This is a genomic window from Novosphingobium sp. fls2-241-R2A-195, assembly GCF_030209485.1.
GTDB classification, from domain to species: Bacteria; Pseudomonadota; Alphaproteobacteria; order Sphingomonadales; family Sphingomonadaceae; genus Novosphingobium; species Novosphingobium resinovorum.
On sequence record NZ_JARVRY010000027.1, the window covers coordinates 1 to 222499 of the forward strand.

Annotated in this window: 227 protein-coding genes, 4 tRNA genes, 1 pseudogene and 1 riboswitch (1 of these 233 cut by a window edge); of the genes and pseudogenes, 136 read left to right on the forward strand and 96 right to left on the reverse strand. The window is 66.3% G+C overall.

Translation table 11 applies throughout. From position 1 onward, the window contains the following. The first annotated feature begins 356 nt into the window (after positions 1-356). The gene (locus tag QRN25_RS19810) at positions 357-509 is read left to right on the forward strand and encodes a hypothetical protein (RefSeq protein WP_285020967.1); all 153 of its coding nucleotides are present in this window, start codon (positions 357-359) and stop codon (positions 507-509) included. A gap of 258 nt (positions 510-767) precedes the next feature. Here QRN25_RS19810 and QRN25_RS19815 read toward each other — a convergent pair whose 3' ends face one another. Both QRN25_RS19815 and QRN25_RS19820 read right to left on the reverse strand, forming a co-directional pair. Further along, positions 768-977: a hypothetical protein gene (locus tag QRN25_RS19815; protein ID WP_271184168.1), complete on the reverse strand. Its 210-nt coding sequence runs from the start codon at positions 975-977 to the stop codon at positions 768-770. 153 nt (positions 978-1130) lie between these two features. Beyond that, the gene (locus QRN25_RS19820) at positions 1131-2360 is read right to left on the reverse strand and encodes a S41 family peptidase (RefSeq protein ID WP_271184167.1); all 1230 of its coding nucleotides are present in this window, start codon (positions 2358-2360) and stop codon (positions 1131-1133) included. Positions 2361-2652: 292 nt separating this feature from the next. Here QRN25_RS19820 and QRN25_RS19825 point away from each other — a divergent pair, with 292 nt between their 5' ends. Then, positions 2653-3015, forward strand: coding sequence for a PRC-barrel domain-containing protein (locus QRN25_RS19825; protein ID WP_285020968.1), 363 nt, complete (start codon positions 2653-2655; stop codon positions 3013-3015). 17 nt (positions 3016-3032) lie between these two features. Here the strand turns inward: QRN25_RS19825 and QRN25_RS19830 are convergent, their stop codons facing one another. Genes QRN25_RS19830 through QRN25_RS19840 form a run of 3 tightly spaced genes read right to left on the reverse strand, consistent with a single transcriptional unit; the run spans position 3033 to position 6194 of the window. Then, on the reverse strand, positions 3033-4274 hold the full coding sequence (locus tag QRN25_RS19830) for an SEL1-like repeat protein (RefSeq protein WP_285020969.1): 1242 nt from the start codon (positions 4272-4274) through the stop codon (positions 3033-3035). 4 nt (positions 4275-4278) lie between these two features. Continuing rightward, positions 4279-5277: a tetratricopeptide repeat protein gene (locus QRN25_RS19835; protein ID WP_285020970.1), complete on the reverse strand. Its 999-nt coding sequence runs from the start codon at positions 5275-5277 to the stop codon at positions 4279-4281. Further along, on the reverse strand, positions 5274-6194 hold the full coding sequence (locus tag QRN25_RS19840) for a hypothetical protein (protein WP_285020971.1): 921 nt from the start codon (positions 6192-6194) through the stop codon (positions 5274-5276). The genes QRN25_RS19835 and QRN25_RS19840 overlap by 4 nt, the downstream gene beginning before the upstream one ends. Positions 6195-6671: 477 nt before the next feature. Between QRN25_RS19840 and QRN25_RS19845 the strand changes: the two genes are divergently transcribed. Next, positions 6672-7421, forward strand: coding sequence for an AraC family transcriptional regulator (locus QRN25_RS19845; protein ID WP_285021286.1), 750 nt, complete (start codon positions 6672-6674; stop codon positions 7419-7421). Between the two features lie 456 nt (positions 7422-7877). Here the strand turns inward: QRN25_RS19845 and QRN25_RS19850 are convergent, their stop codons facing one another. From QRN25_RS19850 to ptsP (QRN25_RS19865), 4 genes are read right to left on the reverse strand one after another with little or no spacing between them, the layout of a single operon-like run. Next, on the reverse strand, positions 7878-9236 hold the full coding sequence (locus QRN25_RS19850) for a carbohydrate porin (protein WP_285020972.1): 1359 nt from the start codon (positions 9234-9236) through the stop codon (positions 7878-7880). Between the two features lie 54 nt (positions 9237-9290). Continuing rightward, on the reverse strand, positions 9291-10991 hold the full coding sequence (locus QRN25_RS19855; protein WP_285020973.1) for a PTS fructose transporter subunit IIC: 1701 nt from the start codon (positions 10989-10991) through the stop codon (positions 9291-9293). Then, positions 10988-11956 (reverse strand): 1-phosphofructokinase, encoded by a 969-nt coding sequence (gene pfkB / locus QRN25_RS19860; protein ID WP_285020974.1) that lies wholly within the window; start codon positions 11954-11956, stop codon positions 10988-10990. The genes QRN25_RS19855 and pfkB overlap by 4 nt, the downstream gene beginning before the upstream one ends. Beyond that, complete coding sequence (gene ptsP, locus QRN25_RS19865) at positions 11956-14478, reverse strand: phosphoenolpyruvate--protein phosphotransferase (RefSeq protein ID WP_285020975.1); 2523 nt, start codon at positions 14476-14478, stop codon at positions 11956-11958. Before ptsP (QRN25_RS19865) ends, pfkB begins: the two co-directional genes overlap by 1 nt. A 144-nt stretch (positions 14479-14622) precedes the next feature. Between ptsP (QRN25_RS19865) and QRN25_RS19870 the strand changes: the two genes are divergently transcribed. The 3 genes and pseudogenes from QRN25_RS19870 to QRN25_RS19880 form a co-directional block, all read left to right on the forward strand. Beyond that, the gene (locus QRN25_RS19870; RefSeq protein WP_271184158.1) at positions 14623-15633 is read left to right on the forward strand and encodes a LacI family DNA-binding transcriptional regulator; all 1011 of its coding nucleotides are present in this window, start codon (positions 14623-14625) and stop codon (positions 15631-15633) included. Positions 15634-15638: 5 nt separating this feature from the next. Beyond that, the gene (locus QRN25_RS19875; protein ID WP_285020976.1) at positions 15639-16487 is read left to right on the forward strand and encodes a shikimate 5-dehydrogenase; all 849 of its coding nucleotides are present in this window, start codon (positions 15639-15641) and stop codon (positions 16485-16487) included. Between the two features lie 71 nt (positions 16488-16558). Beyond that, a pseudogene (locus tag QRN25_RS19880) lies at positions 16559-16820 on the forward strand (class 1 fructose-bisphosphatase); the annotation flags it as partial. A 161-nt stretch (positions 16821-16981) separates the two neighbouring features. Here the strand turns inward: QRN25_RS19880 and QRN25_RS19885 are convergent. After that, positions 16982-17057, reverse strand: a tRNA-Thr gene (locus QRN25_RS19885). Between the two features lie 115 nt (positions 17058-17172). After that, positions 17173-17248, reverse strand: a tRNA-Val gene (locus tag QRN25_RS19890). Between the two features lie 117 nt (positions 17249-17365). On the opposite strand from QRN25_RS19890, the gene QRN25_RS19895 reads away from it, so the two are divergent. Beyond that, on the forward strand, positions 17366-19153 hold the full coding sequence (locus QRN25_RS19895; protein WP_285020977.1) for an SLC13 family permease: 1788 nt from the start codon (positions 17366-17368) through the stop codon (positions 19151-19153). Between the two features lie 28 nt (positions 19154-19181). On the opposite strand, the gene QRN25_RS19900 is transcribed toward QRN25_RS19895, so the two are convergent. Both QRN25_RS19900 and dcd read right to left on the reverse strand, forming a co-directional pair. Next, the gene (locus QRN25_RS19900) at positions 19182-19769 is read right to left on the reverse strand and encodes a DoxX family protein (protein ID WP_285020979.1); all 588 of its coding nucleotides are present in this window, start codon (positions 19767-19769) and stop codon (positions 19182-19184) included. 61 nt (positions 19770-19830) lie between these two features. Beyond that, complete coding sequence (gene dcd, locus QRN25_RS19905) at positions 19831-20385, reverse strand: dCTP deaminase (RefSeq protein WP_008831254.1); 555 nt, start codon at positions 20383-20385, stop codon at positions 19831-19833. Between the two features lie 86 nt (positions 20386-20471). Between dcd and QRN25_RS19910 the strand changes: the two genes are divergently transcribed. The 4 genes from QRN25_RS19910 (at position 20472) to QRN25_RS19925 (ending at position 24831) form a co-directional block, all read left to right on the forward strand. After that, the gene (locus QRN25_RS19910) at positions 20472-21170 is read left to right on the forward strand and encodes a hypothetical protein (RefSeq protein WP_285020980.1); all 699 of its coding nucleotides are present in this window, start codon (positions 20472-20474) and stop codon (positions 21168-21170) included. A 46-nt stretch (positions 21171-21216) separates the two neighbouring features. Beyond that, positions 21217-22338, forward strand: coding sequence for a non-hydrolyzing UDP-N-acetylglucosamine 2-epimerase (wecB, locus tag QRN25_RS19915; protein ID WP_008831252.1), 1122 nt, complete (start codon positions 21217-21219; stop codon positions 22336-22338). Positions 22339-22593: 255 nt separating this feature from the next. Beyond that, a complete protein-coding gene (gene wecC / locus QRN25_RS19920; RefSeq protein WP_271182112.1) occupies positions 22594-23910 on the forward strand; it encodes a UDP-N-acetyl-D-mannosamine dehydrogenase in 1317 nt (438 codons plus the stop codon). A gap of 408 nt (positions 23911-24318) precedes the next feature. After that, the gene (locus QRN25_RS19925; RefSeq protein WP_285020981.1) at positions 24319-24831 is read left to right on the forward strand and encodes a CHAP domain-containing protein; all 513 of its coding nucleotides are present in this window, start codon (positions 24319-24321) and stop codon (positions 24829-24831) included. A gap of 165 nt (positions 24832-24996) precedes the next feature. Here QRN25_RS19925 and QRN25_RS19930 read toward each other — a convergent pair whose 3' ends face one another. The 3 genes from QRN25_RS19930 to QRN25_RS19940 all read right to left on the reverse strand — a co-directional run bounded on the left by QRN25_RS19930 (position 24997) and on the right by QRN25_RS19940 (position 26543). Continuing rightward, a complete protein-coding gene (locus tag QRN25_RS19930) occupies positions 24997-25224 on the reverse strand; it encodes a hypothetical protein (RefSeq protein ID WP_285020982.1) in 228 nt (75 codons plus the stop codon). Positions 25225-25372: 148 nt separating this feature from the next. After that, positions 25373-26047 (reverse strand): CDP-alcohol phosphatidyltransferase family protein, encoded by a 675-nt coding sequence (locus QRN25_RS19935; protein WP_285020983.1) that lies wholly within the window; start codon positions 26045-26047, stop codon positions 25373-25375. Positions 26048-26126: 79 nt separating this feature from the next. Then, positions 26127-26543, reverse strand: coding sequence for a secondary thiamine-phosphate synthase enzyme YjbQ (locus tag QRN25_RS19940; protein ID WP_285020984.1), 417 nt, complete (start codon positions 26541-26543; stop codon positions 26127-26129). A 62-nt stretch (positions 26544-26605) separates the two neighbouring features. On the opposite strand from QRN25_RS19940, the gene QRN25_RS19945 reads away from it, so the two are divergent. The 3 genes from QRN25_RS19945 to QRN25_RS19955 all read left to right on the forward strand — a co-directional run bounded on the left by QRN25_RS19945 (position 26606) and on the right by QRN25_RS19955 (position 29186). Then, entirely contained in the window at positions 26606-27406 is an 801-nt protein-coding gene (locus QRN25_RS19945) for an enoyl-CoA hydratase-related protein (RefSeq protein ID WP_285020985.1), read from the forward strand. A gap of 89 nt (positions 27407-27495) precedes the next feature. Beyond that, positions 27496-28980, forward strand: a complete 1485-nt coding sequence (locus tag QRN25_RS19950; RefSeq protein WP_285020987.1) for a GGDEF domain-containing protein — start codon at positions 27496-27498, stop codon at positions 28978-28980. Between the two features lie 132 nt (positions 28981-29112). Then, positions 29113-29186 (forward strand) — tRNA-Gly (locus QRN25_RS19955). Between the two features lie 90 nt (positions 29187-29276). On the opposite strand, the gene QRN25_RS19960 is transcribed toward QRN25_RS19955, so the two are convergent. From QRN25_RS19960 to QRN25_RS19985, 6 genes are all read right to left on the reverse strand, one after another. Continuing rightward, positions 29277-30638: a PepSY-associated TM helix domain-containing protein gene (locus QRN25_RS19960; RefSeq protein ID WP_285020989.1), complete on the reverse strand. Its 1362-nt coding sequence runs from the start codon at positions 30636-30638 to the stop codon at positions 29277-29279. A 2-nt stretch (positions 30639-30640) separates the two neighbouring features. Then, entirely contained in the window at positions 30641-32926 is a 2286-nt protein-coding gene (locus tag QRN25_RS19965) for a TonB-dependent receptor (RefSeq protein ID WP_285020991.1), read from the reverse strand. A gap of 77 nt (positions 32927-33003) precedes the next feature. Next, positions 33004-33393: a hypothetical protein gene (locus QRN25_RS19970; protein ID WP_285020993.1), complete on the reverse strand. Its 390-nt coding sequence runs from the start codon at positions 33391-33393 to the stop codon at positions 33004-33006. A gap of 234 nt (positions 33394-33627) precedes the next feature. Next, positions 33628-35049 (reverse strand): aldehyde dehydrogenase family protein, encoded by a 1422-nt coding sequence (locus QRN25_RS19975; protein WP_285020995.1) that lies wholly within the window; start codon positions 35047-35049, stop codon positions 33628-33630. Between the two features lie 158 nt (positions 35050-35207). After that, a complete protein-coding gene (locus tag QRN25_RS19980; RefSeq protein WP_202902853.1) occupies positions 35208-37004 on the reverse strand; it encodes a thiamine pyrophosphate-binding protein in 1797 nt (598 codons plus the stop codon). A gap of 104 nt (positions 37005-37108) precedes the next feature. Continuing rightward, positions 37109-38302 carry a CaiB/BaiF CoA transferase family protein gene (locus QRN25_RS19985; RefSeq protein WP_285020996.1) on the reverse strand — a complete coding sequence of 398 codons (1194 nt, stop codon included), beginning with the start codon at positions 38300-38302 and terminating at the stop codon, positions 37109-37111. Positions 38303-38441: 139 nt separating this feature from the next. Between QRN25_RS19985 and QRN25_RS19990 the strand changes: the two genes are divergently transcribed. From QRN25_RS19990 to QRN25_RS20005, 4 genes are all read left to right on the forward strand, one after another. Then, the gene (locus QRN25_RS19990; RefSeq protein WP_285020997.1) at positions 38442-39608 is read left to right on the forward strand and encodes an acyl-CoA dehydrogenase family protein; all 1167 of its coding nucleotides are present in this window, start codon (positions 38442-38444) and stop codon (positions 39606-39608) included. Between the two features lie 144 nt (positions 39609-39752). Further along, the gene (locus QRN25_RS19995) at positions 39753-40643 is read left to right on the forward strand and encodes an HpcH/HpaI aldolase/citrate lyase family protein (RefSeq protein WP_285020998.1); all 891 of its coding nucleotides are present in this window, start codon (positions 39753-39755) and stop codon (positions 40641-40643) included. A gap of 181 nt (positions 40644-40824) precedes the next feature. Next, positions 40825-42072, forward strand: a complete 1248-nt coding sequence (locus tag QRN25_RS20000) for an acetyl-CoA hydrolase/transferase family protein (RefSeq protein WP_285020999.1) — start codon at positions 40825-40827, stop codon at positions 42070-42072. A 1-nt stretch (position 42073) separates the two neighbouring features. Beyond that, complete coding sequence (locus tag QRN25_RS20005; RefSeq protein WP_285021000.1) at positions 42074-42841, forward strand: enoyl-CoA hydratase/isomerase family protein; 768 nt, start codon at positions 42074-42076, stop codon at positions 42839-42841. On the opposite strand, the gene QRN25_RS20010 is transcribed toward QRN25_RS20005, so the two are convergent. Continuing rightward, complete coding sequence (locus QRN25_RS20010) at positions 42838-43398, reverse strand: thiamine phosphate synthase (RefSeq protein ID WP_271182096.1); 561 nt, start codon at positions 43396-43398, stop codon at positions 42838-42840. The genes QRN25_RS20005 and QRN25_RS20010 overlap by 4 nt on opposite strands. On the opposite strand from QRN25_RS20010, the gene QRN25_RS20015 reads away from it, so the two are divergent. Both QRN25_RS20015 and QRN25_RS20020 read left to right on the forward strand, forming a co-directional pair. After that, the gene (locus tag QRN25_RS20015; protein ID WP_285021002.1) at positions 43397-44059 is read left to right on the forward strand and encodes a YggS family pyridoxal phosphate-dependent enzyme; all 663 of its coding nucleotides are present in this window, start codon (positions 43397-43399) and stop codon (positions 44057-44059) included. The two genes, QRN25_RS20010 and QRN25_RS20015, sit on opposite strands and share 2 nt — an antisense overlap. 2 nt (positions 44060-44061) lie before the next feature. Then, positions 44062-44607, forward strand: a complete 546-nt coding sequence (locus QRN25_RS20020) for a sugar O-acetyltransferase (RefSeq protein ID WP_285021004.1) — start codon at positions 44062-44064, stop codon at positions 44605-44607. A gap of 192 nt (positions 44608-44799) precedes the next feature. Here QRN25_RS20020 and pyk read toward each other — a convergent pair whose 3' ends face one another. After that, positions 44800-46284, reverse strand: coding sequence for a pyruvate kinase (gene pyk, locus QRN25_RS20025; protein WP_036526484.1), 1485 nt, complete (start codon positions 46282-46284; stop codon positions 44800-44802). A gap of 102 nt (positions 46285-46386) precedes the next feature. Here pyk and QRN25_RS20030 point away from each other — a divergent pair, with 102 nt between their 5' ends. Continuing rightward, complete coding sequence (locus QRN25_RS20030) at positions 46387-46698, forward strand: DUF1244 domain-containing protein (protein ID WP_285021006.1); 312 nt, start codon at positions 46387-46389, stop codon at positions 46696-46698. Positions 46699-46828: 130 nt separating this feature from the next. Here QRN25_RS20030 and sugE read toward each other — a convergent pair whose 3' ends face one another. Beyond that, on the reverse strand, positions 46829-47146 hold the full coding sequence (gene sugE, locus QRN25_RS20035; RefSeq protein WP_069708235.1) for a quaternary ammonium compound efflux SMR transporter SugE: 318 nt from the start codon (positions 47144-47146) through the stop codon (positions 46829-46831). Positions 47147-47378: 232 nt separating this feature from the next. Between sugE and QRN25_RS20040 the strand changes: the two genes are divergently transcribed. Next, a complete protein-coding gene (locus tag QRN25_RS20040; protein WP_008827998.1) occupies positions 47379-47615 on the forward strand; it encodes a DUF2312 domain-containing protein in 237 nt (78 codons plus the stop codon). 66 nt (positions 47616-47681) lie between these two features. Here QRN25_RS20040 and QRN25_RS20045 read toward each other — a convergent pair whose 3' ends face one another. Next, on the reverse strand, positions 47682-48398 hold the full coding sequence (locus QRN25_RS20045) for a CPBP family glutamic-type intramembrane protease (protein WP_285021009.1): 717 nt from the start codon (positions 48396-48398) through the stop codon (positions 47682-47684). 95 nt (positions 48399-48493) lie between these two features. Here QRN25_RS20045 and QRN25_RS20050 point away from each other — a divergent pair, with 95 nt between their 5' ends. From QRN25_RS20050 to ruvB, 6 genes are all read left to right on the forward strand, one after another. After that, positions 48494-48811 (forward strand): heavy metal-binding domain-containing protein, encoded by a 318-nt coding sequence (locus QRN25_RS20050; protein ID WP_008827996.1) that lies wholly within the window; start codon positions 48494-48496, stop codon positions 48809-48811. A gap of 104 nt (positions 48812-48915) precedes the next feature. Further along, the gene (locus tag QRN25_RS20055; RefSeq protein WP_008827995.1) at positions 48916-49680 is read left to right on the forward strand and encodes a YebC/PmpR family DNA-binding transcriptional regulator; all 765 of its coding nucleotides are present in this window, start codon (positions 48916-48918) and stop codon (positions 49678-49680) included. Between the two features lies 1 nt (position 49681). After that, positions 49682-50032, forward strand: coding sequence for a DUF3147 family protein (locus tag QRN25_RS20060; RefSeq protein WP_285021012.1), 351 nt, complete (start codon positions 49682-49684; stop codon positions 50030-50032). 4 nt (positions 50033-50036) lie between these two features. Then, positions 50037-50513 carry a crossover junction endodeoxyribonuclease RuvC gene (gene ruvC / locus QRN25_RS20065; RefSeq protein ID WP_008827993.1) on the forward strand — a complete coding sequence of 159 codons (477 nt, stop codon included), beginning with the start codon at positions 50037-50039 and terminating at the stop codon, positions 50511-50513. A 232-nt stretch (positions 50514-50745) separates the two neighbouring features. Further along, complete coding sequence (gene ruvA, locus QRN25_RS20070) at positions 50746-51351, forward strand: Holliday junction branch migration protein RuvA (protein ID WP_285021014.1); 606 nt, start codon at positions 50746-50748, stop codon at positions 51349-51351. A 13-nt stretch (positions 51352-51364) separates the two neighbouring features. After that, positions 51365-52393 carry a Holliday junction branch migration DNA helicase RuvB gene (gene ruvB, locus QRN25_RS20075; RefSeq protein ID WP_285021015.1) on the forward strand — a complete coding sequence of 343 codons (1029 nt, stop codon included), beginning with the start codon at positions 51365-51367 and terminating at the stop codon, positions 52391-52393. Positions 52394-52717: 324 nt separating this feature from the next. On the opposite strand, the gene QRN25_RS20080 is transcribed toward ruvB, so the two are convergent. Both QRN25_RS20080 and QRN25_RS20085 read right to left on the reverse strand, forming a co-directional pair. Further along, positions 52718-52918, reverse strand: coding sequence for a hypothetical protein (locus QRN25_RS20080; protein ID WP_271182089.1), 201 nt, complete (start codon positions 52916-52918; stop codon positions 52718-52720). A gap of 21 nt (positions 52919-52939) precedes the next feature. Next, positions 52940-53707, reverse strand: coding sequence for a hypothetical protein (locus QRN25_RS20085; protein ID WP_285021016.1), 768 nt, complete (start codon positions 53705-53707; stop codon positions 52940-52942). A gap of 163 nt (positions 53708-53870) precedes the next feature. Here QRN25_RS20085 and QRN25_RS20090 point away from each other — a divergent pair, with 163 nt between their 5' ends. From QRN25_RS20090 to QRN25_RS20110, 5 genes are all read left to right on the forward strand, one after another. Next, entirely contained in the window at positions 53871-54902 is a 1032-nt protein-coding gene (locus QRN25_RS20090; protein WP_285021017.1) for a glycosyltransferase family 2 protein, read from the forward strand. A 10-nt stretch (positions 54903-54912) separates the two neighbouring features. Beyond that, positions 54913-55305: a GtrA family protein gene (locus tag QRN25_RS20095; protein WP_271182086.1), complete on the forward strand. Its 393-nt coding sequence runs from the start codon at positions 54913-54915 to the stop codon at positions 55303-55305. Continuing rightward, positions 55302-56819: a hypothetical protein gene (locus QRN25_RS20100; protein WP_285021020.1), complete on the forward strand. Its 1518-nt coding sequence runs from the start codon at positions 55302-55304 to the stop codon at positions 56817-56819. The genes QRN25_RS20095 and QRN25_RS20100 overlap by 4 nt, the downstream gene beginning before the upstream one ends. Positions 56820-56939: 120 nt before the next feature. Continuing rightward, positions 56940-57692, forward strand: a complete 753-nt coding sequence (locus QRN25_RS20105; RefSeq protein ID WP_285021021.1) for an SDR family oxidoreductase — start codon at positions 56940-56942, stop codon at positions 57690-57692. A gap of 13 nt (positions 57693-57705) precedes the next feature. Continuing rightward, entirely contained in the window at positions 57706-58515 is an 810-nt protein-coding gene (locus tag QRN25_RS20110) for an SDR family NAD(P)-dependent oxidoreductase (protein ID WP_285021022.1), read from the forward strand. On the opposite strand, the gene QRN25_RS20115 is transcribed toward QRN25_RS20110, so the two are convergent. Continuing rightward, entirely contained in the window at positions 58512-59036 is a 525-nt protein-coding gene (locus QRN25_RS20115) for a P-loop NTPase family protein (protein WP_285021023.1), read from the reverse strand. The two genes, QRN25_RS20110 and QRN25_RS20115, sit on opposite strands and share 4 nt — an antisense overlap. Then, on the reverse strand, positions 59033-60184 hold the full coding sequence (locus tag QRN25_RS20120; protein WP_285021024.1) for a sulfotransferase family protein: 1152 nt from the start codon (positions 60182-60184) through the stop codon (positions 59033-59035). The genes QRN25_RS20115 and QRN25_RS20120 overlap by 4 nt, the downstream gene beginning before the upstream one ends. Before the next feature lie 128 nt (positions 60185-60312). On the opposite strand from QRN25_RS20120, the gene QRN25_RS20125 reads away from it, so the two are divergent. From QRN25_RS20125 to QRN25_RS20145, 5 genes are all read left to right on the forward strand, one after another. After that, positions 60313-61113 carry an SDR family oxidoreductase gene (locus tag QRN25_RS20125; RefSeq protein ID WP_285021026.1) on the forward strand — a complete coding sequence of 267 codons (801 nt, stop codon included), beginning with the start codon at positions 60313-60315 and terminating at the stop codon, positions 61111-61113. Continuing rightward, positions 61110-61535 carry a nuclear transport factor 2 family protein gene (locus QRN25_RS20130; RefSeq protein ID WP_271182079.1) on the forward strand — a complete coding sequence of 142 codons (426 nt, stop codon included), beginning with the start codon at positions 61110-61112 and terminating at the stop codon, positions 61533-61535. Before QRN25_RS20125 ends, QRN25_RS20130 begins: the two co-directional genes overlap by 4 nt. A gap of 69 nt (positions 61536-61604) precedes the next feature. Beyond that, the gene (locus QRN25_RS20135) at positions 61605-62750 is read left to right on the forward strand and encodes a pyridoxal phosphate-dependent aminotransferase (RefSeq protein WP_285021027.1); all 1146 of its coding nucleotides are present in this window, start codon (positions 61605-61607) and stop codon (positions 62748-62750) included. 48 nt (positions 62751-62798) lie between these two features. Then, positions 62799-63515: an alpha/beta fold hydrolase gene (locus QRN25_RS20140; protein ID WP_285021029.1), complete on the forward strand. Its 717-nt coding sequence runs from the start codon at positions 62799-62801 to the stop codon at positions 63513-63515. A gap of 190 nt (positions 63516-63705) precedes the next feature. Further along, positions 63706-64152 (forward strand): hypothetical protein, encoded by a 447-nt coding sequence (locus QRN25_RS20145; RefSeq protein ID WP_285021031.1) that lies wholly within the window; start codon positions 63706-63708, stop codon positions 64150-64152. Between the two features lie 335 nt (positions 64153-64487). On the opposite strand, the gene QRN25_RS20150 is transcribed toward QRN25_RS20145, so the two are convergent. Both QRN25_RS20150 and QRN25_RS20155 read right to left on the reverse strand, forming a co-directional pair. Then, a complete protein-coding gene (locus QRN25_RS20150) occupies positions 64488-65540 on the reverse strand; it encodes a HoxN/HupN/NixA family nickel/cobalt transporter (RefSeq protein WP_502910483.1) in 1053 nt (350 codons plus the stop codon). A 187-nt stretch (positions 65541-65727) separates the two neighbouring features. Next, a riboswitch (cobalamin riboswitch) is annotated at positions 65728-65970 on the reverse strand. A gap of 68 nt (positions 65971-66038) precedes the next feature. Beyond that, positions 66039-66437, reverse strand: a complete 399-nt coding sequence (locus tag QRN25_RS20155) for a nuclear transport factor 2 family protein (RefSeq protein WP_285021035.1) — start codon at positions 66435-66437, stop codon at positions 66039-66041. Between the two features lie 255 nt (positions 66438-66692). Between QRN25_RS20155 and QRN25_RS20160 the strand changes: the two genes are divergently transcribed. The 6 genes from QRN25_RS20160 to QRN25_RS20185 all read left to right on the forward strand — a co-directional run bounded on the left by QRN25_RS20160 (position 66693) and on the right by QRN25_RS20185 (position 70381). Continuing rightward, a complete protein-coding gene (locus QRN25_RS20160) occupies positions 66693-66953 on the forward strand; it encodes a hypothetical protein (protein ID WP_271182073.1) in 261 nt (86 codons plus the stop codon). Between the two features lie 291 nt (positions 66954-67244). Then, positions 67245-67667, forward strand: a complete 423-nt coding sequence (locus QRN25_RS20165; protein WP_285021037.1) for a sigma-70 family RNA polymerase sigma factor — start codon at positions 67245-67247, stop codon at positions 67665-67667. A gap of 212 nt (positions 67668-67879) precedes the next feature. Beyond that, entirely contained in the window at positions 67880-68929 is a 1050-nt protein-coding gene (locus QRN25_RS20170; RefSeq protein ID WP_271182071.1) for a ribonucleotide-diphosphate reductase subunit beta, read from the forward strand. Positions 68930-69095: 166 nt separating this feature from the next. Continuing rightward, a complete protein-coding gene (locus QRN25_RS20175; RefSeq protein ID WP_285021040.1) occupies positions 69096-69620 on the forward strand; it encodes a hypothetical protein in 525 nt (174 codons plus the stop codon). Positions 69621-69671: 51 nt separating this feature from the next. Continuing rightward, on the forward strand, positions 69672-70097 hold the full coding sequence (locus tag QRN25_RS20180) for an MAPEG family protein (protein WP_008833131.1): 426 nt from the start codon (positions 69672-69674) through the stop codon (positions 70095-70097). Positions 70098-70108: 11 nt separating this feature from the next. After that, positions 70109-70381 (forward strand): DUF1294 domain-containing protein, encoded by a 273-nt coding sequence (locus tag QRN25_RS20185; RefSeq protein ID WP_285021043.1) that lies wholly within the window; start codon positions 70109-70111, stop codon positions 70379-70381. Positions 70382-70490: 109 nt separating this feature from the next. Here the strand turns inward: QRN25_RS20185 and QRN25_RS20190 are convergent, their stop codons facing one another. Then, complete coding sequence (locus QRN25_RS20190) at positions 70491-70865, reverse strand: DUF4870 family protein (protein WP_008833129.1); 375 nt, start codon at positions 70863-70865, stop codon at positions 70491-70493. A gap of 61 nt (positions 70866-70926) precedes the next feature. After that, the gene (locus QRN25_RS20195; RefSeq protein ID WP_008833128.1) at positions 70927-71265 is read right to left on the reverse strand and encodes a hypothetical protein; all 339 of its coding nucleotides are present in this window, start codon (positions 71263-71265) and stop codon (positions 70927-70929) included. Positions 71266-71396: 131 nt separating this feature from the next. Between QRN25_RS20195 and QRN25_RS20200 the strand changes: the two genes are divergently transcribed. From QRN25_RS20200 to dut, 5 genes are read left to right on the forward strand one after another with little or no spacing between them, the layout of a single operon-like run. Next, positions 71397-72167: a class I SAM-dependent methyltransferase gene (locus tag QRN25_RS20200; protein ID WP_285021046.1), complete on the forward strand. Its 771-nt coding sequence runs from the start codon at positions 71397-71399 to the stop codon at positions 72165-72167. Positions 72168-72174: 7 nt separating this feature from the next. Then, a complete protein-coding gene (ubiB, locus tag QRN25_RS20205) occupies positions 72175-73752 on the forward strand; it encodes a 2-polyprenylphenol 6-hydroxylase (RefSeq protein ID WP_285021048.1) in 1578 nt (525 codons plus the stop codon). Continuing rightward, positions 73719-74882 (forward strand): hypothetical protein, encoded by a 1164-nt coding sequence (locus QRN25_RS20210; RefSeq protein WP_285021050.1) that lies wholly within the window; start codon positions 73719-73721, stop codon positions 74880-74882. Before ubiB ends, QRN25_RS20210 begins: the two co-directional genes overlap by 34 nt. A gap of 37 nt (positions 74883-74919) precedes the next feature. Beyond that, positions 74920-76278 carry a bifunctional phosphopantothenoylcysteine decarboxylase/phosphopantothenate synthase gene (locus QRN25_RS20215; RefSeq protein WP_285021051.1) on the forward strand — a complete coding sequence of 453 codons (1359 nt, stop codon included), beginning with the start codon at positions 74920-74922 and terminating at the stop codon, positions 76276-76278. Further along, entirely contained in the window at positions 76262-76732 is a 471-nt protein-coding gene (dut, locus tag QRN25_RS20220) for a dUTP diphosphatase (RefSeq protein ID WP_285021053.1), read from the forward strand. The genes QRN25_RS20215 and dut overlap by 17 nt, the downstream gene beginning before the upstream one ends. A 1-nt stretch (position 76733) precedes the next feature. Here dut and QRN25_RS20225 read toward each other — a convergent pair whose 3' ends face one another. The 3 genes from QRN25_RS20225 to QRN25_RS20235 all read right to left on the reverse strand — a co-directional run bounded on the left by QRN25_RS20225 (position 76734) and on the right by QRN25_RS20235 (position 77915). After that, positions 76734-76898, reverse strand: a complete 165-nt coding sequence (locus QRN25_RS20225) for a hypothetical protein (RefSeq protein WP_155986275.1) — start codon at positions 76896-76898, stop codon at positions 76734-76736. Between the two features lie 5 nt (positions 76899-76903). Then, positions 76904-77086, reverse strand: coding sequence for a hypothetical protein (locus tag QRN25_RS20230; protein WP_008833122.1), 183 nt, complete (start codon positions 77084-77086; stop codon positions 76904-76906). Between the two features lie 130 nt (positions 77087-77216). Further along, the gene (locus QRN25_RS20235) at positions 77217-77915 is read right to left on the reverse strand and encodes a DUF4136 domain-containing protein (protein ID WP_488960532.1); all 699 of its coding nucleotides are present in this window, start codon (positions 77913-77915) and stop codon (positions 77217-77219) included. Between the two features lie 217 nt (positions 77916-78132). Between QRN25_RS20235 and QRN25_RS20240 the strand changes: the two genes are divergently transcribed. Continuing rightward, positions 78133-78789, forward strand: coding sequence for an MOSC domain-containing protein (locus QRN25_RS20240; RefSeq protein ID WP_285021058.1), 657 nt, complete (start codon positions 78133-78135; stop codon positions 78787-78789). 101 nt (positions 78790-78890) lie between these two features. On the opposite strand, the gene trpS is transcribed toward QRN25_RS20240, so the two are convergent. From trpS to secB, 3 genes are all read right to left on the reverse strand, one after another. After that, on the reverse strand, positions 78891-79910 hold the full coding sequence (trpS, locus tag QRN25_RS20245) for a tryptophan--tRNA ligase (RefSeq protein ID WP_285021060.1): 1020 nt from the start codon (positions 79908-79910) through the stop codon (positions 78891-78893). 195 nt (positions 79911-80105) lie between these two features. Beyond that, entirely contained in the window at positions 80106-81677 is a 1572-nt protein-coding gene (gene murJ, locus QRN25_RS20250; RefSeq protein WP_285021062.1) for a murein biosynthesis integral membrane protein MurJ, read from the reverse strand. 179 nt (positions 81678-81856) lie between these two features. Beyond that, positions 81857-82372, reverse strand: coding sequence for a protein-export chaperone SecB (gene secB / locus QRN25_RS20255; protein WP_008832774.1), 516 nt, complete (start codon positions 82370-82372; stop codon positions 81857-81859). 349 nt (positions 82373-82721) lie between these two features. Here secB and QRN25_RS20260 point away from each other — a divergent pair, with 349 nt between their 5' ends. The 3 genes from QRN25_RS20260 to QRN25_RS20270 all read left to right on the forward strand — a co-directional run bounded on the left by QRN25_RS20260 (position 82722) and on the right by QRN25_RS20270 (position 85336). Then, on the forward strand, positions 82722-83411 hold the full coding sequence (locus QRN25_RS20260) for a Tim44/TimA family putative adaptor protein (protein ID WP_271182059.1): 690 nt from the start codon (positions 82722-82724) through the stop codon (positions 83409-83411). Positions 83412-83513: 102 nt separating this feature from the next. Then, positions 83514-84770: a murein transglycosylase A gene (gene mltA, locus QRN25_RS20265; protein WP_271182058.1), complete on the forward strand. Its 1257-nt coding sequence runs from the start codon at positions 83514-83516 to the stop codon at positions 84768-84770. Continuing rightward, positions 84767-85336 (forward strand): Smr/MutS family protein, encoded by a 570-nt coding sequence (locus QRN25_RS20270; RefSeq protein WP_285021066.1) that lies wholly within the window; start codon positions 84767-84769, stop codon positions 85334-85336. The genes mltA and QRN25_RS20270 overlap by 4 nt, the downstream gene beginning before the upstream one ends. A gap of 88 nt (positions 85337-85424) precedes the next feature. On the opposite strand, the gene QRN25_RS20275 is transcribed toward QRN25_RS20270, so the two are convergent. After that, positions 85425-87176, reverse strand: a complete 1752-nt coding sequence (locus QRN25_RS20275) for an alkaline phosphatase D family protein (protein ID WP_285021067.1) — start codon at positions 87174-87176, stop codon at positions 85425-85427. Positions 87177-87267: 91 nt separating this feature from the next. Beyond that, complete coding sequence (locus QRN25_RS20280) at positions 87268-89607, reverse strand: TonB-dependent receptor (protein WP_285021068.1); 2340 nt, start codon at positions 89605-89607, stop codon at positions 87268-87270. Positions 89608-89831: 224 nt separating this feature from the next. Between QRN25_RS20280 and QRN25_RS20285 the strand changes: the two genes are divergently transcribed. Genes QRN25_RS20285 through QRN25_RS20300 form a run of 4 tightly spaced genes read left to right on the forward strand, consistent with a single transcriptional unit; the run spans position 89832 to position 93649 of the window. Beyond that, positions 89832-91022, forward strand: coding sequence for a glycosyltransferase (locus QRN25_RS20285; RefSeq protein ID WP_285021070.1), 1191 nt, complete (start codon positions 89832-89834; stop codon positions 91020-91022). 20 nt (positions 91023-91042) lie between these two features. Further along, on the forward strand, positions 91043-91981 hold the full coding sequence (locus QRN25_RS20290) for a hypothetical protein (RefSeq protein ID WP_036526239.1): 939 nt from the start codon (positions 91043-91045) through the stop codon (positions 91979-91981). A 14-nt stretch (positions 91982-91995) separates the two neighbouring features. Further along, on the forward strand, positions 91996-92487 hold the full coding sequence (locus QRN25_RS20295; RefSeq protein ID WP_271182151.1) for a DUF2141 domain-containing protein: 492 nt from the start codon (positions 91996-91998) through the stop codon (positions 92485-92487). A gap of 10 nt (positions 92488-92497) precedes the next feature. Beyond that, positions 92498-93649 (forward strand): glycosyltransferase, encoded by a 1152-nt coding sequence (locus tag QRN25_RS20300; RefSeq protein WP_285021072.1) that lies wholly within the window; start codon positions 92498-92500, stop codon positions 93647-93649. Between the two features lie 112 nt (positions 93650-93761). Here the strand turns inward: QRN25_RS20300 and QRN25_RS20305 are convergent, their stop codons facing one another. Both QRN25_RS20305 and QRN25_RS20310 read right to left on the reverse strand, forming a co-directional pair. Next, complete coding sequence (locus QRN25_RS20305) at positions 93762-96254, reverse strand: glycoside hydrolase family 3 protein (protein WP_285021074.1); 2493 nt, start codon at positions 96252-96254, stop codon at positions 93762-93764. Positions 96255-96553: 299 nt separating this feature from the next. Further along, a complete protein-coding gene (locus QRN25_RS20310; protein WP_285021076.1) occupies positions 96554-99022 on the reverse strand; it encodes a TonB-dependent receptor in 2469 nt (822 codons plus the stop codon). 159 nt (positions 99023-99181) lie between these two features. Between QRN25_RS20310 and QRN25_RS20315 the strand changes: the two genes are divergently transcribed. Continuing rightward, positions 99182-100420: an MFS transporter gene (locus QRN25_RS20315; protein ID WP_285021078.1), complete on the forward strand. Its 1239-nt coding sequence runs from the start codon at positions 99182-99184 to the stop codon at positions 100418-100420. Further along, positions 100417-101433 (forward strand): LacI family DNA-binding transcriptional regulator, encoded by a 1017-nt coding sequence (locus tag QRN25_RS20320; protein ID WP_285021080.1) that lies wholly within the window; start codon positions 100417-100419, stop codon positions 101431-101433. The genes QRN25_RS20315 and QRN25_RS20320 overlap by 4 nt, the downstream gene beginning before the upstream one ends. Before the next feature lie 38 nt (positions 101434-101471). On the opposite strand, the gene QRN25_RS20325 is transcribed toward QRN25_RS20320, so the two are convergent. Together QRN25_RS20325 and QRN25_RS20330 are read right to left on the reverse strand one after the other, a co-directional pair. After that, on the reverse strand, positions 101472-101738 hold the full coding sequence (locus QRN25_RS20325) for a hypothetical protein (RefSeq protein ID WP_285021081.1): 267 nt from the start codon (positions 101736-101738) through the stop codon (positions 101472-101474). 138 nt (positions 101739-101876) lie between these two features. Next, complete coding sequence (locus QRN25_RS20330) at positions 101877-102491, reverse strand: TetR/AcrR family transcriptional regulator (protein ID WP_285021082.1); 615 nt, start codon at positions 102489-102491, stop codon at positions 101877-101879. A 101-nt stretch (positions 102492-102592) separates the two neighbouring features. Here QRN25_RS20330 and QRN25_RS20335 point away from each other — a divergent pair, with 101 nt between their 5' ends. The 4 genes from QRN25_RS20335 to QRN25_RS20350 all read left to right on the forward strand — a co-directional run bounded on the left by QRN25_RS20335 (position 102593) and on the right by QRN25_RS20350 (position 110911). After that, positions 102593-103762, forward strand: coding sequence for an efflux RND transporter periplasmic adaptor subunit (locus QRN25_RS20335; protein WP_285021083.1), 1170 nt, complete (start codon positions 102593-102595; stop codon positions 103760-103762). A gap of 6 nt (positions 103763-103768) precedes the next feature. Continuing rightward, positions 103769-106957, forward strand: coding sequence for an efflux RND transporter permease subunit (locus tag QRN25_RS20340; protein WP_285021084.1), 3189 nt, complete (start codon positions 103769-103771; stop codon positions 106955-106957). A gap of 2 nt (positions 106958-106959) precedes the next feature. Further along, complete coding sequence (locus tag QRN25_RS20345; RefSeq protein WP_008832096.1) at positions 106960-108411, forward strand: efflux transporter outer membrane subunit; 1452 nt, start codon at positions 106960-106962, stop codon at positions 108409-108411. Positions 108412-108646: 235 nt separating this feature from the next. Beyond that, a complete protein-coding gene (locus QRN25_RS20350) occupies positions 108647-110911 on the forward strand; it encodes an NADP-dependent malic enzyme (protein WP_285021085.1) in 2265 nt (754 codons plus the stop codon). Between the two features lie 142 nt (positions 110912-111053). Here the strand turns inward: QRN25_RS20350 and QRN25_RS20355 are convergent, their stop codons facing one another. The 4 genes from QRN25_RS20355 to QRN25_RS20370 form a co-directional block, all read right to left on the reverse strand. Then, the gene (locus QRN25_RS20355; RefSeq protein ID WP_285021086.1) at positions 111054-112127 is read right to left on the reverse strand and encodes an LLM class flavin-dependent oxidoreductase; all 1074 of its coding nucleotides are present in this window, start codon (positions 112125-112127) and stop codon (positions 111054-111056) included. Then, entirely contained in the window at positions 112124-113029 is a 906-nt protein-coding gene (locus QRN25_RS20360; protein WP_285021087.1) for an aldo/keto reductase, read from the reverse strand. Before QRN25_RS20360 ends, QRN25_RS20355 begins: the two co-directional genes overlap by 4 nt. A gap of 11 nt (positions 113030-113040) precedes the next feature. Further along, positions 113041-114057 (reverse strand): LacI family DNA-binding transcriptional regulator, encoded by a 1017-nt coding sequence (locus QRN25_RS20365; protein WP_069708994.1) that lies wholly within the window; start codon positions 114055-114057, stop codon positions 113041-113043. 142 nt (positions 114058-114199) lie between these two features. Further along, the gene (locus tag QRN25_RS20370) at positions 114200-116236 is read right to left on the reverse strand and encodes an alpha-glucosidase (protein ID WP_285021089.1); all 2037 of its coding nucleotides are present in this window, start codon (positions 116234-116236) and stop codon (positions 114200-114202) included. Positions 116237-116368: 132 nt separating this feature from the next. On the opposite strand from QRN25_RS20370, the gene QRN25_RS20375 reads away from it, so the two are divergent. Continuing rightward, entirely contained in the window at positions 116369-118720 is a 2352-nt protein-coding gene (locus tag QRN25_RS20375; RefSeq protein ID WP_285021091.1) for a TonB-dependent receptor, read from the forward strand. 876 nt (positions 118721-119596) lie between these two features. Here the strand turns inward: QRN25_RS20375 and QRN25_RS20380 are convergent. Continuing rightward, complete coding sequence (locus QRN25_RS20380; RefSeq protein WP_285021093.1) at positions 119597-120871, reverse strand: MFS transporter; 1275 nt, start codon at positions 120869-120871, stop codon at positions 119597-119599. A gap of 166 nt (positions 120872-121037) precedes the next feature. Here QRN25_RS20380 and QRN25_RS20385 point away from each other — a divergent pair, with 166 nt between their 5' ends. Genes QRN25_RS20385 through glpK form a run of 3 tightly spaced genes read left to right on the forward strand, consistent with a single transcriptional unit; the run spans position 121038 to position 125069 of the window. Next, positions 121038-122105, forward strand: coding sequence for a YeiH family protein (locus QRN25_RS20385; RefSeq protein WP_285021095.1), 1068 nt, complete (start codon positions 121038-121040; stop codon positions 122103-122105). A gap of 8 nt (positions 122106-122113) precedes the next feature. Beyond that, positions 122114-123574, forward strand: coding sequence for a glycerol-3-phosphate dehydrogenase (locus QRN25_RS20390; protein ID WP_285021096.1), 1461 nt, complete (start codon positions 122114-122116; stop codon positions 123572-123574). A 4-nt stretch (positions 123575-123578) separates the two neighbouring features. Then, positions 123579-125069 carry a glycerol kinase GlpK gene (gene glpK / locus QRN25_RS20395; protein ID WP_285021097.1) on the forward strand — a complete coding sequence of 497 codons (1491 nt, stop codon included), beginning with the start codon at positions 123579-123581 and terminating at the stop codon, positions 125067-125069. 286 nt (positions 125070-125355) lie between these two features. Here glpK and ahpF read toward each other — a convergent pair whose 3' ends face one another. The 4 genes from ahpF to aroC form a co-directional block, all read right to left on the reverse strand. Next, entirely contained in the window at positions 125356-126954 is a 1599-nt protein-coding gene (gene ahpF / locus QRN25_RS20400; protein WP_285021098.1) for an alkyl hydroperoxide reductase subunit F, read from the reverse strand. Between the two features lie 194 nt (positions 126955-127148). Next, entirely contained in the window at positions 127149-127715 is a 567-nt protein-coding gene (gene ahpC, locus QRN25_RS20405; RefSeq protein ID WP_008831739.1) for an alkyl hydroperoxide reductase subunit C, read from the reverse strand. A gap of 293 nt (positions 127716-128008) precedes the next feature. Continuing rightward, positions 128009-128467: a YaiI/YqxD family protein gene (locus tag QRN25_RS20410; protein ID WP_285021101.1), complete on the reverse strand. Its 459-nt coding sequence runs from the start codon at positions 128465-128467 to the stop codon at positions 128009-128011. Between the two features lie 133 nt (positions 128468-128600). Continuing rightward, the gene (gene aroC / locus QRN25_RS20415; RefSeq protein ID WP_285021103.1) at positions 128601-129695 is read right to left on the reverse strand and encodes a chorismate synthase; all 1095 of its coding nucleotides are present in this window, start codon (positions 129693-129695) and stop codon (positions 128601-128603) included. A gap of 156 nt (positions 129696-129851) precedes the next feature. Between aroC and QRN25_RS20420 the strand changes: the two genes are divergently transcribed. The 4 genes from QRN25_RS20420 to QRN25_RS20435 all read left to right on the forward strand — a co-directional run bounded on the left by QRN25_RS20420 (position 129852) and on the right by QRN25_RS20435 (position 131747). Beyond that, positions 129852-130172 (forward strand): antibiotic biosynthesis monooxygenase family protein, encoded by a 321-nt coding sequence (locus tag QRN25_RS20420; protein WP_008830561.1) that lies wholly within the window; start codon positions 129852-129854, stop codon positions 130170-130172. Between the two features lie 111 nt (positions 130173-130283). Beyond that, positions 130284-130631 (forward strand): arsenate reductase, encoded by a 348-nt coding sequence (locus QRN25_RS20425; protein WP_008830560.1) that lies wholly within the window; start codon positions 130284-130286, stop codon positions 130629-130631. 28 nt (positions 130632-130659) lie between these two features. Next, on the forward strand, positions 130660-131235 hold the full coding sequence (pnuC, locus tag QRN25_RS20430; protein ID WP_008830559.1) for a nicotinamide riboside transporter PnuC: 576 nt from the start codon (positions 130660-130662) through the stop codon (positions 131233-131235). Next, a complete protein-coding gene (locus tag QRN25_RS20435; RefSeq protein WP_271182031.1) occupies positions 131232-131747 on the forward strand; it encodes an AAA family ATPase in 516 nt (171 codons plus the stop codon). The genes pnuC and QRN25_RS20435 overlap by 4 nt, the downstream gene beginning before the upstream one ends. Before the next feature lie 133 nt (positions 131748-131880). Here the strand turns inward: QRN25_RS20435 and ubiG are convergent, their stop codons facing one another. Next, positions 131881-132630, reverse strand: a complete 750-nt coding sequence (gene ubiG, locus QRN25_RS20440; protein WP_285021108.1) for a bifunctional 2-polyprenyl-6-hydroxyphenol methylase/3-demethylubiquinol 3-O-methyltransferase UbiG — start codon at positions 132628-132630, stop codon at positions 131881-131883. Between the two features lie 83 nt (positions 132631-132713). Here ubiG and QRN25_RS20445 point away from each other — a divergent pair, with 83 nt between their 5' ends. Together QRN25_RS20445 and QRN25_RS20450 are read left to right on the forward strand one after the other, a co-directional pair. Further along, positions 132714-133973 (forward strand): aspartate kinase, encoded by a 1260-nt coding sequence (locus QRN25_RS20445; RefSeq protein WP_434547984.1) that lies wholly within the window; start codon positions 132714-132716, stop codon positions 133971-133973. Positions 133974-134143: 170 nt separating this feature from the next. After that, the gene (locus QRN25_RS20450) at positions 134144-136450 is read left to right on the forward strand and encodes a glycoside hydrolase family 3 N-terminal domain-containing protein (RefSeq protein WP_285021110.1); all 2307 of its coding nucleotides are present in this window, start codon (positions 134144-134146) and stop codon (positions 136448-136450) included. Positions 136451-136635: 185 nt separating this feature from the next. Here QRN25_RS20450 and QRN25_RS20455 read toward each other — a convergent pair whose 3' ends face one another. Beyond that, positions 136636-138159 (reverse strand): catalase, encoded by a 1524-nt coding sequence (locus tag QRN25_RS20455; protein ID WP_285021112.1) that lies wholly within the window; start codon positions 138157-138159, stop codon positions 136636-136638. 147 nt (positions 138160-138306) lie between these two features. Continuing rightward, positions 138307-138771: a hypothetical protein gene (locus tag QRN25_RS20460; protein WP_285021114.1), complete on the reverse strand. Its 465-nt coding sequence runs from the start codon at positions 138769-138771 to the stop codon at positions 138307-138309. A 44-nt stretch (positions 138772-138815) separates the two neighbouring features. Here QRN25_RS20460 and QRN25_RS20465 point away from each other — a divergent pair, with 44 nt between their 5' ends. The 4 genes from QRN25_RS20465 to QRN25_RS20480 all read left to right on the forward strand — a co-directional run bounded on the left by QRN25_RS20465 (position 138816) and on the right by QRN25_RS20480 (position 142159). Next, positions 138816-139841, forward strand: coding sequence for an NAD(P)H-dependent flavin oxidoreductase (locus tag QRN25_RS20465; RefSeq protein ID WP_008832620.1), 1026 nt, complete (start codon positions 138816-138818; stop codon positions 139839-139841). Between the two features lie 11 nt (positions 139842-139852). Then, positions 139853-140707 carry a formyltetrahydrofolate deformylase gene (gene purU, locus QRN25_RS20470; protein WP_271182025.1) on the forward strand — a complete coding sequence of 285 codons (855 nt, stop codon included), beginning with the start codon at positions 139853-139855 and terminating at the stop codon, positions 140705-140707. 147 nt (positions 140708-140854) lie between these two features. Beyond that, positions 140855-141256 carry a VOC family protein gene (locus tag QRN25_RS20475; protein WP_285021116.1) on the forward strand — a complete coding sequence of 134 codons (402 nt, stop codon included), beginning with the start codon at positions 140855-140857 and terminating at the stop codon, positions 141254-141256. A gap of 51 nt (positions 141257-141307) precedes the next feature. After that, a complete protein-coding gene (locus QRN25_RS20480) occupies positions 141308-142159 on the forward strand; it encodes a dienelactone hydrolase family protein (RefSeq protein ID WP_285021118.1) in 852 nt (283 codons plus the stop codon). A gap of 43 nt (positions 142160-142202) precedes the next feature. Here the strand turns inward: QRN25_RS20480 and QRN25_RS20485 are convergent, their stop codons facing one another. Genes QRN25_RS20485 through QRN25_RS20495 form a run of 3 tightly spaced genes read right to left on the reverse strand, consistent with a single transcriptional unit; the run spans position 142203 to position 143594 of the window. Further along, entirely contained in the window at positions 142203-142469 is a 267-nt protein-coding gene (locus QRN25_RS20485; RefSeq protein ID WP_285021120.1) for a hypothetical protein, read from the reverse strand. Positions 142470-142471: 2 nt separating this feature from the next. Continuing rightward, positions 142472-142675: a type II toxin-antitoxin system antitoxin gene (locus QRN25_RS20490; protein WP_008832625.1), complete on the reverse strand. Its 204-nt coding sequence runs from the start codon at positions 142673-142675 to the stop codon at positions 142472-142474. Positions 142676-142682: 7 nt separating this feature from the next. Beyond that, a complete protein-coding gene (locus QRN25_RS20495) occupies positions 142683-143594 on the reverse strand; it encodes an SPFH domain-containing protein (protein WP_271182023.1) in 912 nt (303 codons plus the stop codon). A gap of 390 nt (positions 143595-143984) precedes the next feature. Between QRN25_RS20495 and QRN25_RS20500 the strand changes: the two genes are divergently transcribed. The 7 genes from QRN25_RS20500 (at position 143985) to QRN25_RS20530 (ending at position 147979) form a co-directional block, all read left to right on the forward strand. Continuing rightward, positions 143985-144167 carry an HP1242/YdcH family protein gene (locus QRN25_RS20500; protein ID WP_008833220.1) on the forward strand — a complete coding sequence of 61 codons (183 nt, stop codon included), beginning with the start codon at positions 143985-143987 and terminating at the stop codon, positions 144165-144167. Between the two features lie 200 nt (positions 144168-144367). After that, on the forward strand, positions 144368-145354 hold the full coding sequence (locus tag QRN25_RS20505) for a TerC family protein (protein WP_036528042.1): 987 nt from the start codon (positions 144368-144370) through the stop codon (positions 145352-145354). Between the two features lie 77 nt (positions 145355-145431). Next, positions 145432-146343, forward strand: coding sequence for a DMT family transporter (locus QRN25_RS20510; RefSeq protein WP_036528044.1), 912 nt, complete (start codon positions 145432-145434; stop codon positions 146341-146343). Between the two features lie 4 nt (positions 146344-146347). Then, on the forward strand, positions 146348-146896 hold the full coding sequence (locus tag QRN25_RS20515) for a pseudouridine synthase (protein WP_285021122.1): 549 nt from the start codon (positions 146348-146350) through the stop codon (positions 146894-146896). Between the two features lie 38 nt (positions 146897-146934). Beyond that, positions 146935-147375: a thioredoxin TrxC gene (trxC, locus tag QRN25_RS20520; RefSeq protein ID WP_036528048.1), complete on the forward strand. Its 441-nt coding sequence runs from the start codon at positions 146935-146937 to the stop codon at positions 147373-147375. Positions 147376-147435: 60 nt separating this feature from the next. Beyond that, complete coding sequence (locus tag QRN25_RS20525) at positions 147436-147711, forward strand: BrnT family toxin (RefSeq protein ID WP_008833584.1); 276 nt, start codon at positions 147436-147438, stop codon at positions 147709-147711. Further along, entirely contained in the window at positions 147677-147979 is a 303-nt protein-coding gene (locus QRN25_RS20530) for a helix-turn-helix domain-containing protein (RefSeq protein WP_285021125.1), read from the forward strand. Before QRN25_RS20525 ends, QRN25_RS20530 begins: the two co-directional genes overlap by 35 nt. A gap of 52 nt (positions 147980-148031) precedes the next feature. On the opposite strand, the gene QRN25_RS20535 is transcribed toward QRN25_RS20530, so the two are convergent. The 8 genes from QRN25_RS20535 to QRN25_RS20570 all read right to left on the reverse strand — a co-directional run bounded on the left by QRN25_RS20535 (position 148032) and on the right by QRN25_RS20570 (position 154411). Beyond that, entirely contained in the window at positions 148032-148175 is a 144-nt protein-coding gene (locus QRN25_RS20535) for a hypothetical protein (protein WP_155986379.1), read from the reverse strand. Further along, positions 148172-149851, reverse strand: coding sequence for a YbaL family putative K(+) efflux transporter (gene ybaL, locus QRN25_RS20540; RefSeq protein WP_008833586.1), 1680 nt, complete (start codon positions 149849-149851; stop codon positions 148172-148174). Before ybaL ends, QRN25_RS20535 begins: the two co-directional genes overlap by 4 nt. A gap of 93 nt (positions 149852-149944) precedes the next feature. Beyond that, a complete protein-coding gene (locus QRN25_RS20545; protein WP_008833587.1) occupies positions 149945-150283 on the reverse strand; it encodes a hypothetical protein in 339 nt (112 codons plus the stop codon). Between the two features lie 240 nt (positions 150284-150523). After that, on the reverse strand, positions 150524-151510 hold the full coding sequence (gene nadA, locus QRN25_RS20550) for a quinolinate synthase NadA (RefSeq protein WP_285021127.1): 987 nt from the start codon (positions 151508-151510) through the stop codon (positions 150524-150526). A 235-nt stretch (positions 151511-151745) separates the two neighbouring features. Beyond that, positions 151746-152456, reverse strand: coding sequence for a hypothetical protein (locus QRN25_RS20555; RefSeq protein WP_285021129.1), 711 nt, complete (start codon positions 152454-152456; stop codon positions 151746-151748). Between the two features lie 77 nt (positions 152457-152533). After that, positions 152534-153418, reverse strand: coding sequence for an MBL fold metallo-hydrolase (locus QRN25_RS20560; RefSeq protein ID WP_285021131.1), 885 nt, complete (start codon positions 153416-153418; stop codon positions 152534-152536). Positions 153419-153486: 68 nt separating this feature from the next. Then, on the reverse strand, positions 153487-153942 hold the full coding sequence (locus tag QRN25_RS20565; protein WP_285021132.1) for a DUF1465 family protein: 456 nt from the start codon (positions 153940-153942) through the stop codon (positions 153487-153489). Between the two features lie 268 nt (positions 153943-154210). Then, complete coding sequence (locus tag QRN25_RS20570) at positions 154211-154411, reverse strand: YdcH family protein (RefSeq protein WP_008833013.1); 201 nt, start codon at positions 154409-154411, stop codon at positions 154211-154213. 251 nt (positions 154412-154662) lie between these two features. Here QRN25_RS20570 and QRN25_RS20575 point away from each other — a divergent pair, with 251 nt between their 5' ends. From QRN25_RS20575 to tilS, 5 genes are all read left to right on the forward strand, one after another. Further along, positions 154663-154818 (forward strand): YdcH family protein, encoded by a 156-nt coding sequence (locus QRN25_RS20575; protein WP_008833012.1) that lies wholly within the window; start codon positions 154663-154665, stop codon positions 154816-154818. A gap of 143 nt (positions 154819-154961) precedes the next feature. After that, on the forward strand, positions 154962-157238 hold the full coding sequence (gene ptsP / locus QRN25_RS20580; protein WP_271182016.1) for a phosphoenolpyruvate--protein phosphotransferase: 2277 nt from the start codon (positions 154962-154964) through the stop codon (positions 157236-157238). A gap of 152 nt (positions 157239-157390) precedes the next feature. Then, positions 157391-158368 (forward strand): helix-turn-helix domain-containing protein, encoded by a 978-nt coding sequence (locus QRN25_RS20585; RefSeq protein WP_285021134.1) that lies wholly within the window; start codon positions 157391-157393, stop codon positions 158366-158368. A 191-nt stretch (positions 158369-158559) separates the two neighbouring features. Further along, positions 158560-159552 carry a tol-pal system YbgF family protein gene (locus QRN25_RS20590; RefSeq protein ID WP_285021135.1) on the forward strand — a complete coding sequence of 331 codons (993 nt, stop codon included), beginning with the start codon at positions 158560-158562 and terminating at the stop codon, positions 159550-159552. Then, complete coding sequence (tilS, locus tag QRN25_RS20595; protein WP_285021136.1) at positions 159533-160507, forward strand: tRNA lysidine(34) synthetase TilS; 975 nt, start codon at positions 159533-159535, stop codon at positions 160505-160507. The genes QRN25_RS20590 and tilS overlap by 20 nt, the downstream gene beginning before the upstream one ends. Here the strand turns inward: tilS and QRN25_RS20600 are convergent. Together QRN25_RS20600 and QRN25_RS20605 are read right to left on the reverse strand one after the other, a co-directional pair. Then, positions 160504-161142 carry a L,D-transpeptidase family protein gene (locus QRN25_RS20600; protein WP_285021137.1) on the reverse strand — a complete coding sequence of 213 codons (639 nt, stop codon included), beginning with the start codon at positions 161140-161142 and terminating at the stop codon, positions 160504-160506. The genes tilS and QRN25_RS20600 overlap by 4 nt on opposite strands. A gap of 219 nt (positions 161143-161361) precedes the next feature. Beyond that, a complete protein-coding gene (locus tag QRN25_RS20605) occupies positions 161362-161979 on the reverse strand; it encodes a TetR/AcrR family transcriptional regulator (protein WP_285021138.1) in 618 nt (205 codons plus the stop codon). A gap of 111 nt (positions 161980-162090) precedes the next feature. Between QRN25_RS20605 and QRN25_RS20610 the strand changes: the two genes are divergently transcribed. The 3 genes from QRN25_RS20610 to QRN25_RS20620 all read left to right on the forward strand — a co-directional run bounded on the left by QRN25_RS20610 (position 162091) and on the right by QRN25_RS20620 (position 166729). Next, positions 162091-164433: a TonB-dependent receptor gene (locus tag QRN25_RS20610; protein WP_285021139.1), complete on the forward strand. Its 2343-nt coding sequence runs from the start codon at positions 162091-162093 to the stop codon at positions 164431-164433. Positions 164434-164580: 147 nt separating this feature from the next. After that, a complete protein-coding gene (locus QRN25_RS20615) occupies positions 164581-165447 on the forward strand; it encodes an alpha/beta fold hydrolase (protein ID WP_285021140.1) in 867 nt (288 codons plus the stop codon). Position 165448: 1 nt separating this feature from the next. Then, the gene (locus tag QRN25_RS20620) at positions 165449-166729 is read left to right on the forward strand and encodes a spinster family MFS transporter (protein WP_502910485.1); all 1281 of its coding nucleotides are present in this window, start codon (positions 165449-165451) and stop codon (positions 166727-166729) included. Between the two features lie 8 nt (positions 166730-166737). On the opposite strand, the gene QRN25_RS20625 is transcribed toward QRN25_RS20620, so the two are convergent. The 4 genes from QRN25_RS20625 to QRN25_RS20640 form a co-directional block, all read right to left on the reverse strand. After that, positions 166738-166813 (reverse strand) — tRNA-Thr (locus QRN25_RS20625). A gap of 64 nt (positions 166814-166877) precedes the next feature. Then, the gene (locus QRN25_RS20630; protein ID WP_285021141.1) at positions 166878-168623 is read right to left on the reverse strand and encodes a DUF885 domain-containing protein; all 1746 of its coding nucleotides are present in this window, start codon (positions 168621-168623) and stop codon (positions 166878-166880) included. A 38-nt stretch (positions 168624-168661) separates the two neighbouring features. Beyond that, entirely contained in the window at positions 168662-169546 is an 885-nt protein-coding gene (locus QRN25_RS20635; RefSeq protein ID WP_285021143.1) for a hypothetical protein, read from the reverse strand. A 202-nt stretch (positions 169547-169748) separates the two neighbouring features. Beyond that, the gene (locus QRN25_RS20640) at positions 169749-171068 is read right to left on the reverse strand and encodes a replication-associated recombination protein A (RefSeq protein ID WP_285021144.1); all 1320 of its coding nucleotides are present in this window, start codon (positions 171066-171068) and stop codon (positions 169749-169751) included. A gap of 82 nt (positions 171069-171150) precedes the next feature. Between QRN25_RS20640 and QRN25_RS20645 the strand changes: the two genes are divergently transcribed. Further along, positions 171151-171594 carry a hypothetical protein gene (locus QRN25_RS20645; protein WP_285021145.1) on the forward strand — a complete coding sequence of 148 codons (444 nt, stop codon included), beginning with the start codon at positions 171151-171153 and terminating at the stop codon, positions 171592-171594. A gap of 83 nt (positions 171595-171677) precedes the next feature. Continuing rightward, on the forward strand, positions 171678-172490 hold the full coding sequence (locus QRN25_RS20650; RefSeq protein ID WP_285021147.1) for a sugar phosphate isomerase/epimerase family protein: 813 nt from the start codon (positions 171678-171680) through the stop codon (positions 172488-172490). Between the two features lie 32 nt (positions 172491-172522). On the opposite strand, the gene QRN25_RS20655 is transcribed toward QRN25_RS20650, so the two are convergent. After that, entirely contained in the window at positions 172523-174103 is a 1581-nt protein-coding gene (locus QRN25_RS20655) for a GMC family oxidoreductase (RefSeq protein WP_285021149.1), read from the reverse strand. 169 nt (positions 174104-174272) lie between these two features. On the opposite strand from QRN25_RS20655, the gene QRN25_RS20660 reads away from it, so the two are divergent. Next, a complete protein-coding gene (locus tag QRN25_RS20660) occupies positions 174273-175136 on the forward strand; it encodes a TIGR03620 family F420-dependent LLM class oxidoreductase (protein WP_285021151.1) in 864 nt (287 codons plus the stop codon). Between the two features lie 243 nt (positions 175137-175379). Here the strand turns inward: QRN25_RS20660 and QRN25_RS20665 are convergent, their stop codons facing one another. The 8 genes from QRN25_RS20665 to QRN25_RS20700 all read right to left on the reverse strand — a co-directional run bounded on the left by QRN25_RS20665 (position 175380) and on the right by QRN25_RS20700 (position 179359). After that, the gene (locus QRN25_RS20665) at positions 175380-175580 is read right to left on the reverse strand and encodes a hypothetical protein (RefSeq protein WP_008831797.1); all 201 of its coding nucleotides are present in this window, start codon (positions 175578-175580) and stop codon (positions 175380-175382) included. Positions 175581-175679: 99 nt separating this feature from the next. Next, entirely contained in the window at positions 175680-176126 is a 447-nt protein-coding gene (locus tag QRN25_RS20670; protein WP_285021153.1) for a DUF1810 domain-containing protein, read from the reverse strand. Continuing rightward, positions 176123-176341: a hypervirulence associated TUDOR domain-containing protein gene (locus QRN25_RS20675; protein WP_285021154.1), complete on the reverse strand. Its 219-nt coding sequence runs from the start codon at positions 176339-176341 to the stop codon at positions 176123-176125. The genes QRN25_RS20670 and QRN25_RS20675 overlap by 4 nt, the downstream gene beginning before the upstream one ends. After that, complete coding sequence (locus QRN25_RS20680) at positions 176338-176553, reverse strand: hypothetical protein (RefSeq protein ID WP_285021156.1); 216 nt, start codon at positions 176551-176553, stop codon at positions 176338-176340. Before QRN25_RS20680 ends, QRN25_RS20675 begins: the two co-directional genes overlap by 4 nt. A gap of 94 nt (positions 176554-176647) precedes the next feature. Continuing rightward, a complete protein-coding gene (gene dapD, locus QRN25_RS20685) occupies positions 176648-177493 on the reverse strand; it encodes a 2,3,4,5-tetrahydropyridine-2,6-dicarboxylate N-succinyltransferase (protein WP_008831793.1) in 846 nt (281 codons plus the stop codon). Between the two features lie 101 nt (positions 177494-177594). Continuing rightward, positions 177595-178260 carry a guanylate kinase gene (gmk, locus tag QRN25_RS20690; RefSeq protein WP_008831792.1) on the reverse strand — a complete coding sequence of 222 codons (666 nt, stop codon included), beginning with the start codon at positions 178258-178260 and terminating at the stop codon, positions 177595-177597. Between the two features lie 139 nt (positions 178261-178399). Beyond that, positions 178400-178834, reverse strand: coding sequence for a hypothetical protein (locus QRN25_RS20695; RefSeq protein WP_285021158.1), 435 nt, complete (start codon positions 178832-178834; stop codon positions 178400-178402). Positions 178835-178864: 30 nt separating this feature from the next. Beyond that, positions 178865-179359, reverse strand: a complete 495-nt coding sequence (locus QRN25_RS20700) for an SspB family protein (protein WP_008831790.1) — start codon at positions 179357-179359, stop codon at positions 178865-178867. A 184-nt stretch (positions 179360-179543) separates the two neighbouring features. Between QRN25_RS20700 and hisB the strand changes: the two genes are divergently transcribed. The 16 genes from hisB to QRN25_RS20780 all read left to right on the forward strand — a co-directional run bounded on the left by hisB (position 179544) and on the right by QRN25_RS20780 (position 189873). Continuing rightward, positions 179544-180146: an imidazoleglycerol-phosphate dehydratase HisB gene (hisB, locus tag QRN25_RS20705; protein ID WP_008831789.1), complete on the forward strand. Its 603-nt coding sequence runs from the start codon at positions 179544-179546 to the stop codon at positions 180144-180146. Beyond that, positions 180146-180442: a YciI family protein gene (locus QRN25_RS20710; protein ID WP_285021160.1), complete on the forward strand. Its 297-nt coding sequence runs from the start codon at positions 180146-180148 to the stop codon at positions 180440-180442. The genes hisB and QRN25_RS20710 overlap by 1 nt, the downstream gene beginning before the upstream one ends. Continuing rightward, complete coding sequence (hisH, locus tag QRN25_RS20715) at positions 180439-181062, forward strand: imidazole glycerol phosphate synthase subunit HisH (protein WP_008831787.1); 624 nt, start codon at positions 180439-180441, stop codon at positions 181060-181062. The genes QRN25_RS20710 and hisH overlap by 4 nt, the downstream gene beginning before the upstream one ends. A 223-nt stretch (positions 181063-181285) precedes the next feature. Next, complete coding sequence (gene hisA / locus QRN25_RS20720) at positions 181286-182017, forward strand: 1-(5-phosphoribosyl)-5-[(5-phosphoribosylamino)methylideneamino]imidazole-4-carboxamide isomerase (protein ID WP_285021161.1); 732 nt, start codon at positions 181286-181288, stop codon at positions 182015-182017. Beyond that, a complete protein-coding gene (locus tag QRN25_RS20725) occupies positions 182014-182256 on the forward strand; it encodes a hypothetical protein (RefSeq protein WP_008831785.1) in 243 nt (80 codons plus the stop codon). The genes hisA and QRN25_RS20725 overlap by 4 nt, the downstream gene beginning before the upstream one ends. A gap of 5 nt (positions 182257-182261) precedes the next feature. Further along, the gene (gene hisF, locus QRN25_RS20730; RefSeq protein ID WP_285021162.1) at positions 182262-183023 is read left to right on the forward strand and encodes an imidazole glycerol phosphate synthase subunit HisF; all 762 of its coding nucleotides are present in this window, start codon (positions 182262-182264) and stop codon (positions 183021-183023) included. A gap of 147 nt (positions 183024-183170) precedes the next feature. Next, positions 183171-183344, forward strand: a complete 174-nt coding sequence (locus QRN25_RS20735) for a PEP-CTERM sorting domain-containing protein (protein WP_069709032.1) — start codon at positions 183171-183173, stop codon at positions 183342-183344. A 42-nt stretch (positions 183345-183386) separates the two neighbouring features. Continuing rightward, a complete protein-coding gene (locus tag QRN25_RS20740; protein WP_285021163.1) occupies positions 183387-183710 on the forward strand; it encodes a phosphoribosyl-ATP diphosphatase in 324 nt (107 codons plus the stop codon). 112 nt (positions 183711-183822) lie between these two features. Continuing rightward, positions 183823-184200: a histidine triad nucleotide-binding protein gene (locus QRN25_RS20745; protein ID WP_069709033.1), complete on the forward strand. Its 378-nt coding sequence runs from the start codon at positions 183823-183825 to the stop codon at positions 184198-184200. A gap of 235 nt (positions 184201-184435) precedes the next feature. Continuing rightward, positions 184436-184921 (forward strand): YbgC/FadM family acyl-CoA thioesterase, encoded by a 486-nt coding sequence (locus QRN25_RS20750; protein ID WP_069709034.1) that lies wholly within the window; start codon positions 184436-184438, stop codon positions 184919-184921. Next, the gene (gene tolQ, locus QRN25_RS20755) at positions 184918-185625 is read left to right on the forward strand and encodes a protein TolQ (protein ID WP_008831780.1); all 708 of its coding nucleotides are present in this window, start codon (positions 184918-184920) and stop codon (positions 185623-185625) included. The genes QRN25_RS20750 and tolQ overlap by 4 nt, the downstream gene beginning before the upstream one ends. Next, positions 185625-186071, forward strand: coding sequence for an ExbD/TolR family protein (locus tag QRN25_RS20760; RefSeq protein ID WP_036528115.1), 447 nt, complete (start codon positions 185625-185627; stop codon positions 186069-186071). The genes tolQ and QRN25_RS20760 overlap by 1 nt, the downstream gene beginning before the upstream one ends. Before the next feature lie 24 nt (positions 186072-186095). Continuing rightward, complete coding sequence (tolA, locus tag QRN25_RS20765) at positions 186096-187133, forward strand: cell envelope integrity protein TolA (protein WP_285021164.1); 1038 nt, start codon at positions 186096-186098, stop codon at positions 187131-187133. Further along, positions 187130-188521, forward strand: a complete 1392-nt coding sequence (tolB, locus tag QRN25_RS20770) for a Tol-Pal system beta propeller repeat protein TolB (protein WP_285021165.1) — start codon at positions 187130-187132, stop codon at positions 188519-188521. The genes tolA and tolB overlap by 4 nt, the downstream gene beginning before the upstream one ends. A gap of 172 nt (positions 188522-188693) precedes the next feature. Next, a complete protein-coding gene (pal, locus tag QRN25_RS20775) occupies positions 188694-189239 on the forward strand; it encodes a peptidoglycan-associated lipoprotein Pal (RefSeq protein ID WP_008831776.1) in 546 nt (181 codons plus the stop codon). A gap of 100 nt (positions 189240-189339) precedes the next feature. Continuing rightward, positions 189340-189873, forward strand: coding sequence for a J domain-containing protein (locus tag QRN25_RS20780; protein WP_008831775.1), 534 nt, complete (start codon positions 189340-189342; stop codon positions 189871-189873). Positions 189874-190137: 264 nt separating this feature from the next. Here the strand turns inward: QRN25_RS20780 and infC are convergent, their stop codons facing one another. Both infC and pdeM read right to left on the reverse strand, forming a co-directional pair. Next, positions 190138-190659: a translation initiation factor IF-3 gene (gene infC / locus QRN25_RS20785; RefSeq protein ID WP_036528118.1), complete on the reverse strand. Its 522-nt coding sequence runs from the start codon at positions 190657-190659 to the stop codon at positions 190138-190140. 166 nt (positions 190660-190825) lie between these two features. Further along, positions 190826-191518 carry a ligase-associated DNA damage response endonuclease PdeM gene (gene pdeM / locus QRN25_RS20790; protein WP_285021166.1) on the reverse strand — a complete coding sequence of 231 codons (693 nt, stop codon included), beginning with the start codon at positions 191516-191518 and terminating at the stop codon, positions 190826-190828. An 89-nt stretch (positions 191519-191607) separates the two neighbouring features. Here pdeM and hemF point away from each other — a divergent pair, with 89 nt between their 5' ends. After that, positions 191608-192483, forward strand: a complete 876-nt coding sequence (gene hemF / locus QRN25_RS20795) for an oxygen-dependent coproporphyrinogen oxidase (RefSeq protein WP_285021167.1) — start codon at positions 191608-191610, stop codon at positions 192481-192483. A 277-nt stretch (positions 192484-192760) separates the two neighbouring features. After that, positions 192761-193888 (forward strand): adenosine deaminase, encoded by a 1128-nt coding sequence (add, locus tag QRN25_RS20800; RefSeq protein WP_285021168.1) that lies wholly within the window; start codon positions 192761-192763, stop codon positions 193886-193888. Between the two features lie 10 nt (positions 193889-193898). Here the strand turns inward: add and QRN25_RS20805 are convergent, their stop codons facing one another. From QRN25_RS20805 to uvrB, 3 genes are all read right to left on the reverse strand, one after another. Beyond that, a complete protein-coding gene (locus QRN25_RS20805; protein ID WP_285021169.1) occupies positions 193899-194219 on the reverse strand; it encodes a HigA family addiction module antitoxin in 321 nt (106 codons plus the stop codon). Then, positions 194191-194481, reverse strand: a complete 291-nt coding sequence (locus QRN25_RS20810; RefSeq protein WP_285021170.1) for a type II toxin-antitoxin system RelE/ParE family toxin — start codon at positions 194479-194481, stop codon at positions 194191-194193. Before QRN25_RS20810 ends, QRN25_RS20805 begins: the two co-directional genes overlap by 29 nt. Before the next feature lie 233 nt (positions 194482-194714). Then, a complete protein-coding gene (gene uvrB / locus QRN25_RS20815) occupies positions 194715-196901 on the reverse strand; it encodes an excinuclease ABC subunit UvrB (protein ID WP_285021172.1) in 2187 nt (728 codons plus the stop codon). Positions 196902-197002: 101 nt separating this feature from the next. On the opposite strand from uvrB, the gene QRN25_RS20820 reads away from it, so the two are divergent. Together QRN25_RS20820 and QRN25_RS20825 are read left to right on the forward strand one after the other, a co-directional pair. Continuing rightward, complete coding sequence (locus tag QRN25_RS20820) at positions 197003-197572, forward strand: DUF3617 domain-containing protein (RefSeq protein ID WP_069709040.1); 570 nt, start codon at positions 197003-197005, stop codon at positions 197570-197572. 21 nt (positions 197573-197593) lie between these two features. Beyond that, entirely contained in the window at positions 197594-198370 is a 777-nt protein-coding gene (locus QRN25_RS20825; protein ID WP_008831766.1) for an esterase/lipase family protein, read from the forward strand. A 555-nt stretch (positions 198371-198925) separates the two neighbouring features. Here the strand turns inward: QRN25_RS20825 and QRN25_RS20830 are convergent. Together QRN25_RS20830 and QRN25_RS20835 are read right to left on the reverse strand one after the other, a co-directional pair. After that, entirely contained in the window at positions 198926-199276 is a 351-nt protein-coding gene (locus tag QRN25_RS20830) for a hypothetical protein (protein WP_036528122.1), read from the reverse strand. A gap of 284 nt (positions 199277-199560) precedes the next feature. Further along, positions 199561-201069 carry a YifB family Mg chelatase-like AAA ATPase gene (locus QRN25_RS20835; protein WP_285021173.1) on the reverse strand — a complete coding sequence of 503 codons (1509 nt, stop codon included), beginning with the start codon at positions 201067-201069 and terminating at the stop codon, positions 199561-199563. A gap of 146 nt (positions 201070-201215) precedes the next feature. Between QRN25_RS20835 and QRN25_RS20840 the strand changes: the two genes are divergently transcribed. The 11 genes from QRN25_RS20840 to QRN25_RS20890 all read left to right on the forward strand — a co-directional run bounded on the left by QRN25_RS20840 (position 201216) and on the right by QRN25_RS20890 (position 210609). Next, complete coding sequence (locus tag QRN25_RS20840; protein ID WP_285021174.1) at positions 201216-201974, forward strand: alpha/beta hydrolase; 759 nt, start codon at positions 201216-201218, stop codon at positions 201972-201974. A gap of 68 nt (positions 201975-202042) precedes the next feature. Next, complete coding sequence (gene rpmH, locus QRN25_RS20845) at positions 202043-202177, forward strand: 50S ribosomal protein L34 (RefSeq protein WP_008831762.1); 135 nt, start codon at positions 202043-202045, stop codon at positions 202175-202177. Between the two features lie 133 nt (positions 202178-202310). Continuing rightward, positions 202311-202700, forward strand: a complete 390-nt coding sequence (gene rnpA / locus QRN25_RS20850; RefSeq protein ID WP_271181976.1) for a ribonuclease P protein component — start codon at positions 202311-202313, stop codon at positions 202698-202700. Then, the gene (yidD, locus tag QRN25_RS20855) at positions 202697-202942 is read left to right on the forward strand and encodes a membrane protein insertion efficiency factor YidD (RefSeq protein WP_069709045.1); all 246 of its coding nucleotides are present in this window, start codon (positions 202697-202699) and stop codon (positions 202940-202942) included. The genes rnpA and yidD overlap by 4 nt, the downstream gene beginning before the upstream one ends. An 81-nt stretch (positions 202943-203023) precedes the next feature. Continuing rightward, positions 203024-204787 carry a membrane protein insertase YidC gene (gene yidC, locus QRN25_RS20860; protein WP_285021175.1) on the forward strand — a complete coding sequence of 588 codons (1764 nt, stop codon included), beginning with the start codon at positions 203024-203026 and terminating at the stop codon, positions 204785-204787. A 23-nt stretch (positions 204788-204810) separates the two neighbouring features. Continuing rightward, the gene (yihA, locus tag QRN25_RS20865; protein ID WP_008831758.1) at positions 204811-205440 is read left to right on the forward strand and encodes a ribosome biogenesis GTP-binding protein YihA/YsxC; all 630 of its coding nucleotides are present in this window, start codon (positions 204811-204813) and stop codon (positions 205438-205440) included. 252 nt (positions 205441-205692) lie between these two features. Next, the gene (locus QRN25_RS20870; RefSeq protein ID WP_008831757.1) at positions 205693-206826 is read left to right on the forward strand and encodes a DUF47 family protein; all 1134 of its coding nucleotides are present in this window, start codon (positions 205693-205695) and stop codon (positions 206824-206826) included. A 10-nt stretch (positions 206827-206836) separates the two neighbouring features. Beyond that, the gene (locus tag QRN25_RS20875; protein ID WP_285021177.1) at positions 206837-207838 is read left to right on the forward strand and encodes an inorganic phosphate transporter; all 1002 of its coding nucleotides are present in this window, start codon (positions 206837-206839) and stop codon (positions 207836-207838) included. Positions 207839-208045: 207 nt separating this feature from the next. Beyond that, positions 208046-208711: a glutathione S-transferase family protein gene (locus tag QRN25_RS20880; protein ID WP_036529582.1), complete on the forward strand. Its 666-nt coding sequence runs from the start codon at positions 208046-208048 to the stop codon at positions 208709-208711. A gap of 2 nt (positions 208712-208713) precedes the next feature. After that, positions 208714-209571, forward strand: a complete 858-nt coding sequence (locus tag QRN25_RS20885; RefSeq protein WP_350224263.1) for a S1/P1 nuclease — start codon at positions 208714-208716, stop codon at positions 209569-209571. Between the two features lie 129 nt (positions 209572-209700). Then, positions 209701-210609 (forward strand): DMT family transporter, encoded by a 909-nt coding sequence (locus QRN25_RS20890; RefSeq protein WP_285021182.1) that lies wholly within the window; start codon positions 209701-209703, stop codon positions 210607-210609. Between the two features lie 6 nt (positions 210610-210615). Here the strand turns inward: QRN25_RS20890 and QRN25_RS20895 are convergent, their stop codons facing one another. From QRN25_RS20895 to QRN25_RS20905, 3 genes are all read right to left on the reverse strand, one after another. Next, positions 210616-211395 (reverse strand): SDR family NAD(P)-dependent oxidoreductase, encoded by a 780-nt coding sequence (locus tag QRN25_RS20895; protein WP_285021183.1) that lies wholly within the window; start codon positions 211393-211395, stop codon positions 210616-210618. Between the two features lie 149 nt (positions 211396-211544). After that, positions 211545-212870 carry a NupC/NupG family nucleoside CNT transporter gene (locus tag QRN25_RS20900; RefSeq protein WP_285021184.1) on the reverse strand — a complete coding sequence of 442 codons (1326 nt, stop codon included), beginning with the start codon at positions 212868-212870 and terminating at the stop codon, positions 211545-211547. Between the two features lie 396 nt (positions 212871-213266). Continuing rightward, positions 213267-213464 (reverse strand): hypothetical protein, encoded by a 198-nt coding sequence (locus tag QRN25_RS20905; RefSeq protein WP_285021186.1) that lies wholly within the window; start codon positions 213462-213464, stop codon positions 213267-213269. Positions 213465-213706: 242 nt separating this feature from the next. Here QRN25_RS20905 and QRN25_RS20910 point away from each other — a divergent pair, with 242 nt between their 5' ends. The 10 genes from QRN25_RS20910 to QRN25_RS20955 all read left to right on the forward strand — a co-directional run bounded on the left by QRN25_RS20910 (position 213707) and on the right by QRN25_RS20955 (position 220924). Beyond that, a complete protein-coding gene (locus QRN25_RS20910; protein WP_008832917.1) occupies positions 213707-214369 on the forward strand; it encodes a queuosine precursor transporter in 663 nt (220 codons plus the stop codon). 80 nt (positions 214370-214449) lie between these two features. Next, positions 214450-215349: an acetylglutamate kinase gene (argB, locus tag QRN25_RS20915; RefSeq protein WP_008832918.1), complete on the forward strand. Its 900-nt coding sequence runs from the start codon at positions 214450-214452 to the stop codon at positions 215347-215349. A 48-nt stretch (positions 215350-215397) separates the two neighbouring features. Continuing rightward, entirely contained in the window at positions 215398-215949 is a 552-nt protein-coding gene (locus QRN25_RS20920; RefSeq protein ID WP_008832919.1) for a hypothetical protein, read from the forward strand. A 232-nt stretch (positions 215950-216181) separates the two neighbouring features. Next, positions 216182-216475 carry a YggT family protein gene (locus QRN25_RS20925; RefSeq protein WP_008832920.1) on the forward strand — a complete coding sequence of 98 codons (294 nt, stop codon included), beginning with the start codon at positions 216182-216184 and terminating at the stop codon, positions 216473-216475. Further along, complete coding sequence (folD, locus tag QRN25_RS20930) at positions 216475-217365, forward strand: bifunctional methylenetetrahydrofolate dehydrogenase/methenyltetrahydrofolate cyclohydrolase FolD (RefSeq protein WP_008832921.1); 891 nt, start codon at positions 216475-216477, stop codon at positions 217363-217365. The genes QRN25_RS20925 and folD overlap by 1 nt, the downstream gene beginning before the upstream one ends. After that, complete coding sequence (locus tag QRN25_RS20935) at positions 217362-218051, forward strand: hypothetical protein (protein WP_285021188.1); 690 nt, start codon at positions 217362-217364, stop codon at positions 218049-218051. The genes folD and QRN25_RS20935 overlap by 4 nt, the downstream gene beginning before the upstream one ends. 10 nt (positions 218052-218061) lie before the next feature. Continuing rightward, complete coding sequence (locus QRN25_RS20940; protein ID WP_285021189.1) at positions 218062-218697, forward strand: MarC family protein; 636 nt, start codon at positions 218062-218064, stop codon at positions 218695-218697. After that, entirely contained in the window at positions 218697-219023 is a 327-nt protein-coding gene (locus QRN25_RS20945; protein ID WP_285021289.1) for a YnfA family protein, read from the forward strand. The genes QRN25_RS20940 and QRN25_RS20945 overlap by 1 nt, the downstream gene beginning before the upstream one ends. Before the next feature lie 84 nt (positions 219024-219107). After that, on the forward strand, positions 219108-220118 hold the full coding sequence (locus QRN25_RS20950; RefSeq protein WP_285021190.1) for an LLM class flavin-dependent oxidoreductase: 1011 nt from the start codon (positions 219108-219110) through the stop codon (positions 220116-220118). Positions 220119-220126: 8 nt separating this feature from the next. Continuing rightward, on the forward strand, positions 220127-220924 hold the full coding sequence (locus QRN25_RS20955; RefSeq protein ID WP_285021192.1) for an IclR family transcriptional regulator: 798 nt from the start codon (positions 220127-220129) through the stop codon (positions 220922-220924). A gap of 102 nt (positions 220925-221026) precedes the next feature. Here QRN25_RS20955 and QRN25_RS20960 read toward each other — a convergent pair whose 3' ends face one another. Both QRN25_RS20960 and QRN25_RS20965 read right to left on the reverse strand, forming a co-directional pair. Further along, on the reverse strand, positions 221027-222109 hold the full coding sequence (locus QRN25_RS20960) for a glycosyltransferase family 4 protein (RefSeq protein ID WP_285021193.1): 1083 nt from the start codon (positions 222107-222109) through the stop codon (positions 221027-221029). Continuing rightward, positions 222106-222499, reverse strand: partial view of a UDP-2,3-diacylglucosamine diphosphatase gene (locus QRN25_RS20965; RefSeq protein ID WP_008830165.1) — the end only. Its footprint extends 512 nt past the window's final position; the window shows 394 of its 906 coding nt (coding positions 513-906); the start codon falls outside the window, past its right edge — the gene reads right to left on this strand; it ends in the stop codon at positions 222106-222108. The genes QRN25_RS20960 and QRN25_RS20965 overlap by 4 nt, the downstream gene beginning before the upstream one ends.

The following is a 222499-nucleotide window of genomic DNA, read 5'->3' on the forward strand; positions in this document are numbered from 1 at the left end:
ACACCGGATTCTCATCTTGATTGTCGCGCTTTCTCATCCAGATCGCCGCGCGACATGCTGATATCGAGCGAATGGAGCGTGGGTGGGTCTCGGGATCCTCAGGTGAGCATCATTCGGCTGTGGTGACCATGGAGAGCGGGAGGACGATCAAGGTCGAAGACGCGGTGATCGATCAGATTCTCAAGGTTCAGTCACAACTTATACCTGTTGCTGATGGCCACACACTCGTGACCTTCTGCTACTTTCCCGGAACATCCGACCCTGGTCCCTGAATGGAGCGGCGCAATATCGTTGCGTGGCGAACTTCGGTTCATGGCGCTCTGGAGCCAGTTGTCCTAGACGAACACTTTGCCTTCATGGAAGCAGATCACGCTGTCCTGTTCCTGGACGGGAAAGTCGAAGCCCGCGATCGTCCCTACGATTCCATAGATCACTGGATGAAGGAGATGAAGGACCTAGTGGATGCTGCAACCGCGCTGGCAGCGAGGAAAGGTAGCACGATCCAGTAAGAGGGCTGTTCTGGGGCAAAGGTGTTCATCCCGTTGATGTACAGGCCAGGTGAGGCTTACCAGTTCGACTGGAGCCACGAGGACGTCGAGATCGCGGGCAAGCCGATGCGAGTGAAGGTCGCGCACAGCGCGGGTGACCGCTATTGCCATGATGCGGTGCAGCAAAATCGTGTACGCCGCACATGCGACCCAAAGGGCTTTACAGCCCTTGCAATCAGCTGGCCCGGCACTTGCAAGAGGTCCGGGCCTCATTGCGGTTCACGATAATGCCCATATTCCAAGGGCGATCACCGCCCAAAGCCCGGCATTGATGCCGACGATCCAAAACAACCCGTTCACTTTTTTGGGTGTTTGTGGGGGCGCGTAATAGGTGATTTCAAAAGCGTGAGGCATAACCGACTCCTCGCGTCTCAATTGAGCGAGGATGGCATCGCGGCGCGCCAATCCAAGATGGAGATAGGTTCGCACCTGTTCGTTCTTACAGCCGATCCGGCGGCATTGCCCCGCTTTGACAAGGTCGGAGGCGTCGCCACCATCCCCGCATGTGCCGGTGTGGACGGCCTCTCATCGCCACGGATTAATGGCGCTCCCGTGTCATGGTCAGATGAGAGGAGAATAATTTCAATTGCGGCTGATAGCCGTTTTAACCTCCGCTATGCCGGCAGCGAGAATGTCACTGCCGTGCGCAACTTCCACGTCCGGGACGAAGTGCCAACGTGGGCGATCCTTTGTGTCATAAACGGGTTCCCCCGAATATTGTGCCTGTATGCCGGTCCGATCCAGTCTGATCGGAAAGACGGCTGCTCCCAATCCCATCATTTTCGTGCCAACGACCGTCGCGCGGCCTATGTCGCGCATACCCATTGGGAAACCCTCGGCCATGCTTCCGCTCCAATGACTCGTCAGCACGACAACAGGCTTTCTGTAGGTAAAGGGGCCCTTCGGATCGACATATTCGGTCCACGGTGCGCTCAATCCTGCCCCTGCCCGCCTACGCATGATGGCGTAAGCTGTCCGTTCTCGAATGAATCGCCCCATGATCGGCCGGGCAACGGCCGTGTCGCCACCCCCGTTTTCGCGAACATCAATAATCAGGCCCGGAGCATCCTGTAGACTTTCCAATGCCTTGTCGAAAGCATCAACTGTCGCGGTGTCGGAAAAGCTCCTGATAACGATATAGCCGATGCCGTCTGGAAGCATCCCGCTTTCAACGTCAGGCAAATCGGGCCACTTCTTGATGGGAAGCGGGACTGTTCGGGAGGCGCCGTCTTTCGAACTCACCGACAACAGGCGGGCCTTCCCCCGATACCCCGCAACCGCGACGTTGATGGTGTAGGCATCGGCGGCCGGGTCGGGCTTTCGGAGGCATTTCGGCATCAAATCTTGGATGACCGTTTCAATCGGTCGCCCGTCGATCGCGATAATTCGATCACCAATCTTTAATCCGGCATCGGCCGCCGCCGAGCCGCTTTCAATGGCAGCTATACGAACCATGCCGCCAGTTCGCTCGGCAAGGAGATCGAACAGCGGCCATCGTGGTGCTCCGTCAGGCGGATGAGAGAGATGCGTGTGCGCGTCATACAATTCCGCGAGGACACGCCGGACGACATTAGTGAAAGCGGCATCGTCTTCCGCAGCCAAGGCCATCGGCCGGTAGAATGAGCGCACCTGATCCCAGTCAGTCTGCTTGTCGGCCAGAAAACAGTAACGCTCCCCCAGCGTCCGCCACAATTCATCGAAGTCCTCGACAAACGTGACATCGTGCAGTGGTTCGGCCGCCCACGCAGGAGCGGCAGCGAGGGCGATGCCGCCCCCCCAAAAGGCTCGGCGGGTCAGGAAAGGTTGTGTCACAGCGGTTGAGTAACATTCATTCCCGTCCACCGAACAGGGAAATTCTCGACGCGAAAGGGAAACCTTTTGCCACTAACGAACGGCCGGTTCCGGGAACGCCGCGACATCTCGTGAATGGCAGGGGCTGGGGCGCTAACGTACAGTCAGCTTCCCAGCATCACGCGTCCATCTGCAGCACGGCGGAACGGAGAGTGGCTTTGGGTGTTTGCCCTAGGCCGTCCTTGTTCGCGGGAAGATAGCCGACGGACAACGATCCGAACGCCAGCGTATGGCTGGTTACGAGGAGCTTTCCATGACAGAAGTATCGCCAGCAACGCCGACCCTCGTCGAGGCGGAAACTTCGGGATTGAAGGTGCGATCACGCGATGGTGACACCCTCGGTCACGTCAAGGCGCTGATGGTGGACAAGCGTTCAGGGCAAGCGACGTTTGCGGTCCTGAGCCTGGGGGGCTTCCTGGGGTTCAACAAGAGCTTCTATCCCGTGCCCTTCGGCGTGCTGGGCTATGATCCGGCCGGGGACGACTACATCGTCACGATCGACCGCCGAGTGCTCGAAGGCGGCCCGAGCTGGGCAAGCAATGCGCCCGATTTCAACCAGGCCTACGCCGACCGCGTGTCGAGCTATTACGGCACGGTGCCGACTCAGATCGCTTGAGCACGGGCAGTGGGCGTTCAAGTCGGGTCGTCGAGTGCCGCCAGAAACATGACCTTGAGCTTCCGGCGTGTGGCCATGGCGCTGTCGTAGTCGGCACGCGGCCGCGCCATGTCCTTGCACGACGCAAACGTACCTTGGGCGCGGACCAGGGCATCGCAGGACTTTGTCCAGGGCGCGTGCTGTCCGATACCGGTCTTGTACAGCGCTAGCGCCTCGTCGCAGACCGTCCTGGCATCATCGGTGCACGCTTGGGACAGCGCCACATAGGCGAGCAAGTCCGCCCTGGGGTATCGGCTGGGCTTGGCATCGCGCACGGCGAAAACGGTCTTGGCGAAGAAGTGGCACCCCTCGGGGTCGATCATCTCCGCATCATTGTGCAGGAAGCAAGCGCGTGCCAGCTTGGACCAGGCTTGGTCGAGATTGCGGCTGACGCCGGTAGCCGTCAGATTCATCCATCCCAGATACTTGCAGGCGTAGGGCCCGCGTCCCGGGTCACTGCCGTCGCACACGCGCGCGAACCGCGCTTGGGCCTTGGCATAATCGCGCAACTGGCGGTTCTGCAGGTAGAGCTTGCCCGCCTCGTAGCAGCCAAGATCGTCGAGGTGAGCGTCGCAGGACATGTCGTAGTGCCCCAGCGCGCCTCGCAGATCGCCGCCGCGTGCCGCACCGACGCCGCGGCTCCAGCAGGTATCGACGTTGAAATCCGCCTTGCAGGGCGGGGACTGGTCAGCGGGTGCGGGATACTGGATTTCGTAATTCGGAAACGATTCTCCATCGGAAGATCGCTCCCGCCCGATCTCGCGCATGCCAGCAAGCAGGCGGTCGTGGACCCGCCTGATGCTGTCCGGGCGGCAACTCAGCGCGGCGAGAGTCTTGCCCGCCCGGCTGACCGTCAGCAGCCCGAAACGCTGAAGAGCGGTCGGGTCCGGCGCCGCTCCGTTCCTGAAACCTGCCGCCACGCGATAGGCAGTATCGCCGTTGGTGAAGGTCACGATCTCGTCGATCGTGTCGCCCGGGCCATTATTTCGGCGATAGTCCAGGTCCGCCAGGGGGCTGCTCAGCATCAGCTCCGGCTTTTGCAGGGACGAACCGTAGCGATAGGTGGCACGCGTGCCGGTGATCGAGACCGACACCTCGCGATCCTGACCCTGGATACGGCAGGTCAGCACGGCCTCGTCCCGAGGCGCATCCGCAGCCATCGCCGCGGTCATCCAGGCAGCGGCCAGCAGCGAGACGAGGGCGGCAGTGATTTGGCGCATCGCTCTATTCCTCATTTGCGCGATGGCCTTCCGGTTCGCCTACCTTTGCGGGGATCGATGGGGCAACGATCGCGTCGCGCGCGATGGCGAGGGCTTTCGCGGCTTCGCCGGCGGATGGAGTCCGGGGGTCTAGCGCGAGGCTACGCTCCAGCAAGGCGATGGCCCGAAAGTCATCGCGCTCGCGGCCGTTTCCGGTCTGGTGGGCCCGGCCAAGCGTGAAGCAGCTTTCCGCTTCGCCAAGCGTGCACGCCTCGTCATGCAGTTCGAGGGCGCGCTGGTGGTCCTTAGCGGTGCCCCGCCCGTCGTCGATCATGCTGGCGAGATTGCCGCAGGCGCTGCGGTCCTTGGCCTGGCACGACTGTGCGAACAGCGCGACGGCGCGTTTGTGATTGCGTCCCACGCCCAGGCCGTCGCGGTAGAGCACGCCCAGGTTGTAGCAGGCGTGCTGATCGTCGGCATCGCAGGCTTGGCTGAATAGCTGCGCCGCCCGGTGATGATTGCCCGGTACGCCTCGTCCCAACGAATAGGACGCACCCAGATTGGCGCAACCGGCTGTCGAGTTGCTCGAGCAGGCTTGCTGGAAAAGTGCGGCGGCGCGGTGATCGTCCTTCGAAATGCCGTCCCCGTTGATGTAGGCGAGCCCGAGGTTGGAGCATCCGGTCGCCTCGCCGCCATAGCAGGCATATGCGTAGTAGGCGCGCGCGATATCGGCCGATCGCGTGACGCCTTGCCCCTTGCTGTAAGCGAAGCCCGTCATCGTGCAGCCTGGCATGTCGCCGAGGTGGCAGGCCTTGCTCAGGATGGCGACCGCTCGAGCCTCGTCGCGCGCGAGCCCGTCGCCTTCGAGAAGCCGGTTGCCGAGGCGGGTACAGGCACTGGCATCGTTATCCTCGCACAGAACGTTCAGCTCGACGGCGGGGTCGATCTTGGCGACCTCCTGTGCTTGCGATGGCCCGGGGAGCATGGCCAGCAAGGCGAACGACAGCGCAATGGCACGGATCATTGCGTTGTGCACGCCGGATCCGCGCACACGAATGGCGCGTCGTCCGCGTCCTCCGGCGCAAGGCTCGCGCGGAAACGCAGGCCCTGTGGCGTAGCGGCCAGAACTTCGATTTTGATGTTGCGGATACGGATCGTCTTTTGGGCTACCGGGAAGCGCATAGGCTGCGCGCTGCTGGCGTGGGCAAGATCATCGATGCTGTAGCCGCGCACCTCGAAGGTCAGTTCCCCATTCTCGATCCCGCCATAGGCAATATCGTAGATCGTGCCGCTTTCGACCGTGTCATAATTCGGGACATCGGGAATGCCCACTCCCTTGGCATAGTCGCGAGGCGGGACGACGGCATGCCTCGCAGTGGTCGCCTGCGGTGTTCCGAACGTGCCAGGCGACGGCGCTGTGGAGCGGATTATCGGCACCTTGGGGTCCGCGCGCATCCGTTCATGCATGTCTGCCGGGCTTATCGAAGCCTTGGTGTCGGCGATCAGGGCCTCGGCGAAAGCGACCTGGTCGATCGCCAGGGGGAAACCACCGCCCAGGGTTCGATCGGTGGCGCAGACGAACTGCAACTGCGCGGCACCCACCGACCCAGCTTCTACGGGATTAGGCCCCGCATAGCTCAGCGCTGTCTCGTCCAGCCGTTCGTCATCGGCGCCGTAGCGCAGGACGAGGTCCCACGTTTCGGTTTGTTCGCGGCAGTTTCCCGTCATGGAGGCACGCAACGAGGCGGCGGGGTTGCCGGGCTCGCGCAGGATCTGGCTGGCCTCGTACCGCACAATGTCGCCATCGCGCACGATCGACTCGACATCGACGAACAATACCTTGTCGGCGCCCTGCGTCACGTACCACCACTGCGAGGCGCGTGCTTGCGCAATCTCGGGAGAGAGCATGAGCATCCCACAGGCGACAATTCCAAGCTTCATCACATCTCCCACGCTTATGCGACGACAATAGACAACAGAAATCGCGCGTTACAACAGCCTGCTTGTTTCGCGGCCATGATGGCGAAGCGTTCGATTTCACGTGTGACCGAAGACGCGGCAGGTTGCGGCGTCAGGTAGCCGCTATTTATGCCTTGCCTGCCATGGGCGGGTGACCGAAGGCCCCGGGGGGATTTTTGTCCCCGAATTACAAGCAAAGTTTTTGATGACCACTGAAGTCCTCACCGTTGGGGATGCGCCGTTCGTGGCGCTTGATTTGGAAGATACGGTGTTCGAAGCTGGATTCATGGCGTGACGTCCATGCGGATCCGTCGGCGGGGCTCGTGCCCTGTCGGATCGGCGACGGCCGGATTGTGCACCAAATGCCCCTTCGATCATCGAGAGATGGGCGGAAGGCACAGGTCGTATGGGTGCGCGAACGTCAGCTTTCCCCTAATCGAACTCTGAAACCGGACTGTCATCGCGCAGGGCGGCAAGCGCGTGCTGCTTGGCGATGCGGTGATCGACTATGGCCCTGCCAGCTATCTCGTTGCCTCACTCGACCTGCCCATCACAGGCGCGGTGACGCAGGCGAGCGCGGACGCGCCTTATCTCTGCTTCTGCCTCTATCTCGACCCCGCCCTGTTGTCGGAGATCGCGTTAACCCTGCCGCCTCTGCCGGGGGGCACGGAGGAGAGGGGCGGGATGACGCTGCACCCGATGACACCTGAACTGATTGACGCGGCGACGCGGTTGACGGCGCTGCTCGGCGATCCGGCGAACGCGGCGCTGCTCGCGCCGCTCATCGAGCGGGAATTGCTGGTGCGGCTGATGACCGGGCCGGGCGCGGGCATCTTGCGCGCGATAGCGAGCGGCGAAAGCCGCACCAGCCAGCTGGCCAAAGCGATCGCCTGGCTCAAGACCCATTTCCGCGAACCATTTAGCGGACCACACCTTGCCGCCCTTGCCGGCATGAGCCTGTCGAGCTTCCATGATCATTTCCGCCGCGCCACCGCCATGACTCCGCTGCGATATCAAAAGCAGCTGCGGTTGCAGGAAGCACGGGCGCTGATGCTAGCCGGCCGGCTTGATGCGGCAGAGGCGGGCTTCCGCGTCGGCTATGACAGCCCCTCCCAGTTCAGCCGCGAATATCGTCGCCTCTTCGGCGCCCCGCCTGTCCGCGATGTGGGGCGGTTAAGGGCAACGCCGCAGATGGTTATAGCGATTTGAAGGGGGGTCGTATTTCGGCATTATGCGGACCGGCGACACTCACATAGCTTTCATCCGCTTCGTTGACGTGGGGCAGTGGCACGTCTGCAAAGCAAGATGAAACGGATCGGCACACCTGCTGCTCGTCGCCGCTTGTAGAACCGTCCGTGTCGTTTATCCCCTCGGCGCGACGATTCGGGTGCGACATTAGGTCGGCCGCGAAGGTTCCTAACCATATGCTAGAAAAACAAGGCTTCACGGCAGGGGGCCTGCCGATCGCGTTATTGCAAAGTTTTGGCAGGCAACTGCGAAACTAGCTGACGGTCTGCAGTTGGCGAACTGAGATCGGATGCTGAGTGTCGGCAGTGGTGGTATGCCGACTTTCTTTCAGTCAATAGCGGGAAGTTGTTGGTTGCGACTGAGACGAGCCCCGGGAGCCTATCAGTTTCCACTGAGAACTCTCAACGGTAATTGCGGTCACAGACCGAGACGGAGGGCGTCCACCGTGAACTTGGCGCCGAGGATCAGCGCGTCGCCGGTCGGACGGCCCCGGAAAGGCGCGCCGGTGCGGTCGGGGTTGAGGATGTACTGGACGTTGGGCGACAGACGGATCGCCGGCCCGATTTGCGCGCTGTAGGACAGCTCCATCATCACCTGATGGCGCGAGACCTTGCTGCTCCCTCCCACCGAGAGATCAGCAGCCCGCATCCGCCGCATGGCAAGGTCGCTAAAACGCTGGTCGCTGACCATGAAGCCCACGCTGTCCTCGTCGCGCCCGGCGAAGGTTCCGGTCTGCACGACACCGATGTCCCAGAACTGGCTCTCCTCGACCCGGCCGGAGAGGTTGGTCATGGCGACGCCGAAGAGGCTGAGGCCGCGCTTCGAAGTCGGGTCGGGCCGGGTAAGTTGTTGCTCGAAGCGGAAATAGAGGCCTGAGCGCCCGTTTCGGACCTGCGCCGGGAGGCCCGAGACGACAACGATGCCGCCCGCGTCGTCGCGGAGCGGATCGTCGTAGTCGCCCTTGTCCACCCATCCGCCTAGGATGTAGCGGGCGGGAAGGCGGGCCTGTTCGCCGGTTTCGTAGCTTAGTTCCCAGGGTATGATCACTCCGGTCGCGCTGGCGATGCCGAAGGCGGTGCCGTGGTCGTTAGCGCGCTTGCGGTCGGGGTTTACCTCGTAGGCGCCGACGTGGGCGTAGACGTGATCGGTCAGCCGCGCCTTGGCGTGGGCCATCCAACTCGATGCCGGGAAATAGGTGAAATTGCTGTTCTTGAACACGAACGTCGGATTACCGCAGCCCGAATTGCCCTGAAACTGGCAATAGAGCGGCGAATTGAGGAAGTGGATGTTCGCTTGGCTGCGTCCCGCCTCGATCACCAGCCGGTCGTCGAGCAGATGCTGCTCCCAGGTCAGGATGGCGAGGTGGGTGTTCTGAGTGCCCCAGATTTCCTGAACAGAGGTATTGTTGCCGATTGCCTGCGCCGAGAGGCTCTCGCCGTGCCGGTTCGTCGCCGCCACATGCAGCGCGCCGCCGCCAATGCCGCTGATGCGGTCCATGTCGAAGTCGGCGCCGACGTAGACCTGCCCGGCATAAGCCGCGTCGCGCCGCAGCCCGCCGGTGACGTTGCCCGCCGCCTCGCCGGTGTAGCTGAGCGAGAGGATAATGCCCTCCTCGGCGAGGGGTTGGAAGGCCTCGGGCTGCGGCGCGGGTCCTGCGGCAATGTCGATGGTCTCGTCGGCTGACTGGGCCCGGACCTCGGCAGGCGCGGCAGCGATCGACAAAGCGATAGCGGCGACGCCTGCGAGGCAGGCGCCCTTAAACGGCAGGGCCGACATGTACTGATCCTCTCGAGTATGCCTCGGTATCGTCAAGGCCGGCTTAGGTGCGCTTCAGGACAGCGCTTCCGGTCTGCGTTTGAGGAGTCCGACGAGCACCGCGCTCACCAGCGTTCCCGCAACGATCGCGGCCCCGTAAGCGGCCAGATGCGTCACCGCGCCGGGGATCGGCAGCACGAAAACCCCGCCATGCGGCACTTTCAGCTCGACACCCGAAGCCATCGAGATCGCCCCCGCCGTTGCCGAACCCGCCATCAGCGAGGGGATCACCCGAAACGGATCGCGCGCTGCGAACGGGATGGCACCCTCGGTGATGAAGGCCAGCCCGAGAACCGCAGCGGCCCCTCCCGCCTCGCGTTCCTCGGCCGTGAAGCGGTCGCGGAACAGGCGCGTCGCCAGCGCGACGGCCAGCGGCGGCGTCATTCCAGCCGCCATCGTCGCCGCCATCGGCGTGCAGACGTTACTGGCGATGAGGCCCACCGAGAAGGCATAGCCAGCCTTGTTGACCGGGCCGCCCATGTCGAAAGCGGACATGGCGCCCAGGATCACGCCGAGCAGCAGCGCGCTCGACCCCTGCATGGACCGCAGCCATTCGGTCAGGAAGGCGAGGGCAGCGGCCACCGGCGTGCCGACCCCGTAGACCATCAGGAGGCCCGTCAGCAGCGTGCCCAGCAGCGGCAGGATCAGCACGGGCTTCAACCCCTGGAGGTTTTTCGGCAGGTGGATCAAACGGTTGAGCCCATCGACGCCGTAGCCGGCGATGAAGCCCGCCGCGATGCCACCGAGGAACCCGGCGCCCAGCTGCGCGGCCATCATGCCGCCCACCATGCCCGGCGCGATACCCGGCCTGTCGGCGATGGAGAAGGCGATGTAGCCCGCCAGCGCGGGCACGATCAGCGCGAAGGCCCCCTGCGCGCCCACCTGGAACAGCGTATGTGCCAGCGTGCCCTTGGCCGCGTCGGTATTGGCGCCGATCCCGCCGAGCGCGAAGGCGATGGCGATCAGCAGGCCGCCCGCGACCACGAAGGGCAGCATGAACGAAACACCGGTCATGAGGTGCTTGTACGGCCCCGCACGTTCCTGCCTGGTGGCCGAAGCGCCGTCAGCGACCTCGGCTTCCCCGCCCTGCTGTCTGGCCTCTGCCAAGGCGCGCTCGATCAGCTTCGCGCCGCCCGAGATCGCCGGCTTGGTGCTGGACACGAAGACACGTTTGCCGGCGAACCGCGCGCGGTCGACCTCGCGGTCGGCGGCGATGAGCACGACGTCGGCCTCGGCGATTTCCGCGGCCGTTAGCGGTGTTCCGGCGCCGACCGAACCCTGCGTCTCAACGCGGATCGGATAGCCGAGCTGCCTGGCTCCCTCGGTCAGTCCCTCGGCTGCCATGAAGGTGTGAGCGATGCCGGTCGGGCACGAAGTGATAGCGACAACGCGCGGGCTCTTCGTGGCCAGTTCCGGAGTGCCGGGATCTTCGAACGCCAGCGCCGCAGCGGGATCGGCGAGCACGGCCTCGAGCGTCACGTGGCGGTCGGCCCGGCGAGCCAGCGCGTCGCCTGCCGGCCCGTCGCCGACCAGCAACAGCAGGCCGCCCGCGCCCGGCACGTCGTCGCCGAGCGGATTGAGCACGCCCTGCTGAGTGCGGACCTCGACCTCGATGGTGCGTCCGTCGGTACGCGCGGCGCGGCGCAGGGCCTCGCCCGCCAGTACCCCCTGCACGGCCGAGGAGTCCGCCTCGACGACGGCAAAGATCGTCTTCATTTTGCCTCTCCTGCCGCTGTCTTCGCGGTCATTTTCACCGGGGTCACTGTCACTTCGTCGGCCAGCGCATGCACGCTTGCGAGCGTCGGCAGGTTCGGGCCGATCATGCCGAGCTTCGCCACCGCAAAAGCCGTCGCGAGCCGCGCGGTGCGTTCGAGTGATGCCTCTTCCAGTACGGCGGCGGCGATGCCCGCCACCATCGCGTCGCCCGCACCGACAGTGCTCGCCAGCTCCCCGACCGCGAGCCAGGCGGTGAGCGCACCCTCATCCGAAACGAACAGCGCGCCGTGCTCTCCCATCGAGACCACGACGAGCGCCACGCCGCTCTGGCGCAAGGTGGCGGCGGCCTCGACCATCGCGGGAAGGTCGGGCAAGTCGCGGCCCAGCATCTGCGCTAGTTCGTCGCGGTTGGGCTTGACCACGTGGGGTGGTTGCTCCATCTCCAGCGCGCACTTGAGCGGCAGACCGCTGCTGTCGAGGATCACGCGGCATCCGATGGCCCGCAGGCGCTCTGTCAGGGCGGCGTAAGTATCGGGCGGGCAGCCTGGAGGAAGACTGCCCGCCAGCACGACGAGGTCACCCCCGCGTGCCGCATCGCAGATGGCGGCGGCGACCATTTCGGCGCGACCGGCATCGACTGCGAGGCCATCCAGATTGATATCGGTGGTGCCGGCTGGGTCGACCAGCTTGAGATTGACGCGCGTCGCCCCGGCAATGCGGATGAAGCGGTCCTCGATGCCCTTGGCGGCGAACAGCGCATCGAACGGCGCCGCGTTGTCGCTGCCGAGCAGGCCATACGCGGAAACGGACACGCCCCAGTCGGCCAGGCAGCTGGCGACATTGACGCCCTTGCCGCCGGCATTCTGGCGAACCGCATGGGCGCGGTGGACCTCTCCGGGGACGAGCCGGTCCAGCGTGACAGTCTGATCGATGGCGGGGTTGAAGGTGACAGTAAGGGCGCGCATCACATCGCCTCCCCGTCGAGCGCGCGGACCTCGGCAGCGCCTTCGGCGGCCAAGGCGCGCGCCGCGAGTTGGGCGAGTTCACTGCGATCGGATGCGCGCAACCGGGCCTTGACCGCCGGAATGTCGCGCGGGGTCATCGACAGTTCGCTGACGCCCAGACCCACCAGCAGCGCCGCGCCGAACGGATCGCCAGCGATGCCGCCGCACACTCCGACCCAGCGGCCATGCGCCTTCGCGCCTTCCACGGTCATTGCCATCATGCGCAGGACGGCGGGGTGCAAGCTGTCTGCCTCGCCGGCGAGTTCCGGGTTCTGGCGGTCGATCGCGAGAGTGTACTGGGTAAGATCATTAGTGCCGATCGAGAAGAAGTCGGCATGGGCCGCGAGCGACGCGGCCTGCACCGCTGCCGCCGGAACCTCGATCATGATGCCGATCGGCACCTGCGGGGCTTCGAGTTCCGCCCGGATCGCCTCGCAGCGCTGGCGCATGGCGACGAGTTCGTGGGCCGAGGTGATCATCGGGAACATGATCGAGAGATTACCGCCGAGCTTCGCAGCGCGGTAGAGCGCGCGCAGCTGCGGTTCCAGCAGGTCGGGACGGCGCAGCAGCAGACGCGCGCCGCGAACGCCAAGGAACGGGTTCTCCTCACGTGGGAGATCGAGGTGGGGCACCTGCTTATCGCCGCCGATGTCGAGCGCGCGCACGATCAGCGGGCGGTCCTGCGCATCGTCGCCGAGTGCGTCGATCATGGCGCGGTAGACGGCAAGCTGTTCGTCCTCGCCGGGGCTGTCCCCGCTTTCGAGGAAAAGGAATTCGGTGCGCATCAGGCCCACGCCCTCGCCGCCCTGCGCAAGCGCAAACGCGACCTGGTCGGCGCGGTTGACGTTGGCAGCGATTTCCACCCGGTGGCCATCGCGGGTGACGGCGGGCTGTCCGCGCTCCTGCTCCTCGGCAACGCGCCGGGCGGCGAGGGCGGCGATCCAGGCGCGCGCTGAGATGAGATCGTCCTCAGAAGGCGAAATCCAGACCTTGCCGCCATCGCCATCGACGACGGCGACGGTCCCGGCAGCGGTCGCGAGCAATTCGGGGCCGCCTGCGACGACCGAAGGCAGGCCTAAAGTACGGGCAAGGATCGCGCTGTGCGAAGTTGGCCCGCCGAGCGACGTGGCTATTCCGGCCACTTTCGCGGCGTCAAGCGTCGCGGTGTCGGACGGCGACAGATCTGCGGCGACGAGGATACAGGGCTCGTCGGGTAGGTCGGCGAGGGTGCCGGTGACGAGACTGGAGTCGATCTCGGCCAGCACGCGGCGGCCCACGTCCTCGAGGTCGGCGGCGCGCGCGGCGAGTACGGGGTTCCCGAGTGCCGAGAGCTTGCCGGCGATGCGCTCCACGGCGTGGTGCCACGACCAGGCGACGCCGTGGCCCTCGACCATGAGCTGGCAGGTGAGAGTGATGATGTCGGTATCTTCCAGCAGCTCGGACTGCGCCTTGAAGATGGCGGCTTCCGAGGCGCCGAGGCGGCGGGTGGTGTCGTCGATCAGCGCCGTCATCTGCGCGCGGGTGCGCAACAGCGCGCTGTTGAGTTGTTCGCCGCCGGTGGCAAGGTCGACCGGCACGTCGGGTACCACGAGTTCCGCGGCACTGAGAACATGCACCCGGCCGATCGCGAGGCCGGGGCTGGCGGCGACGCCAGCTATCATCCGGGGACTTCCGGCGGGCGTCCAACTGCGGCTCGGCGCCTTGGCTTTCTCGGCGGCGCGGGCAGCGTCTTCCTTCTCGCGCGACGTGAGGCGGCGGACGGCGGCAACGAAGCTGTCCAGCGCCGGTTCAGCGCCCGCGCCGTCGGCAGAAAAGGTGACTTCGTCACCGCAGCGCAGGCCCAGCTGGAGCAGGGCGACGAGGTTGCGCGGATCGGCGCTTTCGTTGCCGTGGCGCACGCGCAGGCGGACGCTGGAGCCCCGTGCAGTCTCGACCCAGGTCGATGCGGGGCGGGCGTGGAGGCCCGAGGGATAGTCGACCACCCAGACGGCGGTATGGGCGAGGTCCACGGCAGGCGCGGAGGCCGAGGCAGGGGCCGCGTCTTCGCCGAGGGCGCGCGTAAAGTCGGCCGGATCGTCGGTGGCGATGAGCGCTTGGAGCCGGTCCTCCTCCTGGATCAGCCGAGTCAGGCGGCGCAGGATGCCGATGTGGCTGTCCGAGTTCGCGGCGATGCCGACGACGATGTGGGCGCGCTGCCCCGGGTTCCAGTCGATGCCGCCGCGAAGCTGTAGGATGGCGATGCCGTCGCGGCGGACGAGGCTCTTGTCCTCACCCAGCCCGTGCGGGATGGCGAGGCCGGAGCCAAGGAAGGTGTTCGCGACGGCTTCGCGGCGCACCATGCTCTCCTCGTAGCCAGGCGCGACATAGCCGGCGGCGACCAGTAGCTGGCCGACCTGGCGAATCGCATCGGTCTTGTCGGCGGCCGTGGCGTCGATCCTCACGAGATCGGTGGCATGCGACGCGGTGAAAGCGTCTGCGAGCATCGTCGTTCCTCTCCAATTCACTCCCATATCAGAAAACGTTTTCTAAGCGAATTTGTCAATGGGGGTTGTGATTAGCGTAATCAATGGTGCATAATCCTGCTATCGGGATGGGATTGGCTGTTTGGACAAGAGAACGATTTCCACATGGCGATAGGGATCAAGGATGTGGCTCAGGTCGCCGGAGTGTCCCCCGCTACCGTCTCGCGCGTGCTGGCGGGCCGACCGGTCGATCCGGCGATGAGCGAGCGCGTGCTGGCGGCGGTGAAATCTACTGGATACCGCCCGAATCTCGCCGCTCGGCGGCTGCGCTCCCAGCACAGCAACACCATCGGGCTCGTCGTCGCCGACATCGGGAACCCGTTCTTCACCGCCGTCTCGCGCGCAATAGAGAGCGTTGCTGCCGCGCGCGGCTTGCGGGTGATCCTGTGCAATACCGACGAGGACCCCGCCAAGGAAGCGGCCTACCTCGAACTGCTGCACGAGGAGCGCGTGACCGGCGTGATCCTCGCGCCTTCGCGCCAAAGGGTCGCGAGAGGCGGGCGCAGCGAACTCGACTATCCCGTGGTCCTGATCGATCGCGCCGCGCCCGATGCCGAGTTCGACTGCGTACTGCTGGACAATGCGCGCATGGCGGAGGTCCTCGTTGAGCACCTGTACGCGCAGGGACATCGCCGGATCACCGGCCTGTTCGGCGCGGCCAGCACCACGGGCGCCGAACGCCGCGACGGTTTCACGAGGGCAGCGGGGCGGCTCGGACTTACGGTGGAGACGATCGCGGTACCCCATACAAAGGACGCGGCGGAGCAGGTCATCGCCCAGTTGCTCAGCCGCGCGGAGCGGCCCGACGCCGTGGTGGCGAGCAACGGCGTGATGCTCGTCAACGTGCTGCGGGCCTTGCGCGACCTTGGCCTGGAAGTGCCGCGCGATATCGCGCTCGCTGGGTTCGATAACAATGACTGGATGGAGTTCGTCGGCGGTGGCCTAAGCGTCATCGAGCAGCCGGTGGAGGAGATCGGCCGCACTGCGATGACGATGTTGCTCGACCGGCTCGAAAACCCCGATGCCGCGGGCCGCAAGGTCGTGCTGGCGGGCCGCCTGATACCTCGCGGATCGAGCATGCGTGCCGATATCCGCTGCAAAACTACCGGAGACTGACGCTCATGGAACGTACCACCATCGGCCGAGACACGCGCTTGTGCATGTCCTTGTCGGCCCGCCCCGGCAATGCCGGATCGCGTCTGCACAACTGGCTCTACGACCATTATGGGCTCGACTACGTCTACAAGTCTTTCAGCACGAGCGACCTCGCCGCCGCCGTGGGCGGCATCCGGGCGTTGGCAATTCGCGGCTGTGCGATCTCGATGCCCTTTAAAGAGGCGGTCATCCCGATGCTCGACGCCCTAGAGGACTCTGCACGGGCAATCCACAGCGTGAACACCATCGTCAACGACGGCGATGTGCTCACCGGCTACAACACCGACTACGTCGCCGTGCGCGACCTCGTAACGCGCAGGGGCATCGATCTGGCAACGCCGTTCCTGCTGCGCGGCAGCGGCGGCATGGCAAAGGCCGTGGTCGCCGCGCTCCGCGATCTGGGCTTCCGCCAAGGCACGATCGTTGCGCGCAACCGCGAGGATGGTCCCGCGCTCGCGGCGCAGTACGGTTTCGAATGGCTAGCGGAAATGCCTTCACGGGGCGCTGCGATGCTCGTCAACGTGACGCCGCTGGGCATGGAGGGGCCACAGGCCGAGGCGCTCGCCTTCTCGCCCGAGCAGGTCGCGGCCTGCGACATCGCCTTTGACGTCGTGGCCCAGCCCGCGAATACGCCCTTCGTCCGGGCTGCGCGAGAGGCCGGGAAGACGGTGATATCGGGCGCGGAGGTGATCGTGCTCCAGGCGATCGAACAATTCGTGCTCTATACAGGATTGCGACCTGATGCGGAGGCAGTAGCGCAGGCGGCTAGGTTCGCGCATGGTCTGCAGGTGGCAGATTCGCTGCGGAGCGCGTGACTCGTTCTCTGCCGATTTCCGGACAAACCTGAGTTCTGCGCCGGGCGCAACGTCCATCGCGAAAGGTCATGATGCAACCGATCACACTGACCCGCTTTCTCATCGAGTAGCAACGGTGCGAGGACAATGCCTGTCCATCGGAACTGCGGCTTCTCGGTAGCCCGCGCCTGCAAGACGATCACGCACGCGATCTCGAAGGGCGCGCTGGGCGATGTGCTGGGCTGCCTTGGCTCGGAGAACGTGCAGGGGGAGGTCCAGAAGAAGCTCGACGTCATCGCCAATAAGATCCTGCTCGACGCCAACGAGTGGGGCGGCCATCTCGCCGCCATGGCCCTGCCTAAAACAATCAGGCACGCTGCACCTTGCGGGTTGCGCATGGGAGACCTCTCGACGCGGCCAAATACGCCCCAGCCTTGACCCAACCGCTCCTCAAGCTTGGAAAGCCCTTCCCGTGGGAAACCGCCGATGTCTGAGTGGAAGTGCCTTTAGGAAGGTGGTGCCGCTTACGTGACTCGAACACGTGACCCCATCATTACGAATGATGTGCTCTACCAACTGAGCTAAAGCGGCATGCCTTGCGGGCAGGCGCGGCGTTTACATGGGGAGGGCGAACTGTGCAATCGCCTTTGCCAGATTTTTTTCAGAGCAGCCAAAAGGCCTGATTTTTCTGGAAAATGAATGGATATGGTGGGCGGTGAGGGGCTCGAACCCCCGACCCTCTCGGTGTAAACGAGATGCTCTACCAACTGAGCTAACCGCCCGCGCCTTGCGCTGGGGGGCTATTGCCGCCTCTCGGCCGCCTCGTCAATGGTTCAACCGGGCACCGCAGACGTCCCTGTGCATTTCCTGCCTTGCGTCCCCTGTCGTCCCGAGGCCCGATGACCTTTCAGCAATGCCTGTCGATTGCTCTGCTCTGCGCCATGATGGCCCTTTTTATCTGGGGTCGCTTTCGTTACGATGTAACCGCGGTCATTGCGTTGCTCGCGGGGATGGCCCTGGGGCTGGTCAGTCCGGAAAAGGCTTTCCTCGGCTTTTCAGACGACATCGTCATTATCGTGGGCTCGGCCCTGGTGCTTTCGGCCGCCGTTCAACGGTCCGGCTTGATCGAGAAGGCCGTCGCATGGGCAGGACGATGGCTCGCACGGACTGGGGCGCAACTGCTGGTGCTCACGGCATCGGTTGGGCTTGCCTCGGGGCTGATCAAGAACATTGGCGCACTCGCAATGCTGATGCCGGCTGCCGGACAACTCGGCCGCAAGAGCGGGACCAATCCTTCCCGCTTCCTTATGCCGATGTCGTTCGCGGCGCTGCTTGGCGGGCTTACCACGCTGGTCGGGACGTCGCCCAATATCATCGTCAGCCGCGTGCGCGAGCAGATGATCGGCGAGCCCTTCGAGATGTTCGACTATCTGCCGACCGGTCTGGGCCTGCTGATCATCGGTCTAGTCTTTCTGCGGCTGTGCCATCGCCTGTTACCTGCCGACAGGCGCGCGGCGGCGACCATGGGAGAGGCGCTCGACATCGCGGACTATACGATCGAGGCGCGGGTTCGCGAGGAGGCTCCCGTCGTCGGGGGCACCGTCGCCGCATTTCTTAAGGAGCACGACGGAGAGGTCGAGGTGACGGCCGTTTTGCGCCGTGGCCTTGCCGGAGACGTGCGCCCCGACCTCGTACTGGTTGAAGACGATGTTCTGATCCTCGCGGGTGATCCGGATGCGCTAGAGCGTGCGGTAGCTGCGGGAGGGCTCGATCCCAGTGGCCATGATATCGACGGAGACGAGGACGAGCACACCGCGCGCGCGCGTGATCACGTGGGGGTGATCGAAGGGGTCGTCACCGCCCGCTCGGCATTGGCGGGGAGTTCGGCAAGCCGACTCATGCTGCGCGAGCGGATGGGCCTGAGACTCGTTGCCATCTCGCGCGAGGGTGAGAGCCTGCGCGCGAAACCCGCCAGCATCCTCATGCAGCCGGGCGACGTGATCGTGCTGCAAGGGGTGTTGTCGGCGATGCCGGGGAGGTTGCGGCAACTGGGCGTGCTTCCGCTGGCACAGCGGCAGATCGCGCTGGGAGCGACGCGCAAAGGCTGGCTGGCGGTGGCGATCCTGGCCGCCGCTATGCTGGCGACGGCGACCGGATTGGTGCCGGTGGCCCCAGCGTTCTTTGCCGGGGCAGGGCTCGTCGTGATGACCGGGGCGCTCCCGGTCGACGATGCCTACGAGGCTGTCGAGTGGCCGATCCTGATCATGCTGGGGGCGCTGATCCCGGTCAGCGGGACGCTTCAATCGACCGGGGCATCCGACGTCATGGCGACGGAGCTGGCGGCACTGGCGCGAGATATGCCGCCATGGGGCGCGGTGGCGCTCGTCCTGGCGTCTTCGATGGCGGTGACACCGTTCCTCAACAATGCCGCTACCGTGCTTGTCATGGCGCCGATCTCGGCGGTTTTCGCCGACGATCTCGGCTATCGACCGGACGCCTTCCTCATGGCCACAGCGATTGGTGCGGGGTGCGACTTCCTGACGCCGATCGGGCACCAGTGCAACACGCTGGTCATGGGGCCGGGAGGCTATCGTTTCGGCGACTACGCGCGATTGGGAGCGCCGCTGTCGCTGCTGGTGCTGGTGCTGGGCACGCCACTCATCATTCACTTCTGGCCGCTGCAGTGAGTGAGCAGCAGCGGCCAGCATGCCGAGCTTACCAGTCGAACCAGCGGCGGTTGCGCCAGCCCGCGCGGCGAACCTCTGGCACACCGTCATGGTTGACATCGGTGACAACGGTGCGCGGTTCGTGAGCCGAAGCGACCTGTCCCTGCGCGAGGGCATCGGCGCGGGCTTCGGCGCGCGCGGCGCGCAGTTCGGCGTCGCGCACCCAGGCATCGGCGTCGCGTGCGGCGATCTCGCCCCGGCGCTCGCGGGCGATGGCGTAGTAGTGGCTCCACATCTGGCTATGGGCAAAGGCCAGCGCCAGGCCGCCGATGATCGCAAGGTTCTTGAGCGCCATGACCCGCTGCATCGGATCGCCGAACTGCGCGTGGAAGAACAGGATCGTCATCGCGGTGAAGCCTGCCAGCAGCACCGCCACCAGCCGCACCATGAACCCGGCGGCAAGGCACAGTCCCGCCAGCAGCTCGAACAGCCCGGTGGGAATGGCAAGGCCCGAGGGCAGACCGGCGGCGACGATCATCGTCTCGGTCGCGGAGATGTCGGCGAGCTTGCCCGCCCCGGAAAATATGAAGATGAGGGCGATCAGAATCCGCCCGATTATTGCGGCAATCTTCGACACGGCTTTTCTCCCGGCCTGTTTTATGCCGGGAGAAGCGGGCGTGCGCGGGGTTTGTTCCCTCTCAGAGCCTAGGCAGCGTTACTCCGCGCTGGCCCATGTACTTGCCTGCGCGATCGGCATAGCTCGTCTCGCAGGGTTCGTTGCCCTTAAGGAACAGAAACTGGCAGGCGCCCTCGTTGGCGTAAATCTTCGCGGGCAGGGGGGTGGTGTTCGAGAATTCGAGCGTCACGTGGCCTTCCCAGCCCGGTTCCAGCGGCGTGACGTTCACGATGATGCCGCAGCGCGCATAGGTGCTCTTGCCCAGGCAGATTACCAAAACGTCGCGCGGCACGCGGAAGTACTCGACCGTGCGGGCCAGCGCGAAGGAGTTGGGCGGGATCACGCAGACGTCGGTGGTACGGTCCACGAAGGAGTTCGCCGCGAAGTCCTTGGGGTCGACCACCGCCGAATCGACGTTGGTGAAGATCTTGAACTCCGGCGCGACGCGGGCGTCGTAACCGTAGGAGGAGAGCCCGTAGGAAATGCACCCGTCGCGGCGCTGGGCCTCGACGAACGGCTCGATCATGCCGTGTTCCTGGGCCTGCTGGCGGATCCACTTGTCGCTGAGGATAGACATGGCGCGGGTGTTACCCAAGCCGCCGGGACGGGCAAGAGGCGCGTTCGGGGTTGTCCACGTGGAAAGGCGGAGATAGGCTCTGCCGCGTGACGATGCTCCCCCGCCGCTTCGCCCTGACGCTGGTTTCGCTGGCTGCTCCATTGCTCGCCCTAACCGCGTGCAATCCCGAATCGGATGCGGGCGTCGAGCCGCCGCCCGCCGCAAAGATCGACCCGAGCCCGCAGGCCAAAACCAAGGCAGCCGAACTGGCCAAGCGGGAGGACGCGCAACTCGCCTGGCTGAAGACAACACTCGACAAGCCCGAGCATGCGCAGGTCTATTCTGCCGCGATCGGACAGGCGCGCGGCCGCGCCGAACATTGCCAAGACCAGCACTGCATCAACCGCGCCCTGAAGCGCCGCGAAAGCCGTCTCAACTTTGCCGAGGGCAAGCACGCGCGTATCCCTTTCCTGCCGTTCCCGTCGGGGCAATTCGCGCGGGGAGAAGCGGGCTATTCCGGCCCCGTGCGGATCGTCCCGCTGATCGACGGCAAGGCGATGTTGGTCATCTCGCTTGCCTTCAAGGGCCGCCGGTCCTGCACGCTGGACGGCGTCATGAGCCGCGACGACGACAAGCAGACCTGGACCGTCGCCTCGCTGGAAGAAGGACTGCCGATGCTGGTCTTCACCCCCAGCGGCAAGGACGCCTTCCAGCTGTCCTATGCCGAAGCCGGGCACCAGCCGCACACGGATGATTATTGCACGGCGGGCACGAGTATCGACGGACGCTATACTCTGGCGAAATGAAATGGCTTTAGTCTCCATTTAACACACGGCTGCTAAGCCCCGCCGCATGACTGCACGCATCCTCGTCGTTTTCGGCACGCGCCCGGAAGCCATCAAGCTGTTCCCCGTCGTCCATGCGCTCAAGGCCGATCCCCGGTTCGAGTGCGTGGTCTGCGTCTCCGCGCAGCACCGCCAGATGCTCGATCAGGTGCTGGAGATCGCCGGGATCGTGCCTGACCACGACCTTGACGTGATGCAGCCCGACCAGACGCTCGATGCGCTGACGGCGAACCTGCTCACCGGGCTGGGCAAGGTGATGGACGAGGTGAAGCCAACCCGCGTGATCGTGCAGGGAGACACCGCCACCGCCATGTCGGGCGCTCTCGCGGCCTATTACCGCAAGCTGCCGGTCGATCACGTCGAGGCAGGGCTGCGCAGCTACAACATCTACCATCCGTGGCCCGAGGAGGTGAATCGCAAGATCATCGGCGCCATGGCGAGCCTGCACTTCGCGCCCACCACCACCAGCGAGGCTGCCCTGCTGCGCGAGAACGTGGCGGCCGACCGCGTCCACGTCACCGGCAATACCGTGATCGACGCGCTGCATTGGGTCACCGCCGAGATTGAGCGTAATCCCGCTCTCGCATCGGGCCTCGCCGACCTCGAAACCCGCTTCGCAGGAAAGCGCATCATCGGTGTCACCAGCCACCGCCGCGAGAACTTCGGGGAGGGCATGGAGCAGATCGCGCAGGCCATCCGCGAAATCGCATCGCGCCCCGACACGGCGGTGATCTTCCCCGTCCACCTGAACCCCAACGTGCGCAAGGTGATGAACGAGCGTCTTTCCGGCCTCGACAACGTCGCCCTGATCGAGCCGCTCGACTACCCGCACTTCGCCCGGCTGCTGGCGATCAGCGAGATCATGCTCACCGATTCGGGCGGCGTGCAGGAGGAAGCCCCGGCCCTCGGCAAGCCGGTACTGGTGATGCGTGAGACCACCGAGCGGCCCGAAGGCGTCGAGGCGGGCACCGCGAAACTCGTCGGCACCGATGCGCGCCGGATCGTTACCGAATTATCAACCCTGCTCGACGATAAGACCGCCTACGAGGCCATGGCGCGCGCCCACAATCCGTTCGGAGACGGGCAGACCTCGCGCCGCATCCTGGAGCTGCTTGCGAATGAAATCTGACAAGAGAGCTTGTCCTGCTCATTACGATGCTCCGGGACGGAGTCGATTTTGGCCCAGCGCAAGGCGCGAGGAGGGCGCAATGCCGGTACATTGTGCCCGACGAGCAACGCAGCGATGGGCCAAAATCGGCCCGCCCCTTCGGGGTTTTGCTGGGAAGCCTGCTGGCGTCGTCATGACGCTTGCACGGGGCAACCAGCCCGGGCTGCGCGCCATTCCTAGCCAGCAGGCTTCCCAGCAAAATCACGGAGCATCGTAATGAGCAGGACAAGCTCTTCACCTTCGGTCTGCGTCGTCGGCCTCGGCTACATCGGACTTCCCACCGCCGCCGTGATCGCCCGTTCGGGCAGCAAGGTGCTGGGCCTCGACGTGTCGCAGAAGGTGGTGGACACCATCAATCGCGGCGAGATCCATATCGAGGAAGTCGATCTCGACGGTCTCGTGCAAGGCGTGGTTTCGCGCGGGCTGCTCTCGGCCTCGCTGGAGGTGGCGCCCGCCGACGTCTTCGTGATCGCGGTGCCCACGCCGTTCGAGAAGGACGAGAAGGGCGATCACGCCCCTGACATCTCGTATGTCCTCGCGGCAGGCCGCAAGATCGCGCCGGTGCTCAAGGCGGGCGACGTGGTGATCCTCGAATCGACCTCGCCGGTCGGCACCACCGAGAAGATGCGCGACATGATCGCGCAGATGCGCCCAGACCTGAAGATTCCCGGCCTGACGCGCGAGACCCCGGACATCTCGATCGCCTATTGCCCCGAGCGCGTCCTGCCCGGCCGCATCCTCGAGGAACTGACCAACAACGACCGGTCGATCGGCGGTATCACCCCGCGCTGCGCGCGCAAGGCGCTGGCGTTCTACAAGCGCTTCGTACGCGGCGAATGCGTCACCACCGACGCCCGCGCGGCCGAGATGACCAAGCTGGTCGAGAACGCCTACCGCGACGTCAACATCGCCTTCGCCAACGAACTGTCGATCGTCTCGGATCGCATGGGGCTGGACGTGTGGGAGGTGATCCGCCTCGCCAACCGCCACCCGCGCGTCAACATCCTCTCGCCGGGCCCGGGCGTCGGTGGCCACTGCATCGCGGTGGACCCCTGGTTCATCGTCCACGGCGCGCCCGAGGAAACCCCGCTGATCCGGACCGCGCGCGGCGTCAACGACGGCAAGATGCACCACGTCATCGCCAAGGCCGAAGCGCTGATCGAAGCCCATCCGGACGCGCGGATCGCCTGCCTCGGCCTGGCGTTCAAGGCCAACATCGACGACTTCCGCGAGAGCCCGGCCCGCTTCGTCGCCAGCCGCATCGCGCGCAAGTTCGGGGAGCGCGTTTCGATCGTCGAGCCCTATGCCGCCGAATTGCCGATCGAGTTCACCGACACCGGCGTCACCCAGATCGACATCGACGAGGCGTTGGAGACTTGCGAGATCCTGATCGTGCTGGTGGACCACGACGTCTTCCGCGTCGTGCCGCTGGCCGAACGCGCGACCAAGCTGGTCTACGACACGCGCGGCATCTGGGCCGACCAGCCCCGCGTCGTGCGCGAGGAAGCGGCGAAGCTGGCTCTGGCGAGCTGAGCCTCACCTCCTTCGTCATTGCGAGCGCAGCGAAGCAATCCAGGGCAGTCCACCGCCGCCCTGGATTGCTTCGCTGCGCTCGCAATGACGAAGTGGGGGCCATTTGCCCCGTCATCTTGCTTGATCAAAAAAGCTGACGGTCATCCCCGCGAAGGCGGGGACCCAGCTGATGACGGTGCGGTTGGCCACTTCAGGAGATGGGTTCCCGCCTTCGCGGGAATGACGGTGCAGGGGGAGGGCGATTCGCCCCTACCCGGCAAAATTTGCCTAGCTGTTCCAAATTCTTGCGACCAAACACTTCATCGCATTTCGTCGCTTGTGGACAGTGCGACGAACCGTGCGAGAGGGACGGTGACCGCCCGGTCCCTTCGCTATCGCAGCAAGAGTTGCGCGTTATAACTCCGGTCCATGAAATTCGTTCCCGCACTCGCTCTGGCCGCTGTTGCTCTGTTCACCCAGCCGGCCATGGCCCGTCCGCTCCAGTGCGCACCTTATGCGCGGGAACACTCGGCCATCGACCTGCATGGCAATGCGGCGACCTGGTGGGGTCAGGCCGAAGGCACTTATGCTCGCGGCAAGACCCCGCTCGCCGGCTCGGTGCTGGTGTTCAAGGCGACCGGCGCGATGCCGGTGGGTCACGTCGCCGTCGTCAGCAAGATCGTCGATGAACGCCATGTGGTGCTCAACCACGCCAACTGGTCGCGCCCCGGCATGATCGAGAAGTCGGCCATGGCCGAAGACGTCTCGGCCAACGGCGACTGGAGCAGCGTTCGCGTGTGGTACGCCCCGACCCAGTCGATGGGCCTGCGCACCAGCCCGACCTTCGGTTTCATCTACGCGCCCGGCGCCGCCGACCAGAAGCCCGGTCTGCCCAGCGACACCTTCCAGGCCGCTTTCGCGCAGCTTCCCTCGCAGGGCTGATCTCTATTTATCGCCGCTGTTGCCGTCCCGGACTTGACCCGGGACCGCGGGCGCTTGTGCGCCCCGGTACCGGGTCGAGTCCGGGACGGTACAGGATGCGAAAAGCGAACGCCTCCCCTGCCGAACGCAGGGGGTACTCGGTGGCGGCCCGCTTTCGCAGCCTGATTACTTGCAGACCCTGACTTTCTTGCCGCGCTGCACCTGATAGCGGCAGGTCACCTTCTTCGCGGGCTGCTTCTTGGCAACGCCAGTCTTGCGCACGGTGGTTGTCTTCTTCACCACTGGCCTGGCGGCGGTGTGCGTATCATGCTGCGCCGTCTGCGCACCGGCCACGGACGGTGCGAAAGCGCCCAGCGCGAGGGCGGCGAGGATGGTCATGCTGGTCTTGTTCACGGGTAGTCCCTGTTCTCTGATCGGCCGGAAAGGCCGAGAGGCGTCGCACCCGCCTTGGGACCGTGAAGACACCTCCGCGCCTGAAGTTCAGGTGAACGGCAGCGGAATTTACAAGAACTTACGAAGCGTTACAGCTAACGCCGCGCGGTCATTTCGCCGGGTCTATAAGCGCCAGCCTGCGGACCGACCGCGCGGTCTGCACCACGAACACGCCGATCAGGATCACGCCCACGCTGCCGACGAACCAGTCGAAACCGGTCATTGCCTCCATGTCGCGCTGTTTGTCGCCGAGGATCAGCATCGCGAACGTCAGGGAGATGAGGATCAGGCGCAGTTCGGTCGGCCCGGCGTTGAGGTAGGACAGGCGCATCTCGCCCAGCACACGCACCGCGAGGAAGGCGTGAATGCACAGCAGCAGGTAGCCGACCATGGCGATCAGCGAGACTTCCAGCCGCACATAGGGGCTCACGCCGATGCCGAGCAGGATCAGGAAAGTCGCAATGCCGTCGCAGCTGTGGTCGAGGAAATAGCCGTAGCGGGGCCGCTCGATATGGCGAAAGCGGGCGAGGCTGCCGTCCATCGAATCGCCGAACCAGTGCAGCAGGTAACCCGGCATGCACAGCCACAGCCAGTCTTCGTCGAGCAGGCTGGTGGCATATCCGGCGAAGATGAGCACCGCGCCGACCATGCCCAGCGCCGTCAGCAGGTCCGGCTTCACCCAGGCCGGCATGCGCGCGCAGAGCCAGTTGAGCAGACGCCGCTCACCGATGGCAAGGAAGTTGCCCTGGATACGGACGGGGGGCGCAATTCGATTTTCCTGCATGGGCCCTTATTGTGACAAGCGGATGGCTTGGCAAGGTAAACCGCCGCCGTGAAGGGCCATTCCGTCGCGTCTGGCGGGGTTATTCCCCCACCAAATGCACGGCGATCTCCCGACAGTGCGGTCGGCGCCGGTGTTCGGCCAGATAGATGCCCTGCCAGGTGCCCAGCGCCATGCGTCCATCGATCACCGGGATCTGCAGGTTCACGCCCGTCAGCGTCGCCTTGAGATGCGCGGGCATGTCGTCCGGGCCCTCGTCGTCGTGGGCATAGTGCGGACCCTCGGGCGCCAGCCGGTCGAGCCAGGCGGCGATGTCCACCCGCACCTCGCGCGCGGCGTTCTCCTGGATCAGCAGCGAGGCCGAGGTGTGGCGGCACAGCAGCGTCAGCAGACCGTCCTCGATGCCGGTCTGTGCCAGCCACTCGGCCATCGCCCGTGTGATTTCGGTGAACCCGCGGCCCGGCGTATCGATGGAAAGGATGGTCGAGGCTTGTCGCATTGCGCCACGGTGCCCGCTTGCGACGCCGCTTTCAACCACGGCGCGAAAGGAAGAGGACATCCATGGACACGCAGTTCTGCAAGGTGGCGACGGACGGCCGCGTCATGACCATCACCATCGACCGCCCCGAGATGCGCAACGCCCTCCACGCCGAGGCGCATTTCGAACTGGCCGAAGTGTTCGACCGCTTCGAAGCCGACCCGGCGCTCTGGGTCGCGATCCTGACGGCTTCGGGCGACAAGGCGTTCTCGGCGGGCGCGGACTTGCGCACGCCCTCGAACAAGGACGATCCGCGTGCCTTCAGGGGCATGCCGGTCCCCGAGACCGGCTTTGCGGGCCTGACCTGGCGCTTCGCCCGGCGCAAGCCGGTTATCGCGGCGGTCAACGGCTTCGCGCTGGGCGGCGGGTTCGAGGCTGCGCTGGCCTGCGACGTCATCGTCGCTGCTAAAAGCGCCAGCTTCGGCCTGACAGAACCCAAGGTGGGCCTTGCCGCGCTGGGTGGGGGAATCCAGCGGATCGTGCAGGAACTCGGCCCCAAGCGCGCCCATGCCATGCTGCTCACCGCAAGGCGGATCAACGCGGCCCAGGCGCATGACTGGGGACTCGTGGCCGAAGTCGTACCCGACGCGCAACTCCTGGACTGTGCCCGCCGCTGGGCCGACGAGATCGCGGCCTGCTCGCCCGCTTCGATCATCGCCACCAGGGCCATCATCAAGTCTTATTACGACCTCGGCATGGATGCGTCGAACCGGGAGATGTTCGCCCTTTCCGAAGTCCGGGCGATGCTTGGCGGCCCCGACGCGCGCGAAGGCGGCAAGGCTCTTTTCGAAAAGCGGCCTCCGGTCTGGGCGGATTCCCAATAATACCGAAGTCAGGCTGCCCGGGAATTAACTTCGATTAAAGGTGCTTGTGGCAAGGATCATCGCGAGAGTGCCCCGCCCGAGGGAAAAAAATGCGGCACGGATCGAGGATCATCACTGCAGCGCTTCCCGTCCTGTTCCTGACGGGTCATGCCGGCTCGCTTGTGCTCACCGACAGCGCGGGCACGCCGGTATCGTTCGGCTGGCTGATGGCGGCCCCCATCCTGGCGGGCATGGCGTGTCTCTATCGCGGCTGGAAGGATGGTTTCGAAGGGTGGCTCCCCGCGGGCGCGGCGATGCTGTGCTGGGCAGGCGGCATGGCTTCGACTATGGTAGCGACGCTGTTTCTCGACATTGTCCATGAAGACCGGCTGAGCATGCTGCTATACGTGCTCTACGGAGTGCCGCTGATCTTTGCGCTGGCCAGTCCTGCCGACGAAAAATGGCAGGTACGCCTGGTCGACGCCGCGCTGGCTACGGCGCTGGGCTACCTTTATTACATCCACGTCGGCAGGCTGATCTCGCAGTCCCGGACGCCCGCGGAAACGGTCGATGCGCTGCAACTCATGTTCGACGTCGAGAACCTGTTCATCGCCTCGTTCGCCGTCATCCGGTTTCTCGTCCGCACCCGGCAGAGGGCGCCGTTCTTCCGGGCGATGACGGTCTACGCGGTGCTTTACCTGTTTTGCGCGGGCTACATCAATCATTACCAGTCGGCGACGCCTTATGGAGGCTGGTCTGACCTGCTTATCGACCTGCCGTTCATGGTGCTCGCCTGGCATGCCGTGGGCGAGCCTTACCAACGGGGCCTTGGCGCTGCGGGAGGTTCGCACGCGCCCAGAATGGTGCGCGCCGGCGGGCCGTTGCTGATCCCGGTGACGCTGCTCACGGTGTCGGTGCTGCTTGTCACTTACGATCCGATCATCGCAATCAGCGGCTGCGTGGGCGCATCGCTCGGCTATGGCCTGCGTACGATGCTGGTCCAGCTACGCAACTTCGAGGAACAGGACGAACTCGCCCGCCTCTCCCACGTCGATGCTTTGACCGGTATCGCCAATCGCCGCCGTTTCGACGAAGTTCTTGCCCGCGAATGGGCAAGACGGCGGGAAGGCCCGGAGCCGCTGGCGCTGCTGATGATCGACATTGACCACTTTAAGCAGCTCAACGACCAGTTCGGTCATGCGGTCGGCGACCAGCACTTGCGCACCGTGGCAGCCGTCCTCTCGGGTTGCGCCCGGCGTGACAGCGATCTGGTCGCACGATACGGCGGCGAAGAGTTTGCTGCGATCCTCACCGGCATCGATCCGCAGGATGCAGGCCTGATTGCAGAACGCATGCGCGCCTCGGTGGAGGCACTGGGCCTTCCGTCGGGGACCGGCGTGGGGGTCGTCACCATCAGCATCGGTCTCGCCTGCGCACAGGCTCTCGATACGGGGATGGACCTCTTCGTCTCTGCCGCCGACACCGCGCTCTACGACGCCAAGCGCAGCGGCCGTAACCGGGTTGCCCGCCGCAGCGTCATGCGCCTGCGCGCGGTGGAAACACCCTCGACTTCCACCGGCGGGCGTGCAGCATAAGCGTCAAGTCAGTCCAGGTTCGCCACCGTTTCCGCATCGCTTCGTCACTGCCCTGAAGAGAGGCGTTGACGTCGCTGCCGTCATCGTGCCACTAGGCCCCTGCTCGGCAGTTAATGCGCCGGAATGTGGTGTGCGGGTGTAGCTCAATGGTAGAGCAGCAGCTTCCCAAGCTGAATACGGGGGTTCGATTCCCCTCACCCGCTCCACCGGAAGTCTGAGTACCGCCTGCAAGGCGGCTTCCTGTCTCCGATAGATGAACCCTTCACCTGACGGCACGCGTCGCCTCTGCAGGCAGATCACGCGGCAGTGCGCCAGCCCATCCACCTGCGTATGCGCGGGACCACGCGGCCGAGCGAGACCTCCAGCACCGTCGCCAGCCCCAGCGAGAGGCCGAATAGCGGTATAAACACCGCCAGCGTCATCACCAGGAGCACCAGCGCCCACGAATGGCGCAACGGCGCCAGGCTTCGCGGGGCGCCTAGCTCACCGTCGGGGCGCCGCCGCCACCACAGGACCATGCTCGATACGCACAGCAGGACGAGGCCGAACAGGATGGCAAGGTTGACCAACTGATTGGCGAGACCAGCCCAGGCGCCTTCGTGGATGGCAACGCCGTAGCCGACGGTGCGGTCGATCCAGTGGCGGTCGGCGAAGCGCTCCACGCCGATCAGGCCGCCATCCGAGGCGATCTCGGCGCTGTCGCGGCGAGGGCGGTTCTCGGCCTGGCTGCGGACCTGCCATGGCGCTTCGGGAGCGGTCGGGGGGCTGATCTCCACAGGAGCGGCGAAGTCCAGTCGCCGTGCCCGGCGCACCACGGCATCGAGCGCGGCGGGTGAGGGGGCCATGTGCGCCATTGCCATGCCGTGATGCTCGGCGTGGGCCGACATCATGGCGCGCATGCCCGCGTCGTCCCGGCGGCGCGAGACGGCATCGGCGTTCGCCCCGGAGGACCAGTCCTGCCGTCCCGCAGCAGTTCCGGTGACGGTGCGGACCTGTCGGAAGTAGTCGCCCCAGGCATTGGCCCAGGGCAGGCCGGAGGCGATGAGGAACGCCGCGCCCAGCGTGATCCAGAGCCCGGTGACGGCGTGGATGTCGCGCCAGAACAGAGCGCGGCCCCGGCGCAGGCGGGGGTAGAGCACGCCGGCCAGTCTCGCCCCGCCGCGCGGCCACCACAGGAACAGGCCGGTCAGCAGCATCACCAGCGTCCAGCACGCGGCCGTCTCGACCAGCGCCGAGCCCCAATCGCCCGCCAGCAGTTCGCCGTGGAGGCGGAAGACCACGCGCATGAGGCGGTCCTCTTCCGGCACCTTGTGGAGCACCGCGCCGGTCTGGGGGTGGACCCAGACGCGCACGTCCTCGGCCCCCTGGCCGACGAGCACTTCGACGGCATCGCGCCGATCTTCGGGCAGGACGTACTTGTGCAGGACCGAGCCCGGGACCGCCGCGACGGCCTTTGCGGCGATCGCTTCCGGAGCGAGGTCGGAAGACGGGCCGGTCGCGACGCCGCGATAAGGCGCGTAGAGGGCGGCCTCGATCTGCGGTTTGAACAGGTAGAGGCCGCCCGTCACCGACAGCCACAGCACGAAGGGCACGCAGAACAGCCCGGCGTAGAAGTGCCAGCGCCAGACGGCACGATACCACCGCTCGGTACGGGTCACGCTCACAGCTTCCACCCCGCTTCGACCAGGAAGCTGCGTTGGGGGTAGGGGTGGTAGACCCAGGCACGGTCGTTGGTGATGTTGTCGACGCCCGCGCTCAGGCGCAGCTGCGGCGTCACGTCCCAGCTGACCCGCATGTCGAGCGCGAAGAGTTCGGAAGTGTAGCCGTACGTATCGCCGCGCTGCAGGCCGAACAGGTCGGTGTTGGGGCGGCTGGCATAGCGCACGCCGATCGAGAGCAGCACCGGCTCGGCCACCCGGTAGCGCACATTGCCGTTGAGCCGCCAGCGCGGGATGCGGGGGAACTGTACGCCCTCGGCCGCCGGGGCGGCGTCGTTGCGCACGGTGATCGAATCGATCCAGGCGGCGTTGGCGTCGATGTCGAGGCCTGGGATCAGGACGTCATGGGCCTCAGCGATCAGTTCGAAGCCGTACTGGCGGGTGACGTCGATGTTCTTGAAGTTCGAGGTGCTCACGCCGTTCTGGTTGAAGCCGTAGAAGGAGAATATCGTGTCCTTCACCCGCTGCCAGAACGCCGAGCCGGTCAGCTTCACACCGCCGAAGTTGTGCGCGACCAAGAGGTTGGCGTCGGTGGAGCGCTCGGGTTTGAGGTTCGGATCGAAGCTGTCTTCGTTGAAGGTGCCGTCGCCGTCGAGGCTGCCCTGAAACAGCTCCCCCACAGTGGGAAAGCGCGTGGCCTTCGCCAGACTGAGCTGGACGCGGGTGTCGGGATCGACGGCCCATTCCAGCGATGCCTTGGGCTGGAAGCCGGTGGCATGGCGGCTGTCGTAGCGGTTGGTGACCACCGCGCCAGCCGTGCTTACGCGGGCGAGGCCGCCGTCGAAGGCGCGCCAGTCCTCGTAGCGGGCGCCCAGCGTCAGGGTTACCGGATCAAGCGGCACGCGCACTTCGCCCCACGCGGCAAGGGTGCGGGTCTTGCCGAAGGTGCGGGTGGAGAACGCCTTGCCCGCATCGCTGCGCCAGTTCGCCAAAGTGTAGTTGGTGAGGTCGGTCTTGTAGAGATTCGCGCTGCCGCCGCCCGAGAGTTCGACGCCGCCGAGGCGGGCGGTCGCGGAAAGCTCGCCGGTCCACCAGTAAGTCGGTCCCTGCCGGGCGAGGCGGCCCGCGCCGTCGCTGGCGCCGTCGCTCCAGGTGCTTGAGGTGAAGCCGTTCGAGCGCAGGATCTGGTAGGTCGAGATGTTGGCCTGAACCTCCACCGCATCGGACAGCGGCGCGGCGAGCTTCAGGCCCGCCAGCAGTTCGTCCCGCACGGTGCGCGACCAGTTGGCGCCGCTGGCGGTGTAGGTCTGCCCGCCGATCGAGACGAGGCCGTCGCATACCGCGTTGCCGCTCGCGTCGCGAAGGTAGCAGTCGGGCGCGGTCTGGCTGTCGAGGTTGTGCCAATAAGCCAGCAGGAACTCGCCGGTCACGCCCGATGCGCCGTCGTAGCCGAGGCGCAGCTTGGCCTGGTCCTGCGTGGTTTCGGCGGGGCTCTGCGCGGCGAAGATCGGGTTGGTGCTGGTGCCGGGGGAACCGGCGACCGCCTGCTTCGGGTCGAGGATCGCGCCGGTCACTGCGGTCGCGGCGGCGGTGCTGGTGGAGGGCGTCAGGCCATAGAACATCTGCGGATGGCCGGTGTTGCGGAAGTGGCGGCCCGAGAGGCGCACCGACCATGGGCCGTCCTTCTGGCGAAAGCCGAACCCGGCCTCGGCGGAATAGCCGTAGTAGGTATCGTGCGTGCCGTACTGGTCGTAGGGCTGGGCCATCGCCTGCACGGTGGCGAAGGCCTCGGTCTTTTCGGGCGAGCGGGTGGTGATGTTGACCACGCCGCCCATCGAATTGCCCGCATAGCGTGCCGAATAGGGGCCGTAGACGACGTCGAACTGCTCGACCTCGCCGGGGCCGACGACGCCCCACTTGGGCGCATAGGCGAAGGAGTTGCCGAGGAAGTTGGACACCGTGAAGCCGTCCACCATCACCACCGTCCGGGCGCTCTGGGTGGAATGGGTGCCACGAAAGCCCGGCACGCCGTTGGAGTCTCCGGCATAGCGGGTGCGCACGAAGAAGTCGGGCGCGTACTTCATGAGGTCTTCGACGTTGCGGGCGTTGACGCCCTCGAACTGCTCGTCGCCAAGGCTGACCGACAACCCGCGCGCATCGAGGCTGATGTCGCGATCACGCTGGCCGACGACGAGAATGGTGGAGGTGTCGTCCGCCTCTTCGGCGAAAGCATGGACGGGAAACAGGGCAAGCGGAGCCGCGCCGAGCGCGAGCAATCTACGGAGCATGGAAAATTCACCTGAACGGCCCGCACTGGAGGCGGACGAGTAGCTGTAGGCCGCGAAACGGCCGGGCTTTTAAAGGTTCAGATGAAGAGAGGTGGCGCCTGGCTGGGCGGCCTGAACCGGGTGCCGGTCGCAGGCAGTGCGAGGTCGCGGCGCAGGATCGCAGCGACGAAGACGAAGGCCAGCGCCGCCAGCACCAGCGGCGCGAAGTCGGCGCCGGTCAGCGCTGCGCTCAGCGGGGCGAAGGCACACGGGTGGTCGGCAGTGGTGCCGCCGTTGTCCTGATGGGTGCCCTTGGCGGGAATCTCCACGGTCATCGTCGTGCCCGAACAGAGCATGACGACTGTGCCGGTCTCCGACGCGGTGGGCATGTAGCCGGTGGGGACCAGCGCCTTGAGGCACAGCGCCGCCGCCAGCAGCAATGCCGCAAGCGCCGGACGGTGCCGGAAGAAGTGCCTGATGGTGCCCACGGGCGGGTTCTTAGCGGGTCGGAAGGAGGAAGGGAAGAAGTCCTGGGGCCATCGCCCCAGACCCCTTTACCGTCGAGGGCACGCGTGCAGCTTCGTATCACGCCGACTTCGAGCCGGGAGAGATATAGCCTGCGGCGCACCAACCCTTCGTCATTGCGAGCGTAGCGAAGCAACCCAGGGCAGTCTCAAGCCGCCCTGGGTTGCTTCGCTACGCTCGCAATGACGAGGGAAGGGTCAGCCCGCAGACCAACCGATGACCGACTTCACTTCCAGATATTCGTGGAAGCCGAACTCGCCCCACTCGCGCCCGTTGCCCGAGCGCTTGTAGCCGCCGAACGGCGCGTGGAAGTCGAACCCGCCGTTGACCCAGATCGCCCCCGTGCGCATCCGGCGCGAGACGGCGCGGCAGGTGTCCAGATCCTCGCCCGAGACGTAGCCGCCGAGGCCGAAGTTCGAATCGTTGGCGATCCGCACCGCGTCGTCGATGTCGTCGTAGGGGATCACGACCAGCACCGGGCCGAAGATCTCCTCGCGCGCGATCACCATGTCGTTGGTGCCGACGAACACGGTCGGTTTCACGTACCAGCCCTTGTCCAGACCCTCGGGTCTGCCGAGACCCCCGGCGATCAGCTGCGCGCCTTCTTCAAGGCCTTTCTCGATGTACTGCTGGATGATGTTGTACTGGGACTTGGAGACGACCGGCCCCATCGCCACGTCGCTCTGCGGGTCGCCCACGGTGACGCCGCTTGCGGCCTCGGCGGCGGCGCGTTTCACATCGTCGAGGCGGGAGGCGGGGACCAGCAGGCGCGAACCGGCCGAGCAGGTCTGGCCGGAATTGCCCATCATGCCCGCCGTCGCGCCCGCGACGTTCGCCGCGAGAGAGGCATCGTCGAGCACGATCCACGCGCTCTTGCCGCCGAGTTCGAGGCCCACGCGCTTGACGGTGTCGGCGGCATCCTTCTGGATCTGCACGCCCACGGGTTCGGAGCCGGTGAAGGAGATCATGTCGACGTCCTCGTGACGGGAAAGCGCCGCGCCGATCACCGAGCCCTGGCCCTGGATCATGTTGAACACGCCTGCCGGGACGCCCGCCTTGTCGAGGATCTCGGCGAGGATCTGCGCGGAATAGGGCGCGAGTTGCGGGGGCTTTAGGATCATCGTGCAGCCTGCCGCGAGCGCCGGGAAGATCTTCACGCAGGTCTGGTTCATCGGCCAGTTCCACGGCGTGATGAGGCCGCAGACGCCGATCGGTTCCTTGCGGATCAGGGTGACGCCGCGCTGTTCCTCGAACTTGAACTCCTTCAGCACCTCGATCGCAGTGCCGAGGTGGCCTTTGCCGAGCAGGGTGTGAAAGCCGTTGGCGAGGCCCTTGGGCGCGCCCATCTCGACCATGATCGCCTCGCCGAGTTCGGCTTCGCGGCGTTCGTATTCGGCCTGGACGGCTTCGAGAAGGTCGAGGCGTTCCTTGACGCTGCTATCGCCATACGTGGCGAAGGCGCGGCGGGCGGCGGCGACGGCGAGGTCGACGTCGGCGGGGGAGCCCAGCGAAATTTCGCCGGAGACTTCCTCGGTGGCCGGGTTGATGACTTCGGCGGTTTTCGGTGTGACGGGGCTGGTCCAGCGGCCGTCGATGTAGAACTGCGTGTAGCTGCGCATGATGCTCTCTCCCATCCTCCCCGCGGGCGGGGAGGGGGACCGCCGCGCAGCGGGGGTGGAGGGGCACCATCGGATTACGAGACGTCACGTAAGCCGCGCGTGCCCCTCCACCATGCTTCGCATGGTCCCCCTCCCCCGCAGGGGGAGGATCTTGGTTGTTACTGCGTGCCTTCGGCGTACCAGGTGCGGAATTCCGAATAGTTCGGCATTTCCTCCGAGTTCGCCGCCGGGTCGATCGGGACGTGGATCACGGTGCAGCCGCCGCGTGCATAGGCCCGCTCGATGGCAGGGCCGATGTCGGCGGCCTTCTCGACATACTCGCCCGCTGCGCCGAAGCCCTCGGCGATCTTGTCGAAGCGGACCTTGTCGGACCAGTGGACCCCGGTTTCCTTGGTGCCGTGGCCGAAGGTGCGCTTGTAGACGCCCACTTCGAGACCCCACTGGAAATCGACGCCGACGACGATCACCAGCGGCAGGTTCTTGCGCACCGCCACTTCCAACTCACCGACGTGGAACAGGAACGAGCTGTCCGAAGTCAGCAGCATGCCGGGGCGCACTTTGCCGGTGGCGGCCTGGTCGGCGAGCATGGCGCCGGTTGCGTAAGGCAGGCCGGTGCCGATGTGGCCGTAGTTCTGGTTCCAGATCACGTCATGCGGCTTGGCCTGCGAGTAGGTCCACTGGAAGATCACCGTGGCGCCGCCGTCGCGGATCAGGATGCCGTCCTTGGGGAAGGCCTTGGTCGCTTCGGTGACGAACTGGCTGGTGTGCATCTTGGCGGTGGAACCATCGGACTTGGAGCCCGCGTCCTCGGCCAGTTCCTCCAGCTGCTGCGCATCGCGCTGGATATATTCGGAGAGCGAGGGCGAAGCGCTGCGGCCGCCGAGCGCCTTCAGGGCGCGCGACAGCTGCGGCACCACGGCGCGCACGTCGCCGACCAGCGGCACGTCGATCGGACGGTTCACGCCGATCGCGGTGGGGTCCTGCTGGACGTAGATCCACTTGCGGTTGGCCTCGTTGTCGACCCAGTGGCGCCAGCGGCCGTAGTGGCTCGGCTCGCCCAGTTCGGTGGCGAGCGCCACGCAGCAGTCGCTTTCGACCACCGCGTCGATCGAGGCTTCGGAGAAACCGTAAGGGAAAGTGCGGTCCTCAAGCCCTTCGATGAACGAGGTGCCGCCCGAGGTCTGGATCACCGGGCACTGCATCAGTTCGGCCAGTTCGCGCACCGCCGCGCCCGACTTCGAGGTGTGGACGCCGTGGCCGACGAGCAGCACCGGGTTCTTGGCGTTCTTGATGATCTCGGCCGCTTCGGCGATCCGGTCGCCGTCGGCGCCCTGGTCGGTCAGGCGATAGCGGTGCGGCGGCAGCACCGGCGGCAGGTCGAGTTCTTCCAGGATAATGTGCGCAGGGAACTCGATGTAGGCCGGACCGGGGGTGCCCGAAAGGGCGACGCGGATCGCCTCGCGGACGATCTCGTCGGTCTGGTCGGCATATTCGATCGAACTGGAGAACTTCACCGAATCCTCGATCATCGGCTCCTGCCGCACGAACTGGATGCGGCCCCGGCGCACGCGGCGCTCGGTGATGCGGGCGCGCTGGCCGCCCATCACGATGATCGGATCGTTCTCGACCTTGGCGCACTGGATCGCCGGCATCAGGTTGGCCATGCCCGGCCCGAGCGTGCCGATGCACAGCGCCGGCTTGCCGGTGATACGCGCGGCGGCAGCGGCCATGTGGCCTGCGGACGCCTCGTGGTGCGGCGACACGACGGTCCAGCCGCGCGTTTCCGCTTCGAGGAAGAGGTGAACGAAGTTGGGATCGGGAATGCCGAACAGGGTGCGGATTCCCTCGGCCTCGAACAGGTCGAGGATGCGCTTGAAGACGGGCGTGCCCTTCTTCTTCGCACCGGCCGGAGCCTCGGGGGCGAGCGTGTCAGCCGCAGGCTGGTCGTCGTACATCGTGAGTGCCTTTCTTCTCGATCCGCAGGTCGCGCTCTGAGGCGCTTTGAACAGGTGGTTAGCGTAAGGTTCCTAATGCTGTCAGTTGAAATCAACAGGGGTGTTCACTGCGACTCGCCTGCTATCGCCGGGGCGACGCTCGAAGCGACTTTTGTGAGCAGTTCGGCGTTGTCCTGACCGAGCATCGGGGCGGGACCGCGTACTTTGCCGGGGGTCTTCGAGAACCACGTCGGCACGCCGGGGAAGCGGACGGGGCCTTGCTCGGTCTCGACTTCCTCGAAGAAGCCGATGGCATTGAGGTGTTCGTTGTCGAACAGTTCGTCGGTCGATTGCAGGCGGGCGCAGGGGATGTGCAGCGCCTGCAGGGTATCGAGCCATTCCTGTGTGGTGCGCGTGAGGAACGTCTCGCCGAGCAGGCCGTAGACGCGGCCGATCTGCTTCGCGCGCTGGGCGAGGGTGGCGAATTCCTCGCTGGCCCAGGGCGGATTCACGGCTGCGACGAAGGCGTTCCAGTGCTTGTCGTTGTAGACCAGCGCGGCGACGTGACCGTCCTTGGTCTTGTAAGGCCGCCGGTTGGGCTCGACTGCGCGGTGGTAGTGGGCTGGCGTCGTCGGCGGGGCAAACATCGCGCCGTTGGCATGCTCGACCAGCATGAACGAGGACATCGCCTCGAACATCGTGACCTCGACTTCCTGACCTTCGCCGGTCCGCTCGCGGTGGAACAGCGCCATCATCGTCGCGTAGAGCGCGTGGAGGCCCGCGACCTTGTCGGCCATGATCGTGGCGACATAGCCGGGCTCGCCGTTCATCAGCCCCTGCACATGGGGGATGCCGCACTCGGCCTGGATGGTGTCGTCGTAGGCGGGCTTGTCGGCCTCCGGCCCCCGGCGCGAATAACCGTAGCAGTTGGTGTAGACGATGTCGGGCCGGATGGCGCGGAGCGACTCGTAATCGAACCCCAGCTTCGCGATCGCCTTGCCGCGCATCGAGTGGATGAAGACGTCGGCGGTGGCGATCAGGGCGCGCAGCGATTCGCGGTCTTCCTCCTGCCGCAGGTCGAGCATGACCCCGCGCTTGCCCCGGTTCACGTTGACATAGATGCCGCCCATGCCGGGTACGGGGCCGGTGGTGATCCAGCGGGTATTGTCGCCCTCGGGCGGCTCCACCTTGATCACTTCGGCGCCCATGTCGGCCATGATCTGCGTGGCGTAGGGTCCGAACACCACGCTGGTCAGGTCGATCACCCTGAGCCCCGCCAGAGGGCCGCTAGGTGCCGTTATGGAATCGTTGAGTGCCATTGTGTCGATCTCCCGCGAGACTTGTATATCCATACGCATTATCGTTCAACGTGCGCATATCGGAACAATCAGTTGTCTCGGCGGCGCGGCGCTGCTAGCCTTCTCGCAACGGTAAAATGGGCAAGAGGGCCGGAAAAGCGTGGATTTCTCCCTGAATCAGGACCAGCAGGACATTCGCGAAGCGGTCCTGAAGCACTGCTCGCAGTTCCCGGACGAGTACTGGCTCGAAAAGGATCGCTCTGGCGAATTCCCCTTCGAGTTCCACAAGTCGATGGCCGAGGCCGGCTGGCTCGGCGTCGCCATGCCCGAGGCGGTCGGCGGCGCGGGCCTCGGCATCACCGAGGCGGCGGTGATGATGCAGGCGGTGGCGGAAAGCGGTGGCGGGATGACGGCGGCCTCGGCGATCCACGGGCCGGTGTTCGGGCTTGAGCCGGTCACCCTGTTCGGCACCGAAGAACAGCAAAAGCGCATGATTCCGCCAATCCTGTCGGGCGAAGAGAAGATGTGCTTCGCGGTGACCGAGCCCAACACCGGCCTCGACACCACCAGCCTCAAGACCCGCGCCGAGAAGGTGCCGGGCGGCTACCGGGTCAACGGCGAGAAGATCTGGATCACCAACGCCCACGTCGCCGACCGCATGCTCCTCATCGCCCGCACCACGCCGCTGGAAGAGGTCAAAAAGAAGACCGAGGGGCTGACGCTATTCTATTGCAAGATCGACAGAAAATCCGTCGAGCACCGCCTGATCCCGAAGATGGGGCGCCATGCGGTGGGCTCGAACATGCTGTTCATCACCGACCTCTTCATCCCCGAGGAAGACCGCATCGGCGAAGAAGGGCAAGGGTTCAAGATCCTCCTGCAGGGACTGAACCCCGAGCGCGTATTGCTGGGCGCCGAGGCCACCGGGCTGGGGCGCGTGGCGATCAGGAAGGCGTCGAAGTATGCGCAGGAACGCGTGGTTTTCGGCCGCCCGATCGGCCAGAACCAAGGCATCCAGCACCCGCTCGCCAAGGCCTGGATGCAGGTGGAAGCGGCCAGTCTCATGGTGTTCAAGGCCGCGACCCTGTTCGACAAGGGCCTCGAATGCGGGACCGAGGCGAACGCTGCCAAATACCTCGCCGCCGAGGCCGGGTTCGAGGCTTGCCAGACCGCGGTGATGTCGATGGGCGGCATGGGCTACGCGCAGGAATACCACGTCGAGCGCTACCTGCGCGAAGTGATGATCCCGCGCATCGCTCCGGTGAGCCCACACCAGATCATGAACTACATCGCCGAGAGGGTTTTGGAACTGCCGAGAAGCTATTGAGCGTTGCCCTCGTCGTCCCGGACTTGATCCGGGACCGGCGGCTGTCTTTAGATAAGGCCCCATCGGCAAGGCGCCCCGGCGCAAGCAAGGCTGGCCCCGGCCAGCAGTCCCGGCCTTCGCCGGGATGACGAATTTGGAGAGACGATGACCCCGGTTCACACCCCCGCCACCGCCCGTTCCTGGCTCTTCGCGCCGGGCGACAGCGAGCGCAAGATGACCAAGGCAATGGAAGGCGAGGCCGACATCGTCCTCATCGACCTGGAAGATGCCGTGGCCCCCGACGCCAAGGCGGCCGCGCGCCCGCTGGTGCATGACTTCATCAAGGCCCACCCCGAGCAGCGCGCGCGCCTGTGGGTGCGGATCAACCCCTTCGACGGGCCGCACACGCTGGCGGACCTCGCGGCGGTGATGCCCGCGCATCCCGGCGGCATCATGCTGCCCAAGGTCTACGGGCGGGCGGACGTGGAGAAGCTCGACCACTGCCTTTCCGCGCTGGAAGTGGCGAACGGGATCGAGGAAGGCTCCACCCCCGTCATCGTCCTCATCACCGAGACGGCCGAGGCGATGTTCCACACCGGCAGCTACAAGGGCGCCCCGCGCGTGGTGGCGCTGACCTGGGGCGCGGAGGACCTCTCGGACTCGATCGGCGCCTCGTCCAACCGCAACGATGATGGTTCCTATTCCTTCACCTACGAACTGGCGCGCAGCCTGACGGTGCTGGGCGCGGCGACGGCCGGGGTCACCGCGATCGAGACGATCAGCGCCGACTTCCGCGATCTCGAAGCCCTGAAGGCCCGCGCCGAGAAAGTTCGCCGCGACGGTTTCCGGGGGATGATGGCGATTCACCCGGCGCAAGTGCCCGTCATCAACGCGGCCTTCACCCCCACCGAGGCCGAGATCGCCGAGGCGCAGGAGATCGTCGATGTCTTCGCCGCCAACCCCGGCGTCGGCGCGATCGGTTGGAAGGGGGGCATGCTCGACCGGCCCTATCTTGCGCGGGCCGAGCGTCTGTTGCGGCAGGCGGGAAGATCGTGAAGCGCACCCCCGGCCTTCTTTCACATCGTCATCCTGAACTTGTTTCAGGATCCATCGCGCAGTCAGTGCCGGAGGTTCGCGTCACTACTTGGTGGCGGCGGTATATTGCTCTGGGTGCGGCGTTTGCGGCGCGATGGACCCTGAAACGAGTTCAGGGTGACGCAGCAGAGAGGGCCAGGGCGTGATCGACCTCACCACATACTTGCGGCCCGGCGACCACATCGTCTTCGGGCAGGCTTGCGGCGAGCCGACCACGCTGGTCGAGGCACTGGCCGAACAGGGCGCGCGCATCGGCGATCTCCACGCCTTCATCGCCACCAGCTTTTCCGGCCTGTTCACGCCTGAAACGGCATCCGCCTTCCGCCTTTCGTCGATGGGCGCGATCGGGGCGCTGCGCGTGATGGCAAAAGCGAACGCGCTCGACGTCATTCCGGTCCACGTCAGTCAGGTCGCGCCGCTCATCACCGCAGGCGTGATGCGCTGCGACGTGGCGATGATCCAGGTCAGCCCTGCCAACGCGGCAGGCGAGCACTCCTGCGGCCTCATTTCCGACTACGTGCGCGCCGCCGTGGACAAGGCCCGCGTGGTCATCGCCGAGGTCAACGACCAAGTGCCCTTCGTCCCCGGCGAGACGATCCCGGCCAGCGCGATCGACGTGGCGGTGCCGGTCTCGCGCATGCCGGTCGAGGTCATGCCCGCAAAGATCGGTCCGACTGATGAGGCGATCGCGCGCTTCTGCGCCGAATTCATCGGCGACGGCTGCGTGATCCAGACCGGCGTGGGTGCGGTGCCCGACGCGGTCCTGCGGCTGCTGCACGACCGGCGCGACCTCGGCGTCCATTCGGGGATGCTGGGTGACGGCCTCGTCGATCTGGCCGAGGCGGGGGTACTGACCAATGCGCGCAAGGAGATCGACCGGGGCGTCTCGATCAACGGCGCGCTGATCGGCACGCGGCGGCTCTACGACTGGGCGCAAGGGAATCCGGCGATCCGCATGACACCGACCAGCTATACCCACGACGCGGGGGTGCTGGGGCAGCTCTCTCGGCTCGTCACCATCAATTCGGCACTGGAAGTCGATCTCACCGGGCAGGTCAATGCCGAGCAGTCCGGCGCGGCCTACATGGGCGGCACCGGCGGGCAGGTCGATTTCGTGCGCGCGGGTGCCCGCTCGCCGGGCGGGGCCTCGCTGATGGTGCTGGCGGCCACGGCAAAAGGCGGAACGATCAGCAAGATCGTGCCCGCGCTTTCCGGTCCCGTCACCAGTGCGCGCAGCGAGGTAGACGTAGTGGTCACCGAGTTCGGGGCCGCGCAGCTCAAGGGCCAGACCCTGGCCGAACGCGCTCGGCGGCTGGTTACGGTGGCGCATCCGGATTTTCGCGAGGGGCTGGAACGTGAGGCGTTCGAGATCGCCAGAAGGGGGTTCTGACATGCAGGAGGCCGTGCTTTTCGATGCGCGCAAGGATGGCATTGCCGTCATCACCATCAATCGCCCCGAGCAGCGCAACGCCCTCACCCGGGAGGTTCGCGAGGGCCTGCGGGCGGCATGGGCGCAGTTCGAGGCCGATGACGCCCTGCGCATCGCCATCCTCACCGGCAGCGGTGACAAGGCATTCTGTGCCGGGGGCGACCTCAAGGAGATGGTCGAGACCGGTATGGCCGTGCCTCCGCGTGACATGTACGCATTGCCTTACGACACCATCGAACTGTCGAAGCCGACCATCGCCGCGGTGAATGGCGTCGCGTTCGCGGGCGGTTGGATGATCGCGCAGGCCTGCGACTTGTGCGTGGCCTCCACCGCTGCGAAGTTCGCGATTACCGAGGTCAAGGTCGGGCGCGGCAGCCCATGGGCGGCCCCGCTGATCCACATGATTCCGCAGCGCATTTTTATGGAGATCGTGCTGACCGGCAAGCCGATCAGCGCCGAGCGCGCTTACGAGATCGGCCTTGTCAACCGTCTTGCCGAGCCCGAAGCGGTGCTGGATGCCGCACTGGATCTTGCGCGCGAAGTGCTGGAAGGCGCGCCGCTCTCCGTGAAGGCTGCGCGTGAGACGGTGATGCTCTCGACCGAGATGGGACGCTCGGCCGCGCTGGCGGCGGCGCGGGCGGCGCATGAGCATGCCTACAACTCGCACGACGCGCAGGAAGGGCCGCGGGCCTTTGCGGAAAAGCGCAAGCCCGTGTGGCAGGGGCGCTAGGTCAGGCCGTCTATCGCGGCCCAGCGGGCGATCCGCGCGGTTCGGGCGCGGTGCCGCGTCATTCCGCCCAGTGCGATGACGGGAACCCGCGCCCGTGCGGAGAGCAGTTTCAGCCCCACCGCGCCGAGTGTTTGTGCACCGGGATGCGAAGCGGTTGGAAAGACCGGGGAAACCAGCAGCGCGTCTGCTCCGGTCCGATGCGCGATGGCCAGCTCACGCAGCGAATGGACGGTGGCCAAGCGTAGCATGCCTTGCTTGCGGCCCAGCCTTTCGGGCGAGGCATAAACCCCATCCGCCCGCCAGCGACGGGCCAGCGCAATATCTCCCGCCAGCACCGTGCGATGCCCGTATCGGCGCGCCAGCCTGAGCAGTGCGTCGAACCGCGTCTGCCGCGCCTCGGGCGAAAGATGATAGTGCCGGAACACCAGCCCGGACCCGCGCGGGAGCCGCGCCAGTGCATGCTCCAGCCGCGCATCGTTGCGGGCATCGCTGATAAGCCAGAGCTTGGGAAGGGACGGCTGGCGGTTCTTCACGAGGACGCTATAGCAGCGCGCCATGGATCAGCTACAAGACATCCGCGCCCGCATCGCCAGGTCTGCCGAGATCGCCGGACGCAAGCCCGAGGCGGTCGAACTCATCGCCATCTCCAAGACCCACGACGCCGAGGCGATCGAGCCGTTGCTCGCCGCTGGTCAGCGCGTCTTCGGCGAAAACCGCGTGCAGGAAGCCGAGGCGAAGTGGCCCGCCCTGCGCACGGCCTATCCCGAGGTTAAGCTGCACCTTGTCGGCCAGCTTCAGTCGAACAAGGCGGAGGATGCCGTCGCGCTGTTCGACTGCATCCATTCCGTCGATCGCCCCTCGCTGGTCGCGGCGCTGGGCAAGGCGATGGAAAAGGCGGCCCGCAAGGTCCCGTGCTTCATCCAGGTCAACATCGGTGCGGAGGACCAGAAGGGCGGTTGCGCCATCGCCGATGTCCCCGCGCTCCTCGCTTCGGCGCGGGAAGCGGGCATTCCCGTCGTCGGCCTGATGTGCGTGCCCCCCGCCGGGATCGAGGCGGCGCCGTTCTTCGCGCTGCTGGCAAAGATCGCGGCCGACAATAACGCCGATGGGGGGCTCGACCAGCTCTCGATGGGCATGAGCGATGATTTCGAGACCGCCGTGCTGCTCGGCGCCACACAAGTGCGCGTCGGCAGCGCACTGTTCGGCAAGCGCGCGTGACAATGGAGCGCACCGAAAAGCAGAAGATGCTGGCGGGCGAGCCCTACCGCGCATCCTGCCCGGAAATCGTTGCCGACCAGCGCGCGGCAGCCGAATGGATGGCCGCGTACAACCGCACCATCGACCTTGCCGACCGCGATGCACTGCTGCGCGAACGCTTCGCCGCGGTGGGCGAAGGGGCGACCATCCGGCCGCCGTTCCATTGCGACTATGGCTACAATATCAGCCTGGGGCGCGGGGTGTTCCTGAACTTCAATTGCGTCATCCTCGACGTGGTGGAGGTGACCATCGGCGACGGAACGCAGATCGGCTCGGGCGGGCAAATCCTGACGGCGGACCACCCACGCGATCCGGTCGAACGGGCGAGCGGCCTCGAATGGGGCGTGCCCATCCGCATCGGGCGCAATGTCTGGATCGGCGCCGGGGCGCTCATCATGCCGGGCGTTACGATCGGAGATGACGCGATTGTCGGTGCGGGGAGCGTAGTGACGCGCGACGTGCCGGTTGGGGCTACGGTCGTGGGAAGTCCGGCCAAAGGCAAAAGGTGAGAGAGACGCAGGGGTTTACCACCCCTGCACCCCGTATACCGTCGAGGTCGCGCGCGTAGCTTCGTTACGCACTGACGCTTCGTCGGGAGACTTATAGCCTGCGGCGCAATATGTGCCTGACGCCGCTGCACGCACGGCGACGACAGTAACGGGGTCTGGGGCGATGGCCCCAGATTTTCCCCTTTTTCCTTCTTACTTCGGCGTATCCAGTTCGTTGCCGGTCAGCGTCACGATATGCAGCAGATTGGTCGATCCCGGCACGCCGAACGGCACGCCTGCCAGCGCCACGAGCCGCGATCCGGCCGCGCCGAAGCCGTGGCGCAGGGCCATGCGCTTGCCCTTGGCGATCATCTCCTCGAAGCTGCCGATGTCGCGGGTGACGACGGCGTGTGCGCCCCACAGCAGTGCGATGCGGCGTGCGGTGGGCTGCGAGGGCGTGAGCACCAGCATCGGCGCAGCAGGGCGTTCGCGCGCAACGCGGCGGGCCGAGCCGCCCGAGCCGGTGAACACCACGATGCCTTCGATCGTTAGGGTATCGGCGATCTGCGCGCAGGCTTCCGACAGTGCGTCGGCGCTGGTCGCGTCGGGCGGGGTACGGGTGAGGTGGATGCGTTCGCGATAGGTCGTGTCGCTTTCGACCTTGGCGGCGATGCGGTCCATGATGGTCACCGCCTCGACCGGCCACTGGCCCGCTGCCGTCTCGGCCGAGAGCATGACCGCGTCGGCGCCGTCGTAGACCGCGTTCGCGACGTCGGAGACTTCGGCGCGGGTGGGCGAGGGGCTGGTGATCATCGATTCCAGCATCTGCGTGGCGACGACGACCGGCTTGCCCAGCGCGCGGGTCTTTTCGATGATGTGCTTCTGGATCGGCGGCACTTCCTCGGGCAGCAGTTCCACGCCGAGATCGCCGCGTGCGACCATGATGCCGTCCGACAGCTCGATGATCTCGTCGAGGCTCTCGACGGCTGCGGGCTTTTCGATCTTGGCCATGATCGCGCCTTGGCCGCCCGACAGGCGGCGCGCTTCAGCGACGTCCTCGGGGCGCTGGACGAAGGAGAGACCGATCCAGTCCGCCTTCTGCTCGACCGCGAAGGCGAGGTCGCGGCGGTCCTTCTCGGTCAGGGCCGGGATCGGGATCAGTGCATCGGGAATATTGACGCCCTTGCGATCGGAGATCGGGCCGCCGACTTCGGCGCTGCACAGGATCGCGTCCGGTTCGGCGCGGATGACGATGAGGCGCAGCTTGCCGTCGTCGATCAGCAGGCGCTGGCCCTTCTGGAGGATGCCGAAGAGTTCGGGATGCGGCAGGCAGACGCGCTCGTCGTTGCCCGGGGTCGGGTCACGGTCGAGTGTGAAGTGGGCGCCGTGGCGCAGGAAGGCCTTGCCGCCCTCGAACTGGCCGACGCGCAGCTTGGGGCCTTGCAGGTCGCACAGGATCGCGACGGGGCGCTCCAGATCCTTCTCGACCGCGCGGATGTTGGCGATCGTCTCGCGGTGGGTGTCGTGGTCGCCGTGGCTCATGTTGACGCGGAAGGCGTCGGCGCCGGCCTTGAGCAGCTTGGCGATCGTCTCCTTGTCGCGGCTTGCCGGGCCCAGCGTTGCGAGGATCTTTACCTTGCGCTGGCGCTTGATGCCGCGATGGTGGGGGGAACGACGATAGGGCCCATTTGCGTTCAGGGCGCCCGAAGGAATGGTGCTGACCAAGTTTACTGCCTCTTCCGGAAACTGGGCCCCATATGGCAAAGGCCTGATGACAAACCAAGGACGATCGGTGCGATTATGAACGGCAAGGATAACATTGATACGATAGATGACGCCGTGGCCGCTGCCGCGTTCCGTCGCCTTGTGCGCCACCTCCAGCAGCGCCACGATGCCGAGAACATCGACCTGATGGGGTTGGCGGGGTTCTGTCGCAATTGCCTGGCCGACTGGATTCGCGATGCGGGGTACGAAGGCGACAAGGCTGCCGCCCGCGCGGTGATCCACGGGATGCCGTTCGACGAATGGAAGGCAAAGCACCAGAGCGAAGCCACGCCGGAACAGATCGCGCGGATGGAAGAGAGCCTGAAGAAGAACGGCGGGAAGCATTGACCTTTACGTCGTCCCGGACCTGATCCGGGACCGCCGGCCGTGAACGGCCCACTGGGCTGCGCGCGCTGCGATCTCTCACCTAAAGACAGTCACCGGTCCCGGATCAGGTCCGGGACGACGAGCCTGCCTGTCAGGGCGTCGCCACCTTCATCAGCACGATCCCGCTGAGGATCAGTCCGGCGGCGAGCAGGCGCATGGCGCTCGCCGATTCGCCCATGAACGCGATCCCCGCCGCGAAAGCGCCCACCGCGCCGATGCCGGTCCACACGGCATAAGCCGTGCCCAGTGGCAGGGACCGCATCGCGGCGGCGAGCAGGCCGAAGCTCGCCAGCATCGCGGCCAGAGTCACGACGCTGGGCCACAGGCGCGTGAAGCCCTCCGACTGTTTCATGGAAAACGCCCAGACCACTTCGAGCAGGCCGGCGATGGCGAGAAGAACCCAGGGCATTCGGCAATCTCCTTATGAGGCGATTCCCGGGCCGTCCCGGACTTGAAGCTCCGTCGAAGGAGACGCACGAACGTGGTCGGCGCACTGGCCAGATAGGAAAGTGCGGCTTTGGGGGCAACCCTTTGCGCGTCCTCCACATGATTTCCACAGGGGGGCGCTTTGCCCGAATCCTGTTGTCTCGCTATCAGCGCCGCCAACCGATTCACCAGCATTTACCGGAGCACGTACCCCCATGGCCGAAACCACCGACGATCGCCTGCGCCTGCTGATCGAGCGCGTCGAGCGCCTGGAAGAGGAAAAGAAGGGCATCTCGGACGATATCCGCGACGTCTACAACGAAGCCAAGGCCGTCGGTTACGACGTCAAGATCATGCGTGCCATCGTGCGCCTGCGCAAGATGAAGCCCGACGACCGCCGCGAAATGGACATGCTGCTCGACACCTACAAGTCGGCTCTCGGCATCGACTGATCTTCATTCCTCCCCGAGCCTGCTCGGGGAGGGGAACCACCCGCGTAGCGGGTGGTGGTGGGGGCGTCAGCTCCCCAGTTGCACCAGCACCATGGCTGCGGCATTGGCGCAGCCGTGCTGGAGCATCGAGGCCGGAAGGCCGATGCGCTGGCGCGTGAAGCCCAGCAGCACGCCTGCCCACAATTGCGGCAACACCATCGGTAGCGCGAGCGCGGAGATGGCGGGGTAGTTCATCAGATGGACGCCTGCGAACAGCAGCGCCGCCAGCCAGAACACCGCCGGATAAGCCGCCGCATAAATGGCAGGCGTCGGACGCTTGCGCAGCCACAGCCACCCTCCGAAAGCGGCGACCACGAGCGCCAGCAGCGATCCTGCCAACACCAGCGGCTGCAGTGATTTCGCCATGACGGCCAGCCCCGCGAACAGGCCGAAGCACGCCAGCAGCCATAGCGCGCGGGGGCGTCCGGACTGCCAGCCGCGGAAGATCATCTCCTCCAGCACCGGTGCGATCACGATCGTGATCGGCAGCAGCCAGCCTGCGGGCAGCTTGTCGAAGGCGTCGGGCAGCGGCTGGCCCATCGTCTTCTGGTAGAGCCCGAGCAGCGGCAGGATCACCAGCAGCAGCCCGCCGATGTGCAGCACCGTCAGCAGCGCCAGCCGGGGCCATGCCTCACGCGACCGCAGGCCGATGGGCGCAAGCACGCGCGGCCGGGCGACGAAGCTCGCCAGTTCGCGCAGCAGGGCAGAGGGTACTGAGGAGCTTGTTTCGATCCGGGTCGCCATGCTTCGTTCTATCCCCGATTTCCTTGCCAATTCGTTGTCTTGCCAGCACCGTGAGACGGTGCAACCTTGGCGGTCCAGCGAAGGAGAGCGCGCCGATGATCGTCACCACCACTCCCACCGTCGAAGGCCAGCCAGTCCGTGACTATCTGGGTATCGTCACTGGCGAAGTCATCGTCGGCGCCAACCTCGTGCGCGATCTCTTCGCCGCCGTCACCGACATCGTCGGAGGTCGCTCGGGCAAGTACGAGGAAGTCCTCCAGCGCGCCCGCCGCGAGGCGTTGAAGGAAATGGAAGCGGAGGCGGAGAAGCTGGGCGGCAACGCCGTGGTCGGCGTGGACATAGACTACGAGGTGATCGGATCGCACGGTTCGATGCTGATGGTAAGCTGTTCCGGAACTGCCGTCGTCCTGTAGCAGACCGACTCCGGTTGCCCTTTGGGGTGCCCCTGTTGTAAGGCCCGCGCCACTTCATTCATCGCAAAGACCCGTGGACTCATGGGCAGGCAACGAGCGGACCGATGGCAGGCCATTCCAAATTCAAGAACATCATGCATCGCAAGGGTGCGCAGGACAAGAAGCGCTCGGCGCAGTTCTCCAAGCTCAGCCGCGAAATCACCGTCGCGGCGAAGATGGGCATGCCCGACCCGGACATGAACCCGCGCCTGCGCGCCGCCGTCAATGCGGCCAAGGCGCAGTCGATGCCCAAGGACAACATCCAGCGCGCGATCGACAAGGCGAGCAAGGGCGACGCCGAGAACTACGAGGAAGTGCGCTACGAGGGCTACGGCCCCAGCGGCATCGCCATCATCGTCGAGGCGCTGACCGACAACCGCAACCGCACTGCTACCAACGTGCGCACCGCGTTCGCCAAGAACGGCGGCAACCTCGGCGCCTCGGGCGCGGTTTCGCACGGTTTCGAGCGGCTCGGCCTGATCGAATACCCCGGCAGCGTGGGTGACGAGGACAAGGTCCTCGAAGCCGCGATCGAAGCGGGCGCCGAAGACGTGCAGAGCGACATGGGCGACGGCGACGAGAACCCTGGCAGCCACCAGATCTGGGTTTCGGTCGATGCGCTCCACGAAGTCGCGCGCGAGCTGGAAAAGACCCTGGGCGAAGCCGAAGGCGTCAAGCTGGCATGGAAGCCCAACCTCACCGTCGATGTCGACGCGGACACCGTCAGCACGCTGATGAAGCTGGTCGACACCCTCGAAGACGACGACGACGTCCAGACCGTCTGGGGCAACTACGAGATCTCGGACGAGGTCATGGAAACGCTCGGCTGATATGCTGGCACTGATCGCCCGCGCCCTGCTTTCGGGCGTTCTCATCGTGGCGATCGCGGAAATCGGCAAGCGCCTGCCCGCTCTGGGCGCGCTTGTCGCTTCGCTGCCGCTGGTCTCGGTCCTCGGCATGATTCTGCTGTGGCAGGTCCGCCCGGATGCCGAGAACATGGCGGTCCATGCCGGGGCAACGTTCTGGTACGTGCTGCCCTCGCTGCCGATGTTCCTGCTGATGCCGGTCCTGTTGCGCAATGGCCTGGAGTTCTGGGCCTCGCTGCTGGCCGGGTGCGTGCTGACCATCGTGCTCTATTCGCTGATGATGCATTTCGGGCCGCGGCTCGGGCTGAAGGTCTGACACCATGATTATCCTCGGCATCGACCCCGGCCTGACCTGCACGGGCTGGGGCGTCGTCGCCAAGAGCGGCAGCCGCCTCAGCCACGTCGCCAACGGCCAGATCCGCACCAACGCCAAGGCCGGAATGGCCGAGCGGCTGGTCGAACTCGACGCCGCGCTGACCGATGTGATCCTCCAGCACCGACCCGATACCGGCGCGGTGGAGGAAGTCTTCGTCAACGTGAACCCGCAGTCGACGCTCAAGCTGGGGCAGGCGCGGGGGGTCGCGATGCTGTCCGTGGCGCGCGCCGGGATTCCGGTGGCGGAATATTCGACCAAGCTGGTGAAGAAGGCGATCGTCGGCACCGGCGGGGCGGCGAAGGCGCAGATACAGGCGATGCTGATGGTGCTGCTGCCGGGCGTTAAACTGGCGGGCGAGGACGCCGCCGATGCTCTGGCGGTGGCGATTACCCATGCGAATATGCTTGGTAGTCACAGATAAAAGGGAAGTCCTGGGGCCATCGCCCCAGACCCGCCAAACTGTCGTCGTCGCGCGCGCAGCAGCGGCGGTCTCACATTGCGCCGCAGGCTTTTAATGTCTCCCGGCTCACCGTCTGACATGACGAAGCGGCGCGCGTGCCCTCGACGCTATACGGGGTGCAGGGGTGGTAAACCCCTGCCTGCCTCTCTTTTCCTCTGGCGCCCCGAATCCCTTCCTGCCATAGGAACAAACCATGATCGCCAAGCTGACAGGATTGCTCGACGACACCGGCGCCGACTGGGCCATCATCGACGTCAACGGCGTGGGTTACCTCGTCCATTGTTCGGCGCGCACGCTGGACCATCTCGGTATCCGGGGGGATCGCGTCGTCGTCCATACCGAGATGCAGGTTTCGGAGACCGACCAGCGCCTGATCGGTTTCACGTCCGGGGCGGAGCGCAACTGGTTCCGCCTGCTGACGGCGGTGCAGGGTGTCGGCTCCAAGGTAGCGCTGGCGATCCTCTCCGCGTTGACGACCGAAGAACTCCAGCGCGCGTGTGCGGGCGGTGACAGCGCCATGGTGGCGCGGGCCAACGGCGTCGGGCCGAAGCTGGCGAGCCGCATTGTCAACGAACTCAAGGACAAAGCCGGCGGCATGCCCACCGCGCCCGGAGCGCCCGGCATTGCGGCGGTGGCACCTGCAGGCTCGGCCAGCGCCGATGCCGTCTCGGCCCTGCAGAACCTTGGCTTCAAGCCTGCGGTTGCGGCGACGGCGGTTGGCAAGGCGGTCGATCAGCTTGGCGAGGATGCCGCATTGGGCGACCTCATGCGCGTGGCGCTGAAGTTGGCGACGGGATAGAGCTTTTCAGTAAATGACCGACAACCCCATTCTTTCCCCCAATCGCCAGGTCGAGGACGCCGATGCCGCGCTTCGGCCCAAGACGCTCGCCGAGTTCGTCGGGCAGGCGGCTGCCAAGGACAACCTCCACGTCTTCATCGAAAGCGCCAAGTCGCGGCGCGAGGCGATGGACCATGTGCTGTTCTTCGGGCCTCCGGGCCTCGGCAAGACGACCTTGGCGCAGATCGTCGCGCGCGAACTGGGCGTGGGTTTTCGCGCCACTTCCGGTCCGGTCATCGCCAAGGCGGGCGACCTCGCCGCGCTGCTGACCAATCTGGAGCAGGGCGACGTCCTGTTCATCGACGAGATCCACCGCCTCAATCCCGTGGTCGAGGAAGTGCTCTATCCGGCGATGGAGGACCGCGCGCTGGACCTCATCATCGGCGAAGGTCCGTCGGCGCGCTCGGTGCGGATCGACCTGCCACCTTTCACGCTGATCGGCGCGACGACCCGACAGGGCCTACTGCAGACGCCGCTGCGGGACCGTTTCGGCATCCCGGTGCGCCTGCAGTTCTACACCGTCGAGGAACTGGAGAAGGTCGTCAGCCGCGGCGCGGGTCTGCTCGGCATCGGCATCGACAAAGGCGGGGCGACCGAGATCGCCCGCCGTGCGCGTGGTACGCCGCGCGTTGCAGGACGCCTTATGCGGCGGGTGCGCGATTTCGCGCATGTGGCGGGATCGGACACCATTACCCGTGCGATCGCCGACGATTCGCTCACCCGGCTGGAAGTGGATGCCATTGGCCTCGATGCGCAGGATCGCCGGTATCTGCGGATGATCGCGGAGATCTACAAGGGCGGCCCGGTGGGCGTGGAGACGCTGGCGGCGGGACTGTCCGAACCGCGCGACACGATCGAGGAAGTGATTGAGCCGTACCTCATCCAGTTGGGCCTCGTCGCCCGCACGGCACGGGGGCGCTGCCTCAACGATCGGGGTTGGAGCCACCTTGGCATGACTCCTCCGGCCGGTCCTCAGGGCGGGTTGTTCGATTCGGAAGGGTGAGTGCGCCAGGCGGCACATTCGCCCCAAAAGCGTCGGTCTGCTTTACAACCCGCCGAAGCAACAGTCCCGTTTCGGTACACCCTCTGAGTTAGAATGATAAATTAACCGAGTTTCCCGCATCGGGACGGTGAATTGCGGGTGAATGACATTGCCGCATTAACGTGTCTCTGCGTTGTTTCTGGCAGATGGATGCACGGTAGCCCCAGAGGGCCTTCGGGCCTCCGGTGCGAAACAAAGAGAGCAACGCGTTATGTCGGTTCGGATGGCCCTTGCTAAACTGTCTGCCTGTGCGGCGGGCTGTGCCGTGATCGGCGGCGGCGCCGTTCACGTCGCCGAGACGCAGTCGGCGAAGACCGAGTACCGCAAGGTAAAGATGGCCAAGGCCGCTCCGGTAAAGAAGCGCCCGGCCCAGCGCATCGTCCGCAAGGACCAGCCGCGCACCACCAAGCGCGTGCGCAAGATCATCAAGCGGACCTGCTGCGACCAGCCGCAGATGGCGATGGTGCCGATGCCCGCGCCATACATGCCGCCCGCTCCCGGCCCGTCCTACTCGGGCGGCAGTGGCGGCGCGCCGGTGGTGATCGGCGGCGGGGGTGGCGGCTTCGGCGGCTTTGGCGGCGGGTTCTTCGGCGGCTTCTTTGGAGGCAGCGGCGGCGGTGGCGGCGGCAACGTGGTGATCACCTCGACCAGCAGCGGCGGCGTGACCTCCACGACCGGCGGCGTCACTTCGACTTCGGGCGGCGTCACTTCGACTTCGGGCGGCGTCACGTCCACCACGGGCGGTGTGACCTCGACCAGCGGCGGCGTCACTTCCACGTCCAGTTCGAGCACCGGCGGCCTGACTTCGACCACGACCACGGGCGGTCTGACGTCCACGACGACCACCGGCGGGATCACCTCGACCACGTCGACCAGCTCGGGCAACGTGACCAGCACGAGCAGCTCCAGCTCGTCCTCGTCGTCTTCCAGTTCCTCGTCCAGCTCATCCTCCAGTTCATCGAGCGGCGGTAACGACCATTCCTCCGGCGGAGCGACCTCTACGGGTTCGTCGAGCGGATCGTCGTCCAGCTCCTCGTCTTCGTCGGGGTCTTCCTCGACCTCGGGCGGCTCGAACGGGTCTACCTCGTCGAGCAGCTCCAGTTCCTCGTCTTCCTCTTCGTCGTCCAGCTCGTCCTCGGGCGGTTCGACCACCACCACTTCGGGCGGCACCGACGTGCCGGCTCCGCCGATGCTGATCCTGTTCGGTGCCGCAGCCGCAGCGATCGTCGGAAGGCGCCGACTAGCCCGCGCCAGGACTGCCTGACATCCGAACACGGGGAGGGCGACGCCAGAGGCGGTGACCTATGTGGAAGGGCGAGGTTCGCGGACCTCGCCCTTTTCGTATGCCCACGGCAAATCAGCGTCTTTTACGGCCGGTTAACCAGAAGTGGTCAATACGGCTTCCTCGAAGCACAGCCGAGTTTCGCGGGGCCGATTCATGAAGATGGAACCTATCCTGCCGTTCGCCGAGCGGACCTGCCCACGCCTCTCGGTGGTGGTGCCGTGCTACAACGAGGAGGCGGTCCTCCTCATGCTGGAAGCACGGCTTGCGGCTGCCTGTCGGGATCAGGTGGGCGAGGATTACGAGATTGTTCTCGTCAATGACGGTTCCACTGATCGCACCTGGCCGCTGATCTGTGTTCTGGCCGAGCGCAATCCGCGCGTGCTGGGCGTCGATCTTTCGCGCAACCATGGCCACCAGCTGGCGGTGACGGCGGGGTTGCAGGTTTGCCGCGGCGACCTCGTGATGATGATCGACGCCGACCTTCAGGACCCGCCCGAACTGCTGGGCGCGATGATCGCCAGGATCGAGGCGGGTGCGGATGTAGTCTACGGCCAGCGGATCGCGCGCCATGGCGAGAGTACCTTCAAGCGCGGCACCGCATCGGTCTTCTACAAGCTCCTCAATCGCCTCGCCGAGCAGGACATTCCTGTCGATACCGGGGATTTCAGGCTGATGACCCGGCGCGTCGTCGACCAGCTAAACGCCATGCCCGAGCGCTATCGCTTCATTCGCGGCATGGTGAGCTGGATCGGGTTCGAGCAGGTCGCGCTGCCTTACGAGCGCGCCGCTCGCGCGGCGGGGGAGACGCATTATCCGCTGCGCCGCATGATACGCCTCGCGTTCGATGCGATCACCAGCTTCTCGACGGTGCCGCTGCGGATTGCCTCGCATCTGGGCATGCTGACGGGGCTTGCGGGCTTCGCGATGCTGTCCTGGGCGATCTGGCGCTGGTTCGAGGAGGGCACGATCGTCGGCTGGACCAGTATCATTGCAGTGATGCTCATCATGGGCAGCATCCAGCTGATCATCCTCGGCGTCTTCGGCGACTACCTCGGACGGCTTTATATCGAGAGCAAGGGGCGGCCGCTGTTCATCGTGCGCGAGGTTCGCAGCCAGTCGCGGGCGAGCGAGCGCGGGGTCATGCAGGTGCCGTTGACGGTCGCCGCCTTCGATCCGCGCGGCTGACGCGCTGGACATGACGACAATGATGGCCGCCTTGCGCTTCGGGCTGGTGGGCGTGCTCAATACGCTGGCGGGGCTGGCGGTCATCTGGGCGCTGCTGCGATTGGGGGTAGGCGACTATCCGGCCAATGCCTGTAGCTATGCGGTTGGCGTGTGCCTGTCCTTTGTGCTCAACCGGGTCTGGTCTTTCTCGGTACGCGGGCCGGTCGCGGCCGGGGAAGTGGCGCGCTTCCTGACCGTGTTCGCGCTGTCCTATGCAGCCAATCTCGGCGTGCTGACACTCATGCGCGGGCTCGGGTTCGCGCAGAGCCTGATCGGGCAGGGCGCGGCGATGGCGGCTTATTCGCTGTGCTTCTTCCTGCTCTCCCGCCACTTCGTGTTCACCCCCGGACGGGCTGCCCGGTGATTACACAAACCGGGGCGATCCCGCTGCGCTGGTGCGCGGCGCTGGTGCTGCTGGCCGTGGTCCCGCTACTCTGGCCGGTGGTGCCGCCGCTGACCGACCTGCCCGCGCACATGTCGCGCTACATGGTGCAGATGGACGGCGGGCACAGTGCCGATCTGGCGCAGTGGTACAGCTTTCGATGGAACCTGCTGCCCAACCTCGGCGCGGACCTGCTGGCATGGGTGTTCGAGCCGATAGTCGGCCTCAGGCTGGCGGTGAAGGGCATTGTGATCCTGATCGTCGCGCTGCAGGTGGCGGGCTACCTTTGCCTTTCCCGCGCCGCGCATGGGCGCGTGGCGATGTCGGTGCTGTTCGCGGCGCCGCTGGCGCTGGGCAACCCGTTCCAGTTCGGCTTCCTCAACTTCACGCTGGGGATGGCGCTCGTCACGCTGGCGCTGGCCTGGTGGATCAGCCCGTCGATGGCGGAGCATCCGCGTCGGCGCTGGCTGGTGTTCTGTCTTGTCGCCTGCGTCATATGGGTGTGTCACCTTGCAGCCTGGGCGACGCTGTGCGTGCTCGTTGGATGCTGCGAGTTGGTGGCGCGTTTCGAGCGGTCCGGGCGATTGCTGCCCTCGCTGAGCGGCGGCTTCCTCGCCAGCACCTGTCTGCTGGTGCCGCAGCTTGCCAGCATGGCATGGCCGCACCCGACCGGGCACCTGCCGAACGAGAACTGGTTCCGGATGGGGATCAAGCTCTATCACCTGATCAACGTCTTCGCCGACCGGTGGGAGGCGTGGGACTATGCCTGCGCGGCCCTGCTGGCGGGGCTGATCGTCGTGGTCTGGCGCTCGCCGCGTTTCGCGCTTCACAAGGGGCTGGCACTGGGGACGCTTGTGCTGTTGGGGCTGTTCATGGTGATGCCGGGCACGATCTACGGCTCGGCGTACGCGGACATGCGCCTGACGCCGACGATCTATGCCCTCGCGCTGATCTGCGCGTGTCCGATCGACCTCGGCGCGGGCAGGCAGAGGCTGCTGCTGGTCGCGGGGATCGCCTTCACCGCCCTGCGCCTCGTCGGTAACACGGTGAGCATGGCCGCCTGGGACGAGCAGATCCGCGAGGAGCAGGCGGTGGTCGAGCAGATCCCGCGCGGCTCGCAACTGCTGACCTTCATTGCGCTGCCCTGCGTCAACTTCATCCAGCAGCAGGCGCGCCTGCGTGACGTCCATCTCGCCAGCTATGCGATGATGCGCCGCCATGCTTTCGCCAACGACCAGTGGGCGATGCCGGGCGGCCAGCTCATGAGCATCGACAACCCCGCCGCCGGCCCCTTCTTCGATGCGGCGACTGGAGCGCTGGTCGGCGAGAGTTGTCAGGGGTTCAACCAGCTTCTGGCAGCGGTCGACCGGGTTCCTGCGGGTATCCCACGGCTCTGGGTAGTCTGGCATGCGCCCGAACTGCCGCTGCGCGGATGGCAGCCGGTAGTGCGTGCGGGCGATTCGGTACTCTATCGCCGTTCCTCCGAAACCAGGTGATCGGATACATCTTCTCCGTCGCGCCTGAGCGATTATAGCAGGTGTTCAGCATTTTCCGTTGACTGTGCGGCGGCTCGGGGCCAGCCAATGCATACGAAAACGAACGGGAGATTGCCGCCGATGACCAAACCCCTTGCAGGAAAAGTCGCGCTCGTGACCGGGGCCTCGTCGGGCATCGGCGAGGCGGCGGCGCTGTGCCTGGCGGAAGCCGGTGCGGCTGTCGTCCTGTCGGCGCGCCGGACGGAGCGATTGTCGCGCCTAGTCGCCCGGATCGAGGCGGAGGGCGGAACGGCGCTGGCCATTCCGGGTGACATGACCGTGGAGGACGACGCGTGCCGCGCGGTGGGGGAGACGGTCGAGAAGCTGGGGCGCATCGACATCCTGATCAACTCGGCAGGAATCATGGAGGCGGGGGGCATCGAGAACTGCGACACCGCGATCTACCGGCGAGTCATCGACATCAACCTGATGGGCACCGTCTATACCTGTGCTGCCGCCGTCCCGCACATGCTGGAGCAGGGGGAGGGCGACATCATCACCATCTCCTCGCTCGCCGGTCGCAAGGGTGGGCCAATGACCAGCGCCTATTCCGCCAGCAAGCACGCGGTCAACATGATGACGGATGGCATGCGGCAGGAACTGGGCGCCCGCAACGTCCGCGTCACGACGCTGATGCCGGGCGCGACCGAGACCGAAGTGGGCGACAACATCTCCGATCCCAACTGGCGCGCCGCGATCCAGGCGCATGTGGCGAAGGAAGGTGCGGTGAAGCCCCGCGACATCGGAGAGACCATCGTCTTCATCCTCGCCATGCCGCGCCGCACGAACATCTCGGAAATATCGATCCGGCCGACGATCGACACATCGGCTTGAAGGGAGAAGGAAAATGGCGGGAAGGCTTCAGGACAAGGTCTGCATAATCACAGGTGCAGGTTCCGGGATGGGGCGCGCGATGGCGCAGCTGTTCCATGCGGAAGGAGCCAGGCTGCTGCTGGCCGACATTTCGGGCAATGAAGACGAGGTTGCGGCCGATCTCGGTGGCGATGCCGTCTCGATCCATTGCGACGTCTCCAGCGAGGCGCAAGTCCAGGCCATGATCGCCAGGGCCGAGGAGCGTTTCGGTCGGCTCGACGTGCTGTGCAACAATGCCGGTTTCGGCGGCGGGATGGGACCCCTGCATACCCAGACGACCGAGTTGTGGGACAAGGTTCACGCCACCAACATTCGCGGCGTCTTCCTGGGCATGAAGTACGGTATCGAATCCATGCTGAAGACGGGCGGCGGTGCGATCGTCAACACCAGTTCGGCTTCGGCGGTGGTGGGGTGGAAGCACCACGGCGTCTACAGTTCGGCCAAGGCGGGCGTGCACCAGCTCACCAAGGTCGCGGCACTCGACTATTCGGACCGGAACATCCGTGTGAACGCCGTGGCCCCGGGCACCATGTGGACCGGACTGGTCGAGGCATCGAAATCGCACGACGCGCCGCCGGAGGGCTTTCCCACGCTGGCCGGGATACCGATGGGCCGCTGGGGCCGCGCCGAGGATATCGCCTCCGCCGCCCTGTTCCTCGCCAGCGACGAGGCCGCCTACATCACCGGGGTGATTCTGCCGGTGGACGGTGGCTATTCGATCGGCTTCTCGGGCATGGGCGCGGAGCGTCCCGGCATCGTCAGCGCCAATAGCGACGGCACCTAGAGCCAGGGCGCGACCGTTATTCCCGCCAGCGAAGGGTCGGCCCACAGGTATTCCGTGAAGTGGCCGATCCTCTCGCGTGTATCGACGTAGCAGAAGCAAATCCCGGCTTCGGCGGACGGTTCGGCGGGGAACTGCAGGGCCAGCGCGTCCCCGCTCGCGCGCACGTCGTGGAGGAGGGCCCCCCATTCTGTATAAGGTCCCGGCACGGCGATACCGATGTGGTGAAAGGCGAGGACCTGCGCCGAAAGGTTCACCGCGTCGGTGTAGATACCCGTCACGCCCGACACCGGCTCGATGATCTCGAACTGGCGCAGGCCGCGAGGGCCAGCGACGTTGGCGATCGCGGATTTCACGCCCAGTCTGCGGCGTTCTCCGTAGGACAGCACCTCGATCTTGGATTCGCTGCGGCGCAGGCCGGTGATCTCCAGCTGCGTCTCGGCATGGGCGAGGGCCGCGTCCATGTCGCGCGTGGCATAGCTCATCTGGACGAGCTGGCCGTAGCGCTTGCCGAGATGCGTCATGCGCCCTGTTTCACGGGGATACGGTAGCGCTCGATATAGTCGGCGAACGCGGCATGAACCCCCTCGCGCGTGAGGCCGTAGCGTTCCAGCGAGTAGTCGTGCTTGCCGTGCTTGCCCTTGGGATTGGCTGCCATGTAGGCTTCCATCCCGGCCGCTGCCTCTTGCGTGAACGGCTCGCCGAAATGGTCGTAGATGCTGCGACAGGTGCCGATGGGGTCTTTCATCACATCGACGTACTGGACGTCCAGAATGGCATCCGCACCATGGGCGGCGCGGAATGCGTCCTGCCGCTCGATCATCAGCGCGAAGGTCTCCATAAAGGTCCGGCCGATGCCTTCCAGGTCGATCTCGTCCGAATAGATCCGCCGCACGTTCTCGATCAGACTGCCGATGGATCCCAGTACGTCGGCGGGATCGCGGTGGGTCATGACCAGCTGCGCGTCGGGGTAGACCTCGTACAGCGAATCCAGAAACAACGGGTGCCACGGGTTCTTGAGCGTCCATCGCCCTCCCGTCTCGGCCTGCAGGAGCTGCAGCAGCCGCTTGTGGAAGCAGAACGCCGGACGATAGTCGGCCTCGTGCAGCAGCCAGTGGCGATAGCTCGGAATGTCGGCCTGCGATTCGAACACCTGCGCACAGAACGAGTAGGTCGTCGAGAACTGGCACTCGGTCGGGCTATGCGCGTCCTCATAATGGATAGCGGCGATCTGCGGCATGTATTGCAGCGAGGCCTGCGTCTGGTCCTGCATCGCCTTCCAGCGAGGACCGGCAGCCAGTTCGTGGAAATGCGGCGGCGGCACCGGATCATGCGATTCCCAGCGCAGGAACGAGCGGCGCTTGGGGTCGGCGGCGAGCAGGTTGATGACCAGAGTGGTCCCGGTGCGCGGCAGGCCGAAGACGAACATCGGCTTTTCGACGGGGCGCTCGAGGAGTTCGGGATGACGGGCCAGCCAGTCTTCGATCCGCATGCGGCCCGCCATGTACTTCACCAGATCGCGCTGCGCGAGCTGCGTGCCGCGCTCGGTGAAGCGTGCCTCTTCGGCATAGGCATCGATCAGCCTCTGTAGTCCTTCCAGTGCGGCCGGGTCGCCGATTTCGGTCAGTCCGGTCTGGCTGCGTGCAGCCGCGATCACATCGTCCACAGTCATGGCGGCGCATCTCCCTGTTCTTATCGTCCCGGCGGTGATGAACAGCGGTGTTGCCGATTGCAAGGCGGTGCCCGCTTCTTCAAAATTCCCTCAAGGCGGCGAGGTCGCGATCAGGAGAGGTGAAAACCATGGATTTGAGCGAGGCACGGCACGCCTTCGTCACCGGCGGGGCGAGCGGCATCGGCCTAGGTATCGTCGATGCGATGGTCCGCAGGGGCATCCGGGTGACCATCGCCGACATCGATGCAGAACGCCTCGACGCGGTGCTGGGCGATCGGGGCGAGGCGGTGCACGGCGTCATGCTCGATACCCGCGACCGGGACGGTTGGGCACAGGCCAAGGCCGAGGCGCAGGGCGCTTTCGGGCCGGTCGACGTACTGGTCAACAATGCCGGCATCGCTCCCAACGGTCGCGAGTTCGCGGATATGGACCCTGCCAGCTTCGATCGCATCGTGGCGATCAATCTCACCGGCATCGCCAATGGCGTCTTCGCTTTCGCCTCCGACATGCGGGCGAGAGGCAGGGGGCATATCGTGAATACGTCCTCCCAGGCCGGTCTCACCGCGAGCGTGCCCGGCGTGGGGGCCTATGCCGTCGCCAAGTTCGGCGTGACCGCGCTTACCGAGGCTCTGCGGCAGGAGATGGCACCGCATGGCGTCGGCGTGTCGCTCCTTTGCCCCGGCTATGTCGCCACGAACCTCGCCGAGAACACCCGCAAGGTTGGGGGCGAGATCCGTCAGTATGCGGGGGCGATGCCGCTCTCCAGCGTGACGCCCGACCATGTCGGCGCGATGGTACTGGCGGGCATCGAAGCCGACGAACCCTGCATCGTCACTCACACCCGCGTCTGGCGCAGCGTCGAGCCTCGCTTCGCGGCGATCCGCGCCGCCTGCGAGCGGCGGGATGCGAGTGAAGGGGCAGCCGCATGACCGAAGACCGCCTGGCCCGGATCGAGGCACAAAGCGCCATCGCCGATCTCGTTCACGGCTATGCCCGCGCCGTGCGGCGAGAGGCCTATGAGGACATTTCAAAGCTTTTCGCTTCAACGGGCACTTTCGAGGTCCGCTCCGGTGCGCCGGACCGTGCCGAACACGTCGTGCGCCAGCGGTTTGACACTCCGCAGGCACTGGTTGCGTTTCTGCTCGAAGGAAAGGGAAGGCCGCATCCGGTGCCGCTGATCCATAACCTGATGATCGAGGTCACGGGCGATACTGCGCGGGCCAATGCGATGATGGTGGCGCGGATCACTGGCACTGACAAGGAGGTCACCGGCGAATATCACGACCGATTCGTGCGGCTGGACGGCCGGTGGCTGTTCGACGCGCGGATCTACACCGTCTTCGCATCCTGAGCGCGCATCGCACCGATCCCGCAAGGCGCCCGCATTGCATCGCGCCCTTGCTGCGCGTAGCAGGCGGGCATGATCGCGCACGTCGAACCCTTCCACGCCACCACCATCGGCCGTCTCGCCTACGAGCTCGCCGCCGAGGGGCGCGACGTGATCCACATGGAATACGGCCAGCCCTCGACGGGGGCTCCAGCTGCCGCCATCGCCGCCGCCCACGCGGTACTGGATGCAGAGGCGGGCGGATACTGGGAAAGCCCGGCACTGCGCGAGCGGATCGCGCGTCACTATGCCGAAGCTTATGGCGTCATGGTTTCGCCCGAGCAGGTGTTCCTGACCTGCGGCGCATCGCCGGCCTTCGTGCTGGCGCTGTCGTGCCTGTTCCGTCCCGGCGCGCGGGTGGCGCTCGCTCGCCCGGGCTACGTCGCGTACCGCAATGCCATGCGCACGCTCTACATCGAGCCGGTCGAACTGCCCTGCGGGCCGGCCGAGCGCTATCAGGTCACTGCCGCCGCGCTCGACGCGCTCGACCCGGCGCCGGAAGGACTGATCCTCGCCAGCCCGGCGAACCCCACCGGGACCGTCATCGCGCCCGAGGAGCTTGCGGCCATCGCCGAGGTTTGTGCGCGCAAAGGCATCACCGTCATCTCCGACGAGATCTATCACGGACTGACCTACGGCATGACGGCGGACTCCGTGCTGCAGCACGTGCCGGAGGCCCTGGTGGTGAACAGCTTTTCCAAGTGGTTCTCGATGGCCGGCTGGCGACTGGGCTGGCTGGTCGTCCCGCCCCACCTGATTGACGCGGCGCGGGCGCGGATCGCCAACCTGTTCCTGACCCCGCCGGTGCTGGCGCAGCATGCCGGGCTGGTAGCCTTCGACTGCGTCGAGGAACTGGAAGGACACCACGCGAGCTACGCCCGTAACCGCGAGCTTTTGCTGGCGGCGCTGCCTCGCCTGGGCCTGCAACGGATCGCGCCGCCGGACGGTGCCTTCTATATCTGGGCCGACATCCGCCACCTGACCAACGACAGCTTCGCCTTCTGCCGCCAACTGCTTGCCGACACCGGCGTCGCCACGGCGCCCGGCATCGACTTCGATCCGGTCGACGGCCATCGTTTCATCCGCCTGAGCTTCGCGGTCTCCACACCCGAGATCGAGGACGCGATCGAGCGCATGGTCGCATGGTTTGCGGCACGCCAGGAGATTGTCGGCGCCTGACACAAGCGCACTGATGTGATCCTTTGTGGATCATAATCAGGGGGCGGCGTGTCGACTTTCGTTCGGGTCCATGGCGGCGGGCACGGCGGCTGGGGCTACAAGCCGGTAGCGCAGCGGTTGCGGGCGCTCGGGCACGATGTGTACGCACCGTCGCTGAGCGGCCTTGCCGACCGCGCGCACCTTTTAAGCGCCACGATCGATCTCGACACTCACATTGCCGACATCGCCGGGCTTCTGGATTTCGAGGATCTCACTGACGCGATCCTCGTCGGCCACATTTATGGCGACATGGTCATCACCGGCGCGGCGGACCGCAAACCCGAACGTGTCGGCCACCGCGTCTATCTCGACGCGGCCTATCCGCGCGACGGCGAATCACTTTGCGAGCACGCTTACGAAGCCATCCATGGCGCCAGGCAAGGGTTGAATGAGATCGACGGCGTGCGAGTCGTTATGGCGGCGATGCCCGGCATGGCCGCATTTTTCGGAGTGACCGATTCGGTGCTGGGACCATGGATCGATGCCCGGTTGACCGTCCAGCCATGGCGATGCTTCGAGCAGAACCTCGTGCTCACCCGGGAAGCCGCGATGCGCGCCATTCCGGAGAGCCATATCGTCTGCACCTCGACAATATCGGGGCGTGACATGAAGTTACTGACCGAGAGATCTCACGGCAGGATCTGGGATATAGAGACTGGACATGACCTGATGCTTACCGAGCCGGACTGGGTGGCTGATAGACTTGACGCGATAGCGCGGCTCTAGAGGCGGTTTCCCTAAGGGGATTTCCGCAAGGAGTCTGCGCAGCCCTGAATACACGGGTGTTTCACCTAGCCTCTATAAGATGTAACAAGGTGGGACAGCGAATCCGGGCTATATGGAACTGCGTATTGACGCCGGGCCACGTCTGGTGACTGTGGCGCACCCTTCGGACGCGAAAGAAAACGATAAGGCAATGGCAAGTACTTCGAACAATGTCGGCGGCGATCGCGCTTATGCGAGGCGTCTGCGTGACTTCCTCCACGATTGCGCGGGCAGTGCCGCGTGCGAGGAGATCGACCGTATTCGCGAAGCGCTGGCCTTGTTGGACGGCGTCGGCATCGACGGTGCCATACCGCTCGACCGTGTGCGTATCGATGCGATGCTCGAATGCGGCGCGGCGATGAGCGCCGTGCTTGAGATCATCGGCCCGGACATGCCCTTCATGCTGTCGCGCGGCAGTCACGACACCTGCCTTGCGACCGTGGTGCCGCCGGGCGGCTCCGAGGAGGCCATTGCTGAGGGCTCGACGCTTGCGCTGGCGATGCTGGCCGGGCACGTCGCTGCGGTGCTGGCGAAGGGCGAGCGCGCGCCGCATGCCGCTGATGTCCAGTTGGCCTCGACTTCCATCCGCCTTCACTGACAGCCTGAACCGGCAGCCGGGCTGACAGGTTTCCCCGAACTGTCCCGTCAGAAGCCCGGCCGGGAGGGGATGACGACGGGTGCGCCGTCCACTTTGGTGGTGACATAGGCATTGACGACCGAAGGGCCACACCGCGATGCTCGCACGGGCCAACCAGAGCCAGCAGAGCGTCCTCTCGCTGCTGCACTAATAACGCAATGTTATGTAGAGCCTTCCTGTCCCGGAAGATTCGAAAAGGCCGTGGTTCCTCATGGTCCGAGCTTTCTTGCGTTGAAAAAGATCCACTCTCGTTCCCTCCCGCTTGCGGAAGGGAACGAGGGTTGGTCGTTTGCGACCTAGTCGCAGCGGGGTGGGTTGGCCGTTGCCCGCATCTCTACCGTGTCCAGCCCGCCCCAACGGAACACGGCCCAGCTCAGTAACCAGCACATCACGAACAGGCCGATGATCAGGAATCCCAGCGTGTTGAACTGCTCCGAAAGCGAGGCCGCCCCGGACCATACGCCGCCCTCCAGCCCGAATTTCTCCGACAGCAGCGCGGCGGTCTGGATCGAGCCGATCACCAGCGCCACCATGGCGGAGATGGCCGTGATGACGATGTTGTAGTAGAGCTTGCGGATCGGCTTGACGAAGGCCCACTCGTAGGCCCCCAGCATGATGACGCCGTCGGCGGTATCGACCAGCGCCATGCCAACTGCGAACAGCGCCGGGAATACAAGTACCGAGCCCAACGAAATCCCGTCTGCCGCATGGGCGCCGGACAGACCGAGGATGGCGACTTCGGTGGCGGTGTCGAAACCGAGGCCGAACAGGAAACCGAGCGGCGCCATGTGCCAGGCATGGCGCACCAGCCGGAACACGGGGCGCAGGATTCGCGCGATCAGCCCGCGCCCGGCGAGCAGCATGTCAAGGTCTTCCTCGGCATAGGTCCCGCCGCGCCGTACTTCGACGAAGCGCTGCCAGACCCCGCGCAGGATCGCGAGGTTCATGATCGCGATCAGGAACAGGAAGGTCGCCGAAATGATCGTGGCGATCACCCCGCCCGAGCGGCCGAACGCCTCGAAATCATCGAGAGTGCCTGCTGCCAGCGCGATGGTAGTCGCGGCGATCAGGACAATGGCGGAATGGCCGAGCGCGAACCACAGGCCCACGGTGATCGGGCGCTGGCCCTCCTGCATCAGCTTGCGAGTGACGTTGTCGATGGCGGCGATGTGGTCGGCGTCGACGGCGTGGCGCAGGCCGAGGCTCCAGGCGAGGAGGGCGGTGCCCAGCATCACCGGGCTGGCGTGGAACAGGCTGAAGGCCCAGCCCCAAACGAGGAGGTTGGCGGCGGCAAGTATGGAAAAGAGCACAGTTATCCGGCTCTTTAGAGGGGTTTTCGCAGGCGACATCGGCGTCATGATCCGTCTTCGCGTCGGCGACCTGACGGGGGACTGCCGCGCCGTCGGCGCGGTCGGCACGGGAGGCCCCGGACGGACGCGGCAGCGCCCGGCGTACCTCGCGCCGATGCGGCCCCCGCCGCACGTTGCGTCGCTCAGACGGACAGTTCCGTGCCGCGGCCATCCCCTGGACCAAGGCAAGAGCGACCGGACGCAGGCAGGTCTCCTGGCTCGCGGGTCATCGCTTGATGCATGGCCTTCCCGTGGCCTCGCATGTCGCAGCGTCCGGCCCAGTGGCTGCCGGTGTCCACCTTCGGGGCACCGGCCTATGCATCGTGCTCGCCACTTACAGTTGCAGGGACAGCCCCGGATTTGGATGAGAACATCCTCACCGCGTTCCCTTTTAAGCCCCTTGCGGGGCACCGGCGCGATCTTTGTCGAAAGGCTCGGGATGAGCGCTTCGACGCGGCTTTCCTAATCGCGCGGCCGTCCCGCCGCAAGAGGCGCGCGCTATTCGGCGATGTTCATGGCGTAAATGCGCCGGGCGAAGCGCCAGCGCCCGCCGTGGCGGACGAGTTCGTCGTCGTAGCGGGCGGCGAATTTCATCACCTTGCCTTCGATCCGGGCGATTTCGCGCACGTGGCAGCGGCCCTTGGCAGTGTCGCCCGAAACCTGGATCGCGCCGGGCATGGCGAAAAAGACCATCGCCTCCATCGTGGCGAACAGATCGTCCCAGGTGCGGGAGAGGGCCTCGTGGCCCCGGACTTCGGCGTGGCTGGTGATCCACTCGGCATCGGGCGCCCAGCAATCGAGCCACTGCGCCTTGTCGATCCGCGATGCGGCGTCGGCGTACGTCTCCATCAGTTCGCGGATGGCGGCGCGGTCCTCGGCGGGGCCGGTGAATTGCATGAGGCTCTCCCTTTTGCGGGGAGGGTGTGGTGATGCGGGAGGCGAAGCAAGGGGAGGGGCATCGCGGTGGCAATGGATGCGTTTGGGCTCGGGGCTTCGACAAGCTCAGCCTGAGCGGGTTTGGAGGTTTGCGCTACTGCCGCTCACCCTGAGCTTGTCGAAGCCCCAGCAGTCAGTCGCACCTCCTCAATCCATCACCGACACCGAAATCCGCCGGTTCCTCGGGTCATGCGGGTCGGTGGGGATTAGCGCTTCGTGGTCGGCCGCGCCCTCGATGCGGTGGAAGCGGTCTTCGGCGATGCCGTCGTGCATTCCCTGCCGCTGGCACTAGTGGTGGAGCCCAGCACTTCGCGCGCTCGCCGCGCTGCTGTGCCTGGTCCCCTCGATCTCCGAATGCCTGCGGCGCAGCCGATCGAAGTGATCGACGAGATCGGCTGCGCCGGCCGGCCCCATGATGCGATGGGCCTTTCCGCCCCCGTTGAAGAAAGCGCCTCCGAAGAAAGTTGGGTCGCATGAATATCGACCAGATGTCCTTTTCCGCCCGCAGCGCTAACGAGGGCAACGTGGCCGACCGGGTTCGCCGCCTCCTGCCGATGGTTAAGCGGTAAGCCTGGTACGTCCACGGCATCGGGCCGCCCGGAGAGGATCTAGCGCAGTTGGGCCTGGCGGCCCTCACCGAATGCGTGCAGATGCACGACCTTCAGACCGAGGACGGCTTCGCCGCCTACGCCAAGATGCGGGTGAGGGGGGCGATGTTGGACCTCGTGCGCCGCGCCGGGCACGCGCGGGACGTCCGAGCGACGCCGCATGCTGGCCGACAAAGAGACGCAGCTCCGGGGCTGGCTCGGCCGCGATCCGAGGCCCGACGAACTGGCACAGGCGATGGGCATTGGCGAGTGCGAATTGGTTTCGCTGCAGGACGCCGCCCGCCCGATGCGCTTCGAGCCGATTGACAAGGTCTATTCCGATCAGTCGATGACCTGCGCCACGGAAACGCCTGACAGCTTCGCGATGCTGGTCGATGTCGAGATGCGCGGCGCGGTCATCGCGGCGATCACCGACCCGCCGGATCGGCTCAAGCTGATCGTGCAGCTCTACTTCGTCGAGGAACTGAACCTAGCTGAGATCGCCGAGGTCTTGCAAGTTTCGATCCCGCGTGTGCACCAGCTGAAAGCGCAGGCGATCGACAAGCTGGGAGAGAGCCTGAAAGGCGTCGCCGAAGTCCTCTGACCGGCACAATCCGGGGATTCGGACGAGGGCGGCGAAATTAATCGCACCCACAACCCCTTGGGGCTGCACTTTTTCCTTGCCCCCACATATTCCTGTGGGAAGATGATTCACGCACTCGATTTGCGCGCGATCTTGCCTATCTCTGGCCTTTCCGCCCAAGCGTGAAAGCGTTGTGGGTGAACGCAATTTCAGACGATCCACCGGAGCCGCCCATGTCCCTTCTCGAAGCCCGCAAGACCTACAAGCCCTTCGAATATCCCTGGGCTTACGACTACTGGAAGATCCAGCAGCAGGTCCACTGGCTGCCCGAGGAAGTGCCTCTGGGCGAGGACTGCCGCGACTGGGTGCAGAACATCTCGGAGCATGAACGCAACCTGCTCACCCAGATCTTCCGCTTCTTCACGCAGGCCGACGTGGAAGTGCAGGACTGCTACCACGAGAAGTACGCGCGCGTCTTCAAGCCGACCGAGATCAAGATGATGCTCACCGCCTTCTCCAACATGGAGACGGTGCACATCGCCGCCTATTCGCACCTGCTCGACACCATCGGCATGCCCGAGAGCGAGTACGGCGCGTTCCTTGAGTATTCGGAACTCAAGGACAAGCACGACTACCTGCAGAAGTTCGGCGTCGACAACGACGAGGACATCGCCCGCACCCTGGCGATGTTCGGCGGCTTCACCGAGGGCGTGCAGCTGTTCGCCAGCTTCGCGATGCTGATGAACTTCCCGCGTTTCAACAAGATGAAGGGCATGGGCCAGATCGTCTCGTGGTCGGTGCGCGACGAATCGCTGCACTGCGAAGGCATCATCAAGCTGTTCCACGCCTTCTGCGAAGAGCGTGGCTGCCTCACCAAGGCGGTGAAGGACGATATCGCCGACCAGTGCCAGACCACGATCCGTCTCGAGGACAACTTCATCGACCTCGCCTTCGAGCTGGGTCCGGTGCCGGGCATGACGCCCAAGGATATCAAGAAGTACATCCGCTATATCGCCGATTGGCGCCTCGGCCAGCTGGGCATGAAGCCGATCTACCTGATCGAGGACCATCCGCTGCCCTGGCTGCAGCCGCTGCTCAACGGCGTCGAGCACGCCAACTTCTTCGAGACGCGCTCCACGGAATATTCGAAGGGCGCGACGCGCGGCGACTGGAACACCGTGTGGGCCAACTTCGACTCGCGCAAGAAGGTGCGCGCGAACGACGAGCCGCTGGTGGACGACGGTTCCGAGCCCGGCCTGTTCGGCGAAGTGGCGGCGGAGTAAGTCGTATCGGATCGGGAATGGGGGCAATTTTTCCTCCATTTCCGCCGGACTGGGGCTCATTTCTCGTATTCTGCCGGATGTTTCCGGCCTCCCGCAGCGGGTAGCTCTTGGCAACCGGCGTGCTTCATGCGCATTTCTCCTGAGAATTCTGTCCGGAGAAACGGTCTTGCCCCGTACCATGCTGCTGCTGAGCGCGCTTGCGCTCGCTCCTGCAATCACCGCCCCGCCGGCGCTCGCCCAGACGTCGGCCCCCGTCTCCGCCGACAGCAAGGCGGGCAAGCGCGCCCTGCTTGACGAGAACGCGGTCACCGTGCGCAATGTGTCCCGCGAAGAACTTGTCCACGGACTTCCGCTCGTCGATGACGACGGCTTCGCCATCGGCACCGTCGAACGCCTCGCCGGTAATGAAGTGGTCCTCTCGGACGGGACGGCCGAGTACCGTGTGCCGTTCACGCAAGTCTATGCCTTCAGCAAGGACGGCGCCGATCATTACGCCAGCCGCACCCCGAAATCCCGGCTCAAGCCCGAACCGATCGTCGCCTCCGCTCCGCCTCCGCCGCCGACCGATGCCGACGAGGACTGGGAGAAGCTGGGCCCCGAGGGTGGTCCGCTCCCGGACGAACAGGACGAACCGGAGGCCGCTGCGCCTGCGGACGTGGCGCCGGATACGGCTGCAACGCCCGGCAACTGACCGGGCGATACCCGCTCCCTTACGCGGAACCATCATGAAGGAGGCCGCCGCATGTCCCATAACCCGACCCTGATTTTCCTGCCGATGCTGGTGGTGGTCGCGCTGACGTTCGTGGCTTTCGTGCGCATGGCGGTCGCCCGCACCGGTATCATCAAGTCGATGGATCCCGACTACTACCGCGCGCACATCGGCCCGCCCGAGCCCGAAAGCGCCCGCGCGGCGGTGCGGCACTATGACAACCTGTTCGAACTGCCGACGCTGTTCTACGCCGCCTGCCTCACCGCTTTCGTGGTGGCGGTCGTGGGACGCTGGACGCTGATCTTCGCCTGGGGCTACGTCGCCGCGCGGGTGGTGCAGAGCCTGATTCACATGACCTACAATAACCCGGCGCACCGGGGCGGGGCCTTCGTTCTGGGCATGCTGTTCACGCTCGCCTTGTGGATCAACCTTGCGGTGTCGATCTTCGCCCGCCTGTGATCGGCCTGAATTTGACGGACGTTCTGTGGGTGCTGGCGGCGGGGCTCAACCTCGTCGCCTTCGCTGCTTTCGGCATCGACAAGGCCCGCGCGCGGCAGGGAGAGCGGCGTATCCCGGAAGCGCGGCTGCTGCTTCTGGCGCTCGCGGGCGGGACGCCCGGCGCTTATGCCGGGCGCCGGGCCTTCCGGCACAAGACGCGCAAGCAACCCTTCGTCGCTCAGCTCCACACCATCGCCGCGGTGCAGGCGGCGGGTCTGGCGTACCTTGCGTATCTTGCCTTTTGAGAAGGCGCCGCCCGCAACCGCCTCATAAAATCGTCATTGCGAGCGTAGCGAAGCAATCCAGGGCGGAGTTCAACAGCCTTGGACTCGCAACGACGGATGGGTCTGAATTCTAGACCAGCCAGCTGCCCGGATTGGGCATCGGCACCTGCTTCTGCGCGTTGAGGATGCTCATCACGCAGCGCACGATCACAAGCACCGACACGGCGATGAGGATCGGGATGCCGATCAGCACCAGCGTCAGGATCGTGCCCACGACCATGCCGAGGAAGAACAGCCAGAACGTGCGGATCGCATATTCGTAGTGCGACACCTCCCATGCGGCCTTCGCGTCCCCGCGCCAGGCATAGGCGAGCACGACGCCGACGATGCCCGTCACTCCGGTCACGTAGGATGCGAGATAGAGCAGGTTTATGATCGTCGGCTGGTTGAAGTCGAAACCCGACTTGGGCGCCGAACTCGCGGGTCTTGGGTCGAAGTCGGTCATTGGTTCTTCCTCCTGTTTTCCCCTGAAGGGAGGGTGCCTTCATTGGGCCGGGCTGGCAAGTTCACTGCGACTTCTTCCGTTCGCGCGCCTTGACGCGGCGGATCTTGGCGAGGTCGCCTTCGAGGATCGTCAATGCGTCGCGCTCCGCTTCGGAGAGCCGGGCCGTGTCGAAATGGGCGATCAGCACTTCCAGGGCATCGCCGATCCGGCCCAGCTGGCGGCCGTAACTGCCGACTTCATCGAGGATCGCGCGCTCGGTCTCAGGGTACCTGGTTTCGCCGATATTGACGTTGACCAGCCCGACCTGCGAGCCCTCGAACGTCCAGGTCCAGGGATTGATCGCCTGCCACAGCTTCTCGGGCGCGAGGCTGAAGGTGGGCTGGAGGGACATTTCGGCCATCGCGTTTCTCCGGGAATGGGGACGCGGACAAGAATGCCGCAGGCGGCGGCGCCTGTGCATGACGAATCCCGTCACATCCTTGCGGTAAAAGCGGTGGCGCAGGCGCGCCCGGCCGTTTAGAGGACTGCGCCATGAGCAGCGAAATCAGTGGCCAGGCCGGCCCCGAAACCGGCAGCGAAACCGTTTCCTTCGGCTATGAAGACGTCGCGGCCGAGGACAAGGAAAGCCGCGTCGGCGCCGTCTTCTCCTCCGTCGCGCGCAAATACGACGTGATGAACGATGCCATGTCGGTGGGCATGCACCGCTTGTGGAAGGACAAGTTCGTGCGCCGCGTGCGTCCGCGGCCCGATGAGCAGATCCTCGACATGGCGGGCGGTACGGGCGACATCGCCTTTCGCATGGAAGCCGAGGGCGCGGTGGTCACCGTCTCGGATATAAACCAGGACATGCTCGACGTCGGTATCGAGCGCGCGATGGAGCGCGGCATCGACACGCTGGTGTGGTCGCGCCAGAACGCCGAGGAACTGAGCTTCCCGGCCCATTTCTTCGACGCCTACACGATCGCCTTCGGCATCCGGAACGTCACCCACATCGACAAGGCGCTGGCCGAGGCGCACCGCGTGCTCAAGTTCGGCGGCCGCTTCTTCTGCCTCGAATTCTCGACCACCGAATGGCCGGGCTTCAAGGAAGTCTACGACGCCTATTCGCACAAGCTGGTCCCGAAGATCGGCTCGATGATCGCCGGGGACGCGGATTCGTACCGCTACCTGATCGAATCGATCCGCCGTTTCCCGCCGATGCCGGAATTCGAAGGGATGATCCGCAAGGCCGGGTTCAAGCATACCAAGGTCGAGCCGATTCTCGGCGGCCTCGTCGCGATCCATTCGGGCTGGAAGGTCTGACGATCCGGTGACTTCCACCCCCGTCCACATCGCGCGTCTCCTCAAGTGGGGCCGCGTCCTCGCGCGCCATGGGGCGCTGCGCGGGATCGAGAACGACCGCAATGCCCCGGCGCCGGTCAAGCGCCTGTGCCGGATCGCGCGCTTCGGCACGCGCCAGCCGGCCGAGCCCGACTATGCCGGCGCCTTCCAGGAGATCGGCCCCGCCGCGATCAAGCTGGGGCAGGCGCTCGCCACCCGGCCCGACCTCGTCGGCGAAGGTCCTGCGCACAACCTGCTGACCTTGCAGGACAGCTTGCCGCCCGTGCCCTTCGCGGCGATCCGCGCGCAGATCGAGAGCACCTTCGGCCGCCCGCTCGAGCGCATCTTCGCCTCGATCGAGGAAACTCCGGTAGGCGCCGCCTCGATCGCGCAGGTCCACCGCGCGGTTACGCCGGACGGGCGCGACGTCGCCGTCAAGGTGCTGCGTCCCGGCATCCGCGAGCAGTTCGCGCACGACGTCGAGACGTACGAATGGGCCGCAGCGCATCTCGAGGCGCTTGGCAACGAAGCGGCGCGGTTGCGTCCGCGTGCCGTGATCGCGAACCTCAAGCGCTGGACCCAGCGGGAGTTCGATCTTCGCCGCGAAGCCGCCTCGGCCTCCGAACTCGCCGATGCGATGAAGGGGATCGAGGATTACCGCGTTCCCGATATCGACTGGGACCGCACCAACGGCTCGGTGCTGACGGTCGAATGGATCGACGGCATCAAGATGAGCAACCTCGCGGCGCTGCGCGAGGCGGGGCACGACATGCCCAAGCTCGCGCGCAGGCTGGTACTGACTTTTCTTACGCAGGCGATTGCCTGCGGGTTTTTCCATGCCGACATGCACCAGGGCAACCTGTTCGTGCAGGGGGCGCCCAATGGCGAGAACGGCCATACCACGATCGTCGCGATCGACTTCGGCATCATGGGCCGGATCAACCGTCAGGCGCGGCTGTGGCTGGCGGAAATCCTCTACGGCCTGACCACCGGCAATTACCGCCGCGTCGCTGAAATCCACTTCGAGGCGCAGTACGTCCCCAGCTATCACACGGTCGAGGAATTCGCGACCGCGCTGCGTGCCGTGGGCGAACCGATGCGCGGCAAGCCGGTGTCGGAGCTGTCGGTCGGGCAGATGCTCGACGGGCTCTTCGCGATCACCCGCGATTTCGACATGGCGGTGCAGCCGCACCTGCTGCTGCTGCAGAAGACCATGGTGATGGTCGAAGGTCTGGCCACCGCCCTCGATCCCGAGATCAACATGTGGGACGTCGCGGCGCCTTTCGTGAAGGACTGGATCCGCGACGAACTCGGCCCTGAGGCGGTGATCGTCGACCGGGTGCGCGAGGATATCGAGACGCTGATGCGCCTGCCCGCGCTGGTTCGCCGGATCGAGGACCGCTTCCCGCCCAAGGGCGGCGCGCCGGAACAGGCCCCGCTGCCGGAGGTGGAGCTGATCTGGGAGCGCCGTAAACGCGAAAGTAACCACTGGGGTGGCTATGCTCTGGCCGCAATCCTTGGGGGCGCGGCGGCGTGGGCACTGACGTACTGGACTCTTCTGCACTGATCGACCGGGGCCGCTTTGCGCGGCTCTCGCCCGGACTTGCCCGGCTTGCGCTGGCGCTGCTGGCGCTGGTGCTGGTCGCCTCGATGATCGCGCCGACCAACAAGCCGGGCAATCGCTCGCCGTGGGAGGGTGCGGTCGAAGGGCCGGTGGACGCGGGGGGCCAGGCCGTCATCACCCCGGACAAGCCCTATGACGAGGACCTCGCGCTGTACGAGGTCGCCATCGCCCGCATCCAGAAGGGCGAGAACTACTACGACTTCATCGTGCCCGAGCAGAGGGCGCGCAATTATCCGGTCAACCCCGGCATCGCGGTGCGCCTGCCGACGCTGGCCTATATCGACGCGATGCTCGGCGAGCGCGGCCAGATGGCCGCGGCGATGGCGCTCATGCTGGGAATCGTCGCGGTATGGTGGCGCCGTCTGGGCGTGGACACGGACGATGCCGGCCGTGTGCAGCGTCTGGGTGCCGCTATGGTATTCGTGGGTGCCTCTCTGCAGCTCAACCGGCACTATTTTCCGTTGCATGAATTGTGGGCGGGGGGGCTGATCGCGCTGTCCTTCGGCCTGCACCGGATCGGCCGGGACGGACAGGGTGGGCGCTGGATCGCGGCCTTCCTCTGCGCCGCGCTGGCGCTGGCGATTCGTGAACTGACGCTGCCTTACGTGCTGCTCATGGCCGCTTTCGCGCTGTGGAACCGCAACTGGCGCGAAAGCGCGGCGTGGGCCCTGCTGATCGCGGTGTTCTTCGCGGGGCTCGCCTGGCACCTCTCGATCATCGCGAGGGACGTGCTGCAGAGCGACCCGCACGGCCCGGCATGGCTGGTCATGCGCGGCATGGCGGGCTGGCTGGTCAATGTGGTGCAGTCGAGCAACTTGCGCTGGCTTCCGCACTTTCTCGCGGGTCCTGCGGTGGTGCTGATGACTTTCGGCTGGCTCGGCTGGCGCAGTCGCTCGGGGCTGGCGGGGTTCCTGCTTTGCGCGGGATACGGATTTGCGTTCACGCTCGTCGGGCGGTGGGACAACTTCTACTGGGGGGCGATGATCGCGCCGGTCATGTTCGCGGGGCTTGTCTTCGCGCCGCGCGCGGTGATGCAACTGGTCGCGGCGGCCCAAGGGCCTGTGCCAAACTGATTGCGCCCATGCTCACGCTGTTGCAGAAGCCCCAGTCATGAACGGACCGCGCATTCTGCTGATCGTGGGCGGCGGCATCGCTGCCTACAAGGCCTGCGAACTCGTGCGCATCATCCGCCGCGAAGGCGGCTCGGTGACTTGCGTGCTGACCGAGGGAGGCGCGAAGTTTGTCACTCCGATGACGCTTGCGGCGCTATCGGAAAACCCCGTCCACACGACGCTCTGGGACCTCAAGAACGAGGCCGAGATGGGCCATATCCAGCTCAGCCGCCAGGCCGACCTCGTGGTCGTCTGCCCGGCGACGGCGGACCTGCTCGCGCAGATGGCGGCGGGCCTGGCGGGGGATCTGGCCACCACGCTGCTGCTGGCGACCGACAAGCCGGTGCTCGCGGTTCCGGCGATGAACGTGCGCATGTGGCTTCACGCCGCGACCCAGCGCAACGTCCAGACCCTGCGCGATTCCGGCGTCGAGGTGATGGAGCCCGACGAGGGCGCGATGGCCTGCGGAGAATACGGCCCCGGCCGCCTGCCCGAACCGGCGGAAATCTGGGAGCACATCGCCCGCTGCCTCGGCCATGGCCCCGAAGGTATCGTCGGTGACGAGCCGGGCGGCCTTTCCGCCACGATGATCCCACGCGGGCCGCGTGCCGTACCCGCCAGCACTTCGCCGCTGGCGGTCAAGGGCAGTGCCCGGGCGGCGCCCGCCACCGATCCCGGTGCACTCGAACTGATCCCGCTCTCCGACGAGCCGCTGCGGCTTTTCGGCAAGCACGTCCTCGTCACCGCCGGACCTACGCACGAGCCGATCGACCCGGTGCGCTACATCGCCAACCGTTCCTCGGGCAAACAGGGCTTCGCCATCGCCGCCGCCGCCGCCGAGGCGGGCGCGCGGGTGACGCTGGTGGCAGGGCCGGTCCACCTGCCGACCCCGCCGGGCGTCGATCGCGTCGATGTCGAGAGCGCGCTGGAGATGGCCGAGGCCATCGACGCCGCGCTTCCGGCTGACGTTGCGGTGATGGTTGCCGCCGTTGCCGACTGGCGGGTGGTGCGCTCGGCGGACCAGAAGCTCAAGAAGGACGGCGGCGCCATCGCGCCGCTCGAACTGACCGAGAACCCCGACATCCTTGCTGGCCTTGCCCATGGCCTGCGCCGCCCGCCGCTGGTCGTCGGCTTCGCGGCGGAGACGCAGGACGTCATCCGCTATGCGCAGGCCAAGCGTGTGCGCAAGGGGGCCGACTGGATCGTCGCCAACGACGTCTCCGGCGACGTCATGGGCGGCGACGCCAATACCGTCCACATCGTCATGGCCGACGAGGTGGTTTCCCTTCCCGAAATGCCCAAGGGGGACGTCGCGCGCGCCCTCGTCGAAAGGATTGCCGATGCACTCGCCGAATGAAGTCCCCGTCATGGTCAAGGTCCTGCCGCACGGGCAGGGGCTGGACCTGCCCGTCTACGCCACCGAAGGCGCGGCGGGCATGGACGTGGTCTCGGCCGAGGACGTGACGATCGCGTCCGGTGGGCGTCATGCGGTGGCCACCGGCCTCTCGGTGGCGATCCCGGTGGGTTACGAAATTCAGGTACGCCCGCGTTCGGGCCTTGCGCTCAAGCACGGCATTTCGGTGCCCAATTCGCCGGGGACGGTGGATTCGGACTACCGGGGCGAGGTCAAGGTCATCCTCATCAACCACGGCGCCGAAGGCTTCGACATTCGCCGCGGCGACCGCGTCGCGCAACTGGTTCTGGCGCCCGTGACGCGCGCTTCGTGGGTGGCCGTCGAGGAACTTGACGAGACGGCGCGGGGTGAGGGCGGTTTCGGCTCCACCGGCGGCGTAGTCGCGCTGGGGAGCTGATTCAGGTGGCGGAGCTGAACACTCCGCTCCACCACAGCAAGGCCCCGATCACCGCGACGAGCGACAGGATCAGCGAGGCGCATCCACCCCAGCCATAACGGTGGTGGATCGCTTCGGCGGTTGCTTCGATAAGGCCTTCGAAGATCCATTCAACGAGCCAGGACAAAAGCGTCAGTCCTTGCCCTTGCCGTCCCGCTCGCGCCGGGCCTTGCGCCACTTCAGGCCATACCAGCCCGCACCGCCGAGGCCGCCCAGCATCATCGCGCCCTTGGCCAGCGTCTCGAACGCAGCACTCAAGGCGCCGATGGTGACGCCCCAGAACAGCTGCGAGAGGATGGCCATGAAATTATGCATCAATAAATCCTATGGGGCGCCAGATAGCGCCTGACGCCCCATAGCAAAAGGACGGGCCCGCAATATTTCAGCGGACCCGTCCCTCGGTGTCTCCCACTCTTCGCAGGGGGGAGCCTGTCTGATTTCGTGCTTATTTCTTCTCGGGCGCGACTGTAATGCGGACGGTCTCTCCGGAGTTCCCGGGGAAATTCGTGAACATCGCTTCCACCAGATTGGGCACGACATACTGCAGGCGATTGGAGGTCGAGACGGCTTCCGCCTTGCCTTCGAAGAGGCGCTGGCCGTCTGCGGCGCGGTCGATCTTCAGGTCGATGCCGCTGGTGTAGATGGTGTAGGACTGAATGCCGTTGTCGAAGAACGGGTCGTACCAGCCATAGCGCCACGGGCCGCCCCAGCCGAAGCCGCGACCGTAGAACCCGCGGCCGTAGAAGCCGCCGCCATAGGGACCCCAGCCGCCCCACGGGCCGAACGCGCCTGCGCCCACGCCAGTGCTGCGCACGCGCTCACGGCCATTGTCGACGCCGTAGTCGAAGCGCACGATCAGCGTGGCCTTGGCCGGGTCTTCCACCGGGGTGTAGCCCAGCTTGGCCATGCGATCGCCGACCATCGAGGCATACTGGCTGAATTCAAGCCCGCCGGCGAGCTTGGGATTGTCCGCGACTATCGCGAAGCTCTGGCCCTGCGGGGCGGGGAGCTGGGTCGCGAAACGCGAAACGTCGGCCTTGAACGGCGTCGCGCACGCGGCGAGCGCCATGAGCAGCACGGCGGCAGCGGCCATTTTCAGCCGCCCTATCCCTTGGCCAAGCTGCGATCCGGAATGGTGTGTCATCATCTTTGCTCCACGAACCCGAAGAGATCCAGACGCCCCACTCCGGCGCGGCCTTCGATTCTTTTACGATACTGTCGTGAAATCAACGCCCTGAATAGAGGTTGAATGGACTTGGGCGAGCGACGGACCGTTCCGCCGGTTTATCCCGCATCCACCGACCCGGAGGCCGACTTCACGACTTGATCGTGTTTCGTTCATGTAGGAATAAAGCCCGGTCATGACGAGTCCGTTCCCTATTCTTTCCGTACTTTGCGGCAAGGTCGCTCCGTTTCGCGCGGCCGACGAGCCGAGCGCCATCGCCAAGACGGCGGTGCAAGGTCGGGTGAAGGTCCACCGACTGGGCCTCGAAGGGGACAGCCAGGCCGATCTTTCGGTCCATGGCGGGCCGGACAAGGCCATCCACCACTATCCCCACGACCACTACGACTGGTGGCGCGAAGCGATCGGCGACCATCCGCTGCTCGCCGATTACGGCGCCTTCGGGGAGAACGTTTCTACCGCCGGGCTGACCGAGGAGGACGTCTGCGTCGGCGATCGCTGGCGGATGGGCACCGCGCTCGTTGAGGTGAGTCAGGGCCGCCAGCCATGCTGGAAGCTGGACCATCGCTTCGACGGGGCGAAGGTCAACGCCGGGTGCGTGAAATCGCGCCGGGCGGGCTGGTACTACCGGGTGATCGAGGATGGCGAGGTCGGTGCGGGCGATGCGCTTGAACTGATCGACCGGCCGTTCCCCGACTGGAGCGTGCGCCGCGTCTTCGGCCTGCTCATCGCCGGAGAGCATAAGGGCGACCCGGAAGGGCTGGAAGCGCTGGGCGCAGTCTCCGCGCTCGCCGAACCCTGGGTCCGGCGACGCGCGAAGCTGCTGGGGCTTTAGCGCCGCACAGTCATTGCGAGCGAAGCGAAGCAACCCAGGGCAGCATTATGCCGCCCTGGGTTGCTTCGCTTCGCTCGCAATGACGAGATCGGTTTGGATTTCTAACCCCGCACGAGTCCGAGGACGTTGTAGGTCTTTTCCAGCGTCGGGATCGCCAGTTCGCGGGCCTTGGACGCACCCTTGCACAGGATCGCGTCGAGGCGCTCGCGGTCCTCGCGCAGTTCGAGGAAGCGGGCGTTGATCGGCGCCAGCTTCTCGACCAGCAGTTCGCCGAGCGCGGGCTTGAACTTGCCGAAGCCTTCGCCGCCGAACTCGGCCAGCACCGACTCGACCGTGGTGCCTGCCATGACCGCGTAGATCGCAACGAGGTTCTTCGCCTCGGCGCGGCCTTCGAGGCCGCCCTTTTCCGAGGGCAGCGGCTCCGGATCGGTCTTGGCCTTCTTCACCTTTTGCATGATGGCATCGGCGGTGTCGGTCATGTTGATGCGGCTCATGTCCGAGGGGTCGGACTTGCTCATCTTGGCGGTGCCGTCGCGCAGGGACATGATGCGCGCAGCCTCGGGCGGGATGAACGGTGCGGGCAGGGTGAACAGCGGCGCGTCTTCCGCACAGAAGTCGTTGTTGAACTTCTGCGCGATGTCGCGGGCGAGTTCGAGGTGTTGCTTCTGGTCCTCGCCCACCGGCACGTGAGTCGCCTGGTAGAGCAGCACGTCGGCGGCCTGCAGCACCGGGTAGGTGAACAGTGCGACGCTGGCACCCTCGCGGTTCTTGCCCGCCTTGTCCTTCCACTGCGTCATGCGGTTCAGCCAGCCCATGCGCGCGGTGCCGTTGAGCAGCCACTGCATCTCGGAGTGCTGGGGCACCTGAGCCTGATTGAACAGGATCGAGCGGTCGGGATCGAGCCCGCAGGCCACCAGCGCCGCGACCATCTCGCGCGTGTTGGCGGCGAGGTCGGCGGGGGTGTGCGGCATCGAGATCGCGTGGAGGTCGGCCAGGAAGTAGAGGCATTGGCCACCCTCGGCGGTGACCTCGTCCTGCATCTTCACCCAGTTGCGGATCGCACCGAGGTAATTGCCGAGGTGCAGGTTGCCGGTGGGCTGGATACCGGAGACGATACGCATGGTCGCGTCCTTAAGTCAGTTGTCGATGGATGTGAGGGTTGCGCCCGTACAGGGCACGAATGCAGGTACGGTCAGCGGGTGACTGAACGCCATCGCCATGAACGCGGCGCAAAGGGGCGCAGCGTGGGCGGGAAAAAGATCGCACGATCCTGCATGGCCGGGGCTCATAGCACGTTCGCGCATCGATGGAACCCTTCAGGCGGCGCGCTTGCGGCGGCGCAGGAGAGCGAGGTCGGCGCGGGTGAAGGCCCCGGTCGCCACGGCGGCGATGCCGTAGACCGCGCAGCCCGCCGAAACGAGCACGGCCAGCGCCAGCCCGCGTACCAGCCAGGTGCCGTGCACATAAGGCATCATCAGGTCCTGCCCGAACCACAGCGCCGCGCCCATCGCCACGGCGGCGAGCGCCAGCCTCGGCCCGCGCCGCTTCAGCCGTGCATCGACGGTGAAATGTCCGCGCTTCACCAGCGTGCGGTACAGCATCGCCACGTTGAGGGTGGAAGCCAGCGCCGTCGCCAGCGGCGGCCCCATGTGCTGCAACGGCACGATCAGCACCAGATTGCCGACGAGGTTCGCGACCATCGAGATCGTCGCGTAGCGCACCGGCGTCCTCGTATCCTGCCGCGCATAGTAGCCGGGCGTCAGAACTTTCACGAGGATGTAGCTCGGCAGGCCGATCGAGAAGGCCGCGAGCGCCTCGGCCGTGCGGGCGACGTCGCCCGCGTCGAACTTGCCGTAGCCGAACAGGGCAGCGGCGATCGGCTCTCCGCAGACGATCAGCGCGACGGCGGCGGGCAGGGTGAGCAGCAGCGCCAGTTCGAGGCCGCGGTTCTGCGTCTCCATCGCCTCGGCTTCCTGCCCCGCGCCGAGCTGGCGCGAGATCGTCGGCAGCAGGACGGTGCCGAGCCCGATGCCGATGAGGCCGAGCGGCAGCTGGTTCAGCCGGTCCGCCATATAGATGTAGGTCACCGAGCCGTGCGCCAGCAGATAGGCGGCGAGCGCGGTGGAGATGACGAGGTTGATCTGCACCGCTCCGGCCCCGGCAGCCGCAGGCAGGATCAGGTTGAGCAACTGCTTCACGTCGACGTTCCACACCGGCATGCGCAGCCGCATCGACACCCCGTTGGCGCGGCAGGCGAGCACCAGCCAGAGCAGCTGGAGCGCGCCGGAAACGGAAACACCGATCGCCTGGTTGCGCGCGGTGATCAGCGGGTCGTCCGAATGGAAGCCGAGGAGCGCCACGATCAGCGTCAGGTTCAGCAGGATCGGCGCGGCGGCGTTGACCCAGAACTTGTTCAGCGAATTGAGGATGCCGCCCAGCAGCGAGACGAGGCTGATCAGCGCGAGATAGGGAATCGTCAGGCGGCTGAGCATGACCGCGAAGGCGAACTGGTCGTGGGTGACGTCGTTGAAGCCGCCCGAAAGCAGCAGCGTCACCGGCCAGGCCAGCACTTCGAGCAGCACGGTCATGACGATCAGGACGGGCAGCAGCACCGACAACGCCTCTTCGGCGAAAGTGATGCCAGCCGGGAGGCCGGGGCCGTCCTTGTCCGTGACCTTCTGGTTGAACATCGGGATGAAGGCCGAGGCGAAGGCCCCTTCCGCGAAGAGAGCCCGGAACATGTTGGGCAGGCGAAAGGCGATCAGGAAGGCGTCGGAAGCGAAGCCTGCGCCGACGAAGCGGGCGAACAGGCTGTCGCGGGCAAGCCCGAGCACCCGGCTGGCGAGCGTCAGTCCGCCGACGCTGGCGAGGGCTTTTGCGAGGTTCATGCAGTGAAGCTCATGGCGCAAGCCCCTGCTCGTCGTCCCGGACTTGATACGGGACCGGTGGCTGTCTTCAGGCGAGGCGCTTCCGATGAAGCGTCTTGCCGAGAGGTGGGCGGGGCCCGGCCAGCGATCCCGGATCAAGTCCGGGACGACGACTGACCCTAACCCCGCCCGCTATCGGTTCAGGCGTTGCCGACCGGCTCGCCCATGCCGGTCTCGGCCTGCTGCTGCTGCGCCTGCAGCTGCTGCACGTAGAGGCCGTTGAAGTCGATCGGCTCGAGCATGAGCGGCGCGAAACCGGCGTCGCGCACGGCGTCCGACACGATGCGGCGAGCGTAAGGGAACAGGATGCGCGGCGCCTCGGCGAAGAGGAACGCGTGCGACTGGGCCTCTTCGAGGTTGCGCATGCCGATGAGCGCGCAGTAGCTCAGCTCGACCGCGAAGGCGACGCCCAGGCTGGTGCGCGACGAGCAGGTGATCTTCAGCTCGACTTCGTGGACTTCGCCTTCGATCGCGCGCGCGCCGATGTTGAACTGCACGTCGATCTGCGGCTGTTCCTGCCACGAGAACGCTTCGGGGGCGTTCGGATTCTCGACCGAGAGATCCTTGATGTACTGCGAAATGATGCCTGCGGCGGGGGCGGTGTCTTCGCCGTTGCCGAGGTCGAGGTCGGAAATGATGTTGCCTTCGTCGGCCATCTGATCTGTGTCCCGCAATGGAATCTGAAACGTTCAGCGGGGGCGGGTAAAACATTTTGCGGGCGCGGGGAACACCCGAGCGTCGGGAAAATTGTAGAGGTTGTGTCCCGAAGTTGCGCGCACATCGCTTCGAGGGGCTCGATCCGCCGGGAAAATGCCCCGAACGAGCCACTCACGCGTTGTTCATTTGTAATGCGTACCTATCTGGGGCTATGTTCGAGTGCTAAGCCGAAGGCACGTTCGAGTCTTCGGAACTGCGCCGGAGTGCGATGGGGCTTCAGGCCGGTCTTTGATCGGTTGCGGCCACGGTGCCACAGACGGGGCGCCACAGAAGGATGGAATTAGGGACGTGACACCGGAAATAGTGATCCTGGCCATGATCGCAGCCTTCCTTGGCTTGCGGCTTTACTCCGTGCTCGGCCGCCGCGCCGAGCATGAAGAGGAGCCCATCCAGGGACGCTTCGAAGGTCGCCAGGGCCAGAAGCCGGGCGCTCCGCGCGTTTCCGCGCCGCCGCGTCCCGATCAGCGCAGCGATGACCGCGCCCGCGCCGAACAGCCCCGCCAGCGTGCGATCCCGCTCGCGCCGCCTTCGGTCGAGCGTGGCCTGGCGGAGATTTCGCAGGCTGATCGCCGTTTCGACGCCGCCGCCTTCCTCGACGGCGCGCGCAGTGCTTATCGCATGATCCTCGAAGCCTTCTGGAAGGGCGACAAGGCCGAACTGCGCCAGCTTTGCGACGATGACGTCTATGCCGGTTTCGCCGCCGCCATCGACGCCCGTATCGAGGCCGGCGAGACGCTCGACAACCGCTTGATCCGCATCGAGGAAACCGGCTTCACCGCTGCCGGCGTGGAAAACGGCTATGCTCGTATCACCCTGCGCTTCCGCGCCGACATTGCCGCCGTCACTCGCAACGCCGCGGGTCAGGTGGTCGCCGGTTCGCTCGACGACGCGATCGAGACAATCGACGTCTGGACGTTCGGTCGCGCCGTGAACTCGCCTGATCCCGACTGGGTCCTCGAAGAGACCGACGAAGGTTGATCCGGGGTTGATCCCCCCTTCTTTGGACTGCTAGCCGACAAAGCCTGATCCGCCCCGTGCCACCCCCGGCGCGGGGCGTCTGCTTTGCGGGGAGGGTTTGTTTTGGCGCTGGAGACTATGGCACCTGCGGTGGTGTCCGGGCGGTCGATCCGGGACGCCTGGCGCGCTCTTCTGATCAGTGGTCTGCTGGCCACGCTCGCGGCTTGCGGCGGTGTAATCCCGAAGACCGGCGGCCCGCGCCCTACGCTTCCGCCGACCGGGCCGACGACCCAGCCTTCATCTCTCCAGAACGCGCTGGCTGCCGGTGTGCGCCGTGGTCCTGCGCTGTCGGCGCTGCGGATGGGCGCGGCCGATGCGGCGGGCGCTCTCGCCTCGTTCCGTGAAAGCTGCCCGAAGCTCATAGTCCGCAAGGACGGCAGTGGCCTGACCCGGCCCGAGGACTGGCGGCAGGCTTGCACCGCCGCCGTGAACTGGGGCGCGGGATCGCCCGCGCTGTTCTTCTCCAGCTTTTTCGAGACCGCCCGCATCGGCGAAGGCTCCTCTTACGCCACCGGCTACTACGAACCGGAGATCGCCGGCGGGCGCACGCCGCAGCCCGGTTATACGGTGCCGGTCTACGCCTTCCCGCCCGATCTCGTGCGTGCGAAGCCGGGGGATGCGCCGCCGCTCAGCAGCGGGCGCATGCCGCTTGGCCGCTATGCGCCGGACGGCACCTTCACCAGCTATTTCGACCGCGCACAGATCGATGCGGGGGCACTGGCGGGCAAGGGGCTGGAGATTGCTTGGGCCGCCGATCCCGTCGAGTTCTTCTTCCTGCAGGTGCAGGGCTCCGGCCGCCTCGTCGCGCCGGACGGCACGGTGACGCGCATCGGCTATGCGGGCCAGAACGGCTTGCCCTATACCGGCATCGGCGGGGTCATGCGCGATCAGGGGCTGGTCGGCTCCGGACCGGGTCAGTATTCCGGCTCCATGCAGGGCATCATGCAATATGTCCGCGAGCATCCGGTCGAGGGGCGCGCGCTGATGGAGCGCAATCGCTCGTGGGTGTTCTTCAAGGTGCTGAATGGTGATGGACCGCTCGGTGCGCTCAATGTGCCCGTGCGAGCGGGCAATTCTGTGGCCGTAGATCCCCGTTATGTGCCGTTGGGTGCCCCTGTGTACCTCGATATGGACCGCCGCGAGGCCAACGGGCTGTGGATCGCACAGGATACCGGCGGCGCGATCAAGGGCGCGAACCGCTTCGACACCTTCTGGGGGGCAGGGGCAAAGGCCCGCGTGACCGCAGGCGGCATGAGTGGTCGCGGCAGTGCCCTGATCCTCCTGCCCAAGGGCGTCCTGACCCGCCTCGGCGCCCGATGAAGCGGCCGGGGCGCAGGCTTACGGAAGAGGAGAAGGCGGTCTGGGCGCAAGTCGCCCGCACCGTCAAGCCGCTCGTCGCGCCCCGAAAACGGGTTGAGCCTGAGGCGCCCGCGATGCCGGTCCCGATAGCCCCACCGCTGCCCGTGAAGAAGGTCAAGGGCCGCGTTCCGCCGCCGCTCCCACCGAAAGTCGCCGCGCCCAAGCCGCGTGTCGAAGTGCCGGTCAATCTCGATGGCTCGTGGGAAAAGCGGATATCCAAGGGCACGCTGCTGCCGGACTTCAGCCTCGACCTGCACGGTTCGAACCTCGACCAGGCCTACATGCGTCTGATGCACGGGCTGGTGCAGGCCAAGGCAATGGGGGCGCGCGTGGTGCTGATCGTTACCGGCAAGGCGCGGCCGGTGGACGCTGCGGATCGAGGCAGCGCGCGGGGTGCGATCCGCGCCAAGATCGCCGACTGGCTCGCGGCCAGCGACCATGCGTCGGACATCGTCGCTATTCGCGGCGCGCACCGCCGTCATGGTGGGCAGGGTGCGATCTACGTAGTGCTGAAGAAGCGGCGATAGCTGCAGCCTGTTCCGGCGGATGGGCAGGCAATGGCATGGACGAGGGACAGTCCCCGCCCATGCCGGTCCTTGACGTTCGCTGTTCAGCTCAGGCGAAGCGGACGCGCTTGCCATCGCGGCGGAAGTCGTCCTTGCGGATCACGTTCGTCGTATAGTCTCGCGAGAGGACGGTACTGACCGCCACGAAGCTCGCCGTGCCGGTCTCGCGGCCGAACTGCATGCGGACGTAGCCCTGGTGCATGTTGTCGGTCCACACGACCTCGGGCATGTGATCGGCATAGGCCTTGTCCAGCTTGCGCGACATGTCCTCGCCGAAGCCGCTGTCCATGAAGTCGCCGGGCGAGGAAATACCCGCGGTGCCGAACTCGATGCCGGCCGGGCGGCCTTGCGCATCGGCGAGGTCGTTGGTCCAGAAACTGTGGCTGTCGCCGGAGAGGAAGACGAGATCGCCCGCCCCTGCGCGGCGCGACAAGGCGTAGAACTGCTCTCGCGCCCAGGGGTAGCCGCCCCAGGCGTCGGTATAGTCGGGCAGGTTCCAGCGGCCGCGCCATGCCAGCGAAACATGCGGATCGGCGGCGAGTTTCGCCAGTTCGTCCTTCGACTTCGCGGCGGCGAGTTTGGGGAACGGGTCGGGCAGCACGCCGAGCTTGGCGAGATCGGGCACGTCGAGGCGGCCGATCACCATCGGGCAGCCGATCACGCGCCAGGGCTGGCCGTCCTTCACCGACCGCGCCAGTGCGGCTTCGAGGTCGGCCTCCAGTTCGGGTGCGATCAGCGGGCGGTTCGCGGCGCCAAGGACGTCGCGCCTGAACTTTTCGGCCGAGGCGTCATCGACGATGCCTTGGGCATAGTCGATATATTCGATCTGCTTCGCGCGGGCGGTGTGGCGCGTTTCCAGGGTGTGCAGCAGGGCGAGGTCGCCGAAGCGGTAGGCGCGCCAGAACTGCATGCGGGTGCGACCCTTGACGTCCGGCCACTCGGGCAGCCATTCCGGTTCGCGCACCGGCATCCACTCGTAGTAGGCGCGGATCGAGGCGGCGCGGCGCGTGGCCCAGTCGCCCTCGGTTTCGGGCTGGTGGTTCTGTGCGCCGCCGGTCCAGGGGTTGTTGGCGCTCTCGTGGTCGTCCCAGCAGGCGAGCAGGGTGTGCTGTGCGTGCATCGCCAGCGACCCGGCATCGGTCTTGTACTGCGCGTGGCGGGTGCGGTAGTCGGAAAGGGTGACGATCTCATGCGCGGGGGCGTGCTCGCGGCCGATGGTGCGGGCGATGTTTTCGCCCCAGCCGTCCTTGCCGCCGTATTCGTAGATGTAGTCGCCGGTGTGGAGTACGAAGTCCACGGCCGGGTCCTTCGCGATCGCGTCGTAGGCGTTGAAGAAGCCGAAGGCGTAGTTGGAGCACGAGGCGAGCGCGATGCCGAGCGTATTCACCCGGCCTTCGGACAGGGTGCGGGCGCGGCCGATCGGTGAAATCGCCTTGCCCATACGGAAACGGTAGAAGAACGTGCCGCCTGCCGGAAGGCCGGTGGCGAGCACCTTGACGGTGAAGTCGCGGTCCGCATCCGTACGCACGGAGCCCGACTTCAGGATCCTCGCGAAGGCGGGGCTGTCCGACAGTTCCCACTGGACGTCGGTGGCGGCGGGCGCGGTCACGCGGGTCCAGAGCACCACGCTCGAAGCGTCGGGATCACCCGCGGCGACGCCGTGGCGGAACACCGGGTTCGCGGCTGCGGCGGCGAGGGCGGAGATCGGGGCGGAGATGGAGAGGGCCATGATCGCGGCTCCCCCGGCCATGCCGGCGAGGAGGGCGCGGCGGGATACCTGTTGGGTGCGAAGCGTGTTCATGGCGGGTAATCCTGTGCCTGGTGTTCTTGGAAAAAAAGAAAAGGACGGGCCGGCGTCCCCCCGAACGCCGACCCGTCCTCTCGCGCCGCCGTCAGAAGTCGGCAGTGGCGCTGAAGACCATCGTGCGCGGCGCGCCGAGGAAGGCGTAGTTGCCCGAGATGCCGCCGATGTACTTCTCGTTGGTCAGGTTGGTGATGTTGAGCGCGAACTGCAGCGCCTTGAGGCTGTCGGTCAGCGCATCGCCCTTCACGGCCACTGACAGGTCGGTCATGAAGTAGGTCTTCGCGACCCATGCGTTGTCCGCATCGACGAAGCGGTTGCCGGTGTACTTGCCGGTGAGGCCCAGCGTGACGGGCCCGTAGTTGTACGTGCCCGAGAGCACCCACATGTCCTTCGGAATGCCCGCGACGCGGTTGCCCGCCGTCACGCCCTGCTCCTCGTCCAGTTCGGCATTGCCGGTGCCGCGATACTTGGCATCGATGTGGGTATACGAACCGTAGAGGCTGAGGCCGGTGACGGGGCGGACGCTGGCGAGCAGTTCGAAGCCCTCGGAATCGATGCCGCCCGCGTTGAAGAAGCTTCCGTCGCCTTCGCTCAGGTAGTCCGGCCCGGCCGAGGAATTGCTCGGCACGAAGATCACCTGGTTGGAGAACTTGCTCTTGAACCAGGTGGCCGAGGCGCGAAGGATGCCGCTCTCGTAGCGCGCACCGGCCTCCCAGTTCTCGGCCGTCTCGGGCTTGATGCTGGAGAATGCGTCCTCGCTGTATTCGAGCAGGGTGTCGGAGAGCGCCTTGAAGTTCTCCGAGTAGCCGCCGAACAGGTCGAGGCCGGTCATCGGTTCGACCTGGATGCCGCCCGAGAGCAGCACCTTCGACTTCGACTTGACGCTGACGTCGGCGCTTTCGCCGAACAGGTCGGTGCGGTCGAGGTGGTTGATGAACTGCTTGACGCCGAAGTTCGCGGTGACCGGGCCGAACTGGACCTGATCCTCGGCATACCACTTGAAGGTGGTCTGCGGGTACTTGCGGTCGTACTGGGTCCAGTAGGGCGTCGCGTCATAGGCCGGGCCGACGCTGGTGTCGGTCACGTGGTGCCAGTCGCGCCATTCGCGGCGATGGGTGTCCTCGTACCAGACGCCGCCGCGCAGGGTGTTCTCGATCTCGCCGAACTGCATGGTCCAGGCGCCGTCGAGAGTGCCGCCGAGACGGTCCTTGCGGTAGTGCGTATGGCGGTACGACTGCTGCTGGATCGCGCCTGCTGCGGTCGGGGCGACGATCTGGCCGGCGGCGTTGGTTGCGAAATAGGTCGGCGTGCCCGAGCCTGCGGGCAGCGTAGCCCACCATGCAGGCGTGCCCCGGACAGTGGTGGTGCCGTCGATCTCGGTCTGGATGCCTGAGGTGTCCTGGCCGACGTTGACGATGTAGGGGGGCGCCCAATCGCCGCGTCCGGCCATGTCGTGGTAGTAGACCGAGGCCTTGAGATCGATGGCGTTGGCGATCTTCGTCTCGGCCTTCAGGTAGGCGAAGAAGTTCTTGCGCTTGGTGTTCCAGACCTGGCGGTACTGCTGGTCGGCCACCGGCACGCCGGTCCACACGCCGACGAGGCCGTCGATGTAGGCGCCGCTGTCGTACTGCGCCTGCGAATAGACCTGGTCGTAGTTGCTTTCGAAGGCGTCGTCGTAGCTTGCATAGCCGGTGAACTTGACCGGGGTATCGACGATGAACTTCATCGCGAAGTTGTCGCGGTGGTTCTTGGCTGAACCTTCCATCCAGTCGGTCGCCTGCTGGTGGCCGTAGGAGAACCAGGCCTTGGCGACGCCGCCGATCAGGCCGGTGTCGAAGCGGCCGTAGTAGCGGCTGGCGTCATAGTCGCCGACCGAGCCGGACAGGCGCACGCGCATGTCGTCGATCGGGTCTGCGGTGACGAAATTGATGGTCCCGCCCAGCGCCTCGTTCGAGCGCGAGGCGATGTCGGCGGTGCCCTGGAACACCTCGACGGTGCCGATATTGGCGGTGTCGATGAAGCGGTTGGCCTTGGAGCCGCCACCGTAGCCCGAGCCGCCGTTGGGCAACCCGTCGATGGTCAGGCCGACCTGCTGGGTGTCGAGGTTGGTCTGGTAGCCGCGGATCGAGTAGGTCGTCGACCAGTCGTCGAAGCCGAAGGCGTCGCCTTCGTTGACCTGCACACCGGGCAGGGTGCCGATCAGGTCGATGGCCGAGGCGATCGGCGACTTGTCGTCGATCAGCGTCTCGTCGAGCGCGGCGTTGTTGTAGGTGGTGCGCTGGCCGGTGACGACGATGGCGTCAGCGGCGTCCGCGCTGTCGTAGGCGGCGGCATCGGCTGCGTCTTCGGCAAAGGCCGGAGCGCTCGCGGCGATCGCCACGAGGCTGGTGCCGAGGACGCAGATACGGCGGATCGAAATGGCGCGCATGGCTTGGTGAAACCCCTGTTGAACTGCCCGTGATCGCGGGCTTGTGCGGCGCAGCATCTGCGCGCCTATTCTGACGCCCTGCAGTCAGTTCGGAGACGTTTCGAAGTCGCTGGCGTGTCCGCCGCATGACGGGCGGGCTGACCGTCACAAACCCGAAATGACCCGCCCATAGAGGCCCTGCGGAACCAGACGGCTGGCGGCGTCGGAAGGACATGCAGGAACCATTGCGCATAGCGATCCCCATTCACAGCTTTGAGCCGGGCGGCGTCGAGCGCGTCGCCCTCGGCCTGGCTGCGCAATGGCGCGAAGCGGGGCACGAGGTTACCGTGGTTCTCGGCCGTCCGGGCGGCGCGGGCCTGTGCAGTGCGCCCGCGCTCGATTACTGGAGCCTGCCCACGCGGCCCCGGTTCCAGCAGGCAACGGCATCGTGGCGCACGCCGTGGATGGTCCACACGCTCTACAGTTTCCTGATCGAAAATCGTGTCGACGTGGTGTTCTGCCCCGGCAATACGTACGCGGTGATCGGAGCGGCCATGAAGCTGCTGATGGGCCATCACGCCCCGCCGATGCTGCTCAAGATCAGCAATGCGCTGCACCGTCCCGACATGTCAGGAGCCATGCGCCGGGGCTACGGCGCCTGGCTGCGGGCGCAGGGCGGGCTGTTCGATTCGCTGGTCGCGCTGTCCGAACCGATGCGCCGCGAAGTGCGCGAATGCATGCTGGCCGAGCCGCGCCGGGTCGAGGTCATCGCCAATCCGATCCTCAACCGCCGCCGCCTGATCCAGCTCGGCCGGATCGAGCGCCGCACCCCGTCCGCATGGGGCATGCGCTACCTCGCGGCAGGACGGCTCGCCCCGCAGAAGAACTTCGCGCTGATGCTCCGCGCCTTCGCCGCCGGAGCCCGTGCCGAGGATCGCCTGACAATCGCCGGGGACGGCCCCGAGCGCGGCCAACTCGAAGCGCTCGCCGGATCGCTGGGCATCGCCGGGCAGGTCACGTTTCTTGGCCATGTGGCGACGATCGACCCGCTGTTGGCCGAACACGACGCGCTGCTGCTCAGTTCCGATTACGAGGGCCTGCCCGGCGTCGTGGTCGAGGCGCTGGCGGCGGGCATGCCGATCCTCGCCACCGACTGCTGCGTCAGCATGGCGAGCCTGATCGACCACGGCCGCACCGGCCTGATGGTCCCCACGCGCTGTCAGGACGGCTTCGCGCAAGGGATCGCCGCCCTGCGCGATTTGCGCGGCGACCCGACGCGCGCCCGCGCCGTCGCCGCGCACTACGAACTCGAAGGCGCCGCGCGCCGCTACCTCGACCTGATGCGCGCGGTCGTCTCGCGCCGCGAGGCCGAGCGCCGCCGCGACCTTGCCCTCAGCACGCTGGCGCCCTGCCGGTCGCTGCGGCGCTCCCAGTGACTGTCACCCCGGAGATCACCTTGTCTCAATCTGCAACCGTGGCTGCCACCGTAGACGGCGTCGATCTGGCGGCCATCGCACTGACCCCTCAGGATCGCACCGCGAAGCGCGGGCGCAATGCGGTATTCTCTATCCTGCTGTCGCTGGCGGTCATCGCCGCCGTGCTGCACGAGACGAACAGCGTCGAGCTGCGCCGCCTGCCGCAGATGATCCCGACATCGCCGGGGTTCTGGCTGATCTTCGCGGGCTATTACCTCATCACCCCCGCCAGCGAGTGGCTGATCTACTGGAAGCTGTGGCGCATTCCGGGCAGCGGCGTACTCGCGCTGCTGCGCAAGAAGATCTACAACGAACTGCTGCTCGGCTATCTCGGCGAGGCGTACTTCTACACCTGGGCGCGCAGCCGCGTCACCCTGACCGCCGCGCCGTTCGGCACGGTCAAGGACGTGTCGATCCTCTCCGCCGTCACCGGCAACGTGGTGACGATGGCGCTGCTGGTCTTCGCGGTGCCTTCGCTCGGCTTCGACAAGCTGGGTATCGACGGGCGCCTGCTGACCGGATCGCTGGGCGTGATCCTGGCGATTTCGCTGGGTGCCATGGCCTTTCGCCGCAAGGTCTTCAGCCTCTCGCGCGATGACCTCTGGATGATCACCCGCGTCCATTTCGCGCGCATCGTCGTCTCGACCGTGTTCCTCGCGCTGCTGTGGCACATCGTCCTGCCCGATGTCGCGCTGAGCTGGTGGCTCTACCTTTCGACCTTGCGCCTGCTCGTCTCGCGCCTGCCGCTGGTGCCGAACAAGGACCTGCTGTTCGCAGGGATAACCGTCGTGGTGCTGGGCGAGGAGCGGGATATCGGCACGCTCATGGCGCTGATGGCCGGGCTGATCACCGCCGCGCACCTCGTGCTGGGCGCGCTCATCGCCTTCAACGACCTCGCCAATCCGGAGAAACGCCCGTGATCCTGTCCCTGCTGATGCTGGCGAATGCTGCGATCATTCCCTCCACGCCCGATCTCGGCAAGGCCGAGGGCCGCTGTCGGCCGGACGAGGCAGGCTCCTCCTTCGAAGTGCAGGTGAAGGGCCTGAAGGACCGCATCGGCACCCTCAAGCTGGAAGTCTACCCGGCCAACAACACGGACTTCCTCGCCGACGACAACGTGCTGGTGAGCGCGGGCAAGACCTTCCGCCGCGTCGAGGTGCCGGTCCCCGCCAGCGGCCCGGTGCGCCTGTGCGTGCGCGTGCCCGGCCCCGGCGACTACGCGGTGAGCCTGCTCCACGACCGGGACGGCAACCGCAAGTTCGGCTGGCGCATCGACGGCATCGGTTTTGCGGGCAATCCCCGACTGGGCTTCAGCAAGCCGAGCGCCGAGAAGGCCAGCGCGTCGGTCGGCAGCGGGCCGAAGACTATCTCCATCGTGATGAACTACCGTCGCGGGCTGGGCGTGGCCCCGCTGGCGTCGAAGTAAGGGGCGCGCCATGAGGATCGTTGACGTCTGCGCCTTCTACACGCCCAAGGGCGGCGGCGTGCGCACTTATGTGGAGCAGAAGCTGCGCGTCGGCGCGGCGCTGGGCCACGAGATCATCATCCTCGCACCGGGGGACGAGGACGCGGTGATCGAGCGCGGCCCCAATGCCCGCATCATCACCCTGAAGAACCCGCGCTTCCCGCTCGATCGCAAGTACTGGTACTTCGCCTCGGCGCCACAGCTTCACGCCGCGCTCGACGAACTGCAGCCGGACTTCGTCGAGGCCGCCTCACCCTGGCGCAGCGCGCGTCTCGTCGCCGATTGGGCGGGCGATGCGCCGCGCAGCATGATCATGCATGCCGATCCGCTTTCCGCCTATGCCTACCGCTGGTTCGGACAGGTCTTCGCGCGGCGCACGATCGACTGGCAGTTTTCGGTCTATTGGGACCACTTGCGCCGCCACAGCCGCAGCTTCGACCATGTCGTCTGCGCCAATTCCAGCCTGACGCGGCGGCTGGCGGACGGGGGTGTCGCCAATACGGTGACGGTGCCGATGGGCGTGCAGCCCGGCCGTTTCTCCCCGCAGAACCGCGATCCCGTCCTGCGCGCGCAGTTGCTGGCCGCCTGCGATCTGCCTGAAGACGCACGCCTGCTGCTGGGCGTCGGCCGACTGGCGGCGGAAAAGCGCTGGCCGCTGGTGCTCGATGCGGTGGCCTCGGTCTCGCGCGACCGGCCGGTCGGCTTCGTGCTGTTCGGCGAGGGGCGCGAGCAGCGCACCGTGCTCAAGCACATCGCCGGCAACCCGCACGTCCGCCTGTTCGAGCCCGAGCGCAACCCGGATACGTTCGCGCGGGTCATCGCCAGCGCCGACGCGCTCGTCCACGGCAGCGAGGCGGAGACTTTCTGCATGGTCGCCGCCGAGGCCCGCGCCAGCGGCGTGCCGATCGTGGTCCCGGACGAGGGCGGCGCGGTCGACCATGCCGCGAACGGCGGCGGCCTCACGTACACCGCCTGCGACCCGGCGGCAGCGGCGCGTGCGATCATAGAGGTGCTGTTCGAGCGCGAGCATCACCCGCAAGTCGCCCGCACCAGCGACGATCACTTCGCCGACCTCTTCGCCCTCTACGAGACGAGCGTGCGGCGCGAGCGCCGCGCGGCGTAAGCCAAAGCCGTCGTCATTGCGAGCGTAGCGAAGCAATCCAGAGCAGTATTAAGCCGCCCTGGATTGCTTCGCTACGCTCGCAATGACGAAGTGGGAGGGAGAATGGGAAGGCTTACTTCTCGTCCCCGCACTGGGTCATCGGCACCGAGACGTAGTCAAGCTTGACGTCCGAGACGCTGAGGTCCGCCGCGCCGGTGGATTTCAGCACCAGCGGCGCGGTGACGCTCGCCATGTCCGCGCCGCGCGCGGCGAAGCACTTGAGCGGGATGGCGAGGCGCCCCCACTGGCCCGGTGCCGTGGCCGAGAGGGCGCCGGTGACCGGCACGCTCGCCAGCTTGCCGCCGCTGAGGAACCCGGCCGTCAGCGCGCCCGAGGGCTTGCCCTCCAGCCGGTACTCGAAGACGAGGCTGATCTCGCCGTTGCTTTCACGCGAGAGGTCGAAGGGGCGCGGGGCGGTGAAGGCTACGCTGCCGGGGCCATTGAAGGTCAGGCGCCTGGCGTCCTCCTGCGCGCGGTGGTCGACGCCCGACTGGCGCACACCCTCGGCGGCGATCTCCCAGCCCGGCGGGGTCTGGCCGCGTTCGAAGAAGACGGTGGGGGCGGCCTGCTCCAGCCCGGCGGGGCGCGTTTCGTCCAGCTTTCCGACCTTTCCGGGCGCGGCATACGTCAGGCCGTATCCGAAGGGGAACAGCGGATCGTAGTTCGGATCGCGGCGGTTGAGGACGTACTGGTCGGGGCGCTTGGGCCAGGAGAAGCTGAGCTTGCCATGGAAATCGTATTTCGGCTTGCCGTCCTTGCCCGCGAACAGCACGTCGGCGACGCCGCCCCCCTCGCTGCCGGGCAGGAACGCCGCGACGAAGGCGTCGGAGGCGTTCAATTCGGCATTCACCCAGAGCGGACGGCCCGAGAGGAACACCGCCACCACCGGAATGCCCGCCGCCTTGAACCCCCGCAGCATTTCGAGGTCGTGCTTGTCGCCGGGGCTGTATTCGAGGTTGGGGATGTCGCCCTTGAACTCCGCATAGGGCTTCTCGCCGAAGACCATGATGGCGACGTCGGGCTTCTTCGCGAACTGGCCGTCCGGCGCATACGTCGCGGTGCCGCCGGCTGCCTTCACGGTTGCCTCGATGCCCTTCCAGATCGACTGGGCATTGGGAAAGGCGGAGTTGGGCACGTCGATGCCCTGCCAGGTGATCGACCAGCCGCCCGCCTGCTGGCTGATGCTGTCCGCCGCCGCGCCCGCGACGAGGACATTGGCGGTGGGCTTGAGCGGCAGCACGCCCTCGTTCTTGAGCAGCACCATGGACTCGCGCACCGCCTTGCGTGCGACCGCACGGTTCTCGGGGGAGGCGATGTTGGCGAACTTCGCGGCATAGGCGCGGCTGGAGGGACGGCCCCGGTCGAAGGTGCCCGCGCGCAGCTTCACGCGCAGGATGCGGCGCACCGCATCGTCGAGGCGGGCGGCGGAGATGGTGCCGTCCTTCGCTTCGCGCAGGGTGTTGGCGTAGAGCGTCTTCCACGCCGGGCCGGAATACATGAACATGTCGAGGCCCGCATTGATCGCCTGCGGACAGTCCTCGTTCGAACAGCCCCGGACCTGCCCGTGGCTGTTCCAGTCGCCCACCACGAAGCCGTCGAAGCCCATGCGGTCCTTCAGCACGTCGGTCAGCAGTGACTTGTTGCCGCTCATCTTCTCGCCGTTCCAGCTGGAGAAGCTGGCCATGACCGACTGCGTGCCCGCCTCGATCGCGGCGGGGTAGCCGCCCAGATGCACGTCGCGCAGCACCTGTTCGGAGACGCGCGTGTCGCCCTGGTCACGGCCGCCGGTGCCGCCGTCGCCGAGGAAGTGCTTGGTCGTGGCGATCAGGCGATCGGGGGCGAGGAAGCCCCTGGTGCCGACCTTGCCCTGCACGCCCTCGATCATCGCGCCGGCATAGTCGGCGGCGACTTCGGGCTCCTCGGAATAGCTTTCGTAGGTGCGGCCCCAGCGGTCGTCCTGCACCACCGCGAGGGTGGGGGCGAACGTCCAGTCGAGGCCCGCCGCCGCCGTCTCCAGAGCGGTGACCTTGCCGATCTCGCGGATCAGGTCGCGGTCGCGCGCGGCGCCGAGGCCGATGTTGTGGGGGAAGAGGGTGGCGCCGACGATGTTGTTGTTGCCGTGGACGGAATCGGTGCCCCAGATGATCGGGATCTTCGGACCGGGCGCGGCCATCGAGGCGTCGTAGTATTCGTCCGCCAGCTTCAGCCACTTGGCGGGCGGGGCGTATTCGTCGTCGTAAGGGCCGGAGTTGCCGCCGTTGAGCACCGAGCCGATGCGGGTTTCGCGCACTTGCGCGGGCGTGATCGAGCCGATGTCCACCTGGATCAGCTGGCCGACCTTGTCCTCGACCGACATGGTCCCCAGCAGCGCCTCGACGCGCTTCTCCACCGCCGGATCGCGCTGCGGCTGGGCCTTGACCTGCGGCCAGAGGTCCGGGTGCGCGATCGAGGCAGGGGGCTGCTGGTTCTGCTGCTGGCTTTGGGCCGCCAGCGGCGCGGCGAGCAGGCCCAAGGCAAGGGCGGCGAGGGAGATGCGTGCCAGAGAGACATGGGATACGGCGGTCATAGGGCGTCCTTACCTGATGATTGGGTCGCGATCATGGCCGAACGTGGCCGGGGAGGGGGCGGCGACGGGCATATTTGCCGCGCCGCCGCCCGGGGTGACCGCGCGCACTCGCGGAGGAGGTGCGGCGCGCGCGGTCACCGGGGGGGGGCTGGTGTCTTCCTTCCCACCTCTCCCCATTCCCCACCGCTCATCCTGAGCCTGTCGAAGGATGGGAGCACAGCGCCCAGCCTCGGGGGCTTCGACAAGCTCAGCCTGAGCGGGTGGAGAGGAGGAAGAAGGGGGGGAGAGGGTGACAAGGATCAGAAGCTGGCCTTCGCCCGCACGCCCCATGTGCGCGGCGCCTGCAGGTTGGACAGGAACACCGGGTCATAGCGCGGCGTGCCGAAGGCGCTGGCGTTGGTGCGGATCTTCTTGTCCTCGATGTTCATGACGAACGCCTCGACCGAGTACTTCTGGTCCGCCGACGTGAAGCGCAGCGAGGCGTCCGAGCGGAAGTACGCCTTCTGGCGATCCCAGTCGGTGCCGTTGGTGCCCCGGTTCGGCATGTTGTCGGCCGGATCGTTGGCGTTGACGAAGGGGTTGGCGTCGCCGTTGAAGTAGCTCAGCCAGCTGGCGGTTTCGTAATGCGTGGTCAGGCGCGGGGTGATCGTCGCGCCACTGGCCATCACGAAGTCGTGCTCGTAGCTGGCGGTCGCCGAGAAGCGCGGCGCGTGGGCCAGTTCGTTGCCCTTGAGCTGCACGATCGAGGAGGCCTTGCCGCCATCGTAGAGCCGCCCGTCGACGCTTTCCAGATCGTCCATCTTGGTCTTCTGCAGGGTGCCGGAGAACTGCAGGCGATCGTTGGGTGTGAAGTTGGCGGTCAGTTCCGCTTCCAGACCATATGCCTTCGCGCCCTTGGCGTTCTGGGTGATCATCTGGCTGCTGGTGACGTTGCCCTCGTCGTCGCGGAAGGTGACGGCCTGGTTGACCTGATAGCCTTTGAAGTCGCTGTAGTAGGCGGCAAGGTTCAGGGTGATCATGCGGTCGAGGAAGCGGCTCTTGAGGCCGACTTCGTAGTTGGTCAGCGTCTCGGGATCGGTCAGCCCCGCGTTGTCCTGGATGTTGCCCGACTTGAAGCCGGTGCTCACGCTGGCATAGCCCAGGACGTCCTCGGCCAGATCGGCGTCGACGCGGGCGAGGTAGGTGAGCTTGTCCCACTTGCCCTTCACGTCGTTGCTGGAGATCGAGAAGCCCGGCAGCAGGTTCACCAGTTCCTCGGCGGTGGCGCCCGGATAGGCGCCGAAGATGCCCGCCTGGCAGGCGCCGCCGGGTGCGAGGTCGGCCGGGGTGCAGCCGTCGCCCGAATAAGTCACGTTGCGGCCGCCGATGTCCTCCTTCTTGTCGGAGGTGTAGCGCAGGCCGCCGGTGACGCGGATCGCGTCGGTGGCGTGCCAGACGACTTGTCCGAACGCCGCGCGCGAATCGATCTGGCGGTTGGCCTGGATGAAGCTGCCCGCCCAGCTGAAGGTGCCGTCGCGGTAGCCGTTGCGCTGGTCGATGTCGAAGCGGATGCGGTTCTTCTCGTGGCTGTAGTAGGCGCCGAGAATCCAGTCGAACGTCTGCTCGCCCGAGGATTTCAGCTGCACTTCGTGGCTCTGGAAATCATAGCGCGAGGACAATGTGCGGTTCTCGCCGAAGGCGCCGAGCGGCAGGTCGTTGCCGCTGGTGTCGACTTCGCCGGTCGGGGGCAGGGCGCCCGCGTCGGCGTCGGTCTGGGTCGAGCCGCCGATGCGCGACCAGCCGGCGATGTAGCTCAGCTGGATGCCGTCGGTGATGTCGTAGTTCATCGTGCTGCGCACCGCGGCCGAATAGCGGTCGGTGTCGGGCGCGGTGTCGGACAGGGTGGACCAGCGCTTGGTGCCCGCGCGCGGGGTTTGCAGCAGGCCGATGACCGGGGCGCCGGTGTCCCAGAAGCCCTCGGCCGACAGGTTCCAGCTGAACCTGTCGCTCGGCTGCCATAGCAGCGAGCCGCGCAGGGACTTCTGGTCGGCGGCGTAATACTTCTTGCCGCTGGTGACGAAGGCCGACTTGTTGATGCCGGCGATGTCGGGGGCGGGCTGGTAGTCGGCATAACCGTCGTGGCGGTCGCTGACGAAGGCGACGCGGGCGGCCAGCGTGTCGGTGATGGGGATGTTGATGGCGCCGCGAATGCCGAGGCGGTCGTAGTTGCCGCCGGTCACTTCCACGTTGCCTTCGAACACGCCCAGCTTCGGCTTGGCCGAGATCAGGCTGAGCGCGCCGACGGTGGCGTTGCGGCCGAACAGTGTGCCCTGCGGCCCGCGCAGCACTTCGACGCGCTCCATGTCGTACATCAGCACCGATGCGCCCTGCGAGCGCGGCGAATAGATGCCGTCGACGTAGATCGCCACTTCGGGGTCGGCGACTTCGGTATAGGCGCTGTCGTTGCCGATGCCGCGCAGCGTGAGGAGCACCGCCGACTGGTCGCCCTGCTGGTTGAACTGCAGCGAGGGGACGAAGCGGGCGAGGTCGGTCACGTCCTTGACCTGCTGCTTGTCGAGCTGCGCCTGGCCGAAGGCGGAAACCGCGATCGGGGTGGACTGCAGCGTCGTCTCGCGGCGGGTGGCGGTGACGATGATGTCACCGTCGGACGCCTGCGGAGCGGCTGACTGCGGGGCGCCTTGAGGCGCGGCGTCCTGGGCTTTGGCGGTGGTGGTCATGCAGAGTGCAGCCGCGAGCGCAGTGCTCGCGATAAGCGCGTTGCGTGTCATCTCTCTCTCCCTGAAGCAGACCTTCGCTGCTTTCCGGCGCCTCGTAGACCAAAGCTTGACAACGTTGTCAACATTGTTTCTGACATCGATGTCAAATCGTGATATGGACGGCTGCAGCTTTCCCGGCAGAGGCAAGCGCGTTAAGGATGCCCCGCATATATGACAGCCCTGATGGCGAAGACCCCGACTTCCTTGGAAAAAACCGATGCGCCTACGCTGCTGTTCCGGCTGTCGGTGGGGGTGTTCTTCATCGGCGGGTTCCTGACCTCGTCGGTGAGCCTGCTGGTGCCGCAACTGAAGCTGATGCTGGCGCTCGACTACGCGCAGGCGTTCCTCGTCCAGCTGGCCTTCCATGCGAGCTACCTGCTGTTCGCGCTGCCGATTACCGCCTTCATCGTCGCAGCCGGCTACATCCGCGCGATCGCGGCGGGGCTGGCGGTGATGGCGGCGGGCTGCGCCGCGCTGGCGGTGGCGCAGGGGAGCCTGTCCTTCGCGCTGGTGCTCGGCGCGCTGCTGCTGCTCTCGGGCGGGCAGACTTTCCTGCAGATCGCATCGAACACCGTGGTCACCGTCATCGGTCCTTCGCGCGGCGCGGCGCGGCGGCTGACCTTGCTGCAGGGGTTCAACTCGCTCGGTACTGTCGCCGGACCGCTGGTAAGCGCCCCGTTGCTGCTGGCGCAAGTCGAGCGCGGGCACGAATGGCGACCGGCGGCGACGCTGCCGTTCGTCCTGACCGCGCTGGTGACCGCCGTGCTGGCGCTCGCCTATGCCCGCCACCGCAAGGCGCTGGAGACGAAGCACACCGGCGAGGGCTTCGTGCCGACGCACCGTCTGTTCAGCGTGCTCTCCGAATCGCGGCGGCTGCGCTGGGGAACGGCGGCGATCTTCGTCTACGTCGGCGCCGAAGTGACCATCGGCGGGCTGCTTCCCAGTGTCCTGATGCGGCCTGACCGCCTCGGCGTGAGTGCGGTGACGGCGGGGCAGCTCGTGGCGCTCTATTGGGGCGGGGCGATGGTCGGCCGGTTCGCCGGTGCATGGGGCATGCGGCGCGTTTCGGAGGCGCGGATGCTGCTCTGTGTGTCGCTTGGTGCCGTTGTGTGCACGTTGGGTGCCGTTGGGTGCCCGGGCATAGCGGGGGCGGCGATGCTGGTTTCGGTGGGGCTGTGCAACGCGATCATGTACCCGACGATCTACGCCATGGCGCTGCCGGAGGACGCCCGCGCGGCTCCCGTTGCCTCGATGTGGCTGTGCATGGCGGTGGTCGGCGGGGCGCTGGTGCCGGTGTTGACGGGGATCGTCGCCGACGGGGCGGGCCTGCTCGCATCGCTGGTCGTTCCCGCCGCCTGCTACCTTCTGATCGCCGGATTCGCGGCAGTTTTCCGGGAGAAACGGGCATGAAGACGGTCACCATCAAGGACGTCGCCGCCCGCGCCGGAGTCTCCCCCAAGACCGTCTCGCGGGTCATCAACGGCGAGGACCACGTCCGCCCCGAAATCCGCGAGGCGGTACAGCGCGTCGTCGCCGAACTGAACTACCGCCCCAACGCCTTCGCCCGCAGCCTGTCGAGTTCGCGATCCTACCTGCTCGGCCTGTTCATCGACGATCCGGTCTCCGGCTACGCGGCCGAAGTCCAGCACGGCGCGCTGCTGCAGTGCCGGGAACGCAGCTACCACCTCGTCGTAGAGCCGGTCGATCTCAGGCGCCCAGGCTGGCAGGAGCAGGTGCGGGGCAGCCTGTCCAGCTTGCGACTCGACGGCGCCATCGTCGCTCCGCCGATCTGCGATGATGGCGAGCTTCTGAGTGTATTTGACGAAGCGGGCGTGCCCTACGTGCTGATCGCCCCTTCCCACCCGCCGAAGGGCTCGGGCGCGGTCTGGATGGACGATCGGGCGGCGGCGAGGGAGATGGCCGAATACCTGCTGTCGCTGGGGCATCGACGCATCGCCTTCATCCAGGGACCGGAGAGCCACAGCGCCTCGGCCAGACGCGAAGAGGGATTCCGGGCGGCGCTTCATCATGCCGGTCTGGTGGTGGACAGCCGCGCGGTTCTGAGGGGCGATTTCAGCTTCCGCTCTGGCCTGGAACTCGGCGAGGTGCTGCTCGACCTGCCCGAAGCGCCCAGCGCGATCTTCGCCTGCAACGACGACATGGCGCTCGGTGCAATGATTACGGCGATGAAGCGGGGAATTGCGGTCCCGGACGCCTTGTCGATTTGCGGTTTCGACGATGTTGCCTCGTCACGGGCGGCCTGGCCCCAGATCACGACGATTCGCCAGCCCAACGCGGAAATGGCGGCGGCGGCGGTCGATATTCTCGTCGATCCCGCTTTCCGCAAGGACAGTGCGCACCTGGCGTTCCGGTTAATGCTGGCGCATGCGATGATCGTTCGCGGCAGCACGGGGCCTGCCTGATCGGCGGCCTTCCCATGCTGCCATGCGATGAGCGGCGCTCAGTTCACCCGGCGACGGTGCTTTCCGCCATAGGTCTTGCCGCAATAATTATCGAGTTCGCGCATCTCGGTCGCCGCTGCTGCGGCAAGGGCAGCGGTGCAGGGCAGGTTCTTTTCGGTTTCGGCGATTCGGGCCTCTACGCGGTCGCGCAGTTCCTCGATGTCAGCACGCGACAATACATTCTTCTCACGCAGATAGCAGATCAGGCTCTGAAGCAGGATCATCGCCTTTTCGCCGGAATCAACTTCACTGTTCTCGATCATCATGTAGTCCTCTCGAGCAGCCATTCGGCCAGCGTTGAGGGCAGGATGATACAACCGCGAAACAATGTCCAGCGCATCAAAATAGCAGTATTCTACCGTCACAATCGTTTGTGCGGCGCAACATTCGTAAAGTGTGGAAGGTCACTTCTCCAGCGCATTGACTTCCTGTCGCAGCAACTGCCCGAGGCGGGCATGCAGCGTCTCGTGATCGCTCCCGGGAGAAAGTTCGCGCAGCGCCACCATGCCCCACGACATGGCAATGATGAAGTCGGCCACGGTCGATTGACGCTCGGCTGGCGCTGCGGGCGCAAGCGATCCCAACGCCGCGCCGAGGCTGTCGCGAAGGCGGCTGTCGACTTTGGTGTGCATCTGGTTGATCGCCGGATTGCGGCCTACTTCGGCAAGCAGTTCGCACATCAGCCGGCGGTCCTCGCAATCCGGCTCCTCGAAGCCGACGCGCTCGATCCAGGCGAGAATGGCGTCGCGGTCGTTGGCGGCAACCGCCGTGCTCAGCGTTTCCTCGTCCAGCCAGGTCGTGATCTCGGATTCGCAGATGGCAGCGATGATCGCTTCCTTGTTCGCGAAGTCACGATAGATCTGCCCTACGGCGATCCCGGAAGCCGCAGCAATCTGCGCCATTCCGGTCTGATGGAACCCTTGCTCGACAAAAAGGTTACGCGCGATGTCGAGAAGGTGTTTTCGACGTGCGGCCGACTTGGCGGCTCGGGGGCGGTCCAATGCAGTCTCTTTGGTCATTTCCCTGTCCGACTTGCTTTTTATGTTGCGACGCAATAGGTGTCGCGCGAATCATGAGTGAACGCTCACTCACGCTTTAACCCTCTTGGCGGATTAACTCCATGAAAAAGATCGCTCCGGCCCTAGTGCTGATTCTCTCCGCCTGTGGAGGAGGACAGGAGCAGCCTCCCGCGGGACCGCCCGAGGTCGGCGTGGTCACCGTGCGCGAGCAGTCCGTCACGCTGAGCAACGAATTGCCGGGGCGCACCAGCGCTTACGAGAGTTCGGACGTGCGCCCGCAGGTCAACGGCCTGATCGTCGCGCGGCTGTTCACCGAGGGTGATCAGGTGAGGGCCGGGCAGCCGCTCTATCGTATCGATGGGGCGCCCTATGAAGCGGCGGCGGCGAATGCGCGCGCGGCTCTGGCCCGCTCGCGCGCAGCGATTGCATCGAGCGACGCGCTGGCCCGTCGCTATGGTGAACTGGTGAAGATCAATGCGATCTCGCGGCAGGACTATGAGAATGCTATAACCAGCGCGCAGCAGGCGCGCGCGGACGTTTCGGCGCAGCAGGCGCTCCTGCGGTCCGCCGAGATCGACCTTGCGCGCACGACCATCCGCGCGCCGATTTCCGGCCGCATCGGTCGCTCGACTTACACCACGGGCGCGCTCGTCTCGGCCTCGCAGACCGATGCGCTGACCACGATCCAGCGGCTCGATCCGATCTTCGTCGACATCCAGCAGTCCAGCGCCGACGTGCTGCGCCTGCGTCAGCAGCTGCTTGCCGGAGACCTGACGAGCGCCAGCGGCAACGTTAAGGTGAAGCTCAAGCTGGAGGACGGCAGTACCTATCCGCAGGAAGGCGTGCTCAAGTTCACCGACGTGAGCGTCGATCCGACGACGGGTAGCCAGATCATCCGGGCGCAGTTCCCGAACCCGAGGGGCCTGTTGCTCCCTGGCATGTACGTGCGAGCCGAGTTCGCGCAGGCGACCAAGGCAAACGGCCTGCTGGTCCCGCAAGTCGCCGTGTCGCGTGACGAGAGGGGCAATCCGACCGTCCTCGTCATCGGTGCGCAGAACAAGCTCGAGATGCGCCCGATCACTGCGCCGCGCACGGTCGGCGACAGCTGGCTGGTGACCGGCGGCCTCAAGGCGGGTGACAAGGTCGTCGTTGATGGCGCGCAGATGCTGCGTCCGGGCGTGCCGGTAAAGCCGGTCGCGCCCCAGGGACAGGCCCAGCAAGGCGGCAAGCCCGCTGCGGGGCAGCCCGCCTCCGCGAACAAGGGGCAGTAAGCCGCCATGTCACGCTATTTCATCGACAGGCCCATCTTTGCGTGGGTCATCGCCATCGTTCTGATGATGGCGGGCATCATCGCCATCCGCAGCCTGCCCGTGGCCCAGTTCCCCGAGATCGCACCGCCCACGGTATCGATCTCCGCGACTTATCCCGGCGCCGATGCGGAAACGCTTGAGCGTACGACGACGCAGATCATCGAGCAGCAGCTCAAGGGCATCGACAACCTGCGCTACTTCTCGGCCGCGTCCTCCTCGGCGGGCACGGTGACGATCACCCTGACCTTCGAGCAGGGCACCGATCCCGACATCGCGCAGGTGCAGGTCCAGAACAAGCTGCAGGCCGCCACGCCGCTGCTGCCGCAGGAAGTGCAGCGCCAGGGCGTGCAGGTGCAGAAGTCGGCAGCGAGCTTCCTGCTCGTCACCGCGATCTATTCCGAAGACGGCAGCCATTCGGCCAACGACCTTTCGGACTACCTCGTCAGCCAGGTGCAGGACCCGGTCAGCCGCATCAACGGCGTGGGTGAACTGCAGATCTTCGGTACCCAGTACGCCATGCGCATCTGGGTCGATCCGCTCAAGCTGCGCAGCTACGACCTGACCATCGCCGATGTCACCACCGCGATCTCGGCCCAGAATGCGCAGGTTTCGGCGGGTCAGATCGGCGCTCTGCCGGCCCCCAAGGAGCAGATGCTCAACGCTACCGTCTCGGTTCAGTCGCGCCTGCAGACGCCCGAGGAATTCGGCAACATCCGCCTGCGCTCGACCCAGGGCGGCGCGACCGTGCGCCTGCGCGACGTCGCCCGCGTCGAACTCGGCGCGGAGCTTTACGGTTTCGATACCCAGTTCAATGGCAAGCCCGCATCGGGCTTCGGCGTTCGCCTCGCCTCCGGCGCCAACGCGCTCGACACCGTCGATGCGGTCAAGGCCGAAGTGCAGAAGATCGCCAAGAACTTCCCGTCGGATGTGAAGGTGGCCTTCCCCTACGACTCGACGCCGTTCGTGCGGCTGTCGATCGAGCAGGTGGTGCACACCCTCGTCGAGGCGGTGGTGCTCGTGTTCCTCGTCATGTTCCTGTTCCTGCAGAACTGGCGCGCGACGCTGATCCCGACGATCGCGGTGCCGGTGGTGCTGCTCGGCACCTTCGGCGTGATGTCGGTGCTCGGCTACTCGATCAACACCTTGACCCTCTTCGGCATGGTGCTCGCCATCGGCCTGCTGGTCGATGACGCGATCGTCGTCGTCGAGAACGTCGAGCGACTGATCCAGGAAGAGCATCTTTCCCCCAAGCAGGCGGCGCGCAAGTCGATGGACGAGATCAGCGGCGCGCTGGTCGGCATCGGCATGGTGCTGTCGGCGGTGTTCCTGCCGATGGCGTTCTTCGGCGGATCGACTGGCGTGATCTATCGCCAGTTCTCGATCACCATCGTCTCGTCGATGGCGCTCTCGGTCATGGTCGCGTTGATCCTGACGCCGGCGCTTTGCGCCACCATCCTCAAGCCGCACCGGAACGACGAGCATCAGGGCAAGGGGCTGCTGGCGCGCTTCTTCCGCTGGTTCAACGACAAGTTCGACCGCGGCACCGAGAAGTACCGGGGCGGCGTACGTCGCACCGCCAATGGCTGGAAGCGCTCTGGCCTCGTCTACCTGCTGATCGTGGGCTGCATGGTGTTCCTGTTCACGCGCCTCCCCGGCGGCTTCCTGCCGGACGAGGACCAGGGCGTGGTCATCGCGCTCGTCCAGGGGCCTTCGGGCGGAACCCTGCCGCGCACGCAGAAGGGCCTCGACCTCGTCAACAAGCACTTCCTCGAGGATGAGAAGGCGAACGTCGTATCGGTGTTCACGATCAACGGCTTCTCCTTCTCCGGTCAGGGCCAGAATGCAGGCATGGCCTTCGTGATGCTGCGTGACTGGAAGGACAGAAGCGGGGCGGAGAACCGCGCACCGGCGATCGTCGGGCGCGCGATGGGGGCTTTCTCCAAGTACCGCGATGCGATGATCTTCGCGCTGACCCCGCCTGCGGTGCAGGAACTGGGCAACGCCACCGGCTTCGACATGTGGCTGGTCGATGAGACCAACATGGGCCACGACAAGCTGCTGGCAGCGCGCAACCAGCTGCTCGGCATGGCGTCGCAGGACAAGCGCGTGGCGCAGGTCCGTCCGGTCAGCCTCGACGATGCGGCGCAGCTCGACGTCAAGATCGACCAGGACAAGGCGGCTGCGCTTGGCCTTGACCTCGCCGCGATCAATTCCGAGATCGGCACCGCCTGGGGTGGTTCCTACGTCAACGACTTCCTCGACCGTGGCCGTACCAAGCGCGTCTATATCCAGGCGGACCAGCAGTATCGCTCTTCGCCAGAGGCTCTTTCGAACCTCTACGTACGAGGCACCAGCGGCCAGATGGCGCCGTTCAGTGCTTTCTCCGAACTGTCGTGGAAGAAGGCGCCGGTGATTCTCACGCGCTACAATGGCCGTCCCGCCATGCAGCTTCAGGGCGCGCCGGGCCAGGGCCTGAGCACCGGCGGCGCGATGCAGGCGATCGAGGAGATGCAGCAGAAGCTGCCCGCAGGCACCGGCATCGAATGGACCGGCCTGTCCTACGAGGAGCGCCTTTCGGGCGGTCAGGCGCCGATGCTCTATGCATTGTCGCTGGCGATCGTGTTCCTGTGCCTCGCGGCTCTGTACGAGAGCTGGTCGGTGCCGATCGCGGTCATGCTGGTGGTGCCGCTGGGCGTCGTCGGCGCGCTGTTCGCCGCCTGGCTTACGGGGCTCGGCAACGACATCTACCTGCAGGTCGGCCTGATCACCACGATCGGCGTCTCGGCCAAGAACGCGATCCTCATCGTCGAGTTCGCGGAGGAGCGCGTACAGTCCGGCATGAACGCCTTCGACGCGGCGATGGAAGCGGCAAGGCTGCGTCTTCGTCCGATCCTGATGACCTCGCTGGCCTTCGTCTTCGGCGTGCTGCCGTTGGCGGTCTCGACCGGCGCGGGTGCGGGCGGCCAGAACGCCATCGGCCGCGCGGTGGTGGGCGGCATGCTCTCCGCCACAATCTTCGCGATCTTCTTCGTGCCGATGTTCTTCGTGGTCGTCGCTCGCCTGTTCAAGCACGGGCAGACCGACCGCAAGCCGACGAACACCGACGATGAGCCTTACGCTGACGGCGCCCACGGCGCGGCACCGCAGGAAAGCTGAACATGAAAAAGTCGATCCTCATCCTGCTCGCCGGCACCACGCTGCTTGCCGGGTGCAACCTTGCCCCCAAGTACGAACGACCGGCCGGCGCCGTCCCGGTGGCGCTGCCGCAGGGCGGCGTCTACCCGGCCGCCCCGACCGATGCGCAGGACGTCTCGCGCATCGGCTGGCGGGACTTCTTCCTCGACGACAGGCTGCGGCAGGTCATCGAGGCGGGCCTTGCCAACAACCGAGATCTGCGGATCGCGGCGGGCAACGTCCAGCAGGCGCGGGCGCAGTACCGCGTCCAGCGCGCCGACCGGTTGCCCACGGTCAATGCCACCGGCACCGCGACTTACACCAACAACCTGATGGGTGCCGGTGCGGCCGGTGGTACGGGTGGCAGTTCGGACATCGAGATCTATCAGGCGACCGTGGGCCTTTCGGCCTTCGAGCTCGACCTGTTCGGCCGTGTCCGCAACCTGTCGCGCGCCGCGCAGGAACAATACTTCGCCAGCGAGGAAGCCCAGCGTTCGACGCGCATCAGCCTCATCGCCGAGATCGCCAATGCCTGGCTGACGATGGCCTCGGACAGCGAACAGCTGCGCCTCTCGCGGGAGACGGCCAAGGCGTTCGAGAAGACGCTGGACCTCACCCGCGCGCAGTTCCGCATCGGCACCGGCTCGGAACTGGAAGTGCGGCAGGCGGAGACCAGTTACCAGAGTGCTGTCAACGACATCGCCGCGCTGGAAACCAGCGTGGCGCGGGATCAGAACGCGCTCAACCTGCTGGTCGGCACCACCGTCGCGGCGGAACAGCTCCCCACCGGCTTCGGCACCGAGCCGATGACCCGTGACGCACTGCCGGGTGACGTGTCCTCCGAAGTCCTGCTGCGCCGCCCCGACGTGCTGCAGGCCGAACACCAGTTGATCGCCGAGAACGCGAACATCGGCGCCGCGCGCGCGGCGTTCTTCCCGACGATCTCGCTGACCGGCACGCTCGGCACGCTGAGCACCGCGCTCGGCGGCCTGTTCAAGGACGGCAGCTACACTTACACCGGATCGCCCAGCGCCTCGCTGCCGCTGTTCGACTTCGGGCGCCGCTCGGGCAATCTCGAGTACGCCAAGGCGTCGCAGAAGGTGGCCGTCGCGACTTACGAGAAGGCGGTCCAGACCGCGTTCAAGGAAGTCTCCGACGCGCTTGCCCAGCGTGGTCGCATCGGCGACCAGATCCGTGCGCAGACCACGCGCGCCGAGGCTGCGGGCGTGGCGGCAAAGCTGTCCGACGCGCGGTTCCGTTCGGGCGTGGATTCGTTCCTGACCACGCTCGACGCGCAGCGCACCGCCTACGGGGCCGAGCAGGCGCTGGTCACCACGCGGCTGACGCAGGCCAGCAATCTGGTGGAGCTATATCGCTCGCTGGGCGGCGGCCTGGAGGAAACCACCCCGGTCGGCGGCGAACAGCCCGCCCGTTAACCCCTTGGTCCCGGTGAGAGCCGGGATCGCGGACGGTCCTTGCGCACCACCCCACCGAGCCGGTGTGCGAGGGCCGTCCGTGCCCGCTGGGCATGACGAAGTGTGTCGATCGTCCCAATTTTGCGCCTTAGGCACTCGACAGGCGCGCCCGAACCGTGTTGTGGGAGCAGCGAATCCTATCGCCTCGACGATGGGATCGCACGCTGACTTTGGCCACTGACCACGGGACGAACACATGGACGAGACGCTGCGCCGCGCCGCACTTGATTACCACCGCCTGCCTCGGCCCGGCAAGCTGACCATCGAACCGACCAAGCGCATGGTGAACCAGCGCGACCTCGCGCTGGCCTATTCGCCCGGCGTCGCCGTACCCTGCATGGAAATCGCCGAAGATCCGGCCAAGGCGCTGGACTACACCGCGCGCGGCAATCTTGTGGCTGTCATCTCGAACGGCACCGCCGTGCTCGGCCTTGGCGCGATCGGCGCGCTGGCCTCGAAGCCGGTGATGGAAGGCAAGGCCGTCCTGTTCAAGAAGTTCGCCGACATCGACGTGTTCGACATCGAGGTCGACACCACCGACGCCGACAAGTTCATCGAGGCGGTGGCGCTGCTGGAGCCGACCTTCGGCGGCATCAACCTCGAAGACATCAAGGCGCCCGAGTGCTTCTACATCGAAGCCGAGCTGAAGAAGCGCATGAACATCCCGGTGTTCCATGACGACCAGCACGGCACCGCGATCGTCGTCGCCGCCGCCGTGCGCAATGCGCTGGTGCTGCAGGGCCGCACGCTGGCCGATGCCAAGCTCGTCACCTCGGGCGCGGGCGCGGCGGCGCTGGCCTGCGTCGACCTGCTCGTCTCGATGGGCCTGCCGATCGAGAACGTGACGCTGACCGACAAGGACGGCGTCATCCATTCCGGCCGCGAGGGCATGTTGCCCAACATGGCGCGCTATGCCCGCGATACCAACGCGCGTTCGCTGCCTGACGTGCTGCCGGGCGCCACCGTGTTCCTCGGCCTATCGGCGCCGGGCGTGCTCAAGCCGGAGTGGCTGCCGCTGCTGGGCGACAAGCCGCTGATCTTCGCGCTCGCAAACCCCGAGCCGGAAATCCGGCCTGAGGCCGCCCGCGAAGTGCGCCCCGATGCGATCATCGCCACGGGCCGTTCGGACTATCCGAACCAGGTCAACAACGTCCTGTGCTTCCCCTACATCTTCCGCGGCGCGCTGGACGCAGGCGCGACGCAGATCAACGAGGCGATGAAGGCCGCCGCCGCCGAGGCCATCGCCGGTCTGGCGCGCATGCCCGCGCATGACAGCGTCGCGCAGGCCTACGGCGGCCGCAAGCTGGTGTTCGGCCCCGAGTACATCATCCCCACCCCGTTCGACCCGCGCCTGATCGTCGAGATCGCCGGCGCCGTCGCCAAGGCGGCGATGGATTCGGGCGTCGCGACCAAGACGCTCGACATCGCCGAGTACAAGCGGTCGCTGGCGAACATGAACACCCGCTCGGGCCAGCTCATGCTGCCGGTCTACCAGGCCGCGCGCGGGGCGATGAAGCGCGTCGCTTACGGCGAGGGCGAGGACGAACGCGTGCTGCGCGCGGTGCAGGATGCGCTCGACGAAGGCATGGTGCGCCCGACGCTGGTGGGCCGCCGCCGGATTCTGGAGCAGAAGCTGCCCGAACTCGGCCTGTCGTTCAAGCTGGGCGAGGACGTCGACATCGTCGATCCCGAGACCGATCATGAGCTGTTCGGCGAACTCGTTGCGGCTTACGGCGCGATCGCCAGCCGCAAGGGCGTGCCGACCGCCGAAGTGCTGCGCCACACCTATCGCCGCCCGACCGTCACCGCCGCGATGCTGCTGCGCACCGGCAAGGTCGATGCAGCGCTGGTCGGCGGCAACTCGGAGTACTGGGGCCAGATCGAGCACGTGTTGCGCATCATCGACCGCGCGCCCGACGTGAAGCGCGTCTATGCGCTGTCGGGCCTGATCCTCGATGCGGGCGTGCTGTTCCTGACCGACACCCACATGGTTCCCGATCCCAGCCCCGAGCAGATCGCCGAGATGACCGTGCTGGCGGCGGACGCGGTGCGCCGCTTCGGGCTCGATCCGAAGGTGGCGCTGCTGTCGCACTCGAACTTCGGTTCGTCGAACAGCCCCAGCGCGCGCAAGATGCGCTCGGCGGCGCAGCTGGTGCGCAAGGTCGCGCCGGAACTGCGCGTGGACGGCGAAATGCACGCCGACGCCGCGCTCAGCCAGGCGCTGCGTGAGAAGCTGGTGCCGGATTCGGGCTTCGAGGGCGCAGCGAACCTGCTGGTGATGCCGAACCTCGATGCCGCGAACATCACGCTGACGGCGCTTTCGGCCTCGTCCAGTTCGCCGACGGTCGGCCCGATGCTGCTGGGCCTGTCGCAGCCGATCCACGTGCTGACGCCGGGGGTTACCGCGCGCGGCATCCTGAACCTGACCAGCATCGCGGTGTGTGCCGCCGACGGGCATTGAGTTGAGCCAAATCCTCCCCGTCGCACAGCGATGGGGAGGGGGACCGCCTGCGTAGCAGGTGGTGGAGGGGGTGGACTGCCCCCTCCGTCAGCCCTTGGGGCTGCCACCTCCCCATTGCTTCGCAACAGGGAGGATACGCATCTTACAGCACCAGCGGCGCGTGGTTGATCTGCGGCAGGACATGCCGCGAGAACAGGTCCGCCTCCGCCGCGTGCGGATAGCCTGACAGGATGAAGGCATTGATGCCCTCGGCCTGATAGGCCCGGATCTTCGCCAGCACCTGATCCGGATCGCCGACGATGGCGGCGCCGCAGCCCGACCGGGCGCGCCCGATGCCGGTCCACAGGTTCTCTTCCACGAAGCCGTCACCGCCTGCCGCGCCGCGCAGTTCGGCCTGACGGGTCACCCCGACGCTGGCGCTGTCCAGCGACTTCTGGCGGATCGCCTCGCCCGCCGCATCGTCCAGCTTGGACAGCAGGCGGTCGGCATAGACGCGCGCCTCGTCCTCGGTCTCGCGCACGATGACGTGGGCGCGGTAGCCGAACTTCAGCGTGCGGCCGTACTTCGCCGCGCGTGCGGTCATGTCCGCGATCGTCTCGCGCACCTTGTCCATCGTGTCGGGCCACATCAGGTAGACGTCGCAGCCCTTGGCCGCCGCCTCGCGCGCGTCTTCTGACAGGCCGCCGAAGTAGAGCGGCGGGCACTTGCCCGAGACGGTGGTGATGCGCGCGGGCGGCAGGTCGAGGTTGTAGAACTCGCCCTCGTACTTCAGGTGCTCGCCGTTCAGCATGATCTTGAGGATCTGCATCACTTCCAGCGTGCGCTGGTAGCGGGCGCGGCTGTCCAGCTTCTCGCCCGGCAGGTCGGACGAGATGATGTTCACCGTCAGACGACCACCCAGGATGCGGTCGAGCGTGGCGATGCGGCGCGCCAGCTGCGGCGGCCAGTCCTCGCCCATGCGCACCGCCCAGAGCAGGCGGATCTTCTCCACCAGCGGGGCGATGGCGCCCGCGAACATGGTGGTGTCGATGCCCAGCGCATAGCCGGAGGGGAGCAGGATGTTGTCGAACCCGCCCTTTTCGGCCTGCAGCACGATGTTGCGGCAATGCTCCCAGCTGGAGGCCAGCGCGGGATCGGGCTGGCCGAGGAACTCGTAGTCATCGTCGCACAGCGCCGAAAACCAGCTTACCTCACAGGTCTTTTCAGTAGTGCTCACGGCAGGGGCTCTCCTTTCGATGCGACCAGTACCGCGTACCAGCTGGCGCGGGTCCAGCGGACCTTGAGTGCGTCAGCGCTTTCCGCGATCCGGTCGGCCTTTTGTGATCCGACGATGGGGATGACGCGCGCGGGGTGCGCCATGATCCAGCTGTAGGCGGCCGCCGTGCGCGACACGCCGAACTCTTCCGCCGCCTGATCCAGCAGCGCCGCGACTTCCTTTGTGCGCGCGTCCTCGGGGTTGGCGATGCGGCCACCGCCCAGCGGCGACCATGCCAGCACGGCCATGTCCATGGCGATGGCCTGGTCCAGCTCACCGTTCTCGATCGTGTCGAGGCGCAGGGCCGAGATTTCCGGCTGGGTGGAGACGATCGGCAGGCTCACGAACTGCTGCAGCGTGGCGATCTGGCTGACGGTGAAGTTGGAAACGCCGAAGCTGCGGATCTTGCCCGCCTTATGTGCCGCTTCGACGGCCTTTGCGATTTCCGAAGGGTGCGTGAGGATGTCGGGACGATGGATCTGCCACAGCTCGACGCTGTCGGTGCCGAGGCGCTTGAGCGAGGCGTCGATGGCGCTGGTGAGATACTCGGCGCTCGAATCGTAAGGCAGGGGAGGCATGATGCCGCCCTTGGTGGCGATCACCAGCTTCTCGCGCAGGCCCGGTTCGCTGGCGAGCGCCTTGCCCAGCAGCGCTTCCGCATCGCCGAAGCCGCCCTTGCCGTCGAAGCCGTAGATGTCGGCGGTGTCAATGAAGTCGATCCCGGCATCCAGCGCGGCATGGAGCAGGCGCACGGCATCGGCGGCTTCGCCTTCCATGCGCCAGTTGCCCCAGGCGAGGGCGGAGACTTCGATGCAGCTCTTGCCGAGCTGGCGGCGGGCGGCCGGGGAGGGGAGGTAGGTCATGGGTGTTCCTGTCAGGAGAGAAGATCGGGATTGATGCGGGCGACCGAGGCACGTTCGATCAGGTCGTGGGGAAGGCGCCGGTGCGTGGCCTGCGCCCCTTCGAGAAGAAGCTGCGTGGCGGCATGCGCCAGTTCGCGGGTGGGCTGGCGGATCGTGGTCAGCTGCGGCCAGACCATGCGTGCGACCATGGTGTCGTCGAAGCCGACCACCGAGAGGTCGTCGGGCACGCCCAGCCCCATGTCGTGCGCGACGGAGAGCACGCCCGCCGCCATGTCGTCGTTGCTGGCGAAGATCGCGGTGGGGCGGCGCTTGCCCTTGAGGAAACGCTGCGCCGCGGCGACGCCGCTGTCGAAATCGAACTCGCCCGGAGCGATCAGCGCGGGTTCGAACGGCAGCCCCGCGCGGTCTAGCGCGCGGCGGTAGCCGAACAGGCGCTCCTCCGAGGCCATGTGGTTGGAGTGCCCCTTCACGAAGCCGATGTGGCGATGGCCGCGCGCGATGAGGTAGCTGGTCATGTCGTCCGCCGCCTGGGCATCGTCCATGAAGACCGAGGAGGTCATCGCATGGTTGGTGCCCGGCGAGATGCGCACGAAGGGGATGTCCATGCCCTCCAGCGCCTTCAGCACCGGCACGCAGTCGGTGACGGGAGAGGAGAGGACGATGCCGTCTACATGCGTCTCGGTGACGAGGCCGCGCACCTGTTCGCCCACCAGCGGGTCAGCCACGTCCACCGGCTGCGCCAGCAGGCGCGAGCCGTTTTGCTGGCAGGCTTCCCAGCAGCCCATCTGGATCTGGTTCATGTAGTAGGGGCTGTGGTTGTCGTAGATCAGCGCGATCTGGCCCGACTTGGTGCCCGCCAGAATGCGCGCGGCGACGCTCGGCCGGAAGCCGAGTTCCTGCATCGCCTTCTCGACGCGCTCCTTGGTGTCGGTGCTGACGTAGCGGTGCCCGTTCAGCACGCGGCTGACCGTCTTGATCGACACGCCCGCCAGCGCCGAGACGTCCTTGATGTTGGACCGTTCGCTCATGTGCTCTCCCCCGTGCACGACGCAGGCATCCCGCCCCACCGTCCGTCATTGCGAGGCCGCAGGCCGAAGCAATCCAGGGCGTTTTTCGCGACCCTGGATTGCTTCGCTGCGCTCGCAATGACGAGAAGGGGGAGCATTTTCGTCATGCCTTCAACGACGCGAAGAGAGGCGCGAACTTGCTGCCGGGCAAGTAGAAAACAGGCGGCTGGCCATAGGGCGCGGCAACCGTGTGCGTGCCGGGGGCGAAGTCCTCGCCGGTCCAGAGGTGACGCCACGGCTTGTCGCCGGGCAGGATGACCTCGCGCTGCGTCGCCTCGGCCTCGACGATCGGCGCCACCAGCATGTCGGCGCCGTAGAGGTACTGGTCCTGCACGCTGAACAGCACCTCCTCGAAGTAGTGCAGGAACAGCGGGCGCTGCACGGGCAGACCGGTCGCCACGGCCTCGTCGCTGAGGTGGCGGACATAAGGTGCCAGCGCCCTGTGCACGCGCGACATCGCTGCGAACTGACCGAGGAGTTCCGGGCTGGAATCGATCTGCAGGTTGTCGTCCGGGCGGTTGCCCTCGTGGCTGCGCATCACCGGCGAGAACGCGCCCAGCTCGCACCAGCGCATCATCAGGTCGGCGGTGCGGACATTGCCGTGCAGGCTGGTGTAGCCACCCACGTCGCTGTGCGAATAGGCATTGCCGACCAGCCCCGCCGACAGCGCGGCGGTGAGCACGGTGTTGATGCCGTCGTGCCTTGTGAAGTCCACCGACTGGTCGCCCGCCCACAGCAAGGGGCAATGGGCCTGCACGCCCGAGAACCCGGCGCGCATGAAGAACACCGCCTCGCCGGTCTTGCCGCGCGATGCCACGGCGCGCGCGTTCGCTTCGGCCCAGAGGACGGGCCAGCGGTTGTGCATCAGCATCGGGTCGCTGCCGTCGTGGAGGCGCAGATCGACCGGCAGGTACTCGCCGAAGTCCGCCATCCAGCCCGAAAGGCCGAAGTCCAGCATCTCGCGCCCGATCACGCGGTCGGCGAACCAGTCCATCGCGGCGGGGTTGGTGAAGTCCACCACGCCGCAGTCGAACTCGCCAAAATCGACGAGATAGACCGCGTCCGAGTCCTGCCGCAGCGCGAGATAGCCCAGCGCCTCGGCCTCGGCGTACTGCTTGCCGTCATTGGCGAGGTAGGGGTTCACGTAGCCGAGGAAGCGCACGCCTTTCTCCGCCAGCGCGGTGATACGGGCGGGCAGTTCGGGATAGCGGGCCTCGTTCCACGACCAGTCCCAGAACAGGCGGCGGCCGAAGCTGGTCTGGCGAATGCCGATCCAGTCCTCGCACCACAGGCCGGATACTTCCGCGCCCGCTTCCATGATCTTCTCAAGCCGCGCGAAGCTGGCCTCTCCTTCCTTGAGGCCGACGATGGCGCCGCCGATCGCCCAGTCGGGCAGGGCGGGCTGGCGGCCGAAGCGGCTGGATAGCGCGCCGACCAGCGCGGGCAGGTCGGCGGCAGCGAAGAATTCGAGAGTGAACGTGCCTTCCCAGACTTCGATCCGGTGGCGGGCGGCGTCGATGAAATCGAGCACCGAATAGGCGCTGCTGCCCAGATGGCACGCCCAGAGGCTGGAGGTCAGGAACGTCGGCTGCGGATAATTGGTCCACCAGTAATCCCCGCCCGCCATGTTGCCATCGGCGTCCATCTTGCGGGTCAGTTCGGTGGACTTGTCGCGGCCCACGCCGGGTTCGCTGGTCCAGATCGGGAAGCGGCGGCCCGAGAGGTCGAGGTAGCTCATCTGCTCCCCGCCGCCCCAGACATGCTCGCCCGGCAGCGCGGCCAGATCGACCCAGACGCGGTCGTACGCGGGATCGAGCACCGCGATGTCTAGCGAATCGCCCTTCACCGAAACGCGCAGCATCGGCGCGGCCCCGGCACTGGCCGAAAGGACCAGATCGCCGCCGTCCAGCGCGGCGAAGCCCAACTCCACACGGCCGGTCGGCGCATCGCTGATGGCGAAATTGCCGCGCACCATCTCCACCTCGGCCGCGCCGCGCGCCACCGCGAATGCTGGGCTGCGCGGCGATCCGCACAGAACCGCGCGGCCAGCCAGAAGGCAGGTGAATCCGTCTTCCCGAACATCGAAAGTCAGCGACACGTTTCCAGTCCCATGAGCCATGTTGTTGTTATTCTGCAGCACGCTCGTCGCCGTCGCACTGTCCCGATATGACAACGCTTGACAGAAATGTTCGACCCAATCAAGAGGGGTGCAATCGACAGGACGACCTGAGGCGCAAACGCTCAGGCTCCGCATAAGCAGGAGGGGAACCATATGATTTCGCACGCCACCACCACGCCCGGAGCGATTCTGGCGCGCACCGCGCTGGCGCTTTCGGCGTCGGCCGTCGCGCTTGTCGCCGCGACTCCGGCCAACGCGCAGGTCGACGAGATTATCGTTACCGCGCAGAAGGTTCGTCAGAACGTCCAGGACGTGCCGATCGCCATCAGCGCGGTCACCGGAGAGGCCATGGCCCGCGCCGGCGCCAAGAGCCTGGAAGACATCACCTCGATCGTTCCTTCGGTCACCTTCCGCAAGGGCACCACCAACGCCAACAGCGCGATCGTCATGCGCGGCGTCGGCACGATCAGCTTCTCGGTCGCGGCCGAACCCAGTGTGTCCACCGTTGTCGACGGCATCGTGCTGAGCCGTTCGGGCCAGTCGTTCCTCGACCTCGTCGATTTCGACCGCCTCGAAGTGCTGCGTGGGCCGCAGGGCACGCTGTTCGGCAAGAACGCCTCGGCGGGTCTGGTCAACATCGTGTCGAAGGGCGGCACCAGGGACTTCGAGGCCGAGGCCAACGTTTCGGGCACCACCGACGACGAATACCGCGCCAAGATGACCGTCTCCGGCCCGATCTCGGAGAACCTGACCGGCCGCCTCACCGGCTTCTACGGAAACTTCGACGGCAACATCAAGAACACCTACTACGACAAGACCGTCAACGGCTACGAGCACTACGGCGCGCGCGGCCTGATCGACTATGACGGCGAGGGCGGCCGTTTCCGCCTGATCGCGGACTACTTCAAGGCCAACGACGATTGCTGCGCCGAAGTGACCGGCGTGTCGCGCGGCACCGTGATCGACAACGAACTGGGCATCACGCCGCAGGGTGAGGACACCCGCGAGGTCAACCAGAACCTCATCACCCGCTCGCTCGACCGCCAGTACAGCCTGACGATGAGCGCGGACATCGATACTTTCGCCGATCACACGCTGTCGATCGTCACCGGTTATCGCAACTGGAAGAACACCGAAATCCGCGACGGCGACTTCCTGCCGCGCGCGATCGCCGCCACCCCGCAGCAGGGCACCATCCCGGCGCAGGCCGCCACTCCGCAGCTGCACGACCGCGGCACCGTCGAGACCGACCAGGTCTCCGCCGAAGTCCGCCTTGCTTCGCCGCAGAACCAGGCGCTGACCTATCAGGTCGGCGGTTTCCTGTGGTATTCCAAGAACACGCAGGACTTCACCCGCAGCGACGTGACCTGCACCACTTCGACCTCGCCGATCGATGCGGCGACGGGCGCGCGGCCGTGCAACCTGGCGGACACCGTCAACACGCACTATGTCTCGGCGACCTCACGCAGCGACGTCTCGTTCCGCAACTGGGCGCTGTTCGGTCAGGCGACTTACGCCTTCCTGCCGGAACTGCGCCTGACGCTGGGCGGCCGCTACACGCATGACAGCGTGAGCTTCACCCATGTGCGCGGCGCCGCGATCGATGCCGCCACCGGCCTGCCGATGGCCGCTTCGGGCCTGCTGCCTTATGGCGCGGGCGGCACTATCGCCAGCGGCGGCAACGGCACCGATACTTCGCGTGGGAGCACCAGCGCCAACAACTTCTCCGGCAAGGCGGTGCTGCAGTACGACGTCATGGACGACGTGATGGTCTACGGCAGCTACACGCGCGGCTACAAGGGCCCGGCGTTCAACGTCTTCTTCAACCACACCGCGCCCAACAACGCCGAACCGATCGATCCCGAGAAGTCGAACAGCTTCGAAGTCGGCTTCAAGAGCCAGTGGTTCGACCGCATCGTCCAGCTGAATGCGGCCGCGTTCCTGGTCGATTACAAGGGCTTCCAGGCGAACAACTTCGTGCTCATCAACGGCGCGACGACGACCAGCCTGACCAATGCCGGTTCGGTGCGTTCCAAGGGCTTCGAGGCCGACCTCACCGTCGCCCCGACCGAGGGCCTGACCTTCCGTGCCAATGCGGCCTATGCCGATGCCAAGGTGCGCAAGTTCAACCCGAACCCGCTGACCAACGCGCCCGACGCGCGTGACGGCACCCGCCTGCCGCTGGCGCCCAAGTTCAGCTACACCATCGGCGCGGACTACGACGTCCCCGTCGGCCCGGTGAAGCTGTACCTGTCGAGCGACTGGCACCATGTTTCGAAGCAGTTCTCGGACCTCGGCGAGAGCGGCGAGATCGACCCCTACGGCATCTGGAACGCCAGCATCGGCGTGTCGGACGCCGAGGACAAGTATCGCCTGACCTTCATGGTCCGCAACATCCTCGACGACAGCTACGTGCTGCTCAACACCACGAACGGCCAGCGCCTGATGATCCCGCGCGACGCGGATCGCTATGCGGGCCTGAACTTGCGAGCGAAGTTCAACTGAGGACGGGCGCAAACGTCCTTCGCTGAATGCTCGCACAAAGAACCCCCGGCGGATCTCCTCCCCGCCGGGGGTTTTTTATTCCTCCCCCAAAGGGGAGGGGGACCATGCGAAGCATGGTGGAGGAGCACAGGTGGTTTGCCGTGAGATCGAAGGGAAGCGCCCTCGCGCGAGGACGCCCCTCCACCACCCTTCGGGTGGTCCCCCTCCCCGTGCCGGGGAGGATGCGCGCCTAACCCCGTCATCCCAGCTTTCGCTGGGATGACGAGGTCGTGCGTGCAGTCAGCGCACGCGGAAACGCCCGCTGGCGAGTGCGGGCCATTACGCCGGGGAAATCAACGCAAGTCCGAGAACATCGGGTCGGCGTCGGGAGCGTCCTCACCGGGACGCGGGGTTTTGTTTTCCACCTGCTCGGGCGAGCGGCCGGGTAGCGGTGGTCAGCCCGGCTCGACCTGGGTATTCCATCGGAGCCGTCCCGTATGACCGACGTTAGGGTTCGCGTCGTTGGCGGTCATGGGTCATCCGGGATAGCCTTCGCGTTGTCTGTCCATAGGGACAAAGCGGTTCGAAGGACGTTTCCAGAGCCGAGAGGACGGTCCGGGTCTTTGTTTGGGCGCGTGGTTTGCGTAGCTACGGCTTGAAACCGCATCCCGGCCCACGACGCCGACCCGATACACCGCAGCGATTTGTACATCACCGCTCCGGATGCTGGGTCATGTAACCTATGTGGTTATAAATGTCAAGGCCGATGGCAAGCGCCCGTCATCCCAGCGAAGGCTGGGACCGCTGGCCGCGCAATGCCCAACCCTCGTCAACGCGCCCCGACGCAAGCGATCGCCTCAAGTACTGCCAGCGATCCCGGCCTTCGCCGGGATGACGTCAACCCTCGGCCGCCGCCAGCTTCGGCTGCATCAGGTGGATGTAGGCCGTCGCCACCAGATAGGCCGCGCCGCACACCACGAACAGCGGACCGTAGCCGAGGCCCGACTTCAGCGACCAGCCCGCGAACTCGATGATCCCGGTCCCGGTGAGGTTCCCCGCCACCGCGCCCAGCGCGATGACGGTGGCCATGCGGCGCGCCGGGATGATCTCGGTCGCCATGCCGAAGATGTTGGTCGAGAAGCCCTGATGCGCGAACAGGCCGAGGCCGATGCACACGGCCGCCACCCACGGATTGCTCGCCAGCAGCGCCAGCGGCATCACCAGCACGACGAGGGCATAAGCCAGCATCGAGCCCTTGCGCGCGAGGTTCATCGAGACCCCGCGCAGCAGCAGTGCCGGGTAAAGCGCGCCCGAGGATACAGCGCCCAGCGCCGCGAGGATGAAGATCACCGCGATCGGCCAGCCCAGCTCGCCCTGGCTGAGATTGAACTGGCGCGCGAAGAAATCGGGCGTCCAGAACAGCACGAACCACCAGACGAGATCGGTGAAGGCCTTGGCGCCGATGACCGTCCAGCTGCGGCGGTCGGACAGGATCGCGCCCCATTCGACCTTGCCGCGTGTCGTCGCGGCCTGTCCGGCGATGGGCGTCAGCTTCGCGGTGTTGAGCTTCCACAAGGCCAGCCACACAAGGCCCAGCCCGCCAGTAACGAGGAACGCGGCCTTCCATCCGAACGCCATCGCGAAAGGCGGGATGATGAGCGGGGTGAGGATAGCGCCGATGTTGGGCGCGGTGTTGATGATGCCGATGCCGACCGAGCGGCGCGCGGCGGGCAGGTAGATCGCGGCGGTCTTCATCGCGGCGGGGGTGTTGACCGATTCGGCGGTCGCCAGCACGGCGCGGGCGATCACGAATTGCTGCACGCTGGCGGCCAGCGCATGGGCCATCCCCGCAAGGCTCCACAAGGCCACTGCGAAACCGTAGGCGAAGCGCACGCCGAAGCGGTCGACGAACCAGCCCACGCCGAGCAGCGAAGCCGCCGCCGCCAGCTGGAAGATCGAGCCGAGATGCGCGAACTGCTGGTCGTCCCAGTGGAACTCCGCTTCCAGCATCGGCTTGAGCAGCGCCAGCACCTGCCGGTCGACGTAGTTCAGCGCCGTCGCGAAAAAAATCAGCGCGATCAGCATGTTCTGCGCGCGGATAGCGGCGCGGCCGGAGTCGGAGGCTGGGGGAGGGGCGTGCTCGGGCACGGCCGTCTGTTGATGGATGGTCATTCTCGCTCTCCCCTATCCCGCCGTTTCGTCGGCGGCAATTCTTCCTGCCCCCTCGCGCAAAGCTCTTGCTCCGCTGCGTGGGTGGTCATAAGGATGGATATGACAACGTAGGACATACGGCAAGCATCTTCGTCAAATGAGAGATGCGGCGAAAGGACGGGGACCAGTGAGCGCAGAACACGCAGGCGACCTTTACGGCGAGATGTTCCTCGCCCAGCTGGACGGCCCCGCCGCGAAGCCGAGCCGTATCGAGATATGGAAGACGCTCTGGCCGGGCCTCGCCATCTGCGGCATCGCCAGCATCGCCGCCGCCTGGCTTTCCGAGCACTACGGCGCGCCGATCATCCTGATGGGCCTGCTGATCGGCCTCGCCCTGAACTTCGTGACCAGCGAGAAGCGCACGCATCCGGGGCTCGATTTCGCCTCCAAGGCCTGCCTGCGCTGGGGCATCGTCGTGCTCGGCACGCAAGTGACGCTGGCGCAGATCGTGGCGCTCGGCCCGGTGCCGTTCCTGGCGCTGCTGATGGTCATGGCCGCGGCGATGGGTGCGGCGCTGCTGGTGGCGCGGGCGACCGGCGCCTCGACCGCGATCGGCATCCTTGCAGGCGGCGCGACGGCGATCTGCGGGGCTTCCGCCGCATTGGCGCTGTTCGGCGTGCTGGGGGCGAAGCGGATCAGTCAGACGCAGTTCGCGTTGACGCTGGTGGTGATCTCGATGGCGAGCGCGATCGCCATGTCGTTCTATCCGCCGCTCGCAGGGCTGATGCACCTCGACGACCGGCAGGCGGGGTTCCTGATCGGCGCCTCGATCCATGACGTCGCGCAGGCGATCGGCGGCGGCTATGCCTATTCGGATATTGCCGGAAGCTACGCCACCATCGTCAAGCTGAGCCGCGTGGCGCTGCTGGCGCCGATCGTCGCGGTCGTCTCGCTGATGTACACGGACGAGGATGCCGGGGAGCGCCACTGGATCCGGAAACTTGCGATGCCCTGGTTCATTACCCTGTTTCTGGCGGTGGTGGTGCTCAATTCGCTGGTGACGATCCCGGCTTTCGTGGTCCACCTGAACCTGACGCTGTCGAAGACGCTGCTGCTGCTGGCGGTGACGGCCACCGCGATGCGCTCCCGCCTCGATCTGGTGATGCAGATGGGCTGGCGCGCGGCGATGCCGGTGGTGGCGGCGACGCTGGCCTCGCTGGTGGTCGCCACGGCCTTCAGCATGATGATCTTGTGAGTGTGTGAATGACTGAAATCTACGACATCGCGATCATCGGCGGCGGCGTGAACGGCTGCGGCATCGCGCGCGATGCCGCCGGGCGCGGCGCAAAGGTGCTGGTGCTGGAGCAGGGCGACCTTGCGGGCGGCACCTCGTCCGCCTCGACCAAGCTGATCCACGGCGGCTTGCGCTACCTTGAGCACTACGAGTTCGCCCTCGTGCGCGAGGCGCTGACCGAGCGGGAGCGGTTGTGGCGGATCGCCCCGCACATCATCCACCCGATGCGCTTCGTGCTGCCGCATGTGAAGGGCCTGCGCCCGCGCTGGCTGCTGCGCCTCGGCCTGTTCCTCTACGACCACATCGGCGGCCGCAAGGCGCTGCCCGCGACCGAGAGCATCGACCTGCACCGGCACCCGGCGGGCAAACCGCTCAAGCCGGTGTTCGGCAAGGCTTTCGTCTATTCCGACGGCTGGGTGGACGATGCGCGGCTGGTGGTCCTGAACGCCCGCGACGCGGCGGACCGGGGCGCGACGATCCTCACCCGCACCGGCGTGGAGAAGCTGGAGCGCGACGGCGGCGTCTGGACCATCTCCACGTCCGGCGGCACGTTCCGCGCGAAGGCGGTGGTGAACGCGGCGGGGCCATCGGTGCTCGACCTCGTCGGCCGCGCAGGCGAGCGCACGAAACGCGCGATGCGGCTGGTGCGCGGCTCGCACATCGTCGTGCCGCGACTTTTTGAGCATCCTTACGCCTACTTCTTCCAGATCCCCGACGGGCGCATCTTCTTCGCGATCCCCTACCAGCACGACTTCACCCTGATCGGCACCACCGACCGCGACCACACCGGCCCGCTGAGCGAGGTGAAGGCCAGCGACGAGGAGATCGCCTACTTGTGCGAGGCGGCCAATGCCTACTTCGCCAAGTCGATCACCCCGGCCGATGTGGTGTGGACTTATTCCGGCGTGCGCCCGCTGGTGGACGACGGCTCCGGCAAGCCCGAGGCGGCGACGCGCGGCTACGACTTCGACCTCGATCTGGACGGGGAGGGCGGCGCGCCGTTCCTCTCGGTGTTCGGCGGTAAGATCACGACCTATCGTCATCTCGCCAAGGATGCGGTGGAGAAGCTGCAGCCGCTGGTCCCGGTGCTGTCCGGCAAGGACTGGACCGCCACCGCGCCGCTGCCCGGCGGCGATTTCGCGATGGGCGCGATCGATGCGCTGAAGGCCGACCTCGCGCGGGAATACCCGCGCCTCGATGCGGCGACGCTGGACCGCGTGGCGCGGGCCTATGGCACGAAGGCGCAGGAATGGCTGGCGGTGGACCCGGGCGAGGACTTCGGCCACGGCCTGACCGGGGCGGAGGTCGATTACCTCAGGGCCAACGAATGGGCGCGGACGGCCGAGGACGTGCTGTGGCGCCGCACGAAACTGGGCCTCAGGCTCGACGCGGCACAAGCCGCGCGACTGCAAACATACATGGGTGAGTGAGCACGTGAACGGCGAACACATTCTGGTCCTCGACGAAGGGACCACCTCGACGCGGGCGATCGTCTACGGCGCGGACGGCAGGGTCCTGCACGTCGCGCAGCAGGAACTGACGCAGCATTATCCCGCCCCCGGCCGCGTCGAGCACGATGCCGCCGAGATCTGGGACAAGACCCTCGCCTGCGCGCGCGAGGTCATCGGCCAGCTTTCAGACTCCGGGGTCGGCGGGGCAGGACGCATCGCCGCGCTCGGCATCACCAACCAGCGCGAGACGGTGGTGGCCTGGGATCGCCAGACCGGCGAGCCGATTACCCGCGCCATCGTCTGGCAGGACCGCCGCACCGCCGAGATGTGCGCCACGCTGCGGGATGGCGGGCATGAGGCCATGCTGCAGGAGCGGACGGGCCTTGTCGTCGATCCCTATTTCTCCGGCACCAAGATGCGCTGGGTGCTCGACAACGTGCCCGAGGCGCGTGCGCTCGGCGAGCGGCTGGCGCTTGGGACGGTGGAGAGCTGGCTGGTCTGGAAGCTGACCGGGGGGCTGCATGTCACCGACGCCAGCAATGCCAGCCGTACGCAGTTGATGGCGCTGGACGGCGCGGACTGGGACGACGACCTGCTCGGCCTGTTCGGGGTGCCGCGCAGCGCACTGGGCCGGATCGTCGACACGGCCGGGACCGTGGGCACCTGCGATCCCGAACTGCTCGGCGCGCCGATCCCGATCAGCGGGCTTGCGGGTGACCAGCAGGCGGCGACGATCGGCCAGCACTGCCTCAAGGCGGGTCAGACCAAGGCCACGTTCGGCACCGGGGCCTTCATCCTCACCAACATGGGCGAGACCCTGCCGCGTTCCTCGCACCGGCTGCTCGGCACCGTGCTGTGCCAGCAGGACGGGCAGCGGACATATGCGCTGGAGGGCTCGATCTTCGTGGCGGGGAGCCTCATCAAGTGGCTGCGCGACGAACTCGGCGTGATCCGCACCGCAGCGGAGAGCGAGACGCTGGCGCGCGCGGTGACGGACAATGGCGGCGTGCTTTTCCTGCCCGCGCTGGCGGGGCTGGGCGCGCCGCACTGGCAGCCGGATGCCAAGGGCGTCGTCACCGGGCTCACGCAAGGGACCAGCCGGGCGCATATCGTGCGCGCGGCGATGGAATCGATGGCGCACCAGTGCCACGACCTGCAGGCCGCCTTCGCCGCCGACGGCGCGGCCTGGACCTCGCTGCGCATCGATGGCGGGATGAGCGCCAACGACTGGATGGCGCAGGATCTGGCCGACGTGCTCGCGCTGCCCGTGGAGCGGCCTGCGGATATCGAGACGACCGCTCTGGGCGCGGCGATGCTGGCGGGGGTCGGGGTTGGCCTCCATGCCTCGCTGGAGGACGCGGTGGCGATGGGCAGCGCGTCGAAGCGGTTCGCGCCGGATATGGACGCGGCGGTGCGCTCGGGGCGTATCGCGATGTGGGAGGCGGGGCTGAAGCGGCATATCGACGGGGTTTGAGCGCTTGCCTTTCTCTTAATCAGTCATTCCCGCGAAGGCGGGAACCCATCTGCTGACGGCGCCTGTTGAACCGGCATCAGTTGGGTCCCCGCCTTCGCGGGGATGACGGGGTTTTGGAAGCAAGCGTGTGCGCTGCTCGTGGGGCTTCGACAAGCTCAGCCTGAGCGGTTTTAGAGGTGTTCTCTCAAACCCGCTCAGGCTGAGCTTGTCGAAGCCCCATCCGCCCACGAAAACGGGCGGGAATCTTACGATCCCCGCCCGCCTCTCGTTATAACCTCAGCGTCGTTCAGGCTGCTTGCGCTGCCTGTGCGATCTCCTCGGGCGCCTCGTTGCGGATCAGGTAGTCGAATGCGGAAAGCGCCGCCTTCGAACCCTCGCCCATGGCGATGATGATCTGCTTGTAAGGTACCGTGGTCACGTCGCCTGCCGCGAACACGCCGGGCAGGTTGGTGGCGGCCTTCTCGTCGATCACGATCTCGCCGCGCGCCGTCAGTTCGACGCCGGAGTCCTTCAGCCATTCGGTGTTGGGCACCAGACCGATCTGGACGAACACGCCTTCCAGCTCGACCTTGTGCTCCTGGCCCGAATTGCGGTCCTTGTAGACCAGCGCGTTGACCTTTTCGCCGTCGCCTTCGACCTCGGTGGTCTGGGCGCTGGTGAAGATATCGACGTTCTTCATCGACTTGAGCTTGTCGACCAGAACCTGGTCGGCGCGCAGCTTGGCGTCGAATTCGATCAGCGTCACGTGGCCGACGATGTTGGCAAGGTCGATCGCCGCTTCGACGCCCGAGTTGCCGCCGCCGATCACCGCCACGCGCTTGCCTTTGAACAGCGGGCCGTCGCAGTGCGGGCAATAGGCCACGCCCTTGTTCTTGTACTCGGCCTCGCCGGGCACGCCAAGGTTCCGCCAGCGCGCGCCGGTGGTCAGCACCACCGAGCGGGCCTTCAACGAAGCGCCGTTGGCGAACACGACTTCGTGATAGCCGCCCACTTCGCTGGCCGGGATCAGCTTTTCGGCGCGCTGCAGGTTCATCACGTCGATGTCGTATTCAGCGACGTGCGATTCCAGCGCGGCGGCAAGCTTGGGGCCTTCGGTGTAGGGGACCGAGATGAAGTTCTCGATACCCATGGTGTCCTGCACCTGGCCGCCGAAACGCTCGGCGGCGATGCCGGTGCTGAAGCCCTTGCGCGCAGTGTAGACCGACGCGGCGGCACCGGCAGGACCACCGCCGACGACGAGCACCTCGAAAGGCTTCTTCTCGGCCAGCTTGGCGGCGGCCTTGGCGTCAGCGCCGGTGTCGAGCTTGCCGAGGATTTCCTCGATGCTCATCTTGCCCGAACCCCACATCGCGCCGTTCAGGAAGACGGCGGGCACGGCCATGACGCCGCGCTCCTCGACCTCGGTCTGGAACGTGCCGCCTTCGATCAGGGTCACGTCGGCGTGCGGGTTGTTGAGCGCGATCAGCGTCAGCGCCTGCACCACGTCGGGGCAGTTGTGGCACGAGAGCGAGAAGTACATCTCGAACGTCAGCGAGCCTTCGAGCGCCTTCGCCTGCTCCAGAACTTCGTCCGAGACCTTGGGCGGGTGGCCGCCGGTCCACAGCAGGGCGAGGACGAGCGAGGTGAATTCATGGCCGAGCGGCAGTCCGGCGAAGCGCACCCAGGCGCTTGCGTCGCTGGCGCGGCGGATGATGAAGCTGGGGCGGCGTGCATCGTCGCCGTCGAAAGTGGCGGTGACCTTGTCCGAGAGCGAGGCGATGGTGGTCAGCAGCTCGCGGGTCTCGGTGGACTTTGCGTCATCGCCAAGGGAGGCGACGAGCTCGATCGGCTCGCGCAGCATGCCGAGGTATTGCGAGAGCTGTTGCTTCAGGTTGGCGTCGAGCATGAGTCAGGTTTCCTTTGTTGGGAATCCTCCCTGCGAAGCGGGGAGGGGGACCATCCGAAGGATGGTGGAGGGGGGCGGGGCGGTCCCGTCTGCAATGCGACGTCTGCGGCCCTGCGGCCCGCCCCCTCCGTCAGCCCCTTGCGGGGCTGCCACCTCCCCATGGCCTGTGGCCACGGGGAGGATTTGCAGGGGTCTTAGATCTTGCCGACGAGGTCGAGCGAGGGAGCAAGCGTTGCTTCGCCTTCTTCCCACTTGGCCGGGCAGACCTGGCCGGGGTGCTCGCGCCAGTACTTGGCGGCCTTGATCTTGCGGACCAGTTCCTTGGCGTTGCGGCCCACGCCCTCGGGGGTGATTTCGACCAGCTGGATCACGCCGTCCGGATCGACCACGAAGGTGGCGCGGTCAGCCAGGCCGACGCCTTCGCGCAGCACGCCGAAGTTGTTGGCAAGGTTGTGGTTCTGGTCGCCGAGGAAGGCGTAGGTGCACTTGCCGATGGCGTCCGAGGTGTCGTGCCATGCCTTGTGGCTGAAGTGCGTGTCGGTCGAAACGCCGAACACTTCGACGCCCAGGCCCTGAAGCGTGGCGTATTCACCGGCGAGGTCTTCCAGCTCGGTCGGGCACACGAAGGTGAAGTCCGCCGGGTAGAAGAAGAACACGGCCCACTTGCCCGCGATGTCGCCTTCGGTGACGTCGAAGAAGTCCTTACCGGCCTGGAAGGCGGTGTTCTTGAACGGCTTGATGGTGCTGCCGACGATACCCATGGATGTAGTTCCCTCAGTTGGGTGGTTGAAACTGGTGAAGCTCAGATAGGCCGGGGGTGTGACGATTGTAAGCACGATGATCCGATTGGGCTCATCGGTTCAGGCGATCAATCGGAGATGGATTGTGCAGCTCTGTCGATGAGATGTGGAAAGCATCGTACCGGTCTGGCCAACTCTCCCTTCATCGTCATTGCGAGCGAAGCGAAGCAATCCAGAGCGGTGTAGGGCCGCCCTGGATTGCTTCGCTTCGCTCGCAATGACGAACTGGGGTTGAAGGCGTCAGCGGTCCCGGATCAAGTCCGGGACGACGACCTCAGCAACCGTACCAGCACTTCGTCCAGCGCCGAGAGGAACCGCGAGCGGTCCTGCTTCGCGAACGGCGGCGGCCCGCCGACGATGTCTCCGCCCGCGCGCAAGTCCGCCATGATCGCGCGGGTGGCGATGGCGCTGCCGATCGAACTGGTGGTGAAAGGCTTGCCGTTGGGAGCAACCACGCTCGCACCCAGCTTCAGGCAGCGGTCCGCTAGGAGGATGTCGGCGGTGATCACCACCGTGGCGGCGTCAGTATTCTCCACGATCCAGTCGTCCGCCGCGTCGAAGGCGTCGCTGACCACCTTGCGGGAAATCAGCGCACTTTGCGGGACGCGGATCGCGCTGTTGCTGACGACGACGACGGGCACCTTGTGGCGGGCGGCGACCTTGTAGGTCTCCTCCTTCACCGGGCAGGCGTCAGCGTCGATCAGGATGCGCAAGCAAATCCTCCCTGAGCTTGCTCGGGGAGGGGGACCGCCCGCGCAGCGGGTGGTGGAGGGGGAGACGACCCCTCCGTCAGCCCTGCGGGCTGCCACCTCCCCATTGCTTCGCAACAGGGAGGATTCGGGCCACTCAACCGCACTGCCCGCGGTGAAGCAGCTTGTGATCGGCCAGCACCAGCGCCATCATCGCCTCGACCACCGGCACGCCGCGGATGCCGACGCAGGGGTCGTGGCGGCCCTTGGTGAACATCTCGGTCGCCTCGCCGGAGCGGTTGATGGTCGCTTGCGGAGTGAGGATCGAACTGGTCGGCTTGAACGCCACGCGGCAGGTCACCGGCTGGCCGGTGGAGATGCCGCCCGCGATGCCGCCCGCGTGGTTCGCCAGAAACTCCGGCGCGCCGTCCGGCCCTTCGGCATTCGGGCGCATCGGGTCGGCGTTCTGCTCGCCGGAGAGGCGCGCGGCGGCGAAGCCGTCGCCGATCTCGACGCCCTTGACCGCGTTGATGCCCATCATCGCCGCCGCGAGATCCGCGTCGAGCTTGGCGTAGAGCGGGGCGCCCCAGCCTGCGGGCACGCCGCTGGCATAGCATTCCACCACCGCGCCGACCGAAGAGCCGCTCTTGCGCGCGTCATCGACGATCTTCTCCCAGCGCGCCGCAGCGGCCGCGTCGGGGCAGAAGAACGGGTTGCCCGCGATCTCGGCTTCGTCGAACTTGCCCGGATCGATCATGTCGCCGCCGATCTCGGAGACGTAGGCGAGGATCTTGACCTCGGGGATCACCAGCCGCGCCACCGCGCCCGCCGCCACGCGGCTGGCGGTCTCGCGCGCCGAGGAGCGCCCGCCGCCGCGATAGTCGCGGAAGCCGTACTTGGCGTCGTAGGCGTAGTCGGCATGGCCGGGGCGATAGGCGACGGCGACCTCGGAATAGTCCTTGGAACGCTGGTCGACGTTCTCGATCATCAGGCTGATCGGGGTGCCTGTCGTGCGTTTTATGCCATCTTGGCCTTCGAACACGCCCGAGAGGATGCGGACCTGGTCCGGCTCCTGCCGCTGCGTGGTGAACTTCGACTGGCCGGGGCGGCGTGCGTCGAGGAAGGGCTGGATCACGCCTTCGTCGATCGCGAGGCCGGGCGGGCACCCGTCGACGACGGCGCCGATGGCGGGTCCGTGGCTTTCACCCCAGGTGGTGAAGCGGAAAAGGCGGCCGAAGCTGTTCATGCTCATGGTGCCTCGCGCCTTGTCGGGAATCGCGCGATTTGTCCAGTGGAGCGCTGATTGTGGTCGAAGCGGCTGCGATCTTCCCGAAGCGGGACAAATCGCAAGTCACAATGGCGCTTTTGATCACTTGTACAACCGATTGCGGCGATGCAGGGAGCGCAAATGTTCCTTGTCCTTTTCCGCAACCGCAAGCGCGCCGACATCGACGTTGACGCTTATATCCACGACGCCGTCGCCATGGAGGCGATGGCCGCCGAGCAGCCGGGATTCCTGTTGTTCCGCAGCTATACGGCGGACGACGGCGAAGTGCTGTCGATGTCGGAATGGGAGAGCGCGGAGCACGCCGCCGCCTGGGCGCGCAATGCCGAGCATCTCATGGTCCAGCGTCGCGGCATGAAGGAATATTACGAGAGCTACACGCTCTACACGTGCGACATGCCCAAGGTGCAGCGCTTCGACATGAAGGCAAGGCTGCCGGGCTGATCGGCCCCATGTTCTTGCCGGTATGCATCGCGCGCGGCTTGGTGTATCGCCGCGCGTGAAGCAGGCTCCTTACCGTAACTTGTGCCTGCGTTTCAGGGCGATAGGTACGGCATGGCGATCGAGTTCTACGGCATCCCCAACTGCGACACGGTGAAGAAGGCGCGTGTCTGGCTTGACGCGAAGGGGATCGCGTACACGTTCCACGACTACAAGAAGGAAGGCGCGGACCCGGAAAAGCTCGCGGCGTGGATCGACGCCGCCGGGCTCGACAAGGTGCTGAACCGCGCCGGGACCACCTTCCGCAAGCTGCCCGATGCCGACAAGGCCGACCTCGACGCCGAGAAGGCGACTGCGCTGATGGCCGCCAATCCCAGCACCATCAAGCGGCCGGTGGTGGAATATCCCGGCGGCATCCTCGTCGGCTTCAAGGAGCCGGAATGGGCGGCGGCGCTGGCCTGATTCGGGGACTGTTTCGGGGGCCGGGGCAATGAACACCGTCGAATGGATCGCGGCCGCGCTCGGTCTTGCCAACATTGCGCTGCTGGTGCGGCGCAGCGTGTGGAACTATCCGTTCGGCATGGCCATGGTGGCGCTCTATGTCGCCGTGTTCTTCGAGGCGAAGCTCTACGGAGAGGCGGGGCTGCAGGTCTTCTTCTTCGTGGCGCAGGGGTGGAGCTGGGTGCTCTGGCTGCGCGCGGCGAAGACCGGCGGCGAGGGCGACGACCGCGTGCCCGTTCGCCTGCTGAGCAACCTCAGCCGCGTCGTCTGGCTGACGGCGACGGCGGCGCTGGCGCTCAACCTCGGCTGGGTGATGCACCGCTTTACCGACGCCTCGCTGCCTTACGCCGACACCGCGATTGCCGGGGCCAGCATCGCCGCGCAGATCCTGCTCGCGTTTCGCCGCATCGAGAACTGGGTCTTGTGGATCGCCGTCGATATCGCGTCCATCGCAGTCTACGTTCACAAGGACTTGTGGGCGACGGCGGGGCTTTACGTCGTATTTCTCCTGATGTCGGTGCTGGCCTTGCGGGAATGGATCGTCGCCTACAGGACGCAGGCATGAAGACCGTCTGCCTCCACGGCGCCGAGAGCACCGGCAAGTCGGTGCTGTGCGAGCGCCTGCTCGTCACGCGCGGCTGGCCTTTTGTGCCGGAGTATGGCCGCACCTATTGCGAAGAGAACGGCATCGACCTGACGATGACCGACCTTCTCGTCATCGCCGAGGGGCAGGCCCGGCACAATCGCCGGGCGCTGTCTGACGATGACGGTGCGCCGGTCCTGTTGTTCGACACCGACCAGCTGATGACCGCCGCCTGGGCGCAGATGCTGTTCGGCGAAGTGCCCGAAGCCCTGCTGGCCTATCCCAAGGCCGACCTCTACCTGCTGTTCGAGCCCGATGTGCCCTGGCAGGAGGACGGCACCCGCTTTTTCGGGACCGATGACACCCGCGCCCGCTTCGCCGCGCTGGCCGAGGACATGCTGGTGCGTGCCGGGGTGACCTTCGTGCGCATCGCCGGAACCTGGGCCGAGCGTGAGGCGAAGGCCGTGGCGGCGATCGAGGGGGTGCTGGGGTAAGGTCCCCAAATCCTCCCTGTCGCAAAGCGATGGGGAGGGGGACCGCTCGCGTAGCGAGTGGTGGAGGGGGAGAAGCCCCTCCGTCAGCCCTGCGGGCTGCCACCTCCCCATTCCTTCGGAACAGGGAGGATGCTTACTTCTTCCGCGCCGTCGCGATGAAGTTCAGCGCCAGATCGTCTGACAGGTGCAGCCCCTTGAGCGGCGACCATGCGATCCCGCGCGGCGTACCCAGTTCCAGCCCGGCGCCATCCGCAAGCTCGCGCAGTTCCTCAGGCGTCACGAACTGGCTCCATTCGTGCGTTCCCTTCGGCACATGGCCGAGCCGCTCCGCCGCCTCCACCAGCAGCACGCGCGAGCGGGCGGTGCGGTTGGGGCAGGAGAGGATCATCAGTCCATCGTCCGCCAGCGCAGCGGACAGGTCACCGATGAACGCGGCCTTGTCGGTGACGTGCTCGATCACCTCCAGCGAGCAGACGAGATCGTAGCCGGTCAGGCCCAGCGATCCCAGTTCGCCCGCGCGGTAATCGATGGCCAGCCCGCCCGCCTCGGCATGGGCGCGCGCGGCGGCGGCGTTCTCCGGCGCCGCGTCCACGCCCGTCACCGCCGCGCCCATGCGCGCCAGCGGCTCGCACAGCAGGCCCGCGCCGCATCCGGCATCGAGAGCGCGCTTGCCCGCCAGCGGCCTGAGCCCACGCGAATCGGTGCCGAAATGCCCGTCGATCGCCTCGCGGATGAAGCCGAGGCGCACCGGGTTCAGCTTGTGCAGCATCGCCGACGTGCCCTTCGGATCCCACCACTCGGCGGCGAGGGCGCCGAAGTGCGCGGCCTCCTTCGGATCGATTGTTGCGCGCGAAGCGGGAAGAGAGGCAGTTGCATTGTCCATGATCCCCCCCTAACAGCGCCGCCGACTCTTATCCACACTCGCGCACTCCGCGCGGGTCTTTTACGCAGGGGAGCAACGGCGCCTTGGCACGTATCGTGATGAAATTCGGCGGCACTTCCATGGCCGGGTCCGAGCGCATCCGGCGCGTGGCGGGTATCGTCAAACGCCAGCAGGAAGCCGGGCACGAAGTGGCCGTGGTCGTCTCCGCGATGGCGGGCGAGACCGACCGCCTCGTCAACTTCTGCCGTGAAGCGGACGCCCTCTACGATCCCGCCGAATACGACGTCGTCGTCGCCTCGGGCGAGCAGGTCACCTCCGGCCTCCTCGCGCTGACGCTGCAGTCGATGGGCTGCAAGGCGCGCTCGTGGCTGGGCTGGCAGGTGCCGATCAAGACCGATGACGCCCACGCCAAGGCCCGCATCGAGGACATCGACGCCGAGGCGCTGATCGCCTCGATGGCATCGGGCCAGATCGCGGTGATCCCCGGTTTCCAGGGCGTTTCGCCCGACAACCGCGTCACCACGCTGGGGCGCGGCGGCTCGGACACTTCGGCCGTGGCCGTGGCGGCGGCGGTGAAGGCCGACCGCTGCGACATCTACACCGACGTCGACGGCGTCTACACCACCGACCCGCGCATCGTCGCCAAGGCGCGCAAGCTGCCGCTGGTGACTTATGAGGAAATGCTGGAACTGGCCTCGGTCGGCTCCAAGGTGCTGCAGACCCGCTCGGTCTCCCTCGCCATGAAGGAGAATGTGCGCGTGCAGGTGCTGTCCTCGTTCATCGACGAGAACGCACCCGCCGCCGATACCATCCCCGGAACCCTGATCGTCAGTGACGAAGAGCTTGAAGGAAGCGACATGGAACGCCAGCTGATCACCGGCATCGCTGCCGACAAGAACGAAGCCAAGATCACCCTGACCCGCATCGCCGACCGTCCGGGCGCGGTGGCGTCGATCTTCGCGCCGCTCGCGGATTCGAACATCAACGTCGACATGATCATCCAGAACGTTGCCAAGGACAAAGGCGAGACCGACGTGACCTTCACGGTCCCGCAGGCCGACCTCGCCCGCGCGCAGGCGCTGCTGGAAGAGCGCAAGGACGCGATCGGCTACTACCGCATGATCGCCGAGGGCAACGTGGCGAAGATCAGCGTCGTGGGCGTCGGCATGCGCAGCCACGCAGGCGTCGCGGCGACGATGTTCAAGACGCTCGCCGATCGCGGTATCAACATCATCGCCATCTCGACCAGCGAGATCAAGGTATCGGTCCTGATCGACACCGACGAAACCGAACTGGCCGTGCGCGTGCTGCACACCGCTTACGGACTCGACGCGGCGGCCTGATCGCAGCGTTCTCGCGTACCCGCGAAGGATTGGAGAAAGGCGGCGCGGTAAGCGCCGCCTTTTTTCGTTTCCGCTATCCGCGCGTCGGATACAGCGCTGTCAAATACGCGAAACCGGGATATGGCGGGTGCACAAGTATCCCGATCAGCATTCCAACGGAGTAATCGACCTTGCGCCTTTCCCGAATGGTACTCGCCCTGGCCCTGACGTCGTCGCTGGCTCCCCTTGCGGCTGCACCGGTCGTTGCCAAAGAGGCGAAAGTCGTCACCGAGGCCGAGGCACGGGCGCGCGCCGAGGCGATGCTGCAGCGGATGACGCTGGAGGAGAAGGCGGGCCAGCTCGTCCAGTACTTCGACTTCGGCGGGGCTACCGTGGCGAACCCCAAGGCGACGGCGGTGAACATCGACGCCGCGATCGCGAAGGGGCAGGTCGGCTCGATGCTGTTCGTCACCGACCCGGTCCGCATCAACGCGCTGCAGGAACTGGCGGTGAAGAAGACCCGCCTCGGCATTCCGCTGCTGATCGGCTACGACGTGATCCACGGGTTGCACACGATCATGCCGGTGCCGATCGCGATGGCCGCGTCGTGGGACCCGGCGACGGCCGAGCGCGGCCAGGCCGTCGCGGCATCGGAAGCGCGCGCGGTGGGCATCAACTGGACCTTCGCGCCGATGGTCGACATCACCATGGACCCGCGCTGGGGCCGCATGGTCGAGGGCGCGGGCGAGGACCCGGTGCTCGGCGCGGCGATGGCGGCGGCACAGGTGCGCGGCTTCCAGGGCGGGGCCATCGGCACGCCGGGCCACGTGCTGTCCGGCCCCAAGCATTTCGTCGGCTACGGCGCCTCGTTCGGCGGGCGTGACTACGACGAGGTGGACTTGTCGGAAAACCAGCTGCGCAACACTTACCTGCCGCCGTTCAAGGCCGCGCTCGATGCGGGCGCGGGCAATATCATGAGCGCCTACATGGGCCTCAACGGCGTTCCGGCGGCGGCGAACACGTGGCTGCTGACCGACGTGCTGCGCAAGGAATGGGGCTTCAAGGGCTTCGTGGTGAGCGATGCCAACGGCGTCGATTCGCTGGAGAAGCAGGGCATGGCGGGCAGCCCGAAGCAGGCCGCCGTGCGCGCGCTGGAGGCGGGCATGGACCTTGCGATGACGGTGCCGAGCAACCCCTCACCGATGCTGTCGCTGATCGACGCGGTGAAGAACGGCGAAGTGGCCGAAAGCGCGCTCGACGGCCCGGTGCTGCGTCTGCTCGAGGCCAAGTATCGCCTTGGCCTGTTCGACAAGCCCTATGTCGATCCCAAGGCGGTGCCCAGGACCTTCGACGATCCCGCCCACCGCGAAGTCGCACGGATCGCGGCCGAGCGGTCGGCGGTGCTGCTGGCCAATGCGGGTGGGCTGCTGCCGCTGGACCGCAGCAAGCTCAAGTCGGTGGCGGTGATCGGGCCGCTCGGCGATGCGGGCCACGACATGCTCGGCCCCTGGGTGTTCTCCTCCAACAAGCCGGAGGGCGTCAGCGTCCTTGCGGGCCTGCGCGCCAAGCTGGGCGCGGGCGTGAAGGTCGAATATGCGACCGGAACGGCATGGCCGACCCGCAAGAACCCCTCCTTCTTCGACGCGATGAACAAGCCCGGCGAGCATCCCGCGATCGACGAGAAGGCGGAACTGGCCAGGGCGATCGCGCTTGCGAAGCAGTCGGACGTCGCGGTCATGGTGCTGGGCGAGGCGCAGAACATGGCGGGCGAATTCGCCTCGCGATCGGACCTGAAGTTGCCGGGCCGTCAGCAGGAACTGCTCGACGCGGTGATCGCCACGGGAAAGCCGGTCGTCGTAGTGCTGGTCAACGGCCGTCCGCTCAGCCTCGGCGATGCGAAGCCCGGCGCGGTGCTGGAGGCGTGGTATCCCGGCTCCGAGGGCGGCAATGCCGTCGCCAACCTGCTGCTCGGCGATGTCAATCCCGGCGGCAAGCTGCCCTTCAGCTGGATTCGCAGCGCTGCCCAGGCGCCTTACACGTATGCCTACCTGCCCTCGCACCAGCCCGGAAGCGCCGACAAGCGCTACTGGAACGAGGACAATTCGCCGACCTGGCCCTTCGGTCATGGCCTGAGCTACACCACGTTCGCTTACGGCAAGCTGGCGGTGGACCGCGCCTCGGTGAAGCCGGGCGAGCCGGTCACGGTGTCGTTCGACCTCACCAACACCGGCAAGCGTGCGGGCGACGAGGTGGCGCAGCTCTACATCCACCAGCGCGTGGGCACGTCCTCGCGTCCGGTGCGCCAGCTCAAGAAGTTCGCCCGCGTCGCCCTCGCGCCGGGCGAGACGAAGCATATGCAGTTCACCCTGACGGCCGACGACCTACGCTACTGGAGCGCGGTGACCAAGGGCTGGGTGCAGGACGACAGCGCGTTCGACGTGTGGGTCGGCGGCGATTCGAAGGCTGACATGGCGACGACGTTCACGGTGGCGAAGTAGGACACCGACCCTTTGACAGTCATTCCCGCGAAGGCGGGAACCCATCTCCGGTTCTCTCGTGTTGCACGGTCATCAGATGGGTCCCCGCCTTCGCGGGGATGACTGTCAAAGGGTGACGGAACAATCACGAAAAAGGCCCCGTGCGCGGACATCCCCACACGGGGCCTTTTCATTCGACCGTCAGGTCAGTCTGCCAGTTCGGGCACCGGCGAGAGTTCGGTGCTCACGCTCATCCCCAGCGCAGCCGCCAGGCCCGCACCGTAAGCCGGATCGCAGCGGGTGGCATTGTCGATGTGGCGCTGCTTGATGAAGTCCGGCGCGTCGCCCATGGCGCGGGCGGTGTTGCCGAACAGACGCTCCTTCTGCGCATCGTCCATCAGCTGGAACAGCGCGCGCGGCTGGCTGTAGTAATCGTCGTCATCCTCGCGGAAGTTCCAGAAGTCGGCAGCGCCCGAGAGGCGCAAGGGGGGCTCGCGGAATTCGGGCTGGTCCTGCCACTGGTCGAACGAGTTCGGGTGGTAGTGCAGCAGTCCGCCGTAGTTCCCGTCGACCCGGCCCTGGCCGTCGCGGTGGTTGTTGAACACCGGGCAGCGCGCCGCGTTCACCGGGATCTGGTGGTGGTTGACCCCCAGACGATACCGCTGCGCGTCCGAATAGGCGAACAGGCGCGCCTGCAGCATCTTGTCGGGCGAGACGCCGATACCGGGGACGAGGTTGGACGGGCTGAAGGCGCTCTGCTCCACGTCCGCGAAGAAGTTCTCCGGATTGCGGTTCAGTTCCATCATGCCGACCTCGATCAGCGGATAGACCTTCTGCGACCAGACCTTGGTGAGATCGAACGGGTGGAAGCCGCACGTCTCGGCCTCGGCCTCGTCCATGATCTGGACCATGACCTTCCACTTCGGGAACTCGCCGCGCTCGATCGCCTCGTAGAGATCGCGCTGGTTGCTCTCGCGGTCGCCGGCGACGACTTCGGCGGCTTCGGCGTCGGTCAGATGCGCGTGGCCCTGCTGGGTCTTGAAGTGCCACTTCACCCAGAACCGCTCGCCCGCCTCGTTGTAGAACGAGTAGGTGTGGCTGGAGAAGCCGTCCATGTGGCGGTACGACTTGGGGATGCCGCGATCGCCCATCACGTAAGTGACCTGGTGGAAGGCTTCGGGCAGCAGGGTCCAGAAGTCCCAGTTGTTCTGCGCGCTGCGCATGTTGGTGCGCGGATCGCGCTTCACCGCTTTGTTGAGATCGGCGAAGTGGCGGGGATCACGCACGAAGAAGACCGGCGTGTTGTTGCCGACCATGTCCCAGTTGCCTTCCTCGGTGTAGAACTTCACCGCGAAGCCGCGAATGTCGCGCTCGGCATCGGCCGCGCCGCGCTCTCCGGCCACGGTGGTGAAGCGGGCGAACAGTTCGGTCTGCTTGCCCTTTTCAGCGAGGAACTTCGCGCGGGTGTACTTCGAGACGTCACCGGTGACGGTGAAGGTGCCGAATGCGCCCGAACCCTTGGCGTGCATGCGACGCTCGGGGATCACTTCGCGGTTGAGGTTGGCCAGCTTCTCGATCAGCCAGACGTCCTGCATCAGCAGCGGGCCGCGCGGCCCGGCGGTGTAGGAGTTGGAGTTGTCGACGACCGGAGCGCCGAACTGCGTGGTCAGCGGGGTAGCGGCGCCGTGGCCGTAGGGGCACTTGGGCTCGTCTGAGTTGGATCCGTGCATGTCGGCTCTCCTTTGGTCATGGGCCTGTGGTCATGGATTGGCGTGTGCTGCCCTTTGGCGGCTCTGCTGTAGACCTAACGAGGCCCGCCAAGGCGGAGAAGCTATACGAACATGTAAGAGTAATCGGGAAACTCGATGAAACTCGATCTATTCTTCGGATCTTACGGCCCAGCACGTCGTGCGCAGCGAAACCAGCGTGTCGATGACGTGCAGGTGACACTCGCGGACCCGCGCCAGATCACCGGCCTGCGTGGCCTTGCGCACTTCATCGGCAAGGACCTGCATCTTCGCGGCTGAAGGTTCGGGCAACTTGCGGCCGAGCATCACGATTTCCGTGGCGCGCGGGGCGCCGAGACCGGCGGTGGCCTGCGTACTCAACCGCAACGCGCCTTCGAGATCCAGAATGTCCTCGAACAGATGTTCGTCGATCGTTACGCCCTGCGCGGCGACCGCTTCCGGGCCCGACGGTGTCGTGGCTGCGGCATTCAGCGGTTCGTCGTCGTGTTGCATGTTGGAAATGACCCCCTGATTTCCATGTAACTGTGCCTCACCTGAACGAACTTGTCGCCATTTGGTTCCGTCGCTCGCCGCTTGTGCGGTGCGGCTCGTCACCCTATGGCGCACGGCTGAACAAAAATCCGGGCTATGGGAATTTCATGACCGCCTTCACCAAGACTTCCGCGCTGATGGCGCGCGGCTGCGAATTCCTCGGCACCGAGACCGCCATCCTGTGCGGCGCCATGTCCTGGGTTTCCGAGCGCAACCTCGTCTCCGCGATCAGCAACGCGGGCGGCTTCGGCGTGATCGCCTGCGGGGCGATGACCCCGGAACTGCTCGACACCGAGATCGCCGCCACCAAGGCGCTGACGTCCAAGCCCTTCGGCGTGAACCTCATCACCATGCACCCAATGCTGTTCGACCTGATCGACGTCTGCGCGAAGCACGGCGTGACGCATGTGGTGCTTGCGGGCGGCATTCCGCCCAAGGGCAGCGTCGAGGCGATCAAGGCGAACGGGGCGAAGGTCATCTGCTTCGCGCCCACGCTGGCGCTGGGCAAGAAGCTGCTGCGCTCGGGCGCGGACGCGCTGGTGATCGAGGGTTCGGAAGCGGGCGGCCACATCGGCCCCGTCTCCACTTCGGTGCTGGCGCAGGAAATCCTGCCGAGCCTCGCCGCCGACAACCTCGTGTTCGTCGCGGGCGGCATCGGCCGGGGCGAGGCGATCGCCGGATACCTCGAAATGGGCGCGGCCGGCGTGCAGCTCGGCACCCGCTTCGCCTGCGCGAGCGAATCGATCGCCCATGAAGCGTTCAAGAAGGCGTTCTTCCGCGCCTCGGCCCGCGATGCGGTGGCATCGGTGCAGGTCGATCCGCGCCTGCCGGTGATCCCGGTGCGCGCGCTCAAGAACAAGGGCACCGAGGAATTCACCGCCAAGCAGATCGAAGTCGCGCGCCTGCTGGACGCGGGCGAGGTCGACATGGGTGAGGCGCAGCTCAAGATCGAGCACTTCTGGGCCGGCGCGCTGCGCCGCGCGGTGATCGACGGCGACGTCGAGAGCGGCTCGATCATGGCGGGCCAGTCGGTCGGCATGGTCGGCAAGGAGGAGCCGGTGGCCGAGATCATCGCCGCGCTCATGGCCGAGAGCGAGGCCGCGCTGACCAATCGCGGCGCCGTCGCGGCGTAAGGGGCAAGGGTATGGCCGAGCCGCTGATCCTCGCCTTTTCGTGTGCCGACCGTCCGGGCATCGTCGCCCGGGTGACGGGCTATCTCGCGCAGATGGGCGCCAACATCACCGAGGCGCAGCAGTTCGACGATCTCGAGCAGGGCCGCTTCTTCATGCGCGTGGCCTTCGATCCGGGCGCCACGGACCGCGAGGACATCCGCGAGGGTTTCGGTCCGATCGCGCACGAATACGGCATGGCCTGGTCGATGCAGCGCCGCGACCGGCCGCGCCGCGTCCTGCTGCTGGTCAGCAAGTTCGACCATTGCCTGGCGGACCTGCTCTATCGCCACCGCATCGGCGAGATCGCGATGGAGATCGTCGGCGTCGTCTCCAACCACCCGCGCGAGGCGATCAACACGCTGATGCTGGGGGACATTCCCTTCCACCACCTGCCGATGGCCAAGGGCGAAAAGGCCGCGCAGGAAGCGCAGATCCGCGCCATCGTCGACGAGACGCGGGCGGAACTGGTGGTGCTGGCGCGCTACATGCAGATCCTCTCGGACGAGATGGCGGCATTCCTGTCGGGGCGCTGCATCAACATCCACCACTCGTTCCTGCCGGGTTTCAAGGGCGCCAAGCCCTACCATCAGGCCCACGCGCGCGGGGTGAAGATGATCGGCGCGACCGCGCACTATGTGACAGCCGACCTCGACGAAGGGCCGATCATCCATCAGGACGTGGAGCCGGTGACGCACTCCGACACGCCCGAGGACATGGTCCGCAAGGGCCGCGACATCGAACGCCGCGTGCTGGCCGAGGCGGTGCGGCTGCATCTGGAGGACCGGGTGCTGCTGAACGGAGCGCGGACGGTGGTGTTCCGGAGCTGAGGCCCACCCCGTCCGGCTAGTTCGCTTCGCTCTCAAGCCTCCCGGCCCTCCCGCGAGCGGGAGGGCGAAGAACGATGCTCTCATTCCCCTCCCGCTTGCGGGAGGGGGCAGGGGTGGGTACTCCTTGTCCAACAAAGGGAGAGTACCATGCAGGTCAGCGGCATCGATCACGTCAACATCCTGACCGACGACCTCGAAGGCACCGCCACGTTCTACGAACGCGTACTGGGCCTGATCCGCAGCGAAAACCCCTCGATCCGCGCGGGCACGGCGGGCTACTGGATGCGCGACGCAGGGGGGCTGCCGATCATTCACCTCGTCGATCGCACCACCGCTCCGGGGCGCTACGACGATTACCTGCCGGGCGAATCAACCAACGGCTTCCATCACGTCGCCTTGCGCTGCAGCGGCTTCGAGGCGACCCGCGCGAAGCTGGACGAACTGGGCCTCGATTATCGGTTCAACGACCTGACGCACATCGGCCTCAGGCAACTGTTCCTTGCCGATCCCAATGCCGTGAACCTGGAACTCAACTTCAACGGCGATTGAGGTCGCGCGAAGCTCTGCTAGGCTGCCGGGAAAGCAGCGAAAGGCCAGCCCATGTGTGACGACTTTACCGCCGACGACTTCACCCGCATCGACCGCCGCGCGTTCTCGGTGCTGGGCGCGGGCCTTGCGATGGCGGGCTGCGGCGCGGTCGCGGCCGAGAGCGGCGGCGAACTGACAGAGCGCATGGTCTCGATCACCACGGCGGACGGGGTGTGCGATGCGTTCTTCGTCCATCCGGGGAAAGGCAAGCATCCCGGCATCGTCATGTGGCCCGACATCGCGGGCCTGCGCGATGCCAAGAAGATCATGGCCCGCAGCCTTGCCGCGCAGGGCTTCGCGGTGCTGGTGGTGAACCCTTATTATCGTTCGGGCCCGGCGCCGGTGATGAAGAGTTTCGCCGAGTACCGCACGCCCGAAGGTCAGGCGAAAGTCGGCCCGATGCGTGCGATGCTCACGCCCGACGCGGTGAGGCGCGATGCGACGGCCTATGTCGCGTTCCTCGACGGGCAGGACGCGGTGGACACCAAGCGCGGGATCGGCAGCAACGGTTACTGCATGGGCGGGCCATTCACCGTGCGCACGGCGGCGGCGGTGCCAGCGCGGGTGAAGGCGGCGGTGTCGCTTCACGGCGCGGGGCTGGTGACCGAGGCGCCGGACAGTCCGCACCGGGTTCTGGGCAAGACGAAGGCGAGCTACATCTTCGCCATCGCCCGCAATGACGACGCCAAGCAGCCCGAGGTGAAGACCGAACTGCGCAAGGCTGCGGATGCGGCGAAGCGCCCGGCCGAAGTGGAAGTCTACGCCGCCGACCACGGCTGGTGCGTGCCGGATTCGCCTGCCTACGATCCGGGCGAGGCGGACCGGGCGTGGAAGGCGATGGTGGCGGTTTTCGCGAAGTTGTAATGTTCCACGTCGTCCCGGATCAGGTCCGGGACGACGGACCGCCTCAATCCCCGCCCCAGCGCCATTTCCAGCCGCCGTGCGTGTGGCGCGCGGCGATCACCATGAACACGCCCGTCACCAGCAGCACGCCGACAAACGACGCGGTCCGGGCGCCCAGCGTGCCGCCGGTCCCCGGCAGCGCGATCCCGACGATAATGGCGAGGTAGGCCGCCAGCAGCGCCCACCCCTGCCACGCGATCGGCAGCCCCGCGCCGTAGCCGTAGCGCTTGGGGGCGAACCACGGATCATTCTCGAACAGCTTGTGCAGCATGATCAGTCTCCATCCTTCGGCGGACGTCCGCGCCTTGCCGGTTCGCCCGCCTCGACCTTGACGCCGCGCCGGGCGAGGGCCTCGCGCAGCAGCACTTCGACTTCGGCGTTCACCGAGCGCAAGTCCGCCGCCGCCGTCCGCTCCAGCGCTGCGTAGAGCGCCGGATCGAGACGGAGCGCGAACGCCTTCTTGCCGGGAGACGCCATCGGAACGTTACGAGTAGAGCGTGCCGGTATTGACGACGGGCTGGGTATCCCGCTCGCCGCAGAGCACGACCATCAGGTTCGAGACCATCGCCGCGCGGCGCTCGTCGTCGAGTTCGACCACGTTCTTTTCCGAGAGCTGCGCCAGCGCCATCTCGACCATCGACACCGCGCCCTCCACCAGCTTGCGCCGCGCGCCGATGACGGCCTCGGCCTGCTGGCGGCGCAGCATGGCCCCGGCGATCTCTGGCGCGTAGGCGAGGTGAGTGAGGCCGCACTCGTCCACCGTGATGCCCGCCACCTGCAGGCGGGCGATCAGTTCGGTGCGCAGTTCGGCATTCACCTGCTCGTGGCTGCCACGCAGGGTGATCTCGGCATCCTCGACGTCGTCATAGGCGTAGCGCGATCCGATCGAGCGCACGGCGGCCTCGATCTGGACGTTCACGAAGGCCTTGTAGTCGTCCACGTCGTAAAGCGCCTGCGCGGTGTCGGCGACGCGCCAGACGACGTTGGTGGCGATCTCGATCGGGTTGCCGCGAAGGTCGTTCACCTTGAGCTTTTCCGAGACGACGTTGTTGGCGCGGGCCGAGATTTTCGTCTTGCCCATCCACGGCCAGACCCAGCGCAGGCCGGGGGTGCGATCGGTGCCCTTGTAGCTGCCGAACAGGGTGACGGCAGCGGCCTGGTTGGGCTGGATCATGTAGAAGCCGCTCAGGATCAGAACGTTCATGATCACCGCCGGGAGGATGAAGGCGAGGAAGCCCAGCACCGTGCCCGGTCCCGGATCGCCGCTGGCCAGCGTGACGACGCAGAACACGATCGCCACGAGCAGCGCCAGGAATACTATGAGCATCAGGTAGCCGCTGCGGGTCGAGGCGATGCTCTCCCGGCTGGCGTTGATGGGCAGATGCGAATCGGACATCGGTGGCACCCCTCTAAAAGTGATATCACATTAATATCGGATTTTGAGGCAGAAGCAATCCTCCCTGTCGCGCAGCGATGGGGAGGGGGACCGCCGCCGCAGGCGGTGGTGGAGGGGGAGAGCTCAGGCAATTCCCCCTCCGTCAGCGCTTCGCGCTGCCACCTCCCCGAGCAAGCTCGGGGAGGAATGGGTTGAACTCGGAGCGATTCGGTCGTATTAGAGCCTTTGCGGGCCGGGCCCCTCTGGCGCGGCGTGATCGGGAACTTCCCTCACGCCTCGTGATGTCGGACCGCATCGGGTGATACCGGTGCAGGTTCAGCATTGTTTTCTTACGCAACCCCAGCGCCGCTCATCCGATCGAACTTCAACCCGTTCGATAGGGATACGATAATGACCGAACGCATGTTCCGCCTGCTAGAGCTGCACCAGAAGCTCGACGCCGCGATCCGCCGCATGAAGACAGGCCGCCACAAGGACCCGCTGGAGGTCGCCCGGCTGATGAAACGGAAAACCAGGCTCAGGGACAGGATGGCGCGGCTGCTGCCGCCCGCGCGCGCACTCGCCAGCCTGTAACCCGCGCGCCGGCGCGCTTTCCTCCCCCGATCCTGCGCGCCGGCGCCTCCGTTTCCCCCGGACACGGTTCATGCTCCCACACCTCGTCATTACGAGCGTAGCGAAGCAATCCAGGGCAGTTCCAGACCACCATGGATTGCTTCGCTACGCTCGCAATGACGACGGGAGAGGGAACGGGTTCGCCATTTGGATTTGAAATCATGGAATTTCTCTTCGCCGACTGGCTGGGCACGCCTGCCTGGTTCTGGCTTTCGTTCGCGGCCGTCGTGCTGCTGCTCACCGCCTTCGACCTCGGCGTCCTGCACAAGGACGACAAGGAGATGGGCATCGCCGAATCGCTTAAACTGTCGGTGTTCTACATCGGCATCGCCATGATCTTCGGCGCGTGGATCTGGTGGGCCAAGGGTTCCGCGCCGGCGATCGACTATTACACGGGCTACTTCATCGAGAAGGCGCTCTCGATCGACAACGTCTTCGTCATATCGATGATCTTCGGTTACTTCGCGGTCGCGCCCAAGTACCAGTATCGCGCGCTGCTGTGGGGCATCCTTGCCGTCATCGTGCTGCGAGGGGCTATGATCGCGGGCGGCGCGGCGCTGGTCGCCCATGCCCACTGGGTCATGTACCTGTTCGCCGCCTTCCTGATCTTCACCGGGATCAAGATGCTGTTCACCAGCGACCATGACCCGGACATCGGCAACAACGCCGCGATCCGCTGGATCTCGCGCCACATGCGCGTGACCAAGCAGCACCATGCCGAGCACTTCTTCGTGAAGGAGCCCAACGCGAAGGGCCACCTCGTCTGGGCGGCGACACCGCTGTTCCTGGCGCTGGTGGTGATCAACCTGGCCGACCTGGTCTTCGCGATCGATTCGGTGCCGGCGATCTTCTCGATCACGACCGACACCTTCATCGTCTACACCTCGAACATCATGGCGATCCTGGGCCTGCGCGCGCTCTACTTCGCGCTGGCGGCGATGGTGCATCGTTTCCACTACCTGAAGTATGCGCTGGCGCTGGTGCTGGTGTTCATCGGCGGCAAGATCCTGATCGCCGACTTTGCGCTGGGCGGCGCCAAGTTCCCGCCGCTCGCGAGCCTCGGCATCACGCTGGCGCTGATCGCGGGTGGGGTGGGCTGGTCGCTCTGGAAGACAAGAGGGGAAGAGACGGCGCAGTTGCCGAATTGATCCTGCTTTGTTGACGATCCGGGCGGCGCGCCAATAAGCAGGTGCGCCGCCCGCGCCATGCCGCTAGGACGCGGGCCATGAGCACTGCTCCCGCCCTGTCCGTCCCCGAAGTCCGACCCGGCCATGACTGGACCGCGCGCCATCTCCTCGCGCTGCTGGCCGCCAACGTCGCGCTGGCGCTGGGGGCATGGCTGGTGCGGCTTGCCGATACCGGGCCGGTCGCCGCCGGGTTCTGGCGCCTGACCCTCGCGCTGCCGGTGCTCGTGCTGCTCGCCGGACGTGAGCCTGCGGTGCAGCGCAGGATGTCGCCGGGGGTGATCGCGCTGGTCATGGCGGCGGGGGTGTTCTTTGCCCTGGACCTCGCCGCCTGGCATTTCGGCATCGTGCGGACAAAGGTGGGCAATGCCTCGCTGTTCGGCAATTCGGGCAGTCTGATCGTGATGGTCTGGGGTCTTGCCACCGCCCGGCGCGCGCCGCGCGTGCTGGAAGTCAGCGCCATCCTCGCCGCGCTGGCGGGAGCGGGCCTGCTGATGGGCGGATCGCTGGAGATCAGCCGCACGAACCTCGTCGGAGACCTGTTCTGCCTGCTCGGCGGAGCCTTCTACGCGGTCTATCTCATCATGCTGAACGGCGTGCGGCAGGGTAGAGGGCAATATTCTCTGCTCGCCGTCTCGACCGCCGCGAGCGTGCCGGTGATGCTGCTCGCCGCTGTGCTGCTGGGCGAAGTCATCATGCCGCGCGACTGGACGCCGCTGGTCGCGCTCGCGCTGTCGAGCCAGCTGATCGGGCAGGGTTTCCTGATCTACTCGCTGCGCCATTTCACACCGCTGGTGATCGGCCTCGCGCTGATGGCACAGCCGGCGCTGGCGGCCACGGTCGGCTGGCTCGCCTTCGGAGAGACGCTGGGCACGATCGACGTGGTCGGCATGGTGCTGCTCGCCGTGGCGCTGGCGATGGCGCGCGCCGCAGACAAGCCCGCGAAGGACTGATCGCATGACCCGCCTGATCCTGCTCAACAAGCCGTTCGACGTGCTGCCGCAGTTCACCGACCTCAAGTCTCCCAGCCCGCGCGCGACGCTGTCGGACTTCGTGAAGGTGCCCGGTGTCTACCCCGCCGGGCGGCTCGACCGCGACAGCGAGGGGTTGCTGCTGCTGACCGACGACGGCCGCCTGCAGGCGCGTATCTCGAACCCGCGCTACAAGACGCCCAAGACCTATCTCGTGCAAGTCGAGGGAGAGCCGGACGAGGCCGCGATCCAAGCGCTGTGCAAGGGTGTCACGCTGAACGATGGCCCGACGCTGCCCGCTGATGCCCGCCGCATCGACACGCCCGACCTGTGGCCGCGGAATCCGCCGGTGCGTTTCCGCAAGACGGTGCCGGACTGCTGGATCGAACTGACCTTGCGCGAAGGCCGTAACCGGCAGGTCCGCCGCATGACCGCCGCCGTCGGCCACCCGACCTTGCGCCTCGTGCGCTGGAGCATCGGCGACTGGACCCTCGACGGCATCGCGCCGGGCGAGTGGCGCGAAGTGGCGGTCTGAGTCGCGCGCTCCTACATCGATGGTGAGGAGACGTGTCCATGTCCGATAACAGAATCGTCGTTTGTCCCCGCTGCACGACGTCTAACCGGGTGCCGGTCGAACGGCTGGGCGCCGGCGGCACATGCGGCAAGTGCAGGGCGGCCCTCTTCGCCGGGGCGCCGGTCACCCTGACCACAGCGAATTTCGATGCTCATGCGGGGCGCAGCGACCTGCCGCTGCTGGTCGATTTCTGGGCCGCGTGGTGCGGTCCCTGCCGCCAGATGGCTCCGGCCTTCGCGGCGGCGGCGGCGCAGCTGGAGCCCGAGATGCGCCTCGGCAAGCTCGACACCGAGGCGGAAGGGGCGATCGCCGGGCGCTACGGCATCCAGTCCATCCCCACCCTCGTTCTGATCCACAAGGGCCGGGAGATCGCGCGCAAGTCCGGTGCGATGCCGCCCGGCGCGATCGTCGCCTGGGCACGGGCCGCGGCGGCTGGGTAAGTCGCCGGATGGACGGGGTTTAACTTCCCGTGTTATATGCGGTGCCCAAAGTCACGGGCGATGGAGTTCGCGTTCGACCCTGCCAAGGACGAGGCCAATCTGGTCAAGCACGGCTTGCGGCTGGCGTTCGGGATGCGGATTTTCGAGGATACGCGGCATGAGGTCTTACCTTCGTTTCGCTTGGTCGATGGCGAAGATCGCTACAAGGCGGTGGGATTGGTGGACGGTAAGTTGTTCACGGTCGTGTACGTCTTGAGAGACGATCGGGTCAGGCTGATATCTGTTCGACGGAGCAATGCTGGTGAACAAAGAGACTACGATCGCAATTCCGGCTGACCCCAACGATCCCGAGGATTTTGACGTCAGCGTGGCCGGGCTGGAACGCGCCCATATCGGACGGCGGTTTCGCATTCTGCGGCATCGCCTCGGCTTGGACCAGGCGCAGTTCTCGGCCGCCTATGGCATTCCGCTCGCCAATTTGCGCCAGTACGAATTGGCTCGCCACATGCCGCCACCCGCCGTGCGCGCCTATCTCACGGTCATCGAGGCCGAACCGGAGATGGTACGCAAGGTCATGGCGGAGGCAGCCGTAGTGCCTGCCTAGACTACGACTGCCTTTGATGACGGCGAGAACGTCGACCCAAACTTGTCTCGTTTCAGTGCGGCAATGACGGGAAGGCGCCGTAGCCCGGCACCTCCCCGTGGTTCATCACGCAGGCGGTGGGGACGGCGACGGCCAGCACGATCCCGCCCCAGACCGCCCACTTGAACCAGCCGGGCGGTTTTCTCCTCGCCCTCATGCCGACTTCACGTCCGGTACGGCGGCGATGCGGCTGGCGCTGGCGCCGATCAGTTCGAGCATCTGCCGTGCGATCTCCCGCTCGCCCAGCACCACCTTGTCGCAGCCGTGCTCCACGAGATGCGCGAACTGCGCGTCCGAGTGGGCGCGGGCGATCACCGAGAGGTCGGGGCGCAGCTTGCGGGCGGCCTCGCAGATCGCGCCCGCCTCGAAGCCTTCGGGGATGGCGATGAGCATGCGGTTGGCGCGCTCGATGCCGGCTTCCCTCAGGACATCGGGCTCCACCGCGTTGCCGGTGACGACCTCGAAGCCCTCGGCGCGGGCCTCGCGGGCGAGATCGCTCTGCGCTTCGATCAGCAGCACGGCGGTCGGGGTGGCGCGCAGGCCGTGCGCCACCAGCTTGCCGACGCGGCCGTAGCCGACGAGGATGACGTGCTCCTCGCGCTTTTTCTCGTGCTCGATCTCCGCCTGTTCCGCCTGCTCCTCCATCTGCTTCTTGACGGAGCCGGTACTGCCGACCGCGAAGTTGAAGATGAAGGGGTTGAGGAAGATCGAGATGATCGCGCCCGCCAGGATGAGGTCGCGTCCCGCCTCGGGCAGGAGCCCCAGCCCGGCGCCCAGCCCGGCGAGGATGAACGAGAACTCGCCGATCTGCGCAAGGCTGGCGGAGATCGTCAGCGCCTTGTCGTTCTCGTAGCCGAAGGCGCGCACGATCAGCCAGGCGGCCAGCGACTTGCCGACCACGATCGTCAGCACCGTGACCAGCAGCGGAATCGGCTGCTCGGTCACCACCGAGGGGTCGAACAGCATGCCCACCGAGACGAAGAACAGCACCGCGAAAGCGTCGCGCAAGGGCAGCGTTTCCTCGGCGGCGCGGCGGGACAGCTGGGTTTCGCCCAGGATCATGCCTGCGAAGAAGGCACCCAGCGCGAAGCTGACGTCGAAGGCATAGGCCGCCCCGAACGCCACGCCGAGAGCCACCGCAAGGACGGCAAGGCGGAACAGCTCGCGCGATCCGGTGTGGACCACCCAGTGCAGCGCCCAGGGCAGCACGCGGCGCCCGACGATCAGCATCAGCGCCACGAAGCCCGCGACTTTCAGCAACGTCGTCGAGATCACCCATGGCAGGCTTGCCGCGCCGTCGCCTCCCGAGAGGCCCGAGGCCAGCGCAGGCAGCAGCACCAGCGCGAGGACCATGACGAGATCCTCGACGATCAGCCAGCCGACGGCGATGCGGCCGCGCTCGGTCTCGACGAGGTTGCGGCTCTGCAGCGCGCGCAGCAGGACCACGGTACTTGCCACCGAGAGCGCGAGGCCGAAGACGAAGCCGGCGGCAAGGTCCCAGCCCATCATGTAGCCGATGCCGATGCCCAGCAGGGTGGCGACGGCGATCTGCACCAGTGCGCCGGGGATGGCGATGTTCTTCACCGCCAGCAGGTCTCGCAGCGAGAAATGCAGGCCGACGCCGAACATGAGGAGGATCACGCCGATCTCGGCGAGTTCCTGTGCGAGCCCGGCATCGGCGACGAAGCCAGGCGTGAAGGGGCCGACCATGACGCCGGCGAGAAGGTAGCCTGCGATGGGGGAAACCCGCAGGCGGTGGGCGAGCGCCCCCATGAAGAAGGCGATCACCAGACCGGCGACGATGGTGCCGATCAGGGGAGTGTGATGAGGCATTGGATGTCCCGTGCTTCGCTGCCGGGACGCGCTGGAATGCGCCGCTCCGGCCTTGCTGAAACTGTCGGATCGGCATTGCGATCCGGCGGCGTGTCAGGCGAAGGGCGGGGCTCTGGGTTGCGACAGCGCGCAGCGCCAGCCGGGCGGGCCGGAGGCTGCGGCCGGGGCAGGGCAGGCGCGGGCGTCCCGTGCTTTCCGGTCCTGGGAGGAGGCGGCGAGCAACATCCCCCTGCCGAGCGGGTCACGCTGGGGGGCGAGCTTGCGCACGGCAGCCACACGCAGGGAGTGGCCGGTCGATACCTCGACCGTGGAAGGGCTGAATGCCGAGCCGGAGGCGCGGGCCTCGATCGGGATCAGCGCGTGCGCGAAGACGGCGGCCAGCAGCAGCAGGCACCAGACCTTCAGTTTCCTCAGGATGAGGACGTCACGCAAGTTTCAGGGCTCCCCGGTTCGTTCCCATACAACATAGGAAGCGCGAAGAGGTTTCGCCAGTCGTCGTCCCGGACCTGATCCGGGACCGGTGGCTTGTCTTTAGAGTGATGCCTTACCTTGAATCGTCATTGCGAGCGCAGCGAAGCAATCCAGGGCGGTGTAAGACCGCTCTGGATTGCTTCGCTGCGCTCGCAATGACGAAGGGTTGGGTCATCGCGCTTCAGGCGGGATGACGTTTCCTCAACGCGCGCCCAGGTCGCCCTTGCCGATCGTCCCGCTGGCCATCTCCAGCATGCGGTCGAGGCTCTTCTTCGCCGCCAGACGCAGCGGTTCCTCGATCTCCACGCGCGGGGACAGGTCGCGCAGCGCGATGTACAGCTTCTCGAGGTTGTTGAGCGCCATGTAGGGGCAGATGTTGCAGTTGCAGTTGCCGTCCGCACCGGGCGCGCCGATGAAGGTCTTGTTCGGGATCGAGAGCTGCATCTGGTGGATGATGTGCGGCTCGGTCGCCACGATCAGCGTGTCGCCGGGCATGGTCTTCGCATACTGCAGGATGCCGCTGGTCGAGCCGACGTAATCCGCATGATCGACGATGTGCGGCGGGCATTCGGGGTGCGCGGCGATCGGCGCATTGGGATGCTCGGCGCGCAGTTTCAGCAGTTCGGTCTCGCTGAACGCCTCGTGCACGATGCACACGCCCGGCCACAGCAGCATCTCGCGGTTGAACTTGCGCGCGAGGTAGCCGCCGAGGTGACGGTCGGGGCCGAAGATGATCTTCTGGTCCAGCGGGATCTGCTGCAGGATCGTCTCGGCGCTGGAGCTGGTGACGATGACGTCGGACAGCGCCTTAACCTCGGTCGAGCAGTTGATGTAGGTTAGCGCGATGTGATCGGGGTGCGCCTCGCGGAACGCCTTGAACTTCTCCGGCGGGCAGGAATCTTCCAGGCTGCAGCCGGCGTTGACATCGGGCAGCACGACGATCTTGTTCGGGGAGAGGATCTTGGCGGTGTCGGCCATGAACTTCACGCCGCAAAAGGCGATGACGTCAGCATCGGTTTCCGCCGCCTTGCGGCTCAGTTCAAGGCTGTCGCCCACGAAGTCGGCAAGGTCCTGAAGCTCGGGCTTCTGGTAGTAATGGGCGAGGATGACCGCATTGCGCTCCTTGCGCAGGCGCTCGATCTCGGCGCGCACGTCGATGCCTGAGAGGTCGGCGGGCATTACGGTCATGGTCGTTCCTGTACATCCTCGCCCGAACCTTGCTGCGGGCGGGGTCTATCTAGGGACGCTGGCCCAAGGACCCAAGCGGAATTTTCGCAGATCGCGGCCGTCGTCTTCCTCCCTGTTCCGCAGGAATGGGGAGGTGGCAGCCTGCAGGGCTGACGGAGGGGGCTCCCCCTCCACCACCCGCTATGCGGGCGGTCCCCCTCCCCATCGCTGCGCGACAGGGAGGACAGCAGGACATCTATCCCGCGAATTGCGCCGCGAACGCGACCCACGGCGGCGTGATCGCCAGCAGTTCGACAAGGACATGCGCCAGCACCACCGCCAGCGCGACGGTCATGGTGGCAGGATGTATGCGGCCTATCGTGCGCCGGTCGTGCCGCACGATCAGCGCGACCATGCCAAGCTGGATCGCCATCGACAGCCACTCGCCCCAGGGCATGATGAAAGGCATCGGCAGGACCCGGCCGAGCGCAGGGTCCATGATGAGGATGGTGGAGCCCAGGATCAGCCGCTTGTGCCAGTCCGCACGGCCACGCAGCGCAACGGCGCCGCCGACCATCATCACGAAGATCAGCATCGAGACATGGATCAGCGCAAGGAAATAGGCCGGCGGGAAGAACGGAGGGAACATGCCGGTGCGAAGCCCGGCGAAGCAGGTCAGGCTGGTCAGCACGGCGATGGTGGGCAGCATGACTGCACTCGCCCAGCCAAGCCGTCGGTGCAGTTCCAGCCCACTGCCGTTGCCCAGCAGCGCCTGCGTCGTCACGAGGGCGAGCCAGCCGAGCATGACCACGCCATGGACATGAAAGATTACCGGCACTTGCGTAACGGGCACGAAGCCGCGCAGACCGAATTGTGCAAAGGCGAAGACGATGAACAGGCTGAGCCCGATCGTCATCTTCGCCCAGAACGAGACGCGCGAAACCTGCGCTGCGGCTGCGGTTGCCATGAATTACCCTCCACCTTTCGATGGCGGTGGATAATACCGTGTGAAGTGTTATTGCGACAATACTTGTCGATGAACGCCTAATTCGCGGCGATCAGCGTCCATTCGTCTTCGCGGCGCGTTGTAATGCCGCGTTTTTCCAGATCGAGGAGGTGGGCCAGGACCGAACGCCCGGCGGCGGGCCAGAGCCTTTCGTCAACGCCCTTGTACATCAGCGGAACCATCGCGGCGATGGTGGTCACGCCCGATTCGATCTGGCGCAGGATCTGCCGCTCGCGCTGGCGGCGGTGGCCGATCATCCCGCGCACGAGCTGGCGCGGCTTTGTCACTTCCGGGCCGTGGGCGGGGTAGTAGACCACGTCCTGTTCGCGCTCGTAGAGGCGGGCGAGGCTTTCCATGTAGGCGGTCATGTCGCCGTCGGGCGGGGAGACGACGCTGGTGGACCAGCCCATGACATGATCGCCGGTGAACAGCGCGCCGGTTTCCTCCAGCGCGAAGCACAAGTGGTTGGAAGTGTGCCCCGGCGTCGTGACCGCGCGCAGGGTCCAGCCTTTGCCCGTAACCACCTCGCCGTCGGCGAGCACGCGGTCGGGCGCGTAGTTCGCATCGAACGAGGCATCCGCGCGCGGGCCGTCGTCGCTCAGCACCAGCGGCGCGCAGCCGACGATCGGCGCGCCGGTCAGCGCGGCGAGGGGGGCAGCGGCGGGCGAGTGGTCGCGGTGGGTATGAGTGCAGCAGATCGCCACCACCTTGTCCCCGCCGATCGCCGCCATCAGCGCGCCCAGATGCTCGGCCTCGTCCGGGCCGGGATCGATGACGGCCACTTCGCCATCGGTGCCTACCAGATACGTCTGGGTGCCGGTGAAAGTGAAGGGCGACGGGTTGCGCGCCAGCACCCGGCGGACCAGCGGGCCGATGGTTTCGGCCACCGTGTAGGGCCGGTCGATCTCTGCAGCAGCGTTCATGGGCGCGATATGGGGTGGATGAAGCGCCGTGTCGACCTTGAGGGCGGTTATGGCACCGTTGAGTGCCGTCAGGTGCCGGTCGCGACCTCGCCCTCGATCCGTTCTCGAAGCTGCTCAATCGCGCCGAAAGCCGCAGGTGTGGTCAGCCGCCAGAACTGGTCGAGGCGAAGGAGGCGGTCGTAGAACACCCGCGTCGCCTCGACCAGCCGGGCGGTTGCGGGCTCCAGCAACAGCGCATGCGCGGGGTCCGACTGGCGCATCGCCGGCGACAGGCGGCCTTGGCGACGTAGCTGCAAGTCACTGATCTCGCCGATGAAATAGGCGCGGTGATTGAGCACCCAGGCGATCGCATGCATCATCCGCGTGGTGGTGCGCAGCCCTTCGCTGGAGAGGGCGACACGGCCGGGATCTCCGTCGATCCGCCCGGACAACGTGAACGCCGCGCGCACCTCGTCGGACAGGACGAGCGCCTCGCAGTAGAGCGCCTCGACGATGCGCGGATTGATGGTAGCCGGTTTCGACATGGCCCTTCGTATTTCCTACCGGCGAATCGGCGGCAAGCGGGGGCGAATCGATAATCCCGCGCAAATATCGCGCTGTCCCTGAACGGCACGGCGGCAGGGTGAACGAAAGTTAATCCTGATCGTTTGGAAACGGCGTGAATCCTCCCTGTCGCGCAGCGATGGGGAGGGGGACCGCCGCGAAGCGGTGGTGGAGGGGAAGAAAACCCCTCCGTCAGTCGCTGCGCGACTGCCACCTCCCCATTCCTAAGGAACAGGGAGGATTGAGCCATCATGCGATGATGTCGGGGATCAGGTAGTCCTCGATCTGCGCGATCTGGTCCTTGAGGCGCAGCTTGCGCTTCTTGAGTCGCGCGATCTGCAGCATGTCGCCGCCGCCACCCGCGTTCATCAAAGCATCGATCGCCGCGTCGAGGTCGCGATGTTCGACTTTCAGGATTTCGAGGCGCTTGCGCATTTCCTCTTCGGTCACGCCGGAATTCCTTAAAGTTTCAAGCCTGTGCACGGGCGGGACCGAATCCTGCCGAACGCATGATTCACGCAACTCACCGATATGAAGCAAGTGGGGTCTTCGCAAGGTCCTCCGATTGTGGTTCCTTGGTTTTTGCGCCGGCCCACCAGTGTCGAGTCGCCCGATCAGGTCGCTCGTCATGGCTCTTACGAGAGCACCGTTCGCAGTTTGCCTTAAGGCAAGGGTCCGGCCCCTATAAGGAGGAACGTCCAATGGATAATTCGCACGTCAGCGCTCTGCAGCTCAAGCATGCCGGTATCGAACGGCAGATCCACGAGGAATTGAGCCGCCCGATCCCTGATGCCGCGGTCGTCCAGTCTCTCAAGAAGCGCAAGCTTCGCATCAAGGAGGAGATCGGGCGGTTCTGATCGCCGATCTTCAGTCTTGTAGAGGGTCCTGAGCGCGGAGAATTCCACCGGACAACCGGGTAATTCCCGATATCACCCGCATAAGCTGAATCGACGGCATCCGCTGCGTTCCCAAAGCCATGACTTTGCGTTACGCCAGAAGAATGACCAGCGGAGCCGTCGAAGCAGCCCGAACCATTCTCACGAGCCTTCACGAGGTGATGGCCTCGCGCAGCAATGCGCAGACCAAGCTCAACAACGTGGTGGAAGTGATAGGCGAGTGCCTCGATAGCGAGGTCTGCTCGATCTATCTGCTGCGTGAGGGAATGCTCGAACTCTTCGCCACGCGCGGTCTTGCGCAGGAGGCGGTCCACGTCACCCGCATGGCGGTGGGCGAAGGTCTGGTGGGCTCCATCGCCGACCGGATCGAGACGCTGAACCTCGCCGAAGCCGCCGCGCATCCCGACTTCATGTATCGCCCGGAAACGGGCGAGGACAAGTTCCACTCCTTCGCCGGCGTCCCCATCGTCCGCCGCGAACGCGCGGTCGGCGCGCTCTGCGTCCAGCACGTCGAGCCGCGCCGCTACGAAGAGGTCGAGATCGAGGCGCTGCAGACGGTGGCGATGGTTCTGTCCGAACTCATCGTCAATGCCGACCTCATCGACGAGGAAGATGCGCGCGCGCTCACTGCCGCCCAGACCGGGCCGGAGCAGATGCGCGGCCTGACGCTGGTGAAGGGCCTCGCATCGGGCGTCGCCGTCTACCACCAGCCGCGTGTCACCATCGAGCACATCGTTGCCGAGGATACCGAGGCCGAGCGCCAGCGCGTCATCCTCGCCTTCGACCGCATGCGCGAACAGATCGACCGGATGGCCAATCAGGCCGAGTTCGGCATGGGCGGCGAGCATGACGAGGTGCTCGAGACCTACCGCATGTTCGCCTACGACGAAGGCTGGACGCGCCGCATCAACGAGGCGATCGACAGTGGCCTGACGGCGGAAGCGGCGATCGAGCGCGTGCAGCAGCGCACCCGCATGCGCATGCGCCAGATCGACGACCCGCTCCTGGCGGACCGCATGCACGACCTCGAGGACCTGGCGAACCGCCTGCTGCGGATCGTCTCGGGCCAGATCGGTACGGCGGCTTCGATGGGGCTGCGAAACGATGCGATCCTGATCGCGCGCAACCTTGGTCCGGCGGAACTGCTGGAATACGACAAGCGGCGGCTCAAGGGCGTGATCCTCGAGGAAGGCTCGCTCACCAGCCACGTCGTCATCGTCGCGCGGGCGATGGGCATCCCGGTGCTCGGCCGCGTGCGGGGCCTGCGCGGCATCGTGCGCGAAGGCGATCCGCTGCTGCTCGACGCCGATCAGGGCACGACGATGGTGCGCCCGTCGCCCGGCGTGGTCGAGGCGTTCGAGGCGCGTTTTGCGAAGAACCGCGAACGTCAGGCCGTCTATGCGGGCATGCGCGACGTGGCTGCGACCACGCTCGACGGCACCCGCATCAAGGTGATGATCAACGCGGGGCTGCGTGACGACGTCGCCAACCTCAATCTGACCGGCGCGGACGGCATCGGCCTGTTCCGCACCGAGTTCCAGTTCCTTGTCTCCGCCACGCTCCCCCAGCGCGAGAAGCAGACGCGCCTCTACCGCGACGTCATGGATGCCGCCGGCGATCGCCCGGTCGTGTTCCGCACGGTCGACATCGGCGGCGACAAGACGCTCCCCTACTTGCGCCACGACGACGGCGAGGGCGAGGAGAACCCCGCGATGGGCTGGCGCGCGCTGCGCGTGGCGCTGGAGCGCGACGCGCTGCTCAAGGCGCAGGCCCGCGCGCTGCTGGAAGCGGCGGCGGGGCGGCCGCTCAACGTCATGTTCCCGATGGTCGCAGAACCCTGGGAATTCGACGCCGCCAAGGCCGTGTTCGACGGTCAACTCGCCTATCTGCGCCGCCAGAAGAAGGTGCTGCCCGAGGCCATCCGCTACGGCGTGATGCTGGAAGTGCCCTCGCTGGCCGAACAGCTGGACCTGCTGGCGCCGAAGATCGCGTTCCTGTCGATCGGCACGAACGACCTCACGCAGTTCCTCTTCGCGGCCGACCGCTCGAACCCCAAGCTGGCCGAGCGCTACGACTGGCTGAGCCCGGCGATCCTGCGCTTCCTGCGCCGTGTCGTGCGCACGCTGGAGGGCACGTCGGTCGATATCAGCGTCTGCGGCGAAATGGGCGGGCGGCGGCTTGAGGCGCTGGCTCTGCTGGGCCTCGGCGTCCGGCGCCTGTCGATCACCCCGGCGGCGGTTGGCCCGATCAAGGAGCTTGTCGGCAAGGTCGATCTGCCCGCTATCACGGCGGCCATGGAGGGCTGGCTTGCGGCACCTCCGGCCGATTTACGCGCTGTGATGACCGCGTGGGCGGCGGAGCGGGACATTGCGATCGACTGATCTGAAGCCCTGCTTTGGCCTCGGCCGGGGCGGGATGATGATTTTGCCCTATAATTTTGACCGGAACAGGTAGGGCCTGATTGACATTATCCGGTCAGACGGTTTGGTTAGGCGCCGATCAGGTCGCATTTACCACGCCGAACGGAGCGGAATTGGAAAACGTCGAAACCCAGGGTCTTGCGCGTGGACCGCAGAGCGTCGGAAGTCAGCTTCGTGCGGGCCGTGAAGCGCTGGGCAAGAGCCGCGCGGACATCGCGTCGCAGACCAAGATCGCCGAACGCCACCTGATCGCGCTGGAGGAGGACCGTCTCGGCGATCTGGCCGCACGTACTTATGCGGTGGGTTTCGCACGTACTTACGCACGCGCCATCGGACTCGACGAGCGGATGATCGCTGCCAAAGTGCGCGAACAGCTCGATCACGATGCAGGTGAGCGCGTCGAATATGCACCGAGTTTCGAGCCGGGCGACCCTGCGCGTGTTCCGACGCGGGGCCTCGCATGGGCGGCGGCGATAGGTATCGTTGTCGTGATCGGCGCACTCCTGCTGTTCTGGAGCAATTTCCTCTCCCCGGAAGGCCAGCTTCCCGACCTGGTCGCGGAGCAGGCCGCGGTCCCGGCTGCGCCCAAGGCCGCGCCACCCGCTGTGCCGCCCCCGGTTCCCGCCGCCGGTCCGGTTGTGCTGACCGCGACAGGAGACAGGGTCTGGGTCAAGGTGACGGATGCCAAGGGCGACCAGGTGTTGCAGAAGGAACTCGCGAAGGGTGAGAATTGGGCTGTGCCGGCTGGCGTTACCGGGCTGCAGTTGCGCACCGGGCGCCCCGATGCCTTGCAGATCACCGTTGGCGGAAAGGCGATCCCGCCGCTTTCGGCCGAGCCGCGCCTCGTTTCCGGCGTCTCGCTGGCGCCTGCCGACCTTCTCGCTCGGGGCGCCGGTTCGGCGGTTCCGGGCGCGGGCGTCTCGCCCGCTGCTGGCCCTGCTGCGGCGACTTCCCCGGCTCCGGTCGCGACGCGCGCGCCTGCACTAGTGCCCACCCGCCGCCCGGTTGCGCGTCCTGCGGCTAATGCCGCCCAGCGCGAACCCGCCGAAGTGCCGACACCGGAATCGCTGCTACCTCCGACTGCGCAGTAAAACGTCTAAGGTAGTAAGCGCCTGGAGAGGCCGCTTTCCACGACTTTCCGACCGCCCGCGCCTCGACAGGCGGGAGCGGCTCGGGCAACACCCGTAATCGGTCCATTGGTTAATCCCCGGTTTCACCCACCGCTGCCATGGCGCGGCCATGGTTCGGGTAATGATGGTCCCGGCATGGAGATGATTTGGCGATGAAACGTACCCTTGGCGCAATCGGCGGCACCGCCCGCGCGCAATGGCTGGCCACGGCGGCGCTGGCATCGGTCCTGTTCGGCGCGGCTCCGGCCCTTGCGCAGGACGCCAACACCAACTTGCGGCTCAACAAGGTAGAGGCCGAAGTGCGCGCCCTGCAGCGCAAGGTCTTCCCCGGAGCCGACGGCAAGTTCTTCGAGCCCCAGATCAACGCCGCTCCCACGCCGACCCCGACGCCCGGCGCGCCCTCGACCACGCCGCTTTCCGACGTTCTCACGCGGATGGACGCCGTCGAGGCGCGGATGGCGCAGCTGACCGCGCAAGTCGAACAGAACACCAACCGCATCGGCCAGCTCGAAGCCAAGCTGGCGGCGGCGGCTCCGGTCCAGTCCGATTTCGTGCCCGGCCCCGGGGCGACTGCTCCTGTAGCGTCCGGGCCTGCTGTTTCCGGACCTTCAATCTCCGGGCCGGCGCCGCTGCCGACGCCCGTGGCAGCCACGCCGCGTCCGACGACTGCACCCGTAGCGACCGCTCCCAAGCCGACGGCGCCTTCGAACTCGAGGATCGATGGGGTCAAGGCCATCGTCAAGCCACAGAGCGGCGATCCGGGCGAAGACGAATACAGCTATGGCTTCCGTCTTTGGGAAGCCAAGTATTATCCCGAGGCGCAGCAGCAGTTGAAGCTCTACCTCGAGAAGTATCCCAAGCATGCGCGCGCCAGTTTCGGCCGCAACCTGCTGGGCCGCGCTTACCTGGACGACGGCAACCCGGGCGAGGCGGCAAAATGGTTCCTGCAGAATTTCCAGACCGACAAGCGTGGCGATCGCGCCTCGGACAGCCTGCTGTATCTCGCCGTCTCGATGAAGCAGCTCAAGGACACCAAGCGCGCCTGTATCGCGCTGGCCGAATTCAGCGAAACGTATGCCGCCGAGGCGGCTGGACGACTGGCGGGCATCTACAGCACCACGCGCAATGGACTTGCCTGCAACTGAGATAGACCGCTTCCGCGTCGGCTTGTCCGCGATCTGGGCTGACCGGATCGAGGACGGGGCGGCACGTCTGGGCGTCGCCGTGTCCGGTGGGCCGGACAGCCTTGGCCTGTTGCTGCTTGCCCATGCGGCGCTGCCGGGGCGGGTGGAAGCGGCGACCGTTGACCATGGCCTGCGTCCCGAAAGTGCCGGCGAGGCGGAGGAAGTCGCTCGCATCTGTGCTGGTCTGGCAATACCTCACGCAACGCTGGCGGTGAACGTCGCGCCCGGCAACGTGCAGGCCGAGGCGCGGCTTGCGCGCTATGAAGCCATGGCGGGATGGGCGGCGGAGCGGGGCCTGGCCGCTCTGGCAACCGCGCATCATGCCGACGATCAGGCCGAGACGCTGCTGATGCGGCTTAACCGGGCCAGCGGGGTTGCGGGGCTTGCCGGTGCGCGCGGGCGGAGCAGGGTGCCTGACGCGGACTTGCTGCTGTTGCGCCCGGTGCTCGACTGGCGGCGCGCCGAACTGGGTGTGGTCGTGGAAGCGGCGGGGCTCGTGGCCGCGCAGGACCCGAGCAACGCCAACGATCGCTTCGATCGGGTGCGTATCCGCAAGGCGCTGGCAGAGGCCGACTGGCTCGATGTTGCCGCCATCGCTCAGAGTGCCGCCCATATCGCCGAAGCCGATGCTGCGCTCGACTGGATGGCGGCTCTCGAATGGCGATCCTGTGTGACGAAAGAGCCGATGGGGCTGAAGTACCGCCCACAGGCTCCACGCGCGGTGGCTTTGCGCGTGGTGGCGCGGATCGTGCGCGAACTCGACGGCGAGGACGCGCGGGGCGGGGCGATCGCGCGATTGGTCGACGGGCTTTCGCAAGGCCAGCCGGCCTCTATCGGCAAACTGGTGGCGCGGGCCAACGCCGGCGGGTGGAGTTTCGCCAGGGCGCCGATGCGCGCGCCGAAGCGGACGGGTTAGCCCCCGATCAGGCTGTCACCCATGCCGACCTGCTTGCCCTTGGTGATATAGACCTTGTCGCCGATCTTCGTGGTGTCGAACAGCTTAGCGGCGAAGGCGTCGGGCATGCCCACGCAGCCGTGACTGGCATAGCCCAGCGCCACGTCGGAGCCGTGCAGGGTGATGCCGTCGTTGGTCAGGCGCTGCATGTAGGGCATCGGCGCGCCGGTGTAGATGTTGGAGACGTGGTCCTTGTCCTTCTGGGTGATCGGGAAAATCCCCAGCGGGGTCGGCTTGTCCGCCGTGCCCAGCAGTACCGCCGCCGCGCCGATCTCATAGCCGCCGCGGAAGACCGAGATCACGCGGGCCTCGAGGTCCACGGTGACGACGATCGGGCCGGGGGGCACGTCATGCTCGTTCCAGTGCCATTCGCCATATTTGATCGCGCCCTTGATCGGCAGGATGCGCTTGATGACGAAGGGCTCGTCCTTCGCGGGGACCGGCGGTTTTGCTGCAGGCTTTGGCGCGGGCTGCGCCAGCTTTGCTTCGGCCAGCGAGGCGGGGGCGGGCTTGTCGGGCTCGGACGCGACGATCAGCACGCCGGCGATGGCGGCAAGGGCGACGAAACCCGAGGCGAGGAAGATGCGCGCGTCCACTTGGTACTGTTCCGATTCTTTTGGCGAATCCGCTTCTGGCAGGGCTGCCTTAGCATCGCGTAAATGGCGGTTAGGCGCCAGTATAAGTGCAAGAAGGCCCACCCCCGGCCCCTCCCGCAAGCGGGAGGGGGGGAAAGACGTTCAGCCCTCCCGCTTGCGGGAGGGCCGGGAGGCTTGAGAGCGTAGCGAACTAGCCGGACGGGGTGGGCGCGCCGTAAGCTAACGCTTCACGATCCCCTCGCGCAGGATCGAGTTCGCCAGTTCCGCGATCTCCGCCGCCTCCGCATCGCCCCACACCGCGTAGCGCAGCCCGAGGAACACGTTCATTCCCATGATCGCCCAGGCATGCGCCTCGCCCAGCCCTTCGCGCAGTTCGCCCTTGCGGATGCCTTCGGAGAGGCGTTCGCGGATACGGGTGGCGGTGGATTCGTAGTGCTGGCGGAAGCTGGCCGGATCGACGAATTCGCACTCGTCGATGATTCGGTAGATTTCCTTGTGCTCGGCCGCGAAGCGCAGGAAGCCGATCAGCGAGGCGCGCTCGGTCTCCAGCGCGGGCAGGTCCTGCTGCCGGGCGTTGCGCGCCGCTTCGCGCACCTTGCCAGAAAGGTCGTCCACCAGCGCGCGGAAGATTTCGTCCTTGGAATTGAAGTACGTGTAGAAACTGCCCAGCGCCGTTCCCGCCCGGCGGGTGATGCCGGTGATCGAGGCTTCGTGAAAGCCATGCTCGCCGAATTCGAGCGCGGCCGCGTCCAGCAGCTTGCGCAAGGTGCGCCGCCCGCGCTCGGTGCGCGGGATCTTGCTGGCCGAACCTTCGGCGGAGGGCTGCTCTGTGCTCACGATGACACAGTTAGAACGGACCGTGGCCCATGGCAAACTTTCAAAGTTGAAAATCGATTCAACTATCAATATGCAGATCGCCAACAAGAAGCGTGAATGGGAGTGACTGTGATGCGTAGGGTGCGATTCCTCGCCATTTCCTCGAGTGTGCTGGCTCTGTCGGGCGGCTTCGTGACACCTGCAAGCGCGCAGGACAGCGCTCCGGCTGCGACCGCTGCCGAAGGCGGCGACATCATCGTCACCGCGCGGCGCCGCGAGGAGCGGCTGGTGGATGTGCCGATCGCCGTCTCCAGCTTCAGCGGCGACCAGCTTGCCAAGTCCGGCGCGGTGGACATCACCGAGATCGCCAACGTCTCGCCCAACGTCACGCTGGAGCCCTCGCGAGGGACCAACTCGACGCTGTCGGCCTTCATCCGCGGCGTCGGCCAGCAGGACCCAGTCTCGGGCTTCGAGCAGGGCGTGGGCATCTATCTCGACGACGTCTACCTCAACCGCCCGCAGGCGGCCGTCCTCGACATCTACGACGTCGAGCGGATCGAGGTGCTGCGCGGTCCGCAGGGCACGCTCTACGGCCGCAACACCATCGGCGGCGCGGTGAAGTATGTGACGAAGCAGTTGCCGCAGGACTTCTCCTTCAAGCTGAAGGGGACTTACGGCAGCTATGACCAGGCCGACCTGATCGCCACGGCTTCGGCGCCAGTCAGCGACCTCATCCGCGTCGGCGGATCGGTGGCGCGGCTGTCGCGCGGCGGCTTCGGCAAGAACCTGACGACGGGGCAGGACAACTACAACAAGGACATCTGGGCAGGCCGCGCCAGCGTCGACATCGGCGGTTATGGCGAGCCGGTGCTGATCCGCATCTCGGGCGACTATACCAAGGACAAGTCCAATGCGCGCGGTGGCCATCGCCTGATTCCGGGCTACGTCTCAGGCGCGCCGGTGCTGGACGACGTCTACGACACGCGCGGCGGCCTCAACGATCCGCGCCAGATGGTCGAAGCCTATGGGCTGGCGATCAACGCCACCGCCGAACTGACTGACGCGCTGACGTTCCGCTCGATCAGTTCGTGGCGCAAGGACAACTCCGCCTCGCCGATCGACTTCGACGCGCTGCCCGCCGTCGACGTGGATGTGCCCGCCTACTACCGCAACGAGCAGATGAGTCAGGAAGTCCAGCTCCTGTGGGACGACGGCGGCATGGTGCAGGGCCTGCTGGGCGCCTATTACCTGACCGCCAAGGCCGACACCGACTTCGACGTGCGCCTGTTCACCGCGCTCAACGGGTTGACCGCGTTCACCCGCGCCAATGTCGATACCAATACTTTCGCGATCTTCGGTGATTTCACGTTCGATTTCACCGAGCAGTTGAGCCTCGCGGTCGGCGGGCGCTACACCTGGGACGAGCGCAAGGCGCAGATCCTGCGGCAGAACTACCTCGGCGGCGGCTCGCCGGTATTCGGCGGGGCGGGAGTGCCGCTTGGCGCGCCGAGCACCAACTTCTCCGGCAAGGCGAAGTTCGACAAGTTCACGCCCCGCGCCTCGCTCAGCTTCAAGCCGACGCCGGACCACAACATCTACGCGAGCTACAGCCAGGGCTTCAAGGGCGGCGGCTTCGACCCGCGCGGCGTCGGCGTCAACGCGCCTGCGGCTACGCCGGGCGCACCCACCGATGCCGAGATCGCCGATTACCTGAGCTTCCAGCCGGAGACGGTGGACAGCTACGAGGTCGGCTACAAGGGCAACTTCTTCGGCGGCGGGCTCTACATCGCGGCGGCCGGGTTCTACATGGATTACAAGGACGTGCAGATTCCCGGTTCGGCGGGCTGCACCGTGGGCGGTCTGCCGACCTTCTGCGGGGTCATCACCAACGCCGGCAAGGCGCGCTTCAAGGGCTTCGAACTGGAAGCCAATGCGCGGCTGGGGCGCGACCTGATGGCCTCTGGCGACCGGCTGAGCCTGTCGGGGGCGCTTGGCTACATCGATGCGCAGTACAAGGAATATATCGCCAACATCGCCTCCACTCCGACCGACGTGGCGCAGTACCGCAAGGTGCAGAACACACCGAAGTGGACCGCCAGCGGCACGCTCGCCTACTCGACCCCGGTGGGCGGGGGCGATCTCGATCTCAGCACGACCTACTCGTATCGCAGCAAGGTCTACCAGTTCGAGATTCCCAATCCTTATCTCGACCAGAAGGGCTTCGGGCTGGTCGATGCGAGCCTCGTCTACACGGCGCCGGGCGGCCGCTGGAGCCTGGGCGTCCACGGCAAGAACCTGTTCGACAAGCGCTACAAGACCTCGGGCTACACGTTCCTGGCAACCAACCCGGTGACCGGGGCGCTCCTGACGGCACCCAACGGCCGGTTCATTCCCTCGCTCGGCACCGAGGGCACGCTGACCGCCTATTACGGCAACCCGCGCCAGGTTTTCGCGACCGCGACGCTGGAGTTCTGAGGGGAGCATCCCTTTTCCCGTCATTCCCGCGAAGGCGGGAACCCAACTCCTGACGGTGTCTGTTGCACTCCCGTCAGATGGGTCCCCGCCTTCGCGGGGATGACGGGATAGGAGAGGTCGGGCAGCCGCCCATTGAAAGGACATTTCATGGACTACCGCGTCCATCATTATCGCAGCGCCGACGGCCGGCTCGACCTCGTCGCCCGGGACTACCCGGCACATGAGGGCGCGCCTGTGCTGCTGATGATGCACGGCCTCACCCGCAACAGCGCGGACTTTGAGCCGCTGCTGGACAAGCTCGCCGGGCGCTTCCGCATGATCGTGCCCGACCAGCGCGGGCGAGGGGCCTCGCAGTGGGATCCGGACCCTGCACAGTACCGGCCGGACGTCTACGCGCAGGACATGCTGGCGCTGATGGATGACCTTGGCGTCAGCCGCGCCGGGCTGGTCGGCACTTCCATGGGCGGCCTCATGGCGATGGTGATGCAGGCGCTGCGGCCTGACCTCGCGCAGGCGGTGATATTCAACGACATCGGCCCGGTGCTCGACCCGGCGGGCCTCGCGCGGATACAGGGCTACGTCGGACCCGGAGGCAAGATGGCCGACTGGGCAGAAGCCGCTGCCCGAACGCGCGCGATCAACGCCTCCGCCTTCCCCGACTATGGCGGCGGGCAGTGGGATGCTTTCGCCCGCCGCGTCGCGCGGGAGAATGCGGACGGCACCGTATCCTTCGCCTACGACCCGGCGATCTCGGAAAGCATCGCGGGTGACGCCCCCTCGACCGTGCCGCCGGACCTGTGGCCCTTGTGGGACCTGCTGGACGCGGTGCCGGTACTGGTCGTGCGCGGCGCTTTGTCGGACCTGCTGAGCGCGGCGACCGTGGAAGAGATGGCGCATCGCCATTCGGGGTTCTATGCCGCAGTCGAGGTGCCGCGCGTCGGCCATGCCCCGATCCTCGACGAACCGTTGGCGCTCGCCGCGATAGAGGCTTTCCTCAAGGAGCACGTGACCTGACATGAGCGATACCGCCGTCTTCGACGAACCCCGGACCGCTAACCTCCCGCAAGGGACGTCGCCCCGACTGGTGCTGGCGATGCTCCTGCTGGTCTATGTGTTCAACTTCGTCGACCGGCAGATTCTCTCGATCCTCGCGGCACCGATCCAGGCCGACCTCGATCTCGATGACGCGCAGATGGGCATGCTGGGCGGCCTGGCCTTCGCGATCCTCTATTCCACGCTGGGCGTGCCTCTGGCGTGGGTGGCCGACCGCACGAGCCGGTCCTGGGTCATCACCGGGTCGCTGGTGGTATGGAGCGTGTTCACCTCCGCCTGCGCGCTGGCGACGGGGTTCTGGCACATCTTCCTTGCCCGCCTCGGCGTCGGCGTGGGCGAAGCGGGCGGCGTCGCACCCAGCTATGCGGTCATCGGCGACCATTTCCCCAGCGAGCGCCGCGCCTTCGCGCTCTCGGTCTATTCGCTGGGTATTCCGCTCGGCTCTGCGGCGGGGGTGATGGCGGGCGGTTACGTGGCGCAGGCGGTGGACTGGCGCACGGCGTTCCTCATCGTGGGCCTGTGCGGCATCCTGATCGCGCCGCTGTTCAAGCTGGTGGTGAAGGACAAGCCGCGCCCTGTCTCCGCGCCGACCGTGCGCTTCGCAGAGGTCTTCGCCACGCTGGCGCGCAAGCGGGCGTTTTGGTTCCTCAGCTTCGGTGCGGCGTCCAGCTCGATGCTCGGCTACGGCGTCGCCTTCTGGCTGCCGAGCCTGCTGCAGCGCAGCTTCCACCTCACCCTCGTCGAGACGTCATGGTTCTTCGGCGCGGTATTGCTGCTGGGTGGTACGGTCGGTGTGCTGACCGGCGGCGCGCTGGCGGACCGGCTGGGGAAGGGCGACCGCGCGTGGTACGGCCGCGTCCCCGCGATCGGCTTCGTGCTGGCGGTGCCGCTCTATGCGGGCGGTATCTGGACGACCAGCGTGCCGGTCGCCTTCGTGCTGTTCCTGATCCCGCAGGTGCTGGCCTACTTCTGGCTCGGCCCGGTGACCGGCGCGATCCAGCACCTCGTCGACCCGCCCGCCCGCGCGACGGCCTCGGCGTTGTTCCTGCTGATCAACAACCTGATCGGCCTTGGCGGCGGCATCTATGCGCTGGGCGCGCTGTCGAAGGCGCTGGCGCCGGTGTGGGGTGCCGAATCGCTGCGCTATTCGATGCTGTTCGCGCTGGTGCTCTACCTGCTGGCGGCGCTGCTGATGACGCTGGCGGGGCCGGGCCTGCGCAGGGAGTGGGTGGCGGAAAAGTAGGCGAAAGGTGGTGCCGGCTACAGGATTCGAACCCGTGGCCCCCTGATTACAAATCAGGTGCTCTACCAACTGAGCTAAGCCGGCGCTTGCTTCATCAAGCAAGTCCGGCGCCCTTACCGCGAGCGGGGGGCGCCGGTAAAGCCCATAATCAGAATACCGCGTGCGGGGCGGCCTCCTGCATCATCGTCTGGCGCAGCAGCGGGATCGCCGGGCCGCCGTGGCTCAGGAATTCGTCGTGGAACGCCTTCCAGGCCGAGCGCCCGCCGCGCGTCGCGGTCCAGTCGGCGCGCAGCTTGCGGATCATCAGCTTGCCCAGCGTGTAGTTGAGATAGGCCGGATCGTACGTGCCGCGTGCGGCCTGCTGTTCGGCGGTGCCGGCGTCCTGGTAGCACTGCTCCATGAACATCGTCTTCGACTGCGCCTGCGTCATCCCGCGCGCGTGCAGGCCGATCGCCGAGAGATAGCGGCAGTTGCGCAGCAGGGCGTTGGAGATCTGGCCCACCTGCACGCCGGGGTCGCCGTCGCCGAGCCCTGCCTCCAGCATCATCTCCTCGGCATAGTGCGCCCAGCCTTCGGCGAAGGCGTAGCCGACGAACAGCTTGCCGACGATCGAGGGCGCCGCGTTCGAATGGAGGAACTGCAGGTAGTGGCCCGGCATCACCTCGTGGACGGTGGTGAACAGCAGGTCCGCCTTGCCGGGGATGTAGTCCATCTGCATCTGCTTCGACCACGCCGGGTCTGGCGGCGAGATGTAGTAGATCGACGAGCCGCCGTTCTCCAGCGGCCCCGGCGGGTCGATGTAGGCCGAATTGGCGCGGTTGTAGGGCGGGCTTTCCTCGACCATCGCCATTTTCGTGCCGGGGATCGTCGCGATGTCGTGGCTGCGCACGAACTCGGCGAGCTGCGGGATCTCGCGCCGGGCCTCGGCGACGGGACCGTCCTTGGGCTTGTCGGCGCGCATCTTGTCGAAGCACTGCTGGATGGTCTTGCCCGGCGTGTACTTCGCGCAGGCCAGCTTCAGCGCCTGCTGGTTGCGCAGGAGGTCGGCCTTGCCCGCCGCCTCCAGCGTATCGAGCGTGGCATCGACGCCTTCGGTCGCAAGCACCATGCGCGCAAACTTGTCGGCGCCGAGCGCGAAGCCCTGCGTTGGGGTTGCCTTGGCGACCTGGTCGGCGACGCCCTTCATGGCGACGGCGGCGGCTTCGGACGCCGCCTTGAACTCGGCCTGCAGCGCCGGGTCGGCGACGTCGGCGAAGGCGGTGCGGGCATCGCCGCGGTAGTAGTCGGCAAAGCCGCCGAAGCCGTCGGTGCCCAGCTTGATGAAGCTGGCGGGCATCGCGGCGGGCAGGTTGGCGCGGATGTTGGGGGCCTGCGCCGCCACCGCCTTGAAGAAGGCGATCATCGCCTTCATCCGCGTCGGCTTGTCGGCATAGTCGCGGCTGACGTAGACGTTCGGGTCGAGGCCGCCGTTGATGTAGTAGGCGGGATTGGTGTGCGGCTGGTCGGCGTCCTTCAACCAGAACAGCTGGCCCTTGGCGACCTGCACCAGATAGTCGCGTTCGAAGCGGTCGGCGTCGGAGAGGGCGGTGAACTGGCCCGCCTTGTCGATGACGGAGTGCAGGAACGCGGCGCGGGCCTTGAGCCCAGCGTCGCTCCAGTCGGGGAGCTTGCCGTCGTACTGGTGCGCGCCTTCGTAGATCGCGAAGGCGGGGTCGGTTTCGAACCAGTCTTCGATGGTGCCGTCGACGAAGCTCTTCCACGTTGCCGCGGGAGCGGTTCGCTCTGCCACTTGCGCGGCATCCACGGCGGCGTCGGCGCGGCGATCGTCGGCCATCGTCGTGGCGCAGGCGGAAAGGGTGAGACAGGCGATGCCCGCCAGCAGGATGGACTTCATTGGGGGAGGCTCCCTGTGCTTATGGGAGCGGTTGTGCGTCAGCGCGCGCCGAAGGTCCAGCCCTCGGTGCGGGCGAGTTCCGGCGTGAGTTCAGCGGGTTGCCACAGGTCCGCGCGCGAGGCCGCGACGCGCAGCCAGGCGGCGGTGAGGAGGGCGTCGGCGCTGTGGTCGTCGATCGGGCCTTCTACGCGCGTCGGCCGTGACCCCAGGGTTTCGAGCGCCGCATCGAGCGCGGCGTGGTCGGTCATCTTGGCGCGGCCTGCGCTGCGCCCGGCCTCCACGGCAGCGAGGGTGGTGTAGATTTCGGTCACCACCGAGCCGCTCGCGGGGAGCGGATCAATTGGCCAGACCGGCACGCGGCCTTGCAGGCGGTGAAGCAGGCGCATGCCGGTGAGGCTGGACTTGCCGACCTGTGCGGCACCGACGAGGTTGAAGTTGGAATAGGGGCGGCATCCGGCGCGGGCCTGCGCCTCCTCGGTCACGCGCATGCGGCCGCGCTTGTGGAGCGCGCCGGGGAGGTGGAAATGCGCGCCCTCACGCCCGCCGTGGCGGCGGAAGTAGGCGCTGAGATTGATGTGATCGACGAAGCTGGCGGCCGAGAGGTGCGGGTCATTGGCGCAGATGGCGTCGATCAGCGCCCAGAGCGCGCGGGCATCGGGAGGGCTGTCCGCCCAGCCGGGGAAGAACGCACCAGCATCGACGAAAGGCAGCGATATGCCGAGGTCGAGTCCGACGAGCGTGTCTTGCGGCAAGTGGCCCAGCAGCAGGTCGAGCACGTCGGCGCGGGACCATGCGGCGTGGGCGGCGGGGCGCAGCAGGCGGGGCGGGGCGTCGCCGCTTTCGCACAGGGCGACGGCGATGCCTTTCTGGCGCTCGCCCAGCGCGCCGGACCAGTCGATGGCGATGAAGTGGCGGAAGTGCATGGGTTATCCTGACCGGGAATGCGAGGCGATGGCATGGCATCCACCATGTCGTCACCCTGAACTTGTTTCAGGGTCCATCGGGCAGCCGCGGTTGCCAGTGCAGGTCACCAGCGGCACTGGCGGTTTACGGAATCACGGCGCTGTATCGGCGGCGAAATGGACCCTGAAACAAGTTCAGGGTGACGAGGTATTGGTCGCGAGGTCACTCCGCCCGCCGCTCGGCGCGCTTCTTGTCCCACCATTCGAGGCGCTTCTTCACCTCGCGCTCGAAGCCGCGTTCCACCGGCTCGTAATAGACCTGCGGCCCCATTTCCTCGGGCCAGTAGTCGTCGCCGGAGAAGGCGTCGGGCGCATCGTGGTCGTAGGCGTAGTCCTTGCCGTAGCCGATGTCCTTCATCAGCTTGGTCGGCGCGTTGAGAATGTTCTGCGGCGGGCTGACCGAACCCGTCTCCCGCGCGGCCTTGAACGAGGACTTGAACGCCATGTAGGCCGCGTTCGATTTCGGCGCGGTCGCCACGTAGATGCACGCCTGCACGATCGCCAGCTCGCCCTCCGGAGAGCCGAGGAACTCGTACGCCTGCTTGGCGGCAAGGCATTGCACCAGCGCCTGCGGGTCGGCCATGCCGATGTCCTCGCTGGCCATGCGGACCAGACGGCGCAGCACGAACAGCGGCTCCTCGCCCGCCGTCAGCATTCGCGCCATGTAGTAGAGCGCGGCCTGCGGGTCCGATCCGCGCACCGATTTGTGCAGCGCGGAGATGAGGTTGTAGTGCCCGTCGCGGTCCTTGTCGTAGACCGCCATGCGCCGCTGCAGGAACTGGCCGAGCCCTGCCGGATCGAGCGCCTGCGGAATCTTCGCCGCATAGAGCGTCTCGGCCTGGTTGAGCAGGAAGCGCCCGTCGCCGTCGGCCGAGGCGACCAGCGCCTCGCGCGCCTCGGGCGTGACGGGGAGCGGGCCTTCCAACTCCTCGCCCTTGGCCAGCAACGCATTCAGCGCGGCGGCGTCGAGGCGGTGGAGGATCAGCACTTGCGCGCGGCTGAGCAGCGCGGCGTTGAGGGCGAAGCTGGGGTTCTCGGTCGTCGCGCCCACCAGCGTCACGGTGCCGCGCTCCACGAAGGGCAGGAAGCCGTCCTGCTGGGCGCGGTTGAAGCGGTGGATCTCGTCCACGAACAGCAGGGTGCGCTGGCCCGCCTTCGCGGCGACGTCGGCTTCGGCGAAGGCTTTCTTGAGGTCCGCCACGCCCGAGAACACGGCGGAAACGGCGGCGAAGCGCATGCCCACGGCGGCGGCGAGCAGGCGGGCGATGCTGGTCTTGCCGGTGCCGGGCGGCCCCCACAGTATCATCGAGGAGAGGCGCCCCGCCGCCACCATGCGCCCGATCGCGCCTTCGGGGCCGGTCAGGTGCTCCTGCCCCACAACCTCGGTCAGGTCGCGCGGGCGCAGGCGGTCGGCGAGGGGGGCGTCCTCGCGCAGTTCGTCAGGGGTCGACGGCGGCAGGTCATCGGCAAAAAGGTCGGCCATGAAAGGGTACTTAGCCATTCGCGGCGCGAATTGCATCGGCCTCGTCGCGGGAGTATCCTCGGGCACGGCAGGGAGAGGCGCGATGGTTACGACGGACAGACACGTGACGAGGCCGGGGTGGACCTTCTGGCTCATCGCGGTGCTGGCGGTGCTGTGGAATGCGTTCGGCTGCCTCGACTTCACGATGACGGCTTCGCGCAATCCGACTTATCTTTCGCAAGTGCCGCCCGAGATCATCGACTGGCTCGATTCCGCGCCAAGCTGGACGCTGGTGCCGTGGGCACTGGGCGTGTGGGGCGGGCTGGCGGGAAGCCTGCTGCTGCTCGCGCGGTCGGGCTTGGCGGTGCCTGCCTTCGCGGTGTCGCTGGTCGGGCTGGCGGTGTCGCAGGCCTGGCAGTTCTCCGCCGGGATGCCGGAAAGCATGACCACGCCGGGGATGCTGGCGATGACGGCCTGCATCTGGGTCATTGCACTCGGGCTATTGTGGTTCGCCTGGGACAAGCGGCGCGCAGGCGTACTTCACTGAATTGAGTGACCGACACGGGAATGACGTTCCTTGCCCGCCGTCCACGCGGTATGGCAGCGGCGACGGGAGAGGGAATCACGACCATGCCACATCCGCTGGGTATCGAACTTTTGACGGTGCTCGGGCTCGGCCCGGTCGAGCACGTCACCCTGGCCGCCGACCTCGGCTGCAAGGCAGTGTCGATGGGCCTGAGCCAGTTGCCCGAACGCTTCAACCCGCATGGCTATGCCCCCTGGTCGCTGCGCGAGGATCCGGCCTTGCGGCGCGAACTGAAGGCGGTGCTCGCCGATCGCGGGATCGCCATCAGCATCGCCGAGGGCCTCGGCGTGTCCGCGGAACTGGACGCTGCCGAGCGGGCGGGCGACATGGACATCTTCGCCGATCTCGGCGCGCTGCGGGTCAACGCGGTGGACATGGGCGCGGAGCGCGCGCGGGCCTTCGACCAGCTGGCCGCGCTGGCGACGATGGCGGCCGAGCGCGGGATGGAGTTCTCGATCGAGTTCACGCCGGTCTTCACCATCCGCTCGCTGCCGGAGGCGCTGGAGGCGGTCGAATACATCGGCGCAGGTAAGGCCACGGTCCTGATCGACACGATGCACTTCTTCCGCTCGGGCGGGACGGTGCGGCAGGTGGCGCAGCTCGACCCGGCGCTGATCGGGCATGTCCAGCTGAGCGACGTGCCGCGCAAGGGCGACGACGATTACATGACCGAGGCGATGAGCGGTCGCATGATCCCGGGGCAGGGGGAACTGCCCTTGCGCGAATTCGTCGAGGCCCTGCCGCGCGGGCAGGTGCTGGGGCTGGAAGTGCCGCTGATGGCCGCCGCCGCCAGCGGTCGCGATGCGCGCGACTACGTGGGCGAGATCGTCAAGCGCACGCGGGAGTTTCTGGCCTAGCGTATTCCTCCCCGAGCAAGCTCGGGGAGAAACTAGGTTCGATCCAGCAGCATTTCGGCGCCTTTTTCGGCGATCATCATCGTCGGCGCATTGGTGTTGCCCGAAGTGATCTTCGGCATCACCGAGGCATCGATAACGCGCAGACCGTCCAGTCCGATCACCCGCAACCGGCTATCGACCACGCTGCCCATCGCCGCCGTGCCGACCGGGTGGAAGATGGTGGTGCCGATCTCCGCCGCCGCGCGCTGCAGGTCTTCCTCGCTCTCGAACGCTGGGCCGGGGCGCACTTCCTCGGGCCGGTAACGGGCCAGAGCGGGCTGCGACACGATGCCGCGCGTGATGCGGATCGCCTCGGCGGCGACGCGGCGGTCTTCCTCGGCGGAGAGGTAATTGGGTCGGATCGAGGGTGCGGCTGCGGGATCGGCGGCGGTGATGCGGGTGCTGCCCCGGCTTTCCGGCCTGAGGTTGCAGACGCTGGCGGTGAACGCCGGAAACGGATCGAGCGCTCCCCCGAAGGCGGCAAGGCTCAGCGGCTGGACGTGGTACTCCAGGTTCGGCGTCGCATAGCGCGCATGGCTGCGGGTGAAGACGCCGAGCTGGCTGGGCGCCATCGCCATCGGTCCCGTCCGGCGCAGCGCATATTCCATGCCGATCAGCGCCTTGCCGAATAGGTTGCTCGCCCGCGCATTGAGCGTCGCCACGCCCGAGACGCGATAGGCGCAGCGCAGTTGCAGGTGGTCCTGCAGGTTGGCGCCAACTTCCGGCCTGTCGAGCACCGGCGCGATGCCAAGGTCCGCCAGCCGCGCCGCGTCGCCGATGCCGCTGCGCTCGAGGATCGCCGGGGAGCCGATCGCGCCCGCCGCCAGCACGACTTCGCCGGGGGTAAGCGCCACGCGCTGCTGGTTGCCGACAGAGTAGGCGACGCCGACCGCGCGGCCCGCCTCGACGATCACCCGGTCCACCACCGCGCCGGTCTCGACCTTCAGATTGCTGCGCGAGCGGACCGGCTTGAGGAAAGCGTCGGCCGCGCTCCAGCGCCAGCCGCCCCGCTGGGTCACCTGGAAGAAGCCCGCGCCCTCGTTGTCGCCGGTGTTGAAGTCGGTGGAATGCGGGATGCCGTGTTGTCCGCAAGCGTCGCGGAAGGCTTCGAGGATGTCCCAGCGCAGGCGCTGCTTCTCGACCCGGATCTCGCCGCCGCCGCCGTGGAACGGGCTGGCGCCCTCGTAATGGTCTTCGGCGCGGGTGAAGTAGGGCAGCACGTCGTCCCAGCCCCAGCCGAGGTTGCCCGCCTGCCGCCAGCCGTCGTAGTCGGCGGCCTGTCCGCGCATGTAGATCATGCCGTTGATCGACGAGCAGCCGCCCAGCACGCGTCCGCGCGGATACTTGAGCGCACGGCCGCCGAGCCCTTCCTCCGCTTCGGTGGACATGCACCAGTCGGTGCGCGGGTTGCCGATGCAGTAGAGATAGCCCACCGGCACCCGGATCCAGATGTAGTCGTCCTTGCCGCCCGCCTCCAGCAGCAGCACGCGTGTCTCCGGGTTGGCACTCAGCCGGTTGGCGAGGACGCAGCCCGCGCTGCCCCCGCCGACGATGATATAGTCGAACTCTCCCATCCTGCAGGGCTATGCCGTGATTGGGGCGCGATCAAGCACGCGCTTTGGACAGGTGAATGCCGTGGATCATTGCACGCCGGGGCGATGCCGGCTTGGATTCCGGCCAAGAATCTTGCCGGAGAGGGCGGGCGAACCCACCATGACCGCAGGAGACGAGGAGAAAAGCACCATGGCGAGACCCGTGATCGGCAGGCTGGGCATATGGTCGATGGAGATGCGCTTCGGCGACAAGGCCCAGTCGAGCGCGGCGGCGGCGCAGCTCGATGCGCTGGGTTATGGTGCGCTGTGGATTCCCGGCGGCATCGACGACGGTGCCCCGGCCGACGTCGAGCGGCTGCTGGCAGTGACCTCGCGCATGACCATCGCCACCGGCATCCTCAACATCTGGAAGCACGATCCGGAGGAACTGGCGGCCTGGTTCCTCGCGCTGCCGCAGGAGTGGCGGGCGCGTACGCTGATCGGCCTCGGCATCAGCCATGGCCCGCTCATCGGCGAGTCCTGGGGCAAGCCTCTGGAGGTGACGGCCGCCTTCCTCGACCGGCTCGCCGCCGCCGGGATGCCGCGCGATAACCTGTGCCTTGCCGCACTGGGGCCGAAGATGGTGACGCTTTCGGGCGAGCGGACCGCCGGGGCGCATCCCTATCTGGCGACGCCCGAGCACTCGCGCCGCGCCCGCGCGATACTCGGCCCGGAACCTCTGCTGGCGCCCGAACAGGGCGTGGTGCTGGAAGCCGATCCGGCTAAGGCCCGCGAATTGGCGGTGGCGGCGTTGGAGCACTATCGACGGCTTCCCAACTATCGCAACAACTGGGTGCGACTGGGCTTCAGCGAAGGGGAGATCGAGGCGCTGGACGACCACCTGCTCGATGCCCTTTTCGCGATCGGCGGGGTGGAGGCGGCGGCGCGGCGGGTCGCGGCGCACCTCGATGCGGGAGCCGACCACGTCTGTCTTCAGGTCATCGCCGGGCCGAGGGGCGGCAGCTTCGACCAGCTGCTGCCGCAATGGCGCGAGCTGGCAGAGGCGCTGGCTTGAATTTCGCCCGCAAGGTAAGCGCGCTGTTAACGAGTTGGCAACGGATTGTGCCTAATCCCTGTTGGCACAGGAGACGGTGGTTTCGGCCACCGGATTGACAGGAGCCGCCGGCGAGCCGGATGGACCGATCGTCGGGGGGCGAATGGTCCGAATCCGGGGTGGGAACGCTGCTTTCGGGCACGTTCGATTACCGCCTTCGACGACGGCTCCTGGCATTTCTCGTCACTCTTCCCAAGCCTGTCGTCAGCTTCCCAGCGCGTGCTGTTCCGCAGTCACCGGCGTGCTGCTTGGCCGGTCGGACAAGGCACGGGCGATCCAAATGGTCGACATCGCCAGTACCACCAGCACCAGGCTGACGATCAGCACATAGCGAACGATATGCGGCGTAGAGCCCCCGCGTGCTTCGTCATCGTCGAGATGAACTTCGTCACCGGAACGATACATGACTGCTCTCCCGTCGACCCGACGGTGGCCTTTATGGCCGCATTATCGATTCGGGCCGTCTGATGGAACGAGGATGGGCGCGGGAAAGTTCCCCAGCGTTCAACTTGCGTGATGGGATGTGAGGTGCAGCAGTTGCAGAGTGCGTTCGTCCCTTCGCCCCTGGCAGAAGGCATCGAGCGCGTGAGCGAATTGTCCGGCGCTATCGGAGCCCATGGCGGCAAGCTCGAACAGCGTCATCGAACTGGCGAACTTCATCGCATCGACCGCGCCGAGGATGCCCGTGGCGCTGCGCCGTCCCGCCCAGCCCAGCATCAGGCGCGTTACTTCGTCTAGCCTTGGGCGCAGCATGGGATGGTTCAGGTAGCGCCGCGCTTCGTCGAGCGTTTCCACGGCATAGCGTCGTGCCATCGGGCTGGAGCCGAGCCCGGCGACTTGCGGAAACACGAACCACATCCAGTGCGTACGCTTCTCGCCATGGGCGAGTTCGGTGCGCACTTCGCCGAAGATGGCGTCCTGCGCGGTGACGAAGCGCTCCAGGTCCATCATGCGTGGTGCAGTTCGGACCCGCGCTTGAGGGCGCGGCCGCCGTCAGGCTGCTCGACAAGGTATGCGGGGTTTTCAGGCGTTCCGACTCGCACGATGCGCTTGCCTTCGATCGTGCGGCTGACGCGGCGTTCGAAACGTTCGGCGATGTGGCCGGTAGCGGTGCCGGTGCCCCAATTCCAGCTGACCTGTGCTCCCTTGCGGAAGGTGGCGGTCACTGCGGCTGGTCTTGCTGCTGCGCCACTGCCTTTTCGGTATCGGCGTGGCCGCTGGTCTCTGGCGTGGTCAGCGCGCCAGTGATCCAGATGGCCGAAAGCGCGATGATGACGAGGGCGAGGCTGATGAGCAGGACGTAGCGCACGACGCCGGACGTCTCGCCACCGCGGGCTTCCTCTTTGTCGAGATGGACTTCCTGTCCTCGGGTTTCCATGGCGTGCTCCGAAGGCGGCCGGTTGCGGCCCGTTTCCTTCGTCAACACGCCGGGACGGGCGAATGTTCCGCCGCCCGTCCCGCGTCTGCGCGGCTTAGTCGCGCAGGAGTTCGTTGATGCCGGTCTTCGAGCGGGTCTGCGCGTCCACGGTCTTGACGATCACGGCGCAGTACAGCGACGGGCCGGGGGTGCCGTCGGGCAGCGGCTTGCCGGGCATCGCGCCGGGGACGACGACGGCGTAAGGCGGCACGCGGCCGATGTGGACTTCGCCGGTCGCACGGTCGACGATCTTGGTCGAGGCGCCGATGAACACACCCATCGACAGCACCGCGCCTTCGCCCACGATCACGCCCTCGGCCACTTCCGAACGGGCGCCGATGAAGGCGCCGTCCTCGATGATGACCGGGCCGGCCTGCAGCGGCTCAAGCACGCCGCCGATGCCCGCGCCGCCCGAGATGTGGACGTTCTTTCCGATCTGCGCGCACGAACCGACGGTCGCCCAGGTATCGACCATGGTGCCTTCGCCGACGTAGGCGCCGAGGTTGACGAACGACGGCATGAGGACCACGCCCTTCGAGATGTGGGCGCTGCGGCGCACCACGGCGCCGGGGACCACGCGCACGCCTGCCGCCTTGAAGCGGGCATCGTCCCAGCCTGCGAACTTGAGCGGCACCTTGTCGTAGGCCGGGGCGCCCGCCGCGCCGTATTCGACCACGGCGTTGTCGTTCAGGCGGAACGAGAGCAGCACCGCCTTCTTGAGCCACTGGTTGACGACCCACTCACCGTCCACCTTCTCGGCGACGCGGGCCTGGCCCGAATCGAGCAGTTCCAGCGCCTCGTCGACGATCTTGCGCACATCCGCGCTCGCGGGGGTGACGGTGTCGCGTGCGTCGAACGCGGCTTCGATCTGGGCGGCGAGGCCAGAATTGAGGTTGGACATTGGCTGGTCTCCGGAAGGGATGAAACTGTCGCGGCGCGGCCTAGAGGGAGTTGGGGCGCGGGGCAAGGTTATCGTCGTCCGGGACGACGACTGTTGTTTCCTCAATCGTCCGGCTGCATCAGTTCCCGTACGAACCCGATCAGCCCCGTCTGCCTTGCGCGGCGCAGGCGTTCGGCGTGAAGGATCTTCTTCACTTCCTCGAAGCAGCTGGCGATGTCGTCGTTGACCACGACATAATCATAACCGTCCCAGTGGCTGATCTCCGAGCGCGCGCGCTCCATGCGGCCGTGAATCACTTCGGCGCTGTCCGTGCCGCGGCCGGTCAGGCGGCGGCGCAGTTCCTCGATGCTGGGGGGGAGCAGGAACACGCGGACGACGTCGCGCTCCAGCTTCTGGTAAAGCTGCTGGGTGCCCTGCCAGTCGATGTCGAACATGTAGTCGACGCCGTCCTTGAGGCCTGCCTTCACTTGCGCCTTGGGGGTGCCGTAGCTCTGGCCGAAGACGGTGGCCCACTCCAGGAACTCGCCCGCCTCGACCATGGCGTCGAACTGCTCGTGCGTGATGAAGTGGTAGTGCTCGCCGTCGATCTCGCCGGGGCGGGGCTGGCGGGTGGTGCAAGACACCGAGTTGCGCAATTGCGGATCGTGCTCCAGCAGCATGCGCGCGATCGTCGTCTTGCCCGCGCCCGAGGGGGAGGACAGGATGAACATAAGACCGCGACGCGCGAGCGTGCCGGTGGTGTCGGGAGAAGGAGTGGACTGGACCATGGCCCCCGATGCCGATGGTTGGCGCGGGAATCAAGGCGGAACCTGATCCAATCCTTCGTCATTGCGAGCGCAGCGAAGCAATCCAGGGCGGTTTATGCGGCCCTGGATTGCTTCGCTGCGCTCGCAATGACGATGCGGTTTATTCCTCCGCCCCGTCCTCGGCCATGTCCTGCAACTGCGCGGCGCCCTCGGCGCGCGCCTGCCGGGCGCGGCTGCGATCGTAGAGCGTCTTGGCCACCAGCACTCCACCGATGACCACGGCCCCCGGCACCGATCCCAGCGCGACTCGGGCCAGCGCGCCGTGCAGCAGCGTTTCGGCCATGGTGCGCCCCTTGAGGATCGACTTGGCCTTCTTGGGAGAATAGCTGGCGCCCAGCACGCCGCGTTCCACGCTGCGGCGCATGATGGTGGTCGCGGTGCGCAGGGCGATGTCGGCGATGATGAGGTTGGTGGCGGGGTTCGGGCTCGGCCCGTGGAGTTCCCCGCCGTTGTCGGCCAGCGTCTTCAGCCCCTTGGCGGGGGCCGCGACGACGCTGGCGGCCTTCCTGGCGCTATCTTTCAGAACCGTTGCCATTTTTCGCCCTGCTCTACCGGGCGAGCCCGGTTACTTCTTCTTGCCGAAATCCACCGAGACGACGTTCGAGCCGTCTTCGCTGGGAGTAATGCGCGACGCCACATCGCGTTCCGCATCGTTCTCGGCCGGGGCGGGCTCGTCGGCCTCGTCATCGACCATGGCCTGGAACTGCAGGCCGAAGTCCACCGCCGGATCGACGAAGGCGGTGATCGCCGAGAAGGGAATGTCCAGCTTGGCGGGCATCGCGTTGAACGAGAGGCTGACGGTGAAGCCGTTCTCCGAGACGCCCAGATCCCAGAACTTGTTCTGGAGCACGATCGTCATCTCGTCCGGGAACCGGGCACGCAAGTCGGCGGGGATGCTGACCCCGGGAGCGCCGGTCTTGAAGGTGATGTAGAAGTGGTGGCCGCCCGGAAGCACGCCGCCGGAGCTTTCGACCTGGCCGAGAACACGGCCGACGACGGCGCGCAGGGCCTCCTGCACGATCTCGTCGTAAGGGATCAGGCTGTCTGTGGTATCGTTCATCGCGCCCTACGTGCTCATGGTTCTCCGGCCGGTCAAGCGTGTTCGAGCGTAAAATAACATGTCGGGCCGGGTTTTCCCTAGCTCGAAGCACTTGCGACCGAAGATTGCTATATAAACGCCCGACGCGCATTCTTGTGCCGCGACCGAATTGATTCCGGCGCGTACAGGTATATAGGCACGGGCCATGCGTACCGCCTCGATCATCCGCAAGACCCATGAGACCGACATCGCCGTGGAGGTCAACCTCGACGGCACCGGGGCCTATGACGTGTCCACCGGCATCGGCTTTCTCGACCACATGATCGAGCAGTTCAGCCGCCACTCGCTGATCGACATCAAGTGCCACATCAAGGGCGACCTCCATGTCGACCAGCACCACACGACCGAGGACAGCGCCATCGCCATCGGGCAGGCCATCACCCAGGCGCTGGGCGACAAGGCGGGCATCGGCCGCTACGGCGACGTGAACTCGCCGATGGACGAGGCGCTGAGCCGCGTGTCGCTCGACATTTCGGGCCGCCCCTACCTCGTGTGGAAGGCTGCTTTCACGCAGGACAAGCTGGGCGAGTTCGATACCGAGATGGTCGAGCACTGGTTCCACTCGATCGCGCAGGCGGTGGGCATCACCCTGCACATCGAGCTGCTCTACGGTTCGAACAACCACCACATCTGCGAAGGCATCTTCAAGGGCTTCGCCCGCGCCATGCGCAGCGCGGTGGAACTCGATCCGCGCAAGGGCGGGGCGATCCCCTCGACCAAGGGCATCCTCGGGCAGGCGAGCCTCTGATGGCGATCTTCATCCTCAACCTCACTTACGTCACCACCGACATTGCCGAGGTGGATGCCCTGCTGGTCGATCACCTCGCATGGCTGGAAGCCGGGCGCGGGAAGGGGCACTTCCTCGCCTGGGGCCGCAAGGTCCCGCGCGAAGGCGGGGCGATCATCGCGAAGGGCGAGAGCCGCGAAGCCGTCGAGGCATTGGCGGCCACCGATCCGTTCATCGCGGGCGGCGTGGCGAAAGTGGACGTGATCGAATGGGTGCCGACCTTCCTCGGCGAAGGGCTGGAGGCTCTGGCGCAATGACCCTCGCGCTGATCGACTACGGCGCGGGCAACCTGCACTCGGTCGCCAATGCGCTGCGAGCGGCGGGCGCCGAGGACGTGGCGATCACCGCGAACCCCGACGTCGTGCGCGCGGCCGACCGCATCGTCCTGCCGGGCGTAGGCTCGTTTCGCGCCTGCGCGGAGGGCTTGTGGGGCATTCACGGCATGGTCGAGGCGATGACCGAGCGTGTCCATGTCGGCGGGGCGCCGTTCCTCGGCATTTGCGTGGGCATGCAGCTTCTCGCCACGCGCGGGCTGGAGCATGGCGTGACGCGTGGCCTCGACTGGATCGAGGGGCAGGTGCAGCGCATCGAGCGCACCGATCCCGAGATCAAGATCCCGCACATGGGCTGGAACGACGTGAACCTCGGCCGCAAGGATCCGGCGCAGGGCCTGATCGATCCGGGTGAGGCGTACTTCCTGCACTCGTATCACTTCCAGCCCGATGACGGCGCGACCGTTGCTGCGATGACCGACCACGGCGGCGGTCTTGTCGCGGCGGTGGCCAAGGACAATGTCGTTGGCGTGCAGTTCCATCCGGAAAAGAGCCAGGGCTACGGGCTGTCGCTGCTGGCGCGGTTCCTGGAATGGAAGCCGTGACGCACCTCTATCGGGGGGCGGTCGGGAATGCGCTTTCATGCAAGATATCACGCCACCCCGTTCGTCATTGCGAGCGCAGCGAAGCAATCCAGGGCCGGGCAAACCGCCCTGGATTGCTTCGCTGCGCTCGCAATGACGGGGGTGGTATAACAACCGTGCCAACCCCGCTCAGGCTGAGCTTGTCGAAGCCCATACGCTGCCCTCAGACCCTCAGGACCGCATCATGATTGTCTTCCCCGCCATCGACCTCAAGCAAGGGCAGGTCGTACGCCTTGCCGAAGGCGACATGGACCGCGCCACCGTCTACGGCGACAACCCCGCCGCGCAGGCGATGCTGTTCGCCGAGGCCGGATCGCAGTACCTCCACGTCGTCGATCTCGACGGCTCCTTCGCGGGCCGCGCCGAGAACCGCGAGGCGGTGGAAGCTATCCTCGAAGTGTTCCCCGGCCACGTCCAGCTCGGCGGCGGCATCCGCACGCCCGAGGCCGTGGCAGGCTGGTTCGACCTTGGCGTCAGCCGCGTCGTCATGGGCACCGCTGCACTCAAGGACCCGCAGTTCGTCAAGGACATGGCGAAGGAGTTCCCCGGCGGCATCGTCGTCGCGGTGGACGCGCGCGACGGCATGGTCGCGACCGAGGGCTGGGCCGAAGTCTCCGACGTCTCGATCGTCGACATGGCGCGCCGGTTCGAGGACGCGGGCGTTGCCAGCCTGCTGTTCACCGACATCGGCCGTGACGGTCTGCTCAAGGGCGTCAACATCGACGCCACCGTCGATCTCGCCCGCCGCACCGACCTGCCGGTGATCGCATCGGGCGGCGTGAAGGGGCTCGACGATATCCGCCTGCTGGCGCTCCACGCCAAGGACGGGATCGAGGGCGTCATTACCGGCCGCGCGCTCTACGACGGCCGCCTCGACCTCGCCGCCGCGATCCAGTTTGCGGAGCGCGAGGGGTGAACGAAAATCGCCTCATGGCGGTACTGGCGTTCGTCATCTTCGTGCCGGCCGCGATCTTCGCGTTTCGCGACTGGCGCGAGGGCAAGGCGCGGTTGATGCTGTTCAGCCGTGCGCGTAATCCGATTTTGACGACAAAAGCCGCCGATCCGCGCAAGTTTGCGCTCTACACGGCGTTCAATGTCGCTTTGTGTGGAGTTGTGGCGATCTTTGCCGTGCTGCTGTTCTTCAAGCCGGAGTAAGCCGAATGACCGTGCGAATCCGCGTAATTCCGTGCCTCGACGTCCGTGACGGACGGGTGGTGAAGGGCGTCAACTTCATCGACCTCAAGGATGCCGGAGACCCCGTCGAACAGGCCCGCGCCTACGACGCGGCGGGCGCTGACGAGCTGTGTTTCCTTGACATCTCAGCCAGCCATGAAGGCCGCGGCACCCTGCTCGACGTGGTCCAGCGCACCGCCGAAGTCTGCTTCATGCCCCTGACCGTCGGTGGCGGCGTTCGCACCGCCGAGGACGCCCGCGCGCTCCTTCTGGCGGGCGCGGACAAGGTGGCGGTGAATTCGGCGGCCGTCTCGCGCCCCGAAGTGGTGGCCGATATCGCCGAGAAATTCGGCTCGCAGTGCATTGTCGCATCGGTCGATGCGCGGCAGGTTTCGCCCGGAAAGTGGGAGATCTTCACCCACGGCGGCCGCAAGGCGACCGGCATCGACGCGCTGGAACATGCGATCAAGCTGGCCGACTACGGCGCGGGCGAACTGCTCGTCACCTCGATGGACGGCGACGGCACCCAGAACGGCTACGACCTCGCCCTGACCCGCATGATCGCGGAGGCCGTGTCGGTCCCAGTGGTGGCGAGTGGCGGCGTCGGCAATCTCGATCACCTCGTGGCAGGCGTAACCGAGGGCAAGGCGAGCGCGGTGCTGGCCGCCTCGATCTTCCACTTCGGCAAGCACACCATCGCCGAGGCGCACTCGGCGCTGCGAGCGGCAGGGATCCCTGCGCGCGGGTGAAGGCACGCCAAGGTTAACGGCTCATTGTTAGCCGAATGCGACTAACGGAGTGAACCACATCGGGACAACCCCGGATCGGCGCTTGCTGCAGCGCACCCGGTGGTCGATGGCAAAATCTAGGCCATCGGATCAACAGGAGGATTCGCGGTGCCCGTGTTGAAATTCATTCCGGCGTTCGTCGCGACTTTCGTTGCGCCGGTTCCCGCCTATGCCGCAGGGGGCATCCCGCTTCCCGAACCCAGCAGCATGCTGCTTCTTGGCCTTGGCGTCGTCGGCGTCGCCGTGGGCCGCAAGCTGTCGTCCAAGCGCGGCGAGGACTGACGCGCTCTTGACCGCGCGGCCCCTGCACCGCATGGGCAGGGCATGAGCAGCCTCGACACTCTCGCACGCCTCGAAGCCACGATTGCCGAGCGCCGCGCGGCCGATCCCGATTCCAGCTATGTCGCGAAGCTCAACGCCAGGGGCCTGCGCAAGATCGCGCAGAAGCTGGGCGAGGAGGCGACCGAAACCGTGATCGCGGCGCTGACCGAGGATCACAAGGCGCTGGTCGGAGAGGCGGCGGACCTCATCTTCCACCTCATGGTCCTGCTCGGCGCCAAGGACGTGCCGCTAACCGACGTGCTCGCCGAACTGGACCGCCGCGAAGGTGTCTCGGGGATCGCCGAGAAAGCTGCACGCAAGTCCTGATCCGTCCCAAATCCGTCATTGCGAGCGTAGCGAAGCAACCCAGGGCACAGTTGCGCTTCGCTGGATTGCTTCGCTACGCTCGCAATGACGAAGTGTTCGAGTGGAGAACCCGATGCCCATCGATCCGAAGCTGCCTTACGACGACAACAACGTCTTCGCGAAGATCCTGCGCGGCGAACTGCCGTGCTCGAAGGTCTACGAGGACGACCATGCGCTCGCCTTCAACGACATTCGCCCGCAGGCGCCGGTCCATGTGCTGGTGATCCCCAAGGGCGCCTATGTCTCGTGGGACGATTTCACCGCCAAGGCCGACGATGCGCAGATCGCCGGGTTCATGCGCGCGGTGGGCAATGTGACGCGGCAGTTGGAACTCGACGGGCCGGGCTATCGCCTCATGGTGAACATGGGGACGAACGGCCATCAGGAAGTGCCGCATCTGCATGTGCACATCTTCGGTGGGCGCCAGTTCTTCCAGATGATCGGGGAATAGGGCCTTTTGCCCACACCGTCCGGCTAATTCACTTCGCTCATAAGCCTCCCGGCTCTCCCGCGAGCGGGAGGGCGAAGTGCAGGTCTCTCATTCCCCTCCCGCTTGCGAGAGGGGGCAGGGGTGGGCACTTCCACCGCTGTCCACCGAAAATTTACCCCGCAATACAGCCTCCAAGGCCGGTTCCTGCGCTCCCGGGGTTGAAGTCGCCCTGCTCCCCGTTACACAACCGCCCGGAATGACGGACGCACCATCCTCCCCCCTCATGCCTCAATCGGGCGTGATCGACGGCAAAGTCCACCGCTACCCCTTGCGGGTGTTCTACGAGGACACCGACGCGGGCGGAGTGGTCTATCACGCCAACTACCTGCGCTGGTTCGAACGTGCCCGCTCCGACCTGCTCGACGTGCTCGGCATCGACCAGCGCGCCTCGCTGGAGGCGGGCACCGGACTCTACACCGTGGCCGAGGCGAACTTGCGCTATCTCTCTCCGGCGCGGCTGGGCGATACCGTCATCATCGAGACCTGGGCCGAAAGCACCGGCCGCGTCGCCAGTGTGCTGCGACAGGTCGCATTGCGGGGTGATGTCAGGCTATGCGAGGCGGCCGTAAAGGTCGCGTTCATCAGCCCTGAAGGACGACCGCGCCGACAGCCCGAGGCCTGGCAACAGGCTTTCGCCACACTTGAACCCATCGCCGCTCCGGCCCCGGAAGGACCAGAATGACGCTCGACCTGCTTGCCTCGACCATCAGCTTCGCCGGTGACGACAACCATCTCAACCCGGTGAAACTGTTCCTCGATGCCGACATCGTGGTGCAGGCGATCATGGCCGGGCTGGTCCTCGCCAGCGTGTGGGTATGGATGATCATCGTCACCTTCATCGTGCGCATGGGGGCGATCAGCCGCCGCTGCGACGAGTACGAGGAAGGCTTCTGGGAGGCCCAGAACTTCGACACCTACCAGAAGGAGCGCAAGCGCGGCGACGTGCCGATGGGCAAGGTCGCAGGCGCGGGCCTCGGTGAATTCAAGCGCAACGTCGGCCCCGGCATCGATGCCGAGGGTGCCCGCCAGCGCATCGCCACGATCCTCAATTCTTCGGTGGGCGAGGAGGCGGACAAGCTCTCCGACCGTCTGAACTTCCTGGCAACCGTCGGTTCGGTGGCGCCCTTCGTCGGCCTGTTCGGCACGGTGTGGGGCATCATGAAGAGCTTCTTCGATATCGGCCAGCAGCAGAATTCCTCGCTCGCGGTCGTCGCCCCCGGCATCTCGGAGGCGCTGTTCGCCACTGCGATCGGCCTGTTCGCGGCGATCCCGGCGGTCATCGCCTACAACCGTTTCTCGCATAAGGTGAACGGCTTCGAGGCCCGCCTGCAGCGCTTCGCCGACCATCTTCACGCAGCCCTCACGCGCCAGCTGGAGCAGCGCTGATGGCGATGGGGATGTCCGGAGGCGGCGGACGTCGGCGTCGCGGACGCGGCGGTCGCGGCCCCATGGCCGAGATCAACGTCACGCCGCTGGTCGACGTGATGCTGGTGCTGCTGATCATCTTCATGGTCACCGCGCCGCTGCTCAAGGCCGCAGTGCCGATCGAACTGCCCGAAAGCCGCGCCAAGGCGATGAGCGAGGAGCAGGGCCAGATCACCATCACCCTGCGCCGCGACGGCGCGGTATTCTACGAGCAGGACGAACTCGCGTCCGGCGAACTGCCCGAGCGTCTGGCCTCCACGCCCGCCGGTCCCGACGGCAAGCCGCCGCTGGTGACGCTGCGCGCCGACAAGGCGCTCGACTATGGCCGGGTGATGGAAGTCATGGGCGAACTCAACCGCGCAGGCTTCACCTCGATCTCGCTGGTTACCGATGTCAGCGGCGGTTAAGGCGCGCCGGGTAGGGTCGGTCTGATGGCGGTACTGGGTGTGCGCAAGGATGAGAGGATCGGCCTCGTCGTCGCCGTGCTGTTGCACGGCGCGGTGCTGGCTGCGATCCTGTACAGCCCGCGCTCGAACAACGTGGTCAAGCCGCCCGAGCGTATCGAGGTGACGATCAGCGACGAGGTCGCGGCGACCTCGACCGCCCCGAATCCCGGCGAGGCGTCCCCGGACAAGAGCCCGGAATTGGGACAGCCCGCGCCGGCGGCGGCACCGCCGCCACCCGAACCCGCGCCTGCGGCGGAGCCCGAACCGGCTCCCGCTCCCGAACCCGCGCCGCGCGTGGTGGAAAAGCCAAAGCCTGAGCCGAAGCCCGAGCCGAAACCGGTTCCGAAGCCGGTTCCGAAACCCAAGCCGGTGGAGAAGCCCAAGCCCGCGCCCCCCAAGCCGACTCCGCCCAAAGCGAAGCCGACGCCGCCCAAGCCTGCGGCAAAGCCCGCGCCCAAGGCGCCGCCGCGCAAGTCGAGCGCGATCGATGACATCGTTCGCAAGCCTTCGCCCCAACCCGCAGCGAAGCCTGCGACAAGGCCCGCGACCAAGCCGGCCACCACAGGGCAGTCTTCGGGATCGAGCAATTCGGCGACGCCGCCGAAGAAGGCTGGCACCAGTGCTTTCGACGATGCGTTCAAGCCGGGCACGCCGGGCGCCACTTCCAGCGCGCCCAAGCCGACCGGCACGCCTGCGTCCGAGATCGGTCCTTCGGCCCGCTCGGCGCTGGGCGCGGCGATCAATCGGCAGCTCAAGCCGCACTGGCAGGCGCCGCAGGGCGCCGACGTCGAACTGCTGACCACCAAGGTGCGTTTCCGCCTCAACCGCGACGGCAGCCTTGCCGGCGCGCCCGAGGTGATCGGCACCAGCGGCGTCAACGCCTCCAACCGCGCGCAGGTGGAACGCCATCAGGAACAGGCCGTGCGTGCGGTAAGGCTTGCGGCGCCATTCAACTTGCCCGACGATCTCTACGAGGGCTGGAAGGTCGTCACGACCACGTTTGACAGAAGGCTATCGCAATGAAGATAACCCGTGTTCTCGCCTTGGGATTGATGCTTACGACGAGTGTGGCGGTATCGGGTACGGCCTTCGCGCAAGGCGCCCCGGCACCCGTGGTGAACGCGCCGCCCCCGCAGGACGGTGGCCTCGAGGTCACGGTGTCCGACGACAGTGCGTGGAACGACCTCGGCATCGCCATCACCACCTTCGCCACCGATCAGGACGTGCCGACCCGCACCAATGCGGGCACGACCGGCCAGCTCGGCCGTGCGCTGGCGCAAGTCGTCGCGGGCGATCTCAAGAACAACGGCCTGTTCAAGCCCTCCGGCCCCGACGGCCTGCCGCAGCCCGCTTATGGCCAGATTCAGGCGCCGGACTACACGCCATGGGCCGCGCGCAGCGCCGACATGCTGGTGCAGGGCTTCGTGCGCGTAGGCGGCGACGGCAACCTGACGATCGGCTGTTATCTCTACGACGTGCAGCTCAAGCAGCAGCTCATCAAGGGCGGCTGGCAGGTCCCCCCGTCCGACTGGCGCCGCGCCGCGCACAAGTGCGCCGACATGGTCTATTCGCGCTTGTCCGGCGAAAGCCCGTTCTTCGATTCCAAGATCGCTTACATCGCCGAGACCGGTCCCAAGGACCACCGCATGAAGCGTCTCGCGATCATGGATTCGGACGGGGCCAACCACCGCTTCCTGACCAGCGGCCAGTCGATGGCGCTCACCCCGCGCTATTCGCCGGACTACAGCAAGATCATGTACCTGTCCTATCTCAACGGACAGCCGAGCATCTATTCTTATGATCTCGCCACCGATCGCCAGACGCTGATCGCCCGCACCGGTGCGCCAACGCTGGCGCCGCGCTGGTCGCCGGACGGCAAGTGGGTGCTCTATTCGATGGCCAAGGGCGGCACGACCGACATCTACCGCATCTCCTCGGCAGGCGGTGGCACCCCGCAGCGCCTGACCAACGGCCCGGGCATCAACATCGGCGGCAGCTATTCGCCCGACGGCTCGCAGATCGTGTTCGAGAGCGACCGCTCGGGCAGTCAGCAGGTCTACGTTATGAATTCGGACGGTTCGAACCAGCGCCGGATCAGCTTCTTCGGCGGCCGCGCGGCAACCCCGGAATGGAGTCCGCGAGGCGACCAGATCGCCTTCACGCACATCGCGGGCAACTTGCGCATCGCTGTGATGAGCCCGAGCGGCGGCGGCATGCGCCACCTCACCGATTCGTGGCAGGACGAGGCGCCGACGTGGTCGCCTAACGGCCGCATCGTGCAGTTCTTCCGCACGACCAAGAGCACCGGCCTTGCCTCGATCTGGCAGGTCGACCTTACCGGCCGCAACGAGCGCAAGCTGCCGACCCCGGTGGGCGCCTCGGATCCGGCCTGGGGTCCGATCCGCCCCTGATTTGCGGGCGAATGCAGCAAGTTGACGCCCCCGGCGAAATCCGGGGCCGTTTTCTCGCGTTCAGGTTGCCCGACGTTCATCTTGACTGTGTAGAGAATTGAACGGAACCATCACACCATGCCGCCCATTCAACAGGCCAGTCGTATCATGGCGGCGACATAGGAGATTGCCGATGCCTTCTTCCCTCTCATCCATGCGCATCACCCGCGTCGGCGCGACGGCGCTGGTCGTGGCCGGCGCTCTTGCCATCTCGGCTTGCGGCAAGAAGGCTCCGGCCCAGCTTCCGCCCGATCCCGGCCCGGCGACCAGCACCGACACCGGCCAGTCGAGCGGCGGCTACGGCATGGCCCAGCCCGGCAGCCAGGCGGACTTCGTCGCCAAGATGATGGGCGCGGACACGATCTACTTCGCCCTCGACGAATCGACCGTCGATGCGCAGGATCAGGCGTCTCTCGCCAAGCAGGCGCAGTGGTTGCAGCAGTACCCCAACAAGCGCGCCACGATCGAGGGCCACTGTGACGAGCGCGGCACCCGCGAATACAACATCGCGCTGGGTGAACGCCGCGCCAACGCCGCCAAGAACTATCTGGCGAGCCTGGGCATCGACCCCTCGCGCATCACCACCGTCAGCTACGGCAAGGAGCGCCCGATCGCGCTCGGTTCGGACGAGGCTTCGTGGGCGCAGAACCGCCGCGCGGTGACCGTCACCATCGATTGATGCCGTTTCCAGCGCGCGGGCGTGCCCAGCGCGCTGGATTGATATTTTTGCGTCAGACGGGGGTTGCGTCCCCGTCGAGTCGCAGCGTATCGCCGATCTGATGAGCCGCGCACGCCGATCCGCAGACTGGGGTTTTCCGCGCTGGCGCGGCTATGGCAGCGCGCGCGAGGCCGTGGAAGTACGCCTGTGCGATCGCCACGGCTGCAACGATCGCGGCGAGTGCCCCGCTCCCAAGAGCCCCAACAGCCCCGATCGCTGGATGTTCTGCCAGAAGCACGCGGCGGAATACAACTCGGGCTGGGACTACTTCGCCGGGCTGGACGCCGAGGAAGCCGCCGCGCGCGAAGCGAGCGAGCAGGCCGAGACCTCCGGCTACAAGGAAGCGCAGCATTACGGCTGGGGCGGCTCGGGCGATGGGTCGCGCAGCCGGGATGAACTGCGGGCGCTGGAAGCGCTGGGCCTCGATCCCGACGCGGACTTCGATGCGGTGCGCAAGGCGTGGCGCACCAGGGCCAAGGAAGTCCACCCGGACGTGAAGCCCAATGATGCCGAGGCGGCGAAGGCGTTCCAGACGTACCAACTTGCCTACGAAGTCCTGCGCGCGGCGGAAGAACGCCGCGAGTGGAAGGGCTGAGCGGCGGCTTTTCGCTCACGGGGCTTTGACAAGCTCAGCCTGAGCGGGGTTGAGATGGTATCGGATTAAGCCACCCTTCGTCATTGCGAGCGAAGCGAAGCAATCCAGGGCAGCATAAACCGCCCTGGATTGCTTCGCTTCGCTCGCAATGACGATTGGAGGTATGATCATGGCGCTCTGCCGTCTCGAAGCCCCATCCTCAAACGACAAAGGGCGCGGCCATCGGCCACGCCCCTCGTTTGCGTCGAAACCGACAGCTATCGCTTACTTCGGCGACAGCACCATCAGCATCTGGCGGCCTTCCATGCGCGGATAGGCTTCGATCTTGGCGATCTCTTCCACATCCTGCTGCACACGGCGCAGGAGGTCCATGCCAAGCTGCTGGTGCGAAAGCTCGCGACCACGGAAGCGTAGCGTCACCTTGACCTTGTCGCCGTCCTCGATGAAGCGCACGACATTGCGCATCTTCGTGTCGTAGTCATGGTCGTCGATGTTCGGACGCATCTTGATCTCTTTGATCTCCTGCGTCTTCTGCGTCTTTCGAGCGGCGTTTGCCTTCTTCTGCGCCTCGTAACGGTACTTGCCCACGTCGAGGAACTTGCACACCGGCGGATCGGCGTTCGGGGAGACCTCAACGAGGTCGAGACCGACCTCAGCTGCCTGCTCGATCGCCTGGCGCGTGTACATGACGCCCAGGTTCTCGCCCTCATGGTCGATGACGCGGACCTTGTCCGACTGGATCATGTTATTGTAGCGCGGTCCACTCTTGACCGGTGGCGTCATCATGCGCCGGGGTGGGGGTGCTATATGCGTTCTCCTGAGTCGTTACAGTCGACGTGGCTGGATTCGGCGGTCATTAATGCGATTCGTCCTCGCGCGCAAAGCGCGATTTCACGAGATTGCAGATGGAACGCCCCGACCGGAAAACCGGCCTTGCGCGCCATATAGGTATTCAGGCCGCTTTGCGCCAGAGCGGATAGCGTATCAACTGTCCGCGAGCAGGCACCAGCGCCTCGATCGCATCGGCCGGCTGAAGCGCGGACAGGATCGCCGGATCGGCCGCATTCATACCGCCGGTCAACGCTCCAAAGGCCGGCAGGATCAGCCGTTTCTCGCTGCGCACCGCACAAGGGCGCGCAATCCGCCGTCCGCGCGCCTCGATCATCAGGCGCGGATGGAAGTGGCCCGAGACTTCCGCTTCGCATGTGCCCGGCAAAGCCTGGTGGCGCAGGGCAAGGCCTGCCAGCATCAGTTCCTCGACTCGGGTGCCACCTGCCTCGGCGCCCAGATGCGGGTCGTGATTGCCGGTGATCCACACCCAGTCGAGCGCGCGGGTCAGCGCGGCGAGCATCCCGGCGGCGTGCGGCTCCAGCCGGTCCGGTCCGGCGCTGTCGTGGAAATTGTCCCCCAGTGCGAAGACCCGCCGCGCGCCCGTGGTCCGCACTGCCGAGGCAAGCCGTTCCAGCGTCTCGCGGCTGTCGTAGGGGGGCAGCATCTGGCCGGTGCGGGCGAAGAAGCTGGCCTTCTCCAGATGGAGGTCTGCGACCAGCAGCGCCTGTTCGCGCGGCCAGTAGAGCGCGCAGGCACCCCGCATGGAGCCGTCCACCAGAACCATCTCCTGACCGCAGAACGAAAAGGGAACCATGGCTTTTCCTTGCCGCAGCTTGTCCGATTTGGCAAGCGCCGTGCGAAGCGAAGGGTGCCACGTTGCGGCAACCTGCCATGAGGACACGGATGACGGACTGGACCCCCTACACGACGCGCGCCAGCGACTGGTTCCGCACCTTGCGCGATCGCATTTGCGCTGAATTCGAGGCGATCGAGCGCGAGGCGGGCTCCGATGCGGTGTTCGGCTACACGCCCTGGCAGCGCGCCGCCGTGGAGGGTGCCGAAGACAAACAGGGCGGCGAAACCGGAGGCGGCACACGCGGGCTCATGAAAGGGCGTGTGTTCGAGAAGGTCGGCGTCAACATCTCGACCGTCTCGGGCGGATTGGCCAAGGACTTCGCCGCGACCATCAACGGGGCCTCGGCCGAGAACAACGGCTTCACCGCCACCGGCATCAGCCTCGTCGCGCACATGGCGAACCCGCATGTCCCGGCGGTTCACATGAACACGCGCTTCCTGACGACGACCAAGGCGTGGTTCGGCGGCGGCGCCGATCTCAACCCGCCATTGCCCTATGAGGAGGACACGGCCGAGTTCCATGCGGAATTCAAGGCCGCCTGCGATGCCCATGGCGCGGATTATTACGACCGCTTCAGGGCTTGGGCGGACGAGTATTTCTACATCCCCCACCGCAAGGTCCATCGCGGCGTCGGCGGCATCTTCTACGACCACCTCGAATGCGGCGACGAAGCCGCGTGGGAGGCGAACTTCGCTTTCACCAAGGCGGTGGGCGAAGCGTTTCTTGCCGTATTCCCCCGGCTGGTGCGACGCCGCATGGGCATGGAATTCACCCCCGCCGACAAGGCGCAGCAGCTGGAATGGCGCGGGCGCTATGCCGAATTCAACCTCGTCTATGACCGGGGCACGCTGTTCGGCCTGAAGACCGGCGGCAATATCGACGCGATCCTTATGAGTCTGCCGCCCGAAGCGACCTGGAGCTGAGGTATTAGAGTGCATCGCCGGCAGCCCTGACTCAATCCCGTCATCCCCGCGAAGGCGGGGATCCAACTGATTCCAGTGATGCAGGCACCGTCAGGAGATGGGTTCCCGCCTTCGCGGGAATGACGATGAAGGGGAACGCGGCAGGTCGATTTCGACACCGCGATGGCGTCCCTCGGCCTCGCCGTTTTCTGCAACGCCGCGCCCGGTTTTCTCGGTTGGACAAGCCCCGCGCCCGCCCCGATGATCCGCCTCGTTAACTCAGGGGTGGGCCATCAACATGCATCTGGATCGACGTTCCCTCATCGGCGGTGCGCTGTGCGCTGCCGCCATGCCGCTGCTGCCGATGCGTGCCCTCGCCGCGCCGGACGACATGCCCACCGGCATGGCCGCCTTTATCGCCGCCATGCCCAAGGCCGAGTACCACGTGCACCTCGAAGGCACGCTGGAAGCCGAGATGAAGTTCGCCCTTGCCAAGCGCAACGGCGTGACGCTGCCTTATGCCGACGTCGCGGCGATGAAGCGCAGCTACGTGTTCCACGATCTGCCCACGTTCCTGAAGGTCTACTACGAGGGCATGAACGTGCTGCTCACCGAGCAGGATTTCTACGATCTGTGCTACGCCTATCTCGCCAAGGCGCATTCGCAGAACGTGCTCTATGCCGAGATGTTCTTCGACCCCCAGCAGCACATCGACCGGGGCGTGCCGATCGCGGCGGTAATCGGCGGCATCACCCGCGCCCGCGCCGATGCCGAGGCGAAGCTGGGCATCGGCTCACAGTTGATCCTGTGCTTCATGCGCGATCTGACGGCGGACAACGCGATGGCCGCGCTCGATGCGGCGCTGCCCTACAAGGACAAGCTGGTCGGCGTCGGCCTCGATTCGGACGAGAAGGACAACCCGCCGTCCAAGTTCGCCGCCCACTTCGCCAAGGCCCGTGCGGCCGGGCTGAAGGTGACGGCCCACTGCGACGTCAATCAGAAGGACACGCTGGAACACTTGCGCGAGGCGCTGGTGGACATCGCCGTCGATCGCATCGACCATGGCGGCAACATCCTGCAGTCGCCGGAACTGATCGCCATCGCCAAGGCGAAGGACATGGCCTTCACCGTCTGCCCTTCGTTCTCGGGCAAGGTCGTGGTGGACGGGCAGCCGGTGGAGGTGGTGCGCGGGATGCTCGATCAGGGGCTGAAGGTCTCGATCAACTCGGACGATCCGGCCTACATGGGCAGCAACTACATCACTCAGGCTATGGCCGAGGCGCAGGTGCGATCGAAGCTGACGAAAGCGGAACTGGTGCGGATTTCGCGTAATGCCTTCGACACGGCGTGGATCACGCCGGAGCGCAAGGCGGGCTATCAGGCGAAGCTGGCGGCCTTCGCGAAAGCGCAGGGGGTGGCGGTGTGAGTGTGCGCGGTCAGGCGGCGCGGGGGGTGATCCGGGCGAGGTCACCATGCAGCGCACGCTTGGCTTCCCGCAATTCGTAATCAACCTGAAGCCCGAGGAAGAAGCCTTCGGACATGCAAAAGTAGCGGGCAAGGCGCAGGTCCAGGTCGGCGTCCATTCGCAGGGTGCCATCCAGCACGGCATGAAGGTGCGAGGCGGCAATGCCGAGCGACGTAGCGAGCGCCTCTGCGGTCAGGCCCAGCGGTTCCATGAACTCCAGAGCCAGCATTTCGCCGGCATGGGGATTGGGGAGCCAGTCCGGATCAATCGTGGTAGTCGACGATTTCGACATCGTATGCGTTTCCATCCTTGAAGACGAAACATATACGCCATTGATCATTAATCCAAATGGCATGTTGCCCGGCGCGGTCGTGTTCAAGCGGATGCAGCCGATTGCCGGGTGGATTGCGCAGATCGTCGAAAGATCTCGCGCGGTTCAGGAGCCGGAGTTTTCGGAGCGCACGGGCCTGAATATCTGCAGGCAGATTCCTGCTTCGCAGGCCATTCCAGATGCGCTCGGTCTGCGTGCTGGTGTTGGCGAAAGTGACGATCATCGGAACCTCATTACCGCGCTTGCGGCGTGATAATGCGAGGTTAGATAGGCTTTGAATCGCGATCCATTTGTAATCCCTGAAACGCTATCGCAGTGGCACGGACCGCGCTTCGTCATTCCTGCGAAAGCGGGCACTCATCTCCTGAAGGCGCCGATCGCGCCCATGTCAGATGGATCCACGCCTGCGCGGGGATGCCGGAGAATGTATGAGGTGTTTGCGCTTCGACGCAGCAGCTACTTTCCGAACTTCCGCTGCGTCTTACCATACCGCATCTTGCGTGTCCCCGGCTTGCCCTCGTTCGAGCGCCCGACCCTTGGCGCCTTGTGCTCTGCCTCCGGCAAACCAAGCTCGCTTTGCTCCAACCGCCTGATCTCGTCGCGCAAGCGCCCAGCCTCTTCGAACTCCAGGTCCGCTGCCGCCGCCCGCATGCGCTTTTCGAGGTCTTCGATGTAGGCGCGCAGGTTGTGGCCGACGAGGTTGTTGGTGCTGTCGTCCTCAAGGTCCACGATGACGCCGTCGCGGCTGGCGGTATCCGCCACGATGTCGGCGATGCGGCGCTTGATCGTTTGCGGGGTGATGCCGTTTTCGAGGTTGAACTGCTCCTGCCGGGCGCGGCGGCGGTCGGTTTCCGCGATCGCGCGTTCCATCGAACCGGTTATCCGGTCCGCATAGAGGATCACCCGCCCGTCCACGTTGCGCGCGGCGCGGCCGATGGTCTGGATCAGCGAGGTCTCGCTGCGCAGAAACCCTTCCTTGTCCGCGTCGAGGATGCAGACGAGGCCGCATTCGGGAATGTCGAGGCCCTCGCGCAGCAGGTTGATGCCGATCAGCACGTCGTAGACGCCCATGCGCAGGTCCCGGATCAGTTCGATGCGCTCCAGCGTCTCGACGTCGGAGTGCATGTAGCGCACCCGCACGCCCTGCTCGTGCATGAACTCGGTCAGGTCCTCGGCCATGCGCTTGGTGAGGGTGGTGACGAGGGTGCGGTAGCCCTTGGCCGCCACGTCCTTGCACTGGGCGATGCAGTCCTGCACCTGATCCTCGACCGGGCGGATTTCCACCGGCGGGTCGATCAGGCCGGTGGGGCGGATGACCTGCTCGGCGAAGACGCCTCCGGTCTGGTCCATCTCCCAGTGGCCGGGGGTGGCGGAAACCGCGAAGGTCTGCGGGCGCATCGCGTCCCATTCGTTGAAGCGCAAGGGGCGGTTGTCGATGCAGCTCGGCAGGCGGAAGCCGTATTCGGCCAGCGTGATCTTGCGGCGATGGTCGCCCTTGGACATGGCGCCGATCTGCGGCACCGTCTGGTGGCTTTCGTCGACGAACAGCAGGGCGTTGTCGGGCAGGTATTCGAACAGGGTCGGCGGCGGCTCGCCCGGGATGCGCCCGGTCAGGAAGCGGCTGTAGTTTTCGATGCCGTTGCACGAACCCGTGGCGGCGATCATCTCCAGGTCGAAGTTGGTGCGCTGTTCAAGCCGCTGGGCTTCCAGCAGCTTGCCCTCGGCCTCCAGTTCCTTGAGCCGCTCGGTCAGCTCGAACCGGATCGCCTCGCTCGCCTGCCGCATCGTCGGCCCGGGCGTGACGTAGTGCGAGTTCGCATAGACGCGCACCTTTTCCAGCACCGCGCCCTTCTTGCCGGTGAGGGGATCGAATTCGGCGATCTCCTCGATCTCGTCGCCGAAGAAGCTGATGCGCCAGGCCACGTCTTCCAGATGGCTGGGGAACAGTTCCAGATTGTCGCCGCGCACACGGAAGTTGCCGCGCGCAAACGCCACGTCGTTGCGCTTGTACTGCAGGGCGACGAGCTTGCGGATGATCTCGGTCTGGTCCTGCGCCTTGCCGGTGACGAGGTCGAAGATCATCGCCGAATAGGTCTCGACCGAACCGATGCCGTAGAGGCACGACACCGAGGCGACGATGATGACGTCGTCGCGCTCCAGCAGCGCGCGGGTGGCCGAGTGGCGCATCCGGTCGATCGCCTCGTTCACCGAGCTTTCCTTCTCGATGTAGGTGTCCGACCGGGGCACGTAGGCCTCGGGCTGATAGTAGTCATAGTAGGATACGAAATATTCGACCGCGTTGTCCGGGAAGAAGTCCTTGAACTCGCCGTAGAGCTGCGCGGCCAGGATCTTGTTCGGCGCCAGGATCAGCGCGGGACGCTGCAGTTCCTCGATCACCTTGGCCATCGTGAAGGTCTTGCCCGAGCCGGTGACGCCCAGCAGCACCTGCGTCTTCTCGCCGTCGGCCGCGCTGGCGACGAGTTCGGCGATGGCGGTCGGCTGGTCGCCCGCCGGGGCATAGTCGGAGACGATCTTGAACGGCTTGCCCGGCATCGATTTCTCGGGCCGCTGCGGTTTGTGGGGGACGAAGTTCTCCGAAGTATCGGGTTCTTCGAGGCCGCGCCGGATGATGATCTCTGCCATGGCGGAACATATGGGGTATATCCGTTCCCGCGGCAACAGGGCGTTGGCGTTGGGGCAGGGCGGTGATAGCCCTCGGTCCATCTCAGGGAGAGGAGAAAGCCATGAAGGGCAGGATCATGATCGCGGCGCTGAGCATGATGACGGGCGCGCTGGTTCTGGGCGGCTGCGGATCGAAGGACGACGGCGAGCAGGCCGGGAGCGGCGGTGCACCGAAGTCGGCGGAGGAGGTGAAGCACGAGGCGGCCAAGCTCGATACTCCGCAGCCGGGCCAGTATCGGCAGACGGTGGAGATCACCCGTCTTGAAGTGCCGGGCATGCCGAAGGAAGCCGCCGAACAGATGAAGTCGATGATGGCGGCCAAGCAGGAAAGCACCATCTGCCTGACCAGGGCGGACGCCGAAAAAGGCTATCGCGACATGTTCAGGGGTGTGGGCAAGGGGAACGAGTGCTCCTATTCGAAGTTCGACGTTGATGGCGGCAGGCTCGATGCCCAGATGGATTGCCAGTCCGCCGGTGATGGCAAATCGACGATGACGCTTAATGGCACGGTCAGGCGCGATGGTTCAGATGTCACGGTCGACATGGATACCACCGGCGGACCTGCGCCCACGGGTTCAATGAAGATGACGATGCACCTGACCACCACTCGCCTCGGCGACTGCAAGACATGATGGGGTAACGCGAAGAGAGCGATGGATCCGCTGAACGAGGAACAGGAACGCTTCGCAGGATCCCTGCGCGCCGCGATCGCGCGGCGCGCCGCCTTCGCGCGCGAGCAGCACCCCGAGGGGGTCGGCAAGCCGCCGCTCGAGCTGCTGTGGGCGGAACTGCGCTCGCTCTATCGGGGCGGCCACAAGGTGCGGTTCACGGGGCAGCGGGTGCAGCCTGCGGTCAGCCCGATGCCGGTCATGCTGCTGCCCGGCTTCGGCGCGCATCCCAAGCGGATGAAGCCGATGGCCGACGCGCTCTCCGCCGCGGGGCACCATGTCCACCAGTGGGGCCTGGGCCTCAACCTCGGGCCGAACGAGCGCAATTTCTCCTACCTCATGCGCCGGGTGGCGATCATCGCGCGGGAGAACTGGCACCCGGTCGCATTGGTCGGCTGGTCGCTCGGCGGCCTCTTCGCGCGCGAGATCGCCCGGCGCGAGCCGCATCTGGTGGCCAAGGTCATTACCATGGGCACGCCCTTTTCGGGCGATCCGCGGGCCAACAATGCGTGGAAGGCCTATCAGGTGGTGACCGGCCACTCGGTGGACAGCCCGCCGATCGACTGCGATTTCTCGGAGAAGCCCGCCGTGCCGACGATCGCGCTGTGGAGCCCGCGCGACGGCATCATCCAGCCCCGCGCCGCCGCCGGCTGGCCGCACGAGCGCGATCGTGCGGTGGCGATCCGCTGCAGTCACCTCGACTTTTCGAGTTCGCCCAAGGTAGTGGCCGAAGTCCTGCGGCAACTGGATGTGCGGGAGTAGGGGCGGCGAACTGCCATTGCAAAAATCAGACCGTCATCCCGGCGAAGGCCGGGACCGCTCTCGTCCTGTCGCGACCTCTCGGCTAGATTGGGAAAAAGCTGCCGCAGCTCTGCCGAGAGTGCACATCATGGTCATAGCGGTCCCAGCTTTCGCTGGGATGACGATGGTGTTTGAATGACGGATTTGGGTGGATTTCTGCCGTTCAACGTTGCGTTTACGAAGCCTTTGGCGGAACCGAAAATTGGTGCTTGTCGAATATTTCAACAATCGGCCAGCTATCTCCCTCGTTCCATATCGACACCCAATTGTCTGGGTGCACATCGATGGAATGAGGGTGTCCATCGTCAAGGGTGACAACGGCTTCCCCACCGGGAGGGACTTCATATTGGTCGCAGATTGGTTCGATAAAAATCGTGAGTGACGTCTCAAGATAGTTTCGGATCGGCAAGCGCATCGGGTGGCATCTTTTTCAGTGTGAAGCCCACCTTATCCATCCGAGCTACCGTCTGCTATGGGGAGCTTACGGTTCATCCGGATTCCAGCGTGATAGAGTAGCTAGCTGCCGTACGTCGGGTGCAGGTCTACCCATAATACCACGTCATGGCAGGCCTTCTCACCGACAGCCTTCGCATAGCTTTCTGCCTCGTCCCAGTCCGCTTGATGCTTTAATTTGGCGTCGGGGTGCCACCGAGTGATGGCAGTGCCAACCGGCACGGCGTCGGTTTCGCTGTTTATCACGACAAATCTCAGAAACGGCTCAGCAAATCCATCGACCCGGGCGCTCTGAAACAAACCACAGATAGCCCGAGCACCTACGATATATGAGCATTCTCCCGAAAGCATTGCTCTTGCCGTTGCGCCAATCTGGGCGCGACATTGCTCTATCTCGATAGCGTTGAGGCTCATGCCTAGTGTTTAACCGCACAAATCTATGTCGGCTATGGGGCGCTTGCCGAAGGTCGGCTTTCCTACACAACGGGCACTCCGATACACTGCGCTCATGACCGTCCGTCGCTCAACTCCCACCACAAGGTTACACCGCAAGGTGACACCTCACTCGCGCAAGGTGACACATCGCACGCAAAATGTGTCACCTTGCGGCTCTAAGGTGACACTTTCCGGCCCTAAGGTGACACCTTTTCTCTCTGGACCGTGTCAACCGTGTAAACCCTGTCACCTTGCGCGGGCTCTCATCCCACCGGAGCACGGCGGCGATAGCTCAGCGCCTCGGCGACATGGATGCGCGTGACCTGACCCGCCCCCGCCAGATCGGCGATCGTGCGGCTGGTGCGCAGGATGCGGGTGTAGCCGCGCGCGGAGAGGCGCATCGCTTCGGCGGCCTGCATCAGCAGGCGGCGTCCGGCCTCGTCCGGGGTGGCGTGGGCTTCCAGCAGGTCGCCGTCGAGTTCGGCATTGGTTCGCGCCTTGGTGGCGTTCAGTCGCTCCGCCTGAATTTCGCGTGCCTGAGCCACCCGGGCGGCGACCTGCACGCTGCCTTCGCTTGGTGGCGGGAGGGCGAGATCGACGGCGCGGACGGGATCTACCTCGACGTGAAGATCGATCCGGTCGAGCAGCGGCCCGGAAACCTTGCTCTGGTAATCCGCCCCGCAGCGCGGCGCGCGGCTGCAGGCAAGGGCGGGGTCGCCCATGTAGCCGCACCGGCATGGGTTCATCGCCGCGATCAACTGGACTCGTGCGGGATACGTGAGATGGGCATTGGCGCGGGCGACGGTGACTTCGCCGCATTCCAGCGGCTGGCGCAGCGAATCGAGGGCCTGCCGCTGGAATTCGGGCAGTTCGTCGAGGAACAGGACGCCGAGGTGCGCCATCGAAACTTCACCCGGCCGCACCTTGATCCCGCCACCGGTCAGAGCGGCGATCGAGGCGGAGTGATGCGGCGCGCGAAACGGCCGGGCACGGCTGATCCGTCCGCCTTCCAGCGTGCCCGCGACCGAGGCGACCATCGATACCTCCAGCGCTTCGGCCGGGGTGAGTTCGGGCAAGACGCCGGGCAGGCACGATGCGAGCAGCGACTTGCCCGCGCCGGGTGGCCCGACCATCAACAGGTTGTGCGCGCCCGCAGCCGCGATCTCTAGTGCGCGGCGGGCGGTTTCCTGTCCCTTGACCTGCCGGAGATCGGGGCCGCCTGCCCGCGTTTCGACCTCGCCCAGCGGTGGCGTCTGCAGCACCTGGATGCCGCGCAAGTGGTTGAGCAGGCTGATGAGGTTGGGCGCCGCGACCACTGGCACCCCGCTCGCCCAGCGCGCTTCCGAGCCTTGCGGGGCAGGGCAGATCAGACCCTTCTCGTGCTCGCTGGCGTGGATCGCCGCCAGCAATACGCCGGGAGAGGGGATCACCCGGCCATCGAGCGCGAGTTCGCCCACGGCCACGAAATCACCCAGTTGCTCGGCATCGACCACGCCCATCGCCGCCAGCAGCGCCAGCGCTACCGGCAGGTCGAAGTGGGAGCCTTCCTTGGGCAGGTCGGCGGGGGAGAGGTTGACGATGATCCGCTTGGGCGGCAGCGCCAACCCCATCGCGGTGAGCGCCGCGCTCACCCGCTGGGTGCTTTCGCGCACGGCTTTGTCGGGCAGGCCGACCAGCGTGAAGCCGGGCATTCCCGGTGCGATCTGGCACTGGACCTCGACGGCACGCGCCTCGAGCCCGAGGTACGCGACGGTCGAGACGATGGCGACCAAGGGAAGGGCCTTTCTGCAAGAATTGCGAAGAAGACCTCGTCTAGTAAGGCCCGCTCGCGGCGGCGCCATGTTCAAAAATATACCTTACAGCACTTTAACCGGACCCGTGAGGAAGAGGGTAAGGGTGTTCCCGGCATAGACTTGTGATGCGCTCGCTTTCCGCAAGTCTTGCTCTGGTCGCCCTTTTCGCCGTGTCCCCCCTGTCGGCGCAGGTGATCGAGTACGAGGCTGTCGACGAGGTCACCGATTCCGTCGTTACCGGGGGCGAGCGCACCCTCTTCACTACCGCGATCGAAGCGCCTGCGATTCCGCAAGGCCCGGCTTATGGTCCGTTCCGCGTGCTGGACGAGGGCCGGGCGGCGCTGGTCGATGTCACCGATGCGCGCACGCCCGGGCAGTTCACCGCGATGCTGCGCGACCATCCCGGAATTGCCACGATCGAGATGATCGACTGCCCCGGCACCGAGGACGACCTCGCCAACCTGCAGGTCGGCCAGATGATTCGCCGCAGCGGCATCGTCACCCATGTTCCGGCGGGAGGGTCGGTGCGTTCGGGCGGGGTAGAACTGTTCCTGGCGGGCGCACGGCGCTACGCCGATCCGGGCTCCGAGTTCGCGGTGCATTCCTGGCAGGACGACACCGGGCTCGAGCCCTCGGACTATGCCGCCAATGCGCCCGAGAATCGTCGCTACATCGACTACTACCGCGCCATGGGCATGAATGCGGCCGAGGCGCAGGCGTTCTATGCCATGACCAATTCCGTGCCCTTCGCTTCGGCGCGCTGGCTCGACGCGGGGGAGATGAGTGCATGGGTGCAACTCGACGAGGTGAAAGTGGACGTCAGTCCGCGTTTTCAGTTCCTCCAGCTTGCGGCTGTTGTTGACTCAATCCCGTCGTTCCAGTAACGGCGGCCAACGATTTCCATGGTCGTCCGGTTTGGGCGGCCCTTTTTGTTAGATTTTCGAGGACTGACATGAAGCGCACTTTCCAGCCGAGCAACCTTGTTCGCGCCCGTCGTCACGGCTTCCGTGCCCGCACCGCGACCGTCGGTGGCCGCAAGGTTCTGCGCGCGCGTCGCGCTCGCGGCCGCGCCAAGCTCTCGGCCTAATCCGCCGGGATCGGCAGGGGCGCAAAGCTCCTGCCATAAGCGGCGCCAGCCCACGCTCTCGCCTTGCGCGAGGGCATGGGCTGGCGCCGTTTTGCTTTGGCGCGAATCGCCATGTCCCGACGTTCGAGCTGTCATGAAGCAGGCTGACGCCTACACGGTCCTGAGCCGTCGTTCGGACTTTCTCGCTGCCAATCGCGGCCTGCGAGTCGCGCGCCCCGGTTTCGTACTGCTGGCCAACCGCAATGACGGGCTGGGGCGGCGCGCCGGGATCACGGTGACCAAGAAGATCGGCAATGCCGTCGTGCGCAACCGCATGAAACGGCGTTTCCGCGCGCTGCTTCGCGAATTGCTGCCCGAGCATGGCCTTGCCGACACCGACCATGTGCTGATCGGCCGTGAAGGCGGGGTCGAGCGCGACTTCGACAAGCTGCGCGGCGAACTCGTCGCCGCTCTGGGGCGGGCGCGGGACGGGAAGGGTGATGCGCCCCGCCAGCCGAATCGCAGGCGTGGCCCTCGCAAATGACCAAGGTTCTCGCCTTCCTCGTCTCGCTTCCGGGGCTGGCGATCATCGGGGTCGCGCGATTGTGGCAACTCGGTCCTTCGGCGATCATGCCGCCCACCTGCCGCTACTCCCCCTCCTGTTCGCAGTATGCGATTATTGCGGTTCGCAAGCATGGTGCGATCAAGGGTGGATTGCTGGCGCTGTGGCGTCTATTGCGCTGCAATCCTTGGGGTGGGCACGGGCACGATCCCGTGCCGGACTGAACCTTAGATACTGGCGAAGTGATGCCGGCGGCCCCACATGGCCGCCGCCGAGACGAAGATACGGGCAGGAAACAGGCTTTCGTGGAAAACCAGCGTAACATCATCCTCGCGGTCGTGCTGACCGCGCTCGTGCTCTTCGGCTGGGAGGCCGGGGTCGGCTATTTCTATCCGCAGGCCAAGACCCCGACGCAGATCGTCGAGTCCGGCGGCGCCAAGAACGCCTCCAGCCCCACCAAGCCGACGCGCGAAGGCGGCCTGATGGACGCCGCCGACCGTACGCTGGAAGCCACCGACCTCAAGACCGAGCTGGCTGCTCCGGGCCGCGTGAAGATTTCCGCGCCCGGCCTCTCGGGCTCGATCAACCTGACCGGTGCGATCGTCGACGACCTCGTGATCAATCGCCACCGCGAGACGGTCGAGAAGAATTCCGGCCCGGTCCGAATCTTCTCGCCCGCGGGCACCCCCGCGCAGCAATTCGCGCAAGTCGGCTGGCTGGGTGAGGGCGGCGTCGCCGCGCCGACCGCCTCGACCGTCTGGACCGCGCCCGCGAACGCCACGCTGACCCCGACCACCCCGGTGACCCTGACCTGGGCGAACCCCACCGGCCAGCGCTTCGCGATCACGTACTCGATCGACCAGAACTACATGATCACCGCGCAGCAGACCGTCGAGAACGCGGGCGGCGGCGCGGTTTCGGTCAAGCCCTTCGCGCTCGTCAACCGTACCGAGAAGACTGCAAGCCTCGATACCTGGAACGTCCATTCGGGGCCGATCGGCGCCTTCGACGGTTCGGTGACCTTCGGCACCAACTACAAGGACGTGGCCGAAGCCGGCACCGTCAACGAAGCGGGCCGCACCGACTGGATCGGCTTCACCGACATCTACTGGATGTCGGCCCTCATTCCCGCGGGCGCGAAGGCGGAGAGCACGTTCCGTTCGCTCGGCAACCAGATCTTCCGCGCCGACGTGGTATACGATCAGGCCGTGATCCAGCCGCGCACGCGCCAGAGCGTGACGACCAAGATCTTCGCGGGCGCCAAGGAGCACAAGGTGCTCGACGCCTACGAGGCGCAGGGCATCGCCAACTTCGGCCTCGCGATAGACTGGGGCTGGTTCCGCTGGTTCGAGAAGCCGATCTTCTGGCTGCTCACCAAGCTGTTCAGCCTTGTCGGCAACTTCGGCGTCGCCATCATCCTGCTGACCCTCATCGTGCGCGGCATGATGTTCCCGGTCGCCCAGCGCCAGTTCGCCTCGATGGCGGCGATGCGCGCGATCCAGCCGAAGATGAAGGCGATCCAGGAGCGCTACAAGGACGACAAGCAGAAGCAGCAGCAGGAGATCATGGCCCTCTACAAGCAGGAGAAGGTCAATCCCCTCGCAGGCTGTCTGCCGATGTTCCTGCAGATCCCGGTGTTCTTCGCGCTCTACAAGACGCTGATCCTCGCCATCGAGATGCGCCACCAGCCCTTCGTGCTGTGGATCAAGGACTTGTCCGCGCCCGATCCGCTGCACATCCTGAACCTGTTCGGCCTGCTGCCGTTCGATCCGCCCAGCTTCCTGGCGATCGGCCTGCTCGCCCTGCTGCTCGGCGCGACGATGTACCTGCAGTTCCAGCTCAACCCGGCCCAGATGGACCCGGCACAGCAGCAGGTGTTCAAGCTGATGCCGTGGTTCATGATGTTCGTGATGGCGCCTTTCGCCTCGGGCCTGCTGGTCTACTGGATCACCTCCAACATCCTGACCATCGCGCAGCAGAAGTTCCTCTACAGCCGCCATCCGCAGCTCAAGGCGCAAGCCGAGAAGGACGCGGCCGACAAGGCACGCGCGGCGGCCCGTACAAAGTGAGTGATGATCGCGTGAATGAAGAAATGGCAGAACTGACGGAGCGCGCGCGCAAGCTGTTCTCGGGACCGGTGACGTTCCTGAAGTCGGCACCGTCGCTGCAGTTCCTGCCCGATCCCGATGCGCCGGAGATCGCCTTTGCGGGCCGGTCGAACGTGGGCAAGTCCTCGCTGCTGAACGCACTGGTCGGCCGCAAGGCGATCGCGCGTACTTCGGTGACGCCGGGCCGCACGCAGGAGTTGAACTTCTTCGACGTGGCCGAGCCGCTCAAGTTCCGTCTCGTCGACATGCCGGGCTACGGCTTCGCCAAGGCGCCGCCCAAGGTTGTCGAGACCTGGCGCCGTCTGGTGCGCGACTACCTGCGTGGCCGTGTGGAACTCAAGCGCACGCTGGTGCTGATCGATTCGCGCCACGGCGTGAAGCAGGTTGATCTCGACATGATGGAGATGTTGGATCAGGCGGCGGTGGGATACCGCCTCGTCCTGACCAAGGCGGACAAGATCAAGGCCAGCGAACTGGAAGCGGTCCACGCCGCCACCATCGCCGAGGCGCGCAAGCATCCCGCCGCGTTCCCGGTGGTCCACGTCACCAGTTCCGAAAAGGGCCTCGGAATCGAGGAATTGCGCGCTGCCGTGCTGGGCGATTCGGAACTCTGATTTCACGCTTTCGTCATTGCGAGCGAAGCGAAGCAACCCAGGGCAGAACTAAGCCGCCCTGGGTTGCTTCGCTTCGCTCGCAATGACGGACGGGAGGGCCTTCGGTAAATTGCCAAGCCCTTGGAAATCATCCTTTCATCATTCGAGTCCACAATCGAGACCGCGTCTCCATTTGTGACATTTGCATGACGGCGCGCCGTCCCCTATGGGGCGCAGCTTCACGCGTCGAGGGATGAAAGGAATCTCGCCCATATGCGCCAGATTGCCGTTCTTCCTTACCGCACCGTCGGTCCCGCCGTCGACGCGCCCATCCAGATACTGCTCATCACTTCGCGCAGCACTCGTCGCTGGGTGATTCCCAAGGGCGGGCTGATGAAGGGCCTGCAACCGCACGCCGCCGCCTCGAAAGAAGCGGAAGAGGAAGCAGGCGTGCTGGGCGCGACCTGTCCGGTGCCGCTGGGCTCCTACCGTTACCGCAAGCAGCGCAATTCGGGCGCTTCGGTCTGGGCGGACGTCGACGTCTATCCCTTCGCGGTCACCGACGAACTTTCCACATGGGACGAGCAGCACCAGCGCGAACGGCGCTGGTTCTCGCTGGAGGAAGCGGCTAGGGCGGTCGACGAAGAGGACCTTCGCGCCCTCATACGTTCCTTCGGCGCACGTGAATTCCGCGCCGCCGCCAGTCCCGCGCGCTTCCTGGGCGCAGCCGTGGACACGGTGGCAAGCAAGACAGGGGTCAATGCCATGTTCGCCTGGTTCCAGAAGCTGCTGCCCGAGCAGGGCAACTTCTTCGACCTGTTCGAGAAGCAGGCCGCCACGCTGGTGGCCGGCGCCGACGCGCTCGCCCGCCTCGCGCAGGGCGGTCCGGGCCGTGCCCAGCACATCCGTGAGATCGCCGAGCGCGAGCACGACGCCGACGACATCACCCGCGAAGTGCTGCAGACGGTGCGCCGCAGCTTCCTGACGCCGTTCGACCGCTCGGCCATCACCAGCCTCATCAACACGATGGACGATGCCATCGACGAGATGCAGCAGACGGCGAACGCCTGCGATCTCTACGAGGTGAGCGAGTTCGAGCCCGAGATGATCGACATGGCCGCGATCATCGTCGATGCTGCACGCCTGACCGCCGAGGCGATCCCGCTGCTGCGCAAGATCGGCGATAACGGCCACCGCCTTCACGAACTGACAGAGCGCCTCGTGCGCATGGAAGGCCATGCCGATGAAATCCACGCGGCCGGGCTCAAGCGCCTGTTCAAGGCGGACCTGACCAACCCGATGCACTTCTTCGTGCGGCAGGAGATGTTCAAGCGCCTCGAGCGCGTGGTCGATCGTTTCGAGGACCTCGCGAACGAGATCGACGGGCTGGTCATCGACCACTCGTAAAGGCCCGACCATGGACCACAGCCTTGCCCTGCCGCTGCTGATCGGCCTCGTCGCGCTCGCGCTGGCGTTCGACTTCCTCAACGGGCTGCACGATGCCGCCAATGCCATCGCGACGGTGGTGGCGACGCGGCTGCTCTCGCCGGTCTTCGCGGTGCTGTTCGCCGCCGCCGGCAACTTCCTCGCCTACTTCTTCGTCGGTCTCCACGTCGCCGAGACGGTGGGCAAGGGCATCATCAACGTCGATGCCGTCACCCCGGCCGTGGTGTTCGGTGCCTTGGTGGGGGCGATGTTCTGGAACGTCCTGACCTGGATCAAGGGCATCCCTTCCAGTTCCAGCCACGCGCTGATCGGCGGGTTGCTGGGCGCCGGCGTGGCGCACGGCGGCTTCGCGGTGGTCGAAAGCTCGGGCACGGTGAAGACGATCGCGGCGATCTTCGTCTCCCCGGTGCTCGGGTTCGTCATCGCGATGGCGCTGATGCTGCTGACCAGCTGGCTGTTCAAGGGCACGTCCCCACGCCAGTCGAACGGCATCTTCAAGAGCCTCCACCTGCTCTCCAGCGCGGCCTACTCGATCAGCCATGGCGGCAACGATGCGCAGAAGACGATGGGCATCATCGCCGTGCTGCTCTACTCGACCGGGCACATGTCCGGGGGCTTCCATGTGCCGCACTGGGTGGTGCTGTCGTGTTACCTGGCGATTTCGCTGGGCACGCTTTCGGGCGGCTGGAAGATCATCAAGACGATGGGTTCCAAGCTGACCAAGCTCAATCACCACTCGGGGTTCTGTGCTTCCACGGCGGGCTCCATCGTGGTGTTCGGGGCGTCGGCGCTGGGCATTCCGGTCTCGACCACGCACGCTATCACCGGCTCCATCGTCGGCACCGGCGCGGCGCGGCGGTCGAGTGCTGTGCGCTGGTCGGTGGCGAGCCGGGTCATCGTGGCATGGTTCGTGACCATCCCGGCCAGCGCGGCTGTAGGCGCGCTGTTCTACATGATCACACGTGCGTTCTGAGGGCGAGCTGATACCCACCCCGTCCGGCTAGGCAGGAAAGCTGCCAAGCCTCCCGGCCCTCCCGGCCCTCCCGCATGCGGGAGGGCTTTGCGCATCTTCTCCCCTCCCGCTTGCGGGAAGGGCTGGGGGTGGGCCTTTTCTTCACCTCGACACAGCGCCCCCCAGCCACTAGGCCGCTTGTTCAGCCATCCCGAGGAACGCCGTCCCGTGAAGCTCATCATCGGCAACAAGAACTATTCCAGCTGGTCGCTGCGCGGCTGGCTTGCCTGCAAACAGTCCGGCCTGCATTTCGACGAGATCACCGTCCCCCTGTTCGGCGAGGAATGGGAAGCCTTCAAGAAGTCCTCCGACGACCTTGCCCCCAGCCACGGCAAAGTGCCGATCCTGTGGGATGGCGAGGCGGTGGTGTGGGATTCGCTCGCCATCGTCGACTACCTTGCGGACAAGGTTGGCCGCGATCGCTTCTGGCCCAAGCAGGACGCCGCCCGCGCCATGGCGCGATCGATGGTGGCGGAGATGCACTCGGGCTATCTGTCGCTGCGCCGCAATTGCCCGATGAACATCCGCTCGCGCGTCGAACTGCCGGGGCTGGAGGACGAGACCCGCACCGACATCGTGCGCATCCTCACCCTCTGGGCGGAGGCGCGGGCGCGGTTCGGCAAGGGCGGTCCGTTCCTGTTCGGCACCTTCGGCGCGGCGGACGTGTTCTACGCCCCCGTCGTCAGCCGCTTCCTGACATACGGCATCGGCGTGCCCGGTTTCGCGCAGGCCTACATGCAGGCAGTGTGGGAGCACGAATGGATGCAGGCCTGGATCGCCGCGGCCGAGGCGGAGGACTGGGTCATCGAACAGTACGAGCACCCGGTGGCCTGATGATGCGCAAAGTTCTCCTTCTCCTCGCCGCTCTTGCGACGATCGTATCCAGCCCGGCCTTCGCCTGGGGCGCGATGGGGCACCGAACCGTGGCAGGCATCGCCATGGCCAACGTTCGCCCTGCCACCCGCGTCGCCATCCGCAAGCTGCTCGCCCACGAGCGCGAGATGGACACGCCCAAGTGCTCGATGCGCACGATCGAGGACGCCGCGACCTGGCCCGACTGCATCAAGGGCGAGCGTTGGCGCTGGGCCTACCAGAATTCCTGGCACTACCACGACCAGCCGGTCTGCGGGACTTTCGACCTCAAGCAACTGTGCCGCGACGGCATGTGCGCCACCGCGCAGATCGAGCGCGACGAGAAGCTGCTGGCCAACCACAAGCTGGCGCCGGTGCTGCGGCTCGAAGCGCTGGTCTTCCTCGTCCACTTCGTCGGCGACATTCACCAGCCGCTGCATATCGGCGAGAACGAGGACCAGGGCGGCAACGCGGTGAAGGCCGATTACGGCGACGCGCCGGGCCGCAACCTGCACTCGATCTGGGACACGACGCTGGCCGAGCGCGCGATCACCTCCGCCCGCCCGCCGCTGGTGCGCGTCTACAGCGCGGCCGAAAAGGCGCGGCTGGCGACCGGCACGCTGGAAGACTGGACCCGCGAGAGCTACGAGATCAGCCGCGATGTGCTCTATCCGCTGGCTTTCGGCGGCAAGCTGCCCTGTCACGTGGGGGGCGACGTCAAGGAGCCGCAGAAGATCGTCTGGACCAACGCCGCGATCGAACAGACGATTCCGATCGTCGATGAACGCATCGAGCGGGCGGGGCTGCGTCTGGCGCAGATGCTCGACAGGGCCCTGGCATAATGGCGTCGTCCCGGACCTGATCCGGGACCGCTGGCCGTGAACAGCCCATCTTGCGGCGCCGGCAGCGAGGTTGTGCCTAAAGATAGCCACCGGTCCCGGATCAAGTCCGGGACGACGAATGGAGCAGCCGTGTCCAAGTCTCCCTCTCACACCCGGGCCTTTCTGCTGCTCGGCCTTGTGATGCTGTTCTGGGCTGGCAATTCGATCACCGGCCGCGCGGTGCGGGACGACATTCCGCCGTTCACGCTCGCGTTCGGGCGCTGGCTCATCGCGGTGCTGATCCTGCTGCCGTTCGCGGCGCGGCAGGCCTGGGTGGAGCGCGCGGCGATAGTCGCAGGATGGCGCTGGATCTCGGCGCTGGGATTCCTCGGCATCGTCTGCTTCAATTCGTTCGTCTATTCCGGGCTTCATCATACGAGCGCGGCCAATGCCCTGCTGCTGCAGGCGTCGATTCCGGCTCTGGTACTGGTGCTCGATCGCATGATCTTCGGAACGCGGGCGGGGGTGCTGCACCAGGCGGGCGTCGCACTGTCCACCATCGGCGTCGTCGCCATCGTGTTCCGGGGGGACGTATCCGCGCTCGCGACATTGCGGCTTGGCATCGGCGATGCGCTGGTGCTGTGCGGCGTCGTGGTATGGGGGCTCTACACCGTGCTCTTGCGTAAGCGGCCGCCGATCGCGCCGGCGAGCTTCCTGCTCATGGTCTTCCTGATCGGCGCGGTCGTCATGGCGCCGCTGGCAGCTTGGGAAGCGGCGCAGGGGCTTACAGTCGCCTGGAGCCCGAAGGTGCTTGCGGCCTTCCTCTACGTCGGCATTTTCCCGTCGGTGCTGGCCTACTTCATCTACAACGCCGCTACAGTGCAATTGGGCGCTGCGCGGGCGGGGCAGGCGATCACGCTGATGCCGCTGTTCGGCGCACTGCTCTCCGCGCTGCTGCTGGGCGAGCGGCTGGAGGGCTACCACTTTCTCGGCATTGCGCTGATCCTCGCGGGGATCGTGCTGTCGGCCGCGGAACTGATGCGCAGGCGTTCCGTCTGAGGCGGCTCAGCCGAGGCGTTGGCGCATCCCTTCCGCCATGCCCGCCAGTGCCTCGCGGCGGGGACGGGCGCGCAGGGCATCGAACATGGTGCGGTAATGCGCGTGCGGCACGAAGGTCGGTCCCTCGCGCACGTTGTCGAGGGCTAGGCGCGCGACTTCGGCCGGGCTTTGCAGGTTGGCGATGCCCTCCATCCCGGCGGTCGCCTCGGTTTCGGTAGCACCCGGGCAGAGCGTCAGCACGTCCACGCCGGTGCCCTGCATCTCTCCCCAGAGCGCCTCGCCCAGCGCCACGACCAGCGCCTTGGTGGCGGAGTATGCGGCCGAGTACGGGCAGCCGATCAGGCCCTCGACCGAGGCGGTGAAGATCAGACCTCCGCTCGCCCGTGCCTTGAGGCGGGGGATCAGTCCGTGGGCCAGTTGCATCGGCGCGTGGCAGTTGACGGTGAGCATCCGCGCCATCGCGGCCGGGTCCTGCGCCTCGAACGAGCCCTTGATGTTGAAGCCGGCATTGCTGACGACGAGGCCGATGTCGGTGCCCTCGGTCGCCTCGAGTATCCGCGCGGGAGTCGCCGGGTCACCGAGGTCCGCACCGAGCACGGTGGTCCGGGTGCCGTGCGAGGACGCCAGCCGCTCCGCCAGCGCGTCGAGCCGGTCGGTCCGGCGCGCGGTGAGGACGAGGTGGAAGCCCCGGTCGGCTAGTTCCTCGGCGAAGGCGAGGCCGATCCCTGAGGAAGCGCCCGTCACCAGCGCGGTGGGGCCGTAAGTCTCGCGGAATCGGTCGGTCATGCTCTGGTCCTCTCAAGGCTAGAGAAGACCCAAGCCTCAGGCCGGTGTCCAGTTTCCCCGGGGCAACATCGCCGGGACGGACCGCTCTAAGTCAATTGTTTATCGCATTTTCCGAGTCATCAGGTGTTTCCACCTGATTAGAAAATGCTTCAGGCGACGGTGAGGAACAGCCCCGCCAGCGCCGCGCTCATCAGGTTCGACAGGCTGCCCGCTGCCAGCGCGCGGATGCCGAGCCTGGCGATGATCGGGCGTTGGTTGGGCGCAAGCCCGCCGGTCACGGCCATCTGGATCGCGATCGAGGAGAAGTTGGCGAAGCCGCACAGCGCGAACGTCACCACCGCTACCGTGCGGGGCGAAAGCAGGCCGTCCTTGCCCAGTTCGATGAACGAGACGAATTCGTTGAGCACGATCTTGGTGCCGAACAGGCCGCCTGCGTGCAGCGCCTCGGTCCAGTCGGGGGTCGCCAGCAGGTAGAAGATCGGCGCGAAGATGTAGCCCAGCAGCGACTGGAACGTCACCCCCTGGAAGCCGAAGAGCCCCGCCGCCCAGCCGACGAAGCCGTTGGCGAGCGCGATCAGCGCCACGAATGCGAGAACCATCGCGCCCACCGCGACCGCCAGCTTCACGCCGGTCTGCGCGCCCTGCGATGCGGCCATGATGATGTTGGCGGGCTTTTCCTCCTCGTGCTCGACGGCTTCGGGCTCGTCGACGTGGACGCCGGGGAGGTGCGTGACGTCGGCGCGGTTCATCGCGGCGGCGGCGGCGCCTGCGGGGGGCAGGGTGCTCTCATGGACCTCGGCGTCCGAAGCCTCGCCGGGCCGCGGATCGGGCATGATCATCTTGGCCATGAAGATGCCGCCCGGTGCCGACATGAAGGCGGCGGCGACGAGGTAGTCGATGCGGATGCCCATCGAGGCATAGGCGGCCAGGATCGTGCCCGCCACGCCTGCCAGACCCACCGTCATCACGCAGAACAGCTGCGAGGGGTTGAGCGAGGCGAGGTAGGGGCGGATCACCAGCGGTGCCTCGCTCTGGCCCACGAAGATGTTGGAGGCCGCGCAAAGGCTTTCGACCTTGCTGATCCCGGTCACCTTCTCCAGCGCACCGCCCAGCCAGCGCACCACCAGCGGCATGATCTTCAGGTAGTAGAGGATCGAGATCAGCGAGGCGAAGAAGATGATCACCGGCAGCGCCGCGATGGCGAAGCTGGTGCCGCCGATTTCCGGCGAGGCGAGCGGGCCGAACAGGAAGGTCACGCCTTCATGCGCGTAGCTCAGCAGCCCCTCGACGCCCGAGGCGGCACCGCGCAGCATGCGGTTGCCGAACGGCACGTAGAGCACCAGCGCGGCAAGGCCCGCCTGCAGCGCGAAGGCCGCGCAGACGACGCGCGGGCGGATCGCCTTGCGGTCGGTCGAGAGCAGGAAGGCTGCCGCCATGATGAGAACGATGCCGATCAGGCTGTAGGCGACATGCATCGAGGCGCTTGGCTCCGGGAGAGGAAGGGGGGAAACAGCCGCCGACCCTAGAGGCGCGAGGGACGCAGGGCTAGAGGGTTTTGCGGCGGGTGCCCCGCAGGTGACAGGTTTACACGGTTTACACAGTCCAGAGGGCAAAGGTGTCACCTTGTGCGTGAAAAGTGTCACCTTGGGGCAGCGATGTGTCACCTTGCGGGGCATCGGGTGTAACCTTGTGGCCGGGGGACGGGCGACGGGAATAGTACGCGGCGGCGCCCTTGTAGGAAACCATGGCTTACCGGACAGGGTATCGCGTCCGCCTACCCTCTTTCGTCATTGCGAGCGTAGCGAAGCAATCCAGGGCGGTGTCAGGCTGCCCTGGATTGCTTCGCTACGCTCGCAATGACGACGTTGGGATTACCCCGCCTGCCGCTTCATCTCCAGATAGGCTGCCTCGCGCGCTTCGGCGTCCAGCGACAGGAGGTAGCGACTGGCCTCCTTGTAAGTCAGGAACGGCCTGTCATCCGCGACGACAGGCTCGGTGCGGCCGTTGTAGAGGCGGCGCAGCAGGCGGCGCTGGGGGCGGGTGAGGGCATTGTCTTCGTCTTCGGTCATGGCGAGGCGGCTAGCACGGCGGCTAGACGATAGCGATGACCCTGCCGCATCCTCCCCGTTGCGCAGCAATGGGGAGGGGGACCGCCGACGCAGTCGGTGGTGGAGGGGGGCGGAAAGCCCCTCCGTCAGTCGCTGTGCGCCTGCCACCTCCCCATCGCTTCGCGACAGGGAGGATGCGATGGGGCTCGCATTTTCTCCACCGAAGCCTAGTCCAACGCCGCTTTGCCCGTTACAGGGAGGCGATGGATCGACCCGTCACTGCGCCTGCGCCCATCATCACCCGCTCGCTTTTCGTCTTCTCGCTGCTCTACGGCGGCCTCGTCGTGCTGGCGGGAGTGCTGGGGACCAAGCTGGCTTCGCTCGGCCACTGGCCGGTGCTGGGCGACCTCGCGGTCGAATCGGGGATCTTCGCGTTCCTGTTGCTGGTGGTGCTCTCCAGCGCCATCGCCGAACTGCACGGACCGGACACCGCCAACAAGCTGGTGCGCTTCGGGTTCATCCCGCTGATCGTCTCGATGCTGCTGCTGACCTTCGTGATCCACGTGGTCCCGCCGGCTGCGTTCTGGGGCGACCAGGAGGCCTATGCCCGCCTGCTGGGGCAGGGCGCGCGGATGCAGTTCGCCGGGCTGATCTCCTACGGCGTGTCGCAGACGCTGAACGTCCTGATCTTCTCCAAGCTGTCGCAAGCCGGAGGCAAGCTGCTGCTGGTGCGCGCGTGGATCGCCTCGATGCTCTCGCAGGTGATCGACACGGTGCTGTTCATCACCATTTCCTTCGTCGGAACCGGCCTGCCGATCGTGCAGATCATGGAAGGCCAGATCATCTCGAAGCTGGTGCTCTCGACGATCATGGTGCCCCCGTTCATCTGGTTCTTCGTGAAGCTGGGCAGGAAACTGGATTCCTGAGCCGATAAACGGCACGATTACGCCGAAAAAATCACGTTAAGCGGGTTCAAAATTGCGCGTGGGGGGGTATTAGCGCCCTCATGTCGAATCCGCACCACCCCGCCCTGCTGGCCAAGGCCGAAACCCTCGTCGATGCGCTGCCCTACATGCAGCGATATGCGGGGCGCACGTTCGTGGTCAAATACGGCGGCCACGCCATGGGCGATCCCGAAAAGGCGGTGGACTTCGCCGAGGACGTGGTGCTGCTGAAGGCGGTGGGCATCAACGTCGTCGTCGTGCACGGCGGCGGGCCGCAGATCGGCGCGATGCTCAAGAAGGTCGGGGTCGAGAGCCAGTTCGTCGATGGCCTGCGCATTACCGACAAGGCGACCGCCGAAGTGGCCGAGATGGTGCTGTCGGGCGCGATCAACAAGGAAATCGTCGGCTGGATCGCCAAGGCCGGCGGCAAGGCGATGGGCGTCTCCGGCAAGGACGGCGGCATGGTCACCGCGCGCAAGGTCTCGCGCACCCGCAAGGACCCCGACAGCCTGATCGAGCAGGTGGTCGATCTCGGCTTCGTGGGCGAGCCCGAACACATCGATACCCGCGTGATCGAGACGATCTCGGGCGCGGGGATGATCCCGGTCATTGCCCCGATCGCGGCCGGGCCGGACGGCGGCACCTACAACGTCAACGCCGACACGATGGCGGGCGCCATCGCCGCGGCGCTGGGTGCATCGCGCCTGTTCCTGCTGACCGACGTGCCCGGCGTGCTCGACAAGCAGGGCGAGCTGCTGACCGACCTGACCCCCGCCGCGATCGCGGGCCTGAAGGAAGACGGCACCATCTCGGGCGGCATGATCCCCAAGCTGGAGACCTGCATTCACGCGGTCGAGGCGGGCTGCGAGGCGGCCGTCGTCCTTGACGGACGGGTTTCGCATGCCATGTTGCTGGAAATATTCACGCAGGAAGGTGCAGGTACGCTCATCCGGGCGGGCTGAACTACCCTTGCGAGGGGGATCAAGGAACTGAAAGGCGTCTCGAAGCACATGCGCACCAAAGCTGCACTCGCCGTCCTGCTCTCCGGCTCGTTGCTGGCCCTTGCCGCCTGCGGTAAGGCGGGAGAGGACCCGGCCGTGCTCGACAGCGCAAGTGCGGCGGCGGATGCCGGCGATGCCGTGGTCGATGTCGGTCCGGTGGACGGCGCGACGTCCGTGGCCGCGCCTGCCGCAAGCACCCTCGACACCGCCGCCCTGACCGAGCGCCGCGATCCCGAACGACTGCTGCGCTACTACGTCAGTGCCGTGCGCATCGGCGACTGGAACGCCGCGGCTCAGGCCTGGAGCCTCGATGCCGAGATGACGGCGCAAAAGCTGCAGGGCGAATTCGGCGGTGCCAAGCCCCGCCTCGCGGTCGGCAAGGGCGACATGGAAGGCGCGGCGGGCTCGCTCTATTACGAGGCGCCGATCGTCGTGGACTTCGGCGACGGGCGCACCTCCAAGCGCGGAACCATCGTTCTGCGCCGCGTGAACGACGTGCCGGGCGCCAGCGGCAGCCAGCTCAACTGGCGGATCGAGCGGACTTCGACGCTTACGCAGTAGCCCGTCCTTTCGTCATTGCGAGTGAAGCGAAGCAATCCAGAGTCGCGTAAACCACCGTGGATTGCTTCGCTTCACTCGCAATGACGAGGTAAGCTGGGTTGGCGGTGGTCGATCCCGATCCAACTCCTGCAGACGCGCCCTTGCCCACCGGCCACCCGCTCGGCTATCAGCGCGCGCAGAACCATGCCGCATGTGCGAACGTGCTGTCCCAACGTCATTCTAGGAGCCGGCCTTGCTGTTCCTCACCATTTTCCAGATCGTCAGCTACCTGATCGACATCATCGTCTTCGTGGTGATCGTGCAGTTCGTGCTCGGCCTGCTGATCGCGTTCAACGTGGTCAACATGCACAACCAGTTCGTGTCGGCGGTCTATACCGCGCTGAACGCGATCCTCGAGCCGCTCCTGCGGCCGATCCGCAAGATCATGCCCAACACCGGCGCGATCGACTTCTCGCCGATGGTGCTGATCATCGGTCTCAAGATCCTGCAGATCATCTTCGGCAACCTTGCCATGGCGGGCTACTGATGAGCCAGGTCATCGACGGAAAGGCTTTCGCCGAGGGCCTGCGCGCCCGCGTCGGCACCGCTGCGGTGGGCTTCGAGGCGAAGAGCGGCCGCAAGGCGGGTCTCGCCGTGGTGCTGGTGGGCGAGGACCCGGCCAGCCAGGTCTACGTGCGCAACAAGGGCAAGCAGACGCTCGCGGCGGGCATGAACAGCTTCGAGCACAAGCTGCCCGCAGACACGTCCGAAGCGGATCTGCTGGCCGTGGTCGAGCAGCTCAACAATGACCCGGCTGTGGACGGCATCCTCGTCCAGCTGCCGCTGCCCGCGCACATGAACGAGCAGAAGGTCATCGCCACGATCAACCCGGACAAGGACGTCGACGGCTTCCATGTCGTCAACGTCGGCCGTCTGGCGACCGGCCTGCCGGGCTTCGTGCCCTGCACGCCGCTGGGCTGCGTGATGCTGCTGAAGGACCGGCTGGGTTCGCTCTCTGGTCTCGACGCGGTGGTGATCGGGCGCTCCAACATCGTCGGCAAGCCGATGGCGCAGTTGCTGATCGCGGAAAGCTGCACCGTCACTGTCGCGCACAGCCGCACCAAGGATCTGCCCGAGGTGGTGCGCCGCGCCGACATCGTGGTGGCGGCGGTCGGCCGTCCCGAGATGGTCAAGGGCGACTGGCTCAAGCCCGGCGCGACCGTGATCGACGTGGGCATCAACCGCGTTCCCGGTGCCGAGGAAGGCAAGACGAAGCTCGTCGGCGACGTCGATTTCGCCTCGGCCGCCGAAGTCGCGGGAGCGATCACGCCGGTTCCGGGCGGGGTCGGGCCGATGACCATCGCGGTACTGCTGCGCAACACCATCGTCGCCGCGCACCGCAATGCGGGCCTCGCCTTCGACGAGACTGCCCTTTGAAGCGGATCGCGCTCGGTCTGGCGCTGGTAGCGGTTTTCGCTGCGTCAGCCCAGACCGATGCGCGGCCGAGGCGCCGCCTCCCGCCCGGTACGGGAACGGCCAACCCCAGCGCCCTCGTTGCCGAGGAGATCGCCTTCGCCCGGCTCGCGCGCGAGAAGGGTCAGTGGAAGGCGTTCCGCGAATTCGCGGACGATACCGCGATTATGTTCGTGCCGCAGGAAGTGCAGGCGCAGGACTGGCTGAAGAAGCAGGCCGATCCCGCCGCTCCCGTGCAGTGGGAGCCGCATCAGGTCTGGATGAGCTGCGACGGCACGCTGGGCGTCACCAAGGGCGCCTGGCAGCGCCCGGATGGCTCGGTGGGCTGGTACACCACGATCTGGCAGCGCCAGAAGAAGGGCGAGTACCGCTGGGTGCTCGACCACGGCGACACCCTGCAGAGCGCCTTGCCGGAGCCCGACATGCTCACCGCGCGGGTCGCGAAATGCGGCCGGCGCCCGGACGCGCCGCCGCCGGGTACGCCGCCTGCGGACGCGCGCACTTTCACCGGCGGCAACTCGCTCGATGGCACCTTGCGCTGGCACGTCACGGTCATGAGCGCCAACGATGCGCGCACGGTCAGCGTACAACTGTGGAATGGCACCGGGTTCGACACGATCGTAGAGGACAAGGTGACGCCGCAAGGTTAGGGTAGGGCGGATGTACGAACTTTTCCTCAGCGCCTTCGTCACGCTCTTCGTCGTCATCGATCCGCCGGGCTGCGCGCCCATCTATGCCGGGCTCTCCGCCGGGGCGAGCCGCGCGCAGGCGATCTCCATGGCGACCCGCGCCTGCGTGATCGCGGCGATCATCCTCGTGGTCTTCGCGCTGTTCGGCAAGACGCTGCTGAACGCCCTGCACATCGAACTCGACGCCTTCCGCATCGCTGGGGGCATCATGCTGTTCATGATCGCCATCGACATGGTCTTCGAGAAGCGCACCCAGCGGCGCGAGGAGCGGGCCGAGAAGATCATCGCCCACAACGCCGCCACGCCCGAGATCGAGGACGTGTCCGTCTTCCCGATGGCGATGCCGATGCTGGCGGGGCCGGGCTCGATCGCGACGATGATGCTGCTGACCAGCCGCGCGCACGGCACCGAGCAGACGCTGACGATCCTGGGCGCGATGATCGCGGTGATGCTGCTGGCCTTCGCCGCGCTCGCTGCCGCCGGGCCCCTGATGAAGGTGCTGGGCGACAAGGTCGAGGCGGTGATCACCCGCTTGCTTGGCGTGCTGCTGGCGGCGCTGGCGGCGCAATACGTGATCGACGGGGTCAAGGCGACGCTGTTGCCGTGATCCAGACCGCCGCCGTCTATCTCCTCGCCGCGCTGGCCGAGATCGGCGGCTGCTTCGCGTTCTGGGGCTGGTTGCGGATGGGCAAGCCGGTCTGGTGGCTGGTGCCGGGCTGCGTCTCGCTGGTGGTCTTCGCCTGGCTGCTGACGCTGGTGGACACCTCGCAGGCGGGCCGGGCCTATGCGGCTTACGGCGGCATCTACATCACTTCGGCGCTCTTGTGGCTATGGCTGGTCGAGGGCGTGCGGCCGGACCGCTGGGACATGGGCGGCGCGCTGCTCTGCCTGGCCGGGGCGGGGGTGATCCTGCTGGGGCCGCATAAGGGCTGAGGCCCATTCATCGCCCCCGCGCCTTGCCGCTTGGGTGGCGGCCTCTACTCTCGCGTCAAATCACAAGACGACGGAGAAGGCTGCATGACCGGCAGGCTGGAGTTCAGCTACCTCTACGATTTCCGCAATCCGGCCCCGTGGCGCCGCCCGCCCGAAGCGCTCTACGCCGAAATCCTCGACGTGGTTGCGGAAACCGAAGCGCTGGGCTTCGACGGCGCTTTCGTGCCCGAGCACCATCTCGCCGAGGACGGCTACATGTCCTCGCCGCTGGTGGCGCTCGCCGCGATGGCTGCACGCACGCGGCGGATGCGGCTGGGCACCGGCATCGCGCTTGCCCCTCTCTACGAGCCGCTGCGGTTCGCACAGGACTGCGCGGTGCTCGACAGTCTGTCCGGCGGACGGCTGCAACTGGGGCTCGCGATCGGCTATCGTGCGCGGGAGTACGCGGCGCACGGGCTGGATTTCACCAAGCGCGGCGCCCGGTTCGACGAATTCCTGGAGATCGTGCGCCGCCTTTGGTCCGGCGAGACGGTAGACTTCGAAGGCGGCTTCTTCACCCTCCACGGCGCCAAAGCCTCACCGCTCTCAACCCGGGGGCATATCCCGCTCTACATCGGCGGCTTCGCGCCCAAGGCGATGGAGCGGGTTGCGCGGCACGGCGATGGCTACTTCGGCAATCCCGAGATCTGGCCGCTCTACCGCGAGAAACTGGAAGCGGCGGGCAAGAGCCCGGCCGATGCACGCATCTGGATACAGGGCCTGATGCTGGTCGTTGCCGAGGACAAGACGGCGGCGCTGGAGGAACTGGCGCCCCATTTCCACCACGTCAACAACAGTTACGGCGCCTGGATGAACGAAGACAAGGCCATCGGCCTCGACGGTCCGACGATCCAGCCGATGAGCCTCGATGCCTTCAAGGCCAGCGGCATCCTGCAGATCCTGACCCCGTCCGAGGCGGTCGCCTACTTCCACCGCCTGCTGGAAAAGGCCCCGGTCGAGCAATTCACGATGATGATGCCGCCCGGCCTTCCGGCGGAGCGCTTCCTCGCTTATGCCGGGCTCTTCGCGCGGGAGGTTCTCCCGCATTTCCAGTGAGGGCGTGCGTGATCGAGGATGCGGAGAAGGACGGCGAGCGCCGGGGCGGGTCGCCGCAGTCGGTCACCCGGGTCATCCGCCTGCTCGAAGCGCTCTGCGTCAGCACCGAGCCGGTGTCGCTGGCCGATCTCAGCCGGCGCCTGAGCACCCCCAAGAGCAGCCTTGCGGCACTGCTGCGCGGGTTGGCGGACGAAGACCTCGTCGTCGCGACCGAAGGGGCGTGGCGGCTTGGTCCGGGCGCTTTCGGCCTCGGTAGCGCGCTGACCGAGGCGCGGCGGCGGCTGCAAAGCTCCGACCTCGTGCGCGACGGGATGCGGCGGCTGGCCGCGCGCAGCGGGGAGACGGTGCTGCTGGCGGTGGGCGACCAGGATCACGGGATGATCACCTATGTGGACCTTGTCGAGAGCAGCAATGTGGTGCGCTATACGGTGTCGATCGGTGACCGACGGCCGTTCTATGCGACGGCGGCGGGTCGGGTGCTGCTGTCCACGTGCTCACCTGCAGCGGTCGAGACGTACCTGAAGCGGGTGGCACCGGCGCGGCTGGCTCCGGGGACTGAGATCGACCCTGCCGTGCTTGCGGACGTGGTCGAGCAGGCCCGTGCGGCAGGTTATGCGCAGACCGTCGATCAGGCCGCCGAGGGTGTCACCGGCACGGCGGCGGTGGTGCGTGATGCGGCGGGTGGTGTGGTGGGCGCTCTGGTGATCGCCGCGCCCAGCGCGCGTGCGGCTGGACGGCTGGAAGACCTCGCCCGGCTGGTGCGGGAAGAGGCCGCCGCGATCTCGCGCAGTCTCGGGTTCAGGTAGGCCCCACTACCTTCGTCATTGCGAGCGTAGCGAAGCAATCCAGGGCAGTTTCACACCGCTCTGGATTGCTTCGCTACGCTCGCAATGACGGCGCAAGGGATGTCAGGCCGCCGACCTCAACCTGCGTTCGGCGTTCTCCAGTGCGCCCTCGATCGCGGCGAGAAACTGGTCCGTCGCGCGTTCCCACGAATAGAGCGAGCCCAGTGCGGCGGCGTCGGTCCGCTCGACCGTCAGCGCGCCTTCGGCGGCGCGGGCGAGCGAGGTGTCGATCGCGCCCGCCGCCCAGCCGACGCGGTGGTCCACGCCGCGCCCGTCGGGTCCGAGAATATCGATCGGGCCAGTTACCGGAAAGGCTGCTACCGGCGTGCCGCAGGCCAGCGCCTCGATCACGACGAGGCCGAAGGTGTCGGTCAGGCTGGGAAACACGAAGCAGTCGGCGCTGCGATAGGCAGAGGCCAGCGCCTCGCCCGACAGTGCGCCGAGGAACAGCACGTGCGGATAGCGGCGGCGCAGGTTGTCGAGCGCAGGGCCGTCTCCGACCACCACTTTGCTGCCGGGCACGTCGAGGTCGAGGAAGGCCTCGAGGTTCTTCTCCGGCGCGACGCGGCCGACGTTGAGCAGGACAGGACCGGGCCGCATCGCCTTCAGCGCGGTCATCTCCGCAAGGCGCGGGCCGTCGGGGCGGAACAGGGCGTGGTCGATGCCCCGGCTCCACGCGCGGGTCGGGCCGATGCCGCGTTCTTCCAGTTCGGCGGCGAGGCTGCGGGTGGAGACCATGACCGCCTGGCTCTGCGCGTGGAAACGCTGCAGGATCGGCCAGAAGTACTCGGCCGAGAGCCCGGTGCGCACCGCGCAGTATTCGGGAAAACGCGTGTGGAAGGCCGAAGTGAAGGGCACCCCGCGCGCCAGGCACCAGCCGCGCGCGGCCCAGCCGATCGGGCCTTCGGTGGCGATGTGGACGATGTCCGGCGCCGCCTTGTCGAGCATCCGGCGTACGCCGAAGCGCGGCGCCATCGCCAGCCGGATCGAGGCATAGCCCGGCATCGGCATCGTCAGGAAGCGGTCGGGCGTGATCGTCTCGACCTCGTGCCCGCGGGCAGTGAGGTGTTCGACGGTCGAGGTGAGCGAGCGGACGACGCCGTTGACCTGCGGCAACCAGGCGTCGGTTGCCAGGGCCAGCTTCACGATACGGCCTCCGGGGTGGCTTCCTTGTCTGCGGCGTGCTCCTCGGCGGCCGTTTCGGCGATCGTGTGGCCGCCGGTTTCCTTGACCCAGTCGATCAGCGACATGTGGCCGGTGAAGTCTTCCGCCAGTGCGGTGCAGCTTTCGACCCAGTCGCCGTCGTTGTAATACGTGATGCCGCCGAATTCGCGGATCTCGGCGCAGTGGATGTGGCCGCAGACGACGCCGTCGAACCCGCGCGAGGTGGCCTCGTTGGCGACGGCTTCCTCGTAGCTGCCGATGAACTGGACGGCGTTCTTGACCTTCTTCTTCATGTAGGCCGAGAGGGACCAGTACGGCATGTGAAAGCGGCGGCGCACGGCGTTGAACACGATGTTGGCGCGCAGCAGCATC

Excerpts from the sequence above, each read along its gene's own strand:
- QRN25_RS19810 (WP_285020967.1), top strand. The coding sequence starts at position 357 with ATGGAAGCAGATCACGCTGTCCTGTTCCTGGACGGGAAAGTCGAAGCC.
- QRN25_RS19825 (WP_285020968.1), top strand. The coding sequence starts at position 2,653 with ATGACAGAAGTATCGCCAGCAACGCCGACCCTCGTCGAGGCGGAAACT.
- QRN25_RS19830 (WP_285020969.1), bottom strand. The coding sequence starts at position 4,274 with ATGCGCCAAATCACTGCCGCCCTCGTCTCGCTGCTGGCCGCTGCCTGG.
- QRN25_RS19835 (WP_285020970.1), bottom strand. The coding sequence starts at position 5,277 with ATGATCCGTGCCATTGCGCTGTCGTTCGCCTTGCTGGCCATGCTCCCC.
- QRN25_RS19840 (WP_285020971.1), bottom strand. The coding sequence starts at position 6,194 with ATGAAGCTTGGAATTGTCGCCTGTGGGATGCTCATGCTCTCTCCCGAG.
- QRN25_RS19850 (WP_285020972.1), bottom strand. The coding sequence starts at position 9,236 with ATGTCGGCCCTGCCGTTTAAGGGCGCCTGCCTCGCAGGCGTCGCCGCT.
- QRN25_RS19855 (WP_285020973.1), bottom strand. The coding sequence starts at position 10,991 with ATGAAGACGATCTTTGCCGTCGTCGAGGCGGACTCCTCGGCCGTGCAG.
- pfkB (WP_285020974.1), bottom strand. The coding sequence starts at position 11,956 with ATGCGCGCCCTTACTGTCACCTTCAACCCCGCCATCGATCAGACTGTC.
- ptsP (WP_285020975.1), bottom strand. The coding sequence starts at position 14,478 with ATGCTCGCAGACGCTTTCACCGCGTCGCATGCCACCGATCTCGTGAGG.
- QRN25_RS19870 (WP_271184158.1), top strand. The coding sequence starts at position 14,623 with ATGGCGATAGGGATCAAGGATGTGGCTCAGGTCGCCGGAGTGTCCCCC.
- QRN25_RS19875 (WP_285020976.1), top strand. The coding sequence starts at position 15,639 with ATGGAACGTACCACCATCGGCCGAGACACGCGCTTGTGCATGTCCTTG.
- QRN25_RS19895 (WP_285020977.1), top strand. The coding sequence starts at position 17,366 with ATGACCTTTCAGCAATGCCTGTCGATTGCTCTGCTCTGCGCCATGATG.
- dcd (WP_008831254.1), bottom strand. The coding sequence starts at position 20,385 with ATGTCTATCCTCAGCGACAAGTGGATCCGCCAGCAGGCCCAGGAACAC.
- wecB (WP_008831252.1), top strand. The coding sequence starts at position 21,217 with ATGACTGCACGCATCCTCGTCGTTTTCGGCACGCGCCCGGAAGCCATC.
- wecC (WP_271182112.1), top strand. The coding sequence starts at position 22,594 with ATGAGCAGGACAAGCTCTTCACCTTCGGTCTGCGTCGTCGGCCTCGGC.
- QRN25_RS19925 (WP_285020981.1), top strand. The coding sequence starts at position 24,319 with ATGAAATTCGTTCCCGCACTCGCTCTGGCCGCTGTTGCTCTGTTCACC.
- QRN25_RS19935 (WP_285020983.1), bottom strand. The coding sequence starts at position 26,047 with ATGCAGGAAAATCGAATTGCGCCCCCCGTCCGTATCCAGGGCAACTTC.
- QRN25_RS19940 (WP_285020984.1), bottom strand. The coding sequence starts at position 26,543 with ATGCGACAAGCCTCGACCATCCTTTCCATCGATACGCCGGGCCGCGGG.
- QRN25_RS19945 (WP_285020985.1), top strand. The coding sequence starts at position 26,606 with ATGGACACGCAGTTCTGCAAGGTGGCGACGGACGGCCGCGTCATGACC.
- QRN25_RS19950 (WP_285020987.1), top strand. The coding sequence starts at position 27,496 with ATGCGGCACGGATCGAGGATCATCACTGCAGCGCTTCCCGTCCTGTTC.
- QRN25_RS19965 (WP_285020991.1), bottom strand. The coding sequence starts at position 32,926 with ATGCTCCGTAGATTGCTCGCGCTCGGCGCGGCTCCGCTTGCCCTGTTT.
- QRN25_RS19975 (WP_285020995.1), bottom strand. The coding sequence starts at position 35,049 with ATGCGCAGCTACACGCAGTTCTACATCGACGGCCGCTGGACCAGCCCC.
- QRN25_RS19980 (WP_202902853.1), bottom strand. The coding sequence starts at position 37,004 with ATGTACGACGACCAGCCTGCGGCTGACACGCTCGCCCCCGAGGCTCCG.
- QRN25_RS19985 (WP_285020996.1), bottom strand. The coding sequence starts at position 38,302 with ATGGCACTCAACGATTCCATAACGGCACCTAGCGGCCCTCTGGCGGGG.
- QRN25_RS19995 (WP_285020998.1), top strand. The coding sequence starts at position 39,753 with ATGACCCCGGTTCACACCCCCGCCACCGCCCGTTCCTGGCTCTTCGCG.
- QRN25_RS20005 (WP_285021000.1), top strand. The coding sequence starts at position 42,074 with ATGCAGGAGGCCGTGCTTTTCGATGCGCGCAAGGATGGCATTGCCGTC.
- QRN25_RS20015 (WP_285021002.1), top strand. The coding sequence starts at position 43,397 with ATGGATCAGCTACAAGACATCCGCGCCCGCATCGCCAGGTCTGCCGAG.
- QRN25_RS20010 (WP_271182096.1), bottom strand. The coding sequence starts at position 43,398 with ATGGCGCGCTGCTATAGCGTCCTCGTGAAGAACCGCCAGCCGTCCCTT.
- QRN25_RS20020 (WP_285021004.1), top strand. The coding sequence starts at position 44,062 with ATGGAGCGCACCGAAAAGCAGAAGATGCTGGCGGGCGAGCCCTACCGC.
- QRN25_RS20030 (WP_285021006.1), top strand. The coding sequence starts at position 46,387 with ATGAACGGCAAGGATAACATTGATACGATAGATGACGCCGTGGCCGCT.
- sugE (WP_069708235.1), bottom strand. The coding sequence starts at position 47,146 with ATGCCCTGGGTTCTTCTCGCCATCGCCGGCCTGCTCGAAGTGGTCTGG.
- QRN25_RS20040 (WP_008827998.1), top strand. The coding sequence starts at position 47,379 with ATGGCCGAAACCACCGACGATCGCCTGCGCCTGCTGATCGAGCGCGTC.
- QRN25_RS20045 (WP_285021009.1), bottom strand. The coding sequence starts at position 48,398 with ATGGCGACCCGGATCGAAACAAGCTCCTCAGTACCCTCTGCCCTGCTG.
- QRN25_RS20050 (WP_008827996.1), top strand. The coding sequence starts at position 48,494 with ATGATCGTCACCACCACTCCCACCGTCGAAGGCCAGCCAGTCCGTGAC.
- QRN25_RS20055 (WP_008827995.1), top strand. The coding sequence starts at position 48,916 with ATGGCAGGCCATTCCAAATTCAAGAACATCATGCATCGCAAGGGTGCG.
- QRN25_RS20060 (WP_285021012.1), top strand. The coding sequence starts at position 49,682 with ATGCTGGCACTGATCGCCCGCGCCCTGCTTTCGGGCGTTCTCATCGTG.
- ruvC (WP_008827993.1), top strand. The coding sequence starts at position 50,037 with ATGATTATCCTCGGCATCGACCCCGGCCTGACCTGCACGGGCTGGGGC.
- ruvA (WP_285021014.1), top strand. The coding sequence starts at position 50,746 with ATGATCGCCAAGCTGACAGGATTGCTCGACGACACCGGCGCCGACTGG.
- ruvB (WP_285021015.1), top strand. The coding sequence starts at position 51,365 with ATGACCGACAACCCCATTCTTTCCCCCAATCGCCAGGTCGAGGACGCC.
- QRN25_RS20080 (WP_271182089.1), bottom strand. The coding sequence starts at position 52,918 with ATGTATGGCGCGGGCATCGGCACCATCGCCATCTGCGGCTGGTCGCAG.
- QRN25_RS20090 (WP_285021017.1), top strand. The coding sequence starts at position 53,871 with ATGAAGATGGAACCTATCCTGCCGTTCGCCGAGCGGACCTGCCCACGC.
- QRN25_RS20095 (WP_271182086.1), top strand. The coding sequence starts at position 54,913 with ATGACGACAATGATGGCCGCCTTGCGCTTCGGGCTGGTGGGCGTGCTC.
- QRN25_RS20105 (WP_285021021.1), top strand. The coding sequence starts at position 56,940 with ATGACCAAACCCCTTGCAGGAAAAGTCGCGCTCGTGACCGGGGCCTCG.
- QRN25_RS20110 (WP_285021022.1), top strand. The coding sequence starts at position 57,706 with ATGGCGGGAAGGCTTCAGGACAAGGTCTGCATAATCACAGGTGCAGGT.
- QRN25_RS20115 (WP_285021023.1), bottom strand. The coding sequence starts at position 59,036 with ATGACGCATCTCGGCAAGCGCTACGGCCAGCTCGTCCAGATGAGCTAT.
- QRN25_RS20120 (WP_285021024.1), bottom strand. The coding sequence starts at position 60,184 with ATGACTGTGGACGATGTGATCGCGGCTGCACGCAGCCAGACCGGACTG.
- QRN25_RS20125 (WP_285021026.1), top strand. The coding sequence starts at position 60,313 with ATGGATTTGAGCGAGGCACGGCACGCCTTCGTCACCGGCGGGGCGAGC.
- QRN25_RS20130 (WP_271182079.1), top strand. The coding sequence starts at position 61,110 with ATGACCGAAGACCGCCTGGCCCGGATCGAGGCACAAAGCGCCATCGCC.
- QRN25_RS20135 (WP_285021027.1), top strand. The coding sequence starts at position 61,605 with ATGATCGCGCACGTCGAACCCTTCCACGCCACCACCATCGGCCGTCTC.
- QRN25_RS20145 (WP_285021031.1), top strand. The coding sequence starts at position 63,706 with ATGGCAAGTACTTCGAACAATGTCGGCGGCGATCGCGCTTATGCGAGG.
- QRN25_RS20150 (WP_502910483.1), bottom strand. The coding sequence starts at position 65,540 with ATGTCGCCTGCGAAAACCCCTCTAAAGAGCCGGATAACTGTGCTCTTT.
- QRN25_RS20155 (WP_285021035.1), bottom strand. The coding sequence starts at position 66,437 with ATGCAATTCACCGGCCCCGCCGAGGACCGCGCCGCCATCCGCGAACTG.
- QRN25_RS20165 (WP_285021037.1), top strand. The coding sequence starts at position 67,245 with ATGCTGGCCGACAAAGAGACGCAGCTCCGGGGCTGGCTCGGCCGCGAT.
- QRN25_RS20170 (WP_271182071.1), top strand. The coding sequence starts at position 67,880 with ATGTCCCTTCTCGAAGCCCGCAAGACCTACAAGCCCTTCGAATATCCC.
- QRN25_RS20180 (WP_008833131.1), top strand. The coding sequence starts at position 69,672 with ATGTCCCATAACCCGACCCTGATTTTCCTGCCGATGCTGGTGGTGGTC.
- QRN25_RS20190 (WP_008833129.1), bottom strand. The coding sequence starts at position 70,865 with ATGACCGACTTCGACCCAAGACCCGCGAGTTCGGCGCCCAAGTCGGGT.
- QRN25_RS20195 (WP_008833128.1), bottom strand. The coding sequence starts at position 71,265 with ATGGCCGAAATGTCCCTCCAGCCCACCTTCAGCCTCGCGCCCGAGAAG.
- QRN25_RS20200 (WP_285021046.1), top strand. The coding sequence starts at position 71,397 with ATGAGCAGCGAAATCAGTGGCCAGGCCGGCCCCGAAACCGGCAGCGAA.
- QRN25_RS20215 (WP_285021051.1), top strand. The coding sequence starts at position 74,920 with ATGAACGGACCGCGCATTCTGCTGATCGTGGGCGGCGGCATCGCTGCC.
- dut (WP_285021053.1), top strand. The coding sequence starts at position 76,262 with ATGCACTCGCCGAATGAAGTCCCCGTCATGGTCAAGGTCCTGCCGCAC.
- QRN25_RS20230 (WP_008833122.1), bottom strand. The coding sequence starts at position 77,086 with ATGCATAATTTCATGGCCATCCTCTCGCAGCTGTTCTGGGGCGTCACC.
- QRN25_RS20235 (WP_488960532.1), bottom strand. The coding sequence starts at position 77,915 with ATGACACACCATTCCGGATCGCAGCTTGGCCAAGGGATAGGGCGGCTG.
- QRN25_RS20240 (WP_285021058.1), top strand. The coding sequence starts at position 78,133 with ATGACGAGTCCGTTCCCTATTCTTTCCGTACTTTGCGGCAAGGTCGCT.
- trpS (WP_285021060.1), bottom strand. The coding sequence starts at position 79,910 with ATGCGTATCGTCTCCGGTATCCAGCCCACCGGCAACCTGCACCTCGGC.
- murJ (WP_285021062.1), bottom strand. The coding sequence starts at position 81,677 with ATGAACCTCGCAAAAGCCCTCGCCAGCGTCGGCGGACTGACGCTCGCC.
- secB (WP_008832774.1), bottom strand. The coding sequence starts at position 82,372 with ATGGCCGACGAAGGCAACATCATTTCCGACCTCGACCTCGGCAACGGC.
- QRN25_RS20270 (WP_285021066.1), top strand. The coding sequence starts at position 84,767 with ATGAAGCGGCCGGGGCGCAGGCTTACGGAAGAGGAGAAGGCGGTCTGG.
- QRN25_RS20275 (WP_285021067.1), bottom strand. The coding sequence starts at position 87,176 with ATGAACACGCTTCGCACCCAACAGGTATCCCGCCGCGCCCTCCTCGCC.
- QRN25_RS20280 (WP_285021068.1), bottom strand. The coding sequence starts at position 89,607 with ATGCGCGCCATTTCGATCCGCCGTATCTGCGTCCTCGGCACCAGCCTC.
- QRN25_RS20295 (WP_271182151.1), top strand. The coding sequence starts at position 91,996 with ATGCTGGCGAATGCTGCGATCATTCCCTCCACGCCCGATCTCGGCAAG.
- QRN25_RS20300 (WP_285021072.1), top strand. The coding sequence starts at position 92,498 with ATGAGGATCGTTGACGTCTGCGCCTTCTACACGCCCAAGGGCGGCGGC.
- QRN25_RS20305 (WP_285021074.1), bottom strand. The coding sequence starts at position 96,254 with ATGACCGCCGTATCCCATGTCTCTCTGGCACGCATCTCCCTCGCCGCC.
- QRN25_RS20310 (WP_285021076.1), bottom strand. The coding sequence starts at position 99,022 with ATGACACGCAACGCGCTTATCGCGAGCACTGCGCTCGCGGCTGCACTC.
- QRN25_RS20315 (WP_285021078.1), top strand. The coding sequence starts at position 99,182 with ATGACAGCCCTGATGGCGAAGACCCCGACTTCCTTGGAAAAAACCGAT.
- QRN25_RS20320 (WP_285021080.1), top strand. The coding sequence starts at position 100,417 with ATGAAGACGGTCACCATCAAGGACGTCGCCGCCCGCGCCGGAGTCTCC.
- QRN25_RS20325 (WP_285021081.1), bottom strand. The coding sequence starts at position 101,738 with ATGATGATCGAGAACAGTGAAGTTGATTCCGGCGAAAAGGCGATGATC.
- QRN25_RS20330 (WP_285021082.1), bottom strand. The coding sequence starts at position 102,491 with ATGACCAAAGAGACTGCATTGGACCGCCCCCGAGCCGCCAAGTCGGCC.
- QRN25_RS20335 (WP_285021083.1), top strand. The coding sequence starts at position 102,593 with ATGAAAAAGATCGCTCCGGCCCTAGTGCTGATTCTCTCCGCCTGTGGA.
- QRN25_RS20340 (WP_285021084.1), top strand. The coding sequence starts at position 103,769 with ATGTCACGCTATTTCATCGACAGGCCCATCTTTGCGTGGGTCATCGCC.
- QRN25_RS20345 (WP_008832096.1), top strand. The coding sequence starts at position 106,960 with ATGAAAAAGTCGATCCTCATCCTGCTCGCCGGCACCACGCTGCTTGCC.
- QRN25_RS20350 (WP_285021085.1), top strand. The coding sequence starts at position 108,647 with ATGGACGAGACGCTGCGCCGCGCCGCACTTGATTACCACCGCCTGCCT.
- QRN25_RS20360 (WP_285021087.1), bottom strand. The coding sequence starts at position 113,029 with ATGACCTACCTCCCCTCCCCGGCCGCCCGCCGCCAGCTCGGCAAGAGC.
- QRN25_RS20365 (WP_069708994.1), bottom strand. The coding sequence starts at position 114,057 with ATGAGCGAACGGTCCAACATCAAGGACGTCTCGGCGCTGGCGGGCGTG.
- QRN25_RS20375 (WP_285021091.1), top strand. The coding sequence starts at position 116,369 with ATGATTTCGCACGCCACCACCACGCCCGGAGCGATTCTGGCGCGCACC.
- QRN25_RS20380 (WP_285021093.1), bottom strand. The coding sequence starts at position 120,871 with ATGACCATCCATCAACAGACGGCCGTGCCCGAGCACGCCCCTCCCCCA.
- QRN25_RS20390 (WP_285021096.1), top strand. The coding sequence starts at position 122,114 with ATGACTGAAATCTACGACATCGCGATCATCGGCGGCGGCGTGAACGGC.
- ahpF (WP_285021098.1), bottom strand. The coding sequence starts at position 126,954 with ATGCTCGACGCCAACCTGAAGCAACAGCTCTCGCAATACCTCGGCATG.
- ahpC (WP_008831739.1), bottom strand. The coding sequence starts at position 127,715 with ATGGGTATCGTCGGCAGCACCATCAAGCCGTTCAAGAACACCGCCTTC.
- aroC (WP_285021103.1), bottom strand. The coding sequence starts at position 129,695 with ATGAGCATGAACAGCTTCGGCCGCCTTTTCCGCTTCACCACCTGGGGT.
- QRN25_RS20420 (WP_008830561.1), top strand. The coding sequence starts at position 129,852 with ATGTTCCTTGTCCTTTTCCGCAACCGCAAGCGCGCCGACATCGACGTT.
- QRN25_RS20425 (WP_008830560.1), top strand. The coding sequence starts at position 130,284 with ATGGCGATCGAGTTCTACGGCATCCCCAACTGCGACACGGTGAAGAAG.
- pnuC (WP_008830559.1), top strand. The coding sequence starts at position 130,660 with ATGAACACCGTCGAATGGATCGCGGCCGCGCTCGGTCTTGCCAACATT.
- QRN25_RS20435 (WP_271182031.1), top strand. The coding sequence starts at position 131,232 with ATGAAGACCGTCTGCCTCCACGGCGCCGAGAGCACCGGCAAGTCGGTG.
- ubiG (WP_285021108.1), bottom strand. The coding sequence starts at position 132,630 with ATGGACAATGCAACTGCCTCTCTTCCCGCTTCGCGCGCAACAATCGAT.
- QRN25_RS20455 (WP_285021112.1), bottom strand. The coding sequence starts at position 138,159 with ATGCACGGATCCAACTCAGACGAGCCCAAGTGCCCCTACGGCCACGGC.
- QRN25_RS20465 (WP_008832620.1), top strand. The coding sequence starts at position 138,816 with ATGACCGCCTTCACCAAGACTTCCGCGCTGATGGCGCGCGGCTGCGAA.
- purU (WP_271182025.1), top strand. The coding sequence starts at position 139,853 with ATGGCCGAGCCGCTGATCCTCGCCTTTTCGTGTGCCGACCGTCCGGGC.
- QRN25_RS20475 (WP_285021116.1), top strand. The coding sequence starts at position 140,855 with ATGCAGGTCAGCGGCATCGATCACGTCAACATCCTGACCGACGACCTC.
- QRN25_RS20480 (WP_285021118.1), top strand. The coding sequence starts at position 141,308 with ATGTGTGACGACTTTACCGCCGACGACTTCACCCGCATCGACCGCCGC.
- QRN25_RS20485 (WP_285021120.1), bottom strand. The coding sequence starts at position 142,469 with ATGCTGCACAAGCTGTTCGAGAATGATCCGTGGTTCGCCCCCAAGCGC.
- QRN25_RS20490 (WP_008832625.1), bottom strand. The coding sequence starts at position 142,675 with ATGGCGTCTCCCGGCAAGAAGGCGTTCGCGCTCCGTCTCGATCCGGCG.
- QRN25_RS20495 (WP_271182023.1), bottom strand. The coding sequence starts at position 143,594 with ATGTCCGATTCGCATCTGCCCATCAACGCCAGCCGGGAGAGCATCGCC.
- QRN25_RS20500 (WP_008833220.1), top strand. The coding sequence starts at position 143,985 with ATGACCGAACGCATGTTCCGCCTGCTAGAGCTGCACCAGAAGCTCGAC.
- QRN25_RS20505 (WP_036528042.1), top strand. The coding sequence starts at position 144,368 with ATGGAATTTCTCTTCGCCGACTGGCTGGGCACGCCTGCCTGGTTCTGG.
- QRN25_RS20510 (WP_036528044.1), top strand. The coding sequence starts at position 145,432 with ATGAGCACTGCTCCCGCCCTGTCCGTCCCCGAAGTCCGACCCGGCCAT.
- QRN25_RS20515 (WP_285021122.1), top strand. The coding sequence starts at position 146,348 with ATGACCCGCCTGATCCTGCTCAACAAGCCGTTCGACGTGCTGCCGCAG.
- trxC (WP_036528048.1), top strand. The coding sequence starts at position 146,935 with ATGTCCGATAACAGAATCGTCGTTTGTCCCCGCTGCACGACGTCTAAC.
- QRN25_RS20525 (WP_008833584.1), top strand. The coding sequence starts at position 147,436 with ATGGAGTTCGCGTTCGACCCTGCCAAGGACGAGGCCAATCTGGTCAAG.
- QRN25_RS20535 (WP_155986379.1), bottom strand. The coding sequence starts at position 148,175 with ATGAGGGCGAGGAGAAAACCGCCCGGCTGGTTCAAGTGGGCGGTCTGG.
- ybaL (WP_008833586.1), bottom strand. The coding sequence starts at position 149,851 with ATGCCTCATCACACTCCCCTGATCGGCACCATCGTCGCCGGTCTGGTG.
- nadA (WP_285021127.1), bottom strand. The coding sequence starts at position 151,510 with ATGACCGTAATGCCCGCCGACCTCTCAGGCATCGACGTGCGCGCCGAG.
- QRN25_RS20555 (WP_285021129.1), bottom strand. The coding sequence starts at position 152,456 with ATGGCAACCGCAGCCGCAGCGCAGGTTTCGCGCGTCTCGTTCTGGGCG.
- QRN25_RS20560 (WP_285021131.1), bottom strand. The coding sequence starts at position 153,418 with ATGAACGCTGCTGCAGAGATCGACCGGCCCTACACGGTGGCCGAAACC.
- QRN25_RS20565 (WP_285021132.1), bottom strand. The coding sequence starts at position 153,942 with ATGTCGAAACCGGCTACCATCAATCCGCGCATCGTCGAGGCGCTCTAC.
- QRN25_RS20575 (WP_008833012.1), top strand. The coding sequence starts at position 154,663 with ATGGATAATTCGCACGTCAGCGCTCTGCAGCTCAAGCATGCCGGTATC.
- ptsP (WP_271182016.1), top strand. The coding sequence starts at position 154,962 with ATGACCAGCGGAGCCGTCGAAGCAGCCCGAACCATTCTCACGAGCCTT.
- QRN25_RS20590 (WP_285021135.1), top strand. The coding sequence starts at position 158,560 with ATGAAACGTACCCTTGGCGCAATCGGCGGCACCGCCCGCGCGCAATGG.
- tilS (WP_285021136.1), top strand. The coding sequence starts at position 159,533 with ATGGACTTGCCTGCAACTGAGATAGACCGCTTCCGCGTCGGCTTGTCC.
- QRN25_RS20610 (WP_285021139.1), top strand. The coding sequence starts at position 162,091 with ATGCGTAGGGTGCGATTCCTCGCCATTTCCTCGAGTGTGCTGGCTCTG.
- QRN25_RS20615 (WP_285021140.1), top strand. The coding sequence starts at position 164,581 with ATGGACTACCGCGTCCATCATTATCGCAGCGCCGACGGCCGGCTCGAC.
- QRN25_RS20620 (WP_502910485.1), top strand. The coding sequence starts at position 165,449 with ATGAGCGATACCGCCGTCTTCGACGAACCCCGGACCGCTAACCTCCCG.
- QRN25_RS20630 (WP_285021141.1), bottom strand. The coding sequence starts at position 168,623 with ATGAAGTCCATCCTGCTGGCGGGCATCGCCTGTCTCACCCTTTCCGCC.
- QRN25_RS20635 (WP_285021143.1), bottom strand. The coding sequence starts at position 169,546 with ATGCACTTCCGCCACTTCATCGCCATCGACTGGTCCGGCGCGCTGGGC.
- QRN25_RS20640 (WP_285021144.1), bottom strand. The coding sequence starts at position 171,068 with ATGGCCGACCTTTTTGCCGATGACCTGCCGCCGTCGACCCCTGACGAA.
- QRN25_RS20645 (WP_285021145.1), top strand. The coding sequence starts at position 171,151 with ATGGTTACGACGGACAGACACGTGACGAGGCCGGGGTGGACCTTCTGG.
- QRN25_RS20650 (WP_285021147.1), top strand. The coding sequence starts at position 171,678 with ATGCCACATCCGCTGGGTATCGAACTTTTGACGGTGCTCGGGCTCGGC.
- QRN25_RS20655 (WP_285021149.1), bottom strand. The coding sequence starts at position 174,103 with ATGGGAGAGTTCGACTATATCATCGTCGGCGGGGGCAGCGCGGGCTGC.
- QRN25_RS20660 (WP_285021151.1), top strand. The coding sequence starts at position 174,273 with ATGGCGAGACCCGTGATCGGCAGGCTGGGCATATGGTCGATGGAGATG.
- QRN25_RS20665 (WP_008831797.1), bottom strand. The coding sequence starts at position 175,580 with ATGTATCGTTCCGGTGACGAAGTTCATCTCGACGATGACGAAGCACGC.
- QRN25_RS20670 (WP_285021153.1), bottom strand. The coding sequence starts at position 176,126 with ATGATGGACCTGGAGCGCTTCGTCACCGCGCAGGACGCCATCTTCGGC.
- QRN25_RS20680 (WP_285021156.1), bottom strand. The coding sequence starts at position 176,553 with ATGGAAACCCGAGGACAGGAAGTCCATCTCGACAAAGAGGAAGCCCGC.
- dapD (WP_008831793.1), bottom strand. The coding sequence starts at position 177,493 with ATGTCCAACCTCAATTCTGGCCTCGCCGCCCAGATCGAAGCCGCGTTC.
- gmk (WP_008831792.1), bottom strand. The coding sequence starts at position 178,260 with ATGGTCCAGTCCACTCCTTCTCCCGACACCACCGGCACGCTCGCGCGT.
- QRN25_RS20695 (WP_285021158.1), bottom strand. The coding sequence starts at position 178,834 with ATGGCAACGGTTCTGAAAGATAGCGCCAGGAAGGCCGCCAGCGTCGTC.
- QRN25_RS20700 (WP_008831790.1), bottom strand. The coding sequence starts at position 179,359 with ATGAACGATACCACAGACAGCCTGATCCCTTACGACGAGATCGTGCAG.
- hisB (WP_008831789.1), top strand. The coding sequence starts at position 179,544 with ATGCGTACCGCCTCGATCATCCGCAAGACCCATGAGACCGACATCGCC.
- QRN25_RS20710 (WP_285021160.1), top strand. The coding sequence starts at position 180,146 with ATGGCGATCTTCATCCTCAACCTCACTTACGTCACCACCGACATTGCC.
- hisH (WP_008831787.1), top strand. The coding sequence starts at position 180,439 with ATGACCCTCGCGCTGATCGACTACGGCGCGGGCAACCTGCACTCGGTC.
- hisA (WP_285021161.1), top strand. The coding sequence starts at position 181,286 with ATGATTGTCTTCCCCGCCATCGACCTCAAGCAAGGGCAGGTCGTACGC.
- hisF (WP_285021162.1), top strand. The coding sequence starts at position 182,262 with ATGACCGTGCGAATCCGCGTAATTCCGTGCCTCGACGTCCGTGACGGA.
- QRN25_RS20740 (WP_285021163.1), top strand. The coding sequence starts at position 183,387 with ATGAGCAGCCTCGACACTCTCGCACGCCTCGAAGCCACGATTGCCGAG.
- QRN25_RS20745 (WP_069709033.1), top strand. The coding sequence starts at position 183,823 with ATGCCCATCGATCCGAAGCTGCCTTACGACGACAACAACGTCTTCGCG.
- QRN25_RS20750 (WP_069709034.1), top strand. The coding sequence starts at position 184,436 with ATGACGGACGCACCATCCTCCCCCCTCATGCCTCAATCGGGCGTGATC.
- tolQ (WP_008831780.1), top strand. The coding sequence starts at position 184,918 with ATGACGCTCGACCTGCTTGCCTCGACCATCAGCTTCGCCGGTGACGAC.
- QRN25_RS20760 (WP_036528115.1), top strand. The coding sequence starts at position 185,625 with ATGGCGATGGGGATGTCCGGAGGCGGCGGACGTCGGCGTCGCGGACGC.
- tolA (WP_285021164.1), top strand. The coding sequence starts at position 186,096 with ATGGCGGTACTGGGTGTGCGCAAGGATGAGAGGATCGGCCTCGTCGTC.
- tolB (WP_285021165.1), top strand. The coding sequence starts at position 187,130 with ATGAAGATAACCCGTGTTCTCGCCTTGGGATTGATGCTTACGACGAGT.
- pal (WP_008831776.1), top strand. The coding sequence starts at position 188,694 with ATGCCTTCTTCCCTCTCATCCATGCGCATCACCCGCGTCGGCGCGACG.
- QRN25_RS20780 (WP_008831775.1), top strand. The coding sequence starts at position 189,340 with ATGAGCCGCGCACGCCGATCCGCAGACTGGGGTTTTCCGCGCTGGCGC.
- infC (WP_036528118.1), bottom strand. The coding sequence starts at position 190,659 with ATGATGACGCCACCGGTCAAGAGTGGACCGCGCTACAATAACATGATC.
- pdeM (WP_285021166.1), bottom strand. The coding sequence starts at position 191,518 with ATGGTTCCCTTTTCGTTCTGCGGTCAGGAGATGGTTCTGGTGGACGGC.
- hemF (WP_285021167.1), top strand. The coding sequence starts at position 191,608 with ATGACGGACTGGACCCCCTACACGACGCGCGCCAGCGACTGGTTCCGC.
- add (WP_285021168.1), top strand. The coding sequence starts at position 192,761 with ATGCATCTGGATCGACGTTCCCTCATCGGCGGTGCGCTGTGCGCTGCC.
- QRN25_RS20805 (WP_285021169.1), bottom strand. The coding sequence starts at position 194,219 with ATGTCGAAATCGTCGACTACCACGATTGATCCGGACTGGCTCCCCAAT.
- QRN25_RS20810 (WP_285021170.1), bottom strand. The coding sequence starts at position 194,481 with ATGATCGTCACTTTCGCCAACACCAGCACGCAGACCGAGCGCATCTGG.
- uvrB (WP_285021172.1), bottom strand. The coding sequence starts at position 196,901 with ATGGCAGAGATCATCATCCGGCGCGGCCTCGAAGAACCCGATACTTCG.
- QRN25_RS20820 (WP_069709040.1), top strand. The coding sequence starts at position 197,003 with ATGAAGGGCAGGATCATGATCGCGGCGCTGAGCATGATGACGGGCGCG.
- QRN25_RS20825 (WP_008831766.1), top strand. The coding sequence starts at position 197,594 with ATGGATCCGCTGAACGAGGAACAGGAACGCTTCGCAGGATCCCTGCGC.
- QRN25_RS20830 (WP_036528122.1), bottom strand. The coding sequence starts at position 199,276 with ATGAGCCTCAACGCTATCGAGATAGAGCAATGTCGCGCCCAGATTGGC.
- QRN25_RS20840 (WP_285021174.1), top strand. The coding sequence starts at position 201,216 with ATGCGCTCGCTTTCCGCAAGTCTTGCTCTGGTCGCCCTTTTCGCCGTG.
- rpmH (WP_008831762.1), top strand. The coding sequence starts at position 202,043 with ATGAAGCGCACTTTCCAGCCGAGCAACCTTGTTCGCGCCCGTCGTCAC.
- rnpA (WP_271181976.1), top strand. The coding sequence starts at position 202,311 with ATGAAGCAGGCTGACGCCTACACGGTCCTGAGCCGTCGTTCGGACTTT.
- yidD (WP_069709045.1), top strand. The coding sequence starts at position 202,697 with ATGACCAAGGTTCTCGCCTTCCTCGTCTCGCTTCCGGGGCTGGCGATC.
- yihA (WP_008831758.1), top strand. The coding sequence starts at position 204,811 with ATGGCAGAACTGACGGAGCGCGCGCGCAAGCTGTTCTCGGGACCGGTG.
- QRN25_RS20870 (WP_008831757.1), top strand. The coding sequence starts at position 205,693 with ATGCGCCAGATTGCCGTTCTTCCTTACCGCACCGTCGGTCCCGCCGTC.
- QRN25_RS20875 (WP_285021177.1), top strand. The coding sequence starts at position 206,837 with ATGGACCACAGCCTTGCCCTGCCGCTGCTGATCGGCCTCGTCGCGCTC.
- QRN25_RS20885 (WP_350224263.1), top strand. The coding sequence starts at position 208,714 with ATGCGCAAAGTTCTCCTTCTCCTCGCCGCTCTTGCGACGATCGTATCC.
- QRN25_RS20895 (WP_285021183.1), bottom strand. The coding sequence starts at position 211,395 with ATGACCGACCGATTCCGCGAGACTTACGGCCCCACCGCGCTGGTGACG.
- QRN25_RS20900 (WP_285021184.1), bottom strand. The coding sequence starts at position 212,870 with ATGCATGTCGCCTACAGCCTGATCGGCATCGTTCTCATCATGGCGGCA.
- QRN25_RS20905 (WP_285021186.1), bottom strand. The coding sequence starts at position 213,464 with ATGACCGAAGACGAAGACAATGCCCTCACCCGCCCCCAGCGCCGCCTG.
- QRN25_RS20910 (WP_008832917.1), top strand. The coding sequence starts at position 213,707 with ATGGATCGACCCGTCACTGCGCCTGCGCCCATCATCACCCGCTCGCTT.
- argB (WP_008832918.1), top strand. The coding sequence starts at position 214,450 with ATGTCGAATCCGCACCACCCCGCCCTGCTGGCCAAGGCCGAAACCCTC.
- QRN25_RS20920 (WP_008832919.1), top strand. The coding sequence starts at position 215,398 with ATGCGCACCAAAGCTGCACTCGCCGTCCTGCTCTCCGGCTCGTTGCTG.
- folD (WP_008832921.1), top strand. The coding sequence starts at position 216,475 with ATGAGCCAGGTCATCGACGGAAAGGCTTTCGCCGAGGGCCTGCGCGCC.
- QRN25_RS20940 (WP_285021189.1), top strand. The coding sequence starts at position 218,062 with ATGTACGAACTTTTCCTCAGCGCCTTCGTCACGCTCTTCGTCGTCATC.
- QRN25_RS20950 (WP_285021190.1), top strand. The coding sequence starts at position 219,108 with ATGACCGGCAGGCTGGAGTTCAGCTACCTCTACGATTTCCGCAATCCG.